The sequence below is a fragment of the Verrucosispora sp. NA02020 genome (assembly GCF_013364215.1).
Taxonomy (GTDB): Bacteria; Actinomycetota; Actinomycetes; order Mycobacteriales; family Micromonosporaceae; genus Micromonospora.
On record NZ_CP054923.1, the window covers coordinates 5386068 to 5616753 of the forward strand.

A 230686-nucleotide genomic window follows, 5' to 3' on the forward strand; every position below is an offset into this window, starting at 1 on the left:
CGCCGTCGACGACGGCCCGCACGGTGTACGTGCTGCCGGCGGCGGCGCCGTTGTCCAGGTAGTTGGTGGCGCCGGTGAGCGGGCTGGCGGTGACCCGGGTGCCGCCCCGGTAGAGGTGGAACGCCACCCCGGAGGTCTCGGTGCCCAGCAGGCGCCAGGAGACCAGGTTGCCGGTGCCGGCGCGGACGCTGACCAGTCCCCGGTCGAGGTTCTCCGCCTGCATCGCGCCGGCCGGCGGGGTGGTGGGCGGTGGTGTGGTCGGCGGCGGTGTGGTCGGGGTGGGTGTGACGGGCGGCAGCGTGGTGGTCGGTGGGGTCGTGCCGTTGCAGGTGGTGCCGTTGACGGCGAAGACGGTCGGTGCGGGGTTGGTGCCGGACCAGGAGCCGTTGAAGCCGAAGGCGGTGCTGGCGTTGGTGCCGAGCGTGGCGTTGTAGTCCACGTTGCGGGCGGTGACCTGGGTGCCGGACTGGCTGACGGTGGCGTTCCAGGCCTGACTGACCTGTTGGCCGGCGGGCCAGGTCCAGGTGACGGTCCAGCCGGTGAGCGGATCACCGAGGTTGGTCACGGTGACGTCGGCGCCGAAGCCGCCGGACCACTGGTTGGTGACCCGGTAGTCGACGCGGGAGCCGGCGGCGGCGGCCGACGCGGTGAGGGTGGTCAGCCCTCCGGCCGCGAGGATGGTGGCGGTGGCCGTGGCCAGCAGCGCGGCCCGGCGGGTGGTGCGAGGCATGGTCGTCCCTCCGGAGGAGGTCACGCGCGGTACCCGCCTGTCCGCCGGCGTGCCCTGTCCGACGGTGACGTCCCGCGCTGGAAGGCAGGAATCCCGGCGCATCGATGTCGGTCTACGCGGCCCCGCGCAGCTGTGATGCTATGGCAAGCGCTTTCTCGGCACAATCACGCCGCATGCTTGCCAGCGCGCCCACTTCTTGATCGACTTCCGGCATGCCAGCGCACATGACACCGGACGAGTTCCGCCAGGCCGGGTACGCGGTCGTCGACTGGATCGCCGACTACTGGGCCACCCTCGACAAGCGTCCGGTCACCTCGCCGGATCCACCCGGCACCGTCGCCGCCCGATTACCGGCCCGGCCGCCGACGCACGGTGAACCCGTCGAGGCGCTCCTCGCCGACCTGGACTCGCTGGTGACACCCGGGCTCACCCACTGGCAGCATCCCGGCTTCTTCGGCTACTTCCCGGCCAACACCAGCGGACCCAGCGTGCTGGGCGACATGGTCAGCGCCGGGCTCGGCGTGCAGGGGATGCTCTGGGCCACCGGCCCGGCCTGCACCGAGATGGAGACGGTGCTGCTCGACTGGCTGGCCGACCTGATGGACCTGCCGCGCACGTTCCGTTCCAGCGGCCCCGGCGGTGGGGTCATCCAGGACTCCGCCTCCTCCGCCACGCTGGTCGCCACCCTGGTGGCGCTGCACCGGGCCGCGCGGGGACGCTGGCGACAGGTCGGCGTGGACCGACGGTACCGGGTCTACACCTCCACCGAGGGCCACTCCTCCGTGGAGAAGGCCGCCCGGATCGCCGGGCTCGGCGCCGAGGGCGTACGGCTGATCGAGGTGGACCCGGAGACCCGGGCCATGTCGGCGACGGCGCTGCGGGCCGCGATCGAGGCGGACATCGCCGCCGGGGTGGTCCCCGCCCTGGTGGTGGCGACCGTCGGCACCACCTCCACCACCGCCGTGGACCCGCTGCCGCAGATCGGGCCGGTCTGCGCCGAGCACGGCGTCTTCCTGCACGTCGACGCCGCGTACGCGGGCTCGGCGGCGGTCTGCCCCGAGCTGCGGTCCGGCCACGACGGACTGGAGTACGCCGACTCCTACTGCTTCGATCCGCACAAGTGGCTGCTGACCGGCTTCGACTGTGACGCGTTCTGGGTGGCCGACGCCGGTGAGCTGGTCGAGGCGCTGACCGTGCTGCCCGAGTACCTGCGCAACGCGGCCACCGAGTCGGGTGCGGTGATCGACTACCGGGACTGGCAGGTGCCGCTCGGTCGGCGCTTCCGCGCGCTCAAGCTCTGGTTCGTGCTGCGCTGGTACGGCGTCGAGGGGCTGCGCGCGCACATCCGCAGCGGGGTCACCCTGACCGCCCGCTTCGCCGACCGGGTACGCGCCGACGACCGCTTCGAACTGGTCACCGGGCACCCGTACGCGCTGGTCTGTTTCCGGCTGCGGGGCGACGACGAGCCGAACGAGCGGCTGCTGGCGGCGGTGAACGCCACCGGTCGCGTCCATCTGACGCACACCCGGGTCGCCGGCCGGTACACGCTGCGGCTGGCCGTCGGTGCGCCGCAGACCACCGAGTTCCACGTGTACCAGGCGTGGGAGCTGATCTCGCAGGCTACGCGTACCGCCGCCGACTGAGTCACCGGCGTCGGGCCGACCCGGCGCGGGCAGACCCTCGGCGATCCGGTGGTAAGGAAGGGCCCCGTACTAACGCCTCGTGCATAGGAAGGGTCCCTTCCTTACGGTCGGGGCGTGCGGCCGGGGACGACGGGCGGGCCGTCAGCGGTCCGCGCCGGAGAGGGCACGGGTGCCGCCCTCAGCCTCGGCCGGCGTGGCGTCTGCCTCGGCGGGCGACGCGGCACCGTCGACCGGTGCGGTGGCCGTCGCGAGCGCCTCCTCGCGGCGGGTCCGCCGCAGCACCCGCACCGCCAGCATCAGCGCGGCCACCCAGCCGGCGGCCAGCAGCACGTAGACCACCACCGGCACGGCGCTGGGCACCTCGGCGGCGCCCAGCAGGACGCGGGCGTTGGTCAGCACGATCACGCCGCCGACCGCCGCGCCGAGCATCTGGGCCGGGATGATCCGCACCAGGTAGGCCGCGATCGGCGCGGCGATCAGACCACCGGCGAGCAGGGCGAGCACGATCGGCAGCAGGAAGCCCTCGGTGCCGAGGCCGATCAGGAAGCCGAGGCTGGCCGAGGAGGCGACGACGAACTCGGAGGTGTCCACCGAGCCGATCACCTTGCGCGGCTCCATCCGCCCGGACGCCAGCAGGGCCGGCGTGGCGACCGGGCCCCATCCGCCGCCGCCGGTCGCGTCGACGAAACCGGCGACCAGCCCGAGCGGGCCGAGGAAACGGCCGCGCAGCTGGCCTGCGGCCGGGTTGCGGCGCAGCGGCCGGGAGAACCGGACGAGCAGGTACGCGCCGAGGGTGAACAGGATGGCGGCCATCCAGGGGGCGGCCGACTCGGTGGAGAGCCAACTGAGGAAGGTGGCCCCGGCGAACGCGCCGATCGCGCCCGGCAGGGCGATGCGGCGCACCACCCGCCAGTCGACGTTGCCGAACCGCCAGTGCGCCGCCCCGGAGGCGAGCGTGGTGCCGATCTCGGCCAGGTGCACCGAGGCGGACGCCGCAGCCGGCGCGATGCCGACCACCAGCAGCAGGGTCGTGGACGTCAGTCCGTAGGCCATGCCGAGCGCACCGTCGACCAGCTGTGCGGCCAGCCCGACCAGTGCGATGACGAGCAACTTGCGCACGGACGCCCCCTACTTTTCGGCATCTCCTATCAACTTGGTCGAGAATGCGGTACGCAGTGCCCTCCGGTCAACCCCCTGATCGGTCAGTGGGACGACACCCGGACACGGCGCCCCGGAACGCACGCGCGATCGTGGCAGTGCACCTGCACGACACGCCGGGCCGGGACCACCCACGCTGCCACGATGAGGGGCGTCGGCTGCCCTGGTGGACGGGATCAGGTCCAGGCGCGGGGGTCGGCGACCAGTTTGGTCACCTGTTCGGGCAGGGTGCCCTGGGCCACGTCGGCCACGGTGACCAGTTCGAGGATCTGACGCTCGCTGGCGCGCAGGGCGATCCAGACGTCCTGCAGGGCGCGGGCCGCGCCGTGGTAGCCGAGTTGTTCGGGGCGCTGGCCACGGATGTGGGCCAGTGGTCCGTCGATCACCCGGATCACCTCGGCCAGGGAGATCTCCTCCGCCGGACGGGCCAACCAGTAGCCACCCTCGGGTCCCCGCTGCGCCTGCACGATGCCGCCCCGACGCATCTGCAACAGGATGCTCTCCAGGAACTTCGGAGGGATCTCCTGGGCCCGGGCGATCTGGTCGGCGGTCACCGGGCGACCGCGCCCGGACCCGGTCACCGAGGCCAGCTCGGTGACCGCGCGGAGGGCGTAGTCCACCCGAGCGGAGAGTCGCATGCCGGACAGGTTAGCGGGCCACCCGATCCACCTGGACGATCACCCCTGGGCCGATCGGTCTCACTCGCCCACCCGACGCAGCAGTCCCTCCTGCACCACGCTGGCGATGTGCCGGCCGTCGACGGTGAACAACTGGCCGGTGGCCAGCCCGCGCGCACCGGAGGCGGACGGGCTGCCGCAGTCGTAGAGGAACCATTCGTCGGCGCGGAACGGGCGGTGGAACCACAGGGCGTGGTCCAGGCTCGCACCGACCACCCCGCCCGGCCCCCACACCTCGCCGTGCACGGAGAGCACCGAGTCGAGCAGGGTCAGGTCGGAGGCGTACGTGAGGGCGCAGGCGTGCAGCAGCGGGTCGTCGGGGAGTTTGCCGTCGATGCGCATCCACACCCGTTGGTGCGGATCGGCCGGCCGGTCGCCGGGGCGTACCCAACCGGGTTCGCCGACGTAGCGTACGTCGATGGGGCGCGGGATCTGCCCCCAGATGCCGAGCCGCTCGGGATAACGGGCCAGCCGGTCGGACATCGTCGGCACGGCGTCCGGGGCGGGCACGTCCGGCGGGACCGGAGTCTGGTGGTCGAGCCCCTCCTCGTGCCGCTGGAACGAGGCGGACATGAAGAAGATCGGCTTGCCGTGTTGCAGGGCGACCGAGCGGCGGACCGAGAAGGACCGGCCGTCGCGGATGTTCTCCACCTCGTACGCGATCGGCTCGGCCGGGTCCCCGGCGCGAACGAAGTAGCCGTGCAGCGAGTGGACCACCCGGTCCGGGGCGACGGTGCGCCCGGCCGCGACCAGTGCCTGGCCGGCGACCTGGCCGCCGTAGACCCGCTGCGGGCCGACCGGGGGGCTCATCCCCCGGAACGACATGGTGCCGGTCGACTCCAGGTCGAGCACCTCAAGCAGCTGGTCGACGGCGGCCTGGCCGACGATGGTCCCCTCGCCGTCGGTCACTGCAACGCCCTCGCGGTGGCGGCGTCGACGAGCGATCCGAGCTGGTGCACCCGCAGCGTGTTGGTCGAGCCGGGGCTGCCGGGCGGGCTGCCCGCCACGACCACCACCAGGTCGCCGGGGTTGCCCCGGTTGAGGCCGAGCAGCGCCTGGTCGACCTGCCGGAACATGTCGTCGGTGTGCTGCACGAACGGCATCAGGAAGGTCTCCACGCCCCAGCAGAGGGCGAGCTGCTGCCGCACCTCGGGGACCGGGGTGAAGGCCAGCAGCGGCAGGTCGCAGTGCAGCCGGCTCAACCGGCGCACGGTGTCACCGGTCTGCGAGAACGCGACCAGCGCCTTGGCCCCGATGGCCCGGGCGATGGAGGAGGCGGCGACGGTCAGCGCCCCGCCGTGGGTACGCGGGTCGTGCTGGAGTCGCGGCACGGCGATGGACCCGGCCTCGGTGGTGGTGACGATCTTGGCCATGGTGCTGACCGTGAGCACCGGGTACTTGCCGACGCTGGTCTCGCCGGAGAGCATCACCGCATCGGCGCCGTCGAGCACGGCGTTGGCCACGTCGGAGGCCTCGGCGCGGGTCGGGCGCGAGTTCTCGATCATCGAGTCGAGCATCTGGGTGGCGACGATGACCGGCTTGGCGTTCTCGCGGCAGAGCTGCACCGCGCGCTTCTGCACCAGCGGGACCTCGTCGAGCGGCAGCTCCACGCCGAGGTCGCCCCGGGCGACCATGACCCCGTCGAAGGCCAGCACGATCGCTTCCAGGTGGTCGACGGCCTCCGGCTTCTCGACCTTCGCGAGTACGGGCCGGTGCACGCCGACCTCACTCATGATCGCGTGGCAGAGCTTGATGTCGTCGGCGGAGCGGACGAACGAGAGCGCCACCAGGTCGACACCGAGACCGAGCGCGAACCGCAGGTCGGCCGCGTCCTTCTCGGAGAGGGCCGGCACGCTGACCGCGACGTTGGGCAGCGAGACGCCCTTGTTGTTGCTGACCGGCCCACCCTCGGTGACCAGCACCCGGATGTCGTTGCCGGTCACGTCGGTGACCTCGACGGCCACCCGGCCGTCGTCGATCAGCAGCCGGTCACCGGGCTTGACCTCCTGCGGAAGGCGGCGGTAGGTGCAGGAGACGCGTTCCTTGCTGCCCAGGATCTCGTCGCCGGTGATCACGACGGAGTCGCCGGTACGCCACTCGTGCGGCCCGTCGGCGAACCGGCCCAGCCGGATCTTCGGTCCCTGCAGGTCGGCCAGGATCGCCACCGGCTGACCGGTCGCCTCGGCCGCCTCCCGGACGAGTCGATAGACGGACTCGTGATCGGCGTGGCTGCCGTGGCTGAAGTTGAGCCTCGCCACATTCATGCCGGCCTCGACGAGCCCACGGATGCGCTCGGGCGACGAGGTGGCGGGGCCAAGAGTGCAGACGATCTTCGCGCGGCGTGTCACGCCCATCAGGCTAGTCTCTCCTCCAGGTCGGACCACGGGCCGACCCCTTGCGCATTGCGGAACGATTGTCCAACGCTGCGCGCCGTAACGCGCGCAGCCGGCGGGCGAAAGCCGCACCGGACGTCAACGGCGGGCAACAGCGACCGCGCGCCGGAATGGTACGCCCCTGACACCAATGGGCGGCGAGGCGCTCCACTCCGGTGACCGAGAGTGCTCGCGACATCACGGTGCGAAGATCGACCAGCGGATCCCGTCCCCGCCTCAGCTCTCCGTCTTGGCCAGCGGAAACTCCAACGAGCCCGCCGGGCAGAGGAAGGTCATCACGTCCACCCGGTAGAGCTCGGCCTGCACGGCCGGGTCGGCCTCCATCACACTGCGTACGTCGTCCACGGAGCCGGTGCGCGCCAGCCCGAAGCCGAGCGGCGGATCCGGCTCCCGGGCGTCGTTGCCGTCCACCGCGCCGGCCACCAGGATGATCCCCCGGCGCTGCAACGCCGCCATGTGCTCGGCGTGCTCGGCCTGGAGGCGCTGGATGGTCTCCGCCGGCAACGCCCGCCCGGCGGCACCGGGATACAGCACGATGCACTCGAACGTGTCGAGCGCGAAGTCGACCCGCGGCTCTCCTGCCATCACGTTCCTTTCCGCAGCTCACCCGCGCCCTGCGGCGGCACGCACGGCGGTGTCCTGAGCGTCTCACGCCACCGGTGACCGGCACCGGCCGCTCAACGGATTCGCCCCCGGTCGACTCGGATCCGACCCCGGTCGACCTCAGAGCCGGCCCGGCCCGCCCGGTTGGTCGTCAGCCTCCGGTGGGGCCACGATCGGGTACCCGCCCGCGCCGGTGTAACCGCCGCACCAGGGGAAAGGTGTACTCCAGGGTGACCGACGCGGTCACCGACGAACGACACGATGGGAACGGCGAATGGCGAGCGACACCGACCCGCGACCCGCGAAGTCCTCCGGCACCTACCGCATCGGCGGCGAGCTGACCGTCGACCGGCTCGGCTACGGGGCCATGCAGATCACCGGACCGGGCGTCTGGGGTGACCCGAAGGACCCGGCCGAGGCGGTCCGGGTGCTGCGCCGGGCGTACGACCTGGGCGTCACCTTCATCGACACCGCCGACTCGTACGGCCCGTTCGTCTCCGAGCTGTTGATCAGGGAGGCACTGCACCCGTACGCCGACGATCTGGTCATCGCGACCAAGGCCGGTCTGACCCGCGGCGGCCCGGGCGTGTGGCGCCCGGTGGGCCGGCCGGAGTATCTGCGCCAGCAGTGCGAGCTGAGCCTGCGCCACCTGGGCCTGGAGAGCATCGCGCTCTACCAGTTGCACCGCATCGACGCGAAGGTGCCACTGGAGGACCAGCTCGGCGAGCTGGTGCTGCTGCGCCAGGAAGGCAAGATCCAGCACATCGGGCTCTCCGAGGTGACCGTCGCGCAGGTCGAGGCGGCCCGCCGGATCGCGCCGATCGTCTCGGTGCAGAACCTCTACAACGTGGCCGACCGCAGCGCCGAGGAGGTGCTGACCTACTGCGAGACGAACGACGTCGCGTTCATCCCGTGGTTCCCGATCGCCACCGGCGAGCTGGCCCGCCCCGGCGGACCGCTGGACGCCATCTCCACCGAGCACGGCGCGACGCCCGCCCAGCTCGCGCTCGCCTGGCTGCTGCGCCGCTCGCCGGTGATGCTGCCGATCCCCGGCACCTCGTCGGTGGCCCACCTGGAGGAGAACGTCGCCGCCGCCACCATAGAGCTGACCGACGCCGAGTACGAGTCCCTCGCCACCGCCACCTGACCCACCCCCGCGCCACGACCCACCGCACCACGGCCTCCGCGCGCCGGCCCTCCGCGCGCCGGCCCACCGCGCCGATCATGGAGTTGCGGCAGGGACAAAGGGTGGCAATCACCACTACTCCTGCACCACAACTCCATGATCGGCGGGGCGGAAGGGACGGGCGGGGCGGGTGGGAGGGCGGGGGTCAGAGGGCCAGGCAGGCGGGGTTGACGGGTTGGTCGCGGAGGGCTTGGCGGATCACGGAGTACGTGGTGCCGTCGGTCACCAGGCCGAGGTGCCCGACGACGCGGAGTGGACACCGGGACTGGATCAACACGTTCGTCGCCCCGTCGGCCAGCGTGGCGTTGTCGACCGGGCGCACCAGTTCGTCCTGCCGGGTACGCACGGTGGTCCAACGGACGTCACCGGGGGTGTCGTCACCGGCGTTCAGCGCGGCGAGGAACGGCGAGCCGATCGTCATCTGCTGGCAGGCGACCACTCCCGCACAACTGCCCAGGCCGAGGAAGGCCACGATGTTGGCGACGTACGTGCCGTACTGCGGGGTGCCCAGGCTGACGTAGCGTCCGACGGCGTCCCCGCCGCCCAGGTTCTTGATGTAGTAGCGGCTGACCAGGCCGCCTTCGGAGTGGGCGACCAGGTCGACCCTGGCCGCGCCGGTGCTGGCGCGGACCTGGCCGACGAAACTGCGCAGGCTTCCGGCGGACGTGGTGATGTCGCCGAGCCCGAGGTTCGGCAGCGGATAGATCCAGACGCGGTACCCGTCGGCGCGCAGCCGCGCGGCGAGCGGTTCGTAGACGGCGGCGAAGCCGCTGAGCCCGCCGACGACGATGACCGGGTTGGCCCCGGCAAGGGCCCGCAGGCCGTCGGCGGATCCCGCCGCGCCGCCGTGATCGGGGGCGGCACCCGCCGGGCCAGAGCCGGCCAGGTCAGAACCGACCGGACCGGTATCGGCCAGGACCGAGCGATCGGTGGCGGCACCTGCCGTTGACGTGTCGGAGACGGGCTCGGCGGTGGCGGCGGCCGGGGAGGCCAGGACGGTGGCGAGGGCCAGGGCCAGGGCCAGGGCCAGGACGGGGACAGCCTTTCGGAGCAGCATCGCTGCACCTCCCAAGGGGGATCCCGGGGTTGCCGGGTGGAGGCGGTGGGGGTGTCCGATCGACCGTGCCTCGATGATGCGGGCCACAATCCGGAAACGTCAATGAAAAGTTACGCGCGGGTAGCGATCTCTTCGCCGCCACCCCACGAACACCGCGGAGAGCGGAGCGCACCGCCGGACGGCGGACGCCGCACGCACCGGCCGGGTGCGTGCGGCGTCCAGGGTGGTACGGGCGTCAGCCGGCCGGGGCCTTCTCCGGCTCGGGCTCGGGTCGGGCCGGACCGTTCTTGACGTACGTCGGGTGCAGTTGCACCGGCTGGTTCTCCTGTCGGCGTCGCTGACGCGACCGGACCCGCAGGTTGAGGAACTCCACGAAGATCGAGAAGGCGATCGGGCCGTACACGTAGCCCTTCGGGATGTGCTGGTCGAGGCCCTCGGCGATCAGGCTCGCACCGATGATCAGCAGGAACGACAGGGCGAGCATCTTGACCGTCGGGTGCTGGTTGACGAAACTGCTCACCGCATTGACCGAGACCAACATGATGATCATGGCGATCACCACGGCGGCCACCATGATGGCGAGTTCGTCGACCATGCCGACCGCGGTGATCACCGAGTCGAGCGAGAAGACCACGTCCAGCACCAGGATCTGCGCGATGACCACACTGAACGAGGCGGCCTTCTTGCCCGACTTGGCGTGGTCGGATCCCTCCAGGTGCTCGTGGATCTCGTACGTCGCCTTGCCGACCAGGAACAACCCGCCGAGCAGCAGGATCAGGTCCCGCCCGGAGATCTCCTGACCGAGCACGGTGAACAGCGGAGCGGTCAGGCCGATGATCCAGGACAACGAGGCCAACAGGATCAGACGGGTGATCAGGGCGAGCGAGATACCGATCATCCGGGCGCGGGCCTGCTGGTGCTCAGGTAACCGGCCGGACAGGATCGAGATGAACACGACGTTGTCGATGCCCAGCACGATCTCCAGCAGGAGCAGGGTCGCGAACGCGATCCACAGCTCGGGACTGGTCAGGAATTCCATTCCATCCTCGACTTCCAGACCGCCGCCGGGTCGGCACCCGGAGCCATCGGCGGATCTGCGTACGCATGGCGTACCGCGCCGGAGGTTCCGCCGCAACCCCAGGCGGTCGGCACCCGCGCAGGGTGCGGCGCGATGGCATGCTGTGAGCCGTGCGCGGCACCTCGCCCTCCGATGAAGAGCGTCTCCGGGTCATGCCGTGGTGGCTGATCCTGATCGGGCTGCTGGTGGCCGCCCTGCTCGGCTGGTGGGTGCTGGACTGGCTGCTCGGCGAGGCCGACCGGGCCGCCGCACCGGACACCCGGGCCGGCCTGCGTATCGACGCGATCCGCACCGGCCTGACGGTGGTTGCCGGCACCGGCGGCGGGCTCGCCCTGCTGCTCGCCGCCCGCCGACAGTGGATCAACGAGCGGGCGCAGCGACACCAGGAGACCGTCGCCGCACGGGACCAGGAACACCGCGACCGGGTGCAGGCGCACGTCGAGGCGGTCGCCGAGGCCGGGCAGCGGCACCAGGAACGGCAGGCCGAGGCCGCCGCGTACGACGCCGCCGAGCGCCGACTCACCGAGCTGTACACCCGGGCCGTCGAACTGCTCGGCAACGACAACGCCGCGGTACGCCTCGGCGGACTGCACGCCCTGGAACGCCTCGGTCAGGACAACCCGGCACAGCGCACGACCATCGTGGCGGTGCTCTGCGCGTACCTGCGGATGCCGCCGGACGACGACGCGCGCGAGTCGGAGGTACGGCGTACCGCGCAGCGGGTGGTGACCGCGCACCTGCGCGCGGACGGCGACGCGTTCTGGCCCGGTATGCGGCTGGACCTGACCGGCGCCCGCCTGCACGACCTCGACGCCTCCGGGTGCACCCTCGACGACGCGGACCTGACCGGCGCGACCTGCACCGGCGTCACCCGGTTCGGCGGTGCCCGCCTCGGTGGCCGGCTGGTGCTGGCGGCCACCTTCGACGAGCTGGTGCTGGACGCGGTCACCGGCGACGCGGAGATCGTCCTGGACGGTGCGCGGATCACCGGCGGGCTGCACGCCGACGGCGCCGAGTTCGGCGGGCGGGTCTCCGCCCGGCGCGCCGTGCTCGGCGAGACCTCCTGGCGCGGCGCCACGTTCCGCCGCTCGGTGACCTTCGACCACACCACGTTCGGCGGCGGCGCCGACTTCGGCCGGGCGTCGTTCCTCGGCGGACTCTCCATGGAGCACACCGTCTTCGGCGGCCACGCCGACTTCCGCGACACCCTCTTCGCCGACCTGGCCCTGTTCCGCTGGACCGAGTTCGCCACCGACGCCTGGTTCACCGGTGCCCGCTTCCCCGGCACGGCGAACTTCGGTCGCGCCCGCTTCGGTGGCCCGGTCAGCTTCGAGTCCGCCACGCTGGCCCACCGCCCCCGGGTCGACCGGGCCCGCGCGACGGCGTCCGCCGCCCACGTCTGGCCCGACGGCACCACCGTCGCGCCCCTGGACGACGACTGGCTCCTGCTCACCGACCCGTGACCGGGGTCGCGCAGTCCGACCTCGACTCCCCGCCCCGGATCCCCTGCCTCACGGCGAGGTGAGCGGTTCGGCCCGGTAGGCCCGGTGCAGCAGGGACAGGAAGGAGGGTGCGTCGGGCAGCGGCACCGCGTCGATCCGGCGCACCGCCACGCCCGGCGTCCACGAGTTCATCACCACGCACCCCGCCATGCTCGGCAGGTCGGCGACGGTGACCTCCTGGACGCGCTGCGGGACGCCGAGGCGGTCCACCTGGCGGCGGACGATGCCCATCGTGGTCCCGCCCAGCATCTCCGCGTCGGGCCACACCACCGACGTACCGTCCCAGAAGGCAAGGTTCCAGATCGTCCCCTCACTCAACCGTCCCCGCCGGTCGACGAACGCGGCGTCGTCGGCACCTCGCCCCACGGCCTGACGGAGAAGATGCGTCTTGGCCACCTCGCCGACGTGTTTCACCTCCGGAAGCACCCGGTCGTACCCGACCGTCGCCAGCGTCAGCGGCCCCTGCGGCCCGGATGCCGCCGGCCCCGTCCGCACCAGCACCGACAGTTCGTCGTCCGGACCGGGCAGGGTGAACTCGCCCGCCGACGAGTACACGGTGGCCAGCAACGAGACATCGTCCGGGCTCTGCGCCAGAGCCGCCCGCAGGTGGGCACGGACCCGCTCGTCGGGCACCACCCGACCGAACATCCGGGTCGAGGCGGACCGCAGCCGCTCCAGGTGCAGGTCGAGGCCCCGCACCTGTCCCCCGCGTACCTGCATGGCGGTGAAGTGCGCGTGGCCCGCGAAGGCCAGCGGTGCCAGGTCCTCAGCGGTCGCCGTCCGGCCGTCGCGCTGCACAACGAAGTACGTCATATCGGCAGCGTACGATCTGACATCAGTGTCAGTTTCCAGTGCGGATGGGGCAGATCACATCGGGATGAAGATCGGCGAACTGTCGCGCCTCACCGGCGTCAGCCCCCGGCTCCTGCGCTACTACGAGGAGCAGGGACTGCTCACCTCGTACCGGATCGGTGCCGGCCACCGCCAAACGACCCACCGTGCCTGTCCGCTCCTCGCAGGACGATGCGCCGACACCCCTGTCGCCCTGACCCGTTGACTGGCTGCGGGGGGGTCGACGTCGGCCTGCGATTGTGGCAGTGCAGCAGGAGTCGGCGCGGCGTGTCGAACAGCTACGGTGCCACGCTCGTCGAGTGAGCCGCGGCCGCGCGGATCGACGGACACTGTTACCATCGCCGCAGCCAATGCCCCGCACTCGCGAGAACCGGCGAATACATGCTTCCTGACGGCCAGGATCCGTACCTCCTCCTCGGCGTCACCAAGGATTCGACGCCGACGCAGATTCGGGAGCGATATCGCATTCTCGTGCAGGTCTGGCATCCGGACCGGCACCAGTCGAGTCCGGAGAATGTGCGGGCCGAGGCGACCCGGCAGATGCAGCAGATCAACGCGGCGTACAAACTGCTCCTCGACAGCCACGGCCGCGACACGAGCGAACACCGGACCGGCGGTGGTGGACAGAGCTGGGCCGGTGGTGAACAGAGTCGGACCGCTGAGCGCGAGACCTTCGAGCAGGAACAGGAGCGGCGCAAACGGGAGCGCGACGCCTACGAACGCCAGGCGCAGGAACGCGATGCCCGCCGGCGTGCCACCGCGGAACGGGAGGCGCGGCAGCGCGCGGCCGAGGAACGAGAGGCCCGCGAACGCGAGACGCGGGAAAAGGAACGGCAGGAACGCGAGCGGGAGGCCCGCGAACGCCAGCATCCCTCGGCCCGGTGGACCCACCCGTCGTACGACCCGGTGGAGCTACCGGAATCACTCGTCATCCGCCCGATCACCGTGTCCCTGCCGAATGGCGAGGAAGGATACACACTCCGGGCGTACGCCGACGAACAGAAAGAGCAGGCCGTCTTCCCCGGTGCCGACGGTCACCTGCTGCTGTTCCGGTCACAGGAATCGTTGCACCGGTATCTGACCGAGCCCGGAGCCCACGAATTGGCCACCGCACCCGGTTGGGACGATTTCATGAACTGGGTGCTCAGAACGGGTATGCGCGACGATGACGAGGAGCAGTCGTACGACTTCGACCTGATCGTCTACAACCTGAGGTTCCCGATCGCGCAATGGGTGCCGCGTCTGTTCATCACCCATCGCGACCTCGTGATGGAGGTGGCGGAGGCGTTCGAGTGGGACGACGTACGCACGCTGTTGCGGGTGGGATCGCCGCTGGACAGGCTCGACGATCTGATGCGCGTGGCGGACCGGCCGCTCACCGGGTGGAAGGCACGTCGCCAGCTCGGCTCGTTCCCGTCCGGCCCCGTCAACACTGCCTGGCGACAGGTGATCCGCCTCGTCGGAGCCCACGTACGCTGGCTGCGGTGAGGCCACCCGCAGGGCGCGCCGCCCCGGCGGTCACACCTCGTCGTCGGCGGCGACGCGGACTGCCAGCGCGGTCGCCGGGAGCGCCCCGGCGAACTCCGGAGTCGTCAGTACGCTGACGGCGACACCGGGTGCGACCAGCCAGAACGCCTGCGCCTCGCCGGTCAGCCCGGGGCCGTCGCCGTGCGGGAAGTCGCTCAGCCGCCACTGCGCCGGATCACGCTCGTGGTACGCGGCGAGGAAGTCGCGTAGCGCGTCGAGGTCGGTGAGCCGCTCCCCCCGCAGCACGTGGACGCGCAGGTCCACCTGGTGCCCGTCGGCCTTCCGGCGCTCCCAGAACCGGCTGGTGAGGCGGACGTCCTCCCACTCACTGGCGAAGTCCGACACCTCGTCGCCGACACCGGGCGGCACATACCCGACGTGGAATCCGTCCAACACCCCGCCGTCGCGGTCCACTCGCCACCCTCTCGATCGTCCGGTCAGTTGCCCAGTGCGCGTACCTTCGTGATCGTCTCCTGGACGTGCTGCCGGGCCGGGCCACCGCCCTCGGCGGCCTGCGCGAGCGCCTGCCGGTACGAGTCGATCATCCCGATCAGCGGCCCGGCGGCCACCCCCTGCAACGCCCCCGCGACGAGTTGCCGCGCCTCGGCGGCATCCTGGGCGGCGGCGGCCGTCTTCGCCTTCGCCTCGTCCAGCTTGTGCGCGGCCGCCGCCAATCGGGCGATCATCTCCGCTGCGCTCACATGCCCTCCCCGGCTCGACCGCGACCACTCAGGAGCGTACGAGATCCGTCCGCACACCGCGACCACCCGCACCGCACACCCGATCAGAACGAGTCGGGAGCCCGGTCGGCGCGACCGAAGTTAGGAAGGGACCCTTTCTATACCGTAGGCGTTAGGCCGTGTTTCATAGCTCGGGTCGGAGCCACTCGTTGATCGCGGCGACGTGGACCGTGGCCTGGTAGCGCACGGCGAGCTTGTCGAACCTGGTGGCCATGGCTCGATGGCGTTTGAGCTGGTTGATGCCGCACTCCACGGCGTGACGTTGCTGGTAGATGTGGGCGTCGAAGGTCGGCGGTCGGCCGCCCTTGGACCCCTTTCTGCGCCGGCTTGCGGCCTGATCGATCTTGATCGGGATCGTGGCCGGGATGCCACGTCGGCGTAGGTGCTCCCGGTTGGCGCGGGAGCTGTATGCCTTGTCCGCGAGGACCCGGTCGGGTCGAGTGCGGGGTCGGCCGCCGTCGGGCCGGGGGACCCGGATGCGGGCCAGGACCCGGGTGAACTGCGGACTGTCACCGCGCTGCCCGCCGGTCAGCAACATCGACAGCGGCTTGCGGCCCTGCTCGCAGGCCAGGTGCAGTTTGGTGGTCCAGCCACCTCGTGACCGACCCAGAGCGTGATCAGCCGGCTCGTCCTCGACCCCGCCGGGTGGTTCCTTCTGCAGCTCGGGTCGGGTGCGGGCGCCGGCGGCGTGCTGATGCGCCCGAGCGATCGTCGAGTCAACGCTGACGTCCCAGGTGATCAGACCGGCGGCGTCGGCGCGGGTCTGCAACCCGGTGACGAACCGCTGCCACACCCCGGCACGCTGCCAACGGCGGAACAGCCCGTAGACCGTCTGCCAGGGCCCGTAACACTCCGGAACATCCCGCCAGGGCGAGCCCACCCGGACCCTCCACCGGATCCCATCGATGAGCTGCCGTTTACTCCACTTCAGCGGTCGCCCTGGCTTCTTACCCCTCGGCAGCAGCGGTTCCAACGCCGCCCACTGCACGTCAGTCAGGTCGAACCGCCTCGTCACCGGTATGGTGGCCACGAGGTCTCCGTGCTGATGGTCTGTCTTGGTCGATGAACCATCTACCGGAGACCTCACTACGTATCGATCACCGACACGCCGAGATCTCCCTGGCCGGGGCTGACTGGCCAACCGCAGCTATGAAACACGGCCTAGTAGGCCGTGTTTCATAGCTCGGGTCGGAGCCACTCGTTGATCGCGGCGACGTGGACCGTGGCCTGGTAGCGCACGGCGAGCTTGTCGAACCTGGTGGCCATGGCTCGATGGCGTTTGAGCTGGTTGATGCCGCACTCCACGGCGTGACGTTGCTGGTAGATGTGGGCGTCGAAGGTCGGCGGTCGGCCGCCCTTGGACCCCTTTCTGCGCCGGCTTGCGGCCTGATCGATCTTGATCGGGATCGTGGCCGGGATGCCACGTCGGCGTAGGTGCTCCCGGTTGGCGCGGGAGCTGTATGCCTTGTCCGCGAGGACCCGGTCGGGTCGAGTGCGGGGTCGGCCGCCGTCGGGCCGGGGGACCCGGATGCGGGCCAGGACCCGGGTGAACTGCGGACTGTCACCGCGCTGCCCGCCGGTCAGCAACATCGACAGCGGCTTGCGGCCCTGCTCGCAGGCCAGGTGCAGTTTGGTGGTCCAGCCACCTCGTGACCGACCCAGAGCGTGATCAGCCGGCTCGTCCTCGACCCCGCCGGGTGGTTCCTTCTGCAGCTCGGGTCGGGTGCGGGCGCCGGCGGCGTGCTGATGCGCCCGAGCGATCGTCGAGTCAACGCTGACGTCCCAGGTGATCAGACCGGCGGCGTCGGCGCGGGTCTGCAACCCGGTGACGAACCGCTGCCACACCCCGGCACGCTGCCAACGGCGGAACAGCCCGTAGACCGTCTGCCAGGGCCCGTAACACTCCGGAACATCCCGCCAGGGCGAGCCCACCCGGACCCTCCACCGGATCCCATCGATGAGCTGCCGTTTACTCCACTTCAGCGGTCGCCCTGGCTTCTTACCCCTCGGCAGCAGCGGTTCCAACGCCGCCCACTGCACGTCAGTCAGGTCGAACCGCCTCGTCACCGGTATGGTGGCCACGAGGTCTCCGTGCTGATGGTCTGTCTTGGTCGATGAACCATCTACCGGAGACCTCACTACGTATCGATCACCGACACGCCGAGATCTCCCTGGCCGGGGCTGACTGGCCAACCGCAGCTATGAAACACGGCCTAGCAGGGGGCCCTTCCTTACACACACGGGTCAGCGCAGCAGGCGGACCAGCACCAGGTAGCCGCAGTAGGCGAGCGGCACCGCGACGAAGCACAGCAGGAAGCCCAGCAGCGGATACCGGGGCGGCGTAGCGGCACCACTGGCGGGCCGCCCCCACTTGCCGAGCACCAGCCAGGCACCGATCAGGGCGACCGCGGGCAGGCCGGCACACATCCAGGCGACCACCGTGCCGAGGCCGACCACACCGACGTCGGAGGCGAGACCCAGGATCAGGATCAGCACCACGGCGACACCGGAGAAGCCGAGATAGACGGCGACCGCCCGGGCCATCGGCGACCATCCGGGCAGCAGCGCCGGGCGCTGGGCGAGCATCTCGGCCTGCTGCGCGTACCTGTCCGCCTCGTCCGCCCAGCGCCGCGCCAACTCCAGCTCCGTCGCCGGGTCGACCGCACCGGCCCGTTGGGCCGGCACCCCCGCCTCCGTCGCGCTCACCGCCACCGGCAACGCCCGGTCCGTCTGCCCCGTTTGCGGGTACGCCCCGACCTCCGACCGCCCCGGCGCGGCGGCTGCGCCGCCGACCCCCACCGTCGACGGCGACCCCGAAGGCGCCCCGGAAACCGGCGGGTGACCGGCAGCAGTCGGCGGCCCGGGCACCCCCGAGACCGGCACGGCACCCGGCACCCCTGAAACCGGCGCGGAAACGGGCATTCCCGAGACCGGCGGGCCGGAGACCGGCGGGCCGGAGACCGGCGGGCCGGATCCGGGCGGCGGGCCGGCGGTGGCCGGGTCCAGGCCGATGCCGCGACCGAGGTGGTCGAGGCGCTGGCCCTGGGCGAGCAGGCGTTGGTGCAGATACTCCACGGTGGCACCGAGGTGACGGTGCCGCTCGGTCTTGGTGGCGGTGTCCTGTTCACCGGCACGCTGTTGGGTGGAGAGGTGCCGCAGCAGCGCGGCGTACTCGTCGAAGCTGGACACGCCTCACTCCTGCCCGTCGGGGATGTGCCCGTCCCGGGCGAACGGCACGATCAACCGGACCCGCTGGTCGTGCCGGTCCACCAGCAGCGCCCGGTCGGCCCGTGGCGTGTACGCCAGATCGTGCACGCCGAGGTGCAGACCGAGGTCCGCGCCGGGCACGTTCAACGCGACCAGACAGGCGACGTCGTCGCGGTTCTGGGTGCCACCGAGGTCGTCGGCGAGCCGACGCAGGCCGCGCCACCAGCCGAGCAGGTGCACGCCGTGGCCGGGGCCCTGACGCAACAGGGTCCGCAGGTCGTCGTGGCCGGAGCGGAAGGTCGCCGGATCGGTCTCGGCGAGCCGTCCGGCGGCGGCGTCCACCCCGAAGACCACCAGATAGGTACGCCCCGCAGCGCCCGCTTCGTCACCTGACGCTGCGGCGTCGGACGCGCCGCTACCAGGCACGCGGCTGTCAGGCACGCCGCTACCGGGCACGCCGCCGGTCCCGAACGTCTCGAAACCGGCCGTACCCGCTCCGGGCATGCCAGGACCGGGCGTACCGGCCCCGGACGTGCGAGGACCGGACGGGGACGTGGCGAGGGTGGCGATCCGGGCGTGCAGGGCGGCGGTGTCGAGCCGCTGCACCGGGTGCCCGGCGGCGGTCAGCGCGGCGGCGGTGTCGTCGGCGGCCGAGTCGGCGGCGGCGACCAGCGGGGCGAGCAGGAAGGTCGCCTCGCCGGGGGTGTGCTGCCGGGCGAGACTCAGGGTCGCGGCGCGCAGCACCTCGGCGCCGGTGGGCGAGGTACCCACCACGGCCAGGTGTCGGCCGGGAGCGGTGTCCATGATGAACATGGCGGTGGTGCCGTCCACGTCGACCGTCCGGCCGACCAGGGCCAGAGGACGTCGACCGCCGGGGCGTAGACCGGTGAAGGTGGCGTCGGCCTCGACGCGGGCGGTGTCGTACCCCCGGAACACCGACGGCGGACGCGCGCCCGGCGGGCGGGCCTGCCACAGGTCGTGCCGCAGCCGGGTCAGGTCACCACCGGCGGCGTGCGCGTCGGGGAAGCGGATCACGGTGTTGGCGCCGGGCGCGCCGGCAGCGGTGTTGACCACGGCCGAGCCGACCGGCAGGGTCGCCGCCGCGTCGTTGAGCTGGTCGAGCACTCCCCCGCCGCCGGCCAGCGCCACCCGCAGCGCGAACTGGCCGAAGACCGCTTCGGCCCGGCCGTAGAGGGCCTCGATCCCCGTCGTGCTCTGGCTGGCGAGCACCAGGTGTACGCCGTACGAGCGGCCCTTGCGGGCGAGTTCCTCCAGCAGGTCCACCGATTCGCGGGCGAGCTGGTCGTTGCCGGCGAGCAACACCTGGAACTCGTCGATCACGGCGACGATCCGGGGTACCGGTGTGTCGGAGGGCAGGTCGGCGAGCTTGGTGACGCCGTGGCGCTTGAGTGCGGTGGCCCGTCGGTGCAGTTCGCGGCGCAGCTCGCGGAGCACGGCCACGCCGTACTCGCGGTCGCTCTCGATGCCGACGGCACGGGCGTGCGGCAACCACGACGGGTCGTGTCCGGTGGGGACGAACTCGGTGAAGCTCACTCCCTCCTTGAAGTCGAGGAGGTAGAGCTGCAACTCGGCCGGTGAGTAGCGGGCGGCCAGCCCGTAGAGCACGTCGAGCAGGAAGACCGTCTTGCCGGCGCCGGTGCGTCCGCCGACCAGCCAGTGCGGGGTGGCGTCGTCGAAGGCCATGCTGAACGGGTCGCGTCCGGCGCGGCCCACCACGGTACGCAGACCGGCGCGGGCCGAGGTGGCCCAGCGCTGCCCGGGCAGCAGGTCGGCGAAGGTGACCGCCGCACCGCGTCGGGCGGCGTCGCCCAGGTGGGTGGCGAGGGCGGCGACCGAGGCGGACGGGGCGTCACCGTCGAGACGCACCGGGACGCTGAGCCCGCTGCCGTCGGCGCTGAACGGCGTGCCGGGCGGGTCGCCGACCCGGGCCAGCCCGCCGACGCCCGCGTACGACCGTGCGCCCGGTGTGCCACCGGCGGAAGTCCGGTCGCCGGAGAGCCGGATCAGCGTGGTGGAGCCCAGCGGCGGCGCGGACTCCCCGGGGCCGATCGCCGGCCAGCCGGCCAGCAGCACGCAGACCGCGGCGGCGGGGCCGGCGTGGGTGAGCGCGGCGAGTCGGGCCGCCTCGCGCGGCGACGGGACGGACGCGGCGACCACCAGCAGGAGTTCCTGGTCGGGCCGGTCGGCGCGGCGGGCGTCCCGGGCGTGCTGTTCGGCGGCGTCGAGCAGGGCGGTGACGTCCGCGTCGGTGGTGGCCGGCGCGTCGATCACCCCGGCGTCGGCCAGGGGCCGCAGTGGACCGAAGGTGGCACCGAGAGCGGCCGTGTCCAGCCCGGCGACCCGGACGCCGCCCGGCGCGGCGGTGGCCAGCACCCGCAGCACGAGCGCCCGCAGCAGGGCGGCCACGGCCGGGTCACGGGCGTCGGTGTCGACCGCCAGGTGGTGCCCGGCACCGAGCGGCAACAGCACCGGGAAGCCGCCACCGGCGACGACCGCTTCGCCGACGCGTACCGGCACGGGCTGGCGCACCAGTGGGGTGCCGGGCGTGGGGGTGGCCAACGCGGTGCCGACCCGGGCCAGCCGGGCCACCAGGTCGGCGTCGGTCGCCGGGGTGACCGGCACCGCGCCGCGCAACGCGTCACGGGCGGAGTCGAGGTGGGCCCGGGCGGCCCGGTGGGCGGCCATCGCCTGCCCGTACGCCGACGCGAGCCTGCCCAACGTGTGCCCCTCCGCCGACAGCCGCCTGGTCCGCTGAAACCCTAACGGACAGCGGCGATCCGGGCACGGTCCCCGCACGGCCGTGTCGGCCCGTCCAGGCGTCGGCGCTCCCGGCACGTGCGTGAAAGGTGGGGTCCCCTGCTAACGCCTCGTGCATAGCAGGGGACCCCTCCTAACATCGCGAGCCGTCAGCCGGTGACCGCGTTGAGCGCGGGCAGGTAGCCGTACCGGTAGCCGTCGGCGTTGGGGTGGTACGCCTCGATGACACCGGTGACGTCCCGGATCCACGGCTGGGCACCGCAGACACCGTGGCCGGCGAAGGTGGGCCGGGTGTCGGCGAAGGTGGCACCGGCCGCGGCGGCCCGGTCGGCGGTCACCTCGGCGAGGACGTCGGCCGCCTCGTTGAGGAGGGTGCGCTTGTGGGTGCTCATCGCCAGCAGCCCGCAGGACCTGGTCTCGAACAGGCGCGGATAGCCGAGCACGATCAGCCGCGCGTTCGGGGCGCGCTCGCGGATGGCCGCGTAGGTGCGGTCCAGCCGGGCCGGCAGGGTGCCGGTGGCGAACGCCTTGGCCTCGTTGACCGCAGTGGTGCAGGTGGACGTGCTGCCGAAGCGGCAACTGGTCATCACGTCGGCGAATCCGGCGTCGTTGCCGCCGATGGTGATGGTGACCATCGTGGTGGTGGCGCTGAGCGCGCCGAGTTGGTTGGCGAGCACGTCGGCGGTGACCGCGCCGCCGCAGGCCGGGAAGCGGAAGCTGGCCACCGCGTTGGCGGCGGCCCACAGTGGCGCGTACGACTTCTGGCTGCGCAGGCAGGTGGACAGGTCGTACGGGCCGGCACCGACCCCGGAGGAGTACGAGTCGCCGAGCGCGACGTAGTGCACGGGCCCGGCGGCCTGGGCGGCGGTGGGTACGGCCAGTGCGCCGAGGGTGGCGGTGGCGAGGGCGACCAACGTGGCGAGGGCACGGGCCAGCGGACGGTGGGACATGACGGACCTCCACAGAGGGTGGTGGTGGAGCCCGTGGACCGCGCGCGTGGCCAGGGGTTGTTACTAGCCGGTAATGCTATCGAAACATGCAGATGAAGTGAATAGCCGTCGCCCCGCAGACGCAGCACGCCCGGCCGAGTCACGGCCGGGCGTATGCGCGGGTGTGCGGGTGTGCGGTGTGCGGCGCGCGGGTGCGCCGGGGTGTTAGCAGGGGTCCCCTGCTATGCACGAGGCGTTAGCAGGGGACCCCTCCTTACACAGCGAGCGGTTGGGAGGCGGCGTGCACGGGTGCCGGGAGGGTGCCGACGCCACCGAGGTAGCCGTGGATCGCGGCGGCGGCGGCCCGCCCCTCGGCGATGGCCCAGACGATCAGTGACGCCCCCCGGTGCATGTCACCGGCGACGAAGACACCGTCGGCCTCGGTCTGCCAGTCGCCCCGGGACTCGATCGCGCCCCGGGCGTTGCGGGTCACCCCGAACTGGGTCAGCAGCGGCTGCTCCTCGGTGCCCTCGAAGCCGATGGCCAGCAGCACCAGGTCGGCGGGCAACTCCTGTTCGGTCCCGGGGACAGTGGTGACGATGCGCCGGCCGTCCCGCTTCTCGACGGTCACCTCGGCGATCCGCACGGCACGGACCGCGCCGGTGCCGTCGTCGACGAACTCCTGCACGGCGACCGCGAAGACGCGCTCCCCGCCCTCCTCGTGCGCCGCGTACTCGCGCAGGATCCACGGCCAGGTCGGCCACGGGTCGCGCTCCTCGTCGCGGGCCTGTGGAGGGCGCGGGTACAGGTCGAGCTGGTGTACGCCGGCCGCGCCCTGCCGGTGCGCCACCCCGAGGCAGTCGGCCGCGGTGTCGCCGCCGCCGATGATGACGACATGCTTGCCGGCCGCGTCGATCGGCGTACCGTCCGGCAGGGTGGCCAGCGCGGGACGGCCCGCACCGGCGGCGGCGACCACCCGGTTGGCGGCGACCAGGTGCGCCATCGCCTGGTGCACCCCGCGCAGCTGCCGGCCCACGGTGTCGGTCTCCCGGCCCTGCAACGCCCCGCAGGCCAGCAGCACCGCGTCGTGCTGGGCCCGGAGCTGCGCGGCGGTCACGTCGACGCCCACGTCCACGCCGGTCCGGAACACCACGCCCTCGGCGGCCAACTGCGCCAGCCGGGCGTCGATGTGCCGCTTCTCCAGCTTGAAGTCGGGGATGCCGTAGCGCAGCAGACCGCCCGGGGTGTCGTCGCGCTCGTACACGGTGACGGCGTGCCCGGCGCGGGCCAGTTGCTGCGCGGCGGCGAGCCCGGCCGGGCCGGAACCGACCACCGCCACCGACCGCCCGGACGGGGTCGGACTCGGGCACGGGGTCAGGCCCCGGGCCGCCGCGGCGTCGGCGATCTCCACCTCGACCTGCTTGATGGTCACCGGGGCACCCCCGCCGATGCCGAGTACGCAGGCCGCCTCGCAGGGTGCCGGGCAGAGCCGGCCGGTGAACTCGGGGAAGTTGTTGGTGGCGTGCAGCGACTCCACCGCCGCGTCCCAGTTGCCGGTGCGGACCAGGTCGTTCCAGTCCGGGATGCGGTTGCCCAGCGGACACCCGGCGGTGTCGCTGTGGCAGAACGGGATGCCGCAGTCCATGCACCGGGTGGCCTGCTCCCGGATCAGCTCCTCACCGGCGGGCGGATAGACCTCCCGCCAGTCGCTGATCCGCACCGGCACCGGCCGGCGGGCCGGCACCCGCCGGGGGTAGCGCAGGAAACCGTTCGGGTCAGGCACGAGCCACCTCCTGGGCGACCGCCCGCGGCGCGGACGGAACCGGCGTCGACGCGGGTGCCGCCTGGGGCGGCTGCGCGGCCGGTGCGAGCGCACTCATCACCGCGTCGTCGACGTTCTGGCCGGCGGCTTCGGCGGCCCGCATGATCTCCATCACCCGGCGGTAGTCCCGGGGTACCACGGCGGTGAACTCCTCCACCGCCTCCGGCCAGCGCTTGAGCAGCGCCTCGGCGACCGCCGAGTCGGTCTCCGCGAAGTGCCGCTGCACCAGCTCGTGCAGCCGGACCCGCTCCTGCTCGCCGGGGGCGGCGAGGTCGACCAGCTCGGTGTTGACCCGCCGCCGGTCGAGGTTCCAGACGAACGCGGTGCCGCCGGACATGCCGGCCGCGAAGTTGCGCCCGGTCGGGCCGAGCACGACCACCGTGCCGCCGGTCATGTATTCGCAGCCGTGGTCGCCAACACCCTCGACGACGGCCGCCGCACCGGAGTTGCGCACCGCGAACCGCTCCCCCACCCGGCCGCGCAGGAACACCTCGCCCTCGGTGGCGCCGTACAGGATGGTGTTGCCGGCGATGATCTGGTCCTCGGCGCGCTGTCCGGACTCGGCGCCGACGCCGACGAAGGGCGCCGACGCGTCCGGCCGGACCACCAGCCGCCCGCCGGAGAGGCCCTTGCCGACGTAGTCGTTGGCGTCGCCGTGCAGCCGCATGGTGACCCCGCGCGGCAGGAATGCGCCGAACGACTGCCCGGCCGTGCCGCGCAGCGTGAACTCGACGGTGTCGGTGGGCAGCCCGGCGCCGCCGTACCGGCGGGTCACCTCGCCGCCGAGCATCGCGCCGACGCTGCGGTGCTCGTTGCGGATCGCCACCTCGGCCCGGACCGGGGCGACCGGCGTCCCGTCGGCGGGCGCGTCCAGCACCGGGGCGGCCAGGGCGATCAGCTCGTTGTCCAGTGCCAGTTCCAGGCCGTGGTCCTGGGCCCGGACGCCCCGGCGGGCGGCGCCCTCCGGCAGCTCCGGCAGGTGCAGTACGCGTCCGAGGTCGATCCCGCCGGCCTTCCAGTGCGCGACCGCGGGTGCGACGTCGAGCAGCTCGGTCCGGCCGATCGCCTCGTCGATGCTGCGCAGACCCAGCTCGGCCAGGTAGCCGCGGATCTCCTCGGCGAGGAAGAGGAAGAAGTTCTCCACGAACTCCGGCTTGCCGTTGAAGCGCTCGCGCAGCACCGGGTTCTGGGTGGCGATGCCGACCGGACAGGTGTCCAGGTGACACACGCGCATCATCACGCAGCCGGCGACGATCAGCGGGGCGGTGGCGAAGCCGAACTCCTCGGCGCCGAGCAGGGCCGCGACCACCACGTCCCGGCCGGTCTTGAGCTGGCCGTCGACCTGCACGGTGACCCGGTCGCGCAGCTTGTTGAGCAGCAGCGTCTGCTGCGCCTCGGCCAGGCCCAGCTCCCAGGGGGTGCCGGCGTGCTTGAGCGAGTTCAGCGGGGAGGCGCCGGTGCCACCGTCGTGACCGGAGATCAGGATGACGTCGGCCTTGAGCTTGGCCACCCCGGCGGCCACCGTGCCGACACCCACCTCGCTGACCAGCTTGACGTGCACCCGGGCGGCCGGGTTGACGCACTTGAGGTCGTGCACGAGCTGGGCGAGGTCCTCGATCGAGTAGATGTCGTGGTGCGGTGGCGGCGAGATCAGGCCGACACCGGGGGTGGCGTGCCGGGTCCGGGCGATCCACGGCCACACCTTGTTGCCGGGGAGCTGGCCGCCCTCGCCGGGCTTGGCGCCCTGGGCCATCTTGATCTGGAGGTCGTCGGCGTTGACCAGGTACTCGCTGGTCACGCCGAAGCGGCCACTGGCGATCTGCTTGACCGACGAGCGGCGGGCCGGGTCGTAGAGGCGCTCGACGTCCTCACCGCCCTCACCGGTGTTGGACTTGCCGCCGAGGCGGTTCATCGCGATCGCCAGGGTCTCGTGCGACTCCGCCGAGATCGACCCGTACGACATGGCACCGGTGGCGAACCGCTTGACGATCTCGCTGGCCGGCTCGACCTCCTCGATCGGCACCGGCGACCGGTCGCCGGTCCGCAGCCGGAACAGGCCGCGCAGCGACCCGGCCTTCGCGGCCAACTCGTCGACCTTCGCGGTGTACGCGCGGAACACGTCGTACTGCCGGGTCCGGGTGGCGTGCTGGAGCAGGAAGACCGTCTCGGGGTTGAACAGGTGCAGCTCGCCCTCGCGACGCCACTGGTACTCGCCACCGACCGGCAGCCCGGCGGGGGCCTCGGCACCCGGCGGCGGCCAGGCCAGCGCGTGCCGGGCGGCCACCTCGGTGTGGATGCCGTCCAGCCCGACGCCGCTGATCGTGCTCGGCGTGCCCCGGAAGTACCGCTGCACCAGCCGGGTCTCCAGGCCGACCGCCTCGAAGACCTGCGCTCCGCAGTACGACGACACGGTGGAGATGCCCATCTTGGACATGATCTTCAGGACGCCCTTGCCGAGCGCCTTGACGTAGTTGCGGATCGCGGTCCGCGGCTCGACCCCGGCCAGCGACCCGGTGGAGATCATGTCCTCCACCGACTCGAAGGCGAGGTACGGGTTGACCGCCGCCGCGCCGTAGCCGATCAGCACCGCCGCGTGGTGCACCTCGCGGCAGTCCCCGGACTCCACGATCAACGCCACCTGGGTCCGCGTCTGCTCCCGGACCAGGTGCTGGTGCACCGCGGCGGTGAGCAGCAGCGACGGGATCGGCGCGAGGTCGGCGTTGGAGTCCCGGTCGGAGAGCACCAGGATGCGGACGCCGTCCTCGATCGCCTCGGACACGTGGCGGCAGATCTCGGTCAGCCGGGCCTTGATGCCGGCCCCGCCGTCCCGGATCCGGTAGAGCCCGGAGACCCGGACCGCCTTGAAGCCGGGCAGGTCGCCGTCCTCGTCGATGGAGAGGACCTTGGCCAGCTCGTCGTTGTCGATCACCGGGTAGGGCAGCACGATCTGCCGACAGCTCGCCGGCCCCGGGTCGAGCAGGTTGCCCTCCGGGCCGATGGTCGTCGCCAGGCTGGTCACCAACTCCTCGCGGATGGCGTCCAGCGGCGGATTGGTGACCTGGGCGAAGAGCTGGTGGAAGTAGTCGTAGAGCAGCCGCGGCCGGGTGGACAGCGGGGCGATCGGGGTGTCCGTGCCCATCGAGCCGATCGGCTCCGCGCCGGTGCGGGCCATCGGGGCGAGCAGGATCTTCAGCTCCTCCTCGGTGTAGCCGAAGGTCTGCTGGCGACGGCGTACCGAGTCGTGGGTGTAGACCTCGTGCTCGCGGAGCGGCAGGTCGTCCATCTCGATCAGCCCGGCGTGCAGCCAGTCCGTGTACGGCTGGGCCGCGGCCAGCTCGGTCTTGATCTCGTCGTCGTGCACGATCCGACCGGCGGTGGTGTCGACCAGGAACATCTTGCCGGGCTGGAGCCGGCCCTTGGCGACCACGGTGGCCGGATCGAGGTCGAGCACGCCCGCCTCGCTGCCCAGCACCACGAGCCCGTCGGCGGTCTGCCACCACCGGCCCGGACGCAGCCCGTTGCGGTCGAGCACCGCACCGACGATCTCGCCGTCGGTGAAGGCGACCGAGGCCGGGCCGTCCCACGGCTCCATCAGGCTGGCGTGGAACCGGTAGAAGGCACGCTTGTCGGCGGCCATGTCCGGGTCGTTCTCCCACGCCTCCGGGATCATCATCAGCACCGCGTGCGGCAGGCTGCGCCCGGCCAGGTGCAGCAGCTCCAGGACCTCGTCGAAGTTGGCCGAGTCGGAGGCGGCCGGGGTGCAGATCGGGAAGACCCGGCGGATGTTGCCGGAGAGCTCCGGCGTCCGCAGCAGCGCTTCGCGGGCCTGCATCCAGTTCCGGTTGCCACGGATCGTGTTGATCTCGCCGTTGTGCGCGATGAACCGGTACGGGTGCGCCAGCGGCCACGACGGGAACGTGTTCGTGGAGAAGCGCGAGTGCACCAGCGCGATGGCGCTGTCCACCCGCTCGTCGGTGAGGTCCGGATAGAACGCGGGCAACTGGTCCGGGGTGAGCATCCCCTTGTAGACCATGGTCCGCCCGGACAACGACGGGAAGTACGCCGGCACGCCGCGCTCAGCCGACTCCCGCTCGGCCTGCTTGCGGACGCAGAACGCGACCCGCTCCAGCTCGATGCCGCGCAGCGGAGAGCCGGCCGGTCCGGCGGGGGTATCGGTCAGCCGGTCCGCGGCGAGGAAGAGCTGCCGCACCCGGGGCATCGCCGCCAGGGCCGTCTCGCCGAGGTCCGAGGCGTCCACCGGGACGTCGCGCCAGCCGAGCAGCTCGGCGCCCTCCACCAGCGCGTACTTCTCGACCACCTGCCGGGCGCGGGCCTCGGCGGCGTCGTCGTCGGGGAAGAAGACCAGGCCGGTGGCGTACTCGCCGGCCGGGGGAAGCGGGAAGTCGACCACCGCGCGCAGGAACGCGTCCGGCACCTGGATCATGATGCCCGCGCCGTCACCGGTGTTCGGTTCGGCACCCCGGGCACCCCGGTGGTCCAACCGACACAGGGCGCCGAGACCGCTGGCAACCACCGTGTGCGAGCGCCGTCCGTGCAGGTCGGCCACGAAGGCCACACCGCACGCGTCGTGCTCGTGGGAGGCGTCGTACAGGCCGGCAGGGGACGCTACCTGGCCGTCGCGCAGCGCCGGCTGGGGGTGGTGTGGGTACGCAAAGGCCACCCGGGCCTCCTGTCGTCACTCAGGCGTGGATCATGGACGGGACGACGTCGGCCCTTTATCGGACTATTGAGTCTACGTTAGGGCGCGGTACGCAAGGCCAGTGCAGATTGATCACACCGTCCAGACTCTGGGACGTGTAGTCTCGCGCGGTGGATACACCGTACGCCGGCCTTCTGGATCGGCTGGAACGTTTCTACGACGCGGTCCCCCGCGACGCGGCCCGCGCGGAAGAACACGGCGGGTGTGTGCTGTTCGTCCGCGAAGGCCCCGGATGGCCGTTCTATGCCCGTCCGCGCCCCGACGCCGACCAACCGCCCTCACTGGCCGACCTGACGGCGGTCCGCCACCGGCAGCGGGAACTCGGTCTGCCCGAGGCCCTGGAATGGGTACACGAGATCAACCCGGACCTGCTCGCGGTGGCCCGCTCGGCCGGACTCGCCGTGCTGGAGGCCCCACTGATGGTCCTCGACCCGGAGGCCGTCGGCGACCCGGCGACGTACACCGACATACCGGTACGGTTGCTGACCGCCTCCGCGCCGGACCTCGCCGCCGACGTGGCCGCCCGCCGGGCCGTCGCGGCCGTCGGCTTCGCGGCACCCGGCACCGGTCGAGGCAGGGGCGGCCCGGCCGAACGCGACGCCGCCATGATCGGCCTCGACGTCGCCGCGTTGGACGAGGAACGGGCCCGCATCGCCGACGGCAGCCGCCTCTCCGCCCTCGCCGTGACCCCCGACGAGGGCGCGCTGGCCAGCGGGATGGCCATGCGGGTCGGTGACGTGGCCGAGATCGCCGGAGTGGCCACCCTGCCCACCGCCCGCCGCCGGGGCCTGGCCGCCGCGGTCACCGCCGCACTGGCCCGCACCCTGCTCGCCAACGGCACCGACGTGGTCTTCCTCTCCGCCGGCAGCGAGGAGATCGCCCGGGTCTACCTGCGAGTGGGCTTCCGCCGCATCGGCACCGCCTGCATAGCCGAACCCGCCACAGTCACCCCCTGAAGCCCCACCCCTCCCCTGCCCTCCCACCCGCCCTCCCGCCCCGCGCGCCGCACCCATCGCCGGGTTGATCAAGAGGTTTGGTCGCTTCCGGCGATCAACTGGCGCCAAAACTCCTTGATCAACCCGGCGGACCGACGGGGCGGGGTGGGACGGGCGGGGTGGGGTGGGGCGGGGTTGGGGGTGGGGGTAGGGCAGGGGGGTCAGGCGGGGGGGCGCCACTGGGCGGCTACTGCGGCGGCGCTGCCGAGCAGGCGGGGGGTGATGGTGCCGAGGGCGGCGTCGCGGGCGCGCAACGCCAGTCGGCCCCGGCTCTGGAGCACCGCCGACATGCGGCGGGTCTGCCGGACCACCGTCGCCGCGCGGGGGCGGCGTGTCCGGTCGTACGCGAGCACCGCGTCCGGCAGCGTGGACTCGCGCAGCAGGGCGGCCAGCGTGACGGCGTCCTCGAAGGCCAGGCAGGTGCCCTGCCCGAGGTGCGGCGGCATGGCGTGGGCGGCGTCGCCGAGCAGCACCACCCCGCCCGGCCCGACCGGGAAGCCGTACGACTTGGGCAGCGGACGCAGCTCGCGGATCTCCTGCTGCACCAGGTCGGCCGGGTCGGTGGCGGCCAGCAGTTCGTCGACCGGTGCGGGCCAGCCCGCGTACCAGCGTCGCAGCAGCGCCAACTGGGTCTCGGGCGGCTCTGGGCGCGGCGCCCCGGCGGCGGTCGCCATCCAGTAGATGCCGCCCCGGCTGGACCCGCCGGAGGAGCCGCGCTCGCCGAGGGAGGCGGCGGCGAAGCGGTAGCCGGCACCGAGGATCTCCCCGCCGACGGGTGCACCGCCGGTCAGGTCCGGTGCGCGGTACCACGGGATCACCGCGCGCCAGGCGGCACAGCCGGAGCTGACCACGCTCGCCTCCGGGGCGAGCTGACGGCGGATCACGCTGTCGGCGCCGTCGGCCGCGACCACCAGGTCGGCCTCGAACGTCTGCCGGCCGTCACCGACCGCCGGCCGGGCCCCCGGAGTGGCGCGTACGGTGCGTACCGTCACGCCGGTACGCAGCTCGACGCGCTCGCCCAGGCCCGCGATCAGCGTGTCGTGCAGGTCCTCCCGGTGCACCACGACGGGCATGCGCTCGACCGGGGTCTGCCGGGGCTGCACCAGCCAGTGTCCGTCCGGTCGGCGCACCCCGCCGTCCGGCAGCGGGGTGGCGATGGCGTCCAGGCCGGCACCGAGGTCCAGGGCACGCAGCGCGCGTACGCCGTTGGGCCAGAGCACCACGGCGGTCGGCTCGGGACGGATGCGGTCGGCCCGTTCCAGCAGGGTGACCTGCCATCCCGAGCGGGCGAGCGCACCGGAGACCGCCAGGCCGCCGAGCCCGCCGCCGACCACGACCGCGCTGCGCACGGGCTCAGCTGTCGCGATCGGCGGGACGTGCCGCCGCGCCCTCGGCGACGGTCGGGGTGTCCTCGTCCTCGTCGGTCGGGGTGCCGGGGTCGGTCGGGGTGCGGGAATCAGGGTCGGTCGGGGTGCCGGGGTCGGGGTCGGCGGGGTCGGTCACCTCGCCGGGGGCCTCGCCGGTCTGTCGCCAGTGCGCGAACTGTTCCTCGCCGACCACCCGGTAGCCCTCCGGCACCGCCGGCTCGCTGCTGCCGCCACGCGTCGCCGAGAGGTCGACCTGGGAGACGTCCGAACCGGCCGGTGCCGCGGTGGCGGTCGGCAGGCCGATCGGGATCAGGTACTCACGGGGCCCGCGCACCCGGAGGAAGTAGATCAACGCGCCGACGAAGACCAGCGCCGCCGTCCAGACGTTGAGGCGTACGCCGAGGATGCTGGTGGCGTCGTCGGTCCGCATCATCTCGATCCAGAACCGGCCTGCGGTGTAGCCCATCACGTAGAGGGCGAACGCACGACCCCGGCCGAGGCGCAGCTTACGGTCGAGGAAGAACACCAGTGCGGCGACGCCCACGTTCCAGAGCGCCTCGTAGGCGAAGGTCGGGTGATAGAGCCCCTCCTCCAGGATCGGCCGGCCCGCCTCGTCGCGCAGCGCCTGACCGCCGTCCATCCGGTGGATCTCCAGCCCCCAGGGCAGGTCCGTCCGGCCGCCGTAGAGCTCGTTGTTGAACCAGTTGCCCAGTCGGCCGATCGCCTGCGCCAGCGGCAGGCCCGGCGCCAGCGCGTCGGCGACCACCGCGAAGGGGATGCCGAGCTGCCGGGCGGCGATGTAGGCGCCGACCGCGCCACCGGCCACCGCACCCCAGATGCCCAGGCCGCCCTCGTGGATGAAGAAGACCTTGATCGGGTCACCGCCGGTGCCGAAGTACGCCGCCGGGGAGGTGATCACGTGGTAGATCCGGGCGCCGATGATGCCGGCCGGCACCGCCCAGAGGGCGATGTCGAGCACCGCGCCGGGGGCGACGCCACGCTGGCGCAACCGTCGCTCGGTGACCCAGCAGGCCACCACGATGCCGGCGATGATGCACAGCGCGTACGCCCGCAGCGGGATCGGGCCGAGATGCCATACGGCGGTGCTCGGGCTGGGCAGGGCGGCCAGGGACGTCGGCGAGGCGAGACTCACGGGTGCACACGCTACCGCTGCGGACCCCCGGAACGTCACCCCGGTCCGCCTCGTGTGCCCGGCATCCGTGGCCCGCTGGGGCTTTTGTCCTCAGGAACGTCGCACGTGTGCCCCGGGCGCGTCGCGCATACCCGGGGCACCGGCAGATCGCGTACCGGTCGACTCAGCGGGCCGGGTTGCGGACGCCCTCGGCCAGTTCCGCGCTCAGCGTCCGCAGTGCGGTCAGCCCGGCCTCCTGGTCGGGGGCGTCGAGCAGGCAGCGGATCAGCGCGCTGCCGACGATCACCGCGTCGGCGTACCCGGCGACCGTGGCGGCCTGCTCCCCGGTGCCCACGCCGAGCCCGACGCCGACCGGGATCTCGCTGATCTCCCGGACCCGCGACACCAGCACCGGCGCCGCCTCCGAGGTCTGCGCCCTGGCCCCGGTGACCCCCATGATCGCGGTGGCGTAGACGAAACCACGGCAGTGCGCGACGGTCATCGCCAGCCGGGCGTCGGTGGACGACGGGGCGACCAGGAACGTCCGGTCCAACCCGTGCGCGTCCGACGCGGCCAGCCACTCCTGGGCCTCGTCGGGGATCAGGTCGGGAGTGACCAGCCCGGTGCCGCCGGCCGCCGCGTAGTCCCGGGCGAAGGCGTCCACGCCGTACCGCTCGATCGGGTTCCAGTAGGTCATCGTCACCACCGGCGCGCCGGTGGCCGCGACCTCCTCCACGATGCGCAACGTGTCCCGGGTCCGCACGCCGCCGGCCAGGGCGATGTCGCTGGCCCGCTGGATCACCGGGCCGTCCATCACCGGATCGGAGTACGGGATCTCGACCTCGATCACGTCGACGCCCGCCGAGACCATCGCCGTCATCGCGGCGATGCTGCCCTCGACCGTCGGGAACCCGGCCGGCATGCAGCCGACCAGCAGCGCGCGGCCGTCGGCCCGAGCCTTCTCGAACGCCCCACCGATCCGGCTCATGCCGTCGCTCCGCTTCGCTCCACGCCGACACGAGCTACCCGGACGAGACGATTCGCTCGCTGACGCTCGCTCATGCCGCCGCTCCGCTTCGCTCCACGCCGCCATGAGACACCAGGGCGCTGCACCGACGATTCGCTCGCTGACGCTCGCTCATGCCGCCGCTCCGCTTCGCTCCGAGCCGAGGATGCCGAAGTACTCGCCGGCGGTGTGCACGTCCTTGTCGCCCCGGCCGGAGAGGTTGACCACGATCGTGGGCTCTCGACCCAGCTCGGCGCTGAGCTTCGGCGCGACGGCCAGGGTGCCGGCGAGCGCGTGCGCGCTCTCGATCGCCGGGATGATCCCCTCGGTGCGGCAGAGCAGCTCGAACGCCGCCATCGCCTCGTCGTCGGTGACCGGCAGGTAGCTGGCCCGGCCGGTGTCGTGCAGCCAGGCGTGCTCCGGACCGACGCCCGGGTAGTCCAGACCGGCCGAGATCGAGTGCGACTCGACGGTCTGGCCGTCCTCGTCCTGCAGCACGAAGGTCCGCGTGCCGTGCAGCACGCCGGTGGAACCGCCGGTGATGCTGGCCGCGTGCCGCCCGGTGGTCACCCCGTCGCCGCCGGCCTCGAAGCCGTAGAGCCGCACCTGCGGGTCGCCGACGAAGGCGTGGAAGATGCCCAGCGCGTTGGAGCCGCCGCCGACGCAGGCGGTGACCGCGTCCGGGAGTCCACCGGTGAGCTCCTGGCACTGGGCCCGTGCCTCGTCGCCGATGCCCCGCACGAAGTCGCGCACCAGGGCCGGGAACGGGTGCGGGCCGGCAGCGGTCCCGATCAGGTAGTGCGTGTCGTCGACGTTGGCGACCCAGTCCCGCATCGCCTCGTTCATCGCGTCCTTGAGCGTGCGCGAGCCGTTCGTCACCGGCACCACCTCGGCGCCGAGCATCCGCATCCGGGCCACGTTGAGCGCCTGCCGCTCGGTGTCGACCTGGCCCATGTAGACCACGCAGTCCAGGTCGAACAGGGCGGCTGCGGTGGCGGTGGCGACGCCGTGCTGACCGGCTCCGGTCTCGGCGATCACCCGCTTCTTGCCCATCCGCCGGGTCAGCAGCGCCTGACCGAGCACGTTGCGGACCTTGTGCGCGCCGGTGTGGTTGAGGTCTTCCCGCTTGAGCAGCACCCGGGCACCGACCCGGGCGGAGAACCGACGGGCCTCGTAGAGCAGCGACGGGGTGCCGGCGTAGTCGCGCAGCAGACCGGCGAACTCCGCTCGGAACGACTCGTCGGCCATCGCCGCGCGGTGTGCCGCGTCCAGTTCGTCCAGGGCGGCGACCAGCGCCTCCGGCACGAACCGACCACCGAACCGACCGAAATGTCCGGCCGAGTCCGGGAAAGACGCCTGCTCGCTCACGCTGACACTCCGCTCCGCTGCGTGCCCCCGTGAGGCACCACCGCACCGATGATTCGCTCGACAGGCTCGCTCATGCCGGCACTCCGCTCCGCTGCGCGCCGCCACCAGTCACCGCGTGGATGATTCGCTCGACAGGCTCGCTCATGTCAGATCCCCTCGCCACGACGGCGTCAGCGCGCCGGGCGGGGCGTGGCGGGGTGGTTGCCGGCGTTGACCAGTTCGGCCACCGCCTCCCGCGGACTCTTCTGGGTGACCAGGCCCTCGCCGACCAGCACCGCGTCGGCCCCGGCCGAGGCGTACCGGATCAGGTCGTGCGGACCGCGTACGCCCGACTCGGCGATCTTGACGACGTTGCTCGGCAGACCGGGTGCGATCCGCTCGAACACCGACCGGTCGACCTGCAGCGTACGCAGATCGCGGGCGTTGACCCCGATCACCTGCGCACCGGCCTCCAGAGCCCGGTCGGCCTCTTCTTCGTCGTGCACCTCGACCAGCGCGGTCATGCCCAGCGACTCGATCCGCTCCAGCAGGCCGACCAGGACGTTCTGCTCCAGCGCGGCGACGATCAGCAGCACCAGGTCGGCGCCGTGCGCGCGGGCCTCGTGCACCTGATAGCTGGAGACCACGAAGTCCTTGCGCAGCACCGGGATGCTGACCGCCGCCCGGACCGCGGCGAGGTCCTCCAGCGAACCACCGAACCAGCGACCCTCGGTCAGCACGCTGATCGCCCGTGCGCCACCGGCCGCGTAGCCACCGGCGAGCTCCGCCGGATCGGCGATGTCGGCGATCTTGCCCTTGGACGGTGAGGAACGCTTCACCTCGGCGATCACCGCGACGCCGGGCTGGCGCAACGCGGCGTACGCGTCCAGCGGTGGCGGGGCGGCAGCGGCGAGTTCGCGGATCCGCTCCATCGGGACCTGCTCCTGCCGCCGGGCCACGTCCTCGCGGACGCCGGCCAGGATCTCGTCGAGCACGCTGACGGACGCTGCCGGGCCGGCCTCGTTCCCTTCCGCGTGCGGATGCTCAGCAGTCACCAACGGACTCCCCTCTCCGGGTGTCATGGGCCGATGCTAGGTGCCACCACCTGGCACCGACCGGTGGGGGTATGGCGCGCCTCACGAAATGGGCTGCGGCATAATGACCGACCTGCGCGAACAGGGCGTGACTCTCCGTCACCCCCTTATCGACGCTCACCCATATCGACGGCAGTCTTGACCTTACCGGTCACCCCCCGTCGAGGCCGGTCGATGCTGTGAGCAAGCTCAAGGCCGAACGGCCCTTTGCCTGCTCAGGGCCCCTGCCGCAGTGTTGATGTCGTAGTCATCACCGCGAAACGTGAAACGTGCAGCATCAGACTCGGGCACACTCGATGACGCGCCTGCCCCATCGCCACGACGATCTCTCCCCGGGGTGATCATGAATTCCTCCGCGCCGCAGCAGACCATCGGACTCACCACCATCTCGCGTACCGTCGCGTCGCTCGCCGTCGGTGTCGTCCACACGCTGGAACGCGCCGTCGTCGGGCCGACCCGGATCCGGACCGCGCGCGGCAACGCCTGGGAGGCCATCTGCGCCGACCGGGCCCGGGCCGACCAGCGGGCCGCGCTGGACCAGCTGGTCGCCGAACTCGCCGCCAGCCGCGCCCGGGACCGGCAGCCGGTCGGCTGACCGGCCGGGCCGCTCAGCGCTCGGTCGGGTCCTCGCCCCGGTCGAGCGCGTCCCACGCCTCGACGGTGCCGGCCCCGTGGATCGGTCCCGCCGCCGGTGCCGACTGCCGGGACCGGCGCTCGTAACGGGCACCCATCGCCGGCCAGTCCCGCCCACGCAACGCCGTCAGCAGCCCACCGGCTGCCGCCAGCACGCCGCCGAGCAGGGTGAGCGCCGGCCACTGCCGGGCCACCTCGTCGCCGATCTCGGCGACCAGCCCGTACCCGCCGCCGGCGGCCATCATCAGACCGAGCAGCGCCAGCAACCCGCCGAGCACCTGCCGCAGCCGGCCACGGGTGGCCAGCACCGCGCCGCCGCCGGCCAGGCCCACCAGGGCGAGCGCCGGCAGCCAGGGCAGCAGTTGCGTGCCGGTCCGCCCCTCCTCCAGCAACGGCGTCGGTACGCCCACCACGTCGGTGTCCAGCGCCCAGGTGCGGGTCACGGCCCAGAGCGCCAACCCCGCACCGGCCAGGCAGAGCAGCACCGCGTACGCCAACCCGCGCCGGCCCGACGCGGACCGAACCTGCCCACTCATCGGGCGGGCCTTTCGCTCGCGACTGCGGGACTCCGCTGCGCTACATTCCTCGCGCTCACCGAGCCCGCCCTTCGCTCGCGACTGCGGGACTCCGCTGCGCTACATTCCTCGCGCTCACCGAGCGGGCCTCAGTGTCTCGGCGGCGGCGATGGCGGCGAGCACCGCAGCGGCCTTGTTCCGGGTCTCCTGGTCCTCGGCGGCCGGATCGGAGTCGGCCACCACCCCGGCACCGGCCTGCACGTACGCCCGCCCGGCCCGCATGAGCGCGGTGCGGATGGCGATGGCCATGTCGAGGTCGCCACCGAAGCCGAAGTAGCCGACGGTGCCGCCGTACAGGCCCCGGCGTACCGGCTCCAGCTCCTCGATGATCTCCATGGCCCGCACCTTCGGCGCTCCGGAGAGGGTGCCCGCCGGGAACGTCGCGGCCAGCGCGTCGAAGGCGGTGCGGTCGGCGCGCAGCGTCCCGATCACGGTGGAGACGATGTGCATGACGTGGCTGTACCGCTCGATGGTGGCGAACTCCGGCACCTCGACGGTGCCCGGTCGGCAGACCCGGCCCAGGTCGTTGCGGCCCAGGTCGACGAGCATCACGTGCTCGGCGCGTTCCTTCGGGTCGGCGAGCAGCTCGGCGGCGAGCCGGGCGTCGGCCTCCGGGGTCGCCCCGCGCGGACGGGTGCCCGCGATCGGGTGCAGCAACGCGCGCCGCGCGCCGTCGACCTCGCCGGTCACCTTGAGGTGTGCCTCCGGCGACGAGCCGACGATGTCGAAGTCGTCGAAGCGCAGCAGATACATGTACGGGCTCGGGTTGGTGGTGCGCAGCACCCGGTAGACGTCCAGCGGGTCGGCGTCGGTGTCGCGTTCGAACCGCTGGGCGAGCACGATCTGGAAGCACTCGCCGGCCCGGATCGCCTCCTTGGCCGCCTCGACCGCCTTGGGGTAGCCGCCCTCGGGGGTACGGCTGCGGACCTCACCGGCGCGGGGACGGCGGACCGTGGAGACCATCGGCGGGATCGGTCGGGACAGTGCGGTGGTCATCGCGTCCAGCCGGCCCACCGCGTGGTGGTAGGCGGCGGCCACCTGCGTCTCGCGGCCCGGGTCGTCGAGCGGGGGCAGGACCGCGTTGGCGACCAGGATGGCCGAGCCGTCGAAGTGGTCCAGCACCACCAGGTCGGTGGCGAGCATCATGCCCAGCTCGGGTACGCGCAGGTCGTCCTCGGTGAGCGAGGGCAGCCGTTCGAAGCGGCGGATCAGGTCGTAGCCGAGGTAACCGACCATGCCCCCGGTCAGCGGGGGCATCGTCCCGTCCGACTCGCCGGGCGGGCCGGCCATCGCCGCCACCGTGGCCCGCAGCACCTCGACCGGGTCGCCCGTGGTGGGCAGCCCGGCGGGCGGCTCACCGAGCCAGGCCGCCGAGCCGTCCTGTTCGACCAGGGTGGCGCTGCTGCGGACGCCGACGAAGGAGTATCGGGACCAGGCCAGTCCCGACGAGCCGACGCCCTGCTCGGCGGACTCCAGCAGGAACGTGCCGGGCCCACCGGCGAGCTTGCGGTAGACCCCGACCGGTGTCTCCGCGTCGGCGAGCAGCCGCCGGGTGACCGGCACCACCCGCCAGCGGGCGGCCAGGTCGGTGAAGGTGGCCAGATCGGGGCTGACCGTGCCGTCGGTCATGCCGACGCTCCGGTCTGCCCGGATCGCGCGTACCGCCCGCTCACGAGGTCACCTCGCCGGAGGCGACCGGAAGTTCGGTGAAGAAGCAGGTGCGCTGGCCGGTGTGGCAGGCCGCGCCGACCTGGTCGACGCTGACCAGGACCGCGTCACCGTCGCAGTCCAGGGCCACGGACCGGACGTACTGGTGGTGGCCGGAGGTGGCGCCCTTGACCCAGTACTCGCGGCGGCTGCGCGACCAGTAGGTGGCCCGGCCGGTGGTCAGGGTGCGGTGCAGGGCCTCGTCGTCCATCCAGGCCACCATCAGCACCTCACCGCTGTCGTGCTGGCGGACCACGGCGGCCACCAGGCCGTCGGGGGTGCGGCGTAGCTGTGCGGCGATCTCCGGATCGAGTCGCGACGGCCGGTCCGGGCCGCCCGGCGGCTCCGGCGGGGAGAGGTGGGCGCCGCTCGTCGGCGCGTCAGGTACGGGCACAGTGACCCATTGTCCCGCACGCGGCGCCGGAACCTGAGAGGGCTCCCGGCTGGCGGACGGCGCGGGACCGACGGGCTGGCGCAACTGGGTGACGTACCGGTCCAGGCGCCCGTCGAGCAGGGCGTCGGCGAAGTCGGCACCGGCCACCTCGGCCACCTCGGCGGCGTACGGGCGGATCAGCGGCAGGGTGCCGGCGACCAGCCGGACCGCCGCCGCCCAGAGTTGCCCGGTCGATCCGGGCAGCAGGCCGAGGCAGCGCAGCATGTCCTGCCGGTAGCCGGGCGGCGCCACCGGCAGGTCGAGCGCGGCGGCGAAGGCCGAGCGACGGGACACCACCCGCACCGAGGGGTTCGCCAGCCGCAGCACCGAGGGGCAGAGCCGGGCCAGGTCGGCGGCGGCCAGCCGGACGCCGAGCGGGTCGTCGGCGTCGCGCGCGGCGGCCACCTTGCCGAGCGTGGCGATCAGGTCCTCCAGCCGAGGTTCGTCGGCCGGCTGGCAGAGCACGGTCAGGTTGATCCGGTCCCGCCAGTGCGGGTCGGCCCAGAGCAGCCGCGCCGGGGCCGTCACCGGCAGCCCGAACGCCCAGTCGGCCGGCTCGCCCAGGCGCGTCACCCAGGACCGGATGTCGCGGGCGGCGACCGAGACGTGGGTCAGGCGCCCGGAGTGCTCTGCGAGGTAGGCCCGGCGCTCGGCGTACGGGGCTCCACCGACCAGGACGTCGACGTCGACGTCGCTGTGCGGGGTGGCGGCTCGACGGGCGTGGCTTCCGCGCAGCAGGATGCCGACCACGGGCCGGTCGGCGGTCGCCCGCAGCCGCGCGGCCCAGTCGTCGAAGAACCCACTGTCCGGTGACGGAGCGTGATCCACTGCGCCATCGTGCCGCAGGTCCGATCCGGGCGCAATGCCCCACAACGGACATGGTGTCCGATACGGAGGCTAAAGCCCGTGCTATGGCGAAATCGGGGCCTGGCCCGTCCGAAAGAATTCAACTACCGTTGATTTCAACAGCCGATGAATTTTGGAGGTGGGCGATGGTGGACGCGATCGCCGTCCGGGGCCTGGTCGTGGACCGGGGCGGACGGCGGGTACTGCACGGGATCGACGCCGGGGTGCCGCGTGGCGCGGTCACCGGGCTGCTCGGCCCCAGCGGCAGCGGCAAGACCACACTGATGCGCGCCGTCGTCGGGGTGCAGGTGGTCACCGCCGGCACGGTGACCGTGCTGGGCCACCCGGCCGGTGCGCCGGAGCTGCGCCACCGGGTCGGCTACCTCACCCAGGCGCCGAGCGTCTACGCGGACCTGACGGTGCGGGAGAACGCCCGCTACTTCGCCGCCCTGCACGGCCGGGGCCGGGCCGAGGCGGACCGGGCGGTGGCCGACGTCGGGCTGGCGCCGGCGGCGGGACAGATCGTCGGCACCCTCTCCGGCGGGCAACGCAGCCGTGCGTCGCTGGCCTGCGCGCTGGTCGGCGAGCCGGAGCTGATCGTGCTCGACGAACCCACCGTCGGGCAGGACCCGGTCCTGCGGGCCGAGCTCTGGGCGAGGTTCCACGCACTCGCGGCGGCCGGCACCACCCTGCTGGTCTCCAGTCACGTGATGGACGAGGCGGCCCGATGCGACCGGCTGCTGCTGATCCGCGCGGGACGGCTGATCGCCGACGACACCCCGGCCGCGATCCGGGCCGCCGCCGGGGTCGACGACCTCGACGAGGCGTTCCTGCGGCTGATCCGGGCCGGCGAGGCCGGCACCGGCACCACGACCGCCGAGGAGGCGTGATGAACCCGCGCATCCTGGCCGCCACGGTCGGCCGCATCCTGCGGCAACTGCGCCACGACCGACGGACGGTGGCGCTGCTGGTGCTCGTGCCCACCGCGCTTCTCACCCTGGTCTATTACATGTACGCCGACCAGCCCACGCCGCCCGGCCAGCCGTCCACGTTCGACCGGATCGCGCTGGTGATGCTCGGCTTCTTCCCGTTCATCATCATGTTCCTGGTGACCAGCATCGCCATGCTGCGCGAACGGACCAGTGGCACGCTGGAACGGCTGCTCACCACCCCGCTGGCCCGCACCGATTTGCTCTTCGGGTACGGCATCGCGTTCGGGCTGGCCGGCGCGGTGCAGGCCACCATCGCCTCGGCCGTGGCGTACGGGGTCTTCGGCCTCGAGACCGCCGGCAGCAGTGCGCTGGTGATCCTGATCGCGGCGCTGAACGCCGTGCTCGCCGTCGCGCTCGGGCTGCTGTGCAGCGCCTTCGCCCGCACCGAGTTCCAGGCCGTACAGTTCATGCCGGTCGTGGTCGCCCCTCAACTGCTGCTCTGCGGGCTCTTCGTGCCTCGCGACGAGATGGCCGGCTGGTTGCAGGCGATCAGCGACGTGCTCCCCCTGTCGTACGCCGTCGAGGCCCTTCAGGAGGTCGGCGCGAACGCCGAGCCGACCGCGACGATGTGGCGGGACGTGGCGGTGGTCGCCGGTGCGGCGGTGTTGGCGCTGGTGCTCGCCTCGGCCACGCTGCGACGGCGTAGCGGCTGACAGGCCACCGAGCGGGAAGAGAGGGCGATGGCACGGCGCAGCGGACGGCGACCCGGCAACCCGGCAACCCGGGACGCCATCCTGGCGGCGGCCCGCACCGCCTTCGCGGAACGGGGTTTCGACGCCGCCACCATCCGGGCCGTCGCCGCCGCCGCCGAGGTCGATCCGGCGCTGGTGCACCACTACTTCGGCAGCAAGGAGCAACTGTTCCTGGCCGCCGTGCAGGCGCCGGTCGACCCTCGGGAACTGTTGCCGGCGGTGCTCGACGGCGACCGCGACGGGATCGGGGAACGACTGGTCCGGACGTTCGTCGCGATGTGGGACTCCCCGGCCGGCGCCGCCGGGGTGGCCCTGCTGCGCTCCGCGGTCGGCAACGAGTGGACCGCCCGGCTGGTCCGGGAGTTCCTGACCACCCAGGTGCTGCGCCGGATCCTCGACCACCTCGACGTCGACCCGGCCCACCGGCCGTTGCGCGGCGGGCTGGTGGCGAGCCAGTTGATCGGGCTCGCGCTCATGCGGCACGTGGTCCGGCTGGAGCCGGTCGCCTCCGCCGAGCCGGAGACCCTGGTCGCCACCGTCGGGCCGACCGTGCAGCGTTACCTCACCGGCGAACTCGTCGGCTGAGCCCGGCTCAGCCGCCGGCCGCCGGGTGCAGCATCTCGTCGAACAGCCGGGGCAGTTCGTCGTGCCCGGCCACCGGGCGCGTGAAGGCGAGCCGGGTCCGGTGCCGGGCGCCGGTGTACCCGAACGAGACCAGCATGCCGTACCTGTCGATCCGCTCCACCCGGGGCGCCCCGTCGACACCGGCCAGCCCCAGCCGGCGGCACAGGTAGGCGGTCAGCCGGTCGGCGTACCGGTCGGCGAGGTCGGCCAGCAGCACCGCCTCGACCGGGTGCAGCGGGTCCGGCTCCGCCTCCGCGTACGCCATCGGGTCGATCCGGCGACGCGTGCCGGCGCGGTCCCACTGGGCCTGCTCCACCTCGAACCGGCACAACCGGAACCGGGTGCCGACGTCGAGCAGGTCCCCGGTGGCGTCCACCTCGGCGAAGTCCAGCGCGGCGGCACGTTCCTCGGCGCCGGTCAACTGGCGCACCCAGCCGGAGACCAGCGCGCGGCCCAGCGACGGCGCGCCCGCGGCGGGCGGCAGGTCCAGCACGTCCAGCGCCACGGCCAGCGGGCGGTCCGGACCGGTGGTCCGCACGGCGGCGGTGAGGTCGCTGACCACCGGCACCAGCAGCAGCACCCGGCCGTCGCGGTCGGTGACGTGACGGACGTGGTGCAGACCGGGCCGGCAGGCCACGTGGACGAGACCGGCCAACCGGCCCGCGACGAGGGTACGGACGATCTCGGCAGGGCTCGGCCGCATGGCACGACCTCCTTCTAAGGTTAGGCTTACCTAACCCGAAGACTAGGGCATCGTCCGGGCCACGTCCACCGGATCCGCCCACCGCCGTCACCGCGTCCGCCCGACCGATCGACCGCCGTCGCGCCGCCCCCACCGGCCACTACCGCGTCTGCTCCAGCCACGAGGCGTAGAGCAGGCCGTAGACCGAGTCCGGGTCCCGGATCAGCTCCTCGTGCGGCCCGCGCTGCACGATCCGACCCCGGTCCACCACGATCACCTCGTCGGCGCCCTGCGCGGTGGAGAGCCGGTGCGCGATCGCCAACGTGGTCCGCCCCCGGGTCACCGCGTCCAGGGTCCGTTGCAGGCGCACCTCGGTGGCCGGGTCGACCGCGCTGGTCGCCTCGTCCAGCACCAGCAGATCCGGATCGGCCACGTACGCCCGGGCCAGCGCCACCAACTGCCGCTCCCCCACGCTCAACGCCTCACCGCGCTCCCCCACCCGGGTCGCCAGCCCGGCCGGCAACCCGTCCAGCCAGTCGGCCAGCCCCAGATCACTGAAGGCCGTGGTGAGCTGCTCGTCGGTCAACGCGGGACGGCCGAACCGCACGTTGTCCGCCACCGACGCGTCGAACAGGAAGCCGTCCTGCGGCACCATCACCACCCGGGACCGCAACGAGTCGAAACGCACGTCGGTCAACGCCACCCCGGACAGCAGCACCGCGCCCGCCGTCGGGTCCATCAACCGGGTGAGCAGCTTGGCGAAGGTGGTCTTGCCACTGCCCGTCTCGCCCACCACCGCGACCCGGCTCTTCGCCGGGATCTCCACGCTCACGTCGTGCAACACCGTCGGCCCGTCCGGATAGGCGTACCGCACCTGCGCGAAGCGGATGTCCAGCGGCCCGGCGGGCAGCTCCCGCCCCTGCGGACCCGGGTCGGCCACGTCCGGCGAGACGTCCAGCACGTCCAGCACCCGCCGCCACCCGGCGATCGCGTTCTGCGCCTCGTTGAGCACCTCCGTGGCGATCTGCACCGGCTGGATGAAGAGCGTCACCAGGAACAGGAACGCGGTGATCGCACCGATGCTCAACGTCTGGTCGGCGCCGAGGACCACGCCGAGCACCACCACCCCGGCCAGCGCCACCCCGGCCGCCAGTTCCCCCACCGAACTGCCGAGGATGCTGATCCGGATCGCCTTGCGCTGCGCCTGCTGCTGGCTGTCGATCGCCTCGTCCAGCCGCCGCGCCGTCCGACCGGCGATGCCGTACGCCCGGATCACCGGCGCGCCGACCACGCTCTCACCGACCGCCGCCAGCAACGTGCCGGTCCGCTGCCGCACCACCCCGTACGCGGCGGCGAGCCGACGCTGGAGCAGCCGGATCACCAGCACCGCCGGCACGAACGCCGCGTAGACCACCAGGGTCAGTTGCCACGAGTACGCCAGCATCACCACCGTCGTCACCGCCAACTGACCCAGGTTCACCAGCAGGATCACGCCGCCCCACTGGAGGAACTGGGTGATCTGGTCGACGTCGCTGGTGACCCGGGAGACCAGCGATCCCCGCCGCTCGGACTGCTGGTGCAGCATCGACAGGTCGTGCACGTGCCGGAACGCCCGCACCCGGACCCCGGCCAACGCCGTCTCACTGACCGTGAACAGCCGCCGCATCATCAGGTAACCGCAGGCGGTGGTCACCACCAGCACGGCGGCCGTGACCGCCACGACGACGAACAACGCGTTCAGGTCGAGTCCGTCGGCGATGCCCCGGTCGATGCCCTGCTGCACCGCCACCGGCACGGCCACCCGGCCGACCATGTAGACCAGCGCCAGACCGAGGGTCCCGGCCAGACCGACCCGCAACTCCGGCGACAGCGCCAACCCCCGGCGCAGCGTCCGCCAGGTCGACTCCGCCGGCTCCGGCACGTCCGTCGTCACACTCGCGCTCACCGGTGCCATCCTTCGTTCACGACTGCGGGACTCCGCTGCGCTGCGTTCCTCGCGCTCATCCGGGCCCACTCTTCGTTCGCGACTGCGGGACTCCGCTGCGCTGCGTTCCTCGCGCTCACCGGTCCACCTCCAGGCCGGAGGTCATCGGAGTGACCTCGTCGTACGTCGGTTGCCGTTCGTGGTCGACCTCGGCCTGCTCGTACGCGGTGACCAGGTTGGCGTAGCCGGGCACGGTGGCCAGCAGCGTGGCGTGGGTGCCCCGCGCGACGACCCGGCCCTGCTCCAGATAGATGACCTCGTCGGCGAGGGCGATGGTGGCCCGGCGGTACGCCACCACCAGGATCGACGCGCCGGGACCGCCCGCCGCGGAGGAGCGCAGCCCGGCCAGGATGGCGGCCTCCACACGCGGGTCGACCGCGCTGGTGGCGTCGTCGAGCACCAGCAGGCGGGGACGCCCGGCCAGGGCACGGGCCAGGGTGAGCCGCTGCCGCTGCCCGCCGGAGAGCGAGGTGCCCCGCTCGCCGACCCTGGTGTCGAGCCCGTCGGGCAGCGCGGCGACGAACCCGTCGGCCTCGGCCAGCCGCAACGCGGCCCAGACGTCCTCGTCGTCGACGCCCGCCCGGTCCAGCGAGACGTTGGCCCGGACGGTGTCGTCGAAGACGAACGGCACCTGCGCCACCAGTGCCACGGTGCCGGCCAGCGAATCGGCGGCCAGCTCGCGTACGTCCACGTCGTCGAGGCGTACGGACCCGGCGCGGGGGTCGACCAACCGCACCGCCAGCGACGCCACCGTGGACTTGCCGGAGCCGGTCGGCCCGACCAGGGCCACGGTCTTGCCGGCCGGCACGGTGAAGGTGACCTCGCCGAGCACCTCGGTGCCGGGCAGGTGCGCCTCGGCGGGTTCGTAGGAGAAGGTGACGTCGGCGAAGGAGAGCGTGGCGGGCGCCTCCGCGCGCGGGTCCAGCCGGGTGTCGCCGTACGGCATCTCGCCGGTGGCGTCGAGCACCCGGCGGACCCGGTCCCACCCGGCCACGCTGCGCGGCAGTTCGGCGAGCACCCAGCCGATGGCCCGCACCGGGAAGGCCAGCACGGTGAAGAGGAAGGCGACGCTGACCAGCTCGGCGACCGAGATGGCACCCTGCTGCAACCGGTACGCGCCGACCACCAGCACGGCGAGCGTGCCGAGGCTGGGCAACGTCTCCAGCATCGGGTCGAAGACGCCGCGCAGCCGACCGACCGAGATCAGCGCGTCGCGGAGTTGGCCGGCGCGGGCCGCGAACCGGTCGGTCTCCTGGGCCTCCCGACCCATCGTCTTGACCACCAGCGCGCCGTCGAAGCTCTCGTGCGCGATCTCGCTGACCTCGGCACGCAGCCGCTGCGCACGGGCCTGACGCGGTGCCATCCGGCGGGAGTAGGCCACGTTGAGCGCGAACAGCGCCGGGAACACGGCCAGCCCGACCAGGGCCAGCGCCCAGTCGGTGAAGAACAGCGACGCCACGGCGCCGACCAGCATCACCAGCGTGCCGACCGCGAACGGCAGCGGCGCGATCGGGTGCCAGGCGGCCTCGACGTCGGAGTTCGCGTTGGACAGCAGGGTGCCGGTGGCGTTGCGGTGGTGCCAGGCCAGCGGCAGTTCCAGATATCGGCGGGTGACCCGGCGGCGGTAGTCGGCCTGGAGGCGGTACTGCATGTATCCCGCGCCGAGCCGCCGGCCGAAGATGCCGACCACCCGCAGCACGCTGATCCCGAGCAGCGCGGCGGCGGCCAGGGCCAGCCCGCCGACGCCGACCGCACCGCGCTCGATGGCCGGCACCACCACGTCGCCCACCACCGCGCCGATCACGAACGCGCTGCCCACCACCATCACGCCGAACAGCACACTGCCGCTGACCGCCACCGCGAAGATCCTCGGCTGTTCCCGGATGGCCCGCCCCAGGACGGCCAGCCCGCGACCGAGCACCTCCCGACTAGTCCCGCTCGCCACGTATCTCCCCCGCCGTAAGCCGCCACAATCCTCACTCATCCTTACCGCAGCACGCCGATCCCGCCGACCCGCTGCGATATGTCTGACGTCACCTCGCGAGCCGGCACGAACCGGGCGGACCGGCCGCGCTCGGCCTACGATCACCACATGCCGCGCTACGCCCGGTCGGAGCGCGAGGCGCTCACCGACCTGATGTCGACCCTGGGTCCGGACGCCCCGACGCTCAACGAGGGCTGGACCACCCGTGACCTGGCCGCGCACCTGGTGGTGCGGGAACGGCGGCCGGACGCCGCCGCCGGCATCCTGATCGGGCCGCTGCGCGACTACTCCGAGCGCGTCCGGCGCGAGATCGCCGCACTCGACTGGGCCGACCTGCTGGACCAGGTACGCCGGCCACCGGTGTGGAGCCCGGTGAGCAACCCGCTCACCGACGAGCTGGCCAACACGATGGAGTTCTTCATCCACCACGAGGACGTCCGCCGGGCCCAGCCCGAGTGGCAGCCCCGCGCGTTGCCGACCGGACTGGAGCAGTCGTTGTGGCGGCGCGCCTCCACCCTGGCCCGGATGGCCCTGCGCCGGTTCCCGGCCCGGGTGGCCGTGCGGGCACCCGGGCACGGTGAGGTGACCGCCGGTCAGGGCGGCGAGGAACTGGGGCTGATCGGCGCGCCGGGCGAACTGGTGCTGTTCCTGAGCGGCCGGCAGCAGGCGGCGCGGGTGGAGGTCGAGGGCGGTGCCGAGTCGGCGCACCGGCTCCGCAGCGCCAACCTGGGCTTCTAACCGTCTGTGCGGAACCGGTCACGGCGATATCCGAAACGTTATTTGTCCGATCGTTCGGCCCTTCGCACTGCTCCCGTACGCTGGCCGCGCCGCCTCGTGGGGAAGCGGCGCGACAGGGAGCCCAATGCGAAGCTTTGCGGTCTCGGCCCTGCGGGAGCCCCCGTTCTCCGGCGCCCGGCATCACCACACCGAGCAGGTCGCCCAAGAGAGCACCGACTGGGCGCACCACCTGGGCCTGATCAGTAACGGGCAACGACTACGCCGGGCGGACGCGGCCGGGCTGGCCGGACGAGCCTGCCCGGAGGCGTCGCTGGACGGCCTGCGGCTGCTGGCGGACCTGATCTCCTGGCTGTTCGTGATGGACGACGCCTGCGACGAGGACGGCCTGGGCAGCGACCCGACCCGACTCGCACCGACCGTGGCCGCGCTGCTCGACGTCCTGGACCGCCAGGGCACGTCGACGGAGGCGACGTCCGGCACGGCCGGCCCCCTCGGGCTCGCGCTGGCCGACCTGTGTCGGCGCGTCCGGGCCCACCGGCGCCCGGCGGTGCTGCTGCACTTCACCGCGGCCATGCGGGGCTACCTGCTCGCCCTGTTGTGGGAGGCGGCCAACCGCGAACACGGCCGGGTGCCGCCGGTCGACGAGTACGTCCAGATGCGCCGGCACACCGGTGGCGTCTATCCCAGCATCACGCTGACCGATCTGGCCCTGGACGGTTTCCCGCCGGCCGACCAGCGGGCCGATCCCGACTGGGCCGAGTTGGACCTGCTCGCCGCCGACCTGGTCTGCTGGTGCAACGACGTCTTCTCCTACGGCAAGGAGAACCGGGACGGCCCGGACGCGCACAACCTGGTCACGGTGCTGACCGGGGAGACCGGCGACGAGTCGGCGGCACTACGGGCCGCCGCGGAGCGTTTCAACGCCGGGCTGAGCGCGTACCTGACCGCCGAGAACGGGTTGCTGACCAGCCACGGCGACGCGGTCCGACCGGCACTCGCGGCACGCCGCAACTGGATCCGGGCCACCTACGACTGGTCCCGGGCCGCCGAGCGGTACGCGTAGCACGACGCCGCCCGCGCCCGGTGCGGGGGCGGCGATGATCGTCAGGGCTAGCCGATGCCCCGGCGCAGGCAATACCCTTCGGTAACGAACACCGACGTGACGACCGTCACGCCTCCACCCCCGAAGGCGGCTACAGCGATGGCTCTCGATGTACCGTACCGTTCCATTCCTGACATGTTCCTCAAGCGCGTGGCGGCTACCCCCGACCGCCACGCTTTCGCCCACCCCGGTCCGGACAACGCGCCGGTCTGGCTGACCTGGACGCAGGTCTCCGCGCGGGCGAAGGCGGTCGCCGCCGGCCTGCACGGCCTGGGCGTCGGCCAGGAGGACCCGGTGGCGATCCTGGCGAACACCCGGCTCGACTGGGTGATCGCCGACTTCGGCATCATGTGCGCCAGCGGCGCGACGACCACGGTCTATCCGACGACCGAGCCGCAGGACGCCACCTACATCCTCGCCGACTCCGCCTCCAAGGTGCTCTTCGCCGAGGACCCGTCCCAGGCGGCCAAGATCGCCGGCGCGGACCTGCCCGCGCTGACCCACGTGGTCCTCTTCGACGGCGAGCCCGACCCGGCGGCGGCGGTGCCCCAACTGACCCTCGCCCAGTTGGAGGAGCAGGGCGCCCAGCGGCTCGCTGAGGACCCCGAGCTGGTCGACCGCATCGTGGCCGGCATCGGGCCCGAGCACCTGGCCACGCTGATCTACACCTCCGGCACCACCGGCCGCCCCAAGGGCGTCGAGCTGCTGCACGGCGGATGGTGCTGGGAGGGCGTGGCGCAGGAGGCGGTCGGCCTGCTGCGCGAGGACGACCTCCAGTACCTCTGGCTGCCGCTGTCGCACTCGTTCGGCAAGACGCTGCTCTGCGGCTCCACCCACGTCGGCATGCCGACGTACGTGGACGGGCGGGTCGACAAGCTCGTCGAACTGCTCTCGGTGGTCCGCCCGACGCTGATGTGCGGCGCGCCCCGGGTCTTCGAGAAGGTCTACAACAAGTCGGTGACCACCGCGCAGAGCGCCGGCGGCGCGAAGGCGAAGATCTTCGCCTGGGCGGTCGGCGTCGGCAAGGAGAAGGTCGCCCTCGACCAGGCCGGCAAGCCGGTGCCGGGTGGGTTGAAGCTCAAGTACGCGGTGGCCGAGAAGCTGGTCTTCAGCAAGCTCCAGGCTCGCCTCGGCGGGCGGATCCGGGTGCTGGTCTCCGGCGCCGCCCCGCTCAGCCCGGAGATCGCCACGTTCTTCGCCGCGGCGAACCTGCCGATCAGCGAGGGGTACGGGCTGACCGAGAGCAGCGCCGGCAACTTCGTCAACCCGCCCGGCGCGTTCCGGATCGGCACGGTCGGCAAGGCCATGGGCGACCTGGAGTGCCGCATCGACAGCGACGGCGAGATCCTGATCAAGGGTCGGCCGGTCATGCGTGGCTACCACAACCTGCCGGAGGAGACCGCCGCCGTCTTCACCGAGGACGGCTTCTTCCGGACCGGTGACATCGGCAGCCTCGACGCCGACGGCTACCTGCGCATCACCGACCGGAAGAAGGACCTGGTCAAGACGTCCGGCGGCAAGTACATCGCGCCGTCGCACATCGAGGGCATGTTCAAGGCCACCTGCCCGTACACCTCGCAGGCGGTGGTCATCGCGCAGGCCCGCAACTTCTGCACGCTGCTGGTCACGCTGGACCCGGACGCCATCGCCGGCTGGGCCGCGGGCACCCCGCTCCAGGGCCGCCCGTACGCCGAGATCGTCTCCTCGCCCGAGGCGAAGGCCATGGTCGAGCAGTACGTGGCCGAGCTCAACACCAAGCTCAACCGCTGGGAGACGATCAAGAAGGTCACCATCCTGCCGCGCGATCTGACCATCGAGGACGGCGAGATCACCCCGTCACTCAAGATCAAGCGGCGGGGCGTGGAGAGCAACTTCTCCACCGAGATCGACAAGATGTACGCGGGCACCGTCGCCGAGATCTGACGGTCGTCGACACCGGCGTACACGACATCGGCCCCGCCGCCCGTTCCCGGGCGCGGGGCCGAGGCGTACCCGCTCACAGGTGGCGTCCCCGCCAGGTGGTCTGCTCCGCCTCGGCGGCGAGTTGCTCGGCCATCGCCACCTCCCGGACCTGGCGGCGCAGCGACGCGTCGGTCAGCGTCTGCACCACCGTCATCGCCAGCACGACCACGGTGAGCAACGTCAGAGTGACCAGTTCCGGCACCTGGGCGGCGACCGGCAGCAGCAGCACCAGCAGGCACACGCCGCCGACGGTCGGCCACCGCAGCGTGCGCAGGACCCGCCAGCCCAGCGCCACCAGCGTCACCAGATAGAGCGCCACGCCACCGTGCAGCACCAGCAACTCACCAGCGGGCAACAGGCTCCCGGCCGAGGTGGCCGGCTCGGCGGCACCGGTGAGCACCCGCTTGAGCCCGAGCGCGAACAGGATCGGGCCGGCGACCAGCGGCAGGTGCAGGTAGGTGTAGGCGTCGCGGGCCAACGCCGAGCGGGCCCGTGGATCCCGGGTGCGGTGCAGCACCTGTTCCAGTGCCAGCGCCAACGTGTCGAAGTACGACCACCAGAGCGCGGCGACCACCGCCACCGCGAGCATCCCCGAGAGGATCACCAGCCAGGTCAGCGGCGTATCGACGACGAAGTGGGCGCCGAGCCCCAACGCGATGATCGTCTCGCCGAGCGCCACCAGCACGATCAGGGCGTGCCGCTCGGCCCAGTGCCCGGCCGAGAGCAGCGTCCAGTTGCTGCTGCCCAGCGCCACCGCCGCCCCGTACTCGACGACGATCGCCGCGATCCAGAACAGCAGCCGCAGCCCGATCTCGCCCGCCTCGTCGGCCAGTCGCTGGGGCAGCAGCGCGGCGGCCAGCACCAGCGTGCCGACCACTGCCGCCCGTCCCATCGCGGCCAGGAAGCGGCGACGCAGCTCGGGGTCGCCCCGGGCCAGCCAGCCCAGGACACCCACCTGGACGACCCGGACCAGGAAGTAGCAGATCGCGAAGACCAACGGCCCGGACAGCCCGCCGGCCGTGCTGCTGAACGCCTGCGGCATGGCGAGCGCGAAGACCAGGGCCCCGCCCATGGTGGCGAACGCCACGAAGGGCAGCACCCCCTGGTCGGTACGGACCAGGTTGCCGATCACCGCGAAGCCGGTCCAGGCCCACCAGAGCAGCACCAGCACGACCACGCACTGGAGCAGGCCGCGCGGCGTGAAGTTGTCGGCGGTGAGCGTGGTGACCTGGATGAAGGCGAAGACGAAGACCAGGTCGTAGAAGAGTTCCAGGCGGGTGGCGCGCGACCCGGGTGCACCCGGTCGCACCCCACGCGACCACCGCACCCCCCGGAGTCCGTCCACCCCGGCAGTCTGCCCGCCGTCGACCGGCGGGCGAGGTGGATCAGCCGGATCGGCTCCGGCGCGACCCCGGTCAGGCGATGACGCTCGGCTCCCGCCACCGGGGCAGCCCGGTCCGGTCCAGGTCGTAGCGGACCGCGGCGATCCGACCCACCGCCTCGACCAGGTCCCCGGCGGGCAGGGTGAAGGGCAGCCGCAGGAAGCGTTCCAACGTGCCGTCCAGGCCGAACCGGGGTCCGGGTGCCAGGCGTACGCCGACCTCCTCGGTCGCCCGCGCCAGCGCGCTGGAGATCGGGCCGTCCAGCTCGGCCCAGAGCGTCACGCCGCCGCGCGGCACGGTGACCCGCCACTCCGGCAGCCGGTCGGCCAGCGCACCGAGCAACGCGTCCCGTTGCACCGCCAGTTGCGTACGCCGGGCGGCGACGATGCCCGGCGCGGCGGCCAGCAGGTGCACGGCGACGAGTTGGTCGAGCACCGGGCTGGACATGTCGACGCCGACCCGGGCTGCGGCCAGCCGCTGCACCTGCGGCGCGGAGGCCCGGATCCAGCCGATCCGCAGACCGCCCCAGAAGGGCTTGCTCATGCCGCCGATGCTGACCACCCGGGAGTGCCGGTCGAAGCTCGCGGTCGGCGGCGGCAGCACGGTGCCGTCCAGCGGCAGGTCCACGAAGGACTCGTCGATCACCAGGTCGGTGCCGACGGCGTGGGCGGTGGAGACCAGACGCTCGCGCAGGTCCGCCTCCATCAGATGCCCGGTCGGGTTCTGGAAGTCCGGGATCAGGTAGGCCACCCGGGGGCGGACCTGCCGCAGCGAGCCGAGCATCAGGTCGGCGTCCCAGCCGGTGGCGTCGGCGGCCAGTCCGTGGGTGGTGATCCGGGCCCGTCGGGCGGCCAGTGCGGCCAGCGCGTTGGGGTAGCTCGGTGACTCGACCAGCACCCCGCTGCCCGGCGCCAGGGCCAGCCGGAGCACCAGGTCCAGGGCGTGCTGGGTGCCGTTGGTGACCATGATCTGGTCGGGTGAGGTGGGCAGTCCCCGGTCGGTGTAACCCTGGGCCACCGCCTCCCGCAGCTCGATGATGCCGGTCGGGTGGTAGCCGGCCCCGCCGAGGTAGCGGGGCAGGTCCTCGGTCGCGGCCTGGGCTGCCGGCAGCAGCTCCGGCGGGGCGGCCAGCGCCGCCACCCCCAGGTCGATCATGTCCCGGTCGTCGAGCGGGGTCCAGAGACCGTTCGGCGCCACCCGGTGTGTGCCAGGCAGCCGGGTCCAGCTTCCCGCACCCCGGCGGCTGGACAGGTGCCCGCTGTCACGCAGTTCGCGGTACGCGGCGGTGACGGTGGTCCGGCTGATCCGCAGCGCCTCGGCCAGATCCCGTTCCGCCGGCAGGCGTACGCCCAGCGGCAGCCGCCCGTCAGCGAGCAGGCCGCGTACCGCGCCGGCCAGCGCGGCGTAGTCGGGACTGCGCCGCCGACCGGGCAGCGCATGCCACTGGCCGAGCAGTCGGGCCAATTGCGCTCCACGCACCTGACTCGCCATGGCCACTCCCCGAAAATTGGCTCTATGCGCGCCCAGATTGGCCCCTAGAGTGGCACGCGTGACCCTGATTGGCAACCTCCGCCACCGGCCGGTCCGGCGACTGACCCAACTGCACGTCGGCCTCGCCCTCTACGGCTTCAGCATGGCGCTGATGATCCGTTCCGAGCTGGGCCTGAACCCCTGGGACGTGTTCCACCAGGGCCTCTCCCGGCTGACCGGGCTGACCATGGGCACCACGGTCATCCTGGTGGGCGCCCTGGTGCTGCTGACCTGGATCCCGCTGCGGCAGCGCCCCGGCATCGGCACCGTGGCCAACGTGGTGGTGATCGGCCTGGCCGTCGACGCGACGCTGGCCCTGCTGCCCACCGGTGGGCCGCTGCCGGTGCGCGTCGCGCTGCTGGTGGCCGGCATCGTCGGCAACGGCATCGCCACCGCCCTCTACCTCGGTGCCCGGCTCGGCCCCGGCCCCCGCGACGGGCTGATGACGGGTCTCGCCGCCCGCCGGCCCGGCTGGTCGCTGCGCCTGGTCCGCACCGCCATCGAGATCGCCGTACTCGCCGTGGGCTGGCTGCTCGGCGGGACGGTCGGTCTCGGCACCGTCGCGTACGCGCTGACCATCGGGCCCCTCGCGCAGTTCTTCCTGCCGGTCTTCGACACCCCCGAGCCGGGCCCCGCCCCGGTCGGGACCGCGCCCGCCACCTGACGACGTCGCCGCGCCACCCCGCGTACCGGCCGCTCCGGCGACCCGCCCGCGACATCAACCCTCGGCAATCGACAGGTGACGCAGAGTCGCAGTGGGTCGGGTGGTGTTTCCTTCCCGCCGCGCTGACGGCAGAATCTCCACATGGGGGAGAACGCCTGGCGACGGACCGACGCGTGGATCTTCGTCTCGTTGGTGATCGCCAGCGGCGCGGGGAGGCACCGGCGTTCCCCGACAACCCGCAGGCCCGAGGGCGTACGCCTGGCCGACGTGATCTCCACCGCCGACCACCTCGACCGGACGCTCCCCGAGCGACACGACATCGAGGGAGCGATCCGCCGGCTGCTCGGCGCCGGCCTGGTGGAGGTCGCCGACGGCTGGTTCCGGATCACCGCCGACGGGGAGCGGCTCTGGCGCACCCGGCCCAGCGCCGGGCTGGCCACCACCGTCGACACCGTCCAGGGCGTGCTCAGTCGACGGCACCCGCCCGGCACCGCGGACTGGCACCTCGACGAGGCCGAGCACACCGCCGCCGTCCAGGAATATCTGGTCCGCTCCGTCCCGATGCCCCGCCGCTCGCCCGAGGGCCACTCCGGCCGGGGCTGAGTACCCGGGTCAGCGGACGGGGTGACCCGCGCCGCGCAGCGCGTCCTTGACCTCGGTGACGGTCAGTTCCCCGAAGTGGAAGACGCTCGCCGCGAGGACCGCGTCGGCACCCGCGCCGATCGCCGGGGGGAAGTGCGCCACCTCGCCCGCGCCACCGCTGGCCACCACCGGCACGTCGACCACCCGGCGTACCGCGGCGATGAGTTCGAGGTCGAAGCCGGCCTTGGTGCCGTCGGCGTCCATCGAGTTCAGCAGGATCTCCCCGGCGCCGAGTTCGGCGCCGCGCGCGGCCCACGCCACCGCGTCCAGCCCGGTCCCTCGCCGGCCGCCGTGCGTGGTCACCTCGAAACCGCTGTCGGTGGTGCCCGCCGGTGCCCGCCGCACGTCGAGCGAGAGCACCAGCACCTGGCGGCCGAAGCGGTCCGCGATCTCGGCGATCAGCTCCGGCCGGGCGATGGCCGCGGTGTTCACCCCGACCTTGTCGGCACCGGCACGCAGCAGCGTGTCCACGTCCGCGACGGCACGCACGCCCCCGCCGACGGTCAGCGGGATGAAGACCGACTCGGCGGTACGCCGGACCACGTCGAGCATCGTGCCCCGGTCGCTGGACGAGGCGGTCACGTCCAGGAAGGTCAACTCGTCCGCGCCCGCCCGGTCGTACGCCGCCGCCAACTCGACCGGGTCACCGGCGTCCCGCAGGTCGAGGAAGTTGACCCCCTTGACCACCCGACCGGCGTCCACGTCGAGACAGGGGATCACGCGCACCGCCACCGTCATGCCGGAAAGCCTATCGCCCGGTGCCGGTGCGCTGACCGGCCGTACCCGGGCCCCCGGCCGGCTCACGTGTTAGCAGGGGACCCTTCCTCTACCGCAGGCGGTAACAAGGTGCCATTCCTTACCGCTCGGCGAGGGTCTCCAGGGCCTGGGCGACGGTGAACGCGCCGGCGTAGAGCGCCTTGCCGGCGATCACACCCTCCACCCCGATCGGCTCCAGCGTCGCCAGCGCCCGCAGGTCGTCCAGGGTCGAGACACCCCCGGAGGCGATCACCGGGGCGTCGGTGCGGCCGCACACCGCCCGCAGCAGGTCCAGGTTCGGGCCACGCATGGTGCCGTCCTTGGTGATGTCGGTGACCACGTACCGCGACGCGCCGGCCTTGTCCAGCCGCTCCAGCACCTCGTACAGGTCACCGCCGTCGCGGGTCCAGCCGCGCGCCGCCAGGGTCCGGCCCCGCACGTCCAGACCGATCGCGACGCGGTCGCCGTACTCGCCGCAGATCCGGTCGCACCACTCCGGGTCCTCCAACGCCGCGGTGCCGATGTTCACCCGCTCGGCGCCGGTGGCCAGCGCGGCCCGCAGCGAGGCGTCGTCGCGGATGCCGCCGGACAGTTCGACGCGTACGTCGAGCCGGCGCACCACCTCGGCGAGCAGCGCCGCGTTCGAGCCCCGGCCGAACGCGGCGTCGAGGTCGACCAGGTGGATCCATTCGGCGCCGTCCTGCTGCCAGGCCAACGCGGCCTCCAGCGGATCGCCGTAGGTGGTCTCGCTACCCGCGGCGCCCTGCACGAGTCGGACGGCCTGGCCGTCGGCGACGTCCACGGCAGGCAACAGGGTGAGGCTCACGAATCTTGGTCCTTCCAGATCAGGAACGGCGGTTCAGGGCGATCACCACGATCACCGGCAGAACGAGCAACAACAACACGATCAACAACAGCCGCAGCCCCAGGTCGGGCACGAGCAGCCAGATCAGGACGACCGCCGCCAGGGTCAGCGCCACGATCGCGGCACGCTCACCCCGGGAGTACCGGAGCAACCGGCCGGTGCGCCCCCGGCGGACGGTGGGCACGAACCGGCGGACCAGCGCGCGACGCCGGGCCCGGCGGGCCATCGCCCGTTCCCGGACCACCTGACGTCGGGCGGCCTCCGCCTCGCGGACCGCGCGACGACGGGCCCGTTCCTTGCTCACCGGCGCCCCCGCGTACGCCCGGTCGTCGCCGACCGCCGGGCGCTGCCCCGGTCAGCCACCGACGGGCACCGTGGCCAGCCAGTTGCGCAGCAGGGCCGCACCGGTGTCGGCGGACTTCTCCGGGTGGAACTGGGCGGCCGAGAGCGCACCCCGTTCCACCGCCGCGACGAAGTCACGGTCGTGGTGGGCGGTGGTCACCCGGACGCCGGCCTCGGTCAGCGCGGCCACGTCACCGGCCGCGTACGAGTGGACGAAGTAGAAACGGCTGTCGGCCGGCAGGCCGGCGAAGAGCACCGAACCGACCGGCGCCTGCACGGTGTTCCAGCCCATGTGGGGCAACCGGGCGGCGGGAAGCCGGCTGACGCCACCCGGCAGCAGACCCAGCCCCTTGGTGACCACCCCGTGCTCGTCGCCGGACTCGAAGAGGATCTGCATACCCACGCAGATGCCCAGCACCGGCCGACCGGCGGCGACCCGCTCGGCGATCACCGGGCCCGCGCCGACCTCGTCGATGCCGGCCATGCACGCGGCGAAGGCACCCACCCCGGGCACCACCAGACCGTCGGCGTCGGCAGCGGCGGCCAGGTCTCCGGTGACCACCACGTCGGCACCGGCGGCAGCCAGCGCGCGTTCCGCCGAGCGCAGGTTGCCCGACCCGTAGTCGAGCACCACGACCCGGCGACGCGCGTCCTCGGCACCGGCAGGGCGACTGCTCACGTCGGCCACTATCCCTCCCCCGGCAGCAGCCACAGCACACCGGCGATGCTGGCCAGCAGCGCCAGCAGACCGCAGACCACCACCGCGCCGCGCGGCGCGCCCTGCCGGTGCAGCGAGAGCGTCCCGCCCACCAGCACCCCGGCGAAGATCAGCAGCAGCGTCGGCAGCACCGCGCCCATCAGCGGCACCCCCGCCCGGTGACGTCCCGGCCGGTCACAGCGCGCCCTTGGTGCTCGGGATCGCCCCGGCCGCGCGCGGGTCCAGCGCGGTCGCCTCACGCAGCGCCCGGGAGACCGCCTTGAACTGCGCCTCCACCACGTGATGGGCGTCCGGGTGCCCGCCGGGGCGAGCCGCCCGCAGGACGTCCACGTGCAGCGTGATCCGGGCCGCCTGACCGAACGACTCCCAGATGTGCCGGGTCATGCTGGTCGGGTAGACCGGGCCGATGTACGGCGCCAGCGCCGGCTCGTCGTGCACCACGTACGGCCGACCGGACAGGTCGACGGCGGCCCGGACCAGCACCTCGTCCATCGGCACGACGGCCGAGCCGTAGCGCCGGATGCCGGCCTTGTCGCCCAGCGCCTGGTCGAACGCGGCGCCCAGCGCCAACGCGGTGTCCTCCATCGTGTGGTGCGCGTCGATCTCCAGGTCACCCACGGTCCGCACGGTCAGGTCGAAACCTCCGTGCCGGGCGATCTGGTGCAGCATGTGGTCGTAGAAACCGACCCCGGTGCTGATCTCGACCGCTCCGGTGCCGTCGAGGTCGATCTCCACCAGGACCTTGGTCTCCTTGGTGATCCGCTCCACCCGGGCGGTCCGGCTCATGATGGGGTGCCTTTCGGTCGCGGCGGGGCCTGGCCCTCGCGCTGGGTCTCGTCCACGGCGGCAAGGAAGGCGTCGGTCTCGGCCGGGGTGCCGGCGGTGACCCGCAGCCAGCCCGGCAGGCCGACGTCGCGTACCAGCACCCCCTGCGCCAGCATCGCGCGCCACGCCACGCCCTGGTCGCCGCCCACCTCGTAGAGCACGAAGTTGGCGTCGCTGTCGGCCACCCGCAGACCACGGTCGCGCAGCGCGGCGACGATCCGGTCCCGCTGGCGCATGATCTCCGTGACGGTGCCGAGCAGCGTCTCGCGGTGTGCCAGCGCCGCCCGCGCGGCGGCCTGGGTGAGCGCCGAGAGGTGGTACGGCAGGCGCACGAGCTGCACCGCCGCCACCACGGCCGGGTCGGCTGCCAGGTAGCCCAGCCGCCCGCCGGCGAACCCGAACGCCTTGCTCATCGTCCGGGTCACCACCAGCCGAGGGTGCCCGGGCAGCACCGCCAGGGCGCTGACCGTCCCCGGCCGGGCGAACTCCGCGTACGCCTCGTCGACCACCACCATGCCCGGTGCCGCGTCCAGCACGGCGGTGACCACCGCCGGGTCGAGCGCGGTGCCGGTGGGGTTGTTCGGCGAGCAGAGGAAGACCACGTCGGGTCGGTGCTCACGGATCTGGGCCACCGCCTCGTCGGCGGTCAACCCGAAGTCGACGCCGCGTCGGGCCGGCACCCACTGGGTGCCGGTGCCCAACGCCAGCAGCGGATGCATCGAGTACGCCGGCGTGAAGCCGAGCGCGGTCCGCCCCGGTCCACCGAACGCCTGGAGGAGTTGCTGCTGGATCTCGTTGGAGCCGTTGGCCGCCCACACCCCGTCGCCGGTGAGCCCGTGGCCGACGTACTCGGCCAGGTCGGCGCGGAGCGCCACCGCGTCGCGGTCCGGGTACCGGTTGAGGTCCCGCAGCTCGGCGGCGACGGCCTTGCCGATCGCCTCCACCACCGGCTCCGGCACCGGGTAGGAGTTCTCGTTGGTGTTCAGCCGCACCGGCACGTCGAGCTGCGGCGCGCCGTACGGCGACAGCCCGCGCAGGTCGTCCCGGATCGGCAGGTCGGACAGCTCGGTCATGAGGGTTCCTGACGGAATCGGGCGGAGACCGCCTCGCCGTGCGCGGGCAGGTCCTCCGCGGTGGCCAGCGCCACCACGTGCGGTGCCACCTCCCGCAGCGCCTCCTCGGTGTACTCCACCAGGTGGACGCCGCGCAGGAAGGACTGCACCGAGAGCCCGGACGAGTGCCGGGCGCAGCCGCCGGTGGGGAGTACGTGGTTGGAACCGGCGCAGTAGTCACCCAGCGACACCGGCGAGTACGCGCCCACGAAGATCGCCCCGGCGTTGCGTACCCGCATCGCCCACTCGCGGGCGTCGACGGTCTGGATCTCCAGGTGCTCCGCCGCGTACGCGTCGACCACCCGCAGCCCTGCGGCCAGGTCGTCGACGAGCACGACGCCGCTCTGCTCCCCGCCCAGCGCGGTGCCGACCCGGTCGGCGTGCTTGGTCGCCGGCACCTGCCGGGCAAGTTCGCGGTCCACCGCGTCGGCCAGCGCCACCGAGGGGGTGACCAGCACGCTCGCCGCCAGCGGGTCGTGCTCGGCCTGGCTGATCAGGTCGGCGGCGACGTGCGCCGGGTCGGCGGTGTCGTCGGCGAGGATGGCGATCTCGGTCGGGCCGGCCTCGGCGTCGATGCCCACCACGCCGCGCAGCAGCCGCTTGGCGGCGGTGACGAAGATGTTGCCGGGCCCGGTGATCATGTCGACCGGAGCGCAGTGCGCACTGCCGGCGGCGTCCACCGCGCAGCCGTACGCCAGCATGGCCACCGCCTGCGCCCCACCGACGGCGTAGACCTCGTCGACGCCGAGCAGCGCACAGGCGGCCAGCACCCGGGCGTCCGGCAGCCCGCCGTTCTCCTTCTGCGGCGGCGAGACCACCACCAGCGACCGGACTCCGGCCGCCTGCGCGGGCACCACGTTCATCACCACGGTCGACGGGTACATCGCCAGGCCGCCGGGAACGTAGAGACCGACCCGGTCGACCGGCACCCAGCGCTCGGTGACCGTGCCGCCCGGCACCACGTGGGTGGTGTGATCGGTGCGCCGCTGGTCGTCGTGAACCGTGCGGGTCCGGCGGATGGACTCCAGCAGCGCGGCGCGGACCTGCGGGTCGAGGGTCTCCTCCGCCGCGGCGATCGCCTCGACCGGCACCCGGAGCACCTCCGGGGAGATCCCGTCGAACCGCTCACTGGCCTCGCGGACCGCCTGGTAGCCATGCTCACGGACCGCCGTCACGATCGGGCGGATGCGCTCGACGGCCACCGACACGTCGAGTTGGGCACGGGGCAGCAGGTGGCGCGGGTCGGGCTCGCCACCGCGCAGGTCGATCCGGTTCAACACCCCTGCGAGTCTAGGCGGCCCGCCACCGGGCCGACCGACGCCGCCCGCTGTCCGGGACGGTGAGCCGGGACACGCCGGTGGCGGCGAGTCGGGCTAGGCTCGATCACGTGACCGCACGGCTGCCGCTGTTCCCGCTCACCACGGTGCTCTTCCCCGGGCTGGTGCTGCCGCTGCACATCTTCGAGGAGCGCTACCGCGCGCTGGTCCGCCACCTGGTCGACCTGCCGCCGGATACGCCCCGGGAGTTCGGTGTGGTGGCGATCCGGAGCGGCTGGGAGGTCGCGCCCGGACCCGACCGGATCACCCCGGGCACCGGCGAGGTGACCCTGCACGAGGTGGGGTGCACCGCCGACCTGCGGGAGGTCGCCGAGTTGACCGACGGCGGATTCGACATCGTCACGGTGGGCCGGCGACGGTTCCGGGTCATCGAGATCGACTCCGCCTCCGCGCCGTACCTGACCGCCGAGGTGCAGTGGCTACCCGAGCCGAGCGGCCCGGACGAGGCCGCCGCGCAGCTCGCGGCCCGGGTCACCGCCGTGTTCCGGCAGTACCTCGGCCTGATGCGGGCCGAGCCCGAGCAGCTCAGCGAGCAACTGCCCGAGGATCCGACGGTGCTCTCCCACCTGGTGGCCGCGACCGCCGCGCTGACCGTGGCCGACCGGCAGCGGCTGCTGGCGATCGACGACACCGCCGCCCGGCTCCGCGCCGAACTGCGGCTGCTCAACCGCGAGGCGGCTCTGCTGCGCCAGGTGCGGGCGGTGCCGGTGCCGCTGGCGGAGCTGGCCACGGCGCCGCCGGCTCCGAACTGACCGGCGGCGGCGCGGCACCCTCCGGGTAGCCGACCGGCGACGCCACGGTCCCGCCCGAGTGGTCGAGCGGCGGCCGTGCGGTGCCGTCCGGGTAGCCGGTCGGCGGGACGAACCAGGCCGGGTCGGGCTCCGGCTCGGGGCGCAGCGACGGCCACCGGGACCAGCCGGCCAGCAGGGTGTACGCCACCGCGGCCCCGAACGCCGCCAGCAGCAGATTGCCGTGCGGCACCGGCAGCACGCCGAGCACCATCTCGATGCCGCCGGCCCGCAGGTCGGCGGGTTTGGCCAGCCGGGTGCCGTCCGGCGCGCTGTCCAGCAGTCGCTCGTAGCCGCTCAGCCCGATGCGCCGCCCCACCTGCCAGGCGACCAGGGCGGCGGCGAGGCCACCGGCCACCACGACGACCAGGCCGACGGGTCCCCGGTAGCGCCGCAGCACCAGCCAGACGACGAGCGCGGCGAGCACCCCGAAACCGAGACCGAGCAGGCTGAACCAGCCGTCGGCGGCGATCGGCTGCTCCGGCTGCGCCTGGCCGTAGACGGCCTGGGTGGGGCCGCTCTTGATCACCGGGGTGGCCGGGGCGAGCACCGCCCAGAGCAGCCCCAGCGGGATACCCAGCAGGCCCATGACGAGCACCGTCAGGGCGCCGACCCGCAGCGTACGGGCAGGATGGCGCGGCGGTCCGGTCGGCGGCTGCGGGACGACCGGCGGTGCCGGTGCGGGCGGTTCGGCGGCGGGGGTCTCCGGGCTCACCCGATGATCCTCGCAGTTGCCGCCGGACGCCGTGCACAGTGTCGCCACTCCGCCACGACCGTCGGTGGTGAGCTGCCCGGACGCGTCAACGGCCGAAGGGCTCCAGCATCGCCGCCGCCGCCCGCAGCCACGCCTGCCGGGTCTCGCCCTGGAGTTGGTGGTACTCGATCGAGGAGCCGGTCTCCAGCGCCGGGTCGTACGGCACCACGGTCACCGCCCGGGTCCGGGTCGCGAAGTGCCGCTCCAGGTCGCCCTGCAACGGCAGCCGGCCCGGCGTCGGGCAGGAGATCAGCGTGACCGCGTTGTCGGCCAGCTCCCCCATCCCCTCCTCGTGCAGCAGGTCGAGCATCCAGTCGGCGCTGAACGCGGCGTCCTCGCGCGGCACGGTGGTGACCACGAGCTGGTCGGCGGCCTGCATGACGGTGCGCCAGTTCGGACTCTCCACGTTGTTGCCGGTGTCCACGCAGATCACGTCATGGGTGCGACGCAGCAGTTCGAGCACCCGCTTGACGGTGAACTGGTCCAGTCGTTGGGCGAACCGGGGGCTCTCCTCGCCGGCCAGGACGTCGTACGAGCCGTCGGAGGCGTGCCGCAGGTAGTCGTCGAGGATCTCCAGCAGCTCCGGGCCCTCGCGGATCTCGATCTGCACCAGGTCGGAGACCAGATGCCGGATCGTCCGGGCGTGCCGGGCGCTGCCGGCGCGCAGCCCGAGGGTGCCCCGCAACTCGTTGTCGTCCCAGGCCAGCACACCCCGCCCGCGTACGCTGCCGACGGTGGCCGCGGCCAGTACTGTCGCGGTGGTCTTGTGCACGCCGCCCTTGGGGTTGGCGAAGGCGACCACCCGGGGGGTGCCCAGGTCCCGCCGGAGCACGGCGGCGGCCCGTTCCAGGTCACCGCCGGAGTTCTGCGCCCGCCACTCGAAACGTCCCGGACGACCGCCGACCGCCTGCGGGGGCGGGCCGGGCGGTGCCGTCGGCGGCGCGGGGGCCGGCGGCGCGGGAGGCGTGGGCGGCTGGTAGCCACCGTTGTCCAGCAGCGCGTACCGCGACTCCACCGGCGGTGCGGCGTGTCGGTAGCCGTTGTCCAGCAACGTGTACCGCGACTCCCCCGGATCGGCACCACGCTGGTCGGGACGGCGCGGATCGGCACCCCTCTGGTCCGGACGGCGCGGTTCGGGACGGCGCTGGTCGGGGCGACGCTGGTCGGGCGGCGGCGGATACCCCGGGTCGCCCGGATAGCCGGGTTCGACCGGAGGGCCGGACTGTCCCGGGTACGTCGGCGCGGGACGCGGCGGCTCGACCCGGTAGCTCGCCTCGGCCCGGTAACCGGGCTCGCCACCGTACGGCTGCCGGTTCGGCGGCGGAGGGCCGACCGGCGGTGGCCCCATCGGCGGTGGCCCCATCGGCGGGGGTCCGACCGGCGGGGGTCCGACCGGCGCGACCCGCCCGGAGTAGCCGGGACCGGGGCCGCGACGCGGCAACGGCTCGGTCGAAGGTGATGGTTCCTCGTCGGTGTGCCGCTCGGCGGCCTGGTCACTGCCGCGACCGCCCAGGCGGGCTCGATCCAGCAGCGCCCGCCAACGCGGTGCCGGTTCGGCGGGACGTCCCCAACCGGTCTCGCTGCCGTCCACGGCTCGCCCTCCCCGCGCTTTGGTTTCCGTCTGACAGGCTACGAACGAAACCTTATTCAGGCCACACCGGGCGACGTACCGATGTGTCCGCAACCGTCACGGTGTCGGGCTCGCTTCGCTCTCCTCGGCGCTGTCCACCGAGGTGGAGGGCGTCTCGCGGGGGATGACGGGCGGTGCCGACGAGGAAACCGCCGGTGATGGTGACGAATCCGTCACCTGCGGCGAAGCCGACGGGTCGCGCTCCGGAGTCGAGGGCGGCACGGGCGAGCCCGTCGCGGCGGTCGGCATCGGGGAGGCGGTGTGACCGTGGTCGATCGGGGGGCGGACCACGTCCTGCTGCTCGGGCAGCGGCGGGGTGAAGACGGTGCGCTCCAACCGCCGTACCTCCGGGGCCGGGTCGACCACCCGCACACCCAGCCGGGTCGCCACGCCGCGCAACTGCGCCGGTGCGGCCCGCACCACCAGGGCGTAGAGGCAGGCGCAGCCGGACCGGTACGCGGTGGCCTCCGCCGCCGCCACCTGCGCGCCGCTCTCGTAGAGCTCGCGCAACTCGCGCTGCTGCGGACCACCGCCACCGAGCGCGGCGGCCCGGGTGCGGTAGTCGGTCGCCTCCCGCTCCTTGCGCTCGGCCAGCCGGGTCATCCCGGCGGTCACGTCCTCCGGCAGCCGTTGGGCGGGGATCCGGACGATCTCGGTCTGTCGGTCCGGCAACGGCACCCGGCCGAAGACCACCGCCACGCCGATGTCACCGACGACCGCCGCGAGCGACTCCGGGGTGCGGTACTCGGTCAACGAGACCAGCGCGTACGTGCCGTCGGCGAGGGACGTGCCGGCCAGCGCGGCCAGGTCCGCGGCGGCGGTGCGCTCGTATCCGGGGATGGAGTCGCCGTCGGAGACCCCCACCCGGGTCACCTCGCCGACGGTGCGGTCCGGCACCGGCGGCCCGTTGGTGGCGAGCACGGCGGTGGTCAGCACGGCGGCGCAGGACAGCACCGCCACCCATCCGAGCAGCGGGACCCGGGTCGGTCCCTGGCCGAGTCGGGTCACCGCGGCGGCGAGACGGGGCAGCAGCCGCTGGTCCAACTGCCGCAGCAGGTCGCCGGCACGCACGGGCAGCCCCCTCGTCGGATCGGTCTCCACGGGTGGGGCGCGTCAGTCGCGGAGGATTTCCAGCGCACGTCCCAGGTCGTCAGGGTAGTCGCTGACGAAGCGGACCTCGTCCCCCGTACGGGGGTGCTGGAAGCTCAACTCTCTGGCGTGCAACCACTGCCGATCCAGTTTGAGCCGGGCGGCGAGCGTCGGGTCCGCACCGTACGTCAGGTCACCCACGCAGGGGTGCCGCATGGTGGAGAAGTGCACCCGGATCTGGTGGGTGCGACCGGTCTCCAGCCGGACGTCGACCAGGCTGGCCGCGGGGAACGCCTCGATGGTGTCGTAGTGGGTGATGCTGGGCTTGCCGCCGGAGACCACCGCCCAGCGGTAGTCGTGGTGCGGGTGCCGGTCGATCGGCGCGTCCACGGTGCCGCGCAGCGGGTCCAGGTGACCCTGCACCACCGCGTGGTACCGCTTCTCCACCTCGCGGTACTTGAAGGCCCGCTTCAACACGCTGTACGCCTGCTCGCTCTTGGCCACCACCATCACGCCGGTGGTGCCGACGTCGAGCCGGTGCACCACGCCCTGACGCTCGGCCGCGCCGCTGGTGGCGATGGTGTGCCCGATCGCGGCCAGCCCGCCGATCACCGTCGGGCCGCTCCACCCGGGGCTCGGGTGCGCCGCCACGCCGACCGGCTTGTCCACCACCACGATGTCGTCGTCGGCGTGGACCACCCGCAGGCCCGGCACCGCCTGCGGCACCACCACCGGCGCGCTGGCCGGCGGCGGCAGCGTCACCTCCAGCCAGGCGCCCGCCCGCACCTTGTGCGAGTTGGGCCGCACCGCACCGTCGACCAGTGCCGCGCCGTCGTCGACCAGCGCGGCGGCGGCGGTACGGGAGAGACCGAACAGCCGGGCCACGGCCTGGTCCAGCCGCATCCCGTCGAGGCCGTCGGGGACGGGCAGACTGCGGTGGTCGCCGCCGGCGGCGAAGGTGGCCGTCATGCCCGCTCCCGCCGTCCGTCGTCGGTCGTCCCGGCCCGGGGACCCGGACCGGTCTCGGCGCCGTCGCCGGTGGGCGTCGCGTCGTCGTCCCCGGGCGTCGTGGCGGGCCGTTCCTCGCCGACGGCCCGGGTGCCGTCACGCTGTCGGCCGGTGAACTCCAGGCCGACCGCGAGCACGACACCGCAGACCAGGGCGCTGTCCGCGATATTGAAGATCGGAAAGACCCGGCCGTACGGGTCGAAGACGCTGATCATGTCGACCACGTGCCCGACGAACCAGCCCGGTGCGCGGAAGATCCGGTCGATCAGGTTACCGGTGACGCCGCCGACCACCAGGCCGAGCGAGATCGCCCACGGCACCGAGCGCAGCGTCCGCGCCATCCAGGCGATCCAGCCCAGGACACCGAGGGCGATCACCGGGAAGATGAAGGTGTAGTCCGAGCCCATGCTCCAGGCGGCCCCGCTGTTGCGGGTCAGCGAGAAGTACAGCGCGCCGCCGAGCAGGCGTACCGGCTCCCGGTCGCTCAGCTCCTGCAGGGCCAGGTGCTTGGTGAACAGGTCGACCGCCACCGCGAACAACGCGAGGCTGACCAGGATCGTGACCGGCCGGCGCCGCGACTTCGTGGCGGTGCCCGGCGCGGCGGTGCCGGGTCCCGCGGGCGGTGCTGCGCTCATTCGCTCCCCATCGACGATCGCGGCGGTGCTGTCGCACCGCCGCGCACCAGTGCCGGGGAGACAGCCGTCAGCGCCGCTCCTCCAGCTGCTTGCAGGTCACGCAGAGAGTGGCCGACGGGAACGCGGCGAGGCGCTCCACCGGGATGGGGTTGCCGCACCGCGCGCACCAGCCGTAACCACCCTCGTCGAGCCGCTCCAGCGCGCGCTCGACCTGCGTGATCCGTTCCAGGATGCTGTTGGCGAGGGAGATCTCCTGCTCCCGCTCAAGCGTCTTGGTCCCGGTGTCGGCCTGGTCGTCCCCGGCCGAGTCGGTCAGCCGGTCGCGCTGCAGCTCGGTGATCTCGCTCAGCGTCTGATCGTACTCGGCGCGCAACTCGTCATGACGGGCCGCCAGCGCGGCACGGATCTTCTCGGTCTCCGCGGCACTGCGGGTGGACTTCGGCGCCGGCTTACGGCCCGCGGTCCTGGTGTCGGCTGGCTTGGCCATAGTCGCTCCCTCGGCCACGGAGCCACGGGAAATCCGTGGCACCTGAACAGGGGCCGCCGACATCGGCTGCCCCAGGTACAAAACGGGCGCGCGGCGACCTGGCCGCGCACTCCGGAGGTTGGCAAGGATACGGAACGTACAGGCGTCCGACAATCTGCCGCACCGAATCGCCCCATCCGCCCCGTTTCATGCCATTACCGGGGCAGGGGGAACGCTAGCAGATCGCGACCACGTCGCCGGCCGGTTCGCCGTCCCCGTACCCCCGGATCCGGCGTCCGCGCGCGGCGGGTGCCGGTCAGCCGGGCGGGCCCACGCCGTCGCGCAACCGGGACAACCGCGACACCGGATCCGGCCCGTCGGCGGCGACCAGGAAGAGTTTGTCGCGGCTGGCCGCACCGGTCCGCAGCGACACGGCCGCCGGGCGGACACCGAGCGCCTCGGCCAACGCGCGACGCGCCGCCTCGGTGGCCCGTCCGTCCACGGCCCGGGCGTTGACGGCGATCACCAGAGCGGGACCGTGCGGACCGTCGAACCGGCCACCCACCCGGGCCCGGGACGCCCCCGGCTTCACCCGTACGGCGACGGTGAGCACCTCGGCCACGGCTCAGCGGCGGCCGGACTCGGAGAGCAGGACGGTGCCGGGGGCGCAGAGCCCACACGGCGTGAAGCCGAGTTCGGCCGCCTCGGCGGCGGGCAGCGGCTCGTGGTCGCGCCCGACCAGGTGCACGCACTCGGCAAGGTGATAGCGGGGTCGACCGTCGACCACCCGGACCTCGTCCGGGAGCCGGGCCAGCCGTGCGGCCTGCTCCGGCGTGATCTCCTGGGCGGCCGGCTCGTCGTCGTACCCGTCGACCACCGCGCCCTCGACCGGCGCCTCCGCCTCGACCGTCACCGGCGAACCGGGTGGTTGCCGCCACCCGGAGTCGCCGGTGTCGACGGTCGGCGGGACGTGCTGCGTCGGGATGCCCGACGGGCTTTCCTGGACGGTCGGCCCGGTGGCGTCCTCCGTCGCCCGCTCACCACGGGCCGCCGCGCGACCGGTGGCGGCCTGACGGGCGCCGGTGACCAGGGCCACGGCGGCCAGCAGGCTGGCGCCGATCGAGACGACCAGCAACGGGCTGGAGCCGCCGGCCAGACCGAGCACCAGCAGCACCACGGCGACGAGGATGAGCGCGAGACTGATGATTATCACCGCTCACCCCCGTCGCGTCGTACCGATGAGGCAGGGCGGGCGACCGCCGTGTCGACGGCGGTCACCGGCCCGATTCAGCGACCGGCCTCGAGAGCGCCGGAGCGACCGCCGCCGTAGGAACCGGCGAGCCCGGCGGCGGCCAGGCCGTTGCCGGCGGCCCGGGTGCCGTCCCCACGGGTCATCTCGGCCTCCAGGCCCTGCCCACGACCGTCGAGGTCACGCAGCTGGCTCTCCAGGTACGCCTTGAGCCGGGTGCGGTACTCGCGCTCGAACTGCTTGAGCTCCTCGATGTGCTTCTGCAGCGCGGTGCGCTTGGCGTCCAGGCCGCCCATGGCCTCCTGGTGCCGCTGGCGGGCGTCCCGCTCCAGCGCGTCGGCCTTGGCCCGCGCCTCACGGGTGACCTCCTCGGCCTTGGAACGGGCCTCGGAGAGCAGCTGGTCGGCCTCGCGGCGCGCGTCGGAGACGTGGTCGTCCGCCGTGCGCTGGGCCATCATCAGCACCCGCAGCGCCTGCTGCTCGCCGTCGCCACCCGGCACCGCACCACCGGCGGAGCGGGTCTGCTCCAGCTCGGCCTGCATCGCGCGGGCGGCCTGCTCGGCGGCGGCCTTGTCCCGCTGCACGCGGTCGAGCTGCGCCTTGACGTCGTTGAGCTCGGCGGCGAGGCGGGCATCGCCACCGGGGCCGGCCGGGGCACCGCCCCGACCGCCGCGCTCCACCTGGGCGCGCAGCTCGTTGTTCTCTTCGATCAGACGGGCGAGTTCGCGCTCGACCTCGTCCAGGAAGGCGTCGACCTCCTCCTCGTCGTAGCCCCGCTTGCCGATCGGCGGCTTCTTGAAGGCGACGTTATGGACGTCGGCCGGGGTCAGCGGCATCGAAACTCCTCGGGTCAGTTGCGGCCGCGATAGCGCGTCGGTCATCAGGCGGTCCTGATGATCGCCGGCTCTAACACAAACCTCATCAGCACGAACAGGATAACCAGGAGCACAAGGGAGGCCAGGTCGATGCTCACGGTACCAATTCGCAGCGGAGGGATCACACGCCTCAACGCCCAGAGCGGGGGATCAGTGACGCTCCACACGGATTCAAGTCCGGCCGATGCTCCGCGACCAGGTTGCCAACGCCGCCCGTACTGCAGGACGGCGCTCAACACGAAACGGGCCAAAAGAACGATCAGAAAGACATACGTGATCAGGTAGAGAACCTGTAGCAAGATCGACAACACGGCTTGTGGCGTCCCTCGGGTCGGGCGGGTCAACTCAGGCTGAAGAACCCACCCTCAGCGATCTTGGCCTTGTCCTCCGCGGTGACCTGGACGTTGGCCGGCGAGAGTAGGAACACCCGGTTGGTCACGCGCTCGATCGTACCGCGCAGCCCGAACGCCAACCCGGCGGCGAAGTCCACCAGACGGCGGGCATCCGCCTCGTCCATCTCGGTGAGGTTGATGATCACAGGTACGCCGTCCCGGAAGTGCTCGCCGATCGTCCGCGCCTCCCGGTAGGTGGTCGGGTGCAGCGTGGTGATCTGGTAGCGCTGTTCCTCCTCGGGCATCACCCGCTCACGCGGCTGCACCTGCGGCGCCAGAGCCAGGTTGTCCCGGGTGTGGTACGCGTTCGCGCCGGACGACTCGGCGGACGCCCGGGTGATCGACCGCACGCTGGACCGCTCGGCCCGCTCCGGCCGCTCCGACTCCAGCCGCTCGGAGTCACCGAGGCGACCTCCGGCACGCTCGCTCAACCGCCCCCGGTCGCCGAGTCGCGGCCGGGGCGCGGGCGCCTCCTCCACCTCGTCGTCGTCATCGTCGGCGAACTCCTCGGCGTACCGGCTCTGCCGGTACCGCGACTCGCGATAGCCACCCTTGTCGTAACCACCGTCGTCGTAGGCCCGCTCCTCGTCCTCTTCGACCAGTCCGAGCCAGACCCCCGCCTTGCGCAGTGCACCCATCCCCGCGCCCTTCCCGTCCGCCGTGCGGCACACGCCCCCGCCGTGTCGCCTGTCGCGAGTGGGCCGTTCCTGCCCACTGGACCGGAACGGCAATCCTCCGACGCGCAATTCGCGTTGCACGTCACGCCCCCCGTGGCGAGGAAGGCCGTTCCCGCAAACAACACTGATGTAATTTGCTTCCCTCGCGGCCAGGCTACCGCAGCGTGGGACGCATTCCGAGCAACGCGCTCCCGACGCGGACATGTGTCGCGCCGTGGCCGATCGCCGCCTCCAGGTCGCCGCTCATGCCCGCCGAGAGCACCGTGGCACCCGGATGTGTGGCGCGCACCTCCGCGGCGAGGTCGGCCAGCCGGGCGAACGCCCGCTCCGGCTCCCAGCCCAGCGGCGCCACCGCCATCAGCCCGGACAGCCGCAGACCATCGGCGGCGGCCACCGCCTCGGTGACCGGGCCGAGCCCGAGGTCCGGGTCGGCCGAGGAGGGCACCGCACCGCCCCTGGACGGGTCGCCGTCGATGCTGACCTGCACCAACACCTCCAACGGCCGGTCCCGTCCGGCGGCTGCGGCGGCCACCGTGGACGCCAGCCGTACGCTGTCGACGGACTGGACCATGTCGGCGTACCGCAGCACCGACTTGACCTTGTTGCGTTGCAGCCGACCGACGAAGTGCCAGCGGGGCGCGGCGCCGGCCGCGGCGACCTCGGCGGCTTTTGGGGCCGCCTCCTGGTCGCGGTTCTCGCCCACGTCTGTCACGCCGAGCCCGGCCAGCGCGACCACGTCGGCGGCCGGGTACGTCTTGGTCACCGCGATCATCGTCACGTCGGCCCGGTCCCGGCCCGAGGCTGCGCACGCGTCGGCGATGCGGGCGCGTACCCGGGCCAGCCCGGCGGCGAGCTCGGCGCGCCGGTCGGGCCGCACCAGTGCGGGGCTGTCGGTCATCGGCGCCGCTCAGGACCCGTTCTTGAGGAAGTCGGGCACGTCGACGTCGTCGAACAGCACCCGACGCGGCGACTGCGGTGGTGCCGGCACGGCGGGCGACACGACCGGGGTGCTCGGCTGCGTCGGCTGGTTCTGGTTGGTCTTGCGCGTCGGCTCGGCCGCCTTGTACGCCGGAGTGCCACCGTCGAAGCCGGCGGCTATCACGGTCACCCGCACCTCGTCACCGAGGGCGTCGTCGATCACCGCACCGAAGATGATGTTGGCGTCCGGGTGCGCCGCGTCGGTGACCAGCTGAGCGGCGTCGTTGATCTCGAACAGCCCCAGGTCGGAGCCGCCCGCGATGGAGAGCAGCACGCCTCGCGCGCCGTCCATGCTCTGCTCCAGCAGCGGGCTGGAGATGGCCGCCTCGGCGGCCTCCACGGCGCGGTTCTCGCCGCGCGCGCTGCCGATGCCCATCAGCGCGCTGCCCGCGCCGCTCATCACGCTCTTGACGTCCGCGAAGTCCAGGTTGATCAGACCCGGCGTGGTGATCAGGTCGGTGATGCCCTGGACACCGGAGAGCAGCACCTGGTCGGCGGTGCGGAACGCGTCCATCATGCTGATGTTGCGGTCGCCGAGGGCCAGCAGCCGGTCGTTGGGGATGACGATCAGGGTGTCGCACTGGTTGCGCAGCTCGTCGATGCCGGCCTCGGCCTGCACCTGACGGCGCTTGCCCTCGAAGGAGAACGGGCGCGTCACCACGCCGATGGTCAGCGCGCCCAGCTTACGGGCGATGTTCGCCACCACCGGCGCGCCACCGGTGCCGGTGCCGCCGCCCTCGCCGCAGGTGACGAAGACCATGTCGGCGCCCTTGAGCACCTCCTCGATCTCGTCGCGGTGGTCCTCGGCGGCGTTCTTGCCGACGTCCGGGTTGGCCCCGGCGCCGAGGCCCCGGGTCAGTTCGCGACCGACGTCGAGCTTCACGTCGGCGTCGCTCATCAGCAACGCCTGCGCGTCCGTGTTGATCGCGATGAACTCGACGCCCTTGAGCCCAACCTCGATCATCCGGTTGACGGCGTTGACGCCGCCGCCCCCGATGCCGACGACCTTGATGACCGCCAGGTAGTTGTGCGGAGGTGTCATCTCCGGTCCTTTCCCCTCGAGATTGGCTGCTCCCCGACCGGCTTCGGCGTGGCCAGACCTGCGGTCGACTCGGCTGTCACCAGCGAGGTCGCGAGGCAAACCCTCACCCTCTACTAGAGGGTTACAGTTATGTCAACCACTGATCCTCTTCCGGGCAACGTAAGCGCAGCCGAGCGATGTGCCAAGGACCGTTCCGGCGTGTCGCCCGTGGAGCGGGACGCTTCACAGCCTGACCGGCCACTCACCGGAAGGTGACCACGTCCGGCGCGCTGACGTCGATCCGGTCGGCCTCCTCGCGTAGGAGCGCGGTGGCGACCCGGGCCTTGTCCGCCCCGCGTGTCGCGTCACCCCAGAACACCGTGCGGTCGTCACGCAGCAGAACACTGATCCGGGCCAGCCCCTCCACCCGGACCTCGGTCAGCTCACCACGCAACTCTGGGGTGAGCTCGCCGAGCACCGTCAGCCCCGCCCGGGTGTCCGGATCGTCCGGCCCGGCGGCGGCCAGGCGCAGCAGCGGCAGGCCGTCCGGGCGCTGCGGCACCGTCCGGAACGCCACCCCGGCCGCGTCGATCACGTCGAACTGCTGCCCGCGCGGCACCACCGCCACACCGGTCCGTTCCGTCAGCCGCACCACCAGCCCGTCCGGCCAGTCCCGGTGCACGGTGACCCGCTCCACCGGCGGCAGCGTGCCGATCCGCGCCGCCAGCTCGGTCAGGTCCACCCGGGCCAGCGGCGCGCCGTCGGGCACCGCGGCCGCGTCCCGCACCTGCACGGAGGTGACCAGCTCGGCGCCCTCCACCCGCATCTCGCGTACTCCGAACAGGCCGGTGCCGAGCAGCGTCCAGGCGACCAGACCGGCGAGGGCCAGCACGCCACCGGCCACCGCCCAGGGCAGCGCGGCGCGCATCCGCCGCCGCCGGGCCCGGGCCATGAACCGCCGGGTGGAGGCGGGTACCGCGTCCCGGCCGGCCCGGACCAGCTGCCACCGTCGGGTGGGACGGCGACCTCCGCCGCCGTCCACACCGGTGCCGCGCCCGCGCGCCGGGCCGGGACTCATTCCGCCGTACGGTCCACGCCGACAACCGCGCCACCACCGGCCGCCACCTGCGGACCGGCGGCCCGCGCGGTCAGCACGACCAGCAGCTCGTCGCCCATCAGCGAGATCGGCGGGGCGCCCATCGTCACCACCACGTCACCGGGGCGGGCCCGCCGGGCCACCTCCACCGGCGCGTCCTCCCACGAGTCGACGAAGACCTTCTGCCCCGACGGCAGCGCCACCGCCTCGATCAGCGCCGCCGACCCCTCGCCCGGGCCGCGCAGCTCCCCCGGGCCGAAGACCTCCAGCAGCACCAGCTCGTCGGCGATCGCGAGCGCCTCGGCGATCTCCGCCTGCAGATCACGGGTGCGGTAGAGCCGGTAGGGCTGGAAGACGACGATCAGCCGCCCCTCGCCGGCCACCTCCCGCAACGTCTGCAGAGCCAACGTCATCGAGGTGGGGTGGTAGGCGTACTCGTCGTAGACGAGCACCCCGTCCACCACGCCCTTGCGCTCGAACCGTCGGCGTACGCCGGGGAAGGCCGCCAGCGCCGCCTCGGCCGCCGTCAACGGCAGCTCCAGCAGGTACGTCGCCAGCACCGCCGAGGCGCTGTTGAGCCCCATGTGCCGACCCGGCACCGGCAGCCGGAACTCGCCCAGCGACCGACCGTCGATGTGCGCCCGGTAGCGCACCCCCTGGGCCGACGACGCGATGTCGCTCAGCCGCAGGTCGGCGTCGTCGGCCTCGCCGTAGGTGTACACCCGACGTCCCTCGGCGCGCAGCGTGTCCGCCAGCCGCCGACCACCCGGGTCGTCGGCACACGTGATGACGAAGCCCGCCGGGTCGGTGAGCCGGGCGAACTCGGCGAAGGCCGCCTCCAGGGTGGCCAGGTCGCCGTAGGTGTTCAGGTGGTCGGCCTCGACGTTCGTGATGATCGAGACGAACGGCCGGTAGATGAGGAACGAGCGGTCGCTCTCGTCCGCCTCGACCACGAAGTACTCGCCGGTGCCGTGGTGCGCGCCGGAGCCGCCCTCGGAGATCTCCCCACCGATCACGAAGGACGGATCGGTGCCGGCCCGCTGCAACACCATGGTGACCATGGAGGTGGTGGTGGTCTTGCCGTGCGTACCCGCCACCGCCACCGTGCGCCGGCCCGTCATCGCCGCCGCGAGCGCCTCCGACCGGTGCAGCACCCGCAGCCCGCGCTCCCGTGCCTCGACCATCTCCAGATGGTCGGCGGGGATCGCCGAGGAGTACACGACGGTGTCCACACCGTCCAGGTTGGTCGCCTCGTGGGTCATGTGGATCGTCCCGCCGAGCGCCCGCAGGCCCGCCAGGGACGGCCACTCCCGCAGCTCACTTCCGGAGACCGGCAGACCCCGGGTCAGGAAGAGCCGGGCCAGACCGCTCATCCCGACGCCACCCACCCCGATCAGGTGGATGTGGCCCAGGTCCTCGGCGGTCAGCGTGCCGGCCGGGCTGAACGTGGTCATCTGCGCCAACCTTTCGTTCGCGACTCCGGGGCTCGCAACCCCGGCTCACTCCTCGCGCTCACCGGAGCCACCCTTTCGTTCGCGACTCCGGCCGGTTCACCGGTTCACCGCCTCGTAGACGAAGTTCAGCAGCGCCTCGTCGCCGTCGCGCCGGCCGTACCCGGCGGCGGCCTCACTCATCGCGTGCAGCCGCTGCGGGTCGCGGACCAGCGGGATCACCGTCCGCTCCAGCCAGTCCGGGGTCAGCTCCGCGTCGTCGACCAGCAGGCCGCCACCGGCCTCCACCACCGGCAACGCGTTGCGCTTCTGCTCCTGGTTGCTGTGCGGGTACGGCACGTAGATGGTCGGCAGGCCGATCGCGGCCACCTCGGCACAGGTCATCGCCCCGCCCCGGCCCAGCATCAGGTCCGCGGCGGCGTACCCGGCATCCATGTCGGAGAGGTACGGCAGGCTCACGTACGGCACCGGGAGGTCGGTCGGGACCGGCACCGGCTCGTTGCGGGCGCCCATCACGTGCAGCACCTGGATGCCGTTGCGGGCCAACTCCTTGGCCGCCCCGGCCACCGCCAGGTTGATCGAGCGGGCGCCCTGCGATCCACCGGCGACGAACAGCACCGGCAGGTCGGGACGGAGTCCGAAGTGGGCGCGGGCGGCGTTGCGCATGGCGGCCCGGTCCAGCCCGGCGATGGCCCGGCGCAGCGGCACCCCGACCACCCGGGCGTCACGCAGCGACTCGGCCTGGGCCGGCTGGTGCGGGAAACCCACCGCGATGTGCTTGGTGAACTTCATGCCCAGCCGGTTGGCCACCCCCGGTGGCACGTTCACCTCGTGGATCACGATGGGCAGCTCCCGCCGCCACGCGGCCAGGTACGCCGGCACCGACACGTACCCGCCGAAGCCGACCACCGCGTCGGCGCGCACCTCGTCGATCACCTTGCCGGCCGCGCGGGCCGCCGTCCACATCCGGCCCGGGGTACGGACCAGGTTCAGGTTGACCGACCGGGGCAGCTGGTAGGCCGGGATGTTGCGCAGGTCGTAGCCGGCCGGCGGGATCAGCTCGTTCTCCAGGCCCTTGGGTGTGCCGAGGCAGGTGATCCGGACGCCGGGGTCGTGTCGGCGCAGGCAGTCGGCGAAGGCGAGCAGCGGGTAGATGTGCCCCCCGGTGCCACCTCCTGCGAGCACCACCGAACGCAGCGGACCCATCAACGTCTCCTCTCGTCCGCCGACCCGCCACGGCCCCGGCCCTCCCGGGTGCCACGCGGTGCGGCCTGGTCGTCACTGCGCCGCTTGCGTGCCTGGGGTACGGACCCACGGGCAGCCGTCGGCGGCGCCGCGCGGCGGCGTCGGCCGGGAAGCGGCGGCAACGGAGCCCACACTAGTCGGACCCACCGGGCCGGCGGACGGGCATGCAGGGCCCGGGCCGCATCGGGTTCCGCCCGGGCGAACGAGGCCAGCATGCCGACCGCCGCGAGCGTGACGACCAGGGCGCTGCCGCCGTCGGAGATGAACGGCAGCGGCACACCGGTCAGCGGCAGCAGGCCGATCACGCCACCCATGTTGATGAACGCCTGGCCGACCAGCCACGCGGTGGCCCCGGCGGCGGCCAGCCGGCGGAACGGGTCGTCCACGCGGCGGGCGATCCGCAGGCCGGTGTAGGCGAGCACGGCGAACAGCACCACCACCACCGCGCAGCCGACCACCCCGAGTTCCTCGGCGATGACCGCGAAGATGAAGTCGTTCTCGGCCGCCGGCAACCAGGCCCACTTGGTGCGCCCCTGCCCCAGCCCGGTGCCGAACCAGCCGCCGTTGGCGATGGCGTAGCGCGCCTGGACCATCTGGTAGCAGAGCGCGTCGCGGCAGTCGTCCAGCGGCGGCGGGTTGAAGAAGACGGTGAGCCGGGCGAGCCGGTAGTTCTCCTCACCGCGTACGCCGGAGCCGGCGCCGAGCGAGGCCACCGCGACCAACAGGCCGATGCCGGCCAGGCCGATCGCGCCGAGCGCGGCGAAGATCCGCAACCGCACTCCGGCCGCCCAGAGCAGGCCGACCACCAGGGCCAGCAGGCAGAGCATGCTGCCCAGGTCGTTGTAGCCGACCAGGACGAACATCAGGGCCACCACCGGGAACAGCGGGGTGGCCAGCTCCCGCCACCAGCCCAGCGCCGCGCCCTTGCGGGCCAACACGTACGCCCCCCACAGCACCAGGGCGAACTTCGCCAGCTCGGAGGGTTGCAGGCCGAACCCGAACACGTACAGCCAGAGCAGATCGGCCTCCAGCGGGCCGATCCGGGGCTCGCCGTCGGTCAACCGCCCGTACGCCTCCAGCAGGTTCAGCACCACCAGCAGTGCCACCGAGACGGCCAGCGCCGGCCGACCCAGCGACCGGTAGGTGCTGGCGGGCAGCCGCTGGCAGGCCCAGAACACCACGATGCCGATCACCGCGAAGATCGCCTGCCTGGTCAGCGACGTCGAGGCGCTGCCGCCCTGCGCGTAGTCGCGCACGCTGGTGGCCGAGAAGACCATCGTCAGGCCGATCAGCAGCAGCAGTCCGGCGCTGGCGAGCAGCAGGTGGTAGGAGGCCAGCGGCCGGGAGAGCAGGCCACGCAGCGCGGCGAGTCCGCCCACCGCGTCCAGGCCACGCCACGGCCCACCACCCGGCGTCTCGCCGGACGCACCGGACCCGCCGGCACGACCGGTACCCGCCCCGGCTGTCGCGGCCCCGGCCGCGCGCGTGCCGCCGGCCGCTCCCGATCCACCGGGTCGCGCCGCGTCCTCGGTTCCGACCGCCGCAGACGATCCCCCGGTGGTTCCTACCCGGGACGACCGTCGGGTCGACCGCGCGCCGTCGTCTTCTCGCACCTCCCCCACAGCGCCATCATCGCCGCTCCGGGGACCTGACACCGGCGGTACCGGCTGGTCGGCGTGTCGAACGTGCGTTCAACCACACTCCGCCGCCCACCGATCACCCTCCGCCACCCACACACCCCTCCCCACCCCACCGCCCGTCCCCGCCCGCCCGCGCCCGCCCGCTCGCCCCCGCGATCATGGAGTAGTGGTCGGCGTTCCATGCCGGTACGGACGCATTCGTCCATACCACGACTCCATGATCGCGGGGGCGAGGTCGGCGGGGAAGGCCGCGAGGGAGGGGTGGGGCGGGTGGGGCGGGGGTGGGGGGTGAGGGGTCAGCCCATGTTGGCGAGGAAGTCGCTGTAGAAGAGGCCCAGGGCGATGGCGACACCGATGCCGGCGATGATCCAGAACCGGACCACGATGTTGACCTCGCTCCACCCGGCCAGCTCGAAGTGGTGTTGCAGCGGCGACATCCGGAACACCCGCTTGCCGGTGGTCTTGAAGGAGATGATCTGGATCACCACGGACATCGTGATGATCACGAAGAGCCCACCGATGATCGGGAGCAGCAGCACCGTCCGGGTGGACATCGCCATGCCGGCGATCAGGCCACCCAGGCCGAGCGCGCCGGTGTCGCCCATGAAGATCCGGGCCGGTGAGGTGTTCCACCAGAGGAAGCCGACACAGGCACCGGCGGCGGCACCGGCGATCAACGCGATCTCCAGCGGATCCCGGACCGCGTAGCAGTAGTTGTTCGGGTTGGCGGTGTACGACGGGTCGGCGCACCAGTGCCGGTACTGCCAGAACGCGATCACCGCGTACGCGCCGAGCACCATCACCGAGGCGCCGGTGGCCAGGCCGTCGAGGCCGTCGGTGAGGTTGACGCCGTTGGTCGCCGCCATCACCACGAAGATGAAGATGACCACCGCGCCGATCTTGGTGACGTCCAGCGCCGGGATGTCCCGGATGAAGCTGAGCGTCGTGCTGCCGACGGTCTCGGTGTTGGTCACCTCGCCGCTGGCGTCGGTCATGGTGGACGGGAAATAGAGCGCCACGACCCCGAACAGCGCGCCGACCAGGATCTGGCCGAGCAGCTTGCCCCGGGCGCTCAATCCGCCGCTGTGCCGCTTGCGCACCTTCAGGAAGTCGTCGACGAAGCCGACCGCGCCGCAGAAGACCATCAGGCCCAGCAGCACCAGCGCGGTGATGGTCGGCTCGACCTGGGCGATCTGCGCGTCCGGCAGGGTGGTCAGAGCCAGGTGGCCGGCCACGTACGCGATCACGGTGGCCAGGATGAACACCACCCCGCCCATGGTCGGTGTGCCCTTCTTGCCCTGGTGCATCTGCGGGCCCTCGGCCCGGATCGGCTGGCCGGCCTTGAGCCGGGTGAACACCTTGATCGCGATCGGGGTGCAGAACAGCGAGACGAGGAAGGCCACCCCGATGGCCACGATGACCGCTCTCACGAAGCGTCACCCTCGCCGTCTGCGGCCACGTCGACGCGCAGCGCGTCGGCCACCTCCCAGGTCCGGTACCGAGAGCCCTTCACCAGGACGACATCGCCCTGCCGTAGCTCGCTTCGCAGCACCTCGACGGCCGCCGCCTGATCGGTGAGCAGCACCGACTCTCCTCCCCAGTCACCTACCGATGTCGCCCCGTGGTGAATCGGCGCCGCGGCCTCACCGACCACCAGCAGCCGGGCGACGCCCAGCTCGGCCGCGAGACGGCCCATGTCGGCGTGCCCCTGCGTCTCGAAGTCACCCAGCTCGGCCATGTAGCCGAGCACCGCGACGGTACGCCTCCCGCTGCCGATGCCGGCGAGCGCACGCAGCGCCACCGCCATCGACGCCGGGTTGGCGTTGTACGAGTCGTCGATCACGGTCACCCCGTCGGTGCGTTCGAAGACGTCCATCCGACGGGTCGAGACCAGCCCGAGCGCGCCCAGCGCGACGGCCAGCTCGGTCAACGGCATGCCCAGTTCCCGGGCCACCGCCGCGGCGGCCAGGCTGTTGGAGACCTGGTGCCGTCCGGTGAGCCCGAGCCGCACCGGCGCGTCGCCCTCCGGCGTCACCAGGGTGTACGACGGCCGGCCGCGCTCGTCCAGCGTCACGTCCTCGGCCCGGATGTCGGCGTGCGCCGCCTCGCCGTAGCGGACCACCCGGGCCACCGTACGGCTCGCCATCGCGTCGACCAGCGGGTCGTCGGCGTTGAGTACCGCCAGGCCGTCGGCCGGCAGCGACTCCACCAGTTCGCCCTTGGCCACGGCGATGTTCTCCTGGGAGCCGAACTCCCCGATGTGCGACACCCCGACGTTGAGCACCACGGAGATGCGCGGCGGTGCCACCTCGCAGAGGTAGCGCACGTGGCCGATGCCCCGCGCGCCCTTCTCCATCACCAGGTAGCGCGTCGTCGGCCCGGCCTGCAACGCCGTGTACGGGTGCCCCAGCTCGTTGTTGAACGAGCCGGGCGGCGCCACCGTCTCGCCGAGGCGCGCGGTGAGCTGGGCGATCAGGTCCTTGGTGGTGGTCTTGCCGGAGGAACCGGTCAACCCGATCACGGTCAGCTCCGGCAGCCGGTCCACCACGGTCCGGGCCAGCCGACCCATCGCGGTCAACGCGTCGGCGACCACGATCATCGGTACGCCGGGCACCTCGCGGGTGCCCAGCACCGCCACCGCGCCGTCCGCCACGGCCGCCGCCGCGTAGTCGTGCCCGTCGACCTTCTCCCCGTCGAACGCGACGAACAGTCCACCGGCGGCGACCTTGCGCGAGTCGAACTCGACGCTGCCGGTGATCCGCGCGTCGGGGTCGGCGTCGACCAGTCGACCGTCGACGGCCGAGGCGACCTCGGCCAGGCTGAGCGCGATCACCGCTGCCCCGCCAGGTCCCCGAAGCGGGCCCGCAGCGCGTCGGCGAGCTCCGTCCGGTCGTCGAACGGGTACGTCTCGCCGGCGATCTCCTGGCCGCGTTCGTGCCCCTTGCCCAGCAGCGCCACCACGTCCTGCGGCTCGGCCAGCCGGACCGCCTCGTCGATCGCCGCGCGACGCCCGGCCACCTCGACGATCCGGGCCGCCGTACCGGCCTGGTGGGCACCGGCGAGCACCTCGGCGCGGATCGCCGACGGCTCCTCGGTACGCGGGTTGTCGTCGGTCACCACGACCACGTCGGCTCCCTCCGCGGCAGCGGCACCCATCAGGGGCCGCTTGCCCCGATCCCGGTCGCCGCCCGCACCGATCACACAGATCAGCCGGCCGGCGCTGAGTCCGCGCAGTGCGGCCAGCGCGGCCACCACGGCGTCGGTCTTGTGTGCGTAGTCGACCACCCCGCGTACCCCGCCGGCCACGCCCACCGACTCCAGACGCCCGGGTACGCCACCGCAGGCGGCCACCCCCTCGGCGGCGGTCACCGGCTCGACTCCGGCGGCGACCAGGGTCGCGATGGCCAGTAGGGCGTTCGCCACGTTGTGCCGGCCGGGCAGCGCCACCCCGGCGGGCAGCGTCAGCCCGTCCGGGCCGTGCACGGTGAAGCGCTGGGCGTACCCGTCGCCGTCGACCTTCTCGGCCCACCACGTGGCGGTCGGGTCACCGGCCGCCGAGTAGCTGACCGTGGCCGGGGTGAAGAGCGGTTCCAGCGCCGGGTCGTCGCGGTTGAGCACCTCCACCGCGCAGCGCCCGTCGAAGAGGCGCGCCTTGGCCGCGAAGTAGTCCTCGGCGTCGGCGTGGAAGTCCAGGTGGTCGGAGCCGAAGTTGGTCCAGCCGCCGACGCCGAACCGCACCCCGCCGACCCGGCCCATCGCCAGGGCGTGGCTGGAGACCTCCATGACCACCGCGGTGACGCCCCGCTCGCGGGCGGCGGCGAGCATCGCGTGCAGGTCGGTGGCCTCCGGCGTGGTCCGCACGCTGTCCACCACGAGGTCGCCCAGGCGCGTCTCGACGGTGCCGATCAGGCCGGTGGTGTGGCCGGCGGCGCGCAGCCCGGACTCGACGAGGTAGGCGGTGGAGGTCTTCCCGGCGGTGCCGGTCACCCCGATCGTCAGCAGGTGCGCGGTCGGGTCGCCGTAGATCGTCGAGGCGACCGGGCCGAGCGCCGCACGCGGGTCGTCGACCACCAGGACCGGCAGTCCGGTGCCGGCGGCCGACTCGGCACCGGCCGGGTCGGTCAGCACGGCGACCGCGCCGGCCTGGGCCGCACCGGCGGCGAACTCCGCGCCGTGCCGGCGGGCGCCGGGCAGGGCCGCGTACAGGTCGCCGGGTCGGACCTCCTGACTGGCATGGGTCGCCCCGGTCACCACCGGATCGGCGCTGGTAGAGGGCGCCACGGCGAGCCGGGCGGCTAGGTCACCGAGCCGGATTCCGGTCACGGTACGGGGACGAGGATTGCCGCGCACGGCGTCAGACCCTACCCGGTCGCCCGGGTCCGGCCGCACGGCGCGCCTGAATCTCCGCCGCACGAAGTCGAACCGCAGGTGGCGACCGGTGGATGCGGCAGGCGTACGCCCGACGGCCCCGATCGGGCACCCGACCGGCGGGTGTCCCGGCGACCGTCCGCCTCCCCAGGGCGACCGCCCGCCTTCTCGTTAGGACGCGACCAGACGACTTCCGGCGTCGACGACCATTCCCGCCGACGACGGATACGGAAAGACGACGCATCCGGGCACGGTCGCCACGAAAAGGCCGGAAAGCACACCAGCGAATACGCGTACGTCAATTCCTCGGGTCACCGGTGACGGAACCGGTGACCCGAGGATTGACGTCGACGACAGTTACGGGAACACGGTGAATTTCGGGGCCGGATCACTCGACGGCGGCACCCGGAAATGGCGCAGCGCGAAGGTCATCATTTCCTTGAACGCCGGCGCCGCGACCCGGCCACCGCCGCCACTCGGGCTGTGCACGAAGACCGCGATCACGTACTGCGGCTTGTCCGCCGGGGCCATCCCGATGAACGAGGCGACCTCGCCGGGCTGCTTCTTCCCCTCGACCAGCCGCCACCCGGTCCCGGTCTTGCCCGCCACCCGGTAACCGGGCACCGCCGCGGACAGTCCGGTGGCGTTGTCCACGGTGGTGACCGCCTCCAGGATGTGCCGCAACTCGGCGGCGTTCTTCGGGCTGAGCACCTGACGGGTCACCGGCTCCTCGGCCGGTGTCGGCTTCCCGTCCGGCCCGATCGTCTCCTTGACCAGCCTCGGCTGCACGTACGTGCCGTCGTTGGCGATGGCGGCGTACGCGGCGGCCATCTGCAGCGGCGTGGCGTCCACGCTGTGCCCGATCGGCACCGAGCCGTGCGACGACTCGCTCCACTCCTGCACCGGCAGCAGTCGCCCGCCCGCCTCGCCGGGCATGCCCACACCGGTCGGCTTGCCGAGCCCGAACCGCTGCTGGTAGTCGAGCAGCCGTTCCGGGCCGAGCTGGTCGGCGATCTGGATGGTGCCGACGTTGGAGGAGTGGGCCATCATCCCGGCCACGCTCATCCGCTTCCCGTCCGCCGGGAACGTGTCCCGGAACCACGTGTCGCCCTTGCGGATTCCGTTGCTGACCGGGAAGACGGTGTCCTTGGTGATGACACCCTCCTGCAACGCCGCCCCGAACGTGATCGCCTTGTGCACCGAACCCGGGTCGACGATGAAGCTGGTGGCCGCGTCCTCCCGGTCGGTGGGGTCGCTCGCCTGCGGTTTCGCCGCGTTGTAGGTGGGATGGCTGGCCTGGGCCAGCACCTCCCCGGTCCGCGCGTCGAGCACCACCGCGGCACCCGTGCTGCCCTGCACCGCCTTCATCCGCTCGCTGAGGATCCGCTGCACCGTGTACTGGAGGTCACGGTCGATGGTGAGCACGATCGAGCTGCCCGGCTTGGCCTTGGTGGTGCGGCTGTAGCCACCGGGGATGGGCGCGGCCAACGCGCCCAGGCCGACCTCGAAGACACGCTGGCCGTCCTCGCCGTGCAGCAGGTCGTCGTAGCGCGCCTCCAGGCCCTCCAACCCGACCATGTCCAGGCTGGTGAAACCGATCAGGTTGGCGGCCAGGTCACCGCCGGGGACCTCGCGCCGCTCGTCGCGGTGTACGGCGATGCCCGGCAGACCCAGCTCCATGATCTCCCGGGCCCGGGCCACGGTGACCCCGCGCGCCAGGTACTCGAACTGGGAGTCGACGCCACTGATCCGCTTGCGGGGCTTCATCTTCTCGGCCAGGTCCGAAGCGGGCATGCCGAGCAGCGGGGAGAGCGTCTGCGCGGTCGCCGGGATGTCCTCGATCCGGGTCGGGTCGGCGTAGACGTACCGGGCCTCGACGCTGTGCGCCAGGGCGGCACCGTCGCGGTCGAAGATCGCCCCGCGCGGCGCGGGAAGCGGCACGGTTCGCAGCCGGTCGGCCATGCCGCCGTCGGCGTACGCCGGAGTGTCGACGGCCTGGAGCACGACGAGCCGCACGCCGATGGCGACGAAGAGGGCCAACGCGAGCGCGGTACCCAGCCGTAGCCGGCGTCCCGGGTCGGCGAGCCGGGGCGGTCGCGGCGCCTTGCGGGCCGGGCGGCGCGGGGCGGCCGGGCGGTCGCCCCGGCGCGGTTCCCGTCCCCCGACGCGACGCCGGGGCGTCCCGGCCGGCGCCTCGCCCCGAGGGGTGCGGTCGGTGACGGTCCGGACCACGGTGGTCCTGCCGGCGGTGGACTCCCGCCGGGGTGCGGCACCCGACCGGGCACCGGCGCGGGTGGCGGCGGAGCGTCCGCCGTCGAGCACCTGCAACGCCGGGCGGAACGGGTCCTGGGTCCGGCTGGTGCGCGGGCTGCGCCGCTGCTCGGCCCGGCCGCCGCCGTCCCGGACGGTGCGCCCCCGGGGGGTGTACGCACGGGCGTCGGAGATGCCGCCGATACCCGGCTCGCCGCCGCGCTCGTCCGGTGCACCCCCGTTACGGTAAGAACCGCGCCGGGAGCCTGTGGCGTCCCGGCGCGGTTCGTCTGATCTCGAGGGCACGGCCTACCCCTCCGAGCCCTGCTGGCTGGTGATCGACACCTGCCCGCTGGCCGGCTGCGGCACGCCGATCATCTTGCCGTCCGGCAGCCGGATGTACGCCAGCTCGCCCGACTCGACCAGCCCCAGACGGCGGGCCTGGGCCTCCAGGTTGCCCGGCGACTCCGACTCGGCGATCTGCTTCTTCAGCTGCTGCTGCTCCACGTCGAGCTTGGCCTGCTGCTGCTGGAGTTCGTCGAGCCGGAACGCATTCTCGTTGATCTTCGTGTTGACGGCCAGGATGCCGAGCACTCCACCGACGACGAGCACCACCACGAGCGCCGCGAACGGTGCCCGGGGTACCCGCACCGGCGGCGGCGGGGCGACCCGCAGCCGCGGCGACTCGGCCCTCTCCGGCTTGCCGGTGTCGGCCCGTTCCACCGGACGCAGTGCGGCGCTGCCCTGGACGGGAAACTCGCGCGCCCCCCGGGCGCGAGTGTCGTCCAGCCGGCTCACCCGGTCCTGCCGCCGGGTGTCGTTCCCGGCTACTCGGGTCCGCTCCGCCGCGATCCGGCCCCCCGACCGCGGTGTGCGCTGCCCGACGCCGGCGACGTCCCGACGCTTGCTCACATTCATATTCCCTCCCCCTCTTCGTCCGTGTCCCCCGGCGTCCGCCGCGGTCCCCCTCCGGTTTCCGCGGCCGACCCCGTCCCCGGTTGGTGCATCGCCTTGACCCGGCGCCGGTACCGTTCGCGGTCGGTACGCCCCTGGTGCCGGGCCTGCGGGTCGATCCGCTCCGCCGCCCGTAGCCGCACCGATGCGGCTCGCGGGTTGGCGGCGACCTCCCTCTCCCCGGGCAGCTCCGCGCCCCGGCTGAGCAGCCGGAACGTCGGCTCCGACCCGGGCAGTTCGACCGGGAGGTCGACCGGGCCCGTACTGCGGACCCGGCCGGCGAGCGCCTGTTTGGTGAGCCTGTCCTCCAACGAGTGGTAGGACAGGACCACCATGCGACCGCCGACGGAAAGTGTGTCCAGAGCGGCCGGCAGCGCCGTCTCCAGCACTGCCAGTTCTCTGTTTACCTCGATCCGTAAAGCCTGAAACGTTCTCTTTGCCGGGTGTCCCCCGGTTCGCCGGGCCGGCGCCGGGATCGACTCCCGCACCAGCTCGGCCAGACGCGCCGACGAGGTGATCCGGCCCCGGTCCCGTTCCCGGATGATCGCCGAGGCGATCCGGCCGGCGAACTTCTCCTCGCCGTACACCCGCAGCACCCGGGCCAGGTCCGGGTGCGGGTAGGTGTTGACCACCTCCTCGGCGGTCACCCCCCGGGTCTGGTCCATCCGCATGTCCAGCGGCGCGTCCTGTGCGTACGCGAACCCGCGGTCGGGCGCGTCGAGTTGCAGTGAGGAGACACCGAGGTCGAAGAGCACACCGTCCACGGACGGGTAGCCCAACCGGTCCAGCACCTCGGGCAACTCGTCGTAGACCGCGTGTTCCAGGTGGACGCGATCGGCGAACCGGGCCAGCCGTACCCGAGCGTGTGCGAGTGCCTCGGTGTCCCGGTCCAGGCCCACCAGGATCGTCTCCGGATGTGCCTGCAACACCGCCTCGGCGTGCCCGGCCAGGCCGAGCGTCGCGTCGACGTGGACCGTACGGCCGCCTCGACCCAGCGCGGGGGCGAGCAGCTCGAGACACCGCTCAAGCAGCACCGGCACATGCGTGCCGCGTAGCTCCCCCATGTCGCCCCCCACTGGTTGAACCGGTCTCGTTGTCGCGTCCTGCTCGTCGGACGACGCCGTGCCGTCGTACCGCCAGATCCCCATCCGCTCTCGACTCGTGCGCCTGGCACCGGGGAAGGGATGCCAGGAACTCGAAAGCGGCTGGAGATCTCGCAGTACGTCGGGCGTCGCCACGCCCTACAGACCGCCTGGCAGCACCCCCTCCTCGATGTCGGCGAAGTCGTCTTCGCTCTCGGCGAGGTAGGTCTCCCAGGCGACCTTGTCCCAGATCTCCACCCGGGTGCTCGCGCCGATGACCACCAGGTCCCGGTCGAGCCCCGCGTAGCTGCGCAGGTGTGCCGGGATGGTCACCCGGCCCTGCTTGTCGGGTATCTCGTCGTGCGCGCTGGCGAAGAAGACACGGCTGTAGGCCCGGGCCGCCTTGTGCGTCATCGGCTGCGCGCGCAACTGCTCCGCGATGTGCTGGAACTCAGGCGTCGGAAAGACGTAGAGGCAGCGCTCCTGCCCTTTGGTGATCACGACACCCCCCGCCAGCTCATCCCGGAACTTCGCCGGAAGGATCAACCGGCCTTTGTCGTCCAGGCGCGGAGTGTGGGTGCCGAGAAACATCGGCCCAACCCCCTCGCCCTTTAACGGCGTTCGCGCGCCGTTGACCCCCCGGGCCGGTGGGCCCCTCCCGGCCCCACCAATGCGCCCCACTCTACTCCACTTCCCTCCACCCGCAACCAGAATCGACCGCGCGGCGCGTCGCCGCGCGCCACAAAACCGCACGTCAGCCGGGGTGGAGCGGAGTGGAGGGCGGCGGGGCGGCGGACGTGGTCCGCTATCCGACATAGATCCACTCGGGCCGGTCCGGACGCCCACCGCCCCGCTCACCGACGAAGTGGACAGAACGGAACACCGTCGGCGGCGATCTGAGGGGTGGTCTGGTCCGGTAACCTCGCTCGCGTGACGGACGCGAAGATGCCCCTACGGGCGAAGGTGGCCAGCTCCGTGTCACGGACCGCCGCAGCCCTCTCGCGGGCTGCGGGCCGTGGCGACGGCTCGGTGATCGGTGGCTGGATCGGCCTGAAGATCGACCCGGACCTGCTGGCGCACCTCTCCGCCGGACGGGCCATCGCACTGGTCTCCGGTACCAACGGCAAGACCACCACCACCCGGCTGGCCGCCGCCGCCGTCGGCGTGCTCGGCCGGGTCGCCACCAACTCCTTCGGCGCCAACATGCCCACCGGGCACACCTCGGCCCTGGCCAAGGCGGGCAGCACCCCGTACGCGGTGCTGGAGGTCGACGAGCACTACCTGGCGCAGGTGATCGAGGCGACCGAGCCGCACGTCGTGGCGCTGCTCAACCTCTCCCGCGACCAGCTCGACCGGGCCAAGGAGGTCGCCATGATGGCGCAGCTCTGGCGCGCGGCCCTGGTCCGCCACCCGGACATCCGCATCGTGGCCAACGCCGACGACCCGATGGTGGTCTGGGCGGCCACCCCGCCGGCCGCCCACGACCAGCGGATCACCCCACCGCACGTCACCTGGTTCTCCGCCGGTCAGCGGTGGCACGACGACTCGTGGGTCTGCCCCGAGTGCGGCTCGACCATCCAGCGCTCCGGTGAGCAGTGGTGGTGCAGCGGATGCCCGCTGCGCCGCCCGCAGCCGCAGTGGACGGTCGACGACGAGGGTGTCCTCGACCCCACCGGCGCCTGGTACAAGGTGAAGCTCCAGCTCCCCGGCAAGGTCAACATCGGTAACGCGGCCACCGCGCTGGCCCTGGCCGCCGAGTTCGGCGTACGCCCGTTCGACGCGGTCCCCCGCCTCGGCGACGTCACCTCGGTCGCCGGACGGTACGCCCAGGTCGAGCGGGACGGTCGGCTGGTCCGGCTGCTGCTGGCGAAGAACCCGGCCAGCTGGCTGGAGGCGTTCGACATGGCCGAGCACACCGCGACCCTGCTCTCCATCAACGCCCGCGACCCCGACGGGTTGGACACCTCCTGGCTCTTCGACGTCGACTTCGCCCCGCTACGCGGACGTCAGGTGCTCATCACCGGCGACCGCGCGTACGACCTGGCGGTCCGGCTGGACGTCAACGGCGTGCCGTTCCAGCACGTCCGCACGTTCGACGACGCCATCCGGGCGGTGCCGCCGGGGCGGCTGGAGGTCATCGCGAACTACACCGCCTTCCAGGACATCCGAGCGGAGTTGGACCGTGTCAACTGAGACCCTGCGCATCGTCTGGATCTACCCCGACCTGCTCTCCACCTACGGCGACCGGGGCAACATGCTGATCCTGGCCCGGCGGGCACAGCAGCGCGGCTTCCCGATCGAGGTGCTGGAGGTCCGCTCCGACCAGCCGATGCCCACCACCGCCGACATCTACCTCATCGGCGGCGGCGAGGACGGCCCGCAGGCGCTCGGCGCCCAGCGGCTGCTCACCGACGGCGGCCTGCACCGGGCGGTCGCCCAGGGCTCGGTGGTGTTCGGCGTCTGCGCCGGATACCAACTGCTCGGCACGTCGTTCTTCGCCAAGGGCACCCAGTACCGCGGCCTGGAACTGCTCGACCTCTCCTCCGACCGGGGCGAGACCCGGGCCGTCGGCGAGCTGGCCGGTGACATCGACGCCCGACTCGGCCTGCCTCCGCTGACCGGCTTCGAGAACCACGGCGGCCGTACCCGTCTCGGTGCCGAGGTCTCCCCGCTGGCCCGGGTCACCGCCGGGATCGGCAACGACGGCGCCACCGAGGGCGCGTGGCGCGGCAAGCTGCTCGGCACGTACTCCCACGGTCCGGCGCTGGCCCGCAACCCGGCCCTGGCCGACCTGCTGCTGCGCTGGGCCACCGGCGCACAGCAGCTTCCGCCGCTCGACGACACCTGGGCCGACCGGCTGCGGGCCGAACGTCGGGCCGCGGTGGCCGCCGCCCGGGCATGACCCCGGCCGTCCGGCGGCTCGCACGGTACTGGCGATCGGTGCAGCCGGTCGCCACCACACCGTCGGTCGTCCGGTTCGGCCTGCTGCTACTCCTGATCGCCGGGTTCGGGGTGACCCTGATCCTGGTCCCCCACCCCGACCCGACGGCGCTGCCGCAGTTCGGCGACCGACTGGGCGGTCTCGCCCCGGTCGCCGGAGTCCTCGGCGGCGCGCTGCTGCTGGTGGCACTGGTCCCCCGTACGTTCATCACGCTCGCCGCGGGCGCGCTCTTCGGCGCCCTGGAGGGTGCCGCGTACGCGCTGGGGGCCGCCCTGCTGGCGGCGGCGATCGGCTTCACCGTCGGCCGGGTGCTCGGGCGGGAGTTCGTCGCCGAGCGCGTCCGGGGCCGGTTGGCCCGACTGGATCGCTGGTTCACCCGGCAGAGCGTGCTCGGGGTGATCACCGTGCGGCTGCTGCCGATCTCCGGCTACGGCCTGGTCAGCTACGGCTACGGCACCACCGGCGCGCGAATCCTGCCGTTCCTCGTCGGCAGCGTGATCGCCTCCGCCCCGTCGGCGTTCGGCTACGCCGCCGTCGGCGCCGCCGTCACCAGTCCCGGCGAGGTCAACTGGCTCGCCGCCACCCCCGCCGCGCTCGGCTTCATCGCCAGCGCGGTGCTGCTCACCCGCTGGTGGCTCGCCGAACGCCGACGCCGCACCACCCAGATGTAAGGAGGGGTCCCCTGCTAACGCCTCGCGTATAGCAGGGGACCCCTGCTAACAACTCGGCAAGCGCGATCGTGCCGCGCCCCCGCTCTCGCCGCATCGCGCTCCATGATCACGCTCGATCCTGGATCGAGTGGCCTCGGTGTCAGCACGAGACCACTCAATCCCGGATCGAGCACGACCTTGTGACGAGCCGCCGCACCCCGGGAACTCGAAGACGCCGCCTTCGTAGCGCCGGAGCGTGCGGCACGTCTTCTTCCCGCCCACGTGGCCCCACGGGTGCCCGCCGCAGCGCCGGCTCGCACCGCACGCGCGCCCGCATACCGTGCACTGGAGGGCTCGGCCGCCGCACCGAGCACGGCGTTCGAACGTTAGAAAGGGTCCCCTGCTATGCACGAGGCGTTAGCAGGGGACCCTTCCTTTCACCAACAACAGCTCACCTACACCGACAGCTCGCCAACAGCGTCAGGCGACGACGGACACCATCCGGCCGGGGATCACGATGACCTTGCGCGGTTCCTTGCCGGCCAGCACCCCCGCCACCGCTGCCAGCGCGGCGGAACGCACGTCGTCCTCGGCGGCGTCGGCCGGCACCTCGACCCGGCCCCGGACCTTGCCGTTGACCTGCACCGGGTAGGTGACGGTCTCGGCGACCAGCAGCGCCGGGTCGGCGACCGGGAAGTCCGCGTACGTCAGGGAGGTCTGGTGACCCAGCCGCCGCCACAGTTCCTCGGCGATGTGCGGGGCCAGCGGCGCCACCATCAGCACCAGCGGTTCGGCCACCTCGCGCGGGGTCGTCGCCAGCTTGGTCACCGCGTTGGTCAGCTCGATCAGCTTGGCGATCGCGGTGTTGAACCGGATGCCCTCCATGTCGCCCCGGACGCCGTCGATCACCCGGTGCAGCAACTGGCGGGTCTGTTGGTCGGCCGGTTCGTCGGTGACCCGCGACTCGCCGGTCTGCTCGTCGACGACCGCCCGCCAGACCCGCTGCAGGAACCGGTACGAGCCGACCACCGCCCGGGTCTCCCACGGGCGGGACACCTCCAGCGGCCCCATCGACATCTCGTAGACCCGGAACGTGTCGGCGCCGTACGCGGCGCACATCTCGTCCGGGGTGACCACGTTCTTCAGGGACTTGCCCATCTTGCCGTACTCGCGGTTGACCTGGACGTCGCCCAGGAACCAGTCGCCGTCGCGCTCGACGACCTCTTCGGCCGGGACGTAGGCGCCCCGGGCGTCGGTGTACGCGTACGCCTGGATGTAGCCCTGGTTGAACAGCTTGCGGAACGGCTCGAACGACGACACGTGCCCCAGGTCGAACAGCACCTTGTGCCAGAACCGGGCGTACAGCAGGTGCAGCACGGCGTGCTCGGCGCCGCCGACGTACAGGTCCACGCCACCGCAGTCGCCCTCGCCGCGCGGCCCCATCCAGTACCGCTCGTTCTCCGCGTCGACGAACCGTCCCTCGTTGGTCGGGTCCAGGTAACGCAGCTCGTACCAGCAGGAGCCGGCCCACTGCGGCATCACGTTGGTCTCCCGGGTGTACCGCTTCGGCCCGTCACCCAGGTCCAGCTCGACCTCGACCCAGTCGCGGCGGCGCGACAGCGGCGTCTCCGGGTCGCTGTCGGCGTCGTCGGCGTCGAAGGTGCGCGGCGAGAAGTCGTCCACCTCGGGCAGTTCGACCGGCAGCATCTCCTCCGGCAGCGCGATCGCGGCACCGTCGGCGTCGTAGACGATCGGGAACGGCTCGCCCCAGTACCGCTGCCGGCTGAACAGCCAGTCCCGCAGCCGGTAGGTCACCGCGCCCCGACCGGCGCCGGTGGACTCCAGCCAGGCGATGATGCGGGCCTTGGCGTCGGCCACCCCCAGTCCGTTCAGGTCCAGGTCGCGGTCGGGCGCGGCGCTGTTGATCGCCGGCCCCTCCCCGGTGTACGCGGTGCCGTCGAAGCCCTCCGGCGGCTGCACGGTACGCACGATCGGCAGCTCGAAGAGATCGGCGAACTCCCAGTCCCGCTCGTCCTGCGCGGGTACCGCCATGATCGCGCCGGTGCCGTAGCCGGCCAGCACGTAGTCGGCGATGAAGATCGGCACCTGCCCACCGGTGACCGGGTTGACTGCGTACGCGCCGATGAAGACGCCGGTCTTCTCCTTGGTGTCGGCCTGCCGCTCGACGTCGGTCTTGGCCGCCGCCGCCTTGCGGTACGCCTCGACGGCTGCCCGGGGATCGGTGTGCCCACCGGTCCACGCGTCCCGGGTCCCCTCCGGCCAGGCCGCCGGCACCAGCGCGTCGACCAGCTCGTGCTCGGGTGCCAGCACCATGTAGGTGGCCCCGAAGACGGTGTCCGGCCGGGTCGTGAACACCCGGATCGGCGCGGTGGGGGTCGGGAAGTCGATGTGCGCACCGGTGGATCGGCCGATCCAGTTGCGCTGCATGAGCTTGATCGGCTCCGGCCAGTCCAGCTTGTCCAGGTCGTCCAGCAGCCGGTCACCGTACGCGGTGATCCGCATCATCCACTGCTTCAGGTTGCGCTTGAAGACCGGGAAGTTGCCGCGCTCGGAGCGACCGTCGGCGGTGACCTCCTCGTTGGCCAGCACCGTGCCCAGCCCGGGGCACCAGTTCACCGGCGCCTGCGACACGTACGCCAGGCGGTGGTCGTCGACGATCGCGCGACGCTCGGCGGACGACAGCTCGGCCCACGGGCGGCCGTCCGGGGTACGCCGGGTACCGCCGGCGAACTCGGCGATCAACTTGCTGATCGGGCGGGCCCGACCGGCCTGGCGGTCGTACCAGGAGTTGAAGATCTGCAGGAAGATCCACTGAGTCCAGCGGTAGAAGTCGGTGTCGATGGTGGCCACCGAGCGCCGCTGGTCGTGGGCCAGTCCCAGCCGCCGCAGCTGCTCCCGGTACCGCTCGATGTTCGCCTCGGTGGTTGTCCGGGGGTGCGTGCCGGTCTGCACCGCGTACTGCTCGGCGGGCAGGCCGAACGCGTCGAAGCCCATCGCGTGCAGCACGTTGCGCCCGGCCATCCGCTGGTAGCGGGCGTAACAGTCGGTGCCGATGTAGCCCAGCGGGTGCCCGACGTGCAGTCCCGCGCCGGACGGGTACGGGAACATGTCCAGCACGTACAGCTTCTCGGCGCCGGAGCGCGGGTGGGCGGGGTCGGCCAGCGGGCCGGACGGGTTCGGCGCGTGGAAGCTGCCCTCGCGTTCCCAGTGATCCTGCCAGCGGCGTTCGATCTCGTCGGCCAGCACGGCGGTGTACCGGAACGGTGGGGTGTCGTTGGCGGCTGCCTCGGTCATGGCCTTCTCCTCGCGTCGACCGGCGGGGTCTTCTCCGTGCTGGCTGGTCTCGTGTCCGTGCTCGGCGGCCCGCCCCGGGCCCCGGCGGGCACGAAAAAGCCCCTCGCACAGGAGGGGCCGCCGTGCTGTCGCGCCGTCAGCGCATCAGCACGGCTCGGTAAGAAGCAGGAAGACTCCGGCCATGACCGGCAGTGTACCGCGACCCCTCGGGCACCGTCGCCCAGTACCCCGTCAGCCGGTGTCGGGGCGACCGTCGCCGACCCGGCCGTCGAGCTCGTCGTAGCGGGTGATCGGGGCCAGCGGCGCACCGGCCCGGTACGCCGCGCGGGCCAGCGCGTAGCCACCCACCGGGGCGGTGAACAGTTGCAGGCCGACCGCCACCAGCACCACCACGGCGGTACGCACGCTCGGGATCAGCAGCAGCACCCCGAACAGCACACAACTGAGGCCGAGGCTGGCAGCCTTGGCGACCGCGTTCATCCGGTGGTAGACGTCGGGCAGGCGGACCAGGCCCACCGCGCTGATCGAGATCAGGACGGTGCCGAGCAGCAGCAGCGCCCAGGCCAGTGCCGTGCGGATCACCGCTGCCCCCGGTGCACCAGCCGGGCCATCGCCACCGTGGCCAGGAAACTCACCAGCGTCCCGGTGAGCACCAGGTCCAGCAGGTCCGGCGCGTCCAGCCGGGCGGCGAGCACCGCCAGGGCGGCCAGGAAGACGAAAAAGCCCAGGTCCAGCGCGGCGGCCCGGTCGGCGTCGGTCGGTCCGCGTACCAGCCGGCCGATCACCACCGCCATCGCGCACGCCAGGACCACCAGCACCACGTCCAGCAGGATCATCGCGACCTCCACGTCTCGGGCGGGTCGTTCTCGGACGGACCACCGTCGTCGGAGGAGCCGTCGTCGGGTCGGCCGCCGCCGGCCGGGTGCGTGGCCGGGCGGATCGCGGCGAGCACCCGCCACTCCAGTTCGGTGACCTCGCGGCGGAACGCGACCGGGTCGGCGGCGTACACGCCGTGCACCCAGAGGGTCGCGGGCTCCCGCCGGATCGCCAGGGTCAGCGTGCCCGGGGTCAGGCTGACCGCCAGGGCCACCGCGGCGACCTCGACGTCGGTGCCGGCCCGCAGCGGCACCCGCACCACCGCCGGTTCCAGTCGCGACCCCGGCGTGAGGATCTCCCACGCCACGGCCAGGTTCGCCTGCACCAGCCGGACCGCGAAGTAGCCGGTGAACCGCAGGATCCGGCCCAGGCGTACCACCGTCCGGCGGGCCAGCGCCGGTGTCGCGCTCATCGCCCGGTCACCGCCCGCACGTAGCCGGCCGGGTCGCGGAGTCCGTCCGCCGCCGTCTCCGCCACCGTCAGCAACGGCTGCGCGGCCAGCCCCGCGACCAGCGAGAGCACGGCCAGGGCCAGCGGCGGGGCGACCAGCGACCGCCCGATCCGGCCGGTGACCGCGTCGGTGGCCGGCTCACCGGTGAACAACGCGCTCCAGATCTTCAGCATGGAGAGCAGGGTGACCAGGCTGACCAGCACCGCCACCGTCATCGCCCACCACGCGTCGACCTCGGCGGCGGCCCGCAGCAACAGGAACTTCGCCAGGAAGCCGGAGAACGGCGGCAGTCCGGCCAGCGACAGCGCCGCGCCGGCGAAGGCCAGGGCCAACGCGGGGCGCTGCACGGCGAGGCCACCGGTGCCGTCCAGCCGGTCGGTGCCCCGGCCGGCGCGTACCGCCGCCGCGCAGAGCAGCAGCGCCGCCTTCACCAGCACGTACTGGGCCAGGTAGTACACCGCCGCGGCCAGGCTCGCGGCGGTGAACAGCGCCACGCCGAGCAGCACGTAGCCGATCTGGCTGACCATGTGGAAGACGAGGATCCGGCGCATCGAGCCCTCGCCGACCGCGCCGAGCACGCCGACCACCATCGACAGCAGCGCCACCACGCCGAGCAGCCAGTGGTACGCCGGGTCGCCGTCGTACACCACCGCGTAGATCCGGATGACGGCGTAGAGACCCACCTTGGTCAGCAGGCCGGAGAAGAGCGCCACCACCACCGGCGAGGCCACCGGATAGGTGCGGGGCAGCCAGTCGTGCACCGGGACCAGCGCGCTCTTGACGCCCAGGGCGAGCAGCACCACGCCGCCGGCCACCGCCACGGCCGGCTCGTCGCGGGCCGCCCCGGCGAGGTCTCCCAGTCCGACCGCTCCGGTGGTGCCGTAGACCAGCGCGACTCCGCCCAGCAGCAGGGTGGAGCCGAGCAGGTTCGTCGACACGTATACCCGGCCCGCACCGCCGCGCCCGATGCCCCCGGCGAGGCTCAACAGCACGTACGAGGGCACCAGCATGACCTCGATCAGCACGAACAGGTTGAACAGGTCGGTGGTGAGGAACGCACCGTACGCCCCGGCCGAGAGCACCAGCACCAGCGGCAGGAAGTACGGGCGGCGGTCGTCGCCGGAGCCCACGGCCGACACCAGACAGCCGAGCACCACCACCGCCGACACGGTGACCAGCAGGGCGCCGAACGCGTCGGCGGCGAGGCTGATGGCCACCGGTGGCGGCCAGCCGCCGACCCTCAGCACCGGGATGTCCCCGGCGACGGTGGTGGTCACCAGCAGCGCCACGCCCGCCGACAGCACGGCGACGGTGGTGACCAGTGCGGCGACCCGGTGCGTCCGGAGCCGCCCCGGCAGGGCGAGCAGACCACCGGCCACCAGCAGGGGCCCGGCGACGGGGAACAGGAGCAGCAGGGTCACCGCCGTACCCCGTCCGGTCCGGTCGGTGCCGGACCACTCTCGGGGTCGCCGTCCCCGGCACGCTCGTCGGCGTCGGTCTCGCCCGGGCCGTCCGGGTCGGTGACGCCGCCGGGGCCGTCGGCGTCGGCGTCCGGGTCCGCGGAGCCCCGACGCAGCAGGCCGAGCAGGTGCACGGTGACCCCGAAGGTGATCACGATCGCGGTCAGCACGAACGCCTGCGGCAGCGGGTCCGCCGTGTCCGGGCCCACCTCACGGACCGGCGCCGTGCGGCGGCCGAGCCCGCCGGCGGCCAGCAGCACCACGTTGACCGCGTGGCCGAGCAGGACGAAACCCAGTACCACGCGCAGGTGTCCGGGCCGGACCAGCAGGAACACCCCGGCGGCGACCAGCGTGCCGACGAGCACGGCGGCGCTCATCGGGCGGCGCCGACGGGTGGGGCGGCGGCGGGCGGGGCACCCGAGGGCAGCCCGAGCCGCCGGACGGCGGCCACCACCAACGCCAGGACCATCAGGTAGACGCCGAGGTCGAACACCAGCGCGGTGGAGAGCGTCGGCAGCGGGTCGGGCGTGCTCAGGCCGAGCGGGGTGAGCAGGGGTTCGCCGACGGCCAGCGGGGCCGCCCCGGCGCCGACGGCGATCAGCAACCCGGCGGCCACCAGCGGCACCGCCGGCACCCGGCCCAGCAGGGGCGCCCCGCCGGGATGGGCCAGTTGCCCGAGCCCGACCGCCGTACCGGCCAGCAACGCCCCGATGAATCCGCCGCCGGTGGCCTCGTGCCCGCGTAGGAACAGCAGCGCCGAGACGACCAGCATCACCGGTGCCAGCATCCGGTAGGCGAACGTGAGCACCACGTCGTCGTCGGCCGGGTCGCCGACGTCGGGCCGGGCCGGGCGGTCAGCGCCGAGCCGGACCAGCCCGAGGGCCACCACCGCGAGCACCACCGCCTCGCCCAGGGTGTCCAGGGCGCGGAAGTCGACCAGGATGGTGTTGACCACGTTCGCGCCGCCGGTCAACTCCTCCGCCCGGTCGAGGTACCACCGTCCCGGACCGGACGGTTCGCCCCGGCCGGTCAGCACGGCGGTGCCGGCCGCCGCGGCGACACCGGTCACCACCGCGAGCGCGGCGGCGGCGGTCACCGACCAGCGCCGCCCGACCGGGGCCAGCCGGTCCGGCTGCTGGCGCAGGGCCAGCATCACGACGACCGCGGTCAGCACCTCGACCAGCATCAGGGTCAGTGCCACGTCCGGCGCGCCGACCGTCAGGAACCAGGCCGACAGCAGCAGACCCACCACCCCGGTCAGCCCGATCGCGGCCAGCGCGGACCGCACCGTCAGCAGACCGGCGAGCGTCGTGACGAGCAGGCCGACCAGCAGCCAGTCGCCGGGGCGGGCCGGGTCGACGTGCGGCAGGGGCGCGACGTCGGCCAGCAACGCGGCGCCCGCCGCCAGCACCACCACCGCCAGCAGCGGGCGGACCAGGAATGGCGCCGGGCCGGTGGCGTGCGCCGGGCGGGCCACCAGCGCGCCGACCCGGAGCAACCGTCGCCGGCCGCGTTCGACCAGCTCGGCGAAGGGCGGTGTGGTGGGTACGGCCCGCAGCAGCCGGTCCACCCGGACCCGACCGAGGAACATCAGCGTGCCCAGCAGCACGGTGGCGGCGCTGAGGCCCAGGGCGGGCGTGAAGCCGTGCCAGAACGCCAGGTACGGCGGGGTGCCCTCCGGCCGGGCCGCGTCGGCGGCGCGTTCCACCAGTGGACTCAGCACCGACACCGCCGGACCGAGCACGGTCGCCGTCACCGCGGCGACCGCCGCCGGGGCGAGGAACGCCCAGGAGGGTTCGCGCAGTCGCCGCTGCCGGGTCGGCCCCTCGACCATCCCGTGCACCAGGCGGGCCGCGTACGCGAAGGTGAGCACGGAGGCGAGGACACCGAGCCCGGCGGCGACCCAGCCCAGCCGGCCGACGCCGTGCGCATCGCCGAATGCCTCGAAGATCGCCTCCTTGCCGACGAACCCGATGGTGGGCGGTAACCCCGCCATCGACATCGCGGCCAGCACGGTGAGCCAGACCGTCACCGGCATCACCCGGTGCAGGCCGGACAGCTCCCGGACGTCCCGGCTGCCCGCCTGGTGGTCGATGATGCCGACCAGCATGAACAGCGTCGCCTTGAACAACGCGTGCGCGACGGTGTACAGGATCGCCGCCGCGTCGGCCGCCGGGGTGCCCACGCCGATCACGCCGACCAGCAGCCCGAGCTGGCTGACGGTCGAGTACGCCAGCAGCGCCTTGAGGTCGTACTGCCGCAGCGCCAGCAGCGCGCCGACGATCGCGGTGAGCAGCCCGACCGACATCAGTGTGACGTCCCACACCACCGTGCCGCCGAACACGGCGGAGAAGCGCATCAGCAGGTAGATGCCGGCCTTGACCATCGTCGCCGCGTGCAGGTACGCGCTCACCGGGGTGATCGCCACCATCGCGCCGGGCAGCCAGAAGTGGAACGGCAACTGGGCCGACTTGGTGATCGCGGCGAGCACGATCAGGGCCCCGACCGCCCAGGCGGTGCCGCCGCGCAGCCGCTCCGGCTCGGCGACGATCGTCTCCAGGCTGGTGGTGCCGGTCTGCACCGCCAGCAGCACGATCGCGGTCAGCAGGGCGAGCCCGCCGGCCACGGTGACCAGCAGCGCCTGCACGGCCGGGCCGGTGGCCGCCGGACGTCCGCCCTGTCCGATCAGGACGAACGAGAGGATGGAGGTCAGCTCCCAGAAGACGAAGAGGACCAGCAGGTCGTCGGCGAGCACCAGGCCCAGCATCGCGGCGGCGAACAGGGTCATGGTGACGTACACCCGCTCCTGCCCGTCGTCGTCGACGCTGAGGTAGCGGGGGCAGTAGGCCATGATCAGCGCGCCGACGCCGAGCGCCAGCAGCGCGAAGACCAGACCGAGCGCGTCCATCCGCAACGCGGCGTCGACTCCGAGGCCGGGCAGCCACCGCCAGCCGAGGGTGACGTACCGGTCGTCCAGGATCGTCGGCAGCCGGGTGAGCAGCAGACCGGCCGCGACCAGGTAGCCGACGGCCAGTGGGTAGCCGGCGTTCCGCCCGAGGCGCCGGGTCAGCAGCGGTACGCAGGCCGCCAGCCCGAGCTGCCAGGCGAGCGCCACGGCGAGGATCACGACGCCGCCCGCCCGGCCGGGAGCACCTCGGATGCCGGTGCCGTCGCCATGTCAACGCCCGGTGGCACGGTCGCCGGACGCCCCCGGGCCGGGGCGGCCCCACGGGGTCTGCGTCCGGTCGCGCATGTCCCTCCTCGGTCAGGTGTCGGGGCGTCCGGCGCCGCTTACCCGGCAGAACCGACGACATGCGCTGCGTGAACCACAAATCAGTCAGTAAGCACCCAAACACCTGCGCCAGTCGGCGTTGGCGAGAAACATGGTTAGCCTGAGAGGCCAGTGAGATTGTTGCGGCAGACGAGGCTCGCACGTCGCGAACCCAACGGCGGGTCCAGGTGCTCCGTACAGAGCTGCCGTGACGGCGACGAGGAGGAGGCCCGTGACTCAACAGACCTGGGACGAAGTTGGCGGATTGCTGCCGCACGACGAGTTCCGCGCAGCGAGCGACGCCATCGTGGCCAACATCGAACAGGTCATCGAGGGCAAGACCGCCACCGTGCGGCTTGCTCTGGCCGTCCTGCTCGCCGAAGGGCATCTGCTCATCGAGGATGTGCCCGGCGTCGGCAAGACCAAGCTGGCCAAGGCCCTCGCGCGCTCCATCGACTGCTCCGTCCGCCGCATCCAGTTCACCCCCGACCTGCTGCCCAGCGACGTCACCGGCGTCAGCGTCTACAACCAGGAGACGCACGACTTCGAGTTCCGGCCGGGTGCCGTCTTCGCCAACCTGGTCGTCGGCGACGAGATCAACCGGGCCTCGCCGAAGACCCAGTCCGCGCTGCTGGAGTGCATGGAGGAACGGCAGGTCACCGTCGACGGGGTGACGTACCAGTTGCAGACCCCGTTCATGGTGATCGCCACCCAGAACCCGATCGAGATGGAGGGCACGTACCCCCTGCCGGAGGCGCAGCGGGACCGCTTCACCGCCCGGATCGCGATGGGCTACCCCGACCCCAGTGCCGAGCTGGCGATGCTCGACGCCCACGGCGCGGTGGACCCGCTGCCGGCACTGCGCCCGGTCTCCGACGCCGACACCGTGCGCCGGCTGATCGGTCACGTCCGGCAGGTGCACGTCGCCGACGCGGTCAAGCAGTACGCGATCGACCTGGTCACCGCCACCCGCGAGGCACCCGAACTGCGGCTCGGCGCGTCCCCGCGATGCACCCTGCAACTGCTGCGCACCGCCCGCGCGGTGGCCGCCCTCGACGGGCGCGACTACGTCCTCCCCGACGATCTCCAGGTACTCGCCGTACCGGTCCTGGCGCACCGGCTCATCCCCACCGCCGACGCCCAGCTCGCCCGGCGTACCACCGACGCGATCGTGGCGGACCTGGTGCACCGGCTGCCGCTGCCGCACGACCGCCAGCGTTCGCCGTACGACAGCCGCCCGCCGGCCGGCAACGGTCGCGCCCCGTTCGAACCCCGGAGGCCGTGACGTGCGTGACGGCTTACGCGGCCTGACCACCCGCGGTCGCTCCTTCCTGGCCGCCGCGCTGGCGGCCGCCGTCTCCGCCGGCATCCTCGGCGAGAAGGACCTGCTGCGAGTGGCCGTGCTGCTGGCCGTCCTCCCGCTGCTCGCCGCGCTCTACGTCGGCCGCAGCCGTTACAAGCTCGCCTGTCACCGCTCGCTGGACCCGCACCGGGTGCCGGTCGGCGCCACCGCCCGGATGGTGCTGCGGTTGCAGAACCTGTCCCGGTTGCCCACCGGAACCCTGCTGCTGGAGGATCGACTGCCGTACGCGCTCGGCAGCCGGCCCCGGGTGGTGCTGGAACGGCTCGGCGCGCACCAGGCCAGCTCGGTGGCGTACACCGTGCGGGCGGACGTGCGCGGCCGGTACGAGGTGGGGCCGCTGGTGGTCCGGATGACCGACCCGTTCGGTCTGTGCGAACTGAGCCGGGCCTTCCCGGGCACCGACTCGCTGACCGTGGTGCCGCAGGTGGTGCCGCTGCCGGCGGTGCGGCTGCCCGGTGAGTACGCCGGCAGCGGCGAGAGCCGGGCCCGCTCGGTGGCGGTGCACGGCGAGGACGACGCGGCGACCCGCGAGTACCGGCGCGGCGACGACCTGCGCCGGGTGCACTGGAAGTCGACCGCGCGCACCGGGGAGCTGATGGTGCGCCGGGAGGAACAGCCCTGGGAGAGCCGCGCGACGGTCCTGCTGGACACCCGGGCGTACGGCCACCAGGGCGACGGCCCGACGGCCAGTTTCGAGTGGGCCGTCTCGGCCGCCGCCAGCATCGCCGTGCACCTGCGTCAGGCCGGTTACAAGCTGCGGCTGGTCACCGGCTCCGGCGCGGACGTGAACGCGACCGAGGGCGCCGGTGACGGTCTGCTCCTCGACCAGCTCGCGGAGGTCCGGCTGGACGAACGCGTCGAGATCACCGCCCTGGTGCAACACGTCCGGCAGCGCTCCGACGGCGGTCTGATCATCGGCGTCTTCGGGTCGCTGAGCACCGCCGAGGCGGAGGTGCTGTCCGGGCTGCGGGCCAACGGCGCCACCTGCGTCTGCTTCCTGCTGGACAGCTCTGCCTGGCTGAACCTGCCGGCGCAGGCCCGGACCGAGGCCGCCCAGGCACACGACACCGCCGCGCTGGCCCTGATGCAGTCCGGCTGGCGGGTGATCGGCGTCGACCACGGCGGCCGGTTGCCGGCGCTCTGGCCGCAGGCCGGCCGGGGCTCGCAGGGTTTCGCCCTGCGGGCCGCGATGGCCGAGACGGTGGCCGGCGGCGTGCGATGAACGGAAGGTCCCTCTCATGATCGCCCATCGGAACCTGGGTCTGGTGGCCGCCGCCGCGACCCTGCTCGCCGCCGCGCCCCTGTCGGCCATCTTCGAACAGTGGACCTGGCTGGTGCAGTCGGTCATCGCGGTGGCCGCGGTGGCCGCCGCGGCGGCCCTGTCCCGGCTCGGCCGGACCCCGCTGTGGGCCCAGATCCTGGCCATGGTCGCCGGCCTCACCCTGGCCCTGACCTGGCTCTTCCCCAGCGGCGAGGAACTGCTCGCGGTGCTGCCCACGCCGGCCACCTTCGGGCACTTCGCCGAGTTGCTCAGCACCTCGGTCGACGACATGCGCTCGCACGGCGTGAAGGTGCCGGACACCGACCCGCTGCTGTTCATCACCGTGCTCGGCGTCGGCGGCGTCGCGGTCCTGGTCGACGTGCTCTGCGTCGGGCTGCGCCGGCCCGCCCTGGCCGGCCTGCCGATGCTGGCCATCTACTCGGTGCCGGTGGCGGTCTACGTGGACAGCGTGCCGCCGCTGCCGTTCGCCGTCGGGGCCGCCGGCTTCCTCTGGCTGCTGGTCACCGACAACGTCGACCGGGTCCGGCGGTTCGGCCGGCGGTTCACCGGGGACGGCCGCGACGTCGACGTCTGGGAGGCGTCCCCGCTGGCCGCCGCCGGACGGCGGCTGGCCGTGGTGGGCCTGGCGCTGGCCGTCCTGGTGCCGCTGGCCGTACCGGGCATGACCTCCGGCCTGATGAACAACCTGAACTCCGGCGTCGGCAGCGGTCTGGGCGGGCAGGGCTTCGGCGGCGCGCCCGGCCGCGTCGACCTGTTCGCCGCGCTCAGCGGCACGCTGAACCAGTCCGAGACCACCGACCTGGTCACCGTGACCACCACCGAGGAGGAGCCGTTCTATCTGCGCTTCGGCGTCGCCGACGAGCTGCGCGGCGACGGCTTCCGGGTACGCGGACCGAACGGCAGCCGGGTCACCGGTGAGCTGCCCGACCCGTCGGAGCAGCAGGTACGGGGGGTCGAGCGGACCCGGCACCGGGCCACCGTCGAGGTGACCCGGGCCCTGGCCATGCCGCTGATGCCGGTGTACGCCGAGCCGGTCGACTTCACCGACCTGAACCGGAACTGGTTCTACGACCAGGACCTGCAGGTGGTCTTCTCGAACCGGGAGAACTCCCGGGAGAAGTCGTACTCGTTCGACTACGTCCGTTCGACGTACACGCCGCAGGCCCTGCGCGCGGCCCGGGCGTTGTCCGCCGACGACCCCCGCCGGGTCCAGCAGACCGTCACCCCCGACGTGCCCGAGGTGCGGACCCTGGTCGCCGACCTGATCCGGGGCAAGCGCACCGAGTACGACAAGGTGCGCGCGATCTACGACTACTTCTCCGAGGAGAACGGCTTCACCTACCAGCTCAGCACCGAACAGGGCACCAGCGGGCAGGAGATCCTCGACTTCCTGGAGAACAAGGCCGGCTACTGCCAGCAGTACGCGGCGGCGCTGGCCTGGATGGTCCGCGACGCCGGCATCCCCGCCCGGGTGGCCTTCGGGTTCACCAACGGCAGCCGGCGTACCGCCGACACCCTCACCCTGACCAACCGGAACCTGCACGCCTGGACCGAGGTGTACTTCGACCAGATCGGGTGGGTGCCCTTCGACGCCACCCCGACCTACGGCGTGCCGGGCTCGGCCCGTTCCGCGTGGGCGCCGGACGTCGACGCCCCGGAGGACAACACCCCGCAGACCGACGCCACGGAGGCGCCCGACGCGGATGACCCGTCAGCCGGGCCGGACGCCGGACCGGACCAGTTCCAGGAGGGCGACGACCCGGCCGTCGGTGCCGCCCCGGGCGCGCCCACCCAGCAGGCGCCGCGCTGGCCGTGGCTGCTCGCCGTGGGCGTACTCGCCCTGCTGGCGCTGCTCGCCGTGCCGGCGCTGCGCCGGCTCGCGCTACGCCACCGCCGAGGTCGGCCGGCACCGGTGATCCGGACGGTCGACGCGACGGAGGCCACCGCCACCGGAGAGCACCGACCGGCGGTGTCGGTCGGCGCCGACCCGGACCGGGCACGGGCGGACGCGCACGCCGCCTGGGACGAACTGCTCGACACGCTTGTCGACTTCCGGATCCGGGTGGACCGGACGGAGACCCCCCGGGCGACCGCCGACCGGCTGGTCCGGGAGGCCCTCGCACCGGACACCGGGGCGGGGACGGCGGCCCGTCTGCTCGGTCGCGCCGAGGAGCGGGCCCGGTACGCGCGCGACCCGCTGACCGGGGAGCCGCTGCCCACGGCCCTGCGCACGGTACGCGGTGCGCTGGCCGAGCGGGCCGACCGGCGAACCCGACTGATGGCGACCGTGTTGCCGCCGTCGGTGCTGCAACGCTGGCGCACCACCGTCGCGGACACCTCGTCGCGGCTGGTGAACTCCGGCGGTCAGGTACGCCACCGGCTGCTGCGGTTCAGTCCGCGCCGGCTGATCGCGAACCGCGCGAGTCGCTGACCGCCCACCCGGTCCGGGCACGACAGGGCACGGTCCGGGCACGACGACACGGGCCGGGTGCCGGTGGACATCCACCGGTACCCGGCCCGTCGTGGTCTGCTGTCGCTCGCCGCCTGCTGGGGGTCGTGCTCGTCACTCGGCCGCTCGCTGGGCAGCACGGAGCGCGCCACGTCACCGCATTCGCCCTGGGCGCCCGAAGGGCACCCGGAGCACACATCCGTCGTCGCACGCCGCTACGTCCCGGACCGGTCAGGTCCGGGACGAATGCCCCGCCGTCAGGAACAGCGGGTCAGCGGTGCCCCTCCGGGCGCTGACGCCACCGGTCCTCCATCCGGTCGAGGAAACCCCCCGACCGGCGACCGGACCGTCCCCGGGACCGGCGACGACTCGCCGTGCCTCCGACGACGTGCAGGTCCGGTGACTGCGCCCGGCGGTGCGACTGCACCGCGAACGCCGCCGAGGCCAACATGACAACGAATCCCGCCACTGCCAACGGCGGAGTTTTGATCACCGCGCCATAGACCAACAACGCCAGGCCAGCGACGATCACGCCGGCAGCGACGAGCAGGCGACGCCGCGCGTGGAAACGCGGGTCGCTGGCGCGCACGGCCGAGGCGAACTTGGGGTCCTCGGCAAGCGACCGCTCGATCTGCTCGAACAGCCGCTGCTCGTGCTCCGAGAGCGGCACGGCACTCCTCCCCGGTCACGTTGGTCGGTCCGGTCGGACCGACAGACCGTGGCAGCCAACCGGCTGCTTACCCGCAAGTCTACGAGGGCCCTCGCGCGTCGGAAAGCGGGACGACCTACGGCCGCGTCGGATTTTCATCTCGTCGGGGATCACGCCCCCCGAGAAGACTGGCCGGTCCTATGACGGACCGCCCGAATCGGGCAGCCGCAGCGTCCGCCGCGACCTCCGCCTCGCGCCATCCCCGCTCGGGCGCACCGAGCGCGAGCTGCCGGGGCGTCTCGTCCGCGGGGGTCAGACCCTCCGCGCGTACGCCGACGAGGCGGATCCGCTCACCAGGCGCCAGAGCGGTGTAGAGGGACCAGGCCGTGTCGAACATCTCCCGCGCCACGTCGGTGGGCACGTCCAGGGTGCGCGACCGGCTCACCGTGCGGAAATCGGCCATCCGCACCTTGAGCGACACGGTGCGCCCCACCAGCCCACCGGCACGCAACCGGCCACCGACCTTCTCGGCGAGCGCCAACAGGGTGCGCCGGATCTCGGTCGGATCATTGACATCGACGTCGAAGGTGACCTCCGCGCCGACCGACTTCTCCGCGTGCTCGGGGCTGACCCGACGCGGATCGCGTCCCCACGCCAACTCGTGCAGGTGCCCGGCCGCCGCCGCGCCGACGGCGGTCCGCACCATCCCCAGCGGGGCCTGGGCGAGGTCGCCCACCGTGCGCAGCCCGAGCCGCAGGAGGTTCTGCTCGGCCCGCTCCCCCACTCCCCAGAGGGCGGCGACCGGCAGCGGATGGAGAAAGTCGAGGACCTGGGCGGCCGGGACCACGAGCAGGCCGTCCGGCTTGGCCCGGGTCGACCCGAGCTTGGCCACGTACTTGCTCGACGCCACCCCCACCGAACAGGTCAGCTCCTGCTCGGCGGCGACCCGCTCGCGGATCCGGCGGGCGATCGCGGCCGGCGGCCCGAACAGTCGCCGGGCACCCGCGACGTCCAGGAACGCCTCGTCCAGGGAGAGCGGCTCGACCAGCGGCGTGACGTCCCGGAAGATCTGCATGACCGCCCGCGAGGCGGCCGAGTAGCGGCTGAAGTCCGGTGGCAGGAACACCGCGTGCGGGCAGAGCGCCCGGGCCCGCATCGTCGGCATCGCGCTGCGGACGCCGTACCGCCGGGCCTCGTAGCTGGCCGAACTGACCACCCCGCGTGCGCCGACCCCGCCGACCACGACGGCCCGGCCGCGCAACTCCGGTCGGTGCCGCACCTCCACCGAGGCGAAGAAGGCGTCCATGTCGACGTGCAGGATCGAACAGCCGGCGTCGTCGGCGTCCGGCCCGAACCGGGGATCGCCACCCCGGGGCAACGACTGGCTGCGTCCCACCCCGGCAGGTTAACCCCGGGGTGGGACAGGACGTCCGGTCAGCCCCGCAGCACCAGCAGCGGAATCGTCATCTCGGCCGCGGTGTCCGCGCCGTGGAAGGCCACCAGCCGGGAGACCATCGGGCTCTCCGACCGGCTGGCCAGCACGGCGTACGTGTCGTTGCAGACCACCACCACGTCGCCGACCCGCTCCAGGTGCGCCTCGGGCACCGGCCCGAACCAGCCGGCGGCCACCGCCTCGTCGCGCACCAGCACCCGGGCGGCGTCACCGAGCACGGCCGACCAGGCCGCCACCACGTCGGCGGTGGCACCCGGCGCGGTGTGCAGATACCGCACCCGGGGCTCGCCCGCGACGACCCGCACCCCGTCGGTCAGCCGAGGGTCGGTGTCCAGGTCGAACCGGTGCGCGGCGGGCACGTCGAGCTGGCCGTGGTCGGCGGTGACCAGCAGCGCCCCGTCCGGCGGCAATCCGTCGACCAACCGGGCCAGCATCCCGTCCACCTCGGCCACCGAGGCCCGCCAGGGTGCCGAGTCGACGCCGCTGAGGTGCCCGTCGCGGTCCACGTCCGGGTGGTACCCGGAGACCAGGGTGGGGCCTCGGCCGGCGGTCAGCGCGGCCAGCATCGTGGTGGCCACCGCGTCGACCCCGGCCGCGCCCCGGTAGTCGCCGCCCCGGTTCGCGGCCACCGTCAGGCCGCTGCCGCCGAACTCCGGCCGGCTGACCACGGTCACCGCCACCCCGGCGGCCCGGGCCCGCTCCAACTGGGTGGCGACCGGCTGCCAGCGCAGCGGCGACGGGTCGCCGGACCACTCGATGTGGTTGAGCACCCGCTCGGTGCCGGGCACCCGCAACGTGAACCCGAGCACCCCGTGCGCGCCGGGTGCCGCCCCGGTGCCCAGGGTGACCAGGCTGACCGGGGTGGTGGAGGGGAAGCCGCAGGTGAGCGGCCGACCCGCCGCCGCGGTCAACCCGGCCAGGGTCGGCGCGTACGGCGCGGCGGTCGGGATCTGGTACCACCCGAGCCCGTCGACCAGCAGCACCGCGATCCGGCGTACGCCGGAGAGGTCGGCACCGAGGTCGAGCAGATCGGCGGCACCGGGCACACCGAGCACCGCGAGCGCGCTGGGCAGCACGTCGGCGATGCTCCCCCCGCCGTACTCCGGCGTGACAGGTGCAAGGAAGGGCACCTTGTTAACGCCTGGTGCATAGGAAGGGCCCCCTCCTAACACCGGGGGGCGCACGGCCGACCCCTCCGGGCCGGTCATGCCGGACGGCGGGCGAACAGGTGCAGTTGCGCCGCCAGATCCCGCCAGGGCGGCCGGGCGGCCAGCGCCCGTTCCAGCTCCAGCAGGGCGCCCGGCTGGCCGTCCGCCACGGCTGCCGGCAGCAGGTCGGCGAGCACGCGTACGCCGTGGATCTCCTCGACGGCGAGCCCGGCGGCGGCCAGCAGCGCGGTGGCGCCGTCGGCGTCGAAACGTCGCCGCAGCGTGTCCCGGGAACCGGCGGTGCCGTCGGGGTCGGCGGCGAGCGTCGTCGCCACGTCCAGGTGGCCGTTCATCGCCCGGCCGAGCACCGCCGCCGCCCGCCCGGCGACCAGCACGCTGGCCGCACCGCCCGGCCGCAGCGCCCCGGCCAGCGCGGCCACCACCGGCGCCGGATCGTCGACGACCTCCAGGACGGCGTGGCAGAGCACCAGGTCCACGCTGGCCGGCTCGACCAGTCCGGCGAGCGCGTCACCGTCGCCCTGCACGGCGCGTACCCGCTGTGCCACCCCGGCCTCGGCGGCCCGGCGGCTGAGCGCGGCCAGCGCATCGGGGCTGGCGTCGACCACGGTGACCCGGTGCCCGGCCCGGGCCAGCGGCACGGCGAAGCCACCGGTGCCACCGCCGACGTCGAGCACGGTCAGCTCGGCGGCGGGTCGGCGGTCCAATTCGGCGCGGAGCACCGACCAGACCACGGCGGTACGGGGGGTGAGCGGCGGCCCGGCCGGATTCGGGGTCTGTTCCACCCGGTCGAGCCTAGGGCCTGCCCGGCCGGTCATGTGCGGCGAGGCACGCCGTCGGGGCGGCGCGGGCCGACGACGGGACACGCGGCCGGCGACGCGCGGGCCCGACGGCGAGACGCACCGCCGGCGGCGGATCGGTCAGCGGAAGTCGCGGGACGCGGGGCTGACCGGTGGCTCGATCGCGTCCAGCCGGTCGGCGACCAGGTTGACCACTCCCTCGTGCCGCTGCAACAGCCCGCGCACCACCAGCGCGGCGCTGGTCCGGGCCACCCGCCGGTGCCGCTGCCACAGCCCCGGGGAGCAGGTGACGTTGAGCATGCCGGTCTCGTCCTCCAGGTTGAGAAAGGTGACCCCACCTGCGGTCGCCGGGCGCTGCCGGTGGGTGACGATGCCGCCGACCCGGATCCGTCGGCCCGGCTCCACCCGCCCCAGCCGGTCGATCGGCACCGCGCCCAGGGCCTCCAGCCGGGGACGGATGAACCGGGCCGGGTGGTGCTCCGGGGACAGGCCGGTGGCCCACACGTCGGCGACCAGCCGGTCCACCTCCTCCATGCCGGGCAGGGTGGGCGCCGTCGCGCCGGTCACCGTGCCGGGCAGGCGATCCGGCCGGTCCTGCGCCGCCGCGCCGGCCGCCCAGAGCGCCTGCCGCCGACTCAGTCCGAAACAGGCGAAGGCGTCCGCGGTGGCCAGTGCCTCCAGGTGAGCCGAGGTCAGCCCCACCCGCCGGGCCAGATCCGGCATGTCGCGGTACGGCCCGTGCGCCGTCCGCTCCGCCTCGATCCGCTCGGCCACCGGATCACCGAGCGTACGCACACTGGACAGCCCCAGCCGTACGGCCGGACCGCCCAGCCCCCAGGCGTGCGGCGGCTCACCGGGCCGGCTGCCCCAGCGGGTCTGCGGGGTCGACTCCAGCACCGGCTTCGCGCCGCTGGCGTTGACGTCCGGACGGCGTACCTCCACACCGTGCCGACGGGCGTCGTCGACCAGGGTCTGCGGCGAGTAGAAGCCCATCGGCTGGGCGCTGAGCAGCGCGGCCAGGAACGGGCCCGGGTGGTAGCGCTTGAGCCAGGAACTGGCGTAGACCAGATAGGCGAAGCTCATCGCGTGGCTCTCCGGGAAACCGTAGCTGGCGAACGCGGTGAGCTTGCGGTAGACGTCGTCGGCCAGCTCGCCGGTGATGCCGCGCTCGGCCATGCCGCGATAGAGCCGGTCGGCGATCTTCGCCATCCGCTCCACCGACCGTTTGGCCCCCATCGCCCGGCGCAACTCGTCGGCCCCGGCCGCGTCGAACCCGGCCAGGTCGATGGCGAGCTGCATCAACTGCTCCTGGAACAGCGGTACGCCGAGCGTCTTCTCCAACGCGTTGCGCATCAACGGATGCGGGAAAGTCACCGGCTCCTGCCCGCTCTTGCGCCGGATGTACGGGTGCACCGAGCCGCCCTGGATCGGGCCGGGACGGATCAGCGCCACCTCGACCACCAGGTCGTAGAACGTCCGGGGCCGCAGCCGGGGCAGCGTGGCCATCTGGGCGCGGCTCTCCACCTGGAACACCCCGACCGAGTCGGCCCGGCAGAGCATGTCGTAGACCTCCGGATCCTCCAGCGACATGTCGCCGAGGTCCAGACTCATCCCGATCATGTCGTACCCGTAGTGCAGCGCGGAGAGCATGCCCAGGCCGAGCAGGTCGAACTTGACCAGGCCGACGGCGGCGCAGTCGTCCTTGTCCCACTGGAGCACGCTGCGGCCGGGCATCCGGCCCCACTCCACCGGACAGACCTCGATCACCGGCCGGTCGCAGATCACCATGCCGCCGGAGTGGATGCCCAGATGCCGGGGGAAGCCCGCCCACCTCCCCGAGCCACCAGTCAGTTCGTTGGCGTACGCGATCACCTGCTCGGGGATCTCCGGCACGTCCACCGTGGCCACGTCGCCCCACCGGTCGATCTGCTTGCTCCACGCGTCCTGCTGCCCCGGCGAGAAACCGAACGCCTTGGCCACGTCCCGCACCGCCGACCGGGGTCGATAGGAGATCACGTTGGCCACCTGGGCGGTGTGCTCCCGCCCGTACCGGGCGTAGACGTGCTGGATGACCTCCTCCCGACGGTCGGACTCGATGTCCACGTCGATGTCGGGCGGGCCGTCGCGTTCCGGGGCCAGGAAACGCTCGAACAGCAGCCGGTGCCGCACCGCGTCCACGTTGGTGATCCGCAGGGCGTAGCAGACCGCCGAGTTCGCCGCCGAGCCCCGGCCCTGGCAGTAGATGTCCGCCCGCCGGCAGAAGTCGACGATGTCGTAGACCACCAGGAAGTAGCCGGGAAAACCCAACTCCTCGATCATGTTCAGCTCGTGGTCGAGCTGCGCGTACGCCTGCGGGTGCGCCTCGCGCGGGCCGTAGCGTTCCCGCGCCCCCTCGTCGGTGAGGTGCCGCAGCCAGCTCATCTCGGTGTGCCCCGGCGGCACCGGGTACGCCGGCAGCCGGGGCGCGACGAGCTGGAGGTCGAAGGCGAGTTCCGCACCGAACTCGGCGGCCCGGGCCACCGCCCCCGGGTACGCGGCGAAGCGCGCCGCCATCTCGGCACCGCTGCGCAGGTGGGCGGTGCCGGCGGCGGGCAGCCAACCGTCGATCTCGTCCAGGCTGCGCCGGGCCCGCACGGCAGCGACGGTGGTGGCCAGCCGACGCCGCCCGGGGGTGGCGTAGTGCACGTTGTTCGTGGCGACCGTGGGCAGCCCGGCGGCGGCGGCCAGCTCGGCCAGCGCGTCGTTGCGGTCGCCGTCGACCGGGTGCCCGTGGTCGGTCAGCTCCACCGCCACCGTCTCCGCGCCGAACAGCGCGGTGAGCCGGTCCAGCTCCCGGGCCGCCGCGTCCACCCCCTCGGTGAGCAGGGCGGACGGCACGTGTCCCTTGCGGCAACCGGTCAGCACCAACACGTGGTCCCGCAGGTCGGCGGCCACCTCCTCCAGTTCCCCGTAGACCGGGCGTCCCTTCTCCCCGCCCCGCAACTGGGCGCGGGCGATGGTCGTGGCCAGCCGCGCGTACCCCTCGTGGCCGTGCGCCAGCACCAGCAGGTGGTTGCCGTGCGGGTCGGGTACGCCCTGCTGCGGGCCGGGCAGACCGAGCGACAGCTCCGCCCCGAAGATCGTCGGCAGGTCCAGCGTGCGGGCCGCCTCGGCGAAGCGCACCACGCCGTAGAAGCCGTCGTGATCGGTGACGGCGAGCGCGGTCAGCCCCAGCCGGACGGCCTCCTCGGCCAGTTCCTCCGGGTGGCTGGCCCCGTCGAGGAAGCTGAAGTTGGTGTGCGCGTGCAGCTCGGCGTACGGCACCACACCGTCGGGGCGGGCCAGCTCGGGCGGACGGTACTGCTCCCGGCTCCGACTCCAGGCCGGCGAGTCACCCCCGTCGGCGTCGACCGCGAGGGGATCCACCACCCGCAGGTGCCGTTCACCCTCCCCGGTACGCCCGGAGAGCACCCGCTCCAGCTCCGACCAGGGCAGCCGAGGATTGTGGAAACTCACCGCCCCACCCGGCCCACCGAGATCCCGGTGCGTTCCGGCCCTCCCCGGGGACGGAACGCACCACGATTCACTTCCGCCTCAGTCATAGACCGCCTCCACGAGCCACCGGCCGGCGTCGACGGCGAGCAGCAGGGCGCTGCCGTCGGCCAGGCTGACCTGGAAACGGGCCCGCCGACACGCCTCGACCGGGTCCCACCACCGCTCGTCGACCGGCCACGGGCCCGCCCAGCCGACGATCTCGACCGGCACCCCGGCCCGGCCAGGGATCCCGGCCCACGCACCACCCCGGCCGGCGCCCCCGGCTGACCCGCCACCCCGACCGACGGCGCCGTCCGCCGTACCACCCGCACCGGCGGTCCCGGCCGGTGCGCTGATCCGGCCGACCTGGGCACCGCCCTCCACCGCGATGATCAACTGGGTCGGCGGGGCGCTCACCGCCAGTCGCGCGCTCACCACGACCGGTACGCCGGTGGCGTCCAGCACGCTCGCGGCGAGCGGGGTGGTCAGCACCACCGCCGGCGACGGCGGCGGCAGCCGCCCCGGCCAGGACGGTACGGCCGCACCGGCGCCGGGACCGGCCGGTGACCGCTCGTCGCCCCAGGGCACCAGCCGCGTCTGGTCGGCCGGTGACCGACCTCCACCGAGTACGGCGGTGACCACCGCCTCCGGGCCGAGCAGACCCTGCACCCGGCTCAGGGCCCGGTGTGCCCGCTCGCGTTCCGCACCGGTCTCGCCCCACAGCCCCGGTTGCAGACCGGCCTGGGCCAGCACCCCGTCCGGCACCAGCCGCAGCCGGACGATCCCCGCAGTGGGCCGGGGCGGTCGGTCGCCACCGCGCCGGCCACCGCCGGAGAGCCAGCCGTCCAGTTGCCAGCGGACCCGGTCGGCGATCGCCGCCGCGCTGAGCAGGCCGTCGTGCCGCCAGACCCGGTGCAACTCCTGACCGTGCGCGGTCACCGCCTCGATGCCGAGCCGGGTGCAGGCCAGCCCGTGCCCGGCGAGCCGCTCGTGCAGCCGTTCGGCCAGCGTCCGGGCCGCGAACGCCGCCACGTCGACGCGCTCGATCGGCTCGTCCAGGTCGGCGGCGACCGTCAGGTCCACGGGCGGGCGCCGGACCGCCAACGGCCGGTCGTCGCCACCGCTGGCCCACCGGTGGGCCAGCGCGCCGTCGAACCCGAACCGGGCGAGCACGTCACCGGCGGCCAGCGCGGCGAAGTCCCCGAGCGTACGCACTCCGAGCCGGCGCAACAGGTCAGCCAGGGCGGGCCGCCCGAGTGCCTCGACCGGCTGGGCGGCCAGGAACTCCGGCGTCCCACCGGGCGGCACGATCCGCCCCTCCCGCGCGGCCAGCCCGGCGGCGAACACCCCGTCGGCGATACCGACCTGGCTCTCCACCGCGCAACTCTGGGCGACGTGCTCGACGATCCGTTCGGCGGCCGCCTCCTCACCGCCGAAGTACCGGACCGGACCCCGGGCGGCCAGCGCGCAGGCCCCGGGGCGGACCACCTCGACCCCGACCGCCACCTCCTCGACCGCGGCCACCACCGGCTCGAACGCCCGCGCGTCCCGACCGGGATCGTGGTCGACGACGGTGAGCCCCGGGCAGCGTCCCTGCGCCTCCCGTCGGCGCAGCCCCCGGCGGATCCCCTCGGCCCGGGCCTGCTCGGAGCAGGCGACCACCCGGTTGCCGTGCAGCACCGCGACCGGCCCGGTGGCGGGCACCCCGTCGACGATCTCGGCGGCGAGCACCGGCCAGTCCGGGCACCAGAGCAGCAACGTCCGAGCAGGCGCGCTCATGTCGACGCTCCGCGCCGCCATGAGTCACCACGGAGCCGATGACTCACTCGCTGACGCTCGCTCATGTCGCGTGCTCCGCCGGGTGGGGGGAGGCCAGCACGCGGAACCGGGCGGGAGGTGACCGGTCGGCGGTGGTGGCGGAGCGGGGGATGACGCGGGTCAGCTCGTCACCGGGCAACCACACCGTGAGCTCCTTGGCGCGGGCGGCCGCGCCCCGCCCGTGTGCCGAGATGGTCACCTCCCGGCGGCGCAGCCGCCCCCGCCCCGCCCCGAGTCCCTCCCATGTGCCCCGGACCACCTGGAGTGTCAGGTCCGCCCCGTCCCACCGGCCGTACGGCACGAGCACGCTGCCGCGTTGGCGGGCCCGTGCGGCCAACCGGACGGCGACCGAGGCGGAGACGGTGGCGGGTACCGCGGTGACCACCACGTCGACCCCGTCGATGAGCGCGGCGACGACGGTGGGCCACTCGGGGCCGGGCTGCGGCACCAGGGCGAGCCGGTCCAGGGCGATCCCGGCCTCGGCCGCCGCACCCGCGCCGAAGGTCGGCATCCCGACCACGGCACACCACGAACCGGCCCGGGACGCCTCGGCGAGCAGGGCGAGCAGCAGCGAGGTGGTGCCGCTGTGCCGGGGCTGCCCGAGACCGACCGCGATGGTGCTGCCCCGCCGCAGTCCACGACCGGGCAGCAGCCCGGTCAGCTCGGGCCGGACGGGGAGTATCCGGTGACCACCCACCGGGTCGGGTGCGCTGGCCGGACGCACCAACCCGGCCAGCGCGGCGGAACCGACCACCATGCGGCCCGCCATCGGACCTACCCCCCGTCGTGTCGCCACCGGGTGCCCGCCGGTGGATGGTGCTGATCAGGCGACGAGACCGTCGATCGCCGGCTGATGTGCCAGGCCGAGCGCAGCCTCCACCACCGTCACGAACTCCTCGGCGGCACGGAGCAGGTCGTCGGCCTCCCGGGCGGTGACCACCCGGGGTATGCCGGCCTCGGCGGCGGCGCGCTTGCCGGCGCCGAGGGCGAAGTAGGCGGCCCACTCGTCGAGTTCGGGGGCGACGACGGCGAGTAGCACCCAGACGCTGGTGATCCGGTTGCGGCGGGTGGGTGCGGGACGGGCACGGGCGGCGAGCACCGCGGCGGCGGCGCGCAGCGCCGCGAGGTGGGCGGCGGCGTACCGGAGGCCGTCGGGGCCGGTCCGGCCGGCCTCGGCGAGGCCCTGCCGGGCCACGGTGAGCAGTTGGGCGGGAGTGCGGTGCGGCAACACGTGCGCGGGCACCGTCGGCGCCTGGGCCGGACTGGTCGGCATGGTCTCCTCCACGTGGGCCGAGCGGGGCGGTCGCGCGACGGGTGGACCCGTCGGCGCGGTACGCGCCCGCGGCGGGCGGTGCGGAGGAAGACGCACCAGGTAGGTGGCCGGCCGGGTGCGGAGCTTCCCCACACCCCACCCGGCCGGCGTTACCGGCGGGTCCGTCGGCCGCCGCCCGGGGGTCGTGGGCGGCGGCCGACGGCCTGCCTGACGGGTCCGGACTCGCGACTGCCCGGAGCCCAGGTGCGATCCGCGGCACCGCACCTGTCCGGGAGCCGGTGCCGCGAAACACCCGCCCCCGAGGGGTTGGAACGAACGTTCGATTTAGCCGGCGACACCAGCAATCGAACACTCGTTCTAACTACTGCTGACAGTACACCCTCCCTCTGACGAAAACGCAACGTGTGACGCGCCGGGCCAGCCACGTCGCCCGCCTGGTCAGGGCGACCGGTTCCGCATGCCGTGGCCGGGTGCGCCTGCCGTCGGCGTACCGGGAAGAATGGCGGGATGCAGTCACACCCGAACGTCGAGGCGGTGCAGGACGCGCTCGACGGTCCGTACACCCGCAACGGCTCCGGCAAGCGGGCCCTGGTCCGGTTGCTGCCCGACGCGGTGCACACCGCCGCGGCCGCCGCCGAGGCGCTCGGTGTCGACGTGGGCGCCATCGCCAACTCGCTCGTCTTCGACGCCGACGGTGAACCCCTGCTGGTACTCACCTCCGGCGCGCACCGGGTGGACACCGACGCCCTGGCCGCCCGGCTCGGGGTCACCCGGCTGCGCCGGGCCACCCCGCAGTTCGTCAAGGAGCACACCGGACAGGTGATCGGCGGGGTCGCCCCGGTCGGCCACCCGCGCCCGCTGCGTACGCTCGTCGACACCGCGCTGGAGAAGTACGACGAGGTCTGGGCCGCCGGTGGCGTGCCGCAGGCGGTCTTCCCCACCACGTACGCCGAGCTGCTGCGGGTCACCTACGGGACCCCGACCGACGTGGCGTGAGTACCACCGAGACCGTTCCCGGACTGGTCACCCTGCACGTGTGGCGGATCCCCCGGGCCGCCCTGGGCCGGGCGCTGGGCCGGATGGCGCTCGACCCGCGCCGGTTGCGCGCGCTGCCCGGCGTACGGTTCGGCAAGCTGCTCGGCACCGGGACCGGCACCGGCTTCGGGCCGGGCGACGCCGACCTCACCCGCTGGGCCGCGCTGACGGTGTGGGACTCCCCCGCCGAGGCGGCCCGGTTCACCGGCTCGCGGGTGGATCGGGCCTGGGCCGACATCGCCCGGTCCGGAGTCCGGCTCGACCTGCGTCCGCTGACCAGCCGGGGTGAGTGGTCCGGTCGGCGGCCGTTCGGCGAGCCCGCCGGCGGGCCGGTCCACGGCCCGGTGCTGGCACTGACCCGGGCCCGGCTGCGTCCGGCGCGGGCGCTCACCTTCTGGCGGGCCGTCCCACCGGTGGCCGCCGCCCTGCACGCCGCGCCCGGCCTGCTGGCCCGTTTCGGCGTCGGCGAGGCGCCCCTGGGCTGGCAGGGCACGGTGAGCGTGTGGCGGGATCCGGCGGATCTGGTGGCGTTCGCGTACCGTCACCCGGAGCACCGGGCCGCGATCACCCGCACCCCGACCGAGCGGTGGTACGCCGAGGAACTCTTCGCGCGATTCGAGGTACGTGACGTGGTCGGTGACCGGACGGTACTGGGGTGGGTCGGCGACGCGGACGACCCGGCGAAGGGTGGACAGGCGTGAGGTTGGTGCGGTGGACACCGGACGATCTCCTCCGGCGGCTGGACGACGTGGTCGCCGTCTACGGCGAGGCGATGGGATACCGCGCCGACCTGCTGGAGGCCCGTCGTGGCTACATCGCCACCCACGTACGCCGACCCGGTTTCCGTGCCGTGGCCAGCCTGACCAGCGAGGGTCACCTGGCCGGTTTCGGCTACGGCTACGTCGGCGGGCCCGGCCAGTGGTGGCACGACCAGGTCTGGCGGGCACTGGAGCAGGGCGACCGGAAGCGCTGGCTGACCGACTGCTTCGAGGTGGTCGAGCTGCACGTCCGGCCCCCGGCGCAGGGGCACGGCCTGGGCGCCGGTCAACTGCGTGCCCTGCTCACCATGGCCGAGGGCAGCACCACGCTGCTCTCCACCCCGGAGGCCGACGAGAACACCTCGCGCGCCTGGCGGCTGTACCGCCGGTTCGGCTTCGTCGACGTGCTGCGCGACTTCCGGTTCCCCGGCGACGAGCGCCCGTTCGGCGTACTCGGTCGGGACCTGCCCCTGCCGGGACCGACGTCGCCGGCCCGTCCCGGACAGCCATGACGCCGTCCGCCCGCCGTGCCCGGGTCTACGCCTGGGCAATGCTCGTCCTGCTGGTGCTGGCCCAGATCGGCTACCCGCTGACCGACGGGACGACCCGCGCCCGGCTGACCGTGGCCACCGTCGTCCTCGGCTACCTGCTCTCGGTCGGCCACGCGCTGCTGTCGCGTGGGCCGCGTACGGCTGCGGCGCTGATCGCCACGGCGACCGGGGGCGGGTTCGCCATCGAGGCGCTCGGCGTCGCCACCGGATTTCCGTTCGGCAGCTACGACTACTCGGGTCAGCTCGGTCCGAAGCTGGCCGGCGTACCGCTGATCATCCCGCTGGCCTGGACCTGGATGGCCTGGCCGGCGTGGCTGGTGGCGACCCGGCTCACCACGCGGATCACGGTGGCGGCGGGTCGCTGGCGGTGGCCGACCCGGATCGCGCTGGCCACCCTCGGCCTGGCCACCTGGGACCTCTTCCTCGACCCGCAGATGGTGGCCGAGGGGCACTGGGTGTGGCGGGACCCGACCCCGGCACTACCCGGCCTGCCCGGCATCCCGATCAGCAACTACCTCGGCTGGCTGCTGTTCGCGGTGCTCATGATGAGCGCGCTGCGCCCGCTCGCCGGACCGGCCGTGGACACCACCGACGCCACCGACACTCCGCTGTACGCGCTCTACCTGTGGACGTACGGCTCCAGCGTGCTGGCTCACGCGGTCTTCCTCGACCTGCCCGCCTCGGCACTGTGGGGTGCGGCCGGCATGGCGGTCGTCGCGGTGCCGCTGGCGGTCAGCCTGCTGCGGCAGCGCCGCACGGGACGCGCCGACACCGCGCCCCGACCCCACGCCGACGTCTCGGCATGAGCGAGCCCCGGCGTGAGTGAGGCTTTGTCGCTCGCCGTGTTCGGGGTGCTCGTCGTGTTGACCGGGCACACCCTGGTCAACGCCGGCCGCTGGTTGCGCCGTCCCGCGTCGGGGCCGGTCGAGGTCACCGAAGCGGTGACGGTGCTGCTGCCGCTGCGCGACGAGGCCGCCCGGGTGACCCCGTGCCTGCGGTCCCTGCTCGCCCAGCGTGGCGTACCCGGGCTGCGGGTCGTGGTGCTCGACGACGGCTCCACCGACGGCACCGCCGACGTGGTCCGCGCGGTGGTCGGCGACGATCCCCGGGTCACCCTGGTCACCGGGATCGCGCCGCCACCGGGCTGGTTGGGCAAGCCGCACGCCTGCTGGCAACTGGCCGACCGCGCCGACGCGTCGACCACCGCGCTGGTTTTCGTCGACGCCGACGTGGTGCTCGACCGGTACGCGGTGGCGGCGGCGGTGACCGAGCTGCGGGCCGCCGGGGCGGCGCTGCTGTCGCCGTACCCGCGGATCGTGGTGCGCACGGCGGCGGACCGGCTGGTGCAGCCGTTGTTGCAGTGGTTGTGGCTGACCTTCCTGCCGCTGCGCGCGATGGAGCGCTCGCCCCGGCCGTCGCTGGCCGCGGCGGGCGGTCAGTTCCTGGTCGTGGACCGCGCCGGTTACCTGCGCGCCGGTGGGCACGCAACGGTGGCCGACCGGGTGCTGGAGGACATCGAGCTGGCCCGGGCGGTGAAACGGTCCGGCGGCCGGATCGCCCTCGCCGACGGTTCCCGGCTGGCCGTCTGCCGGATGTACGACGACTGGCCGCAACTGCGCGACGGTTACACCAAGTCGCTCTGGGCCTCGTTCGGGCATCCGCTCGCCGCCGCCGTGGTCATGTCCCTGCTGCTCCTGCTCTACACCGCGCCGCCGCTGGTCGCCGTCGGCGCGCTGCTGGCCGGCGCGCCGGTGGTGGCCGCGCTCGCGCTGTCGGCGTACCTGCTGGGGGTGGTCGGGCGGGTGGTCAGCGCACGCGCCACCGGTGGGCGGGCCTGGCCCGACGCGCTGGGCCACCCCGTGTCGGTCGCGGTCCTCGGTTGGTTGACCGTACGGTCGTACCATCTGCGCAAGCGGCGGCGCCTGTCCTGGCGCGGCCGACCGGTCGGCTAGGCCCTGGTAGGCCCACTCTGGGAGGACATCGCATGGCGCGGATCGTGGTCGTCGGCGCCGGAGTGGGTGGACTGGCGGTCGCCGCCCGGCTGGCCGTCACCGGCCACCAGGTGACCGTCCTCGAACGGGCCGACACGGTCGGCGGCAAACTCGGGCGGTACACGCACGACACCGCCTCCGGGCCGTTCCACTTCGACACCGGTCCCAGCCTGCTCACCCTGCCCGGGATCTTCCACGAGCTGTTCGAGGCGACCGGGGCCAAGCTCGACGAGTACCTCGACCTGGTCCCGTTGGACCCGATCGTGCGGCACGTCTTCCCCGGCGGCGGGCCGGTGCTGGACTCCTGCGCCGACCCGACCGAGTTCGCCGCCCGCATCGGCGCCGTCCTCGGCGATCGGGCGGCGACCGACTGGCAGCGGCTGTGGCGACGCGCCGGCCGGGTGTGGCGGGCCTCCGAGCACGACATCCTGCGCCGCCGCGTCGACTCGCCCCGGGACCTGACCCGGCTGGCCTGGCGGCTCGGTGACCTGGCCGCCATCCGGCCCGGTCAGAGCCTGCGCGGGCTGGGTCGCGCCCACCTGTCCGACCCCCGACTGCGGATGCTGCTGGACCGGTACGCCACCTACACCGGTGCCGATCCACGCCGCGCGCCGGCCGCGCTGGTCGCGGTCCCCTACGCGGAGCTGGCCTTCGGCGGCTGGTATCTGCGCGGCGGGCTGGGCAGCCTCGCCGACGCGCTGCTGTCGCGCTGTCTGGACCTCGGCGTGGTGATCCGCACCGGCGCCACGGTCACCCGGATCGACGCGGCGGGCGGGCGGGCGCACGGCGTACGCGTCGCCGGGCAGGCCGCCCCGGTGCCGGCCGACGTGGTGGTGGCCAACGTCGACGCGCTCACCGTCTACCGGGACCTGCTGCCCGACCCGCGTCGGCTGGCCGGGCTCACCGACCGCAGCCTGGCCGGTTTCGTGCTGCTGCTCGGCGTACGCGGCAACTCCGGGCTGGCCCACCACACCGTCTTCTTCCCGCGCGACTACGACGCCGAGTTCGACGCGATCTTCGGTGCCCCGGGGCGGGGAGTACGCGCCCGTCCGGCCACCGACCCGACGGTCTTCGTCACGGCGGCCGACGATCCGGCGGTCCGCCCGACCGGACACGAGGCATGGTTCGTGCTGGTCAACGCCGCCCGTCACGGCACCGCGCCCGGGGCGGTGGACTGGCGGCGGCCGGGGCTGGCGGCGGCGTACGCCGACCGGATCCTGGACGTGCTGGCCGAACGGGGCATGGACGTCCGGGACCGGCTGGTGTTCCGCGAGATCCGCACCCCGGCCGACCTGGCCGACTCCACCGGCGCGCCGGGCGGGACCATCTACGGCACGGCCGGCGGTCTGCTCCGCCCGGCCAACCGGGGGGCGGCGCACGGCCTGTGGCTGGTCGGCGGCTCCAGCCACCCGGGGGGCGGCCTGCCGATGGTGGCCCTGTCCGCGCAGATCGTCGCCGACGAGATCGGCCCCGCCTGGTAGGGGGCGGGATGTAAGGAAGGGCACCTTCTTAACGCCTGCGGTAGAGCAAGGGCCCCTTGTTAACACCCGCAGGCCGACGCACCCCGCAGGCCGACGCGCACACCAGCGGGCCGACGCGCACACCGGCGGGCCGACGACTCATTCGGCGTCGATCAGGGCCCGGCGGACGGCGGAGAGCAACTGCCCCAGGCCGAAGGCGGCCAGCAGCACCCACACCGCCGTCGCCATGGTGATCGTGCCGGCCGCCAGGTCCAGGTCGATCAGCCCGGTCAGGCCGGCCAGCAGCAGCCCGGCGACGGCCACGCAGACCCGGGTGGGCCGCTCCCCCACCGTCACCGCGCCGATGTCGCGCATCCCGGCGGCGACCGCCCGGGCCCGGACGTACTCGTGCAGCCAGGACAGCGCGCCCGCCGCGGCGACCAGCCCACCCGGCGCGCCGACCAGCCAGAACGCCACCAGCCAGGCGGCCTCGCCGATCCGATCGGCCAGCGAGTCGTAGACGTAGCCGAGCCGGGTGGTGCGGCCGGTGGCAACCGCCACCGCGCCGTCGACGCTGTCCGCCACCGAGGCGAGCAGCACGAACAGCGCGGCCAGGAACGGTCCGTCGCCCGGTCGCCCGGCGAACAGTGGTACGCAGAGGCAGAGCAGTACGCCGAAGACGGTGACCGCGGTCGGGCCGACCCGGAGCCGGCCCAGCAGGAAACCGACCTGGTAGGCGAAACGGAGCCAGCCGCGTACCACGGGGGTGGCCGCCCGGGGGTCGAACCCGCCGTGCAGCCGGGCCCACGCGACGGCGTACTCGTTCCAGTTCAGCTGTCTGCCCACCACGGTTCAACCGACCCGACGGCGCTGAGGTGTCGCGCCCGCCGCGTCACGTCGCGGCGCCCACCCGCAGGTTCTGCCAGATCTCCCGGGTCGCGGTGGAACGGTTGAAGGTGATGAAGTGGATCCCGGGGACGCCCTCGTCGAGCAGTCGCCGGCACATTTCGCTGGTCTGCTCGATGCCGAGCCGACGGACCGCTTCCGGGTCGTCGGCGACCCGCTCGAACCGCGCCGCCAGGGCCGGCGGGAACGGCGCCCCGGAGAGCTGCACGGAGCGTTCGATCGTGCCGATCTTGGTCACCGGCATCACGCCGGCCAGGATCGGCGTGTCGCAGCCGGCGGCGGCCACCCGGTCGCGCAGGCGAAGGTACTCGTCGGCGTCGAAGAACATCTGGGTGATCGCGAACTCGGCACCGGCCCGGCACTTGCGGACGAAGTACTCGGTGTCGGTCTGGACGTCCACCGAGCGCGGATGACGGTACGGGAAGGCGGCGACGCCGACACTGAAGTCACCGGAGCGGCGGACCAGGCGGACCAGGTCCTCGGCGTAGTCCACGCCGTCCGGGTGCGGCACCCACTCGCCGTTGGGATCGCCGGGCGGGTCGCCCCGGACCGCCAGCACGTTGCGCACCCCGACACTGGCCAGCCGACCGATCACGTGCCGCAACTCGGCCACCGAGTGGTTGACCGCGGTCAGGTGCGCCATCGGCAGCAGGGTCGTCTCGGTGGCCACCCGCTCGGTGACCGCGACGGTGGTGTCCCGGGTCGTCCCGCCGGCACCGTAGGTGATCGAGACGAACGAGGGGCGCAACGGCTCCAACTCACGGATGGCCTGCCAGAGCTGCCGCTCGCCCTGCTCGGTCCTGGGCGGCCCGAACTCGAAGGAGAAGGTCGGCTGGCAGTCGCGGACCAACTCCCCGATCGCCGGTTGCGAATTCGGGAGGATCGAGGGAAGTCCGAGCGCCACGTACCGACTCTAGCGGCCGCTCCCCCGTACCCCCAGCACCTTCCCAGGGGTGGGGACGTGACCGATGCCCACCCCGGGAGGCCGGTACGCAGGTGAGCCACGGCGCGCCGGACGGTGGGTGGGTCGCCGTGTCCGGCCCCGACCCATTAGCGTCGGGAACGTGACCCACGCTGCTCCTGTCTCCCCCGTCGACCGTGCCGGCCTGCGCCAACGCGTCGACAAGGCACTGGCCGACTTCCTCGCCGCCCGCCGCACCTGGATGACCGGTGTCGACGACGCGCTGGTGCCGGTGGCCGAGGCGATCGAGGCGTTCGTGCTCGGCGGCGGCAAGCGGCTGCGGCCCGCCTTCGCCTACTGGGGGTTCCGGGGCGCCGGCGGGGTGGACACGGACCCGGTGGTGACCGCCCTCGCCGCGCTGGAGTTCGTCCAGGCCAGCGCCCTGATCCACGACGACCTGATGGACCGGTCGGACACCCGACGGGGTGAGCCGGCGGTGCACCGGCGGTTCGCCGCCCGGCACAGGTCGGCCGGCTGGGGTGGCGATCCCGACGGGTTCGGCGACGCGGCGGCGATCCTGCTGGGTGACCTCTGCCTGGTCTGGTCCGACGAGCTGCTGCACTCCGCCGGGCTCGACCCGCGGACGGTGGCCCGCGCCCGCCCGGACTTCGACGAGATGCGCACCGAGGTCACCGTCGGGCAGTACCTGGACGTGGTCACCCAGGCCACCGGCGACACGTCGCTGGAACGGGCCGGCAAGGTCGCCCGGTACAAGTCGGCCAAGTACACGGTGGAGCGGCCGCTGCTGCTCGGCGCGGCGCTGGCCGACGCGCCCGCCGACGTCCGCATCGCCTACTCGGCGTACGGGCTGCCGCTGGGCGAGGCGTTCCAGTTGCGCGACGACGTACTCGGCGTCTTCGGCGACCCCGCGCAGACCGGCAAGCCGGCCGGTGACGACCTGCGCGAGGGCAAGCGGACCTACCTGGTCGCGGCGACGATGGAGGCGGCCGACGAGGCCGGGCGCGCGCTGCTGCTGGCCGGGCTCGGCGACGCCGAGCTGGACACCGAGGGCGTGGCCCGGCTGCGTGAGCTGATCTCCTCGACCGGGGCGCTCGCCCGCACCGAGCAGCGCATCGTCACGCTCACCGACGCGGCGCTCGCCGCGCTGGTCGCCGTGGACCTGGACACCGAGGCCCGGCAGGCCCTGGTGGACCTGGCCATCGCCGCCACCCGCCGGGCCGACTGAACGGCGCGTCCCCGCGACCGGGCCGGCGGTCCGGTCGCGGGGGTCGACGCGGAGGGTCCGGGCGCACGCGGGTCGGACGCCGGACGGCTCGGTCGCGCGCCGGCCCGACCCGGACCGGACCGGGTGAGGGGTCGACTGCGGGTCAGAAGCCGAGAGCCTGCGCGCGGCGCTTGATCTCGCGGGCCTGGTCGCCGCCGAGGGCGGTGGCGGGGGTGCCGCCGGGTAGCGACGGGTCGGGCTCGTAGAGCCAACGCAGCGCGGCCTCGTCGTCGTAGCCGGCGTCGTCCAGCAGGGTGAGCACGCCGGGCAGATGCTTGAGCACGGTGCGGTTGGCCACCAGGTCGGCGGGGATCCGCCGGACGCCGTCGCGGCGTACCGCGATCAGCTCACGATCCCGGATCAGCTGGTGGACCTTGCTGATCGTCAGGTCGAGCCGTTCGGCGACGTCCGGCAGGGTCAGCCAGTCGGCGGGGCCGGCCTCGGGCGCGGTGCCCTCGGCGGGTACGGAGTCGGTCACCGGACCACCCTGCCATGCCACCCTCCCCCCGGGTCAACGACCTCCCGTCGGCGCACTGAGCAGGGGCGGCGACAGCCTGAGTACGCAGGGTGGCCCCACGGGGGCGGTTGCGGCGGTAGCATCCAGTTCTATCTCCACCTGGACACAGAAATTCTATCTTCTTCCCCCGGACACATAGACTCCCTGCCGATGGACACACAGGTCGCCGACACGTTGCTGGGCTCGCTGATCGACGGGCGCTACCGCATCCGCGGTCGCGTGGCTCGTGGCGGCATGGCGACCGTGTACACCGCCACCGACGAGCGGCTCGAACGCACCGTCGCGCTGAAGACCATTCACGCCACCGCCGGCGCGCCGGCACGCCCCGGACTGGCCGGTTTCGTCGACCGCTTCACCGACGAGGCCAAGGCCATCGCCCGGCTCACCCACCCCAACGTGGTGGCGGTCTACGACCAGGGCACCCACGACGGCATGCCCTACCTGGTGATGGAGTACGTGCGCGGCCGCACGCTGCGCGAGGTGCTGGCCGAGCGCCGCCGACTCAACCCGGACGAGGCGCTGGCCATCACCGAGCAGATGCTCGCGGCGATCGCCGCCGCCCACCGGGCCGGGCTGGTGCACCGCGACATCAAGCCGGAGAACGTGCTGGTCGCCGAGGCACCCAGCGGTGGTCCGGCCAACCTCGTCGACGGGGTTGTCAAGGTCACCGACTTCGGGCTGGCCCGCGCCGTCGAGGCCAGCACCGACCACGACAACGGCAACCAGCTCATGGCCACCGTGGCGTACGTCGCGCCGGAACTGGTCAGCGACGGTCGCGCGGACGCCCGCACCGACGTCTACTCGGCGGGCATCGTGCTGTTCGAGATGCTCACCGGCCGGGTGCCGTACGAAGGTGACCGGCCGATCGACATCGCCTGGCAGCACGTCGACCGGGATGTCCCGGCACCGTCGACGCTGGTCCCCGGCCTGCCCAGGGTGCTCGACGACCTGGTGGCCCGGGCCACCCGGCGTGACCCGGCGGCCCGCCCCTCCGACGCCGCCGCCCTGCTGGCCGAGGTGCAGGTGGCCCGGGACGGGCTCGGCACCGCGAACAGCCACACCACCATGCTGCCGTCGCTCGCCGACGGGCCGGTGGTCTCCCAGCCCACGATGGTGGTCTCGACGGTCCGCCCGCCCGAGCGACCGCCCTGGGCCCGGCTGCCCGAGGGCAGCCCCCCGCCACGGGGCCGGCGCCGGGCCGCGCCGAGCGGCGGCAGCGGACTGCCCGCCCAGGTGGCCGCGCTGCGGGCCCGCCTGTTCGGCGGGGACTCCGGCGGACGCCTGGCCATCGCCGCCGTCGTGGTGGTGCTCGGGCTGGTCGCCGCGCTCGGTGGCTGGTGGTTCGGGGTCGGCCGGTACACCACCGCCCCGGAACTGGTCAGCATGAGCAAGGCCGAGGCGGAGTCCCAGGCGTCCCAGGGCGGCTTCACGGTGCGCTACGCCGAGCCACGGCACGACGGCGAGGTCCCGCGCGACGGTGTGCTGGCGCAGGAGCCGGCCTCCGCCGCCCGGATCCTCAAGGGCGGCACCCTGACCCTGACCCTGTCGTTGGGACCGGACCGGTTCCCGATGCCGGACGTCGTCGGCAAGGACTTCGACCTGGCCGAGGCGGACCTGGCCAACGCACAACTCGAGGTCGTCAAGGGCGCGGCCCGGTTCGACGACGGCCTGCCCGAGGGCATGGTGGTGGCCACCAAGCCGGAGGCCGGCAAGGAGGTCAAACCGGGGCAGGAGATCACCGTCTTCCTCAGCAAGGGACGGGCCCCGATCACCGTGCCGAACCTGGTCGGCAAGAGCCTCAACGAGGCTCGCGGGATCATCGGCCAGCTCGGTCTGGTGCTGGTCGAGCCCACCTACAAGGATTCCGACAAGCCCCGTGACGAGGTGCTCGGGCAGAGTCCGGCCGACGGCAGCGGAGTGGAGAAGGGCGCCCAGGTCCGGCTGGAGGTCAGCAAGGGACCACCGCAGGTGACCGTCCCCCCCGTCGTCGACCTGCCCTGCCAGCAGGCCAAGCAGGTGCTGGAGAGCCAGGGCTTCCAGGTGTCCGTGCAGTTCAACCCGAACGCCGTCGCCCGGTTCCAGAACCCGAGCGAGAACGCCCAGGTGCCGCCCGGCAGCCAGATCACCATCGGGTGCTTCTGATGACGGCCGCACACCCCGGCCACCGGCCGCTCGGCTCGCACACGCCCGCCTCCGGTGGGCTGGCGAAGGCGGCACTGCCGTACGTCGACGCGGCCGGCTCCGAGGTGGCGCAGGTCTACGTCGGCAACTCCCGGGGCTGGGCGACACCGACCGGTGACCCGGTGCAGGACGCGCTGTTCCGCGACGGTTGTGCCGAACGCGGCGTGGCCGCGTACATCCACGCGTCGTTGCTGGTCAACCTGGGGTCGCCGACGCAGGCCACGGTCGAGCGCTCGGTGCAGACCCTCGCCCACGCGTTGCGCCGGGGTGCCGCGATCGGCGCGCGTGCGGTGGTGTTCCACGCCGGCAGCGCGGTCGACGCCGGACACACCGAGACAGCCATGCGGCAGGTACGCGAGTCGCTGCTGCCGCTGCTGGACTCGGCCGCCGCCGGTGGCGGGCCGATGCTGCTGGTGGAACCGAGCGCCGGTGGCGGCCGGTCCCTGGCCAGCCGCGTGGAGCATCTCGGGCCCTACCTCGACGCGGTGGACCGCCACCCCGGGCTCGGCGTCTGCTTCGACACCTGCCACGCCTGGGCGGCCGGGCACGACCTGGCCGCCGAGGGCGGGATGACCGAGACGCTCGACGTCCTGGTGGCCACCGTCGGCGCGGACCGGCTGCGGCTGGTGCACGCCAACGACTCGAAGGACCTGTGCGGATCCACCCGCGACCGACACGAGACCATCGGCAAGGGCATGATCGGCGAGCCCGCCTTCGCCGAGCTGATGCGGCACCCGGCCACCGCAGGCGTGCCGATCCTGGTGGAGACCCCCACCGAGGGGTACGAAGGCCACGCCGCCGACATCGCCACGCTGCGCCGCCTCGCCCCCGCCTGACCGGCTCCCCCGGTCTCCGGCCGTACCCGCCGCTTCGTCCCGCGCGGACGCGGCGGCGGGCGGGTCAGCGACGCAGGATGCGGGTGAGCACGGTGGCCGCCTGGTCCACGGCGTCGTCGCTCACGTCCAGGTGGGTCACCAGCCGGGCGGTACGCGGGCCGAGGACCGAGATCAACACACCGTCGGCACGGGCCGCGGCGGCCAGCGTCGGGGCGTCCAGGGACGCCTTGGTCAGATCCAACGGCACCAGGTTGGTCCGCGCGACATTCGCCAGCACCCCGAACGGGGCGATCGCCTCGGCCAGCCGGGCCGCCTTCGCGTGGTCCTCGGCGAGCCGGTCGACGTGGTGAGCCAGGGCGTACCGTCCGGCGGCGGCCAGAATGCCGGCCTGGCGCATCCCGCCACCCATCCGCTTCCGGATCGACCGGGCCCGGTCGATCCGCTCGGCACTGCCGATCACCAGCGAGCCGACCGGTGCGCCGAGACCCTTGGAGAGACAGACGGACAGCGTCTCGAACAGCGCACCGTACCCGGCCAGCGGCACCCCGTCGGCGACGTGCGCGTGCCAGATCCGGGCGCCGTCGCAGTGCAGCGCCGCCTGCGCCGAGTCGGCCACCTCCCGCAGCGCGCGGAGCGTGTCCAGGGGGAGCACCCCGCCGCCACTCCGGTTGTGGGTCTGCTCCACGGCGATCGCCCGGGTGGGCACCGCCCAGTAGCCGTCCGGACGGACCATGCCGGCGACCACGTCGGGGTCGATCTCCGCGCCCACCGCAGGCCAGGTCCGCGAGGTGATCCCACCGTACGCGGCAGCCGCACCCATCTCGTACGTGATGACGTGCGCGTCGGCGTCGCAGAGCAGCTCCGCACCGGGCGGCACCACCAGTTGCAGGGCGATCTGGTTGGCCATCGAGCCGCTCGGGCAGTACAGCGCCGCCTCGTGCCCGAACAGCGCGGCGACCTCCGCCTCCAGCGCGTTGACCGTCGGGTCCTCACCGTAGACGTCGTCACCGACCTCGGCGGTGGCCATCGCCTCCCGCATCCCGGCGGTCGGCCGGGTCACCGTGTCCGACCGCAGGTCGATCACACTAGCCACGGTTCTCCCTTCGGCCGCCGACTGCGGGGCTCGCAAGCTCACTCCTCGCGTCAGCCACTGTCACGTCCAGGCCGCCGACTGCGGGGCTCGCAAGCTCACTCCTCGCGTCAGCCACGGAGCATCTCCGCTACGAGGAACGCCAACTCCAACGACTGCTGGGTGTTCAGGCGCGGGTCGCAGGCGGTCTCGTACCGGCCGGGCAGGTCCAGGTCGGCGATGTTCTGCGCGCCGCCCAGGCACTCGGTGACGTCCTCGCCGGTCAGTTCGACGTGCAGGCCGCCCGGGTGGGTGTCCAGCCCCCGGTGCACCTCGAAGTAGCCCAGCACCTCGTCGACGATCCGGTCGAAGTGCCGCGTCTTGTAGCCGTTGGACGACTCGTGGGTGTTGCCGTGCATCGGGTCGCACTGCCACACCACCTTGGCACCGGCGGCGGTCACCTTCGCCACGATCGGCGGCAGCGCCTCCCGGACCTTGTGGTTGCCCATCCGGCTGATCAGCGTGAGCCGGCCGGGGATGTTGTCCGGGTTGAGCTTCTCGCACAACTCGATGGCCTGGTCCGGGGTGGTGGTCGGGCCGAGCTTGACGCCGATCGGGTTGGCGATGCGGGAGATGTAGTCGATGTGCGCCCCGTCGAGCTGCCGGGTCCGCTCACCGATCCACAGGAAGTGCCCGGACAGCCCGTACGCCCGGTTGTCGGAGACCCGGGTCAGCGCCCGGTCGTACTCCAGCGCGAGCGCCTCGTGCGAGCAGTAGAGGGTGACCGTACGCAGCGCCTCGTCGTCGGTCATCCCACAGGCCCGGATGAAGGCCATCGCCCGGTCGATCTCCCGGGCGATCGCTTCGTACCGCTCGCCGGCCGGGGAGTTGCGCACGAATCCCTTGTTCCAGTCGTGCACGGCGTGCAGGTCGGCCAGCCCCCCGGCGAGGTACGCCCGGAGCATGTTCATCGCGGCGGCCGAGTTCGCGTACGCCCGGATCATGCGTTGCGGGTCGGCGACGCGCGCCTCCGGCGTGGCCTCCAGCGAGTTGATCATGTCGCCGCGGTAGGCCGGCAGCCCCCGGGCGTCGGTCGGCAGCGACCGCGGCTTGGTGTACTGCCCGGCGACCCGGGCCACCTTGACCACCGGCAGCGAGGCGCCGTAGGTGAGCACGATCGCCATCTGCAACAGCGTGCGGGCGTTGGCCAACAGGTGGCTCTCGGTGTTGTCGGCGAAGGTCTCGGCGCAGTCACCGCCCTGAAGCAGGAACGCCTTGCCCTCGCAGACCAGCGCGAGGCGCCGACGGAGCTGGTCGACCTCGTACGGTGCGACCACCGACGGCACCGTGTCGAGGACCTTGCAGACCTCGGCCACCTGGGCCTGGTCCGGCCAGGGCGGGGTCTGGGCCCGTGGCAGCTCCCGCCAGCGGTCCAGGCCGAGGGCCTCGTCCTCGGCGGAGTTCACGGTCGGACGGCTGGTCTGCAACACCGGGCTGCCCACCGACGGATGGCTCAACTGATGCCACTCATGGCGCATGAATCCCAGCGTACGGCGACCGACCGAACAGGCGACCGGCGAGGGGCCGGGTTCCGGCAGATGGACGGGTCAGACGGCGACGCAGGTCACGGGGTCGGGGCCGGGGCACTGCCGTCCGGCGCCACCGGGGCGGGGCTGTTCCCACCCGGGCGTTCGGCCGAGATGCACCAGTCGAGCCCGTCCCGGGTGACGGTGAACAGCAGCGCGCGGGTGGCCTCGCGGCGACCGGCGGTCACCGTGACCGAGACGCTGACCTCCTGCCCGGCCTCTCCGGGCCGGATGTCGACGATCTCGGAGCGGGGTACCTCGAAGTGGTCCGCGAAGTCACCGTTGGGGCCGGTGGCGGCATCGTCGAACGCCTCGTGCAGCGTGGTGCAGAGCTGACTGCGCCCGGCCGCCACGTCCTTGGCCGCCATCGCGTCGAGGTACGCCTGCACCCGCTCGCGGGCCTTGGTCGTGGCTTCCTCGGCGGGCGCCCGACCGGGCTGCTCCGCCTCGTCCTCCCCGCCGAGCAGGCCGCAGCCGGCCAGCGCGGCCGGCATGCTCGCGAGCAGCACGGCGGTGACGACCGACCGCCGGAATCTCGTCGGCATCGCTGTCGTGACCTCCGCCCACCATCCGCAACCAGTCGATCGGCGAGTCTGTCACACCCGCGCTGCGTGCAAGGAAGGGACCCTTCCTATCGTCTTTTGCATAGGAAGGGTCCCTTCCTTGCACGCCATCACGCCGCCGACGGCGCGGACGGGGAGGGGCCGGTGCGGCCCCTCCCCGTCGTGTGGGTGACACGTCGGCCTTCGGCTCAGCCGAGACCGCCCTTGATGGCGCCGATCAGCTCACCGTTGCTGGTGTCTCCGGAGAGCTCCCAGAAGAAGGCGCCACCGAGGCCCTGGTTCTTCGCGTACGTCATCTTGCCGCCGATGGTGGACGGGGTGTCGTAGCTCCACCAGTTGCTGCCGCACTTGGCGTACGCGGTGCCGCCGATGGTGCCGGTGGCCGGGCAGGTGTTCTTGAGCACCTTGTAGTCCTCGATGCCCTGCTCGTAGGTGCCGGGGGCCGGTCCGGTGGCGGTGCCGCCGGGCGTCGTCTGGGTGACCCCGGTCCAGCCCCGGCCGTAGAAGCCGATGCCGAGCAGCAGCTTGTTGGCGGGGATGCCCTTGCTCTTGAGCTTCTGGATGGCGGCGTCCGACCAGAAGCCCTGCTGCGGAATGCCGGTGTACGAGTTGAGCGGCGAGTGCGGGGCGGTGGGGCCCTGCGGGGCGAAGGCGCCGAAGTAGTCGTACGTCATCGGCATGATCCAGTTGAGGTGGGTCGAGGCACCGGCGTAGTCGGTCGCGTCGATCTTGCCCCCGTTGCTGCCGTCCGCGGTGATCGCGGCGGTCACCAACGCCGAGGAACCGAACCGGGTACGCAGCGCGCTGACCACGTTCTTGAACGCGTTCGGGCCGCTGGCGTCGCAGGTCAGGCCACAGGCGTTCGGGTACTCCCAGTCGATGTCGATGCCGTCGAAGACGTCCGCCCAACGCGGGTCCTCGACCATGTTGTAGCAGCTCTCCGCGAAGGCGGTCGGGTTCTGCGCGGCCTGGGTGAAGCCGCCGGACCAGGTCCAGCCGCCGACCGAGAAGATCACCTTGATGTGCGGGTACATCTTCTTGAGCTTGCGCAGTTGGTTGAAGCTGCCCCGCAGCGGCTGGTCCCAGGTGTCGGCGACGCCGTCGACGCTCTCCGCTGCGGTGTACGCCTTCTCGTAGTCGGCGTAGCTGTCACCGATGGTGCACCGGCCGCCGGTGGTGTTGGCGAACGCGTACAGGATGTGGGTCAGCTTCGACGCAGAGCCGCTGGTGTGGATGTTCTTGACGTGGTAGTTACGGCCGTAGACGCCCCACTGGGTGAAGTAGCCGACCACCTTCTGGCCGCTCGGCGGCGGCGTGGTCGGGGGCGGGGTGGTGGGCGGTGGAGTCGTGGGCGGAGCGGTGGTCGGCGGGGTGGTGGTGGGCGGCGTCGTGGTGGGCGGCGGGGTGCCACCGCCGCAGGCCACGCCGTTGACCGTGCAGTTCAACGGCGCCCGGTACGCACCGGTGCCGTTGTAGCCCCAGCTGAAGGAGGCGCCCGGGGCCAGTCCGCCGGCCCAGCTCTTCTTGACGGCCACGTAGCGGTTGCCGTTACGGGTGACGTCGGCGTCCCAGGAGCTGCTGACGCTGGTGCCCGAGGGCAGCTCGAACTCGATGCGCCAGGTGCTGACGGTGGCGGTCGAGCCGTTGGTGACGGTGACCCGCGTCTCGTGACCGGTCCCCCAGTCCGACACCCGGTTGAACGAGGTGGTCACGCTTCCGGCGCCGAACGCCGAGGCCATCGGGACCGTGGCGACGGTCACCGCGACCACGGCGCCGACCCAGAGGGCCCGGCGGAGCGATCTCTTCATGTGGCGTCTCCAAACAGTTAGGAAACTTTCCAAAAGGATGAGGAGACGCTACTCACACGACACCACTTCGTCAAGATGTGCATCTTTCGATCTTCGGAGGACGGAAGCCCCCGGCTGAACCCCCCAGGGCTGGATCTCGTGCTTGAGATGGCCCGAGACGCTGCACACATGGCGGGCCGAGGTTGACGCCAGGCAGCGCGCTACGTCACCAGCGACGAGTCACGCGGAGAGCTGCGCCAGCCGTGGCCGGAGCAGGCGGGAGTGCGCCGACAGTGAGCTCTTTCATCCTGGGTTTCGGCTGGTCTGGACGTGATGCAGGGCGAGGATGGCTTGGATGATCGCGGTGGCGCGTCGGGCAGCAGCGGAGTTTGGTCAGGACTTTCCAGCCTTTGAGGGTGGCGACGGTGCGTTCGCCGACGGCCCGGATCTTGGCGTGGTGGCGGTTGACGGTCTTCTGCCGACGGGACAGTCGGGACCGGTGACGGTGCCGCTCGAACGGAGTGCGGATGCTGTCACCGGCGCCCTGGTACGCCTTGTCGGCGAAGGTCATCACGTTCGCGCTGTTCAGTGCGTCGATTAGGCCGTTGGTGCGGGCGGCGGCCAGGTCATGGGCCGCACCAGGCAGGGCAGGCGACGCCCAGATCAGACGTCCGGCGCAGTCGGCGATGACCTGGACGTTCACTCCGTGGCGCTTATGTTTCCCGGAGTAGTACGGCCGCTGATCCGCGATCCGGTCGATGGGGATGAGGGTGCCGTCGAGAATCGCGTACGCGAGCCGGCCGATGTGCCGGATGGCCGCGTTCAGGTCCTGGGCGTGTGCCGCGAGCAGGTCGATGGCTTCCCGGACGTATCGCCAGGCCGTGGTGACGCTGATCGCAAAGCCGCAGGCCGACGAGCGATGGTGTCGCCGTTGCGGAGATGGGCCAGGGCGAGTAGGGCCTGCCGGTCGGCGTCGAGACGCCACCACCGCCCTCGGCGGCGGGTGCGTTCGGCGCGGATGAGGTCGGCAAGGTGGCTCAGGGTGCGGCTGGACAACGCGACCGCAGACGGGTAAGACAGCACAGCGAGGCTCCCGGTTGGGGCATCGGATCTTGGTCGACTGCTGTCTTACCGAGAGCCTCGTCCTATGTCGACACCTACCTCCACCACACCCACCGTGACCAGGCCTATCACGATGAAAATGGCTCAGTCATCCAATACCCCCACTACGGTCGAGCGGGCTAATTCGGCAGGCGCGGCGTGGTGGAGGCAAGAAGTCGGGGCCACCTCATCGACGCGTGCACCGGCACGATTGGCAATCCCTCGAACGACATGCCGCTGGATCACAATCGCCTCTACCGGTTCGAGCATCAAGCCCCGGCACCGTGCCACGGTGCCGGGGCACGGTGCCGGGGCACGGTGCCGGGGCACGGTGCCGGGGCACGGTGCCGGGGCACGGTGCCGGGGCACGGTGCCGGGGCACGGTGCCGGGGCACGGTGCCGGGGCACGGTGCCGGGGCACGGTGCCGGGGCACGGTGCCGGGGCACGGTGCCGGGGCACGGTGCCGGGGCACGGTGCCGGGGCTTGATGCTCGAACCGGTCCCACCGATGGAGCGGCTGGTACAACCGCCATGGACCTGGCCTACCTGCCGCCCAACGAGCCAACCAATGCGCTCATCACCCCAGCCGGCAAGTTCTGTCAGAGCCCAGGCCTTCACCAGACTCGGGGCGGATCAAAAGAGCCGTCACTCGGACAGCCTCAAATTAGGTTTAGGCTGCTGAAGCTTCGTTTGGCTCGATACGGTTAGGTTCAAGTCGACTATTCGAATGCCCATCCTCCCTCAACTGCTCTGCGTCATCGCCTTTAACAGCTGCCGCTCGCTGCTGATGCCGACTCGCAAAGAACCACAGAGAACCAACCGCCACCAAAAGGACCACGTGGACAGCGGGACTACTGCCTCCTTCATGGAGCCAACCTCCCCACCCCTGCATGACTCCTATGGGTAGGCTAACCTCCGCATTATTGCTCGGCGCGATGGCAAACGACAACGAGACAAGCAAGGCGACCGAGAAGATAAAGCCAGCGATGTACGTCATCTTGGATCGCTGGGAACGCTTTCGTATCCCCACGGTGAGTGAGTACAAGACTAAGCTACTCAAGGATGCGATCCCAAACATCGGCAGGATCGGCAGACGTGGAGAGCTGACGGCTACTACCACATTCCTCAAATCGAACACTGCACCTGCCTGCAATCCAATAACTTGGATACCGAGGAGGCCAACAATAAAGATGAACACAGCCCCGACGGCCATTCCGCAAGCGCCCCAAGCCGCACTCTTCACTCGGCAACCTCTTCGATGCATCGACGACCGTGATCGCTATTCACTGCATCACCAATATACCCAACAGCTGATAGGAGCTGAACCGCCAACACCGCTGGCTGTCCAGTAGCACTTGCTATATAGACTGGAGTACCGCTGATGGGAGAGGTAAACAAAAGCAGGGGAGTCGCCGGATGCGCGACCAACCTCGCTATATCCAGGGGCATCGTAATAGCTGACAATCACACTTCTCCCCACGCCCAGATCCGTACCCACTTGGCCACCTGTGATGCTCGAACGAAGCCCAGAATAACGAGGCTGCGATTCGGGGGTCCTGACCTTATTGGCATACTGGTAACTCGCTGCATGCGCAGCAGGAATAGCGATGCTTGACACCACGGAGAACAGAGTAACGAATATTCCCAACCGTGCAATAATCTGTGGGCGGCGGGTGTCGAACGAGTACTGGTGGGAATCCATCACGGCGAACCCTATCGCCCCTCGGAAGGGATAGGGGAAAAGCGGAAGGAACTTCCGTCGCTCCTCCGCACTTCTGATCCTTTCCAGCCGGATGTCGCCTTCGAGCGGACGGTCAAGAGATTCGCGCCTGGAACGACCCTCCCTTTCTGCCTGGGGTCGTAGCTCTCCGCACCGAGCTCGGTAGGATCAATATCGGCTGGTAGCAGATACGCCTCCGCAGTCTGGCCGTCGCCACCAGCAACGAGCCCCAGCCCCTTCTTGTAGAAGTCAGTCACGTAAGTGCATGTTGATGCTGACACCTCGTTGCCACCACTGATCTGGAGGATCAAACATACCTGCGAAGTTCCAGCACGACCGACCCAGTAATTCGCAACGTCGTCTCTCCCGAGATACCGCACTGATTCTTGCGAGACGTTACCGAGTTTGTCGAGCTCAACGCTTGCAGGCACGCGATCTTGAACGGATTGCTGAACGGCGAGCACCGGCAGCATTTCTTCGATACTCGTTCGAGAATCGTCTCCTGCGATCGCTGGAAGCGCCGTCGACAGCACGATCAACCCCGCTACACCAGCCGTTGCAATAGTGGTTGCAGTTCTCATTGAGGATTCCAATCGTGTGTTCTCGAGGAACTCTAGTTCCGGGAAGCGCAGGTGATTTTCAAGTTTCCGATGTTTTGGTTTGTAAAAGGCCAGTCCCAATAGCACTTCTGTCGTGCGTCTGTCACCCGAGCATGGGTCATGCTGGTGTTTCCTGCTGATTTAGCAAGACCAATTGTTCGGTAGCCAGGATGCGCGTAGTACGTTTCGATTACGTTGATTGCGGGAGCACCGTCAGCACTGAAGCTTGTCTCTGCGAAACCGCCCGTAATCGAAGGTCGCACCCCCGAGTCGCGAACTTGAAATTCCGCAGTGGACAATTGGTTCGCATAGTAGTAATAACTAGCAGCATGCGCTAGTGGAGCCGCGAGGAGTGCTATAGAGACAGCGAGCGCCACGACCACCGAGCAGTTTCTTAGATTCCTTACGATCGACCCCACCGACGTTGTAGAAATTTGCAAACTAGCAGCTGACTGGCCGGTACCCACATCCACCCCATTCTTTGCCACACGGTTCCCTGCTCTCACGCCTCGGCACCCCTATCTAGAATGATCACGAACTATACAGTAGATTCATTGATTTCGCTAGACGAATGGGCTTGCCACTGAGTGCCCTACGTCGACCTCGACATCCGCCAGCTGCGCCGCTCCCACGCTCTGAACTGGATCAACGCCAGGGCATCCCAGCTCTTCGAAGTGGAGCGGGGTTGATGACGGGCGACCACACGGATATGACGGACCCGCAGCTCGGCGGGGACTGATATGTAGATGCCATGGAGAATCTGTCTCGGTTTCATGAAGTTCTCATGTAGATTTCATGAATGCTCGAGTCAGCCGGCTAAACCGTGCGCACTCGGTACGCCCAGTGGGCAACGAGATGGCAACGAGGTTGCCGACCACAGAAGTCGCCCGGGTAGGCTCGAGGCTCGCTCATCTGGGACTGTCCTGAATTCGGCCAGCCCACGGCGCGAAAGATTGTCAATGCCTTTGGATGGAGACCGTGTCCGCACTCAGAGTGAACTCCCTGTACAAGGTCTACGGGAACCGCGCCGACAAGGCGATGGAAATCCTCAGGAACAGCGCAGGCAGGGACGAGGAACTGGCAGGTCTACCGGTCACGGCTGCGGTCGTCGACGCGAACTTCGAGGTCAGACGCGGCGAGATCTTCGTGGTCATGGGCCTGTCCGGCTCGGGGAAGTCCACCCTGATCCGGATGCTCAACGGGCTGCTGCCCGCCACGCACGGCACGGTGGAGGTCGACGGGGTCGACATCACCACGCTCAAGCCCGCCGCGCTACGCAAGCTACGCCGCGAGAAGATCAGCATGGTCTTCCAGCACTTCGCGCTCCAGCCGCACCGGTCGGTGCTGGACAACGCCGGCTACGCGCTTGAGGTCGCGGGCATGCCCCGCGCCGAGCGCCGGGAGAAGGCGCTGCAGGCGCTCCGGATGGTCGACCTGGACAAGTGGGCGGACAAGCTGCCGCAGGAACTGTCCGGCGGCATGCGCCAGCGGGTCGGTCTGGCCCGCGCGCTCGCCGCCGGCACCGACATCATGCTCATGGACGAGGCCTTCTCCGCGCTCGATCCGCTCATCCGCCGCGAGGTGCAGGACCAGCTCCTCGAACTACAGGCCGAGCTCGGCAAGACGATCGTGTTCATCACGCACGACCTCAACGAGGCGATGCGCCTCGGCGACCGGATCGCGGTCATGCGTGCCGGCCGGATCGTCCAGATCGGCACCGCCGAGGAGATCCTCACCGACCCGTCCAACGACTACGTCGCCCAGTTCGTCGCCGACGTCGACCGGACCAGGATCCTCACCGCGGCGGCGGTCATGGAACGGCCGCTCGGCGTCGTGGACGTGAACTCCGGCCCGCGGGTGGCCGCTCGCGTGCTGCGTGAGACCCAGACGTCAGCCGTCTACATCACCGGCCGCGACAAGCGGTACCTGGGCACCGTGACCGCCGACGACGCCACCCGGGCGGTCCGGGACGGAATGACCAACCTCCAGGAGATCGTGTCGACCGAGTACGCCCGAATGGTCGACGACACGACGCCGGTGGCCGACATCTTCGCGCCCTGTGCCGAGAGCCCGGCGCCCGTCGCCGTGGTCGACGCAGCCGGGCGGCTCGCCGGCGTGATTCCACGGGTCACGCTGTTGAGCGCCCTGGGCAGCATCAGCGCTGACATCGGCGAGCACACCGCCACGCCGGAGCCCGCCGGGACGACGCCGACCGCCGACGCGGTCCAGGCGGGCGGAACGGCCGACACGACGCCGCCCGGAAGCGACACCGCACCGCAGGTACCGGTCCAGGTGGTTGCCGAGCCATCGGTCCGCCTCACGGGAGGATCCGCGTGAACCGCGCCGACGGCCTCGACGACATGCTGCCGTACATCCGGATCGGCGACGCGTTCAAGACCGCCGTCGACTGGTCGAGAGAACATCTGTCCGCTGTCTTCGACGGCATCGCCGCCACCGTCGACGCGCTGGTCGAGCCGCTCGTCGACCTACTGACCGCGCCACCGGCGATCGTCATGGTGCTGATCTTCGCCGGCCTCGGCTGGTGGCTGCGGAGCTGGAAGTTCGGCCTGGGCACCTTGCTCGGACTCGGCATGGTGGCCGGGATGCCGATCTGGGACCAGACCATGAGCACCCTGGCACTGGTCCTGGTGGCCAGCGGCCTCGCCCTGCTGCTGGCCATACCCGTGGGCATCTTCATTTCGGAGAGCCGCCGTGCCTCGGCAGTCGTCCGGCCGATCCTCGACCTGATGCAGACGATGCCCGCGTTCGTCTACCTGATCCCGGCCATCTTCTACTTCGGCGTCGGCGTAGTGCCCGGCGCGCTGGCCACCGTGGTGTTCAGCATGCCGCCCGGCGTACGCCTGACCGAGTTGGGCCTGCGCCAGGTCGACCGGGAGGTCGTCGAGGCCGGCGAGGCGTTCGGCGCTTCGCCGTGGAAGATCCTGCTGCGTACCAAGCTGCCGCTGGCCCTGCCCACCATCATGACCGGCGTCAACCAGGTCATCATGCTGGCGCTGTCGATGGTCGTCATCGCCGGCATGGTCGGTGCCGGCGGTCTCGGTGAGGTGATCACGACGGCACTCTTCCGGGCCCAGGTCGGCGCGGGCTTCGAGGGCGGCATCGCCGTGGTGATCCTGGCGGTGGTGCTCGACCGTCTCACCGATTCGATCGGCGCGCGTACCGCGTCCGCGAAGGCGCAACGCGCCATGCAACGAGCCTGATCCCCCGTCCTGACCCACGCAGGGAAGTCCCGTTGCCGGTGCCCTGCCTCGCTACCGCGAGTTCCGCCGGTGCACAGCAACGAGGGAAGGAAACTCCACATGTGGAGCAGAAAACTGGTGCGCCGGGTCGCGCTGGCGGCCACCGCCGCCCTGGCGCTGACCGGTGCCGCGGCCTGCGGCAACTCCGACGAGTCTGCCGGCGGTGACAACAAGAAGATCACCATCGGCTACATGTCCTGGGACGAGGCCATCGCCGCCTCGTACCTCTGGAAGAACCTGCTGGAGGAGAAGGGCTACGAGGTCGAGCTGAAGAATATCGAGGCCGGAATCGTCTACCAGGGTCTGGCGACCGGCGACATCGACCTCTTCCTCGACAGCTGGCTGCCGCAGACGCACGCCGACTACATGAAGGAGTACGGCGACAAGCTCGAGAAGCTCGGCGTCTGGTACGACAACGCCAGCCTGAGCATCGCCGTGCCCGAGTACGTCAGCGACGTCAACTCGCTGGAGGACCTGGCCGCCAACGCCGACACCTTCAACGGCGAGATCATCGGCATCGAGGCTGGCGCCGGCCTGACCGCCGCCACCCAGGACAAGGTCATCCCGGAGTACGGTCTGACCGGCAAGCTGAGCCTGAAGACCTCGTCGACCCCGGCCATGCTGGCCGCGCTGGACGGCGCGATCAAGGCCCAGAAGCCGATCGTGGTGACCCTGTGGCACCCGCACTGGGCCTACGCGAACTACCAGCTGAAGGACCTGGCGGACCCGAAGGGCACCCTCGGCGCAACCGAGGAGATCAACACCCTGGCCCGTGAGGGCTTCAGCGCGGACTTCCCCGAGGTCGCCGAGATGCTGAAGAAGTTCAAGATGGACAACCAGCAGCTCGGCTCGCTGGAAGACCTGATGTTCAACGTGCACCAGGACGACGAGGAGAAGGCCGTGGAGGAGTGGCTGAAGGCCAACCCGGACTACGCCGGCACGGTCGACGCCGCCACCTCCTGACCCGGCACTGAGCGTTTCGCCGCGGTGGTGGGGCCCACGTGGCCCCGCCACCGGCGGCGGTAGCCTCGCGACATGACGGTCTTCGACACCCCCATCGACGCGCTCGCCGGCGGTCCGGCCGACCTCTCGCAGTACCGCGGTCGTACGCTGCTGGTGGTCAACGTGGCATCCCGCTGCGGCCTCACCCCGCAATACGCCGGCCTGCAGAAACTCCAGGACGAGTACGCCGGCCGGGGGCTGGTGGTGCTCGGTGTGCCGTGCAACCAGTTCGCCGGCCAGGAACCGGGCAGCGCCGCCGAGATCAGCGAGTTCTGCCAGGTCAACTACGGGGTCACCTTCCCGCTCACGGAGAAGGTCGACGTCAACGGCGCGGACCGCCACCCGCTCTACGCGGCGCTGGTGGACACCTCCGATGCCGACGGTCACACCGGCGACGTCCGCTGGAACTTCGAGAAGTTCCTGGTCGCCCCGGACGGCACCGTCGCCGCCCGGTTCGCCCCCACCGTCACCCCCGACGACCCCACCCTGCGCGCCGCCGTCGAGAAAACCCTCCCCACCCCCTGACCCGCCATCCCCCACCCCCGACGGTGTGCGTCACCGGAGTTGACCAAGGAGTTTGCACGCTCAGACCTGCCTCTTCCGTGACCAAACTTCTTGATCAACGCGGGGGTCGGCGTGTGGGCGGGATGCTTGCGCCCGCGGACGGGAGCGGACCCTCTCCGGGGACACCGGAGGCACGGACGGTCCTGAGACGCGCGGACAGGTCACCCGGCGCGCACAGTCATACACTCAGCCCCGGCGATCATGGAGTTGCGGCAGGAGTTATGCCTTGAAAGTGCCGGTTCGGGTACGCCACAAGTCCATGATCGGCGGGGTGGACCGGATCCGGCGCGAACCCGGGGTCGGTGGCCTGCGGCGGGGGTAGGTTCGGACGTGACGGGTCGACGTGTGGCGGGAGGATCTGGCGTGTCGGTCGTGGGTCTGATCGGGAGCGGACACATCGGGGGCACCGTCGCACGGCTGGCGGTGGCCGCCGGGTACGAGGTGGTGGTCAGCAACTCGCGCGGACCGGAGACGCTGACCGACCTGGTCGACGAGTTGGGCTCGGGTGCCAGCGCGGGCACCGCTGACGCCGCCGCCGAGGCCGGTGACCTGGTAGTGGTCACCATCCCGCTCAAGGCGTACCGGTCGGTGCCGGTCGCGCCGTTGGCCGGCAAGGTCGTCATCGACACCAACAACTACTATCCGCAGCGCGACGGCCGGTTCCCTGAACTGGACGAGGGCACCGCCACCAGCAGCGAGCTGTTGCAACGTCACCTGCCCGAGTCGCGCGTGGTGAAGGCGTTCAACAACATCCACTTCAGGCACCTGTCCTCCCTGGCCCGACCGGCCGGCGCGGCCGACCGCAGCGCGCTGCCCATCGCCGGGGACGACGCCGAGGCCAAGGCCGTCGTCACCGCGTTCCTCGACCGCATCGGCTACGACGCGGTGGACGCCGGCGCCCTCGCCGAGAGCTGGCGGTTCCAGCCGGACACCCCGGCCTACGGCACGGTCTATTCCGCCGACCCGGCCAACTGGCAGCAGGAGGCCCCCGGCGACGCTGACAAGCTGCGCGCGGCGCTGGCCCAGGCCGGCTGACCCGTCAGCCCCCGCCGGCCGCCGGCACGGGTGGCGGCCCCGGCTCCAGGTTCATCCGTCGCTAGCTGCCGCGCCCTCGCGGCGGGCCCGCCACTCCGGCGCCAGCACCGACCAAACCTCCAGGTCGACCCGCCCGGACGGACGGGACAACACCTCCCGGAGTACGCCGTCGCGCCGCATCCCGAGCCGACGCGCCACCGCGATGCTGCGCACGTTGCCCGCGTTGGTACGCCACTCGACCCGGTGCAGGCCACGCTCGACCAATGCCCAGTCGATGATGCGTTCGACCGCGCGGGTCACCAGGCCGCGCCCCTCGGCTGCCGGTTCCAGCCAGCAGCCCGCCTCGCAGACCCCGGTCGCCGCGTCGAACGACACCAGCAGTACCCCGCCGACCAGCCGGTCGCCGAGCCAGATCCCCCAGATCCCGCCGCCGTCCCGGGCCCACCGGTCCGCGTAGCGCTGCAACACCTGCCGCGCCCCGTCCAGGTCGCTCGCCACGAAGGACGGCCCCACCCAGGGTGCGATGTGCTCCCGGGCCCGGTCGAGGTTGGCCAGGAACTCCTCGGCGTGCCACGGATCGAGCGGACGCAGTTGCGCGTCCCCGGTCAGGGCGATGGCGAACATCAAGGTGCCTCCACTCGTTGCGTCGCGACGGTCCGTGTGGGCCGGGGGCCAAGCAGGGCCGGTCACGCGCCGAGTTGATCATCTGACGACTGGCGGCCGCGCCTGATCGCCTCGTCGTAGACGCCCGTGTCGATCGCGTCCGCGGTCAACTCGTCCAACGCCTCACGACGCGCCCTCGACCGCCGTTCCTTGTACGCGAGCACGTCATGCAGTGCGAGGCGGCGACTGGAACGGCGAGAGCCTCGCTCACCACCTCTGGCACGTCGACCGGCTCTGCCCCGTCGACGATGAGTTGCAGTCGCCGTCCTCGGAGCGGTCGCCGAGCGAAACGCCGGAGCTCCTCACCGCAGGGTTCCAGCCCGCCTGCGGGCACCACCGTCACAAGGTCCTCCAGCCAGCCTGGTCCTGCCCCCAGCCACCGAAACGAAATAACGATAGCTCCGGCGAACTCGGCGGCTTCTCTGGCGGCAGAAGGGCCGACCGCCCGGACGCCTGCGGCCTTACCGCGCGAGCAACGCCCACATCGGCACACACCGCCACCGAACAGCCGCCGTTTCGTCCACCCTGGTCGATGACCAACCACTGTCGACGATGGCATGTGCGCGAGCTGGGGCAGACGCCTCCGGCAACGGCGTGCCCGGGCCACACCGGTCACAGTGGGCGGCGGCCGGCGAAGCCGCAGTCGGCGCGGTGGTACCAGCGCACGTCGCTGTCGCCTTCCAACCAGCACCAGAGCACCTGACGGCCGTCCCGTTCGCCGGGGAAGTCGAGCAGCACCGGCGCGAGGCTCTTGATCTCGATGCCGTGCTGCCGGATGTCGTCGAGTGTGGCGTGCAGCCGGGCCTCCAGCGCCTTCACCTCGGCGCGCCCGCCGAGCGCGCTCAGCCCGTGGGAGGCCAGGTCGGTCTGCAACTCGGCCAGGTCGGCCCGGACCCGGATCAGTTCGTCGATGCGGGGACGCAGGGTGGCTACCAGGTGCCGGGCCTGGGCGAGTGTGAACACCGCGACAGTATGCGGCACGCCGGTCGCCGGAAGGAGCCCGCTGCCGACCTGCGCCGCCGGGGCGTCGTCACCGCGTACCGGCGGTGCCGTTCACTCGGCCTGGGCGGCCAGCTCGCGGGCCCGGTCGCGGGCCGCTTCGAGGGCGGCCAGCAGCGCCGCGCGTACGCCGTGGTTCTCCAGCTCTCGGATGGCGGAGATGGTGGTGCCGGCGGGTGAGGTGACCGCCTCGCGGAGCTTCACGGGATGTTCGCCGGAGTCCCGCAGCATCACCGCCGAGCCGATCGCGGTCTGCACGATCAGGTCGTGCGCCACCTGCCGGGGCAGGCCGAGCAGGATGCCGGCGTCGGTCATCGCCTCGACCAGCAGATAGAAGTACGCCGGGCCGGAGCCGGAGAGCGCGGTGACCGCGTCCTGCTGGGTCTCGGGCACCCGGATCGTCGCGCCGAGCGGCGTGAACATCTCCTCGGCCAGCGACAGGTGTGTGCCGGTGGCGTGCGCCCCGGCGGAGATGGCGGTCATCGCCTGGTCCACCAGGGCCGGGGTGTTGGTCATCACCCGGACCACCGGGGTGCCCTCGGGCAGCCGGCGGCTGAAGAAGCTGCTGGGCAGGCCCGCGCAGAGCGAGATGACCAGCTTCTCGGCGGGCACCTTGGGCCCGATCTCGTCCAGCAGGGCGGCGGCGTCCTGCGGCTTGACCGAGACGGCGAGCACGTCGGCCTCGTCGACGGCGGTGAGGTTGTCCACCACCCGGACGCCGTAGCGGGCGGCGAGTTCCTCGGCGCGTGCCGGCCGCCGGGCGGTGGCCAGCAGCCGGTCCACCGGCCAGCCGGACCGCAGCAGGCCGGAGAGCATCAGCTCGCCGATCTTGCCCGCGCCGATCACCGCGACGGTGTGCACCCCGGCTGACACCTGACGTACCCCCTTCGGGAGCCGGCGTCGCGGCGGACCTGCTGGTCCGCCGCGACGTCGGGACGACGATCAGCTGCCGAAGAAGACCTCGGCCTCGGCGTACCGCTCCAGCGGAACGGTCTTCAGCTCGCGGGTGGCGTCGGCGAGCGGGACGCGGACGATGTCCGTGCTCTGCATCGCGACCATCTTGCCCCAGTCACCCTCGTGCACGGCGTCGATCGCCTGCAGGCCGAGCCGGGTGGCGAGCACCCGGTCGAAGGCGGTCGGCGTGCCACCGCGCTGGATGTGCCCGAGCACGACGGTGCGGGCCTCCTTGCCGGTCTTGGCCTCCAGCTGCTCGGCCAGCCACTGGCCGATGCCGCCGAGCCGGACGTGACCGAACGAGTCGAGCTCCTGGTTCTGCAGGACCATCTGGCCCTCCAGCGGCTGGGCTCCCTCGGCGACCACGACGATCGGGGCGTACTGGTGCTGGAAGCGCTTCTCGACGTAGCCGGCGACCTGCTCGACGTCGAACTGCCGCTCCGGCAGCAGGATCACGTTGGCGCCACCGGCCAGGCCGGCGTGCAGGGCGATCCAGCCGGCGTGCCGGCCCATCACCTCGACGACCAGGGTGCGGTGGTGGCTCTCGGCGGTGGTGTGCAGCCGGTCGATCGCCTCCATCGCGATGTTCACCGCGGTGTCGAAGCCGAAGGTGTAGTCGGTGGCGCCGAGGTCGTTGTCGATGGTCTTCGGCACGCCGATGACCTTGACGTCCAGCTCGTGCAGCTTGGTGGCGACACCGAGGGTGTCCTCGCCGCCGATGGCGATCAACGCGTCGACGCCCTGTGCGGCCAGGTTGTCCTTGATCCGCTCGACGCCGTTCTCGATCTTGAAGGGGTTGGTCCGCGAGGAGCCGAGGATGGTGCCGCCGCGCGGCAGGATCCCCCGGACCTCCGCGATGCCCAGCGGACGGGACAGACCCTCCAGCGGGCCCTTCCAGCCGTCCCGGAACCCTACGAACTCATGGCCGTAGCTGGCGACGCCCTTACGGACCACCGCCCGGATGACCGCGTTGAGACCCGGGCAGTCGCCGCCGCCGGTGAGCACGCCGATACGCATGATCCGCTCATCCTCCTGGGAGCAATTCGGTCAAGCCCGATCAAGCCCCAGGATAAGTGTCAGGTCAGACCTCGGCACCGTTGCCGGCCCGGGGCGGGCCGTCCCCCCGAACTGTAGTCGCCGCACCGGCCCACCTCACACCGCGCCCCGGTTACCAGCCAGTAAGCGTCGTCACCGCCAGTCAGCAGGTATCGTCACCGGCGGACGCCGGACCACCGCCCGAGCCCGAGCCGCCCTGCCCCAGCAGGCCGACCGAACGGCCGTCCCGGGCGTCCCAGCACCGGGCCTCGGTGACGTGCACCGCGATCAGCGTCAAACCGCTCGTCGCCACCCCGTCGGGGAACCACCCGGTGAGCCCCGGGTGCCACAACCGTTCGGCCCGCGCCCGGTCGTAGTCGTCCCGGGCCGTACCGGACATCGACACCCAGACCCGCCCGTCCGGGTCGTGGAAGCCCACCGCCACCTCCGCGTTGACCCGCAACTGGCGGACGGTCGACGACCCGGCGTCCGCGAAGAACCACAACTCGCCGTCGAAGTCCGCGCGTTGCAGCGCCATCGGACGGCCGACGAGCCGGCCGTCGAGGGAGGTCGTGGTGAGCGTGCAGACTTCGGCCGCCCTGATCAACTCGGTGATCCGGCGCCGGGCGTCCCGGACGGTCAACACCTCGTCACGCTCCCTCACCTCGGCACCGTTGGCCACACCGATGCCCGGGGCAGAACGGGCCAAACCACCGATCGACCGCACTGCGGGGACACCGGCGCTACGAACCGGTGATCGCCCGCCAGCGGGCCAGGTTGTGCCGGGCGTCGACCAGGGCGTCGTGACGGGCCGCGTCGGCGTTCGGCAACCGTGGCCGCCCCCGCTCGTCCCAGAGCTGTCGCAGCTCCTTGGTGTAGCGGGGGATCTCCCGGGGCAGGGCCGGCATGGCGCCCCAGAGCTGCGCCAGCACCACGTGGTCGTACGCGGCGTACCAGGCCCACAGCTCCAGTTCCTCGCCGGGCCGGTCGCGGATCGGCTCGACCAGGAAGTCGTACAGCTCGTCGCGGATGCGCTCCCGCGAGCGCCACGCCCGGTCCGCCGGGGAGGGCAGCTTGTCCAGCACGTTGCGGCGGACCCAGGGCACGGCGCGGCTGGCGTCGAACTCGGTGGAGACCGCGTAGAACTCGCGGTCGTACTCGTCGACGACGCCGATCGAGACCAGCTCGACGGTCCGGCCGTCCTCGATGAATTCGCAGTCGTAGAAGTAGCGGTAGGCCATCCCCGCCATCCTCGCCGACGCCCGACGGGGCCGCTCGACCGGGTCACCCACCCCGGGAGCGTTTCCAATCGTCCCGATTGGGGGACATCCGCAGCTCGAAGCTGTCACGGAAGTGATTTGAGGGGTGTACAGCAAGCGACCGGACCGTCATGATCTGATGTGTACCGCTGCCGGACGCCGCACGGGTGTCAGAACACCTCGTCAAGGGCCGCCAGGCTCACCCGGTGAGCGAGTTTGGTCCTTTACCGGGGAGGGGTGGGGCCGTGGAGATGCGCCTGCCGGAGCCGGGCGACGCGCTCACGGGTGTGGAGATGTTCGCCGGGCTGGAGCCGGAGGTGCGTCAGCGGGTCATCGCCGCTGCGGTGCCCCGGACGTATCGCAAGGGTCAGTTGCTGTTCGTGGAGAACGACCCCGGCGAGTCGCTCATCGTGCTGCGACGGGGTGCCGTGGCCGTGTTCCGCACCGCGCCGACCGGCGAACGGGCCGTGCTGTCGGTGATCCGACCGCCGGACGTTCTCGGTGAGGTCTCGTTGCTGGACGCCTCCACCCGGTCCGCGTCCGCGGAGGCGATCGAGGACTGCACCGCCCTCGCCCTGTCCCGGGGCGCCTTCATGGAGCTGGTGCACTCCAATCCGCGCATCCTGGACGCGGTGATGCGCTCGCTGGGCGCGCTCATCCGCCGACTCACCGAGCAGAACGCCGACCACGTCTTCCTCGACCTGCCCGGTCGGGTCGCCAAGACGCTGGTCCGGCTCGCCGGGGAGAGTCAGGCTCCGATGATCACCATCGAGCTGAACCAGAGCCAGCTCGCCGAGATGGCCGGCGGCTCACGACAGAGCGTCAACCAGGCGATCGGGTCCTTCGCCAACCGTGGCTGGCTGCGTACCGAGGGTCGACGGATCGTCGTCACCGACGTGCCGGCCCTGCGCCGCCGGGCGGGCATGAGCGACCGCTGACCCAGCGCGACGACGCGGGCACGACGAACGGGCGGGGCCGGGGACGATCGTCCCCGGCCCCGCCCGTGCACCGTCCAGGTCAGGGCTTGGTGCTGCCCGGACCGGCCCAGTCCGTACCGCCCGGACCGGCCCAGTCGGTGCCGTCCTTGCCCGACCCCGGCACCTCGCCGACGATGCCCTGCGCCTGCAGGAGCGCGAGGGTCGCGGCGTCCACGTCCACCGAGTCACCGGCCGGATGGGTGACTCCGTTACCGTCGGTCCAGTCACTCTTCAACATGACGTACACCATGAGGCTGTCCCCCTGCTCAGCGTGTCCACTTGATCGGCTGCCTGAATCTAGCCGTTCGGTACGCGTCGGACCGCCCGGAGGAGTGTCCACAAGCCAACAGCCCGGTACCCGACAGTCCACCGGGCAGCGATACTCGGACCTGCGCCCCCGGGCGTCGGGGGCTCGCCAGTGGAGGGTGTCATCGCCGCACAGTGTGATCGCTGTGGACGCACCGCCGCCGACGGCGACCGCTTCTGCGGTGGCTGCGGTGCGGAGCTCGGCGCCGTCTGCCCGCACTGCCTGAACCCGCTCGCCGCCGACGTGGCCTTCTGCACCTCCTGCGGCACGCCCCGGGCCGGCAGCGACCGCCCCGCCCCGCTCCCCCAGGAGGACCGCCGCCGGGTCAGCGTCCTCTTCGTCGACCTGATCGATTTCACGCCGTACGTCGAGCGGGCCGACCCGGAGCTGGTCCGGGGCATGCAGACCGGGTTCTTCTCCGCCGCCCGCCGGGTGGTCGGGCAGTACGGCGGGGTGGTGGAGAAGTACATCGGCGACGCGGTGATGGCCCTGTTCGGCGCACCGGTGGCCACCGAGACCGACGCGTTGCGCTGCGTCCGCGCCGGTCTGGAGCTGCAACGGGTGCTGACCCGGTTCACCCCCACCGGCACCGACGGCCTGCGCTTCCGGGTCGGGGTGGCGACCGGTGAGGCGCTCGTCGACGTGGCGGCGGCCCGCGACGGCGGGCAGGCGATCGTCGCCGGCGACGTGGTGAACACCGCCTCCCGCCTGCAGTCGGTCGCCCCGCCCGGCGGGGTGCTGGTGGACGGGACCACGCACGCGCTCACCCGGGACACCATCCGCTACGACGAGCAGCCCCCGGTCACGCTGCGCGGCCGGTCCGCACCGACCGAGGTCTGGCTGGCCCTGTCCGCGGTACGCCAGCAGGCCACCGACCGGGAGCCGGACACCACGCCGCTGATCGACCGCGAGCACGAGCTGGGCATGCTCGTCAACGCGCTGCACCGCAGCCTGCGCGACCGCCGCCCGCAGGTGGTCACCGTCTTCGGCCGGGCCGGCATCGGCAAGAGCCGGCTGGTACGCGAGCTGCACCGGCACACCGGCCGGCTGGTGGACGAGCCGCTGACCTGGCGGATCGGCCGCTGCCCGCCGTTCGGGGAGAACGTCACGTTCGCCGCGCTGGCCGACGTCGTCAAGGCCGAGGCGGGCATCCTGGACACCGATCCGGCCACCAGCGCCGCGCAGCGGCTCGCCGGGGCGGTCGCCGAGCTGGTCGGTCCCGGCGAGCGCGACCGGGTCGCCGACGCGCTGCGTCCGCTGGTCGGGCTGGCCGGTACGCCGCTGCCGGCCGAGGAGGCCGAGTCGGCCTGGCGGCGTTTCCTGCTGGCACTGGCCGCCCGCCGACCGACCGTGCTGGTCTTCGAGGACCTGCACTGGGCCGACGACGCCATGCTGCGCTTCGTGGAACTGCTCGGCGCGGCCGCCCGGGACGTGCCGCTGCTGCTGCTCTGCACCGCCCGTCCCGAGCTGGTCGACCGCGATCCGAGCTGGGCGGGGACGATCACCGGCTCGGTGACCATCACCCTGCCGCCGCTGCGGGACACCGGCATCGCCGCGTTGTACGCGCACATGTTCGGCCAGGCCGCCTTCTCGGCCGACCTGTTGACCCCGCTGATCGAGGTGGCCGGCGGCAACCCGCTCTACGCGCACGAGTACGTCCGGATGCTGATCGAGCAGGGCGCGTTGCGGCAGTCGGGGCGCGGCTGGTCGCTGGAGAAGCACCTGGACCTGCCGATGCCGGAGAGCGTGCACGCGGTCATCGCCAACCGGGTCGACCTGCTCGACCCGAAGGACCGGGCGGTGCTGCTGGCCGCGGCGGTGGTGGGCGTGCAGTTCTGGCCCGGCGCGGTGGCCGCCGCCGTCGGGCAGCCGGTGGAGGCGGTCGAGCGCGCGTTGCGCCGGCTGGAGCAGCGGGACTTCGTGCACGAGCAGGCCGCGTCCACGATGGCCGGCCAGCCGGAGTACCGCTTCCGGCACGTGCTGGTCCGCGACGTGTGCTACCAGCGGCTGCCGCGGACCGAGCGGGTGGCCCGGCACGACCGGACGGCCGACTGGCTGGACACCCTGTCGCAGAGCCGGGACACCGACCTGGCCGAGGTGCTGGCCCACCACCGCTGGGCGGCGCACGAGATCGCCCGATCCCTGGACCTGGAAACCCGCCGCTACGCCGGTCCGGCCCGGGCCGCGCTGCACCGGGCCGCCCGCCGGGCGTACGCGCTGCACGGGTTGGACGCCGCCGCCAGCCACGCGGCCCGCGCGCTCGGTCTCGCCGACGACTCCGATCCGGTCGGCCGGCTGCAACTGGAACTGCTCAGCACCGAGATCTCGTTCTACCGCGACGGCAACGCGTTCCTCTCCGGCGGCGGGCCGGAGCAGGTGCAGACACTCGCCGACCGGCTGCTGGCCTGCGGCGACGAGGCGTGCGCGGCACGGGCCTGGACGCTGCTCGGTCAGGCGGCCTGGCTGCGGGCCGACCGGCAGGCCGCCCTGGTCTGCCTGGACCGGGCGGTGCGGCTGTTCGAGCCGCTGCCGGACAGCGCCCAGAAGGCCGACGCCTTCGCCGAGTTGGGCCGGCTGCACATGCTCAACTACGAACGCGATCCGGCGGTGGCGGCGGCGGCCACGGCCGCCGAGATCGGCGAGCGGCTCGGGCTGGCCGAGATCCGTACCAACGCGCGGATCACTGCGGCCACCGCCCGGTACCAGGCCGGTGACCGGGCCGGACTGGACGACCTGCACGCCCTCGCCGAGTTCAGCCGCGCCGGGCAGCTCCTGGCACTGCCCCGGGCCACCCAGAACCTCGCGTACGCGGTGCGTGAGGAGGGCGACTGGCTGCGCTCGGACGCGCTGCTCTCGGCGGCACCGGCGCGCACCGCCAGCGGACAGACGCTGACCACCAGCTACTCGGGTGAGGCGATGCGGGCCTGGTTCGAGGGGGACTTCCCGCGCCTGCTCGCCGCCGCCGAGGCGTTCGTCGACACCCCCACGGGCAGTTGGGACATGCAGGTACGCGGGCTGCGGTCGTGCCTGCTGGTGCTGCGGGGCCAGCCGGTGCCGCCGGCCGCCGGGGCGACCCGGCCGCCCGGTGACGCCACCGAGGCCCCCGGCGACGACGTGGCCGCCGCGCTGGACACCGCCCGACGCAGCGGCTTCCATCGCCTGCACTGGACCATGGTGGCGATGGGCGCGCTGTGCCGGGCGTTGCAGGAGCGCACCGACGAGGCCGCCGCGCTCGTCGACGAGTTGGCCGAGGCGTGGACGAGCGTTCCCGCGCTGGCCAGCGGGGAGTGGATCGCCGCCGCCGGCTGGGCGGCCACCCTGGCCGGACGCAAGCCGGCGGCCCGGGTCCGGGCCATGCTCGACCAGGTGGGACACCGTACGCCCTGGTCGGAGGCGACGCTGCGGACCGTGAGCGGCGCGCTGGCCGGTGCCGACGGCGACCACCGGCGCGCCGCCGAGCTGCACCTGGCGGCCGCCGAGATCTACGCCGGGATCCCCGACGTGACCGACCGGATGTTGGCGCTGACCTTCGCGGTGCGGGAGTTCACGGCGGCGGACGACCCGGCGGCGAGCAGCGGACCGCTGACCGAGGTACGCGCGTTCGCGCACCGCAACGGCGCGCCCGGCCTGCTCCGGCTGGCCCATCCACCGGAGACGGGCGCCCGGACGTTGGCCTCCTGACCGACGCCAGGCGGCTCAGGCGGCCAGCGGGGCCGCCGGTGCCGGGGTGGGCGCGGGCTTGAGCTTCTGCGCGTACACGTCGACGTACTCGCGGCCGGAGAGCTCCATCAGCTCGTACATGATCTCGTCGGTGACGGCGCGCTCGACGAACCGGTCACCGGACATGCCGGCGTACCGGGAGAAGTCCAGCGGCGGGCCGAAGCGGATGCGGACCCGCGCGAGCTTCGGGACGAGCGTGCCCGGTGGCTGGATCTCGTCCAGGTTGAGCATCACCACCGGCACCACCGGCGCGCCGCTCTCCAGCGCCAGCCGGGCCACGCCGGTCTTGCCCCGGTAGAGCCGCCCGTCGGGTGACCGGGTGCCCTCCGGGTAGATGCCCGCGATGCCGCCGGCGCGCAGCACGGTGAGCTGGGTGTCCAGCGCGGCGCGGGCGGCCTGGCCGCCGGAGCGGTCCACCGGGATGGTGCCGGTGCCGACGAAGAACATCTTGGTCAGCCAGCCCTTGAGTCCCTTGCCGGTGAAGTACTCGGCCTTGGCCACGAAGGTGACCTTCCGCGGCACGATCAGCGGCGTGAAGATCGAGTCGGAGAAGGAGAGGTGGTTGCTGGCCAGGATCACCGGGCCGGTCGCCGGTACGTGGTGCAGGCCCTCCACCTGCGGCCGGAAGATCACTCTCAGCAGCGGGCCGAGGAACACGTACTTCAAGAGCCAGTACAGCACCGGCGTCCTTTCGGCGAGGCGGTCGTCGCGACGGCACGGCCGGGCCGGGCGGTCGTGGCAGGAAGCCTACGAAGCTCCACCGCCCGCCACAACGTCCGGCGGGCGACCCGCCCGCCGCCGGAGCGTGGTCGGCGCCCGTGTCCCCTGGCACGCTCCGAGCAAGAACGGACATAGAGGCACGGCCGCGACCAGCGGCACGGACACCGACTTCGTACCCCACGCCACAAGGCACTCCCCGAACCGACCCCGGACGTGTCACGATTCAGAGCACGGCGTGCGGGGGTGCGTCGAGGGGCTGGACGCGGGGCGCGCCGGCGGCGCGATGAGGAGGATGGTCCGGTGTCAGCGGGTGGGGCCCGCCGGGGACGGCGGGACAACGGGCTCGACGCCAGCGAGTACGCCATCGCCGGCGATGTCGACCCGCGCGTCGGTGAGCACCTGCTCGACGTGCTGGCCGCCGGCGGCATCGCCGCGTATCTGCAACCCTCGGCCGATCTGAACCCGGTCACCCGCACCACCACGGTCCCGGCCCGGCCGGTCGACCGGCTCTACGTGGACCGTTCGCATCTGAGCACCGCTCGGGACTACCTCAGTCAGCTCGCCGACGAGACCGGCACGGCCCGCGCCGAGGAACCGGACATCGACGCCGAGTGGGAACGGATCGTCGCCGGTTTCCACAACTCGCCGGGCAGCGGGGACCACCCGTGGCCCGCCGCCGAGAACGTGGACGACCAGCCCGACGGGGGCAGCAGCACGATCACCACCCCCCGGCCGACGCCCGAGGAGCCGGCCGGACCGACCGCCACCGACGTCCGCCGGCTGCCGTACGCCGCCGACGTCTCCGGCGTCTCGGTGGGCCGTGGCCCGCGCGACGGCGACGGTCCGTCGCTGCTGGAGGGCCTGGACACGTTCGGTGCCGACCTGCCGGACCACCCCGACGACGACGAACGCTACGTCCCGCCGCCGCCTCCGCCCCTGCCCCGGGTGTCGAAGTACGCCGTGGCGGGCGTCCTCGCCGTGATGCTCGGCTTCGTGTTGTTCCTCTTCCCGGACCTGCTCCCCGCCGACCCGAGCATCGTGACGCTGCTCGGCTTCACCGGCATCCTGGCCGGATTCGTCACGCTGGTGTGGCGGCTGCGCCCCGGCGACGCCGAGGACCGGGGGCCGGACGACGGCGCGGTCGTCTGAGCCGACCGGCAACTCCCACCGACCGCGTACGGTAGCCGCCCGGATACCGGGACGCGCACGCCCACACCAGGGGGCGTAACAGTGGTGTAACTTACTGTCAGTAGGAATACCGCAGTACGTCACGTCACCCGCCGACTGCCCGGTTGTTCCTGTTCTCGTGGGCGGTCACTCCCCTGCTGATCGGAATGCCCGAGATGCGACAGAGTTCTCTCGTGGTGGTGGCCAACCGCCTCCCCATCGACGACAACGTGGCGCTCGACGGCGCCTGTGAGTGGCGCCGCAGCCCAGGCGGGCTGGTGAGTGCGCTACACCCACTGTTACGACACACCCCGGCGACATGGGTCGGTTGGGCGGGCGGGACAGGCCCCGCACCCAGCCTGCCGGACGTCGACGGGGTGCGGATGCACGCCGTACCGCTGACCGGCGAGGACCTGCGCGACCACTACGAGGGGTTCGCCAACGCGACCCTCTGGCCGATCTATCACGACGCGGTCGAGCAGCCGGAACACCACCGACGGTGGTGGGACGCGTACCAGCGGGTCAACCAGCGGTTCGCGGAGGCCACCGCCGAGGTCGCCGAGACCGGCGCGGTGGTCTGGGTGCAGGACTACCACCTGCAACTGGTGCCGGGGCTGCTCCGCACGCTCCGACCCGACCTGCGCATCGGCTTCTTCCTGCACGTGCCGTTCCCGCCGCCGGAGCTGTTCATGCAGCTCCCCCGCCGCGCCGAACTGCTCCAGGGCATGCTCGGCGCCGACCTGGTCGGTTTCCAACGGGCCCAGGCCGCGCACAACTTCGCCCAACTGGTCTCGAAGGTGCTGGGCCTGCCGGCCACCGACCGGCGGATCGCGGTCGAGGACCGGGTGGTCCGCATCGGGGCGTTCCCGGTCAGCATCGACACCGCCGAGATGGCCGCGCTGGCCGGTCGGCCGGCGGTGGCGGACCGGGCCCGGCGACTGCGGCACGACCTCGGCAGCCCGGACCAGGTCATCCTCAGCGTCGACCGGATGGACTACACCAAGGGCATCGAACAGCGGCTCAAGGCGTACAGCGAGCTGCTGGCCGGTGGCCACGTCAAGGTCCGCGACACCGTGCTGGTGCAGGTCGCCGTGCCCAGCCGGGAGCGGGTCGGTCAGTACCAGATCCTCCGCGACCGGGTGGAACGCGAGGTCGGACGGATCAACGGCGAGTTCGGCCGGGTCGGCGAGCCCGCGATCCACTACCTGACCCAGCCGTTCGACCGGGCCGAACTGGCCGCGCTCTACCGGGTCGCCGACGTGATGGCGGTGACCCCGCTGCGGGACGGCATGAACCTGGTCGCCAAGGAGTACCTCGCCGCCCGGGTGGACGACGCGGGCGCGCTGCTGCTCAGCGAGTTCGCCGGAGCAGCCGCCGAGCTGCCGCAGGCGTACCTGGTCAACCCGCACGACCTGGAAGGGCTCAAGCAGGGCCTGCTCGCGGCGCTGCGGGCCGACCCGGCGGACGTCCGGGCCCGGATGCGGGCCATGCGCGAGCACCTGCACGAACACGACATCCGGGCCTGGGCCCGGTCCTATCTCTCCACCCTGGACCAGAGCGGCGAGCTGGTCACCCACCTCACCAGCGGCTGAGGCGGGTGACTCCGGCCCGGTCCCCGCGGACCGGGCCGGGAGCTCGCGCGTTCAGGGACGGTCGTCGCGGGCCGGGCCCTTGTCCAGCCAGTCCAGGATCGCGTCGATCGGCTCCTGCCACCGCGCGTCGAGCATCAGGTCGTGCCCCATGCCGGGGAAGAGCAGCGGTGCCGAGTCGTACCGGCGGGCCGCCCCGGTCAGCGCCGACGGCGGCACCACCCGGTCGTCCGGACTGCCCAGCACCAGCACCGGCGGGCGGCCCACCGGCGGCTCCGGCTCGGCTCCGGTCAGCAGCCGCCACTGCGCCCGCCGGGCCGCCCGCCCCAACCGACCGGTGTAGCGCCGCGCGTCGGCGTCGGGCAGCTCGTCGCTGAACAACTGGCGGCGGTGCAGACGCAGCCCACCGCCGAAGACCGCCGGCAGCGTGCCGAGCGGGTTGCGCCGCAGCGCGGCGCCGAACGTCGCCCACCCGCCGAGCACCGGTGCCACCAGCACCGCCGCCCGGGCCGGATACCGGGCCAGGGCGTGCGCGACCACCAGTGCCCCGGCACCGTGCCCCACCAGCACCGCCTGGCGTGGCAGGCCCGCCGCCACCTGCACCACGTCGTGGGCGTACGCGCGCAGCGTCGCGTCCGGCGCCGGACCGCTGTCGCCGTGCCCGCGCAGGCTCACCGCGTACGCCGGGAACCCCCGCGCGGCGGCGTGCCCGAGCCAGTGTTCGGCGTACACCCAGGCACCGTGCCCGAAGCCGGGCACGAACAACAGGGGTGGCCGCCCCTCCTCCAACTCGGGCGTGGCGCCGAGCACCTCACGGCGCACCGGACGCACCGGCCGCGCCCACTCCCAGCTCCGCATCACCCGCACCCGGTCGCTCACGCCGCCGCCTCGCTTCGCTCCCCGACAGCGCGAGACACACCCGCCCTGAACCCAATGGCTCGCTCGCCACGCTCGCTCACGCCGCCGCCTCGCTTCGCTCCCCGACAGCGCGAGACACACCCGCCCTGAACCCAATGGCTCGCTCGCTACGCTCGCTCACGCCGCCGCCTCGCTTCGCTCGCTCACTTGGCCTCCAGGTCGCGCAACGCGCGTTCCAGCACCCGCAGGTAGTCGGCGTGGCCGACCTCGAACCAGTGCCGGGTCGAGTCCTTGACCTGACCCGAGTAACGCTCACCGGCACCGGCCCGGACCCGTGCGGCGAACGCCGTCGCCCGGTCCGGCCGGGTGGTCCGCAGTCGCAGCAGCCGGGCGAAGAGCACGGCCTGCCAGTGCGACAGGGCGAACACGCCGGAGTCCGGTTGGACCAGGCCGGTCACCGCGAGGGTGGGGTGCTCCGGCACGAACGCGTTGAGCCACAACCGGGGACGACCCACGCCCTCGTCGTCGCCGAGGAGCTTTCCGTCCAGGAACTCGAAGCGCGGCAGGTAACCGGTGGCGAAGACGACCACCTCCGGGTCGATCTGCCGACCGTCGGTCAGCTCCACCGAATGCGAGTGGAACCGGGTCACGTCCGGCACCGGCGCGATCGCACCGTGGCCGACGTAGTAGACGAGTTGGCTGTTGGCGATCGGGTGCGTCTCGTACACCCGGTGGTCGGGCCGGGGCAGGCCGAAACGGGTCAGGTCACCGACGGTCAGCCGCAACGTGCGGTGGTAGAGCCACTGGCGTACCCGCAGCGGCACCCGCAACGCCAGCAACGTGTCGTTGACCTGGTCGGCGGGGCGGCCGAAGACGTACTTCGGGGCATACCAGTAGCCCCGGCGGGTGGAGTGCCAGCAGCGTGCGGCCTGTTGGGCGGCCTCCACCGCGATGTCGCACCCGGTGTTGCCGGCGCCCACCACCAGCACCCGCTTGCCGCGCAACTGGGCCGGGTCCTTGTAGGACGACGCGTGCATCACCTCGCCCCGGAACTGTTCCAACCCCTCGTAGCGGGGCAGCTTCGGCGACCAGTTGTGTCCGTTGGCGATCACCACGGCGGCGTACCGGGAGGTGCGCTCCGGGCCGTACCCGCCGGTGCTGCGGGTGGTGACGTCCCAGCGGTCGTCGCCGACCGGTTCGACCCGCACCACCTCCGTGCCGAACCAGATGTGCCGGCGCAGGTCGAAGTGGTCGGCGTACCGCTCGAAGTAGGACAGCACCCGGCTGTGGTGCGGGTAGTCGGGCCAGTCGTCGGGCATCGGGAAGTCGGGGAACTGGGTGAACGGCCGCGACGAGATCAGGTGCGTGCTGGCGTACACCGGGCTGCGGTCGTGCCGCCAGTTCCAGGCACCGCCGATGCCCGTCTCACGCTCGTAGCAGTCGACGCCGAAGCCGTGCTCGGCGAGGTTCTTGACGGCGGTCAGGCCGCTGGCGCCGGCGCCGATGACGCAGACGGTGTCGCCCCGGTCGGAGACCGGACTGCCGTCACGGCTGCGGGCGAGGGGGGTCGTCTCCGGTTCGGACCGACCGTGGTGCTCGGTGGGGGTGGGCACCGGGGTCTCCTTCGTCTCCGCACGGGTGCCGGGTCGCGCGAAATCCTCTCCACTCCGGAGCGGGATGTCCAGCCCGCCGGAGCGCCGCCGGTCAGTCGGCGGCGGGTATCAGCAGGTCGACCAGGATCGGAAAATGATCGCTGGCACGGCGGGTCAGCGGGGTGTCCAGCACGTCGTAGTCGACCACGGTGATCCGGGGGTCGACGAAGAGGGCGTCGATGCGCCGCCGGGGGTTCGCGCAGGAGTAGGTGAGCCGGTCGGTGCGGTCCGCGGCCACCGCCGTGTCGGTCAGCCCCTCCGCGACGGTCCGCCACGCCGGTTCGCCCGGCTCCTCGTTGAGGTCGGCGGCGGCGATCACCGGGTACGGCGCGGCGGCCAGGTCCCGCCGGAACAGCTCCGCCTGGCCGGGCCGCTCGGTCGGGTCGGTGGACAGGTGCGAGCCGGCCACGGTGAACCGGGCGGACCGGCCCACCACGCAGTCGGCGAACGCGGCGCCGCGCAGGTGCCGCCCGGGGGTGAGCGGGAACCGCCGGCACCGGGCGTCGGTCACCCGTACCCGCAGGTCGGTGAGGACCAGGTTGCCCAGGGCGGGCAACCCACCGGCGGCGACCACCAGGCCGAACGACTCGGCCAACGCGGCCGACTTCTCCCGCCACCGGAAGCGACGCGGGCCCTCCTGGACCACCACCACGTCCGGCGCCGTCGTGCGGACCACCTCGGCCAGCGCGGCGGTGTCGTCGCGCTGGCCGTGCACGTTGTACGACACGACGCGCACCGGCACTCCGGGAGCACCCATGTCAGATCCGTCGGGCGAGGTCGGCCGCGCCGATGACGCCGGCCGAGTTGCCCAGCTCGGCGGGGCGGATGTCGGCCACCGGCAACCGGCTGCGCTGCGCCAACGCATCGGTGAACGAGCGTCGGGTCGGGCCCATCAGCAGGTCACCGGCGTCGATGACGCCGCCGCCGACGACCAGGACCTGCGGGTCGAGGATCTGCGCCATGTCCGCCAGGCTGGTGCCGAGCCAGCGCCCGACCTGGGCGAACGCCTCGGCCGACACCGGGTCACCGCCCTTGGCCGCGGCGGTCACCATCGGACCGGTGATCGCCTCGGCCTCGCCGTCGGCCAGTTCCAGCAGCGCGGTGGCGCGGTGCGGTTCCTGCCGGGCGGCGGCGCGGGCGAAGCGGACCAGGGCGCTGCCGCTGGCGTACTGCTCGATGCAGCCCAGCCGTCCGCAGCCGCACTGGTGGCCGTCGGGCACGGTGAGCATGTGACCGAGTTCGGCGGCGATGCCGTTGGCGCCCCGGACCAGCTCACCGCCGAGCACGATGCCGCCGCCGACACCGGTGCCGATGGTGAACATGACCATCGAGTCCTCGGCCTGCCGGGCGGCGCCGTAACGGAACTCGGCCCAGGCGGCCACGTTCCCGTCGTTCTCCACGATCACCGGCAGCCCGACGGCCGCGCTGACGTACGCGCGCAGCGGCTCGTCGCGCCAGGCCAGGTTGGGGGCGAACAGGACGGTCGAGCGGCCGGCGTCGATCCAGCCCGCCGCGCCGATGCCGACCGCCTGGATCTCGTGTCCGGAGGCGAGCTCGGTGACCAGTTCGATGATGACGTCCCGCGTCTTACCGACGTCGTCGGCGGGGGTGTCCCGTCGGGTCTGCACGAGAACCCTGCCGGTGTCGTCGACGACACCGCCGGCCACCTTCGTGCCACCGACGTCGACTCCGATGGTCAGCGTCACCGCTGCCACTCCCCTCTGCTGTGCCACCCCGCGCACCTGCCCTCGCCGGTGGTACGGGTCCTCCCTGGTCAGGCCCCGTCGCCTGGCTCGCCCTGCGGCCCGTTGCCCGGAACGGCCTCCGCCTCCGGTGCGGGCTCGCCACCCGGTGCGGGCGTACCGTCGGGCACCCGCGAGGCGGGCACCACCGGGCGGTCGCCCGGCGTGCGGCGTGCGGTCGGCCCGACCGGCCCGGCGGCGTCGACGGGCGTGGCGACCGGTGCGGCGCCGTCCTCCGCCCGTGTGGCGGCGGACCAGACGTCCCGCTCCGGTGCCGGCTGAGAATCATGCCCGGTACGGGTCGCCTCGCGCCACACGTGATCACTGTCCGGGCTGCGCCCGGCGGTCGTGGACGGGCCTGCGGTGGGCGCCGGGGGGTCGGACGGGGACCCGGCGGGGTCGGGGTCGGGACGGGACGGAGCGAAGGGCGGTGCGGTGGGGTCGGAGCGCGGGTCGGCCGGGGTGAAGGCCCGCAGGAAGCTGGCCAGACCGGCGGCGAGGTCGCCGGCACCGGTGGCAAGCCGTTCGGCGAACTCCGGACTCGGGTCACGCAACGCGCTGATACCTCGACAGACCGGACAGACGCAGCATTCCGCAGCACCGGTGGCGAAACCGGCACCGGCGGTTTCGGTGCGCCCACCCCGGTCACCGGGGGCGTCCTTGTGACCGAGGACACTGGTCACCATCCCACCGAGCGGGCCGAACGGCCCGGCGCCGGGGTTCGCGGCGGCCAGCCGTACGCCGGCCAGCAGAGTGGCGACCAGCCGCTCCGCCTCTTCCCGGGCCGTACCCGGATCTGTCGCACCCATGCTGGGCTCCTCTACCGTGGCGACCGGGTCGCCGGACGCGTCACTGCGCCGAACCGAGTGTTTCTACCCGGCGCTTGAGCTGCTTCAACGCAGCATCCATGATCATCTTCTCGGCTTTGCGGCGGAACATCCCGAGCATTCCGACCGCGAGTTCCACCTCGAGCGTGTACGTCACGGTGGTGCCCCCGTCGGCGTCGACCACCAGGTCGTACGAGCCGCGCTGGGACCTCTGCATCTTCGAGGGCGCCACCAGGTGCCACTCGATGTGGGACAGGTCCTCGGAGTAGCCGTACTCGAGCACGTACTCGTCGGCCATCACCCCGGCGTCGAGGACGAACCGGACCTGGCTGGCATAGCCGTCCTCGTACTCCTCGACGACCTCGGCCTGCCGCACCGCCTCGGCCCACTCGGGATAGCTCGGAAAGTCACAGATCACCGCCACCACCCGGTCCGGTGGCGCGCCGATGGTGATCGACTGGGTGGAGGAGTCCGCCATGGGGGGAGGCTACCCGTCCCGTGCAGGGCCCGCGCCGCGCCGCCCCACCTGCGATGTGCTCCTACGCCGGTCAGACGGTAGGTTTCACTCCAGCCGCCAGGCGGCAGACCCGGCCAGCGAGCACGAGGGAGTGCAGGTGCGCGAGTTCTCCGTCCCGCCGATCGTCACGGTCGGCGATTCCGCCAACCTGACCGACCCGGTCTGGGACAACGCCGAAGCCGCCCCGGACCTGGTCCAGTTCGTCCGACGGGACGGCTCCGGCGGATGGGTCGACGTGACCTGCCGGCAGTTCCGCGACGAGGTGGTGGCGGTGGCCCGGGGCCTGGTCGCGGCCGGGGTCCGGCCCGGTGACCGGGTCGCGCTGATGAGCCGCACGCGGTACGAGTGGACCCTGGTCGACTACGCCATCTGGGCGGCCGGCGCGGTCACCGTGCCGATCTACGAGACCTCCAGCGCCGAGCAGGCCGCCTGGATCCTGGCCGACTCCGGCGCGGTCGGCGTCGTGGTGGAGACCACCGCGCACGCCACCCTGGTGGCCGGCGTCCGCGACGACCTGCCCGACCTGGCCCACCTCTGGCAGATCGACCTCGGCGGGGTGGACGACCTGGTCGCCGCCGGCCAGGCGGTGGAACCGACCGAGATCGACCGCCGACGCGCGGACCTGCGCTCCTCGGACGTCGCCACGATCATCTACACCAGCGGCACCACCGGCCGACCCAAGGGCTGCGTGCTGACCCACCGCAACATGTACGCCGACATCGCCAACGCCGTCCCGGTGCTGCCGAACCTGTTCCGCCCGAACGCGTCGACCCTGCTGTTCCTGCCGCTGGCGCACTCCTTCGCCCGGCTCATCCAGATCGGCGTGGTGCACGCCCGGGTCACCATGGCGCACTGCGCCGACCCCAAGCACCTGGTCGCCGAGTTGCAGGAGGTCAAGCCGACCTTCGTGCTCTCCGTGCCCCGGGTCTTCGAGAAGGTCTACAACGGCGCGAAGCAGAAGGCCGAGGCCGCCGGCAAGGGCAAGATCTTCGCGCGGGCCGAGGCGGTCGCCATCGCGTACAGCGAGGCGCTGGAGACCTCGTCCGGGCCGGGCCTGGGCCTACGCCTGCAGCACGCGCTCTTCGACAAGCTGGTCTACGGCAAGCTGCGGGCCGCGCTGGGCGGCCGGTGCCGGGACGCGATCTCCGGCGGCGCGCCGCTGGGTGCGCGGCTGGGGCACTTCTTCCGGGGCGTCGGGGTGACCGTCTGCGAGGGGTACGGCCTGACCGAGACCTCCCCCGCCGCCTCGGCGAACCTGCCGGACTTCACCCGCATCGGCACCGTCGGTCGGCCGCTGCCCGGTGTGACCATCCGGATCGCCGACGACGGCGAGGTCCTCATCGCCGGTGAGCTGATTTTCCAGGGGTACTGGCACAACGACGCGGCCACCGCCGAGGCGATCACCGCCGACGGCTGGTTCCACACCGGTGACCTCGGCTCGCTCGACGGCGACGGCTACCTGACCATCACCGGTCGAAAGAAGGAGATCATCGTGACGGCCGGCGGCAAGAACGTCGCCCCGGCCGTGCTGGAGGACCAGGTCCGGGCACACCGCCTGGTCAGCCAGTGCCTGGTGGTGGGCGACCGGCAGCCGTTCATCGCCGCGCTGGTCACCCTCGACGAGGAGGCCCTGCCGGCCTGGCTGGAGTCGGCCGGGCTGCCGGCCGGGACCGACGTCGAGTCGCTGCGCGAGAACGAGGCGTTGCGGGCCGAGATCCAGGCCGCGGTGGACCGGGCCAACCAGTCGGTCTCCAAGGCCGAGGCGATCAAGGTGTTCCGGATCCTGCCCCGCGACTTCACCGAGGCCACCGGCGAGCTGACGCCGTCGATGAAGGTCAAGCGTCAGGTCGTCCACAAGACGTACGCGGCGGAGATCGCCGACATCTACGGCGCCTGACTACGATCCGTCACGTGCCCGCCTCGACATCGGCCCTGGCCCGTTCCCACCCGCTCGCCGCGGCGGCGCGGGTGGTCGTGCTCGCGCTGGTCGCCGTCCTCACCCTGCTCGCCACCCGCGACGTGGCCCAACTCTGGTGGATCGCCCTGCTGGCGATCGCCGGACTGCCCGCGCTGCTGGCACCCCAGCACCGCCTGGTCGGGCCGCTGAGCCGGGTGGCCGAGGTGATGGTGCTCGGCCTGGCCGCGAGCCAGGTCGCGGCGGTCGCCACCGTCGGCGGCCACATCGGCGGGCTGGGCGCCTCCGCGGTGCTGCCCTACCTCGCCGTGCCGGTCACCGTGACCGCCCTGCGGCGACGCTTCCGCGAGGGCGCCACGCTGATCGCGGTCGTCGCCGGGACCCTGCTGGTCGCCGGGGCGCTGACCGAGGTCGGCGGGGTACGCCAGCTCAGCCAACCCGGCTACCTGGCGGTCTGCGCCCAATGGCTGATCCTCGCCGCGCTCGGGCTCTACGCGGCCAGCACCCTGCACCGGGTGATGCAGGTCCGGCAGGAGGGCAAACCGCAGCCGTACGCCGAGGCGACCCGCCTGCTCACCCAGCTCCGTACGGTGGCCCGGCAACTGCCCGGGGCGACCCTCGATCCGGGCGGCATCTCCGAGCACCTGCTGGAGGAGTTGCGCACGGTGGCCCGGACCGACCGGGGTGCGGTGCTCTCCGCCAGTGGCGGCGGGCGGCTGGTGGTGCTCGCCCAGATCGGGGCCGACCGGGTCGACTGGGAGACCACGCTCGACGCCGACTCGGCCATCGCCGACGCCTGGGCCAGCCAGCAGCCGCAGACCGCGGCCCGCTCGCAGTCCCGCACGCACCGGGGCAACGATGTCTCCGCGCTGATCGTGCCGCTGGTCGCCGGGCTGCGTACGGTCGGGCTGGTGGTGCTGGAGGCCGACGCCGGGCAGGCGTACCCGCCGTCGGTGGTGTCCCAGGTGACCGCGCTGACCGGTCCGGCGGCGCTGCGCCTGGAGGCGGCGCTCCTCTTCGACGAGGTGCGGTCGCTGGCCACCAACGAGGAACGGCAGCGACTGGCCCGGGAGATCCACGACGGGGTGGCGCAGGAACTCGTGATGGTCGGCTACGGCATCGACAACGCCCTGGCCACCGTGCACGACGACGCCGAGGAGACCGCCGACTCGCTGCGGACGCTGCGCCACGAGGTCACCCGGGTCATCACCGAGCTGCGGCTGAGCCTGTTCGAGCTGCGCAGCGAGGTCGACCGGCACGGCGGCCTGGCCGCCGCCATCGCCGAGTACGCGCGGACGGTCGGCGCCTCCGGCGGGCTGCGGGTGCACCTGTCGCTGGACGAGTCCACCGCGCGGCTGCCCGCCGCGACCGAGGCGGAGCTGCTGCGCATCGCCCAGGAGGCGGTCACCAACGCGCGTAAGCACGCGGGAGCGTCCAATCTCTGGGTCACCTGCGAGGTGGATCCCCCGTACGCACAGATCGAAGTGTCGGATGACGGTCACGGCATAGGTGACCAGCGCTCGGACGGGCACTATGGTCTTGCGATCATGGCCGAGAGAGCGGAACGTATCCGAGGCCGGTTGGAGATCAGGCCGCGACAGCCCAGCGGGACGACCGTAGCGGTGGTGGTCGGGTCGTCCCCCCGGCGCGATAACGTTCGCGGTAGCGGCGCAGCAGCAGAAGGGGAGTAACCCGAGGATGACCACAAGCCCGACACCGGCCACTCGTACCAAGGTCCTCCTTGTCGACGATCACGACCTGATCCGTAAGGGCCTGCGCCACGCCTTCGAGCGTGACCGGCAGTTCGAGGTCGTCGGCGAGGCGGCGACGGCGGCCGAGGGCGTACGGCAGGCCGGCGCGCTGCAGCCGGACGTGGTGATCATGGATCTGCGACTCCCCGACGGCAGCGGCCTGGAGGCCACCCGCGCGCTGCGCAAGTCCAGCGCCACCATGGGCATCGTGGTGCTCACCATGTACGCGGGCGACGACCAGCTCTTCGGCGCCCTGGAGGCCGGGGCCAGCGCCTTCGTGCCGAAGACCGCGCCCGCCGACGAGGTGGTCGCCGCCGCCCGGCACGCCGCCTCCTCCCCCAGCGCCTTCACCGCCGCCGACCTGGCCGAGGCGATGAAGCGGCGGCTCGCCCCGTCCGGTCCGCAGCTCTCCCCCCGCGAGGGCCAGGTGCTGCGCCTGCTCGCCGACGGGATGAGCGTCGCCGGCATCGCCAAGCAGCTCTTCGTCAGCGAGTCCACCGCCAAGACCCACATCTCGAAGCTGTACGAGAAGCTGGGTGCGGCCAACCGGGCCCAGGCGCTGATGACCGCGCTGCGGCTCGGTCTGCTCGAGGCCCCGGACGCGCCGAAGTTCTGATCCATCCGTCGCGACTCCCGGCGTCGAGGCCCGTCCTCGCCGCCGGGGCGTCGGGGCGTCGGGTCGCCCCTCGGCAGGAAAACGCATCTCCGCACGTCAATGACCCTCTCCGTGATCGCGCTATGGCCTCCCGCGCCCAGGCGGGGCAGAATACCGGCCGGGGCGGTGTCGCCCCGGCTGGCGCGAAGGGGTGTGGCATGCAGCGGCCGGACTGGTCACCCGAGACGATCGACGTCGAACGACCCAGCGTCGCCCGCATGTACGACTACTATCTCGGTGGCTCGCACAACTTCGCCGCCGACCGGGCAGCGGCCCGGGCGATGATGGCGCTGGTGCCGGAGGCTCCGCTGATGGCCCAGGCCAACCGCGCCTTCCTGCGCCGGGCCGTGCAGTACCTCACCGCCGCCGGAGTCCGGCAGTTCCTCGACGTCGGATCGGGCATCCCGACCGTCGGCAACGTGCACGAGATCGCCCAGCGGCACGCCCCCGACTCCCGGGTGGTCTACGTCGACGTCGACCCGGTGGCGGTGGCGCACAGCCGGGAGATCCTGGCCGACACCGAGCGGGCCACGGTCGTCCAGGAGGACTTCCGTCATCCCGAGCGGATCCTCGCGCATCCCGACGTCAACGCCCTGATCGACTTCTCCGAGCCGGTCGCCGTGCTGGTGGTCGCGGTGCTGCACTTCGTACCGGACGACGACCGCCCGGCCGACCTGCTGCGTACGCTGCGGAAGGCGCTGGCCCCCGGCAGCCACCTGGTGCTCTCGCAGGCCAGCGACGACGGCCGCGACGAGGCCGAGCGGGCCGAGGCCGAGGAGGTCTACCAGCGCACCGACAGCCCGCTGTGGGTGCGCAGCCGGGCCGAGCTGACCGCGTTCTTCGACGGCTTCGAGCTGGTCGAGCCCGGGGTGGTGTGGGTGCCGCAGTGGCGTCCGGAGACCCCGGAGAGCGCCGAGAACGCCGAGCAGGCGGTCTTCCTGGGCGGGGTCGGGCGGCTCGGTGGTTGAGCCTCCGGACGGCCGTTCCTGCGCCGGCACGTTCGCCCGCGCCTGGGCCAAGGCGGTCTCCGGGACCAGCTACCTGCCGATGCCACACGCCCAGTTGGAGCTGCTGTTGCAGCAGCTCACCGACCAGCTCGCCGAGGCGCTGCGGGCGGAGCCGCTCGACCTGCGGGTGGGCCACCGGGTCGCCAACGAGTTGGTCGCCGCGCACATCGCCTCCGCCGAGGCGCTCGGCCGCACCGTCGAGGTGATCCAGCTCCGGCTGGTCCGCGACCTCGACCTGGTCGCCGACGACATCGAGGACCGGATGGCCCGGCTGCTGGCCGCGATCGCCACCGCCTACGCGCGGGCCCTGCACGACCGGACGCTGGACGAGCAGGAGTCGATCCGCCGGGCCGCGCTGACCGCCCGGGTGGACGCGGAGCGGGCGTTGCGGGCCAGCGAGGCCCGGTTCCGCCACCAGGCCACCCACGACCCGCTGACCGGCCTGCCCAACCGCACGCTGTTCGCCGAACGGCTGGTCGCCGCGCTCGGCGGCACGGTCGGCGCCGGGCGGCGGGTCGGATTGTGCTTCCTCGACCTGGACCGCTTCAAGCGGGTCAACGACTCGTACGGTCACTCGGTCGGCGACCGGGCCCTCGTGGCGGCGGCCCGGCGGCTGTCGCGGTCGGTGGAGCCGCACCTGGTGGCCCGGCTCGGCGGGGACGCGTTCGTGGTGCTGGTGGAGCGCTCCACCGGCACCGGTGACGTGGTCGCGGTCGCCGAGGCGGCCCTCGCCGCGCTCTCCGAGCCGGTGGTGGTCGGCGGGCACGACGTGACGGTCACCGCCAGCGTCGGGGTGGTGGAACGGCGGGCCGCCGACACCTCCCCCGACGACCTGCTGCGGGCCGCCGGCAGCACGCTGCACTGGGCCAAGTCGGCCGGTGGCGGCGGCTGGGCGCTCTACGACGCCGAACGCGACGGCCGCGAGCAGGCCCGTCAGGCGTTGAGCGCGGCGATCCCCGCCGGTCTGGAGCGCGGCGAGTTCTACCTCGACTACCAGCCGCTGACGTCGCTGCACGACGGTTCGGTGCTCGGTGTGGAGGCGCTGGTGCGCTGGCGTCACCCGGACCTGGGGGTGCTGCGACCGAACAGCTTCATCGGGCTGGCCGAGGAGACCGGGCTGATCGTGCCGCTGGGGGCCTGGGTCCTCGCCGAGGCGTGCCGGGAGGCGGTCGGCTGGACGGCCGCCGCCGGCGCACCGCCGTACGTCAGCGTCAACCTCGCGGTCCGCCAGGTTCGCCGTCCCGGGCTGGTGGAGGAGGTGAGCGCTCTGCTGCGGCGTACCGGTCTGCCACCGCACCGGCTGCAACTGGAGATCACCGAGAGCACCATGATGAGCAGCGCCGAGGAGCCGGTACGCGCCCTGCGCACCCTGGCCGACCTGGGCGTCCGCATCGCCATCGACGACTTCGGCACCGGCTACAGCAACCTGGCGTACCTGCGTGACCTGCCGGTGACGGAGCTGAAGGTGGCCGGCGAGTTCGTCCGGGGGTTGCGCTCACCGGGCGACCGGGCCAATGAGCGCATCCTCGCCTCGCTGGTCTCGCTGGCGCACGCCCTGGACCTGACGGTGACCGCCGAGGGGGTAGAGACCGTCGGGCAGGCCGAGCGGCTGCGCGCGATCGGCTGCGACGCCGGCCAGGGCTGGCACTTCGGCCGTCCCGCCCCCGCCGAGAACATCCTCGCCCGCATCCGCTGAGGCACCGCGCCCGGTCCGCCGAGGCACCGCGCCGCGTGCACTCGGTGTCGCGCCGCACGCGCTCGGTGCCGCGCGCTCGTGTGTTAGGAGGGGTCCCCTGCTATACACCAGGCGTTAGCCGGGGGCCCTTCCTTACCTCGGGTCGGTGAGCAGGTCGGACAGGCGGCGGGCCTGGGTCTCCCAGCGCCACTCCCGCTCCACCCAGGCGCGGCCGGCCGCCCCGAACTGGCGGGCCAGGTCCCGGTCGGTGAGCAGGGTGACCACCCGGTCGGTCAGCTCGGCGAGGTCCCGGCCGTCGACCACGTACCCGGTCTCGCCCTCGCGGACCGCGTCGGGCGCGCCGCCGGAGTTGCCGGCCACCACCGGCAGACCGGCCGCCGACGCCTCCAGGTAGACGATGCCGAGTCCCTCCACGTCCAGCCCCCGGTTGCGGGTGCGGCAGGGCATCGCGTAGACGTCACCGGCCGCGTAGTGCGCCGGCAGCTCGGCCTCGGGGATCGAACCGGTGAAGACCACGTCCCGCTCCACCCCGGCCTGGCGGGCCAGCCGGGCCAGCGTCGCCCGGTACGGGCCGCCACCGACCACCAGCAGCGCGGCGTCGGGCACCCGGCGGCGGATCAGCGGCAGTGCCCGGATCAGCATGTCCTGGCCCTTGCGCGGCACCAGCCGGGACACGCAGACCACCACCGGCCGGTCGGAGAGCCCCAGCCGGTGGCGTACCCCGCTGCCGTCGACCGCCGGGTGATAGAAGTCCACGTCCACTCCGGGTGCGAGCCGGCGCAGGTCGGTCAGGCCGTCCAGCGCCCGCGCCAACCGGGTGCGGGTGTACTCGCCGAGGTAGGTCACCACGTCGGCGCCCCGGCCGATGCGCCGCAGCGCGGTCCGGGCCACCGGGAGCGCCGCCCAGCCCACCTCGTGCCCGTGGGTGAGGGCGACCACCCGCCGTACGCCGGCCCGTCGCCGCAGCCCGTTGGCGAGCAGCCCGAGCGGGGCGGCCGCGCCGAACCAGATCGTGTCGCAGTCGTAGGCGCGGGCCAGCCGGGCCGCCCGTCGGGCGACCAGCGGGGTGGGCAGCAGCACCTTGGTGCGTTCGCGCACCACCTCGTACGGCTGGTCGGCGTCGAACTTGTCGGCGTCGGGCCAGCTCGACGCGTAGACCACCACCGAGCCGGCGGGCTGGTGCACCGCGAGGTTGTGCACGAAGGACTGGATCCCACCCGGCCGGGGCGGGAAGTCGTTCGTGATCAACAGCGTGCGGCTCATCGGCCGGCCTCTCGGGCGTAGGCGCGGGCGGCGGCGATCCGCTCCACGGTGGACGGGTGCGTGGCGGAGTAGAGGTACTCCCAGCGGGGCGGGTCCGGGTCGCCGAGGTTGACCGAGGAGATCCGGCGCTGCATCGCCTCGAACGCGGCCGGGTCTCCGGTCAACGCCAGCGCGTGCGCGTCGGCGCGTGCCTCCAGCCGCCGCGACATCAGCGCCTGCATCGGCGTGAACACCAGTCCGGCCACCGTGACCAGGGCGAGCAACAGCGGGAACGCGCGGGGCTGGGCGACCGAGTCCACCCCGGCCATGCGCAGCAGCGGCGGCCAGGAGCCGATCAGGTAGAGCGCCACCACGGCCGCCGCCGCGCCCAGCGCGCCGGTGAGCGTGAAGATGGGCACGTCCCGGTCGCGGGCGTGGCCCAGTTCGTGGGCCACCACGGCCTTCACCTCGGCCGGGGTCGCCTCGCGCAGCAGGGTGTCGTAGACCACCACCCGCCGGGTCGGTCCGATCCCGGAGACGTACGCGTTGACCGCGTTGGTGCGCCGGGACGCGTCGGCCACCAGCACGTCGCGCACGGGTACGCCGTCGCGGTCGGCCAGCTCCATCAGCTCGGTGCGCAACGGGCCCGGTTCCATCGGACTGATCCGGTTGAACACCGGCTCGACGAGCACCGGCAGCACGAAGGAGAGCAGCACCACCAGGGTGGCCGCACCGGCCGCGCCGAACGCCCACCACCAGCGGGGCGCCAGCCGGATCACGGTGTAGAAGCCGAGCAGGGCCACCGCGCCGATCACCGCGCTGACCGCGTACGACTTGAGCAGGTCCACCGCCCAGCCGCCCCACCCGTTGGTGGCCAGCCCGTACCGGGTGAGCACGCTGTGCCGCCAGGCGGCGAACGGCAGCGTCAGCAGGTCGGCGACGAGCACCACGGCCAGCCCGCCGAGGATCGCCTGGGCGGTCCAGTGCCCACCGAACGGGCGCCCGGCCAGCTCGACCAGGCGGCTGCCCAGCGGCGTCAACCCGAGCGCCAGCGCCACCAGCAGGCCGATGCCCAGCGCGGCCCAGCCGCCGGGGCGCAGCGCCGCCCGGAACTCCCGGGCCCGCTCGACCTGTTCGGTGGGCAGGTCACGCAGCGCCGCGAGCTGGTCGGCGCGGGGGGCCGGCGGACGATGCCACGGGATCAGCACCAGCGCGGCCAGCACCACGGTGAGGCCGAGGACGACCAGGGTGAGCACCGCCCAGCCGCGCGGACTCACCGGGCCGTCCCGCCGTCACCACGGCCGGCACCGGGCCCGACGCCCACCGTGCGCCTCATCTCGCCGCTCCTGTCGCCATGGGCGCTCATCCTATTGCCCGCCACGACCGGGGCCGCGCCCGCGCCGAGGACCGGGGCCGTGCCCGCGCCCGCGCCCCCCGGGCATCGCCGCGGAGACCGAGCCGGCCCACCGTCGCGCGCGGTCGCTCGGACCGGCCGGGTCAGGAGCGGGCCAGCCGCCGCAGCAGCGAGTCGGCCCCCAGCGGGTACGCGCCGTGACGGCGTACGCCGTCGGCGACCTCCCGGTCGGAGGAGACCACCACCACCGCGCGACCGGGCGGCTCGGCGCGGACCAGTCGGCGGATCAGTTCGTCGGCGGTCTCCCCCTTGCGGGAGAAGAGCACCCGCACCCCGCGCGGGGTGGGTGGCAGTCCGTGCATGCGTTCGGCGCCGTCGAAGACGACGGTGACCTCGTCACCGGTCTGCGCGGCGATGCCGCCGAGGCCGCTGATCAGGCGCTTGCGTTGTTGCTCCAGGGACATCTCGCCGAAGCCGCGCTTGGTCACGTTGTAGCCGTCGACGACCAGGTGGGCCCGGGGCAGCGCGAGCAGTTGATCCAACCGGCCCGGGTCGTCGGTGTCCTGGGCGCGGGCGGCGGCACCGGCCGGGGTGGCCGCCGACGAGTCGGCGTAGGTGTCCGCGACGAAGTCGGCCGGCAGTTTGTCGACCGGGTCCAGGGCCAGCTCGCGGCGCAGCCCGACGGCGGCCTGACCGATGGTCTCCAGCAGCAGCCACAGCCGCGCGTCGTCGACCGAACGGGCCTCCTTGGCGCTGGACCGGGCCACCCCGGCCGCCGCCTCGGCCTCGGCCAGTCGCGCCCGGGCCCGGCGCAGCTCGGCGTCGGCGTCGGCCGCCGCGCGGGCAGCGCGGCCCCGCTCGGTGGCGAGCAGTTCGGCCGCCCGGCGCTCGCGGGCCTGGGTCTCCCGGAGCGTACGGGCCAGTTGGCGGGCCTCCTCGCGGAGCTGGCCCATCTCCTCACGGACCCGGGCCACCTCGTCGCGCAGCTTGTCGGCCTCGACCCGGGCCACCGCCCGGTCGTGCTCGGCGCGGGTGGCCCGTTGCTCGGCCAGGCGGACCAGCTCGGCGACGACCGCGCTGTCCGCCTCGGCCCGGACCGCCGCGCCGCTGGCGTCGATCAGCTCGCGCCAGCCGCGAGGTCGGGCCAGATAGGCCAGGGCCGCCACCTCGACCGGGTCGGCGGCGGCGGGTGCGGTCCCCTCCACCACGGCGGTGCCGAGGTCACCGGCGTCGGCCAGGACCCGGGCGGTGACCCGCTGCCGGAACAGCGGGTCGGCGGCGAGCTGGGCGGCGATAACGGGCGCGCCGAGTCGGGCCCGGCGGTTGGGGGCGAACTTGGCGACCCGGCGCAACGGCACGGGCACCTCGTCGGAGGGCAGGCTGGGGAGCACGGCGGCGGTGAGCGAGACGATCCGTTGGCGGACCGGCTCGGGCAGGCTCGGCTCCGGCTCCGCCGGCTCTCCAGCGGTCGCCGCCCCGTCGGCAGAACCCACCTCACCAGCGGCCGGCACCGTGACGACCTGCTCCTCCTGCGGGAGGTTGTCGTCGGACGGCTCGGTGAGGGGCATGTGGCAAGTCTCCCACCGCGACCGGGCCCACCGCCTGGTGAGTGAGCCGATCTCTCATCCTAGACCGGTGGTGACGTACGGGACCCGTGGGACGCCCGGGACCGGAGTGTCGCACCGGGCGGTTAGCGTGCCGGCGATGGCACAACAGGAGTACCTCCAGCCGGCGCTGGCCGGGCTCGACCCGACCGTCGACGGCGTCGACCCGGCGCTGCCCCTGTACGCGACGACGTTCGTGGTGGTCGACCTGGAGACCACCGGTGGTGCCCCGGACGGCGGCGGGATCACCGAGATCGGCGCGGTCAAGGTGCGCGGCGGCGAGGAGCTGGGGGTGTTGGGCACCCTGGTCAACCCCGGAGTCCCGATCCCGCCGTTCATCACCGTGCTGACCGGCATCACCCAGGCGATGCTGCTGCCTGCGCCACCGATCGAGCAGGTGCTGCCGAGCCTCCTGGAGTTCGTCTCGGACGCCGTGCTGGTGGCGCACAACGCGCCGTACGACGTCGGTTTCCTCAAGGCCGCCTGCGCCCGGCACGGCTACCGCTGGCCGAACCCCCGGGTGCTGGACACCGCCGCACTCGCGCGCCGGGTGCTGCTGCGCGACGAGGTGCCCAACCGCAAGCTCGCCACGCTGGCCGCGTACTTCCGGGCCGGTACCCAGCCGACCCACCGCGCGCTGGACGACGCCCGGGCCACCGTGGACGTCCTGCACGGGCTCATCGGCCGGCTCGGCGGCCACCGGGTCGACACCGTCGGCGACGCCATCGAGTTCTCCCGCGCGGTCACCCCGACCCAGCGCCGCAAACGGCACCTCGCCGAGGGCCTGCCCCGGTCCCCGGGTGTCTACATCTTCCGGGCCGCCGACGACCGGCCCCTCTACGTGGGGACCTCCCGGGACATCGCCACCCGGGTCCGCAGCTACTTCACGGCCGCCGAGAAACGCGCCCGGATGTCGGAGATGCTGGCCGCCGCCGAGCGCGTCGAGGCGGTGGAGTGCGCGCACCCGCTGGAGGCCGAGGTCCGCGAGCTGCGGCTGATCGGGGCGCACGCGCCGCCGTACAACCGACGGTCGAAGTACCCGGAGCGGATGGTCTGGCTGAAGCTGACCGACGGGCCGTACCCCCGGTTGTCGGTGGTCCGGGAGATCTCCCCCGGCGACCGCGCCTACCTCGGCCCGTTCACCTCGCGGCGCACCGCGGAGCTGGCCGCCGCCGGTTTCCACGACGCGGTGCCGCTGCGCCAGTGCACCCACCGGCTGTCGCTGCGCACGATCACCCCCGCCTGCGCCCTGGCCGAGCTGGGTCGCTGCCCGGCGCCCTGCGAGCACCGGATCACCCCTCAGGAGTACGACGACCGCGCGGTGCAGCCGTTCGCCACCGCCACCACCGGTGACCCCCAACCGGTGGTGGACGCCCTGCTCGCCCGGATCGAGACGCTCGCCGCCGCCCAGCGCTACGAGGAGGCCGCGACGCTGCGGTCCCGGCTGGCCGCGGTGCTCCGGGCCACCGTGCGGATGCAGCGGCTCGCCGCGCTGAGCGGGATCGCCGAGCTGGCCGCCGCCCACCCGGCCGCCGGGGGTGGCTGGGAGCTGGCGCTGGTGCGGCACGGCCGGCTGGCCGGTGCCGGGGTCTCCCCGGCCGGCGTCCACCCTCGACCGACGCTGGCCACGATCCGGGCCACCGCCGAGACGGTGTCGCCCGGTCACGGTCCGGTCCCGGCGGCCACCCCGGAGGAGTCGGAACGGATCCTGTCCTGGTTGGAACGTCCGGAGACCCGGCTGGTCGAGATGTCGGACAGTTGGGCCTCCCCGGTGGCCGGCGCGGGCCGCTTCCGGGACCTGCTGGAGAAGGCCGAGAGCGGCGCATCTCACCAACTCTGGTCCGAACGCTCATGAGCAACTGTCCGATCGGACTACGTCGGCTCACTTACTCTGTTAAGGAAGTGCATTCCTGCCCGTTTCGAGGGTCTGCTCCCGGTTGCCGGTCTCCGGCACTCGCGGGGTGGGCGTCAGGGGGTGTCCCAGGTGGACGTCGACGCCGGACATGGCGGAGCCCTGGGCGGTGCGCTCCCGACACAGCCGAGTGAGCTGCCCCTGGCCCGTAGGCTCCGCTCACTGCTGACCTGGCCCACCGCCGAGGCCGAGCCGGTCGGCCATCTGGTCCGCACCCACCGTGCCATCCACACCGGCACCGACCCGGCCGTGCTGCGCCGGGCGTACACCATCGCGGAGAACATGCACCGGGGGCAGTTCCGCAAGAGCGGGGAGCCGTTCATCACGCACCCGCTCGCGGTCGCCGAGATCTGCGCCGACCTGGGCATGGACACCACCACCCTGGTCGCGGCGCTGCTGCACGACACGGTGGAGGACACCCGCTACACGTTGCAGGCGCTGGCCGAGGACTTCGGCCACGAGGTGGCGCATCTGGTCGACGGGGTGACCAAGTTCGACAAGGCGTTCTACGGTAAGGCCGCCGAGGCGGAGACCATCCGCAAGATGATCATCGCAGCCGGCAAGGACGTCCGGGTGCTGGTCATCAAGCTCGCCGACCGCCTGCACAACATGCGGACCCTGGGCGTACGCTCGGCCGCCTCGCGGGAGCGGATCGCCCGTAAGACGCAGGAGGTGCTGGTACCCCTCTGCGACCGGCTCGGCATCCAGACCCTGAAACGGGAGCTGGACGACGTGGTGCTGCTGCACCTGGAGCCGGACGAGCACTCCCGCATCGCCCGGCACGTGCACGACCGCCCCGGATGGGACAGCTACCTCGCCGAGGTGGTGACCCAGTCCCGGGTGGCGTTGCGCCGGGGCCGGGTCGACGCCACGGTGGCCCCTCGCCCCCGCCACCTCTACTCGATCTGGAAGGACACCGTGTCCGGCGGGCACACCGTCCCGTACGACCTGCCCCGGATCACCGTCGTGGTGGACGGCCCGGCCACCGACTGTTACGCCGCCCTCGGCGCGATCCACGGGCTGTGGCGCCCGGTGCCGGGCCGGTTCAAGGACTTCATCGCCTCGCCGAAGAACAATCTGTACCGCTCCCTGCACACCACCGTCTGCGGCCCCAAGAACCGCACCGTCGAGGTGCTGATCCGCACCGAGGAGATGCACCGGTCCGCCGAGTACGGCGTGGTGGCCGACTTCCGCTTCCCGCGCTCCGGTGGTGCCCGCGCCGAGCAGCTCGACTGGCTGCGCCGGGTGCTCAACTGGGAGCAGGACGCCGCCGACCCGGCGCAGTTCCTCCAGTCGCTGCGCTGCGACCTGTCCGAGGCGCAGATCCAGGTGGTCGCCGAGGGCCGACAGGTCGTGCTGCCGGGCGGGGCCACCCCGGTCGACCTGGCGTACGAACTCGGCACCGACCGGGGTGACCGGTGCCTGGCCGCCCGGATCAACGGCCGGCTGGTGCCGCTCTCCTCCGAGCTGGAGGAGGGCGACGTGGTCGAGATCTTCACCGAGACCGACGCGGAGAGCGGCCTGGACGCCGAGGTCGCCCCGCGCGGCCCCCGCCGGGAATGGCTCGGCTTCGTCAAGTCGCCGCACGCGCAGATGCAGATCAACCGGTGGTTCGCCGACCACAGCGAGCCCGGCATCTCGATCAGCGACAAGGTGCGCCTCGGCCGGGCCACCATCGGGCTGGCCCTGCGTCAGCACAACCGGGGCCTGGCCAGCGACCTGCCGCTGCTGCGGCTCTCCGAGGAACTCGGCTACCCGGACCTGGAGACCCTGCTGGTCGCGGTCTTCGACCGGGTGATCGAACCGGACACCGTGGTACGCCAGCTCATCGACCTGGTCGACCACCGGCAGTGACCGGCCGGCCGTCCCGCGACGCGCGCCCGGCGTACGGCCACTAGCCTGGAACCATGATCCCCCGCTCGCGCCGCGCCGCACGCGCCGTCGCGTACCAGGTCTTCTACCGGCTGCCCCTGCCGGTACGTCGTCAACTGGTCCGGATGGCGGTACCCAAGTACATCGTCGGCGCCGTCACACTGCTGCGCGACAGCGAGGCCGACGGTGCCGGTCGGCTGCTGCTGCTGCGCCAGCCACCGGGGCGCGGGTGGACGCTGCCCGCCGGTCTGCTGCAACGCGGCGAGAACCCGGCGGTGGGTGCGGCCCGCGAACTGCACGAGGAGACCGGCGTCCGACTCGCCCCGGCCCGGCTGACCCCGGCCACACCGAACGCGATCGTGCACGCCAAGGGCTGGGTCGACATGGTCTTCACCGCCGAGGTGCCGGCGTCGACCACCGCGCTGGAGGTGGACGGGGCGGAGGTCTTCGAGGCCGTCTGGCATCCGCTGGACGACCTGCCCAAGCTGACCTGGCCCACCGCCCGGCTGCTCGCCTACTACGGCATCGGCCCGCTGACCGACCGGTTCCCGCCCCCACTCCCCGACACCGCGCCGTGAGCGGCCCGGACGCCGGTCCGACCGGCGCACCGGCGGGCGGGATCTGCGCGGTGGTGCTCGCCGCCGGCGAGGGCACCCGGCTGCGCCCGCTGACCGAGCGGGTGCCCAAGGCGCTCTGCCCGGTGGGCAACGTACCGCTGCTCGACCGGGCCCTGGCCCGGCTCGCCGGTCTCGGCCTGACCGGGCCGGAGACGGTCGCCGTCAACGCCAGCTATCTCGGCGAGCAGGTCGTCGAGCAGGTCGGTACGCGCGCCCACCTCTCCGTCGAGCCCGACGGTCCGCTCGGCACCGCCGGTGGGGTGGGCCGGCTGCGGGACTGGATCGCCGGGCGGGGCGTCCTGGTCGGCAACGCCGACGCGTACCTGGCCGATCCGGCCGCACCACCCGGGCCGGACATCGCCGCGCTGCTGCACGACTGGGACGGTGACTCCGTACGCCTGCTCGGCCGACCCGCGCCGGACCTCACCGCGCCGGGCACCTTCGACGGCCACGTCTTCACCGGCTTCTCGCTGCTCCCCTGGCGGCTGGTCCGGGACCTGCCGCCGGTCTTCGGCGACCTGGTCCGCGCGGTCTGGCGACCGGCCGAGGCCGACGGCCGGCTGACGGTGGTCCCCTACCCGGGAACCTTCGTCGACACCGGCACCCCGGCCGACTACCTCGCCGCCAACCTGCACGCCGCCGGCGACGACAGCCTGGTCGACCCGACCGCATCCGTCACCGGCGGCTGCCACCGCAGCGTGGTCGGCGCGGGTGCCACCGTGGCCGGCGAGGTGACCCGCAGCGTCGTCTGGCCGGGCGCCACCGTCGACGCCGGTGAACGCCTGCACGAGGTGATCCGCACCGCCACCGGCCTCACCGTCCCGGCTGCCTGACCCTGCTTCCTCCGGTTCCTTCCCCGGGGCCGGTCGGATCGGTCGGGTCTGTCCGCCCGATCGGAGCGTGCGGCAGCGGTACTCCGGGGCGGGTCCGGCAGGCAGGCCATAGCATGGGCAGCGACGCCGACGAACGGAGAGACCTGCCGTGATCACCGCGATCGTCCTGATCGACTGCGCCACCGACTCGATCCCCGAGGTGGCCGAGGCGCTGGCCGACCTGCCCGGGGTCAGCGAGGTCTACTCGGTGGCCGGACACGTCGACCTGATCGCCATGGTCCGGGTCCGCCAGTTCGAGGAGATCGCGCAGATCATCGCCGGCAGCATCTCCAAGGTGCCCGGAGTGCTCAACACCGAGTCGCACATCGCGTTCCGCGCGTACTCCCGGCACGACCTGGAGGAGGCGTTCGCGATCGGCCTGGGCGCCACCGACTGACGCGCCACCACGCTGCCGGTCCCGGCGCCGAGGTGCTTCGCGGCCCTTCGCGCTGGGGAGACCGAGGTCCTGCGCGGCCCCTTTGCTCTGCTTCAACCCACGCAACGGTTCGCGCCGAAGAGCAGTGCGTCGGTTGAAGCAGAGCAAAGGCCGGACAGAGAACTAGCTGGAGTCTTCAGCCGAGCGGTCCGCTTCCTGCCACGACGGGACGAGCCGGTCCATCCCGGAGGACGGACCGGCTCGCCGTGTTCACCGCCGGATCAGCTCTCCTGCGGCACCGGGACCTCGGTGACACCCGGCGCCGGGGACTCGGTGGTGCCACCCGGGGTCTCCTCGGTGACGCCCGGAGCCGGGGTGGTGCCACCCGGAGCCGGCACCGTGCCACCCGGGCCCGGCGTACCGCTGGCGCTGGTCTGCGGGACTGGGATGCCCAGTTCCTCGGCCAGCGTCACCAGGGCGTCGTAGTGCGCCTGCAGCACCGGCAGCGCGGTCTGCGCGAGCTGGACCACCTGCGGCTCGGTGCCCTGCGAGATCTCCGTCTGGGTCGCCTGGATGGCCTGCAGGTGACCGGCCAGACCCTGGGTCACCCAGAGCCGGTCGAACTCCTCACCACTGGCGTTGTTCAGCTGGTCGAGAGCCGTCCGCTGATCAGGGGTGGGCTCGTTCGGCAACTGGACGTTGAGCTGCCCGGCCACGTCCTGCACCGACTGGTCCAGCTCGGTGTGGTCCGTGACGAACTGCTGCGCCAGCTCCTTGACCTGCTCGTTCTCGGCCTTCTGCTGAGCCAGCTCACCTGCGGCGATCTCGTACAGGTTGACCTGGTGCACCGCCTGCAGGTACTGCGTGTCCTGTTCCGAAGGCTGCGCCGCCGCCTGCGCTGCCGCAGCGGGCGCGACACCCACCAGCACCAGTGCGGCCAGCAGGCCGAGGCGTTTGATACCCAACATGCTTCCTCCCCGTTGAGACGTTGGACCGCACGGATACCCGGCTGGCCGGGGTTATTCCTGCGATCCGACGACGGGCGGGAAGCTCCGGCGGCGGGGTGGAAGGCCCACAACGGGCGTGGCGCCCGCCGGATCTCTCCGGCGGGCGCCACGTCACGCGGTGACGGAACTCAGCGGCGGGACTCGCCGCTGCCGATCTCCTCGCGCTCCGCGCGCGGCTCGACGGGCGGGTGACCCGGCGACACCGGCGCCTCGGCCGGCTTCTCGATCGGGTAGAAGAAGCCCCGGATCGCCGGCCCGAGCGCACCGAGCCGGTTCATCTTCTTCGGCACCACCCAGCCCGCGTAGTCCAGCTCGGTGTGTCCGTGCTCGTCCGGTGCGGTCAGCGGCTGGTGCACCTCGACGAACCGACCGTCCGGCAGGCGCCGGATGATGCCGGTCTCCACACCGTGGGCCAGGACCTCCCGGTCGTGCTGTTGCAGACCGAGGCAGATCCGGTAGGTCACGTAGTACGCCAGCGGCGGAAGGAGCAGCAGACCGATCCGGCCCGCCCAGGTCATCGCGTTCAGGCTGATGTGGAACTTGTCGGCGATGACGTCGTTCGCGCCGGAGAGCGTCAGGATCACGTAGAACGTGATGGCCATGGCGCCCAGGCCGGTCCGGAACGGCACGTCGCGGGGACGCTGGAGCAGGTTGTGGCTCCGGTAGTCCTTCAGGTAGCGGGCCTCCATGAACGGATAGAGCGTGGAGAGCCCGACCAGGATGCCCGGTAGCACCACCGTCGGCCAGAACAGCGGTGGAATCACGTACCCGTCGCCGATGGGTATGTTGATCTCCCAGTCCGGCATCAACCGCGTCGAGCCGTCCAGGAACATCACGTACCAGTCGGGCTGGCTGGCCGCCGAGACCACCCACGCCTCGTACGGGCCGAACAGCCAGAGCGGGTTGATCTGGATCAGGCCACCCATCAGCGCGATCACGCCGAAGACGACCATGAAGAAGCCGCCCTGCTTGATCGCGTACCGGGGGAACATCCGCTCGCCCACGACGTTGTTGTTCGTCCGGCCCGGACCCGGCCACTGGGTGTGCTTCTGCTTGAAGACCAACCCGAGGTGGACGCTGATCAACGCGACCAGCAGACCCGGGATGAGCAGCACGTGGGCGATGAAGAACCGGCTGATGATGATCGTGCCGGGGAACTCGCCGTCGAAGACCGCGGCGGTGACCCAGGTGCCGATCACCGGGATGGAGAGCATGATCGCCGAGGCGATCCGCAGACCGGTGCCGGAGAGGCCGTCGTCCGGAAGCGAGTAGCCGGTGAAGCCGGCCAGGAAGCCCACCCAGAACAGCAGCGAACCGATGATCCAGTTGGTCTCACGCGGCTTGCGGAACGCACCGGTGAAGAAGATCCGGAGCATGTGCACCACGATCGCCGCCATGAACAGCAGCGCGGCCCAGTGGTGCATCTGCCGCATGATCAGGCCGCCCCGGACGTCGAACGAGATGTCCAGCGTCGAGGCGTACGCGGCCGACATCGGCGTACCCCTCAGTGGGGCGTAGCTGCCGTTGTAGATGACCTCGGTCATCGTCGGCTCGAAGAAGAAGGTCAGGAAGACACCGGTCAGCAGCAGGACGATGAACGAGAAGAGCGCGATCTCGCCCAGCAGGAACGACCAGTGGTCCGGGAAGACCTTGTTGAGCAGCTTGCGCAGGGGGGTGGCCACCTGGAAGCGGTCGTCGACCGCCCGGGCGGTGTTGCCCGGAACCGCTGCTACGTCAAACTTGCGCCGCTTCACGGCCGCTCCCAGAAGTCGGGCCCGACGGGTTCGGTGTAATCGGACGTCGCCACGAAGTAGCCCTCGGAGTCCACCTCGATCGGCAACTGCGGCAGCCGCCGGCTGGCCGGACCGAAGATGGGCTTGGCGTTGTCGGTGATCAGGAACTGCGACTGGTGACACGGGCAGAGCAGGCGGTTCGTCTGCTGCTCGTAGAGGCTCGCCGGGCAGCCGGCGTGCGTGCAGATCTTCGAGTAGGCGGCGTAGTTGCCCCACATGTAGTCGCCGTGGCCCTCGCGCTCGTTGTTGCGGCGCGAGGTCTCGGCGTCGGCGTCCCGCAGGTGGATCAGCAGGGTGGGCGAGTCGGCGTGCAGGTTGCTGACCCCGTGCTCGATCCCCGGGAAGACGGTGATCTGGCCGCCGGCGCTGATGTCGGCGGGGCGGATCGGCCGGCCGTCCTCACGGACCAGGCGGATCTTCTGGCCGTCCTGCGGGGCGAAGCCGGTGGTCATCATCTGGTCGTTCTCGTGCGGGTCGGAGATCAGGCCACCGACCAGCGGCGCCGCGGCGACCGCACCGACCGGCACCAGACCGGCCAGCAGCGACATGCCGAGCAGCGGGCGGCGCTTCACGCCGAGCTCGTCGGCCATGTAGAGCATGGTCTGCCCGGTGATCGTTCGGTCCTCGCTGGCCACCACGCCCTCGTGCCGGTCCTGGATCGACACCTCCTTGGGCAGCAGCTTCTTGCCCCAGGTCAGGATGCCGAAGCCGATGCCCAGCAGGGCGATGCCGAGGGTCGTGCCGAGCAGCGGGGTGAAGTACTTGTCCCCGCCACGGCCCGGCTGGTACTCCCAGGGCCACCAGATGTAGACCGCCAGGAAGGCCGTCGCGGCCAGGCCGGTGACCAGGAACATCCCGGCGACCGTACGGACCAGCCGGCGCTCGGCCTTGCTGCCCGGCGCGACCTGCTCCTCGTAGTGGACGATCTCGATGTCGTCCCGACGGGCGCCCTCGCGGACGATGTCGAACCGGCTCAGTGCCGGGTCGTTCACGTCCACCGTCTCTCGGCCCGCGTGGGCTGGCTGCTCGGTGTGGGTGCTGGTTCGCTCGGTCACGACTTGCCCGCAATCCACAGGCTGGCGAAGACGAGTGCGACGATGCCGATCAGGAAGATCGCGACGCCCTCGGTGGAGGGTCCGTACCGGCCCAGGTTGAACCCGCCCGGGTCACCGTCCGACTTCAGCGTCTGCTGGATGTAGGCGATGATGTCGGCCTTCTGCTCCGGCGTGATCTGGTTGTCACCGAAGACCGGCATGTTCTGCGGGCCGCTCAGCATCGCGGCGTAGATCTGCCGGTCGGTGGCGGGCGCGAGGCTCGGTGCGTACTTGCCGGAGGAGAGGGCGCCGCCGCCGCCGCTGAAGGCGTGGCACTGCGAGCAGTTGATCCGGTACAGCTCGCCGCCGACCGCGATGTTGCCGTCGGAGTGCAGGTTGTCGCCGGCCGGCACGACCGGGCCGCCACCGAGCTCCTGGACGTACGCGGCGAGCTGGTCGATCTCGTCCGGGGTGAACACCGCGGGCTTGCGGGCCGCCTGGGCCTCCTGCCGGGCCATCGGCATCCGGCCCGAGCTGACCTGGAACTCGACCGAGGCCCCGCCGACGCCGATGAGGCTCGGCCCGCGCCCCTCGACACCCTGCGCGTTGCGACCGTGGCAGGTCACACAGCTCACGTCGAACAGCGCCCTGCCGTCCGCGGCGGCGCTGCTCAGCGGCGGGTTTTCCTGCGCCGACGCGCTCGGGGCGAGGACGGTGTAGGCGCCGCCGGCCAGCATCAGCGCGGCGACCAGCCGGACCGCGGCACCCAGCCGACGGCGGCCCCTGCTGGGCGCCACGGGCCGCCCGCGCAGCCGCGCGAGCAGGCCGCGTCGGCGGTCGTTGTCAGAAGTCATGACCTGTGTCCTTAACCGGTTGGACCTTGTCTCAGGGGGTGGAGCAACGGCACGGCGCGAGACACGCCAAGATCACTGAAGCCAGTAGATCATGGCGTAGAGCCCGATCCAGACCACGTCGACGAAGTGCCAGTAGTACGACACGACGATCGCCGAGGTGGCCTGGGCCGGCGTGAACCGGCCCATGGTGGTGCGGATCATAAAGATCACGAAGGCGACCAGACCTCCCGCCACGTGCAGGCCGTGGAAGCCGGTGGTCAGGTAGAACATCGACCCGTAGCCGTCTGCGTTGATCTTGATGCCGTGGTGGACCAGCTCCCGGTACTCGTTGAGCTGGCCGAGCAGGAAGATCAGGCCCATCACGAAGGTGATCGTGAACCAGCGCCGCAGCGCGTGCACGTCACCCCGCTCGGCGGCGAACACGCCGATCTGGCAGGTCACCGAGGACAGCACCAGGATCGTCGTGAACGTCGTCGCGTACGGGATGTTCAGGACCTCGGTGTGCATCGCCCACTGCTCCGGCGCCGCCGCGCGGATGGAGAAGTACATGGCGAACAGCGCCGCGAAGAACATGAGCTCGCTGGAGAGCCAGACGATCGTCCCGACGCTGACCATGTTGGGCCGCGTCAGAGAGTGGATCCGGCTCTTGTCAATGGCTGGGGCCGCAGTCACGCGGTCATTATTGCCGTTGACCACGGCCGGCGATCAGCGGGGGGTGAAACCCGTGGTCCGAGTGGCCCGATCGGTACCGTCCGGTTCGCCTGACCTAGGCTGATTGGCGTGCTGGAAACCGACCCGATCACGCTGGCCGTATCGGCCGCGCCGCAGCTGACGGCGGGCGCGATCAGCCCGGCGACGGCCCCGGTGACGGGTGGCGCCGGGTGGCTCGCGGCCGACGCCGGCCCGCCGCCCTTCCAGATCACCGCCGTGGTCACCGAGGCCAGGCTGGACAATTGGCTCGCCGTCGTCCTGGTCGTCGCCGCCGCCCTCTACCTCTACGGAGTGCACCGGCTGCGGCTGCGCGGGGACCGCTGGCCGATCGCCCGGACGGTCTTCTTCCTCGGGCCCGGCCTGGGCGGCATCGCCTCGGTCACGGTCAGCGGACTGCACGCGTACGACACCACGCTGCTGTCGGTGCACATGGTGCAGCACATGGTGCTCTCCATGATCGCGCCGATCTTCCTGGCGCTGGGCGCGCCGGTGACGCTGGCCCTGCGTACGCTGCCGACCCGCCCCCGCAAGCGCCTCCTGGCGGTGCTGCACAGCAGGGTCGTACGGATCTGGACGTTCCCGCTGGTGGCGTTCGCCATCTTCGTGGTGAACCCGTTCGCGCTGTACTTCACCGACCTGTACCGCTACACCCTGGAGAACGTCTGGGCGCACGAGGTGGTGCACGCCCACTTCATCATGACCGGCTGCCTCTTCTTCTGGCCGCTGGTCGGCCTGGACCCGCTGCCCGGACGCTGGCCGTACCCTGGCCGGGCCCTGCTGATGCTGCTGTCGGTGCCGTTCCACACCGTGCTCGGACTGACCGTCATGCAGAGCAGCACCCTGTTCGGCGGCGACTGGTACCCCTCGCTCGGGCTGACCTGGGCCGACCCGTGGGACGACCAGGTGCTCGCCGGAGGCATCCTCTGGGCCGGCGGCGAGTTCGTCAGCGTGACGATGCTCGGCGTCCTGGTGGTGCAGTGGATGCGCTCGGCCGAACGGGAGGCCCGCCGGGTCGACCGCGAACTGGACCGCCAGGAGGCCCGCCAACGTGCGGCGGAGACCGCCGCCGGCTCCCCCACCTGAGCCGGTCGGCGGGGCACGCGGGGCGGCGTGTCCCGGCGGTCGGCACGACCGGTACGATCGGCGGCGCAGCTACGAGGTGGGAGCAAGTCTGACCATGAGCGAGCGCGAGCGAGTCATCGGACTCGGTGCGGTGGTGCCAGCGGACGGCACGGAGCGAAGCGGAGTGTCGGCATGAGTGAGCGTCTGTGCACCGTCCTGCTCTACAGCGACGACCCGCAGGTGCGGGACAGGATGCGGCTCGCCGTGGGCACCCGCCCGGCGTCCGACCTGCGCGTCGAGTTCGTCGAGGCGTCCACCTACGCCGAGTGCGTCCGCGTGGTCGACGACTTCGAGATCGACCTGATGCTGCTCGACGGTGAGGCCAGCCCCGGTGGCGGTCTCGGCATCGCCCGGCAGATCAAGGACGACTACGAGAACTCCCCGCCGACCTGCGTGGTGATCGCCCGTGCCGCCGACCGCTGGCTGGCCGCGTACGCCGAGGTCGACGCCACCCTGGTCCACCCGCTCGACCCGGTGACCACCGCCGCCACGGTGGCCGAGGTCCTGCGGACGCACGCCCCCGCCTGACGCACGCCCGACTCCGGCACCGCCACGGCGCCGGGCGAGCCGGCGCCGGTCCCGTCCCACCCGCACTCGTCTGCTCGGGAGGCCCGTCATGGGCGATCGGACCTGGCCACACCTGCTCACCGCGCTGCTGCGCGGCGAGGAACTCTCCGCCGCCGACACCGCCTGGGCGATGGGCGAGATCATGTCCGGCTCGGCCGCGCCGGCCCAGATCGCCGGTTTCGCCGTGGCGCTGCGCGCCAAGGGCGAGACACCGGCCGAGGTGACCGGGCTGGTGGAGGCGATGCTCGGCCAGGCCGTCCCGGTCGAGCTGCCCGAGGAGGTACGCGCCACCGCGCTGGACGTGGTCGGCACCGGTGGCGACCTGGCGCACACCGTGAACATCTCCACGATGACCGCCCTGGTGGTCGCCGGAACGGGCGTCCGCGTCGTCAAGCACGGCAACCGGGCCGCCTCCTCCTCCTGCGGCACCGCGGACCTGCTGGAGTTCCTCGGCATCCCGCTGGACCTCGGTCCGGAGGGGGTGGCCCGCTGCGTCGAGCAGGCCGGTATCGGCTTCTGCTTCGCCGCCCGCTTCCACCCCGGCATGCGGCACGCCGGCCCGGTACGCCGCGAGTTGGGCGTACCCACCGCCTTCAACTTCCTCGGCCCGCTCACCAACCCGGCCCGTCCCCGCGCCGGTGCGGTCGGCTGCTTCGACTCGTCCATGGCACCGGTGATGGCCGCCGTCTTCGCCGCCCGGGGCGACTCGGTGATCGTGATGCGCGGCGAGGACGGCCTCGACGAGTTCACCACCGCCGCACCCACCCGCTTCTGGATCGCGCAGAACGGCACCGTCAGGGAGACCGTGGTGGACGCCACGGAGCTCGGGGTACCCCGGGCCACCCTCAGCGACCTGCGCGGCGGTGACGCCGCCTACAACGCCGACGTGGCCCGTCGGCTGCTCGCCGGCGAACCCGGGCCGGTACGCGACGCCGTGCTGGTCAACGCCGCCGCCGCCCTGGCCACCCAGGGTCCGCTGGACGGCGACCTGACCGACGCCCTGCGCGCCGGCCTGGACCGGGCCGCCGAGTCGATCGACTCCGGCGACGCCGCCCGTACGCTCGACCGCTGGATCGAGGTCGCCACCGCCTGACCCGACCCCCGTCCAGGCCGGTCGGCCGAGTGCGGAAACGTCGGACGGCCGTGGAAAACTACAGTCGAGTAGTTCCCCACACGACCGCCGGCCGGCACGCGCGGGAGGAGACGCCCCATGTTGGTACGTGAGCTGCACTGTGAGACCTGCGACGGCATGCGGGCCTTCGAGATGCCGCCCTGTGCCGATGGTCACGGCCCCGACTGTCCCGAACTCCTCTGCACCGGATGCGGCACGGCGATCTTCGTCGCCCCCTACGCCTCGCTCTCGCGGGCCACGCCGCCCGCCCGCCGGGCGCTGCACCCACGCCACGCCGCCTGACACCCCACCCACGTCACCCCGCCCGACGTGGCCGACCCCGGACACGGACACGGGAAAGCCCGCCTCCCTCAGGGAGGCGGGCTTTCACCAGGTCGCTGTGCCGGTCAGTGCTCGGCGGTGCGCCGGGTGCCGCTGTAGTACTCGAACAGCAGGCCGCAGGTGGCGAGGACCACTGCGAGCATGCCGGCGACCAGCAGCCAGAGCTGCCAGAACACCAGGCCGAGGCCGGCGATGGCGGCGGCCAGGGCCAGCCCGAACGGCCAGTAGCTGCCGGGGCTGAAGAAGCCGATCTCGCCCGCGCCGTCGGCGATCTCACCGTCGGGACGGTCCTCGGGACGCAGGTCGATCCGGCGGGAGACGAACCAGAAGAAGCCGCCGCACATCGAGCAGAGCAGGAACGACAGCAGCAGGGCCACGGTGCCGATCCACTCGACCCGACCGCCCGAGTCGGCGAACGTCCAGCCGCCGTAGAGGGCGGTCGCGAAGAGCAGGAACGCGGCGATGATGAGGAAGATGCGCCACTCGGTCTTCATCCGGCGTTACCTCAGCTTCCCGCGCCGGCCGTGGTGTTGGCCTGGTTGAAGTTGTCCTGGGTACGGCGCGTCTCGAACGGCTTCGTGGTGATCGCGTACGGCTCCTCGCCGATGGCGGTCAGCGCGTCCTGGGTCGAAGCCCCGTCCTGCTTGGCGGCGAGGAACCGGTCGAAGTTCTCCGGCGAGACGACCCGCAGCTCGAAGTTCATGAAGGCGTGGTAGCTGCCGCACAGCTCGGCGCAGCGGCCCACGTACGCGCCCTCGGACTCCAGCGAGGAGACCTCGAAGACGTTACGGATGCTGCCCGGCATCACGTCCCGCTTGAACAGCATCTCCGGCACCCAGAAGGAGTGGATGACGTCGCGGCTGGTCTCCTCGAACCGGATGGACCGGTTGCTCGGCAGCACCAGGATCGGGATGACCTCGCTGGTGCCCAGCACCGAGGCGGTGGTCTCGGCGTCCACTCCCTGGCCGTCGCGGTAGTTGAACTGCCAGTTCCACTTGAAGGCGACCACCTCGACGGTGACGTCGGGGTTGTTCGTGGTCTTCACCACGTCGGTCTGCACGACCGCGGTGTAGTAGAAGAGCACGGCCACGACCAGCACCGGCGCGATGGTGTAGAGGAACTCCATCGGCAGGTTGTAGCGGGTCTGCACGGGCAGCTCGTTGCCGCGCTTGCGGTAACGCACCACGCACCAGAAGATCAGGCCCCAGACGAAGACGCCGACCACCAGCGCGGCGATGCACGAGGCGATCCACAGGTCGTACATCCGCCGGGATTCCGGCGTGATGCCGCCCTGGGGCCAACCGAAGCCGCCGAACGCCGCGCCGACGTCACAGCCCGTGAGCAGGACCAGCAGCGCCGCCCCGCCGAAGCCGAGCCCGGCAAGACGCCCGGCGCGACGCCCCCGACGCCCGACGGCTCCTGGGGATGCGCTGCTCCGCACGGCCGTCGGCCGTACCTCCGAACTCCTTGCGACCACCTGGTCCTGCCTCCCTAGCGCGCCGCGGTGCTTCCTCGGTCGGGCCGGCTCCGCCGAGCGGAACCACCACACCAGCGGCAAAGGCGTCACCGACGGTCGCAGATTACTCGACCATGACGGGCTCGACCCGGTTGGGGTCACTCTCCGCCCTGGACGGGGGATCTTGCGTCGACCGAGGCGATAGCGTGGGCAGACGTGATTCCTTCCCCGGTCTACCTGGACGCGGCCACCGCCGCGCCGCTGCATCCGGTCGCCCGGCAGGCGCTGCTGGCCGCCCTCGACGACGGTTGGGCCGACCCGGATCGGCTCTACACCCAGGCCCGCCGCGCCCGCCAGCTGCTCGACGCCGCCCGCGAGGCGACGGCGGACACCCTCGGCGTACGCCCCGACGAGCTCTCCTTCACCCCCAGCGGTACGAGCGCGGCGCACGCGGCCGTGCTGGGCGGCCTGGCCGGTCGTCGACGTGTCGGGGCGGGGCTGGTGCACTCGGCGATCGAGCACTCGGCGGTGCTGCACGCGGCCGAGCAGCACGTGGCGCGGGGCGGCACCGCGAGCGAGGTGCCGGTCGACCGGTCCGGCCGGCTGGACCCGGTGGCCTGGTCGGCGGCGGTGGCACGGCCCGAGGTGGCGCTGGCCGCGCTGATCGCCGCCAGTCACGAGGTGGGCACCGTGCAGCCGGTCGAGGAGGCGGCAGTGGCCTGCGCCGAGGCCGGGGTGCCGTTGTACGTCGATGCCGCCCAGGTCGTGGGGCGGGTACCGGTGCCGGCCGGCTGGTCGGTGTTGACCGCGAGTGCCCGCAAGTGGGGCGGTCCGCCGGGCGTCGGGCTGCTGGTGGTCCGCAAGGGCACCCGCTGGGAGTCGCCGTGGCCGTCGGACGAGCACGAGTCGGGGCGTACGCCCGGCACGGTCAACCTGCCGGCGGTCGTCGCGGCGGCGGCGAGCCTGCGCGCGGCGGCGGCCGACGCCGACGTCGAGGCGGCCCGGCTGACGCCGCTGGTGGACCGGATCCGGGCCCGCGTGGCGGCCGACGTGCCGGACGTGGAGGTGGTCGGCGATCCGGTGCGCCGGCTGCCGCACCTGGTCACCTTCTCCTGTCTCTATGTCGACGGCGAGGCGCTGCTGCACGCGCTGGACCGGCGGGGCTTCGCGGTGTCGTCGGGCTCGTCCTGCACCTCGTCGACGTTGCGCCCGTCGCACGTGCTGGAGGCGATGGGGGTGCTGTCGCACGGCAACGTCCGGGTCTCACTGCACCGGGGCACCACCGAGGCGGACGTGGACCGCTTCCTCACCGAGTTGCCGCAGATCGTGGCCGACCTGCGGGCCGAGGCGGGGGTGGTGGGGCTGTGACGACCCCCGACGAGGTGCTCGACTGTCTCGGTCAGCGGTGCCCGCTGCCGGTGATCGCGCTGGCCCGCCGACTGCCGTCCCTGCCGGTCGGCGCGGTGATCCGGGTGCTCGCCGACGATCCGGCGGCGGCGGTGGACATCCCGGCCTGGTGCCGGATGCGCCAGCAGGAGTTCCTCGGCGCCGCCCCCGGCCCCGGCTACGACGTCCGCCGCTCCGCGTGAAAGGCGGCATCCACCGGCCGCTGTGAAAGGAAGGGCACCTTATTAACGCCTCGTGCATAGCCGGGGTCCCCTGCTAACACCGCACTAACACTGCGACGGCGCGTCGATCCAGAGCAGTCGCAGCCGACGACCGGTGCGGGAGAAGATGCGTAAGGCGGTATCCGGGCTCCGGAAGCGCCCGGTGAAGGCACTGTCCTCGCCACAGACCAGGGCACGGCCGTCAGGGAACGCCAGGCCCCAGGCGAAGATGCCGCCGTCGGCGCGGTCGCCGTACTCCTCGCAGATCGCGAACCGTCGTGGCGCGCACTCGTCGACCATCTCGGCCAGCATCAGGTGAAACTCCTCGGGCGAGCCGAGGGGTGGTGAGTCGCCCACGGGACCTCCTACGACAGGCGTTGCTATACGTATAGCTCTTTGCCTTGCTCAATGGAAGCGCCTACGCCATGATGTTCGTGTCGCACGAAGAGAGGCAAGCGATGGCAGCACGTAACGACCCCTCCGCGCTGCGGTGGTTGATTGGCGCGGAGTTGGGCCGATACCGGCGTGAGGCGGCGATGACACTCACCGAGCTGGCCGACCGCACCGGCATCGGCAAGCCGAAGCTCGGCCACATGGAGACCGGGCGCTACCAGCAGTTCCCTGACGACATCGCGGCCGTGTTGAGCGCCTGCGGCGGGGACCAGCCTGCGATCGACCGGCTCACCGCGCTCGCCACCCGGTCGGACGCGAAGACCTGGTGGGCACCGTGGGCCAACGTGATGCCGGACTGGTTCAAGACGTACGTCGGCCTGGAAGGTCTCGCCGACGGCGCGTTCGTCTTCGAGTCGATGGTGATCCCCGGCCTGCTTCAGACAGAGAGTTACGCCCAGGCCCTGACTCTCGGCACCGGCTTCGTCCGTCCCGATCATGCCGAGCGTTTCGTGTCGTTCCGGCAGACGCGGGCGCATCGGTTGACCGACGACGATCCGCTGACCCTGCACGCGGTGGTCGGCGAGGCCGCGCTACGCCTGCGGGTCAACGGGGACGAGACGCGGCAGGCCCAGCTCGTCCACCTGGCGGCCATGTCGGAGCTGCCGAACGTCACGGTGCAGGTGCTGCGCCCCGAGGACGGCCCGCATGCCGCTACTCCGTTGGGCAAGTTCGTTCTGCTGGACTTCGCCCACGTCCGGCCGATCGCCTACACCGAGGTCCTCGACGGGGCGATGTACGTGCAGGACCCGGACGGCGTACGGACTTATAAAATGGTGGCCGACAACCTGCGCCAGGTCGCCCTCTCGCCCGCCGAGTCGCGCGCGTTGATCAGGGAGTTGGCCGGCGCGGCCTAGCCCCGGAGGCCAACCGTGTCCACCCCCGACCTCTCCGCCGCCCGTTGGTTCACCAGCAGCCGCAGCGCCAACAACGGCGACTGCGTCGAGTGCGCGATCCTGCCCGATGCGATGGCGGTACGGGACAGCAAGGATCGCTCCGGCCCGGTGCTCGTCTTCTCGTACAGGCAATGGTCGGTCTTCGTCACCGACCTCAGCACGCGTCGCCGACCGACCGATCTCGGGTAACCGTCACGACGATCGGCTCTCGATCCCGTCCGCCGTAGCGGAACCGCTCGGGATCGAGAGCCGAGACACCGTGACGGTGCGGAGGTCAGGGCAGCAGGTGGGGGCGGACCTCGTCGGAGGCCTCGTCGCCGTACGACTCGGCGAGGCGCTTGACGAACAGGTCGCGGCGCACCTGGTACTCCTGGGTGCCGACCGTCTCCAGCACCAGGGCGGCCAGCAGCGAGCCGACCTGCGCGGCGCGCTCCAGCCCGACGCCCCAGGAGAGCGCGGTGAAGAAACCGGCACGGAAGCCGTCGCCGACGCCGGTGGGGTCGATCGCCTGGGCCTCGCGGGCGATCGGCACGTGGATCGGCGCGAAGTCCCGCCCGGCGATCTCCACCCCGTCCTTGCCCAGCGTGGTGACCCGGATCCGGACCCGATCCAGCAGCTGCGCGTCGCTCAGTCCGGCCTTGCTCTGCAGCAGCGACTTCTCGTAGTCGTTGGTCATCAGGTACTCGGCGCCGTCGATGAGCGACACCACGTCCTCGCCCTCCATCCGGGCGAGTTGCTGGGACGGGTCGGCGGCGAACCGGTATCCGCGCTCACGGCACTCGGCGGAGTGGCGCAGCATGGCCGCCGGGTCGTTGGCACCGACCAGGACCAGGTCCAGCCCACCGAGCCGCTGCGCGACGGGGTGCAGCTCGATGTTGCGCGCCTCGCTCATCGCGCCGGCGTAGAAGGAGGCGATCTGGCACATGTCCGTGTCGGTGGTGCAGACGAAGCGGGCGGTGTGCGCCACCTCGCTGACGTGCACCGAGTCGCAGTCCACCCCGTGCCGCTCCAGCCAGGAGCGGTAGTCGGCGAAGTCGGCGCCGACGGCCCCGAGCAGTACGGGGCGCAGGCCGAGCTGCCCCATGCCGAACGCGATGTTCGCCGCCACGCCGCCCCGGCGCAGCACCAGGTCGTCCACCAGGAAGGAGAGCGAGACCTTGTGCAGCTGGTCGGCGATGAGCTGGTCGGCGAACCGGCCCGGGAAGCTCATCAGGTGGTCGGTGGCGATCGAGCCGGTCACGGCGATCTTCATGTCAACCCTCGGGGTCGGGATCAGGGCGCGGTCAGCCTACCGGCCCCACGCTCGCCGAGCGACCAGCCCGCTCAACCTCCCCCACCGCCCACTTACCCACCCACCACCCCAAACCATCCCGCCCCCGGCCAACCCACCAACCACACTCCCGTACCCGCACCGACCGCGTTGTCGATCAAGAGGTTTTCGCCCTCCCGACCGCCTCCCGGGTGACCAAACCTCTTGATCAACTCAGACAGGGCGGGGCGGGGCGGGGCGGGGAGAGAGGGGGAATGCGCGACGGCGGAACGGCCCAGGGGGCCGTTCCGCCGTCGGAGGTCGGAGACTCAGCTGAAGGAGTCGCCGCAGGCGCAGGAGTTGCCTGCGTTGGGGTTGTCGATGGTGAAGCCCTGGGCGTCGATCCGGTCGGCGAAGTCGATGGTGGCGCCGGTCAGGTAGGGGGCGCTCATCCGGTCGACGACCACCTCGACACCGTCGTAGTCGGTGACGACGTCACCGTCGAGCGAACGCTCGTCGAAGAAGAGCTGATACCGCAGGCCGGAGCAGCCACCCGGCTGCACGGCGACGCGGAGCCGCAGGTCGTCGCGGCCCTCCTGCTCGATCAGGGCCTTGACCTTCTGCGCCGCGACGTCGGTGAGGACGACGGACGTGGGGGCCTGGGCCTCGGTCGACTCGGTCTGCGCTGGCGTGGTCACGTGGAATTCTCCCTGCGCGCGTTCGAAGAAGTGGTCTTCCCCTGGCCAACGTCGTTCGCCGGTCAGCGATTCCCACAGCGGTCCAGCTTCTGATTGTAGGCCGCCGACGGCCGGGTGACCCGGCAGCGTGACCGGCCCCTCCGACGCACGCCGGACAGCGGGGCGGTCCGGGGACGACCTGCGGTCAGCGGCTCCACTGCCGGGCCAGTCGGGAGCCGAGCTCCCGCAACCCCTCGGCCGGACGCTCCATCGCCGCCGCCAGCCCGCCGCGCTCCTCGCCGCCGAAGTGCTCCACCAGGCTGTACGCGTCGGTCACGCCGACCGACGCCGCCTCGCGCCGACCGGTGCTGACCTGGCCGGCGAGCACGACGCAGGGTACGCCCCGGTCGCGCGCGGCGCCCGCCACCCCGGCCACCACCTTGCCGCGCAGCGACTGGTGGTCGAACTTGCCCTCGCCGGTGACCACCAGGTCGACCTCGTCGAGCACGCTCTCCAACCCGATCGCCCGGCTGACCAGTCCGATGCCGGACTCGCACCGCCCGCCCAGGGCGAGCAGCGCGGCACCGATGCCTCCGGCCGCGCCTCCGCCGGGCAGCGCGCCGAGCCCGCTCGGGCAGCCCGGCAGGTCGTGTTCGAGCACCTCGGCCCAGCGTCCGAGCGCCGCGTCGAGCAGCAGCACGTCGGCGCGGTCGGCACCCTTCTGCGGCCCGAAGACGTTGCTCGCGCCGTGCAGCCCGAGCAGCGGGTTGTCGACGTCGGTGGCGGCGATCAGGCGGGCGTCGCGCAGCCGGGGCGCCCCGTCGAGGGTGGCGACGGCGGCCAGCGCGGCACCGCCGTACGGCAGGGCGTTGCCGGTGTCGTCCAACGGGACCGCACCCAACGCGGTGATCATCCCGGCGCCGCCGTCGTTGGTGCCGGAGCCGCCCAGCCCGACGACCACCGTCCGGGCGCCCGCCTCGACCGCGGCGGAGATCAGCTGACCCAGCCCGTACGACGTGGTGGCCCTGGGGTCCCGTTCGGCCGGGTCGAGCAGGTGCAGTCCGCACGCCTGGGCGCTCTCCAGCCAGGCGGTCGCGCCGTCGTCGGTGAGCAGGATCTCACCGGCGACCGCACGGCCCAACGGGTCGGTCGTCGACACCGGCACCCGTCGTCCCGACAGCGCGCCGGCGAGCACGTCGAGGAAGCCCGGCCCGCCGTCGGCCAGCGGCCTGACCAGCAGATCGTCCCCGGGTGCGATCTCCCGCCAGCCGTCGGCCACCGCGGCGGCGACCTCGGGTGCCGGCAGCGTGCCGGCGAACTTGTCCGGACAGAGCAGTACGCGCATGCCTGGCAGTGTGGCAGCCCACACCGGCACAGGCGGCGCGCTGGTCATGCTGTGGGACCATGGTCAGCGTGACGTCGACCTGGACTGAGCCCTCCAACACCGCGACTGCGCTGCTGCTTCTCGGCCGTGGCAGCGATCCCGCCACCGAGCGTGGCGTCGAGTGTCCGGGTGACCTGCCGGCACCGAGCGACCCCGATCTGGTGTCCCGGGCGGCGGCGGCCAAGGCCGCGCTCGGTGACCGGGTCTTCGTGCTGGGCCACCACTACCAGCGCGACGAGGTGATCCAGTTCGCCGACGTGACCGGTGACTCGTTCAAGCTGGCTCGCGAGGCCGCCGCCCGGCCGGACGCGGAGTACATCGTCTTCTGCGGCGTGCACTTCATGGCCGAGAGCGCCGACATCCTCACCTCGAAGGCGCAGCAGGTGATCCTGCCGGACCTGGCGGCCGGCTGCTCGATGGCGGACATGGCCGCGCTGCCGCAGGTCGAGAGCGCGTGGGACGTCCTGACCGAGCTGGGCATCGCGGCCCGGACCGTCCCGGTGACCTACATGAACTCGTCGGCCGACATCAAGGGCTTCGTCGGCCGCAACGGCGGGGTGGTCTGCACCTCGTCGAACGCCAAGCGGGCCCTGGAGTGGGCGTACCAGCAGGGCGAGAAGGTGCTCTTCCTGCCCGACCAGCACCTGGGCCGCAACACGGCGGTGCTGGAGATGGGCTTCTCGCTGGACGACTGCGTGCTCTACGACCCGCACAAGCCGGGCGGTGGGCTGACACCCGAGCAGCTGCGCGACGCGCGGATGATCCTGTGGCGGGGGCACTGTTCGGTGCACGGCCGGTTCACCCTCGACAGCGTCAACGACGTCCGCGAGCGGGTCCCCGGCGTGAACGTGCTGGTGCACCCGGAGTGCCGGCACGAGGTGGTCAACGCGGCCGACCTGGTCGGTTCGACGGAGTACATCATCCGTACGATCGAGGCGGCTCCGGCCGGTTCGGCATGGGCGGTCGGCACCGAGCTGAACCTTGTCCGCCGACTCGCGCTGGCGCACCCGGACAAGCAGATCATGTTCCTGGACAAGGCCGTCTGCTACTGCTCGACGATGAACCGCATCGATCTGCCGCACCTGGTGTGGGCACTGGAAGAGCTGGTCGCCGGCCGGGTGGTCAACCGGATCACCGTCGACGCCGACACCGCGCACCACGCGCGGGTGGCGCTGGACCAGATGCTCGCGCTACCCGGCGCCTGATCACTCTCGGCAACCATTGCCGCACACAAAAGTGCCGGATCACCGATAAATGCCCCCAGGGGTAGTGTGACCGGATCCATTCTCATCACAGAGGGCTATGCTGCCGGGCGGACGAGAACGCGGGCGCGTGCGTTTGGCCGCGACCGCGCCGTGGGTAGCGACCCGCGGTGACCCACATCGACACGGCAGCACGCACGCGCTGGAGGTTGCGTTGACCGACGACGTCCTGGTCGTACACGGAGGCACCCCGCTCGAAGGGCGGATCCGCGTGCGCGGTGCGAAGAACCTGGTTTCCAAGGCGATGGTCGCCGCCCTGCTCGGCGACAGCCCGAGCCGGTTGTTCGACGTGCCCAGGATTCGCGACGTGGAGGTGGTCCGGGGCCTGCTCGGGCTGCACGGCGTCAAGGTCACCGACGGCCTCGAGGACGGTGAGCTGGTCTTCGACCCGGCCAACGTGGAGAGCGCCAGCACCGACCAGATCAACGTGCACGCCGGATCCAGCCGGATCCCGATCCTGTTCTGCGGGCCGCTGCTGCACCGCCTCGGGCACGCCTTCATCCCGGACCTGGGTGGCTGCCACATCGGGCCCCGGCCGATCGACTTCCACCTGCAGGCGCTGCGGGAGTTCGGCGCCACCGTCGACAAGACGCCCGAGGGGCTGCACCTCTCCGCCCCGAACGGCCTGCACGGCACCAAGTTCTCGTTGCCCTACCCGAGCGTCGGCGCGACCGAGCAGGTGCTGCTCACGGCCGTGATGGCCGAGGGCGTCACCGAGCTGCGCAACGCCGCCGTCGAGCCGGAGATCATCGACCTGATCTGCATCCTGCAGAAGATGGGCGCGATCATCAAGGTGCACACCGACCGGGTCATCGAGATCCAGGGTGTGCCCCGGCTGCACGGCTACACCCACCGGCCGATCCCGGACCGGATCGAGGCGGCGAGCTGGGCCGCGGCGGCCCTGGCCACCCGGGGCCACGTCGAGGTGCTCGGTGCCGAGCAGGCCGACATGATGACCTTCCTGAACGTCTTCCGCTCGGTCGGCGGCGAGTACGAGGTGACCGACGTCCGGCCGCCCAAGCTGGGGAACCCGGGCCAGGAAGGCGGCATCCGGTTCTGGCACCCGGGCGGCGAGCTGAACGCGGTGGCCCTGGAGACCGACGTGCACCCGGGCTTCATGACCGACTGGCAGCAGCCCCTGGTGGTGGCGCTGACCCAGGCGCGGGGCCTGTCGATCGTCCACGAGACGGTCTACGAGCAGCGGCTGGGCTACACCGAGGCGCTCAACACGATGGGCGCGAACATCCAGGTCTACCGGGACTGCCTGGGCGGCACCCCCTGCCGCTTCGGCCGGCGCAACTTCAAGCACTCTGCGGTGATCGCCGGGCCGAGCAAACTGCACGCCGCCGACCTGGTCATCCCCGACCTGCGCGCCGGTTTCAGCCACCTGATCGCCGCGCTGGCCGCCGAGGGCACCTCCCGGGTGTACGGCGTCGACCTGATCAACCGGGGCTACGAGGACTTCGAGGCGAAGCTCGCCGACCTCGGCGCGCACGTCGAGCGACCCTGACCCCGACCACCTCCGTACGAGCCCGGTGCACCGCGATGTGCACCGGGCTCGTGGCGTTGGCTACCCTTGCCGCGTGCCGTCGCTGTTTCGTCGTAAGTCCGCCGACCTCGCCGATCCCGCCACCGAGCCGGAGACCCCGGCCGAGGAGGAGTCGGAGTCCACTCGTGCGCGTGGTTACACGCCGAGCAAGGGACGGGAGACGCCCAAACGGCCCACCACCGGCCGTCGGCCGGCGGGCGCGACCAAGGCGCTGAGCAAGGACGAGGCCAAGGCGCTGCGTCGCCAGCGACGGGCCGAGGCGTCGGCGGAGTTCCGGCGCGAGGGCGGTCCCCGTGACCGGGGGCCGGAGCGGCTGCTCGCCCGCAACGTGGTCGACTCCCGGCGTACCGTCGGCACCTGGTTCTTCGGCGGCGCGCTGGTCGTGCTGATCGGCTCCAACCAGGCGATGCCCCCGGCGATCCGGCTCGCCTCCAACCTGCTCTGGGGCGCGCTGGCGCTCGGCGTGGTGATCGACTCCGTCCTCATCTCGCGCAAGATCAAGAAACTGGTCCGGGAGCGCTTCCCCCGCACCGAGCAGCGGATGGGCTCGCTCTACTTCTACGCGATCATGCGGTCGATCACCTTCCGCAAGCTGCGTACCCCCGAGCCCCGCGTCGCCCTCGGCGACCCGGTCTGATCGGTCGGGTCGCCGTCGCACGACGGCGACCGCTCCGGCCTTCGGCCGGCACCGGTCACGGCACGCCGAGCAGGCGCAGCACCGCGGCGGTGCCGGCGGCGGCGAGGACCACCACCACGAACGGCGCACGCCGCCAGGCCAGCGCCACCCCGACCAACACCCCGGCCGGACGGGCCCAGCCGGCGAACCCGCCCGCCTCGGTCAGCGCCGCGGTGGCCGCCAGCGCCGCCAGCAGCGCCGCCGCGCCGACCGGCAGCAACTGCCGCGCCCACGCCGGCAGGTCGAGCCGGTCCCGCAGCAGCACCCCGGCGACCCGGAAGGCGTACGTCCCGACGGCCAGCGCCACGATCGCCGCGATCAGCACGGCTCCTTCTCCCCTCGCCCGGCCGGCACCGGATCGGTCCCCGCGGCAGCCCCTGGTGGCGCAGCCCTCGGTGGCGTGATCTCCGGCGGAGTGGTTCCCGGCGCGGTCATCTCCGGTGCGTCGACCGGTGTCGGGCGTGCCCGGATGCGCCGGACGGCCAGCAGCCCCGGCCCGGCCAGCGCGAGCAGCACCGGCAGGCCGGCGGGGAGCAGCGGTGTGGTGAGTACCGCCACCAGGGCACCGGCCAGCGCCATCCGCCGGGTCTCGGGGTCACGCAGGCTGGGCAGCAGCAGGGCGATCAGGCCGGCGGGGAAGGCCGCGTCCAGTCCGAGCGCGGCCGGGTCACCGGCCACCCCGCCAGCCAGCACACCGAGCACGGTGCCGGCGTTCCAGGCCAGGAAGAGCAGCACACCGGCGAGCCAGAACGCCCGGCGACGGTCGGCAGCGGGCGGCCGGGCCAGGGTGAACGCGGTCGCCTCGTCGGTCATCAGGTGGCTGCCGAGCAGGCGGTGCCGCAGCCGACGGCCGATCGTGTCACCGAGGGTCAGCCCGAACGGCAGATGCCGGGCGTTGAGCAGCAGTCCGGCGAGGACGGCGGCGACCGGGCTGCCGGCGGCCAGCAACCCGACTGCCATGAACTGCGCGCCGCCCGCGTACACCAGCACCGACATCGTCACGGCGGCCCAGCCGGGGATCCCGGCGGCCACGGCGACCGCGCCGAACGAGGCGCCCACGGCGACCATCGCCGCCGCGATGGCGGCGACGTCCCGGAGTACGCCCGCCCCCGGCGTTCGTTCTGGCGTACGCATGGTTCATCATGATGAACACGCCGCTGATGTTCGTCAAATAGAACAGCATGACCGACGGAGCGAACCATGGCCCCCGAACCCTCTCCCCCGTTGGCCACCATCGCCGCCGCCCTCCGCTACGAGCGGCAGCGGGTGGGCATCTCCCTCACCGAGCTCGCCCGGCGGGCCGGCATCGCCAAGTCGACGCTGTCGCAACTGGAGTCCGGCGTCGGCAATCCCAGCGTGGAGACACTCTGGGCGCTGGGGGTGGCGCTCGACGTGCCGTTCAGTCGATTGGTCGAGCCGCCGGCCACCACGGTCCGGGTGATCCGGGCCGGGGACGGCCCCCGGATCCGCTCCGAGCACGCCGACTTCGTCGGCACGCTGTTGACCGCCGGAGCCGCCCACGCCCGTCGGGACGTGTACCTGATCGAGCTGGAGCCGGGCCGGGTGCGTACCGCCGACCCGCACACCCCGCGCAGCGTGGAACACGTGGTGGTGGGCTCCGGGCGACTGCGCTGCGGCCCCGAGCGGGACCAGGTGGAGCTCGACCCGGGCGACTACGCGACCTTCCCCGGCGACGCCCCGCACCGCTACGAGGCACTCGCGCCCGGTACCTTCGCGGTGCTGGTGATGGAGCACCCCTGACCCGGCACGGGTGCCGCGACGGCGAGTCGACCAAGGGTGGCGGATCGCCGGAAGTCCGACCCCACCAAAGACCTAAATGTCCTGATCAATAGGATAACGTTTGAGTTCGACGAGGGCGCCGCAGTGGCGGTGAACGAGCCCGCGCCGCTACCCTCCATGCGCAGCCATTCAGTGCCGGCACGAGCGACTTGACCGGCCTGCGGGGGTGCCCAGCGCGACCATTTCCGACGAGGTGACATCGGCGTGAGCGAGCGGACGCGAGCCGACCACCGGGGCGCGCCCGTGAGCGGGCGGACGTCGGTCCCGTGGTCAGCCGCGACGTTGCGTTCCGGTGCCGTCCCGTCCGCCAGACCGGCCCGCGACCACCGTGCCGCAGCCCACGCCGCCACCCGGCGATGTCCCGGCCGCACCGACGGGCCCGGCGGATGAGTCGCGGCTACGCCGACCGGTGGCCCGGCCCCGCCGATCCGTCCTGGGTCGTCGAACCGACGGCCGAGTGGGAACCCCAGTTCCCGGGCCAGCGATACCCGGGTGACATCGGCCTCGACCACCAGCCGCCACCCACCCGCAGCCGGTCCAGCGCCGTCGGTCGCGCCGAGGTGCCGCCGCTGGCCCCGACCCGCCCGGACGGCACGTACGTGGGCCGGTCCTGGGACGACGAGCCGGACGGTCGGCCGGGACGGCAGGAGATCCCGGAGCCCCGACGCCACGACGGCCCCACCAGCGCGCCGCCGTTCGACCGGTCGTTCGCCGGTACACGTCCGGAGCGCCCCGGCGCCGAGGACAGGTGGTCCGAGCGCGGACGGGACGGGATCACCTGGTCCGAGATGAGCGCCCAGGGCGCCACCGGTGCACCGCCCCGTCGTGACCAGCGCGACCCCGACCGGTACGACCCCGACCGCTACCCGCCGAGGGACCAGGACCGCCGCGACCGGTACGCCCCACCCGACCCGGACCGCCGCGACCAGCGGGAACCGGACCGCTACGCCCGACGTGACCCGGACCGGCGTGACCCCCGGGAGGCCGACCGGTACGCCCGACGCGACCCGGACCGCCACACCCCGCCCGAGGCCGACCGCCGCGACGCGGACCGCTACGCCCGACGCGACGCGGACCGACGTGAACCGGATCGCCGCGACCCCGGCCGTGTCGGCTGGGACACCCCGGAGCGTCGCGACGCCGACTGGTACGACCGCGATCCCGACCGGCGCGAAGCGGACCGTCGCGATCCCGACCGGCGCGACCCGGACCGGCGCGACCCGGACCGGTACGCCCGACGCGACCCGGACCGCCGCGACGACCGGGACCCCGACCGGTACGCCCGACGCGACCCGGGACGGCGCGCCCCGGACCGCCGAGACCCCGACCAGCGCGACCCGGACCGACGGGACCTCGACCGCCGCGATCTCGACCGGCGGGACCTCGACCGGCGCGACGCGGACCGCTACGCCCGACGGGACCCGGACCGGCGCGACGACCGGGACCCGGAGCGCTTTGCCCGGCGTGGCCCGGACCGACGCGACGAGCGCGACACGGACCGCTACCCCCAGCCTCCGCGCCGATCCGAACCCGTCGGGCGCGACGGTCGCCGGGACCGGGACGTGCCGATCTCCCCTGCCGGACGCCCCGGGCCCGGTTGGGAGTCGGACGAGGACCGTCGTCGCTCGCCCGCCGCGCGTCGACCGGCCGAGGACGTCGACCGCCGGTCGACCGGTGACACCCCGTCGCGACCCCGCTACCAGTGGAGCAGCCACCCGGGCGAGCCCTCGATCGACGACCGGCCGTCGGTCGAGCGGTACGACTACCGCGACGACTTCAGCGAGGGCGACCCGGACAGCGCCCCGTACCCGGACGGCTACGTCGACGAGGAGCCGATCCGCACCACCCGCGACGAGTGGGAACGCCCGGCGGCCCCGGAACGGGATCCGGCGCCGGCAGGCGGCGACCTGCCGTGGCCCGCACCCGGCCCGCTGCGCCCGAGCACCGGACGGGACCACCGCGAGTACCAGCGACCGGCGGCCTCCGAACCCGGCACCGAGCGGGACCGGCCGGACGGCCGTCGCCGCGCCGACGTCCCGGAGCCGGCCGGACCCGAACGGTTCGACGCGGAGCGTCCGGCCGCTCGACGTCCCGACCTGGACCGGCCCGTTTCCCCCGCCCCCGACGACGACGTGCTCCGGCCCGGCCGCCCGCACCTGTCGGTGGTCCCCGACCGCCCGGTCTCCCCCGCACCGGACTCGGATCGCCCGGTGTCGCCCGCCGCCGGTCGCGCCCGGCCGGTCTCCCCCGCACCGGAGCGTGGTCGGCCCGACGTCACCCATCGGGACCGGCCGCTCGCCGCGGTCCCGGATCGGCCCGACGACACCGACCGCGACCGGCCCGGCGGTGGCCGCCCCGACCGGGAACGTCTCGACCGCCCGGACCCGGACCGGCCCGCCGCAGCCGCCGGGCCCCGCACGCAGGCCGGGGAGACCGTCCGGCCGGCCCCGCTGCACCAGCACGAGGTACGCCCGGCCCCGCTGCACGAGCACCAGGTCCGTCCCGCTCCCCTGCACGACCAGCCGGTCGTCGCCACCCCACCCCCGACCCCGACGCCCTCGGTCGCGGCGGCACCACCCGCCGCCGGACCGGTCCGCCCGGTCTCCGCACCGCCCACCCACGGCGCCGCACCGACGCCACCGGCCCCCGCCGCGCCGCCCCCGGTCTCCGCACCACCGGCTCACCGACCGGTCAGCGGACCGCCGAGCCACCGACCGGTCTCCGCACCGCCCGCGCCGGCGACCGCCGGTCCGACACGCCCACCACGTGACCAGTCACCGGTCGACCGCCCACAGGGCGACCGCACTCCCGTCGAGCGCACGCCGTTCGAGCGCACGCCCGTCGACCGCACTCCCGTCGAGCAACCAGCGGCCGAGCGACCACCGGTCGAGCGGTCCGTGCCGGAGACGTCGGCGCCTCGGCCCGACGCCCGGAAGCCGACCCGGTTCCTCCCGCCGCCGGCCGAGCCGGCCGCGTACTCGCCGCCGCCGGCACCGCCCGAGAGCGGACCGGGTTGGTTCGGTGCCGCCGGTTCCGGTCCGGCGGTCACCCCCGATCGGCCCGCCCGTCACGGTTCCCCCGGGACACCGCCGGAGCCATCGTGGTTCAACGCCGGGCAGACCGAGACGGACCGGCCGGTCTCCGGACCACCGGTGCCCTCCCTGTCGACACCGACGTTCCGCTCCGATGACGACATCCCGGTCCGGCCGGTCTCCGGACCACCCACGACCCCGGTCTCCGGACCACCCGCACGGCCGGTCTCGGGACCGCCGGCACGACCGGTCTCCGCGCCCGTCTTCCCGGAGACGTCGGTGGCGTCCACTCCCTACTCGGCGGACCCGGTACCGCAGCTCGCCATCCCGCCGACCGCGCCGGTCTCCGCACCGCCGGCCCTGGACTCCCTGTCGCCGGTCCTGGACACCTCACGGCCGGTCTCCGCGCCTCCCGCCGCACCGGTCTCGGCAGTGCCCGCCACCTCGTCGGATCGGACGCGCACCACGGACCCGGACACCTCGGCGGAGTCGCGGACCCGCCCGGACCTCGACGCCCCGCCGACGCACGCCGCGCCGGTGTCCGCACCGCCGCACATCCCGGCGGCGCCGCCGGACGCTATCGCACCGCCGAACGCCGGGACGGCACCGCCGGACATCCCGGAACTGCCGGCAGACGACACCACGCCGCCCAGTACCGGGCCGTCGGAGAGCGGGCCGTTCACCGACGGGCTGCCGTCGTCGGACAGCGACGACGTCCTTTCCGAGGGCGGCAGCCCGCCACCCCACGCCGGCACGGCGGCCCCGGACGACGAGCCGGAGGACGAGCCCGAGGAGGAGCCCGAGGCACCGGCCGACCCGGAGCAGGTGCTGGCGCACTACCCCTGGCGGCTCGACCCGACGACGCTGCGCGAACTGGTCGACGATCCGGAGGAACTGCGGGAACTCCGGCAGGGGCTCACCGACAAGCTCGACTCCGCCCTGGACAACCGTTCCCGGGCCCGGTTGCTGAGCCTGCGGGCGGTGGCCTCACGCGTACTCGGCGATCTCGACGACGCGGTGGACGACGGCCGGATGGCGCTGACCTACGCGGAGGCCACCGGCGAACTGCGGCGGTCCGCGCTGGCGCAGGCCCGGCTGGCGCACGTGTTGCGCTGGCGGGGCGAGTTCGCCGAGGCCGACCGGTTGTTCGCGGAGGCCAACTCGGTGGAGTTGCCGGACCGGTTGCGCGCGGCGTTGCACGAGCACGCCGCCCGCTCCTGCTACGACCAGGGCCGGTTGATGGAGGCGTGCCACCACTTCGAGCGCGCCCTCGACCTACGCGGCGAGGGGGACGCCGAATTGCTGGCCCGGGTACGCGTCGGCCTGGACGCGATCGCGGCGCGCGCCGAGGAGGGCGGCTTCGGGCCGTACCCGCGGAGTTGGGACGAGGTGCTGGAGCGGGAGCGGCCCCCGGCGCCCGCCCGCGACGGCGACGAGGGCCTGTGGGGGTACGCCGACGACGAGGGCGAGATGGTCGTGCCGGCCCGGTACGCCGAGGCCCAGCCGTTCCGGGAGGGTCTGGCCTGGGTACGCGGCCCGCAGAGCGACCGGTGGTCGTTGATCGACCTGACCGGTGAGACAGTGGTCGAGCCGACCTACCTGGCGGCCCGGCCCTTCTCCGACGGGCTGGCCTGGGTGGTGCGGGACGACAGCGGCTGGCTGGCGGTGGACACCGACGGTGCGGTGGTGGTGCCGCCCGGTTTCGCCGAGGTGCGGCCGTTCCGCCGGGGCGTGGCGGCGGTCCGCCGCGACGGGTGGGGTGCCGTCGACCGCACGGGGCAGATCGTGGTGCCCACCCGCTACCACGGTTTCCACACCACGCTCGCCGACGGTCGGTACGTCGACGGTTTCACCGACGAGGGACTGGCCGTGGTGGACCTGGGTGGGCGCAAGGGTGTGGTGGACCGGACCGGTCAGGTGCTGGTGGCCCCGGCCCACCCGGTGCTGCTGATCCATCCGGTGGCGTTCCTGGCCACCAACGGTGTCGGGCAGTGGGGCGCGCTGGACCGGCGCGGCGGGTCGCTGATCGCCCCGGTGTTCCGCCACCCGGACGAGGTCGTGGCGGAGATCGAGGGACTGCTCAGCGACGCCAGTCCGATGCTCTGACCTGGACGGTCGGGTCGTCGCGGCGCGAGTGCGGCGGCCCGTACCGGCCTGCGGCGCCGCCGCCCCGGGCGGCCACGCCGACCGATGCGTCCAGGATCGCCCTGGCCGTTCGTACCCCCGGTGGGGCTAGGGTCGTGGCATGGAATTCCGACACCTGGGCCGCTCCGGCCTGATGGTCAGCGAGATCTCGTACGGCAACTGGATCACCCATGGCTCGCAGGTCGAGGAGGACGCGGCGTTCGCCTGCGTCCGAGCCGCCCTCGACGCCGGCATCACCACCTTCGACACCGCCGACGTGTACGCCGGCACCCGCGCCGAGGACGTCCTCGGCCGGGCGCTGGAGCAGGAGCGGCGCGAGGGCCTGGAGATCTTCACCAAGGTGTACTGGCCCACCGGTCCGGGCCGCAACGACCGGGGCCTGTCCCGCAAGCACATCATGGAGTCGATCAACGGGTCACTGCGCCGGTTGCGGACCGACTACGTCGACCTCTACCAGGCCCACCGGTACGACTACAGCACGCCGCTGGAAGAGACGATGGAGGCGTTCGCCGACGTCGTGCACTCCGGCAAGGCGCACTACATCGGGGTCTCCGAGTGGAAGGCGTCGCAGATCCGCGAGGCCCACGCCCTCGCCCGGGAGCTGCGCATCCCGCTGGTCTCCAGCCAGCCGCAGTACTCGATGCTCTGGCGGGTCATCGAGAGCGAGGTCGTGCCGACCAGCGAGGAGCTGGGCATCGGTCAGATCGTCTGGTCGCCGATGGCGCAGGGCGTCCTCACCGGCAAGTACCTCCCCGGCCAGCCGCCGCCCGCCGGTTCCCGGGCCACCGACGAGAAGTCCGGCGCCGGATTCATCGCCAAGTGGCTCACCGACGACGTGCTGACCCGGGTGCAGCAGCTCCGGCCGCTGGCCGACCAGGCCGGCCTGACCATGGCCCAGCTCGCCGTGGCCTGGGTGCTGCAGAACCCGAACGTCTCCTCGGCGATCGTCGGCGCGTCCCGCCCCGAGCAGGTGCACGACACCGTGAAGGCGGCCGGGGTGAAGCTCGACGCCGGTCTGCTCAAGGCGATCGACGAGATCGTCGAGCCGGTCACCGAGCGGGACCCGGCGCGTACCGAGTCGCCGGCCGAGCGGCCCTGACCCGGCCCGTCCCCGGCCGAGGCGGGCACGTGCCCCGGCCGGGGACGGCGGTTCAGCTCTGCCAGAAACGGACCAGGTCCAGGCCGGTGGCGTAGAGCCAGGGCGGCAGGCCCAGGACGTCACCGATGGCGAAGACCGCGTCGAAGAACCAGCCGCCGATCGTCGGATTCCACAGCAGCGCGAACAGCAGGATGAAGCCGTACGGCGCGAAGAGGTCGTACATCCGCCGGTAGGGCGGGCTCAGCCACGGCTGGATCATGTTGCCGCCGTCGAGTCCGGGCACCGGGAGCAGGTTGAGCAGGCTGGCGGTGACCTGGAGGAAGGCGAGCAGGGCGACGGCGGCCCAGAACTCCACCGGCCCGCCGCCCGACGAGCCGAGACGCAGCACCGCCACCAGCACCAGCGCGAACACCACGTTGGTGGCCGGACCGGCGAGGCTGACCAGGGTGTGCCGCAGTCGGCCGGTGATCACGTGCCGGTCCACCCAGACCGCACCGCCGGGAAGTCCGATGCCGCCGAGCAGCACCACCGCCACCGGCAGCGCGATGGAGAGCAACGGGTGGCTGTACTTGAGCGGGTTGAGCGTCAGGTAGCCGCGGTGGGCCACCCCCCGGTCACCGAACCGGTACGCGACCACGGCGTGGGCGTACTCGTGCAGGCAGAGCGAGACCAGCCAGCCGGTGACCACGAAGCCGAACACCGCGACGCGGACGTTGCCGACGCCGTGCCAGGTCAGCAACGCGCTGGTGACCAGCAACGCGACCAGTGCGAGGAACACCGGGCTGGGCCGGAACGCGGCCCGGGGCACCCCCAGCACCAGCGGCTCGGAGTCCCGCGGCGACATCACTCCGCCGGAGGTTGCAGGCTCATCCTGTAGTCCACCCGATCGTCCTCCAGCAACGCGACCGAGGTGACGCCGGACGCCGCGAGCTCCCGCCAGGTCTGGCCGATCCAGGACTCGGCGTCCGCCTGGCTGCCGAACGACTCCCCCGGCCCGTCGACCGACTCGCCGTTCGCGCCCTCGTACCGCCAGCTCCACGCCATGTGCGCGTCTCCCCTCGCCGCTGATGTCCCGTGGGGACGGGACCTCCGCCAGCGTAGTCGCACCGCACGGTCGACCGCCCGGCCACGGGCGTCGATCGGGGGCGTCGCGGTGCGCGGTCGGCACGGTGGTTGACCGTCGCCGGGCCGGGTATCTCCGGAGGAACCGGATCTTCAGGAGGCGACGATGACGACACCCATCCCGGAGATGGACACGGCACAGCTTCGCGACATCGCGGTACGCGGCGGTATCCAGGGCGCACGGGAGATGGACCGGGAGGAACTGGTCGACGCCCTGGTCGCCCGCCCCGGCGAGGGCGCCTGGCAGGAGGACCCGAAGCCGGCGGACGTCAACCCCAACGACTACATGTACCAGTCCCCCGAGCCTCGGTGAGCTGGCGCGGGAGCGTGGCCCTGCGATGCCGCTCCCGCCCGGCCGGCCGTTAAGGTACGAGCCATGTCCCTAGACGGGTGGAACACGCTCCTGGTGCTCGGCGGCATCCGCTCCGGCAAGTCGGAGTTCGCCGAGGCCCTGGTGGCCGACGCGGTCTCGGTCCGGTACGTGGCCACCGCCGCCGGCGGAGGCGACGACGACGCGGAGTGGGCGGCACGGATCGCCGCGCACCGGGAGCGCCGGCCGGAGACCTGGAGCACCGAGGAGACGGCGGACGATCCGCGTCGACTGGCCGACGTGATCGCCCACGCCCGGCCGGACGAGACGTTGCTCGTCGACGACCTCGGCGGCTGGGTCACGGTGCTGCTCGACCCGGCCCACCAGCCGGCCGACGACACCGTCACCGTCGCCGAGCTGGCCGCCGCCGTCCGGGACTGCCCGGCACGGCTGGTGCTGGTCAGTCCCGAGGTCGGGCTCTCCCTGGTGCCGACCACGCCGCTGGGCCGGGCGTTCACCGACGCGCTCGGCGCGGTCAACCGGGCCGTCGCCGACGCCTGCGACGCCGTGGTGCTGGTGGTCGCCGGCCAGCCGGTCCGGTTGAAGCCGGCCGCGCCGGAGCACGCACCGACCGCCGAGCCCTCGCCGGAGCGGTCCACCGCCGCCGTCAACGGCACGGCGGTGCCCGCACAGGCCGGCCCGAACGACGCGCGGCCGGTCGACGGTGTCGCGGCGCTGCCGGCGTCGCCGCCGGTGACCACCCCGGAGGCACCGGCCGCGTCCGCGCCGGTCCCGGCGGCCGACGACACCGGGTGGACGGCACCCACCATGACGCTGCCGGTGGCCGACACCGGTCTGGTCATCCAGCCGGGCATGGAACTGCCCATGCCCGACGACTACGCCGGTCCGCAGGCGGTGGAGCGACTCGCCACGCTCGACGTGCCGGGTACCGGGCTCGGCGTCCTGGAACAGGTGGTCTCGTTCGCCGCCGCCACGCAGGGCACCCCGACCCCGGCACCCTGGCAGTCGGTCCGGGTGCTGCTGCTGCACGGCGACCACGACGGCGGGAGCGCCGCCGGAGCCCGGGCCGGGGAGTCGGCCCGGCGCGCCGAGGCGGCCCGCGCCGGTCAGGGCGTGCTCGCCCGGCTCGCCGCCGAGAGCGGAGCAGGTCTGCAGGTGGTGGAGGCGCCCACCGCCGCCGCCATCGAGCACGGCCCGGCGCTCACCGCCGAGCAGGTCGACGCCGCGCTGCGGTACGGCTGGCGGCTGGCCGAGGAGGCCGTGGACGCCGGCGTGCAACTGCTGGTGGTGGCGGCGTGCGGCGCCGGCACCGAGGCTGCTGCGGCGGCAGTGCTGGCCGCGACCGCCGGTGCCGAGGCGCCCGCCGTGCTCGGCCGCGTGATCACCGAGAACGGCGAGATCGACGACGTGGCCTGGATGGCCCGTTGCGCGGCCGTCCGGGACGCCCTGCACCGCACCCGGCGCGCCTCCCGCGACGCCAAGGACGTGCTGGCCCAGCTCGGCGGCGGCGACATCGCCGTGGCCACCGGCATCCTGCTGGGGGCGACCGCGCGCCGCACGCCGGTGCTGCTGGACGGGCCGGTCGGCGTGGCCGCCGGCCTGGTCAGTCGGGACCTGGCCGGGCAGGCGCGGCACTGGTGCATGCTGGCCGACCACGGCGGGCACCCGGCCGTCAAGCTCGCCTCCGACGTGCTCGGCCTGAGCCCGCTCGCGCAGCTGCGGCTGGACCTCGGCGAGGGGGCCAACGCGTTGACCGTGCTGCCGCTGCTGCGCTCGGCGCTGGCGCTGGCCGCCGCGCTGCCGCCGCGCCCGTCGCACGACACGGCCGACGCCGGCGACGTGGACGCGACCGACGAGCCGGATCCGGCCGAGGAGGACGAGCCGGACTTCCGCGAGCCCGAGCCGGCAGGTCCGGGACCGACCAGCACCGAACCGGCGGAGCAGGGCACGCATGCCGGCTGAGCCCCGGCTCGGCGACGGGGCGCGGCTGGCCCTGACCACCTTCACCATCCTGCCGGTACGCGCCGGCCGGATCGACCGGACCACGGCCGGTACGGCGATGGCGCTCGCCCCGGTGGTCGGCGCCCTGCTGGCCGTGCCGCTCGGCGGACTCCTGCTGCTGCTCGGCACGGTCACCGCACCGCTGGTCGCCGCCGGGGTGACCGTCGCGGCGGGCGCCCTGCTCACCCGGGGCCTGCACCTGGACGGGCTGGCCGACACGGTGGACGCCCTCGGGTCGTACCGGCGGGGGCCGGCCGCGCTGGAGATCATGAAGAAGCCGGACGTCGGGCCCTTCGGTGTGGTCGCCCTGGTGCTCGTCCTGCTGGTGCAGGCCGCCGCGCTGGCGGAGTTGGCCGGCCGGTCCCGGTCGGCGGCGTTCGCGGCGGTGCTGGCGGCCCTGGCGGCCGGTCGGCTCGGGGTCTCGCTGGCCTGTCGGCGGGGTGTCCCGGCAGCCCGCCCGGACGGACTCGGTGCGATGGTCGCCGGCACCGTCGGGCCGGTCACGCTGGCCGTGGCGACGGCCGCCGTGGCACTGGCGGCAGTGCCGGCCGTGCCGGACCGCCCGTGGCAGGGGCCGCTGGTCGTGCTCGCCGCGCTGGCCGTCGCGGCCGGGCTGCTGCGACACGTGGTACGCCGCCTCGGCGGCATCACCGGCGACGTGCTCGGCGCCACCGTGGAGCTGGTCACCACGCTGGTCTACCTGGGTCTGGTGCTGTCCGGCTGAGCCGTGCGACCACCGGCGGGTAGCGTTCCTTGTCGACAGCACCGGCGCGGCCACCCTGGGGACGACATGCTCATCACCGACGACTTCCTGCCCGTACCGGTCCCGGAGTCGCTCACCGCGACCTATCTGGTGCCGACGGTGGGGCTGCCGTCGGTGACCGCCCGCACGGCGGTCCGCAGGCTGGCCGGCCGGCTGGCCGAGCCGGTGCACGGGCTCGCCGTGCAGATGTTGGACAGCCCGCTGATGAGCGTCGACATCCGCCCGATCGGCGAGTTCCCCGCCCTGCCGCCGGACCTGCTCACCGCGTTCGGGGCCACGCAGGCGCAGCTCGACCGGCTGGGTGCCGCGAGCCATCTGGTCGTGGTGCAGGCCGAGTACCGGCCGGGGTGGCCGCCCGCCCACGAGTGGGCGGCCCGCGCGGTGGCCGCCGCCGTGGCCGAGGAGGTCGGCGGCGACGTGGTCGACGTGTTCGGGTTGCAGTTCCTGGACCCGGCGGCGGCGCTGCGGTCGCTGCCGGACGCCGAGGGCCGGGTCCGGCTGGTCGACTGGGTGCTGGTGCCGTACTCCTCGGACGCCGAGGGTCTCTGGTTCACCACCAAGGGACTGCGCCGCTTCGGTCTGCTGGAGTTGCAGACCCAGGGCGTGCCGGACCACCTCACCCGGGCCTGGGGCGCGGTGATGACCGGCGCCGCCCGGCGGCTGCTGCGGGACTGGACCGACGGGCTGGCCGGCGACGAGGTGCCCGCGTTCGTGCCGCTGCCGGTGCTGGCCACGGTCACCGGCCACGACATCGCGGTCGCGTACGGCAACCCGGAGCAGCACGGGGCGACCGCGCCGGTGCTGCTCCGGCTGGAGCTGGACCCGGCCACCGACCCGGAGGCCGACTCGTTCCTGAGCCTGCGCCCACCGGCCGGGCACCCCGGCCCGGACGGGCGCTACTTCGCCGCCGCCTGCGGCACCCTGTTCGCCGGTATCCAGCCCGACGTGCGGTACGCGCGCTCCGGCGACGCGATGAGCCGGGCGGTCGCCACCGCCCGCGCCGGGCTGGGCGACATCCGGGCCCGTTTCCGCGCCGGTCAGCTCCCGTCGGAGACGCAGCTCGTGGTCAAGTACGGGCTGCCCGGCGACGACGGCCCGGAGTACGTCTGGGCCGGGGTGACCACGTGGGAGACGCCGGAGCGGATCGTCGGCGCCAGCGCCAGCGACGCCAACACCGACCCCTCGGTCCGCATCGGCTCGCCGGTGGAGGTCGAGACCACCGACATCGTCGACTGGGCCGTCCTGGGCACCTCCGGCGTCGTCGAGGGCGGCTGGACCCAGGCGGTCCTGGACGCCGGTGAGCCGCCCCGCCCCTGAGTCAGGCCGGCGTCACGCCACCGGTCCGCGTCACTTCACGGAGGGGTCGACGAAAGGCGGTCGGGTCAGCCGGACCGGCAGGCGACGACCGCGCACGTCCACCTGGAGTTCGGTGCCGTCGGCCAGGGCCGGGGCGGTGTCGACCAGCGCGAGCGCGATGCCCTGCTTGCGGGTCGGGCTGAACGTGCCGCTGGTGACCGTGCCGACCCGGGTGTCGCCGTGGTACACCGCCATGCCGGGGCGCGGGATGGCCCGGTCGACGGCCTCCAAGCCGCGCAGCGTACGCGCCGGACCGGCGGTCTTCTCCGCGAGCAGCGCGGCACGGCCCCAGAAGGCCGGCTTGTCCCAGCCCACCGCCCAGCCGGACCGGGCCTGCACCGGGCTGATGTCCAGCGACAGGTCCTGCCCGTGCAGCGGGTATCCCATCTCGGTGCGCAGGGTGTCCCGGGCGGCCAGCCCGCAGGCGCGCGGCGCCGGGTCGGCGGCGAACAGGGCGTCCCAGACGGTGACCGCGTCGGCCGCCGGGACCACCAGCTCGAAGCCCAGCTCACCGGTGTAGCCGGTGCGGCACACGGTCAACGCGACGCCGTCGAGGGAGGCCGGCGAGAAGCTCATGTACCCGTGGTCGGTGGGCAGGCGCAGTCCGGCCAGCAGCGCCGCCGAACGCGGTCCCTGGACCGCCAGGACCGCGTACTCCTCGTGCTCGTCGGTGACCGTGACCTGCTCCGGCGAGGCGGCGCGCAGCCGGCGCACCACCTCGGCGGTGTTCGCGGCGTTCGGGATCAGGAAGACGTGGTCGTCGGCGTACAGGTAGGCGATGATGTCGTCCACCACGCCGCCGGTGGCCTCGTCGCAGCAGAGCGTGTACTGCGCCCGGCCGGGCCCGATCCGCCGCAGGTCGTTGCTGAGGCAGGAGTTGACGAACTCCGCCGCGCCCGGCCCGGTCACGCGCGCCTTGCCCAGGTGCGAGACGTCGAACACGCCGACGTCGGTACGCACCGCGGTGTGTTCCCGCAGCACTCCGCCACCGGCGTACTCCAGCGGCATCTCCCAACCGCCGAACGGGGCGAACTTGGCGCCGAGTGCGGAGTGTCGCCCGGCCAGCGGAGAACGACGCAGCCGGGTCTCGGCGGCGTCGGTGGTCACGTCGGTCATGGGTGGGAACTTACCGGGGCGGACGGGTCTGGTTAGCATCGGCGGGACCCACCGGAGGAACCGGCGGGGCAGCACCGACGTCCGACGGGTACCTCATCCGCCGGCACCAACCGAACCGCCGGTACGCCACACGCGGCCGGCCCGGCCCGCCCGGGAGCAGCTTCCGTGACATCGCCCAGCACCACCCTGAGCCTGGTCGACACCGACCCCGCCGAACTCGCCGTCGACGCGATCGTGATCGGCGTGCACAGTACGACCGGTGAGCAGGACGCCACCAGCGGCCTCGCCGGCACCCTGCTGCTCGCCAGCGGCGCCGAGAGCATCGCCGCCGCCTTCGACGGCAAGCTGACCGAGACGCTGGCGCTGCTCGGCGCCACCGGCGGACCGGGCGAGGTGATCAAACTGGCCACCCTGGGCACCGTCACCGCCCCGCTGGTCGCCGCCGTGGGACTCGGACCGGAGCCGACCGGCGCGGCACCCGCCCCGGAGACCCTGCGGCGGGCGGCGGGGGCCGCCGTACGGGCGCTGGCCGGCGCGTCCCGGGTGGCGCTCGCGCTGCCGCTGCCGGACGACGCCGACGGCCCTGCCGCGCTGCGCGCGGTCGGCGAGGGAGCGCTGCTCGGCGGCTACCGCTTCGCCGGTTACAAGACCCGCCCGCAGCCGAACCGGCGCGAGCCGGTGGCCGAGGTGCTGGTCGCGGTGCCGGACGCCGCGGACGCCGGCGCGCAGGCCGAGGTGACGCGGGCCCGCACGGTGGCCGCCGCGGTCCGGCAGACCCGCGACTGGGTCAACGTCGCCCCGAACGAGCTGCGCCCGCCGGTCTTCGCCGACGCGGTCGCCGAGGCCGGCCGGGCGGCGGGCCTGGAGGTCGAGGTGCTCGACGAGGTCGCCCTGCGTGCGGGCGGCTACGGCGGCATCATCGCGGTCGGTCAGGGCTCGGAGGCACCGCCGCGCCTGGTCAAGCTGACCTGGACCCCGGACGGCGGAGGCACCGGCAAGCGGGTGGCACTGGTCGGCAAGGGCATCACCTTCGACACCGGCGGCATCTCGATCAAGCCGGCGCAGGGCATGTGGGAGATGAAGTCCGACATGGCCGGCGCGGCGGCGGTGGCCGCCACCATGCTGGCCGTCGCGGAGCTGAAGCCGGCGGTGACGGTGACCGCGTACGTGCCGATGGCGGAGAACATGCCGTCGGGGACGTCGTACCGGCCGGGCGACGTGATCACCATGTTCAACGGCAAGAACGTCGAGGTGCTCAACACCGACGCCGAGGGCCGGATGATCCTCGGTGACGCGATGGCCCGGGCCTGCGCGGACGGCTGCGACTACCTCTTCGAGACCTCCACCCTCACCGGCGGGCAGGTGGTCGCGCTGGGCAAGCGGATCTCCGGCCTGATGGGCACCGCCGAGCTGTGCGAGCGGGTCCGTGACGCCGGTGACGCGGTCGGCGAGCCGGCCTGGCCGATGCCGCTGCCGGACGACGTGCGCAAGGGCATGGACTCGGACGTGGCCGACATCTCGCAGGTCAACGCCGGCATGGACCGGGCCGGTCACATGTTGCAGGGCGGTGTGTTCCTGCGCGAGTTCGTCACCGACGACGTCGCCTGGGCGCACATCGACATCGCCGGCCCGTCGTACCACTCGGGCGAGGCGACCGGCTACTGGACCAAGGGCGGCACCGGCGTCCCGGTCCGTACCCTGCTGCACCTGATCGACGACGTCACCGCAAACGGCTGACCTGCTTGTAAGGAAGGGTCCCCTGCTAACGCCTGGTGCATAGCAGGGGACCCTTCCTAACATCCGAACACCCGAGCCGGAGCAGCGCGACGGCCGAGCGCGGGCACGGCGGGGTGCGACGCGCGGTGAGGTCCGGCCGGCGTCCGCGCGGTGGCGAGGTCAGTACTGCTCGGGGCGGCGCTTGCGGCGCTCGTTGTAGTCGCGCATCCGCTGCGGGTAGCCCATCAGGGCGATGTCGTAGACCGGGATGCTGACCCGGTACGCGAAGCGGCGTGCCCCGTCCGGCCCGTCGATGCGGCGCCGGGTCCACTCGCCGTCGTCGGCGATCAGGATGACGGTGGTCTCGGTGACGGTGGTGCGGGGTTCGATGAACGCCTCGACACCCTTGCGGGTCCGGACAAAGTTCTCCAAGTGCTCCAGATCAGCGCGATTGGCCGTACGGTCGGAGTCAACCGCGCGTGCCTGCTTGCGTCGCCGGAACAGTCCCACCGAGCCGTCTCCCCACGCGTCCGTCGTCGAAGGCAGTGCCAAGGGTACGTGGCGACAACGTGTCGTTGGGCACCTCGGTACGCGGCTTCCGCACGGTGGTGACAAGATGGCCGAGGTGGGGTGTGTCCCTGTTACCCCGCCGTGACCCCCGATGCAGCGACGCGACCTGGGAGTTGGACGTGAGCGAGCCGAACGACGCAACCTTCGACATCGTCATCCTCGGAGGTGGCAGTGGCGGCTACGCGACCGCCCTGCGCGCCGCCCAGCTGGGCCTGAACGTCGCGCTGGTCGAGAAGGGCAAGCTGGGCGGGACCTGCCTGCACAACGGCTGCATCCCGACCAAGGCGCTGTTGCACGCGGCCGAGATCGCCGACCAGACCCGCGAGTCGGAGCAGTTCGGCATCAAGGCCGAGCTGGTCGGCATCGACATGGCCGGGGTGAACGCGTACAAGGACGGCGTGATCTCCCGCCTCTACAAGGGTCTGCAGGGCCTGGTCGGCGGCTCCAAGAACATCACCTTCGTGGCCGGGGCCGGCAAGCTGGTCGCCCCGAACGCGGTCGAGGTGGACGGCAAGCGGTACACCGGCCGCAACGTGGTGCTGGCCTCCGGCTCGTACGCCAAGAGCCTGCCGGGCCTGGAGGTCGACGGCGAGCGGGTCATCACCAGCGACCACGCCCTGACCCTGGACCGCGTCCCGAGTTCGGCGATCGTGCTCGGCGGCGGTGTGATCGGCGTCGAGTTCGCCAGCGTGTGGAAGTCCTTCGGGGTGGACGTGACCATCGTCGAGGCGCTGCCCCGCCTGGTCGCCGCCGAGGACGAGGATTCGTCGAAGGCGCTGGAGCGGGCGTTCCGCAAGCGGAAGATCAACTTCAAGGTCGGCAAGCCGTTCGAGAAGGTCGAGAAGACCGACAACGGCGTCAAGCTCACCATCGCCGGTGGCGACACGGTCGAGGCCGAGCTGCTGCTGGTCGCCGTCGGCCGGGGCCCGAACACCGCCGACCTCGGCTACGAGGAGCAGGGCGTCAAGACCGACCGTGGGTACGTCCTGACCGACGAGCGGCTGCGCACCAGCGTGCCGAACGTGTACGCGGTCGGCGACATCGTGCCCGGCCTCCAGCTCGCCCACCGTGGCTTCCAGCAGGGCATCTTCGTCGCCGAGGAGATCGCCGGCCAGAACCCCGCCGTGATCGACGAGGCGGGCATCCCCCGGGTCACCTACTCCGAGCCGGAGCTGGCCTCGGTCGGCCTCACCGAGGCCAAGGCCAAGGAGCAGTACGGCGCCGACAAGATCAAGACGTACAACTACAACCTCGGCGGCAACGGCAAGAGCCAGATCCTCAAGACGGCCGGCTTCGTGAAGCTCGTCCGGGTCGACGACGGCCCGGTGGTCGGCGTGCACATGGTCGGCGCCCGGGTCGGTGAGCTGGTCGGCGAGGCGCAGCTGATCTACAACTGGGAGGCGTACCCGGGCGAGGTGGCCCAGCTGGTGCACGCCCACCCGACGCAGAACGAAGCCCTGGGCGAGGCGCACCTGGCCCTCGCCGGCAAGCCGCTGCACGCGCACGCCTGACCACGACAACCCGCGGCGTCCGGCGACGGGCGATGATCCCCCCACCAGGGAAATGAAGGAGTCTGGAGAACATGCCGGTATCGGTCACCATGCCCCGGCTCGGCGAGAGCGTCACCGAGGGCACCGTCACGCGCTGGCTCAAGCAGGAGGGTGAGACCGTCGAGGTCGACGAGCCCCTGCTCGAGGTTTCCACCGACAAGGTCGACACCGAGATCCCGTCGCCCGCGGCCGGCGTGCTGACCCGGATCGTGGTGGGCGAGGACGAGACGGCCGAGGTCGGCAGCGAGCTGGCGGTCATCTCCGGCGAGGGCGAGTCGACCGGCGGTGAGGCCGCTCCGAAGCAGGAGGAGGAGGCCCCCGCCGAGCAGGCCGCCGAGGCTGCCGAGGAGCCGCAGGCCGAGGCGGAGCAGTCGGCCGTCGAGGAGCCGGCCGAGCAGCCGGCCCAGGCTTCCGCGCCGTCGGGCGAGGGCACCCCGGTCCAGATGCCGGCCCTCGGCGAGAGCGTCACCGAGGGTACGGTCACCCGCTGGCTCAAGCAGGTCGGCGAGACCGTCGAGGTCGACGAGCCGCTGCTGGAGGTCTCCACCGACAAGGTCGACACCGAGATCCCCTCCCCGGTCGCCGGCACCGTCCTGGAGATCAAGGTCGCCGAGGACGAGACCGCCGAGGTGGGCGCCACGCTGGCCGTCGTCGGTGCGGCCGGTGCCGCACCGGCCGAGGCCAAGCCCGAGCCGACGCCGGAGCCCAAGGCGGAGCCGAAGGCCGAGGCCACGCCCGAGCCGAAGCAGGAGGTCTCCGAGCCGACGCCGGGTGCCTCGTACAACGAGCCCGCACCCGAGGCCGAGAAGGCCCCGGAGCCGGCCAAGGCCGAGCAGGCCGCCCAGCCGGCCGCTCCCGCCCCGCAGCGCGCGGCGGCACCGTCGAACGGCGGTGAGCAGTCGGCCGGGTACGTGACGCCGCTGGTCCGCAAGCTGGCCGGCGAGCACGGTGTCGACCTCGCCTCCCTCAACGGCACCGGGGTCGGCGGGCGGATCCGCAAGCAGGACGTGCTGGACGCGGCCGAGAAGGCCAAGGCCGCCCAGGCCGCGCCCGCCGCGGCACCGCAGGCCGCCGCCACGACCCCGACCAAGCCGGCCGCCAAGCCGCAGCCGAGCGCCAAGCGCGGCACCACCGAGAAGCTGCCCCGGATCCGTTCGGCGATCGCCAAGCGGATGCAGCAGTCGCTGCACGAGATGGCGCAGCTCACCACCGTGATCGAGGTGGACGTCACCAAGATCGCCAAGCTGCGGGCGCAGGCCAAGGAGTCGTTCCTGGCCCGGCACGGCGTCAAGCTGTCGTTCCTGCCGTTCTTCGCCCTCGCCGCGATCGAGGCGCTCCAGACGTACCCGATCGTCAACGCCCGGATGGACCTCGACGGCGGGACGATCACGTACCCGGACGCCGAGAACCTCGGCATCGCCGTGGACACCGAGCGGGGCCTGCTGGTGCCGGTCATCCACAACGCCGGTGACCTCAACCTGGGCGGCATCGCCAAGCGGGTGGCCGACCTGGCCGAGCGCACCCGGACCAACAAGATCAGCCCGGACGAGATCGCCGGTGCGACGTTCACGCTGACCAACACCGGCAGCCGGGGCGCCCTCTTCGACACCCCGATCGTGCCGTCGCCGCAGTCGGCGATGCTCGGCACGGGTGCCGTCGTCAAGCGCCCGGTCGTGGTCAACGACGCGGAGCTGGGCGAGGTCGTCGCGGTCCGGTCGATGATCTACCTGGCCCTCTCCTACGACCACCGACTGATCGACGGTGCCGACGCGGCCCGTTTCCTGGTCGCGGTCAAGGAGCGGCTGGAGGCCGGCAACTTCGAGGCCGAGCTGGGCCTCTGACCGCCGTCAGCAGCACGAGAGGGCGCCCCGGTCAGGTGACCGGGGCGCCCTCGTCCGTCGGTGCGGCCGACCGGGTCGCCACCGGCACCTGCCGGCACCCCGACCTGCGACACCGGCCGGCTCAACCGGCCAGGGTCTGCTCGCTGACCTGCCAGAGCCGCTGGGCGGCCTCCGGGTCGACGGCGTACGCGGCGACGCCGGTCCGGGTGCCGGGCTCGTGCGGCCCGGCCTGCTGGCAGTCCTCGAAGTAGCGCCCGCCCACACCGTCGAGCAGCGGCGAGGTGGCCACCAGCACGGATGTGGCGGCCCCCTGCTCGGGCGTCTTCCAGGGCGCGGCCGGGCCGCTGGAGGCGCGCAGCCGGGCCAGCTCCTCCTCGTCCACGTACCGCTGGAGGTTGGTCCGGATCCCTCCGGGGTGCAGCGCGTTGGACAGGATGCCGTCGTCGGCCCAGCGGCGGCTCGCCTCCACGGCGAAGAGGACGTTCGCGGTCTTGGACTGCCCGTACGCGGTCCACGGCTCGTACGCGCGCTTCGCGAAGTGGATGTCGTCGAAGTCGACGGGTGAGCGCAGGTGGGCCGCCGAGCTGACCGAGACGACGCGGGCGCCCCCGGCTGCGGCAAGGGCCGGACGCAGCCCGGTGGCCAGCGCGAAGTGGCCGAGGTGGTTGGTGGCGAACTGCATCTCCCAGCCCTGCGGCGTCCGCATCTCGGGCGAGGCCATCATGCCGGCGTTGTTGACCAGGATGTGCAGGGGTCCGTCCCAGTTCGCCACGAAGGCGGCGACCGAGGCCGGGTCGGCCAGGTCGAGCGCGGCCACCGTGATCCGGTCGTTGCCGGTGGTACGGGTGATCTCCTCGGCCGCGCGGTGGCCCTGGTCGGGCTGGCGTACGGCCAGGGTGACGTCGGCTCCGGCGGCGGCGAGCGCACGGGCGGTCTCGACCCCGATGCCCGATCCGCCGCCGGTGACGACGGCCCGGCGACCGGTGAGGTCGATGCCCGCGACGACCTCCAGCGCGGTGGACTCGGCGGTGAACGGGGTGCTGACAGGCGTACCGATGGCCATGATCCATCCTTGTCGACAGAGGCGCGGCGGGTGTGGACCGCCGCTACGATGAGAAGCGGAGGCTCCTCCGTTACCACCACACTAACCGGAGGCTCCTCCGCTTGCCACCCGGGTTCCGGCCCAGTTCAGGAGGAGACGTGCCGCAGACCGGTCCCCGACCGCTCCGCGCCGACGCCCAGCGCAACCGCGAACGGCTGCTGGACGCGGCCGTCCGGGCGTTTTCCCAGGCAGGCCCGGAGGTAACCCTCGACTCGATCGCCAAGGACGCCGGGGTCGGCATCGGCACCCTCTATCGCCACTTCCCCACCCGGGAGTCGCTCGTCGAGGCGGCCTACCGCAACGAGCTGGCGAAACTCTGCGACGCCGCGGCCGAACTCCGCGACCGCCTCCCACCGGTCGAGGCGATCCGGGAGTGGATGGACCGGTTCATCGACTACCTCACCACCAAACGGGAGATGGCCGACGCGCTCCGGCTGGTGATCGCCGCCGGCGCCAACCCGTACGCCCAGAGCCGCGACCGCCTCCTCGGCGCGATCGGCCTGCTGCTCGACGCGGGCGCGGCAGCCGGGACCGTACGCGCCGACGTCGACCCCGCCGACGTACTGGTCGGACTCAGCGGCGTCAGTCTCGCCTCAGGCGGCCGAGACCAGCGCGACCAGGCACGACGGCTGCTGGACCTGCTGATGGACGGGCTGCGTTACCGCCCGGGGGGCTGATCCGAAACGCACCCGGGCGACCGGCGCCGCTGCCACACTCAGGCCGTGGACGAGCGGCGCCGACGGCACCGGCTGGGACCGGCGGTCGGGATCGCACCGGGCGCCCGGGTCGACAAGTTCGAGGTCTTCTTCGACCTGGTCTTCGTCTTCTCCTTCTTCAACATCGCCCGGGCCACCGCCGCGAACATCACCGACCGGCAACTGCTGCACGCCCTGCTGGTCCTCGCCGTGCTGTGGTGGTGCTGGGTGGTGCACACGGTGGTGGCCACCCGGGTACGCATCGGCGAGGGCTTCGTACCCGTCCTGATGGTCGCCGGGATGGCCGCGCTGTTCTGCTTCGCGCTCGCGCTGCCCCAGGCGTTCATGGGCGGCGGCGGCACCGAGGCCGGGCCGGTCGTGGTGGCGGTCAGCTACGTGGTCATCCGGGCCGTACACCTGGCGCTGTTCCTGCACGCCGTCCGCGACGACCCGGTGGAACGCCGCCAACTGCTCCGGTACGCCCCCGAGCTGACCCTGAGCACCGCGCTGCTGCTCGTCGCCGCCCTGCTCCCCGGTCACCTGCCCGACGACGACATGGCGGCGCTGGTCCGGGACGGCCTGTGGATCAGCGTCGTGCTGCTCCAGTACGGCACCGGGCTGCTGGCCCGCACCTGGGGCTGGGGAGTGACGTCGGCCGAGCACTGGACCGAACGGTACGACCTGATCCTGATCATCGCGCTCGGCGAGTCGGTGATCTCCATCGGCCTGGGCAGCAACCTGCTCGGCCAGGCACCCACCCTGCCGGGGGTGACCGCCGCCGTGTTCGGCATCGTCTTCAGCGCGGCCATGTGGTGGATCCACTACGACGTGATCGGTCCGGCCGCGCGGATCGCGCTGCACGCCAGCCAGGGCCGCCCCCGGGTGCTGATGGCCCGCGACGCGTACGCCTATCTCTATCTGCCGATGATCGTCGGCATCCTGCTGTTCGCCCTCGGCGCCGAGGGCATCGTGCACGACATCGCCGAGCCCGGCGTACCCATCAGCCAGCCGGCCCAGGGACCGGACGTGCCGCTGCTGTTCTCCGGGGCGCTCTGCTATCTGGCCGGGAACATGCTGTTCCAGTGGCGCACCCTGCGCACCCTCTCCTGGCTCCGGCTGGGCACCGTGGGCCTGCTCGCGCTGGGCATCCCGATCGCCATGCCGCTGCCCGGACTGCTCGCGCTCGGTGTACTCGCCGTGATCCTGGTCGGCATGATCGTCACCGAGGTGGTGGTGATGTCCGAGGCCCGGCACGCGTTGCGCGCGGCGGTCTTCGAGGAGCGCACCGCCCACGAGGCGGCCGAGGCCGCCTACCGCGCCCGCTGGCACGACAACCCACCCGACCCGCACCCGTGACATGCGTAGCACTCTGTAGCACCCATGGCTAGAATGGGCGGGTGGCTGAGCACGCCCATCGGGAGATCACACAGCGAGAGTTGCGCAACGACTCCGGCGCGATCATGCGCGGGGTGGAGCGCGGAGACTCCTACGTCATCACCCGTAACGGCACCCCCATCGGCAAGCTGATCCCGCTTCGGCGGCGCACCTTCGTTCCGCGCGCCGAAGTGATGGCCGCATTCGCCACCGCGCCCCCGCTCGACGCGGAGCGATTCCGCCGAGATCTCGACTCCGCCGTCGATCAGGACCCATTCGATCGTGAGTGGTGAGACCACGGCCCGGGGCCTGATCGACACGAACATCGTGATCCTCCTCGGCGCGCTGGACCCGGACGAACTGCCGGAGGAGATGGTGATCAGCGCCGTGACGCTCGCGGAACTGTCCGCCGGCCCGCACCACGCCGACGATCACGCTGAACGAGCCCGCCGGACCAGCGTGCTCCAACACACCGAGGCCACCTTCGACCCGCTACCGTTCGACGCCGAGGCGGCCCGAGCGTTCGGGATGATCTCCAGCGCCGTCCTCGCCACCGGCCGCACCACCCGCCGTCGGCTCGCCGATCTCATGATCGCCTCGGTGGCCCATGCCAACCGCCTGCCGCTCTACACGACCAACCCGAACGACTTCGCCGGTCTGACGGAACTGGTCGACGTCCGGCACGTGCGCCGCCCCTGACGTCGTCGTTCGACAGACCCACGTCGGGTCAGCCGAGACATCGGCGTGACCGACTCGACCCAGCCGGACGGCTGCGCGTACCCGAAGATGTCTGTATGCGGATCCTGATGGCCGGTGCGTCCGGCTTCCTCGGCACCCGACTGGTCGACCTGCTCGTGGCCGACGGGCACCAGGTCACCCGGCTGGTCCGGCGGCCACCGCGCCGCCCGGACGAGCGGCAGTGGAACCCGTCGGCGGCGCAGCTCGACCCGGCGCTGGTCGCGGAGGCGGACGCGGTGGTCAACCTGGCCGGCGCCGGGGTGGGCGACCGCCGCTGGAACGACCAGTACAAGCAGCTCATCCGCGCCAGCCGGGTGGACACCACCAGCACCCTGGCCATCACCATCGCCGGTCTGTCCGAGGCCGACCGGCCCGAGGTGCTGCTGAACGCCTCGGCGATCGGCTGGTACGGCAACACCGGCGACCGGGTGGTCGAGGAGGACGCGCCGGCCGGTGAGGGCTTCCTGGCCGACGTGGCCCGGGTGTGGGAGGCGGCCACCCGCCCGGCCGAGGACGCCGGGGTACGGGTGGTGCGGCTGCGGACCGGACTGCCGCTGCACCGCGACGGCGGGCTGCTCAAGCCGCAGTTGCTGCCGTTCAAGCTGGGTATCGCCGGTCGGCTCGGCAGCGGACGCCAGTGGATCCCGTGGATCTCGATGACCGACTGGCTGCACGCGGTCACGTTCCTGCTGGCCCGCGCCGACCTGAACGGCCCGGTGAACGCGGTCGGGCCGGCACCGGTCACCAACGCCGAGTTCACCCGGGAGCTGGCCCGCCAGTTGCGCCGTCCGGCGGTCATCCCGATCCCGGCGCTGGCCCTGAAGGCGGTCCTCGGCGGCTTCGCCCAGGAGGCGCTGACCAGCACGCGGGTTCTGCCCGGCGTACTCAACCGGGCCGCCTTCACCTTCCGCCACCCCGACCTGCCCACGGCCCTGCACGCCGCCCTGCACGACTGACCGCACCCGTCCCGCACGCCTGATCGCACCCGTCCTGCCCTCCTGGTGCGTTCGGCACCGCCGCGCCGCGCCCAGATGTTAGGAAGGGTCCCTTTATCTACACCAGGCGTTAGCAGGGGGCCCTTCCTTACAGGCGGAGGTGACGGGTCTGACCTGAGGTGTCCGGTGCGGTTGGTAACGTCCGCTAGGTGCCCAGCTCCCCGTCCTCGGCGTCCCTGACCACCTCGCCGCCGCGCGTCACCCGTGACCGCCGCGCCGACCTGATCGTGACGTTGATCGCGCTGGCGCTCGCCGTCTGGGTGACCAGCGGGCTGTGGTCAGACCCGAACGGTCGCGCGATCACGGTCAACTCCAGCGACCAGGCACTGTTCGAGTGGCTGCTGGCCTTCGGCGGTCACACGGTCAGCCACGGCGAGAACCCGTTCTTCACGTACCTGATCAACGTCCCGGACGGCGTCAACCTCGCGGTCAACACCTCGATCACCGTGTACGCGGTGGTCTTCGCCCCGCTGACGTACCTGATCGGGCCGCCGGCCACCTTCCTGGTGATCCTGACGCTGAACCTGGCCGCGACGGCCGTCGCCTGGTACTGGCTGCTCTCCCGGCACCTCGTCGGCAGTCGACTCGCCGCCGCCGTCGGCGGACTGTTCATCGGCTTCTCCCCCGGCATGGTCTCGCACGCCAACGCCCACCTGAACTGGACCGCCGGCTGGCTGGTGCCGCTGCTGGTGTGGCGGCTGTTCGTGCTGCGCCGGTCGGCGCACCCGCTGCGCGACGGGGCGATCCTCGGCGTACTCGTCGCGATCTCCTTCTCCATCGCCGCCGAGGGACTCTTCTTCACCGCGCTGGCGCTCGGCCTGTTCGTCGCCGTCTGGGCACTGCACCCGGCCAACCGGGTCGAGGCGCGGTCCGTGCTGCCGTCGTTCCTGCGCGGCCTCGCGGTGACCACCGTGGTCGCCGGGGTGCTGCTGGCGTACCCGCTCTGGCTGCACTTCGCCGGGCCCCAACGCTTCCACGGCACCGGATTCGACTCGGTGATCCACTCCGAGGACATCGCCGCGTACGCCGCCTACCCGCGCCGATCGCTGGCCGGCGAGGCCGGACTGGGCACCTCGCTGGCGCCGAACCCGACCGAGGAGAACTCCTTCTTCGGGCTGCCCCTGCTGCTGCTCACGGTCGCCTGCTTCGCCCTGCTGTGGCGGTCGGCCACGCCACGACGCCGGGCCACGCTGTGGGGGCTGGGCGTCGTGGCGGTGGCCTTCACCGCGCTCTCCTTCGGGCCGGTGGCGAAGGTCAACGGCCACCGCACCGACCTGCCCATGCCGTTCGACCTGCTCGGGCAGCTCCCCGTCGTGAACGCCGCGCTGCCGGCCCGACTCGCGCTGGTGGTGACGCCGGTGATCGGGCTGCTGTTGGCGTTCGCCGTGGACCGGCTCCGCCAGCATCGGCCGGGTCGGGCGGCGGCGGTGGCCTGGACGGCCGCCTTCGCGGTCGCGTTGGTGCCGCTGGTCCCGACGCCGCTGCTCACCATCGAACGGGAACCGATCCCGCGCTTCATCACCTCCGGCGCGTGGCGCGACTACGTCTCCCCGGGCGGGGTGCTGACCCCGGCGCCGCTGGCCCTCGACGTCTACCCGGACGGCCAGCGCTGGCAGGCGTACGCGTTGGCGAACCGGCAGGGTGAGTTCGCCATCCCGTCCGGCTTCTTCCTCGGCCCCGGCGGGCCCGACGGCCGGGGCCGGATCGGGCCGGTGCCGCGTCCGTTCGGCGCGCTGCTCGACCAGGCCGCGCGCAGCGGCCTGCCGCCGATCGTCACCGAGGGCACCCGCGAGGAGGTACGCGTCGACCTGGAGCACTGGCGGATCGAGACGGTGGTGCTCCCCGACGAGGTGCACGGCGCCAAGTGGCCGGTCGACGAGGAGGCGGTACGCCGGACGTTGACGCTGCTCTTCGGCGAGCCGGAACGCGTCGAGGACGTCTGGCTGTGGCGCGTCGGGCAGCGCTGAGCCGCCCGGCCCGTGAGCCGGCTCACCGGAGGTGACCAGCGGGTACGGGTCTAGGCTGGTACGCGTGACCGCGACGACCTCCGGCCTGACGGCCGTACGTGCCGGCGTCCTCGACTACACCGCCGCCTGGGACGAGCAGCGCCGCCTGCACGAGACCGTGGTCGCCGGGGAGCGGGGCGACACGGTGCTGCTGCTGGAGCACCCGAGCGTCTACACCGCCGGCAAGCGCACCGAGCCGTGGGACCGGCCGATGGACGGCACCCCCGTGGTCGACGTGGATCGCGGCGGCAAGATCACCTGGCATGGTCCGGGGCAACTCGTCGGCTACCCGATCCTGCGCCTGCCCGACCCGGTCGACGTGGTCGCGTACGTCCGGCGGGTCGAGCAGTTGCTGATCGACGTGTGCGCCGAGTTCGGCCTGACCGCCTCCCGCGTCGACGGTCGCAGCGGCGTCTGGGTGCCGGCTGACGACCGGGGCCCGGACCGCAAGGTGGCCGCCATCGGCATCCGGGTCGCCCGGGGCGTCACCCTGCACGGATTCTCGATCAACTGCGACTGCGACCTGACGTACTTCGACCGGATCGTGCCGTGCGGCATCCGGGACGCCGGGGTCACCTCGCTCTCGGCCGAGTTGGGGCGCCCGGTCACCGTGGCCGAGGTGCTCCCCGTCGTCGAGCGCCACCTGCCCACCATCACCACCGCCTGACCGCCGGGGCCGTCGCCCACGAACGGACCGCCCGGCCACGCGCCCGCCCCGCCCCGCCGCGCCCCGCCACGCCGCCGATCATGGAGTTGTGGCTTCCTTTTTGAGGGCATTCGCCAGACTCGTCCCCACCACAAGCCCATGATCGCGGCGCGTGACCCGGGTGCACTCCCCGGCGTGCACCAGGCCGCGACCGGGGGAGCGCACCTTCACGCCGACACCTCTTGAGCGAGTGCTTAAATTCGGTTACGTTTAAGCGGTCGCTCAAACTCGGGGGTGGACATGCGGTCTGTTTATGTCGAGACGCTCATCGACGCACCGATGGAGCAGGTCTGGTGGGCGACCCAGGATCCCGGGGAGCACCGTCGATGGGACGTGCGGTTCAGCCGGATCGACCCGGTGCCGGGCAGCCGACCCGCCCGATTCCGGTACGCCACCACCGTGCTCCCCAGGCTCACCGTGCGTGGGTGGGGTGTCCACGCCGGTGAGCGGCAGCGTCCCGACGGCACCCGCACCTCGGCACTGCGGTTCGGCTCCGACGACCCTCGGTCACTGGTCGCCGCCGGCTCCGGCCACTGGCGCTACCTGCCCGGGCCGCACGGCGTCCGGTTCCTGACCGGCTACTCGTACACCCCTCGGTGGGGTCTCCTGGGTCGGCTCGCCGACCTCGCCTTCCGGCCGCTGTTCGGCTGGGCCACCGCGTGGTCCTTCGACCGGCTGCGGCTCTGGTTGACGGCCGGCGTACCCCCGGAACGTGCCCGGGCCAACGCGGTCCGCGACGTCGCCCTCCGGCTGCTCGCGGTGGTCGCGGTCACCGCGGCGGCCGGAGCCGCGGGCCGGACGTCGGCCGCCCTCGCGCTGGTCGTCGCCACGTCAGCCGCCTGTCTGATACCCCCGCATCCGCACACTCCGGCGGCCCGACGCTGCCGGCGCCGCCCGCCGGACCGCCTCGCCGCCCGGCCACCCCGCCTCCTGGAGCACCTGTGACCTCCGTCTTCCAGCATGCCCTCGGCGACGACTTCGACCGTCTGCACCCGCACCTGCGCCGCCGCTTCGCGGTCGACGGCGAACCCGACCTCGGCTGCGTCGGCACCGGGACGATGGACCGGGTCTGGCGCGGCGGCGCCTTCACGGGGCCGTTCCTGCGCCTCGGCAGCCTGCGCCACATCCTCTTCCCGGAGACCGGCCGGCAGATCCCGTTCACCATCGAGAACTACGCCTACACCGACACGTACGGCCGCCCCACCCTGACCTTCGTCCGCACCTTCCAGGTCACCCCACACCGGCGGCGACGCTTCGACGCCACGATGGTGTGGAGCGCCCGTCGCGGGGTCCTGGTCGACTATCTCGGTACGCACCAACACCTCGCCGTCGACCTGCACCTCTCCGTCGACGCCGCCGGTGGGCTGACCATCCGCAGTGGCGTCCAGCGGTTCCCGAACGGGCTGCCCTGCCCCGCCGCGCTGACCGGCGAGGCACGCGTACGCGAGTGGTACGACGACCGGACCGACCGGTTCCGCATCGAGGTCAGGGTCACCAACCGCCGGTTCGGTCCGCTCTTCGGCTACGAGGGCGGCTTCACCGTCGACTACGTCCCGTCGCACCGGACACCGGTGCCCGCCGCCGTACGCCCGCTGCGCGAGAATCCCCGGGAGTAGACGAGAGGACACCATGGCCACCCGGGACAAACTGATCGACGGTGCCATCGCCGCGATCCGTGCGCACGGCATCGCCGGTGTGTCGGCGCGGACGATCGCGGCCACGGCCGGCGTCAACCAGGCGCTGGTCTTCTATCACTTCGGCAGCGTCGACGAACTGCTGGCCGAGGCGTGCCGGAGTGTCACCAGCACCCGGGTGGCCGCGTACCGGGCCCGTTTCGCCGAGGTGTCGTCCCTGCGCGAACTGCTCGACGTCGGGCGTACCCTGCACCACCAGGAACAGGCCGAGGGCAACCTCGCGGTGCTGGCCCAGCTGCTGGCCGGCGCACAGAACGACCCCACGCTCGCCGAGTCCACCGCAGCGGCCCTGCGGATCTGGACGGTCGAGATCGAGTCGGTGCTGCGGCGACTGCTCGACGGCTCACCGATCGCCCCGGTCGTCGACCCCACCGGACTGGCCCGTGCCGTCAGCGCCGCCTTCATCGGCCTGGAACTCTACGACGGCGTCGACCCGGACGGCGCGCGCTCCGCGTTCGACGCCCTGGAACGACTCGCCGTCCTGGTCGAGGTGATCGACGACCTCGGCCCCATCGCCCGCCGTGCCGCCCGCGCCAAACTCCGCCACCTCACCTGAGCGTCCCGCCGCCCGTCGGCCCACCACCCCCGCCCGCCCACCCGCTCCGCCCGCCCGCTCCGTTCGCCCGCTCCGTTCGCCCGTCGATCATGGAGTTGTGGTCGGAACAAAACGGAAATACATCCGCGATTCCAGTGCCACAACTCCATGATCGACGCGATCGGGCGGCGGGCGGGGTCAGGGTGTGAGGCGGTGGAGGTCGCGGGGGAAGGCGGTGACCTCGCGGACGTTGGCAGCTCCGGTCAGCCGGGCGACGAAGCGTTCCAGACCGATGGCGAACCCGCCGTGCGGCGGCATGCCGTGCCGGAAGGCGTCGACGTATCCGGCGTACGGCTCGACCGGTTCGCCCCGGGCGGCGAGGGCGGACAGGTAGTCGGCGTGCCGGTGCAGCCGCTGCCCTCCGGTCACCAGTTCCAGGCCACGGAAGAGCAGGTCGAAGCCGTTCGAGTAGTCCGGCCGGTCCGGGTCGGGGTGGGTGTAGAAGGGCCGCTTCGCCATCGGGTACCCGGTGACGAAGACGAAGTCGGAGCCGTGTTCCCGCTGCGCCCACTCGCCCAGTGCCCGTTCGTGGGCGGGCGCCAGGTCCGGTTCGTCGGCGGGTGCCCCGGCGATCCGCAGGGCCTCGGTGAAGTGCACGTCCGGGATCTGCGCCGGTACGGCGGGCACCTGCACGCCGAGGGTGGCCAACGCGGCGCCGGCCCGGTCGTCGACCGTCTCCATCATGCCGGCCAGGGTGTCCCGCAGGACCTCCATCACGTCCCGGTGGTCGGTGACGAAGCCCAGCTCGGCGTCGAGGGAGGTGTACTGCGCCAGGTGCCGTACGGTGTCGTGCGGCTCGGCGCGGAACACCGGCCCGACCTCGTAGACCCGCTCGAAGACACCGACCATGAGCTGCTTGTAGAACTGCGGTGACTGGGCCAGGTACGCCGGACGGCCGAACCAGTCGAGCGCGAAGACGTTCGCCCCGCTCTCGGTGGACGAGCCGACGACCTTCGGGGTGTGGATCTCGACGAACCGTCGGGCGTCCAGCGTGGCCCGGAAGCCGGCCACCGCCGCCGCCGAGATGCGCAGTGCCGCCGAGCGGCTCGGGTGGCGCAGCGCGACGGGTGCGTGGTCGAGCTGGGTGGGCAGACTGGCGGTGAGCGTCGGCCGGTACAGGTCGAAGGGCGGCGGTACGGCGGGCGGCCCGAGCGGGCGTACCACCGGGTCGGTCAGCTCGACCCCGGCGGGCGCGGTGGCGTTGGCGACCACCGTGCCGTCGACTTCGACGACGCTCTCCTCGGGCAGCGCCTCGATCTCGGCGCGGACCGCCGGGTCGGTGACCACCACCTGGGTGAGGCCGGCGGCGTCCCGGACGATCAGGAAGGCCACCGACTTGAGCAGTCGGCGGCGGTGGACCCAGCCGGCGATCCGGACGGTACGGCCGGTGTGCGGGGTGAGTCGGTCGGACAGGATGCGTTGCACGGTTACCTCCTCGTCGATCGCAACGCGATCCCCGGGAGGTGTGGGCGAGCGGGAACCTCGCGGTGCCACCACACCTTCGCCCCCGTCGGGACGGGGGCCTCATTCGTCGCCTTTTCACCGGGGCCAGCCGGGCGGGCTCTACTGGGCGCGGATGTTAGGCGGGGTCCCCTGCTCTACCGCAGGCGTTAGCAGGGGGCCCTTCCTTACACATCACACGCCGTTCTTCCCGCAGCTCGGGAGGGTCTTCACGGCCCGACGCCAGACCGCCTCACAGCAACCGGCGGCTCTCTTCAACTGGCGGATCGGGGCGCTACTCGGCTCCGTCGTCGCTCTCGAACGACCACGCTAGCACCCGATCGGGCCGTCCTGTGACGCGTGATTCCCGCCTTCGGTGTCCGGCGTCACAGGATTTCCGAGGTGACGGCCGTCGCCCCTGTTCATCGACGGCCACCATCCGGCGTAGGCTCGTTTTGTGACGATCGAGCACTCCGCGCCAACGACCGGCCAGGCCGCGCGTACCGCGACGCCCGCTCCCGAGGGGCGGCGACTGCTGCGGATCGAGGCACGCAACGCCGAGACGCCGATCGAGCGCAAACCACCGTGGATCAAGGTCAAGGCCAAGATGGGCCCGGAGTACACCCAGTTGCGCGGGCTGGTCTCGCGCGAGGGGCTGCACACCGTGTGCCAGGAGGCCGGTTGCCCCAACATCTACGAGTGCTGGGAGGACCGGGAGGCCACCTTCCTCATCGGCGGCGACCAGTGCACCCGCCGCTGCGACTTCTGCCAGATCGACACGGGCAAGCCGGCCGAGTTCGACGCCGACGAGCCGCGCCGGGTCGCCGAGTCGGTGGTCTCGATGGGCCTGCGGTACGCCACCATCACCGGCGTCGCCCGTGACGACCTGCCCGACGGCGGCGCCTGGCTGTACGCGGAGACCGTCCGGCAGATCCACGCCCTGCAACCGGGCTGTGGCGTCGAGCTGCTGATCCCCGACTTCAACGCCGTCCCCGAGCAGCTCGCCGAGGTGTTCGGCGCCCGGCCCGAGGTGCTGGCGCACAACGTCGAGACGGTGCCGCGCATCTTCAAGCGGATCCGGCCGGCGTTCCGCTACGAGCGCTCGCTGGACGTCATCAGCCAGGCCCGCGCGGCCGGGCTGGTCACCAAGAGCAACCTGATCCTGGGGATGGGCGAGGAGCGCGCCGAGGTCTCCCAGGCGCTGCGCGACCTGCACTCCGCCGGTTGCGAGTTGATCACCATCACGCAGTACCTGCGCCCCTCCCCCCGGCACCACCCGGTGGAGCGCTGGGTCAAGCCGGAGGAGTTCGTCGAGCTGCGCGAGGAGGCCGAGGAGATCGGCTTCGCCGGGGTGATGAGCGGGCCGCTGGTGCGCTCCTCCTACCGCGCCGGCCGCCTCTACCAGCAGGCCCTGGCCGCCCGCGAGAGCGTCGCCGTCGCCGGCTGAGCCGACCGGCGTCGACAGGGTTCCGCCGGCTGCGTCGGCGACCGACCGCACGAACCCCGGTCCAGGACGGGCCGGCGAGCGGCGCCCGACG

205 protein-coding genes and 2 pseudogenes (1 of these 207 running past the window's edge) are annotated in these 230686 nt (G+C 72.7%); 82 read left to right on the forward strand and 125 right to left on the reverse strand.

Annotated elements, in window-relative coordinates:
* Nucleotides 1–730, reverse strand: the beginning of a protein-coding gene (locus HUT12_RS23920; RefSeq protein WP_176094842.1) for a cellulose binding domain-containing protein. 1520 nt of this gene lie to the left of the window's left edge; the window shows 730 of its 2250 coding nt (coding positions 1–730); it begins with the start codon at nucleotides 728–730; the stop codon falls past the left edge of the window.
* 212 nt (nucleotides 731–942) lie between these two features.
* Here HUT12_RS23920 and HUT12_RS23925 point away from each other — a divergent pair, with 212 nt between their 5' ends.
* Entirely contained in the window at nucleotides 943–2373 is a 1431-nt protein-coding gene (locus HUT12_RS23925) for a pyridoxal-dependent decarboxylase (RefSeq protein WP_254876938.1), read from the forward strand.
* Nucleotides 2374–2514: 141 nt separating this feature from the next.
* Here the strand turns inward: HUT12_RS23925 and HUT12_RS23930 are convergent, their stop codons facing one another.
* From HUT12_RS23930 to HUT12_RS23950, 5 genes are all read right to left on the reverse strand, one after another.
* On the reverse strand, nucleotides 2515–3492 hold the full coding sequence (locus HUT12_RS23930; protein ID WP_176094843.1) for a sulfite exporter TauE/SafE family protein: 978 nt from the start codon (nucleotides 3490–3492) through the stop codon (nucleotides 2515–2517).
* A 215-nt stretch (nucleotides 3493–3707) separates the two neighbouring features.
* Nucleotides 3708–4169 (reverse strand): Rrf2 family transcriptional regulator, encoded by a 462-nt coding sequence (locus HUT12_RS23935; protein ID WP_131053955.1) that lies wholly within the window; start codon nucleotides 4167–4169, stop codon nucleotides 3708–3710.
* Nucleotides 4170–4229: 60 nt separating this feature from the next.
* The gene (locus HUT12_RS23940; protein ID WP_176094844.1) at nucleotides 4230–5117 is read right to left on the reverse strand and encodes an acyl-CoA thioesterase II; all 888 of its coding nucleotides are present in this window, start codon (nucleotides 5115–5117) and stop codon (nucleotides 4230–4232) included.
* The gene (gene pyk / locus HUT12_RS23945; protein ID WP_131053954.1) at nucleotides 5114–6562 is read right to left on the reverse strand and encodes a pyruvate kinase; all 1449 of its coding nucleotides are present in this window, start codon (nucleotides 6560–6562) and stop codon (nucleotides 5114–5116) included. The genes HUT12_RS23940 and pyk overlap by 4 nt, the downstream gene beginning before the upstream one ends.
* A 255-nt stretch (nucleotides 6563–6817) precedes the next feature.
* Nucleotides 6818–7186: a YciI family protein gene (locus tag HUT12_RS23950; protein ID WP_117227117.1), complete on the reverse strand. Its 369-nt coding sequence runs from the start codon at nucleotides 7184–7186 to the stop codon at nucleotides 6818–6820.
* Nucleotides 7187–7478: 292 nt separating this feature from the next.
* Here HUT12_RS23950 and HUT12_RS23955 point away from each other — a divergent pair, with 292 nt between their 5' ends.
* Entirely contained in the window at nucleotides 7479–8351 is an 873-nt protein-coding gene (locus HUT12_RS23955; RefSeq protein ID WP_176094845.1) for an aldo/keto reductase, read from the forward strand.
* Nucleotides 8352–8535: 184 nt separating this feature from the next.
* Here HUT12_RS23955 and HUT12_RS23960 read toward each other — a convergent pair whose 3' ends face one another.
* Both HUT12_RS23960 and HUT12_RS23965 read right to left on the reverse strand, forming a co-directional pair.
* The gene (locus HUT12_RS23960) at nucleotides 8536–9447 is read right to left on the reverse strand and encodes a triacylglycerol lipase (protein WP_176094846.1); all 912 of its coding nucleotides are present in this window, start codon (nucleotides 9445–9447) and stop codon (nucleotides 8536–8538) included.
* Nucleotides 9448–9682: 235 nt separating this feature from the next.
* Nucleotides 9683–10486, reverse strand: coding sequence for a TerC family protein (locus tag HUT12_RS23965; RefSeq protein ID WP_131053951.1), 804 nt, complete (start codon nucleotides 10484–10486; stop codon nucleotides 9683–9685).
* Nucleotides 10487–10635: 149 nt separating this feature from the next.
* On the opposite strand from HUT12_RS23965, the gene HUT12_RS23970 reads away from it, so the two are divergent.
* Complete coding sequence (locus tag HUT12_RS23970; RefSeq protein WP_176094847.1) at nucleotides 10636–11988, forward strand: pentapeptide repeat-containing protein; 1353 nt, start codon at nucleotides 10636–10638, stop codon at nucleotides 11986–11988.
* Between the two features lie 48 nt (nucleotides 11989–12036).
* Here HUT12_RS23970 and HUT12_RS23975 read toward each other — a convergent pair whose 3' ends face one another.
* Nucleotides 12037–12840: an aminotransferase class IV family protein gene (locus HUT12_RS23975; protein WP_176094848.1), complete on the reverse strand. Its 804-nt coding sequence runs from the start codon at nucleotides 12838–12840 to the stop codon at nucleotides 12037–12039.
* A gap of 64 nt (nucleotides 12841–12904) precedes the next feature.
* Between HUT12_RS23975 and HUT12_RS23980 the strand changes: the two genes are divergently transcribed.
* Together HUT12_RS23980 and HUT12_RS23985 are read left to right on the forward strand one after the other, a co-directional pair.
* Nucleotides 12905–13084 carry a MerR family DNA-binding transcriptional regulator gene (locus tag HUT12_RS23980; protein WP_176094849.1) on the forward strand — a complete coding sequence of 60 codons (180 nt, stop codon included), beginning with the start codon at nucleotides 12905–12907 and terminating at the stop codon, nucleotides 13082–13084.
* A gap of 176 nt (nucleotides 13085–13260) precedes the next feature.
* Nucleotides 13261–14367: a J domain-containing protein gene (locus HUT12_RS23985; protein ID WP_161594982.1), complete on the forward strand. Its 1107-nt coding sequence runs from the start codon at nucleotides 13261–13263 to the stop codon at nucleotides 14365–14367.
* A 30-nt stretch (nucleotides 14368–14397) separates the two neighbouring features.
* On the opposite strand, the gene HUT12_RS23990 is transcribed toward HUT12_RS23985, so the two are convergent.
* From HUT12_RS23990 to gltB, 9 genes are all read right to left on the reverse strand, one after another.
* Nucleotides 14398–14820: a hypothetical protein gene (locus HUT12_RS23990; protein WP_176094850.1), complete on the reverse strand. Its 423-nt coding sequence runs from the start codon at nucleotides 14818–14820 to the stop codon at nucleotides 14398–14400.
* A gap of 23 nt (nucleotides 14821–14843) precedes the next feature.
* Nucleotides 14844–15107: a DUF6244 family protein gene (locus HUT12_RS23995; RefSeq protein WP_131057839.1), complete on the reverse strand. Its 264-nt coding sequence runs from the start codon at nucleotides 15105–15107 to the stop codon at nucleotides 14844–14846.
* 163 nt (nucleotides 15108–15270) lie between these two features.
* Complete coding sequence (locus HUT12_RS24000) at nucleotides 15271–16176, reverse strand: IS5 family transposase (protein ID WP_176094349.1); 906 nt, start codon at nucleotides 16174–16176, stop codon at nucleotides 15271–15273.
* Nucleotides 16177–16322: 146 nt separating this feature from the next.
* Nucleotides 16323–17228 (reverse strand): IS5 family transposase, encoded by a 906-nt coding sequence (locus tag HUT12_RS24005; RefSeq protein WP_176094349.1) that lies wholly within the window; start codon nucleotides 17226–17228, stop codon nucleotides 16323–16325.
* A gap of 162 nt (nucleotides 17229–17390) precedes the next feature.
* Entirely contained in the window at nucleotides 17391–18335 is a 945-nt protein-coding gene (locus HUT12_RS24010; protein ID WP_176094851.1) for a hypothetical protein, read from the reverse strand.
* 3 nt (nucleotides 18336–18338) lie between these two features.
* Nucleotides 18339–21092, reverse strand: coding sequence for an FtsK/SpoIIIE domain-containing protein (locus HUT12_RS24015; RefSeq protein ID WP_176094852.1), 2754 nt, complete (start codon nucleotides 21090–21092; stop codon nucleotides 18339–18341).
* Between the two features lie 188 nt (nucleotides 21093–21280).
* Nucleotides 21281–22081: an SGNH/GDSL hydrolase family protein gene (locus HUT12_RS24020; protein WP_176094853.1), complete on the reverse strand. Its 801-nt coding sequence runs from the start codon at nucleotides 22079–22081 to the stop codon at nucleotides 21281–21283.
* 253 nt (nucleotides 22082–22334) lie between these two features.
* Entirely contained in the window at nucleotides 22335–23843 is a 1509-nt protein-coding gene (locus tag HUT12_RS24025) for a glutamate synthase subunit beta (protein ID WP_176094854.1), read from the reverse strand.
* Nucleotides 23836–28527, reverse strand: a complete 4692-nt coding sequence (gene gltB / locus HUT12_RS24030) for a glutamate synthase large subunit (protein ID WP_176095943.1) — start codon at nucleotides 28525–28527, stop codon at nucleotides 23836–23838. The genes HUT12_RS24025 and gltB overlap by 8 nt, the downstream gene beginning before the upstream one ends.
* A 185-nt stretch (nucleotides 28528–28712) precedes the next feature.
* Between gltB and HUT12_RS24035 the strand changes: the two genes are divergently transcribed.
* Nucleotides 28713–29558: a GNAT family N-acetyltransferase gene (locus HUT12_RS24035; RefSeq protein WP_176094855.1), complete on the forward strand. Its 846-nt coding sequence runs from the start codon at nucleotides 28713–28715 to the stop codon at nucleotides 29556–29558.
* A gap of 200 nt (nucleotides 29559–29758) precedes the next feature.
* On the opposite strand, the gene HUT12_RS24040 is transcribed toward HUT12_RS24035, so the two are convergent.
* The 5 genes from HUT12_RS24040 to trpC form a co-directional block, all read right to left on the reverse strand.
* A complete protein-coding gene (locus HUT12_RS24040) occupies nucleotides 29759–30946 on the reverse strand; it encodes an NAD(P)/FAD-dependent oxidoreductase (protein WP_176094856.1) in 1188 nt (395 codons plus the stop codon).
* A 4-nt stretch (nucleotides 30947–30950) separates the two neighbouring features.
* Nucleotides 30951–32117 carry a prolipoprotein diacylglyceryl transferase gene (gene lgt / locus HUT12_RS24045; protein WP_176094857.1) on the reverse strand — a complete coding sequence of 389 codons (1167 nt, stop codon included), beginning with the start codon at nucleotides 32115–32117 and terminating at the stop codon, nucleotides 30951–30953.
* A 163-nt stretch (nucleotides 32118–32280) separates the two neighbouring features.
* A complete protein-coding gene (trpA, locus tag HUT12_RS24050; protein WP_131055559.1) occupies nucleotides 32281–33084 on the reverse strand; it encodes a tryptophan synthase subunit alpha in 804 nt (267 codons plus the stop codon).
* Between the two features lie 150 nt (nucleotides 33085–33234).
* Nucleotides 33235–34470, reverse strand: a complete 1236-nt coding sequence (trpB, locus tag HUT12_RS24055; protein ID WP_176094858.1) for a tryptophan synthase subunit beta — start codon at nucleotides 34468–34470, stop codon at nucleotides 33235–33237.
* Nucleotides 34471–34640: 170 nt separating this feature from the next.
* Nucleotides 34641–35444, reverse strand: a complete 804-nt coding sequence (gene trpC / locus HUT12_RS24060) for an indole-3-glycerol phosphate synthase TrpC (protein WP_176095944.1) — start codon at nucleotides 35442–35444, stop codon at nucleotides 34641–34643.
* Between the two features lie 442 nt (nucleotides 35445–35886).
* Between trpC and HUT12_RS24065 the strand changes: the two genes are divergently transcribed.
* Complete coding sequence (locus HUT12_RS24065) at nucleotides 35887–36138, forward strand: hypothetical protein (RefSeq protein ID WP_176094859.1); 252 nt, start codon at nucleotides 35887–35889, stop codon at nucleotides 36136–36138.
* 13 nt (nucleotides 36139–36151) lie between these two features.
* Here the strand turns inward: HUT12_RS24065 and HUT12_RS24070 are convergent, their stop codons facing one another.
* From HUT12_RS24070 to HUT12_RS33390, 4 genes and pseudogenes are all read right to left on the reverse strand, one after another.
* Nucleotides 36152–36712 (reverse strand): Trp biosynthesis-associated membrane protein, encoded by a 561-nt coding sequence (locus HUT12_RS24070; protein WP_131057377.1) that lies wholly within the window; start codon nucleotides 36710–36712, stop codon nucleotides 36152–36154.
* A 114-nt stretch (nucleotides 36713–36826) separates the two neighbouring features.
* Nucleotides 36827–38380 (reverse strand): anthranilate synthase component I, encoded by a 1554-nt coding sequence (locus HUT12_RS24075; RefSeq protein WP_131057375.1) that lies wholly within the window; start codon nucleotides 38378–38380, stop codon nucleotides 36827–36829.
* Nucleotides 38381–38420: 40 nt separating this feature from the next.
* The gene (gene hisI, locus HUT12_RS32950; protein WP_131057379.1) at nucleotides 38421–38852 is read right to left on the reverse strand and encodes a phosphoribosyl-AMP cyclohydrolase; all 432 of its coding nucleotides are present in this window, start codon (nucleotides 38850–38852) and stop codon (nucleotides 38421–38423) included.
* Nucleotides 38853–39032: 180 nt separating this feature from the next.
* A pseudogene (locus HUT12_RS33390) lies at nucleotides 39033–39719 on the reverse strand (phosphoribosyl-AMP cyclohydrolase); the annotation flags it as partial.
* A gap of 164 nt (nucleotides 39720–39883) precedes the next feature.
* Here HUT12_RS33390 and HUT12_RS24085 point away from each other — a divergent pair.
* From HUT12_RS24085 to HUT12_RS24095, 3 genes are read left to right on the forward strand one after another with little or no spacing between them, the layout of a single operon-like run.
* The gene (locus HUT12_RS24085) at nucleotides 39884–40627 is read left to right on the forward strand and encodes an ABC transporter ATP-binding protein (RefSeq protein ID WP_176094861.1); all 744 of its coding nucleotides are present in this window, start codon (nucleotides 39884–39886) and stop codon (nucleotides 40625–40627) included.
* Complete coding sequence (locus HUT12_RS24090; RefSeq protein WP_131057712.1) at nucleotides 40627–41382, forward strand: ABC transporter permease; 756 nt, start codon at nucleotides 40627–40629, stop codon at nucleotides 41380–41382. Before HUT12_RS24085 ends, HUT12_RS24090 begins: the two co-directional genes overlap by 1 nt.
* Before the next feature lie 27 nt (nucleotides 41383–41409).
* The gene (locus tag HUT12_RS24095; RefSeq protein WP_131057713.1) at nucleotides 41410–42006 is read left to right on the forward strand and encodes a TetR family transcriptional regulator; all 597 of its coding nucleotides are present in this window, start codon (nucleotides 41410–41412) and stop codon (nucleotides 42004–42006) included.
* Nucleotides 42007–42013: 7 nt separating this feature from the next.
* Here HUT12_RS24095 and HUT12_RS24100 read toward each other — a convergent pair whose 3' ends face one another.
* The 3 genes from HUT12_RS24100 to HUT12_RS24110 form a co-directional block, all read right to left on the reverse strand.
* Nucleotides 42014–42748 (reverse strand): DUF2470 domain-containing protein, encoded by a 735-nt coding sequence (locus HUT12_RS24100; RefSeq protein WP_176094862.1) that lies wholly within the window; start codon nucleotides 42746–42748, stop codon nucleotides 42014–42016.
* Nucleotides 42749–42887: 139 nt separating this feature from the next.
* Entirely contained in the window at nucleotides 42888–44672 is a 1785-nt protein-coding gene (locus HUT12_RS24105; RefSeq protein WP_254876939.1) for an ABC transporter ATP-binding protein, read from the reverse strand.
* A gap of 115 nt (nucleotides 44673–44787) precedes the next feature.
* On the reverse strand, nucleotides 44788–46656 hold the full coding sequence (locus HUT12_RS24110) for an ABC transporter ATP-binding protein (protein ID WP_254876940.1): 1869 nt from the start codon (nucleotides 46654–46656) through the stop codon (nucleotides 44788–44790).
* A gap of 147 nt (nucleotides 46657–46803) precedes the next feature.
* On the opposite strand from HUT12_RS24110, the gene HUT12_RS24115 reads away from it, so the two are divergent.
* The 3 genes from HUT12_RS24115 (at nucleotide 46804) to HUT12_RS24125 (ending at nucleotide 50458) form a co-directional block, all read left to right on the forward strand.
* Nucleotides 46804–47433, forward strand: a complete 630-nt coding sequence (locus HUT12_RS24115; protein ID WP_176094865.1) for a TIGR03085 family metal-binding protein — start codon at nucleotides 46804–46806, stop codon at nucleotides 47431–47433.
* 124 nt (nucleotides 47434–47557) lie between these two features.
* Entirely contained in the window at nucleotides 47558–48496 is a 939-nt protein-coding gene (locus HUT12_RS24120; protein ID WP_131052753.1) for a terpene synthase, read from the forward strand.
* A 138-nt stretch (nucleotides 48497–48634) separates the two neighbouring features.
* On the forward strand, nucleotides 48635–50458 hold the full coding sequence (locus tag HUT12_RS24125) for a long-chain fatty acid--CoA ligase (protein ID WP_176094866.1): 1824 nt from the start codon (nucleotides 48635–48637) through the stop codon (nucleotides 50456–50458).
* A gap of 73 nt (nucleotides 50459–50531) precedes the next feature.
* Here the strand turns inward: HUT12_RS24125 and HUT12_RS24130 are convergent, their stop codons facing one another.
* A complete protein-coding gene (locus HUT12_RS24130; protein ID WP_254876941.1) occupies nucleotides 50532–51842 on the reverse strand; it encodes a low temperature requirement protein A in 1311 nt (436 codons plus the stop codon).
* Nucleotides 51843–51912: 70 nt separating this feature from the next.
* The gene (locus HUT12_RS24135; protein WP_131052751.1) at nucleotides 51913–53370 is read right to left on the reverse strand and encodes a PLP-dependent aminotransferase family protein; all 1458 of its coding nucleotides are present in this window, start codon (nucleotides 53368–53370) and stop codon (nucleotides 51913–51915) included.
* A gap of 58 nt (nucleotides 53371–53428) precedes the next feature.
* On the opposite strand from HUT12_RS24135, the gene HUT12_RS24140 reads away from it, so the two are divergent.
* Both HUT12_RS24140 and HUT12_RS24145 read left to right on the forward strand, forming a co-directional pair.
* Nucleotides 53429–54073 carry a YitT family protein gene (locus HUT12_RS24140; RefSeq protein ID WP_176094867.1) on the forward strand — a complete coding sequence of 215 codons (645 nt, stop codon included), beginning with the start codon at nucleotides 53429–53431 and terminating at the stop codon, nucleotides 54071–54073.
* Between the two features lie 141 nt (nucleotides 54074–54214).
* Complete coding sequence (locus tag HUT12_RS24145; protein WP_131052749.1) at nucleotides 54215–54676, forward strand: hypothetical protein; 462 nt, start codon at nucleotides 54215–54217, stop codon at nucleotides 54674–54676.
* Nucleotides 54677–54685: 9 nt separating this feature from the next.
* Here the strand turns inward: HUT12_RS24145 and hisF are convergent, their stop codons facing one another.
* From hisF to hisD, 8 genes are all read right to left on the reverse strand, one after another.
* Complete coding sequence (hisF, locus tag HUT12_RS24150) at nucleotides 54686–55453, reverse strand: imidazole glycerol phosphate synthase subunit HisF (protein WP_131052748.1); 768 nt, start codon at nucleotides 55451–55453, stop codon at nucleotides 54686–54688.
* Between the two features lie 118 nt (nucleotides 55454–55571).
* On the reverse strand, nucleotides 55572–56297 hold the full coding sequence (gene priA / locus HUT12_RS24155) for a bifunctional 1-(5-phosphoribosyl)-5-((5-phosphoribosylamino)methylideneamino)imidazole-4-carboxamide isomerase/phosphoribosylanthranilate isomerase PriA (RefSeq protein WP_131052747.1): 726 nt from the start codon (nucleotides 56295–56297) through the stop codon (nucleotides 55572–55574).
* A 19-nt stretch (nucleotides 56298–56316) separates the two neighbouring features.
* Nucleotides 56317–56640 carry a hypothetical protein gene (locus HUT12_RS24160; RefSeq protein WP_131052746.1) on the reverse strand — a complete coding sequence of 108 codons (324 nt, stop codon included), beginning with the start codon at nucleotides 56638–56640 and terminating at the stop codon, nucleotides 56317–56319.
* Nucleotides 56641–56691: 51 nt separating this feature from the next.
* Nucleotides 56692–57357 carry an imidazole glycerol phosphate synthase subunit HisH gene (gene hisH, locus HUT12_RS24165; RefSeq protein ID WP_236145687.1) on the reverse strand — a complete coding sequence of 222 codons (666 nt, stop codon included), beginning with the start codon at nucleotides 57355–57357 and terminating at the stop codon, nucleotides 56692–56694.
* Nucleotides 57358–57365: 8 nt separating this feature from the next.
* Nucleotides 57366–57536: a hypothetical protein gene (locus HUT12_RS24170; protein WP_162854348.1), complete on the reverse strand. Its 171-nt coding sequence runs from the start codon at nucleotides 57534–57536 to the stop codon at nucleotides 57366–57368.
* Nucleotides 57537–57570: 34 nt separating this feature from the next.
* The gene (gene hisB, locus HUT12_RS24175) at nucleotides 57571–58182 is read right to left on the reverse strand and encodes an imidazoleglycerol-phosphate dehydratase HisB (RefSeq protein ID WP_131052745.1); all 612 of its coding nucleotides are present in this window, start codon (nucleotides 58180–58182) and stop codon (nucleotides 57571–57573) included.
* Complete coding sequence (locus HUT12_RS24180) at nucleotides 58179–59294, reverse strand: histidinol-phosphate transaminase (RefSeq protein ID WP_176094868.1); 1116 nt, start codon at nucleotides 59292–59294, stop codon at nucleotides 58179–58181. The genes hisB and HUT12_RS24180 overlap by 4 nt, the downstream gene beginning before the upstream one ends.
* The gene (hisD, locus tag HUT12_RS24185; RefSeq protein ID WP_176094869.1) at nucleotides 59291–60613 is read right to left on the reverse strand and encodes a histidinol dehydrogenase; all 1323 of its coding nucleotides are present in this window, start codon (nucleotides 60611–60613) and stop codon (nucleotides 59291–59293) included. Before hisD ends, HUT12_RS24180 begins: the two co-directional genes overlap by 4 nt.
* A 107-nt stretch (nucleotides 60614–60720) precedes the next feature.
* Between hisD and HUT12_RS24190 the strand changes: the two genes are divergently transcribed.
* On the forward strand, nucleotides 60721–61422 hold the full coding sequence (locus HUT12_RS24190; protein WP_176094870.1) for an LON peptidase substrate-binding domain-containing protein: 702 nt from the start codon (nucleotides 60721–60723) through the stop codon (nucleotides 61420–61422).
* Here HUT12_RS24190 and HUT12_RS24195 read toward each other — a convergent pair.
* The 24 genes from HUT12_RS24195 to mraZ form a co-directional block, all read right to left on the reverse strand.
* Nucleotides 61334–62173 (reverse strand): DUF2567 domain-containing protein, encoded by an 840-nt coding sequence (locus HUT12_RS24195; protein ID WP_368660293.1) that lies wholly within the window; start codon nucleotides 62171–62173, stop codon nucleotides 61334–61336. The two genes, HUT12_RS24190 and HUT12_RS24195, sit on opposite strands and share 89 nt — an antisense overlap.
* An 85-nt stretch (nucleotides 62174–62258) precedes the next feature.
* Entirely contained in the window at nucleotides 62259–63803 is a 1545-nt protein-coding gene (locus HUT12_RS24200) for an AAA family ATPase (protein ID WP_176094871.1), read from the reverse strand.
* A gap of 96 nt (nucleotides 63804–63899) precedes the next feature.
* Nucleotides 63900–64913 (reverse strand): hypothetical protein, encoded by a 1014-nt coding sequence (locus tag HUT12_RS24205; protein WP_176094872.1) that lies wholly within the window; start codon nucleotides 64911–64913, stop codon nucleotides 63900–63902.
* Between the two features lie 42 nt (nucleotides 64914–64955).
* Entirely contained in the window at nucleotides 64956–65900 is a 945-nt protein-coding gene (locus HUT12_RS24210) for an RluA family pseudouridine synthase (RefSeq protein WP_131054381.1), read from the reverse strand.
* The gene (gene lspA, locus HUT12_RS24215) at nucleotides 65897–66574 is read right to left on the reverse strand and encodes a signal peptidase II (RefSeq protein ID WP_131054382.1); all 678 of its coding nucleotides are present in this window, start codon (nucleotides 66572–66574) and stop codon (nucleotides 65897–65899) included. Before lspA ends, HUT12_RS24210 begins: the two co-directional genes overlap by 4 nt.
* Nucleotides 66575–66641: 67 nt before the next feature.
* Nucleotides 66642–67061 (reverse strand): TraR/DksA C4-type zinc finger protein, encoded by a 420-nt coding sequence (locus tag HUT12_RS24220; RefSeq protein WP_117227075.1) that lies wholly within the window; start codon nucleotides 67059–67061, stop codon nucleotides 66642–66644.
* 295 nt (nucleotides 67062–67356) lie between these two features.
* A complete protein-coding gene (locus HUT12_RS24225; RefSeq protein WP_131054383.1) occupies nucleotides 67357–67662 on the reverse strand; it encodes a DUF167 domain-containing protein in 306 nt (101 codons plus the stop codon).
* 3 nt (nucleotides 67663–67665) lie between these two features.
* Nucleotides 67666–68253, reverse strand: coding sequence for a hypothetical protein (locus HUT12_RS24230; protein WP_131054384.1), 588 nt, complete (start codon nucleotides 68251–68253; stop codon nucleotides 67666–67668).
* A 74-nt stretch (nucleotides 68254–68327) separates the two neighbouring features.
* The gene (locus tag HUT12_RS24235; protein ID WP_117227072.1) at nucleotides 68328–69125 is read right to left on the reverse strand and encodes a DivIVA domain-containing protein; all 798 of its coding nucleotides are present in this window, start codon (nucleotides 69123–69125) and stop codon (nucleotides 68328–68330) included.
* A gap of 44 nt (nucleotides 69126–69169) precedes the next feature.
* Nucleotides 69170–69475 (reverse strand): YggT family protein, encoded by a 306-nt coding sequence (locus HUT12_RS24240; RefSeq protein ID WP_111212523.1) that lies wholly within the window; start codon nucleotides 69473–69475, stop codon nucleotides 69170–69172.
* Between the two features lie 29 nt (nucleotides 69476–69504).
* Nucleotides 69505–70194, reverse strand: coding sequence for a cell division protein SepF (locus HUT12_RS24245; protein ID WP_176094874.1), 690 nt, complete (start codon nucleotides 70192–70194; stop codon nucleotides 69505–69507).
* A 193-nt stretch (nucleotides 70195–70387) separates the two neighbouring features.
* Nucleotides 70388–71131 carry a YggS family pyridoxal phosphate-dependent enzyme gene (locus HUT12_RS24250; RefSeq protein ID WP_131054386.1) on the reverse strand — a complete coding sequence of 248 codons (744 nt, stop codon included), beginning with the start codon at nucleotides 71129–71131 and terminating at the stop codon, nucleotides 70388–70390.
* A gap of 9 nt (nucleotides 71132–71140) precedes the next feature.
* Nucleotides 71141–72253, reverse strand: coding sequence for a cell division protein FtsZ (ftsZ, locus tag HUT12_RS24255; protein WP_131054387.1), 1113 nt, complete (start codon nucleotides 72251–72253; stop codon nucleotides 71141–71143).
* A gap of 241 nt (nucleotides 72254–72494) precedes the next feature.
* Nucleotides 72495–73274 carry a cell division protein FtsQ/DivIB gene (locus tag HUT12_RS24260; protein WP_176095947.1) on the reverse strand — a complete coding sequence of 260 codons (780 nt, stop codon included), beginning with the start codon at nucleotides 73272–73274 and terminating at the stop codon, nucleotides 72495–72497.
* A 32-nt stretch (nucleotides 73275–73306) separates the two neighbouring features.
* Nucleotides 73307–74782 (reverse strand): UDP-N-acetylmuramate--L-alanine ligase, encoded by a 1476-nt coding sequence (gene murC, locus HUT12_RS24265; RefSeq protein ID WP_131057402.1) that lies wholly within the window; start codon nucleotides 74780–74782, stop codon nucleotides 73307–73309.
* A 96-nt stretch (nucleotides 74783–74878) separates the two neighbouring features.
* Nucleotides 74879–75985, reverse strand: a complete 1107-nt coding sequence (murG, locus tag HUT12_RS24270; RefSeq protein ID WP_131057404.1) for an undecaprenyldiphospho-muramoylpentapeptide beta-N-acetylglucosaminyltransferase — start codon at nucleotides 75983–75985, stop codon at nucleotides 74879–74881.
* Nucleotides 75985–77412 (reverse strand): FtsW/RodA/SpoVE family cell cycle protein, encoded by a 1428-nt coding sequence (locus HUT12_RS24275; protein ID WP_176095948.1) that lies wholly within the window; start codon nucleotides 77410–77412, stop codon nucleotides 75985–75987. Before HUT12_RS24275 ends, murG begins: the two co-directional genes overlap by 1 nt.
* Nucleotides 77413–77960: 548 nt before the next feature.
* Nucleotides 77961–79094, reverse strand: a complete 1134-nt coding sequence (gene mraY, locus HUT12_RS24280) for a phospho-N-acetylmuramoyl-pentapeptide-transferase (RefSeq protein WP_131056879.1) — start codon at nucleotides 79092–79094, stop codon at nucleotides 77961–77963.
* Nucleotides 79091–80497 (reverse strand): UDP-N-acetylmuramoyl-tripeptide--D-alanyl-D-alanine ligase, encoded by a 1407-nt coding sequence (gene murF / locus HUT12_RS24285; protein ID WP_131056877.1) that lies wholly within the window; start codon nucleotides 80495–80497, stop codon nucleotides 79091–79093. The genes mraY and murF overlap by 4 nt, the downstream gene beginning before the upstream one ends.
* The gene (locus tag HUT12_RS24290; protein WP_176094875.1) at nucleotides 80494–82053 is read right to left on the reverse strand and encodes a UDP-N-acetylmuramoyl-L-alanyl-D-glutamate--2,6-diaminopimelate ligase; all 1560 of its coding nucleotides are present in this window, start codon (nucleotides 82051–82053) and stop codon (nucleotides 80494–80496) included. Before HUT12_RS24290 ends, murF begins: the two co-directional genes overlap by 4 nt.
* A gap of 336 nt (nucleotides 82054–82389) precedes the next feature.
* The gene (locus tag HUT12_RS24295; RefSeq protein WP_176094876.1) at nucleotides 82390–84588 is read right to left on the reverse strand and encodes a penicillin-binding protein 2; all 2199 of its coding nucleotides are present in this window, start codon (nucleotides 84586–84588) and stop codon (nucleotides 82390–82392) included.
* 3 nt (nucleotides 84589–84591) lie between these two features.
* The gene (locus HUT12_RS24300) at nucleotides 84592–85200 is read right to left on the reverse strand and encodes a septum formation initiator family protein (RefSeq protein WP_131053912.1); all 609 of its coding nucleotides are present in this window, start codon (nucleotides 85198–85200) and stop codon (nucleotides 84592–84594) included.
* The gene (rsmH, locus tag HUT12_RS24305) at nucleotides 85197–86300 is read right to left on the reverse strand and encodes a 16S rRNA (cytosine(1402)-N(4))-methyltransferase RsmH (protein WP_131053913.1); all 1104 of its coding nucleotides are present in this window, start codon (nucleotides 86298–86300) and stop codon (nucleotides 85197–85199) included. Before rsmH ends, HUT12_RS24300 begins: the two co-directional genes overlap by 4 nt.
* Nucleotides 86301–86477: 177 nt before the next feature.
* Entirely contained in the window at nucleotides 86478–86909 is a 432-nt protein-coding gene (gene mraZ, locus HUT12_RS24310) for a division/cell wall cluster transcriptional repressor MraZ (protein WP_131053914.1), read from the reverse strand.
* A 354-nt stretch (nucleotides 86910–87263) separates the two neighbouring features.
* Here mraZ and HUT12_RS24315 point away from each other — a divergent pair, with 354 nt between their 5' ends.
* The 3 genes from HUT12_RS24315 to HUT12_RS24325 are packed head-to-tail and all read left to right on the forward strand — an operon-like array spanning nucleotide 87264 to nucleotide 89930.
* Nucleotides 87264–88511: a MurT ligase domain-containing protein gene (locus HUT12_RS24315; protein WP_131053923.1), complete on the forward strand. Its 1248-nt coding sequence runs from the start codon at nucleotides 87264–87266 to the stop codon at nucleotides 88509–88511.
* Nucleotides 88501–89220 (forward strand): type 1 glutamine amidotransferase, encoded by a 720-nt coding sequence (locus HUT12_RS24320; protein ID WP_131053915.1) that lies wholly within the window; start codon nucleotides 88501–88503, stop codon nucleotides 89218–89220. The genes HUT12_RS24315 and HUT12_RS24320 overlap by 11 nt, the downstream gene beginning before the upstream one ends.
* 38 nt (nucleotides 89221–89258) lie before the next feature.
* Nucleotides 89259–89930, forward strand: coding sequence for a VTT domain-containing protein (locus HUT12_RS24325; RefSeq protein ID WP_343232773.1), 672 nt, complete (start codon nucleotides 89259–89261; stop codon nucleotides 89928–89930).
* Nucleotides 89931–90389: 459 nt separating this feature from the next.
* On the opposite strand, the gene leuS is transcribed toward HUT12_RS24325, so the two are convergent.
* From leuS to mbhE, 7 genes are all read right to left on the reverse strand, one after another.
* The gene (gene leuS / locus HUT12_RS24330) at nucleotides 90390–93224 is read right to left on the reverse strand and encodes a leucine--tRNA ligase (RefSeq protein ID WP_176094878.1); all 2835 of its coding nucleotides are present in this window, start codon (nucleotides 93222–93224) and stop codon (nucleotides 90390–90392) included.
* Nucleotides 93225–93455: 231 nt separating this feature from the next.
* Entirely contained in the window at nucleotides 93456–93806 is a 351-nt protein-coding gene (mnhG, locus tag HUT12_RS24335; protein ID WP_131053918.1) for a monovalent cation/H(+) antiporter subunit G, read from the reverse strand.
* Nucleotides 93803–94060: a monovalent cation/H+ antiporter complex subunit F gene (locus HUT12_RS24340; RefSeq protein ID WP_131053919.1), complete on the reverse strand. Its 258-nt coding sequence runs from the start codon at nucleotides 94058–94060 to the stop codon at nucleotides 93803–93805. The genes mnhG and HUT12_RS24340 overlap by 4 nt, the downstream gene beginning before the upstream one ends.
* Nucleotides 94057–94512, reverse strand: coding sequence for a Na+/H+ antiporter subunit E (locus tag HUT12_RS24345; protein WP_131053920.1), 456 nt, complete (start codon nucleotides 94510–94512; stop codon nucleotides 94057–94059). Before HUT12_RS24345 ends, HUT12_RS24340 begins: the two co-directional genes overlap by 4 nt.
* On the reverse strand, nucleotides 94509–95972 hold the full coding sequence (locus HUT12_RS24350) for a proton-conducting transporter membrane subunit (RefSeq protein ID WP_176094879.1): 1464 nt from the start codon (nucleotides 95970–95972) through the stop codon (nucleotides 94509–94511). The genes HUT12_RS24345 and HUT12_RS24350 overlap by 4 nt, the downstream gene beginning before the upstream one ends.
* The gene (locus tag HUT12_RS24355; RefSeq protein ID WP_131053922.1) at nucleotides 95969–96388 is read right to left on the reverse strand and encodes a sodium:proton antiporter; all 420 of its coding nucleotides are present in this window, start codon (nucleotides 96386–96388) and stop codon (nucleotides 95969–95971) included. Before HUT12_RS24355 ends, HUT12_RS24350 begins: the two co-directional genes overlap by 4 nt.
* A complete protein-coding gene (mbhE, locus tag HUT12_RS24360; protein ID WP_176094880.1) occupies nucleotides 96385–99138 on the reverse strand; it encodes a hydrogen gas-evolving membrane-bound hydrogenase subunit E in 2754 nt (917 codons plus the stop codon). The genes HUT12_RS24355 and mbhE overlap by 4 nt, the downstream gene beginning before the upstream one ends.
* Before the next feature lie 376 nt (nucleotides 99139–99514).
* On the opposite strand from mbhE, the gene HUT12_RS24365 reads away from it, so the two are divergent.
* Genes HUT12_RS24365 through HUT12_RS24375 form a run of 3 tightly spaced genes read left to right on the forward strand, consistent with a single transcriptional unit; the run spans nucleotide 99515 to nucleotide 104358 of the window.
* The gene (locus HUT12_RS24365) at nucleotides 99515–100567 is read left to right on the forward strand and encodes a MoxR family ATPase (RefSeq protein ID WP_176094881.1); all 1053 of its coding nucleotides are present in this window, start codon (nucleotides 99515–99517) and stop codon (nucleotides 100565–100567) included.
* A gap of 1 nt (nucleotide 100568) precedes the next feature.
* Entirely contained in the window at nucleotides 100569–101867 is a 1299-nt protein-coding gene (locus tag HUT12_RS24370; protein WP_176094882.1) for a DUF58 domain-containing protein, read from the forward strand.
* Between the two features lie 16 nt (nucleotides 101868–101883).
* On the forward strand, nucleotides 101884–104358 hold the full coding sequence (locus HUT12_RS24375) for a DUF3488 and transglutaminase-like domain-containing protein (protein ID WP_176094883.1): 2475 nt from the start codon (nucleotides 101884–101886) through the stop codon (nucleotides 104356–104358).
* A 289-nt stretch (nucleotides 104359–104647) separates the two neighbouring features.
* Here HUT12_RS24375 and HUT12_RS24380 read toward each other — a convergent pair whose 3' ends face one another.
* The 8 genes from HUT12_RS24380 to HUT12_RS24415 all read right to left on the reverse strand — a co-directional run bounded on the left by HUT12_RS24380 (nucleotide 104648) and on the right by HUT12_RS24415 (nucleotide 115048).
* Nucleotides 104648–105046: a DUF3040 domain-containing protein gene (locus HUT12_RS24380; RefSeq protein ID WP_131056765.1), complete on the reverse strand. Its 399-nt coding sequence runs from the start codon at nucleotides 105044–105046 to the stop codon at nucleotides 104648–104650.
* A gap of 115 nt (nucleotides 105047–105161) precedes the next feature.
* A complete protein-coding gene (locus HUT12_RS24385; RefSeq protein WP_176094884.1) occupies nucleotides 105162–106421 on the reverse strand; it encodes a DNA polymerase IV in 1260 nt (419 codons plus the stop codon).
* Nucleotides 106422–106459: 38 nt separating this feature from the next.
* A complete protein-coding gene (locus tag HUT12_RS24390; RefSeq protein ID WP_254876942.1) occupies nucleotides 106460–107608 on the reverse strand; it encodes an alkaline phosphatase family protein in 1149 nt (382 codons plus the stop codon).
* Between the two features lie 74 nt (nucleotides 107609–107682).
* On the reverse strand, nucleotides 107683–108429 hold the full coding sequence (locus HUT12_RS24395) for a methyltransferase domain-containing protein (RefSeq protein ID WP_254876943.1): 747 nt from the start codon (nucleotides 108427–108429) through the stop codon (nucleotides 107683–107685).
* Nucleotides 108430–108564: 135 nt separating this feature from the next.
* Nucleotides 108565–111939 (reverse strand): error-prone DNA polymerase, encoded by a 3375-nt coding sequence (locus HUT12_RS24400; protein ID WP_176094887.1) that lies wholly within the window; start codon nucleotides 111937–111939, stop codon nucleotides 108565–108567.
* Between the two features lie 78 nt (nucleotides 111940–112017).
* Nucleotides 112018–113736 carry a DNA polymerase Y family protein gene (locus HUT12_RS24405; protein WP_176094888.1) on the reverse strand — a complete coding sequence of 573 codons (1719 nt, stop codon included), beginning with the start codon at nucleotides 113734–113736 and terminating at the stop codon, nucleotides 112018–112020.
* Between the two features lie 61 nt (nucleotides 113737–113797).
* Nucleotides 113798–114544 carry a hypothetical protein gene (locus HUT12_RS24410; protein ID WP_254876944.1) on the reverse strand — a complete coding sequence of 249 codons (747 nt, stop codon included), beginning with the start codon at nucleotides 114542–114544 and terminating at the stop codon, nucleotides 113798–113800.
* 54 nt (nucleotides 114545–114598) lie between these two features.
* Complete coding sequence (locus tag HUT12_RS24415; protein WP_176094889.1) at nucleotides 114599–115048, reverse strand: SAV_6107 family HEPN domain-containing protein; 450 nt, start codon at nucleotides 115046–115048, stop codon at nucleotides 114599–114601.
* A gap of 507 nt (nucleotides 115049–115555) precedes the next feature.
* Here HUT12_RS24415 and HUT12_RS24420 point away from each other — a divergent pair.
* From HUT12_RS24420 to HUT12_RS24445, 6 genes are read left to right on the forward strand one after another with little or no spacing between them, the layout of a single operon-like run.
* Nucleotides 115556–116044, forward strand: a complete 489-nt coding sequence (locus tag HUT12_RS24420) for a YbaK/EbsC family protein (protein WP_131054315.1) — start codon at nucleotides 115556–115558, stop codon at nucleotides 116042–116044.
* Nucleotides 116041–116784, forward strand: a complete 744-nt coding sequence (locus tag HUT12_RS24425) for a monooxygenase (protein ID WP_131054316.1) — start codon at nucleotides 116041–116043, stop codon at nucleotides 116782–116784. Before HUT12_RS24420 ends, HUT12_RS24425 begins: the two co-directional genes overlap by 4 nt.
* Nucleotides 116781–117353 (forward strand): GNAT family N-acetyltransferase, encoded by a 573-nt coding sequence (locus HUT12_RS24430; protein WP_176094890.1) that lies wholly within the window; start codon nucleotides 116781–116783, stop codon nucleotides 117351–117353. The genes HUT12_RS24425 and HUT12_RS24430 overlap by 4 nt, the downstream gene beginning before the upstream one ends.
* Nucleotides 117350–118198 carry a carotenoid biosynthesis protein gene (locus HUT12_RS24435; RefSeq protein ID WP_176094891.1) on the forward strand — a complete coding sequence of 283 codons (849 nt, stop codon included), beginning with the start codon at nucleotides 117350–117352 and terminating at the stop codon, nucleotides 118196–118198. Before HUT12_RS24430 ends, HUT12_RS24435 begins: the two co-directional genes overlap by 4 nt.
* Nucleotides 118199–118210: 12 nt before the next feature.
* Nucleotides 118211–119344: a glycosyltransferase family 2 protein gene (locus tag HUT12_RS24440; protein WP_131054319.1), complete on the forward strand. Its 1134-nt coding sequence runs from the start codon at nucleotides 118211–118213 to the stop codon at nucleotides 119342–119344.
* Nucleotides 119345–119376: 32 nt separating this feature from the next.
* The gene (locus HUT12_RS24445) at nucleotides 119377–120864 is read left to right on the forward strand and encodes an NAD(P)/FAD-dependent oxidoreductase (protein ID WP_131054320.1); all 1488 of its coding nucleotides are present in this window, start codon (nucleotides 119377–119379) and stop codon (nucleotides 120862–120864) included.
* A 138-nt stretch (nucleotides 120865–121002) separates the two neighbouring features.
* Here the strand turns inward: HUT12_RS24445 and HUT12_RS24450 are convergent, their stop codons facing one another.
* Entirely contained in the window at nucleotides 121003–121692 is a 690-nt protein-coding gene (locus tag HUT12_RS24450) for a CDP-alcohol phosphatidyltransferase family protein (RefSeq protein WP_176094892.1), read from the reverse strand.
* Nucleotides 121693–121735: 43 nt separating this feature from the next.
* The gene (metF, locus tag HUT12_RS24455) at nucleotides 121736–122653 is read right to left on the reverse strand and encodes a methylenetetrahydrofolate reductase [NAD(P)H] (RefSeq protein WP_131054322.1); all 918 of its coding nucleotides are present in this window, start codon (nucleotides 122651–122653) and stop codon (nucleotides 121736–121738) included.
* A gap of 160 nt (nucleotides 122654–122813) precedes the next feature.
* Between metF and HUT12_RS24460 the strand changes: the two genes are divergently transcribed.
* Entirely contained in the window at nucleotides 122814–123896 is a 1083-nt protein-coding gene (locus HUT12_RS24460) for a polyprenyl synthetase family protein (protein ID WP_131054323.1), read from the forward strand.
* 142 nt (nucleotides 123897–124038) lie between these two features.
* Here HUT12_RS24460 and HUT12_RS24465 read toward each other — a convergent pair whose 3' ends face one another.
* Nucleotides 124039–124413 (reverse strand): Rv2175c family DNA-binding protein, encoded by a 375-nt coding sequence (locus tag HUT12_RS24465; RefSeq protein WP_131054324.1) that lies wholly within the window; start codon nucleotides 124411–124413, stop codon nucleotides 124039–124041.
* Nucleotides 124414–124602: 189 nt separating this feature from the next.
* On the opposite strand from HUT12_RS24465, the gene pknB reads away from it, so the two are divergent.
* Nucleotides 124603–126594, forward strand: a complete 1992-nt coding sequence (gene pknB, locus HUT12_RS24470; RefSeq protein ID WP_176094893.1) for a Stk1 family PASTA domain-containing Ser/Thr kinase — start codon at nucleotides 124603–124605, stop codon at nucleotides 126592–126594.
* Nucleotides 126594–127469 carry a deoxyribonuclease IV gene (locus HUT12_RS24475; protein WP_176094894.1) on the forward strand — a complete coding sequence of 292 codons (876 nt, stop codon included), beginning with the start codon at nucleotides 126594–126596 and terminating at the stop codon, nucleotides 127467–127469. The genes pknB and HUT12_RS24475 overlap by 1 nt, the downstream gene beginning before the upstream one ends.
* Nucleotides 127470–127533: 64 nt before the next feature.
* Here the strand turns inward: HUT12_RS24475 and HUT12_RS24480 are convergent, their stop codons facing one another.
* The 6 genes and pseudogenes from HUT12_RS24480 to HUT12_RS24505 form a co-directional block, all read right to left on the reverse strand.
* Nucleotides 127534–128508 carry a GntG family PLP-dependent aldolase gene (locus tag HUT12_RS24480; RefSeq protein ID WP_254877074.1) on the reverse strand — a complete coding sequence of 325 codons (975 nt, stop codon included), beginning with the start codon at nucleotides 128506–128508 and terminating at the stop codon, nucleotides 127534–127536.
* Nucleotides 128509–128669: 161 nt separating this feature from the next.
* Nucleotides 128670–130076, reverse strand: a complete 1407-nt coding sequence (locus tag HUT12_RS24485) for a class II 3-deoxy-7-phosphoheptulonate synthase (RefSeq protein ID WP_131053845.1) — start codon at nucleotides 130074–130076, stop codon at nucleotides 128670–128672.
* An 86-nt stretch (nucleotides 130077–130162) separates the two neighbouring features.
* Entirely contained in the window at nucleotides 130163–130669 is a 507-nt protein-coding gene (locus HUT12_RS24490) for a hypothetical protein (RefSeq protein ID WP_176094896.1), read from the reverse strand.
* A gap of 206 nt (nucleotides 130670–130875) precedes the next feature.
* Nucleotides 130876–132495: a glycosyl hydrolase family 18 protein gene (locus HUT12_RS24495; RefSeq protein ID WP_131053843.1), complete on the reverse strand. Its 1620-nt coding sequence runs from the start codon at nucleotides 132493–132495 to the stop codon at nucleotides 130876–130878.
* A 282-nt stretch (nucleotides 132496–132777) separates the two neighbouring features.
* Nucleotides 132778–133557, reverse strand: a pseudogene (locus HUT12_RS24500) (transposase family protein).
* 1731 nt (nucleotides 133558–135288) lie between these two features.
* Complete coding sequence (locus tag HUT12_RS24505; protein ID WP_176094897.1) at nucleotides 135289–135975, reverse strand: hypothetical protein; 687 nt, start codon at nucleotides 135973–135975, stop codon at nucleotides 135289–135291.
* An 888-nt stretch (nucleotides 135976–136863) separates the two neighbouring features.
* Between HUT12_RS24505 and HUT12_RS24510 the strand changes: the two genes are divergently transcribed.
* The 5 genes from HUT12_RS24510 to HUT12_RS24530 all read left to right on the forward strand — a co-directional run bounded on the left by HUT12_RS24510 (nucleotide 136864) and on the right by HUT12_RS24530 (nucleotide 141755).
* Nucleotides 136864–138231: a glycine betaine/L-proline ABC transporter ATP-binding protein gene (locus HUT12_RS24510; RefSeq protein WP_176094898.1), complete on the forward strand. Its 1368-nt coding sequence runs from the start codon at nucleotides 136864–136866 to the stop codon at nucleotides 138229–138231.
* A 23-nt stretch (nucleotides 138232–138254) separates the two neighbouring features.
* Nucleotides 138255–139115 (forward strand): proline/glycine betaine ABC transporter permease, encoded by an 861-nt coding sequence (locus HUT12_RS24515; protein ID WP_176095949.1) that lies wholly within the window; start codon nucleotides 138255–138257, stop codon nucleotides 139113–139115.
* 99 nt (nucleotides 139116–139214) lie between these two features.
* Nucleotides 139215–140117 carry a glycine betaine ABC transporter substrate-binding protein gene (locus HUT12_RS24520; RefSeq protein ID WP_176094899.1) on the forward strand — a complete coding sequence of 301 codons (903 nt, stop codon included), beginning with the start codon at nucleotides 139215–139217 and terminating at the stop codon, nucleotides 140115–140117.
* A gap of 72 nt (nucleotides 140118–140189) precedes the next feature.
* Complete coding sequence (locus tag HUT12_RS24525) at nucleotides 140190–140681, forward strand: glutathione peroxidase (RefSeq protein WP_176094900.1); 492 nt, start codon at nucleotides 140190–140192, stop codon at nucleotides 140679–140681.
* Between the two features lie 402 nt (nucleotides 140682–141083).
* Nucleotides 141084–141755, forward strand: a complete 672-nt coding sequence (locus HUT12_RS24530) for an NADPH-dependent F420 reductase (protein ID WP_176094901.1) — start codon at nucleotides 141084–141086, stop codon at nucleotides 141753–141755.
* A 51-nt stretch (nucleotides 141756–141806) separates the two neighbouring features.
* Here the strand turns inward: HUT12_RS24530 and HUT12_RS24535 are convergent, their stop codons facing one another.
* The 7 genes from HUT12_RS24535 to HUT12_RS24565 form a co-directional block, all read right to left on the reverse strand.
* Nucleotides 141807–142379: a GNAT family N-acetyltransferase gene (locus HUT12_RS24535; protein WP_176094902.1), complete on the reverse strand. Its 573-nt coding sequence runs from the start codon at nucleotides 142377–142379 to the stop codon at nucleotides 141807–141809.
* Between the two features lie 62 nt (nucleotides 142380–142441).
* Entirely contained in the window at nucleotides 142442–142582 is a 141-nt protein-coding gene (locus HUT12_RS24540) for a hypothetical protein (RefSeq protein ID WP_176094903.1), read from the reverse strand.
* A gap of 448 nt (nucleotides 142583–143030) precedes the next feature.
* The gene (locus HUT12_RS24545) at nucleotides 143031–143381 is read right to left on the reverse strand and encodes a DUF2203 domain-containing protein (protein WP_131055753.1); all 351 of its coding nucleotides are present in this window, start codon (nucleotides 143379–143381) and stop codon (nucleotides 143031–143033) included.
* Nucleotides 143382–143471: 90 nt separating this feature from the next.
* Entirely contained in the window at nucleotides 143472–144290 is an 819-nt protein-coding gene (proC, locus tag HUT12_RS24550; RefSeq protein WP_131055755.1) for a pyrroline-5-carboxylate reductase, read from the reverse strand.
* Nucleotides 144291–144359: 69 nt separating this feature from the next.
* On the reverse strand, nucleotides 144360–145388 hold the full coding sequence (locus HUT12_RS24555) for a 6-phosphofructokinase (RefSeq protein ID WP_131055757.1): 1029 nt from the start codon (nucleotides 145386–145388) through the stop codon (nucleotides 144360–144362).
* 181 nt (nucleotides 145389–145569) lie between these two features.
* Nucleotides 145570–146070, reverse strand: coding sequence for a pyridoxamine 5'-phosphate oxidase family protein (locus HUT12_RS24560; RefSeq protein ID WP_254876946.1), 501 nt, complete (start codon nucleotides 146068–146070; stop codon nucleotides 145570–145572).
* 79 nt (nucleotides 146071–146149) lie between these two features.
* Nucleotides 146150–146647: a polyadenylate-specific 3'-exoribonuclease AS gene (locus HUT12_RS24565; protein WP_131055759.1), complete on the reverse strand. Its 498-nt coding sequence runs from the start codon at nucleotides 146645–146647 to the stop codon at nucleotides 146150–146152.
* A gap of 263 nt (nucleotides 146648–146910) precedes the next feature.
* Here HUT12_RS24565 and HUT12_RS24570 point away from each other — a divergent pair, with 263 nt between their 5' ends.
* Complete coding sequence (locus HUT12_RS24570; RefSeq protein ID WP_013735136.1) at nucleotides 146911–147603, forward strand: Crp/Fnr family transcriptional regulator; 693 nt, start codon at nucleotides 146911–146913, stop codon at nucleotides 147601–147603.
* A 79-nt stretch (nucleotides 147604–147682) separates the two neighbouring features.
* On the opposite strand, the gene HUT12_RS24575 is transcribed toward HUT12_RS24570, so the two are convergent.
* On the reverse strand, nucleotides 147683–147880 hold the full coding sequence (locus HUT12_RS24575; protein WP_236146062.1) for a hypothetical protein: 198 nt from the start codon (nucleotides 147878–147880) through the stop codon (nucleotides 147683–147685).
* A 180-nt stretch (nucleotides 147881–148060) separates the two neighbouring features.
* On the opposite strand from HUT12_RS24575, the gene HUT12_RS24580 reads away from it, so the two are divergent.
* Complete coding sequence (locus HUT12_RS24580) at nucleotides 148061–151630, forward strand: adenylate/guanylate cyclase domain-containing protein (protein ID WP_176094904.1); 3570 nt, start codon at nucleotides 148061–148063, stop codon at nucleotides 151628–151630.
* Nucleotides 151631–151645: 15 nt separating this feature from the next.
* On the opposite strand, the gene HUT12_RS24585 is transcribed toward HUT12_RS24580, so the two are convergent.
* On the reverse strand, nucleotides 151646–152350 hold the full coding sequence (locus HUT12_RS24585; RefSeq protein WP_131054829.1) for a 1-acyl-sn-glycerol-3-phosphate acyltransferase: 705 nt from the start codon (nucleotides 152348–152350) through the stop codon (nucleotides 151646–151648).
* A 339-nt stretch (nucleotides 152351–152689) separates the two neighbouring features.
* On the opposite strand from HUT12_RS24585, the gene HUT12_RS24590 reads away from it, so the two are divergent.
* Nucleotides 152690–153538 carry a DUF308 domain-containing protein gene (locus HUT12_RS24590; protein WP_131054830.1) on the forward strand — a complete coding sequence of 283 codons (849 nt, stop codon included), beginning with the start codon at nucleotides 152690–152692 and terminating at the stop codon, nucleotides 153536–153538.
* A gap of 194 nt (nucleotides 153539–153732) precedes the next feature.
* On the forward strand, nucleotides 153733–155148 hold the full coding sequence (locus HUT12_RS24595) for a trehalose-6-phosphate synthase (RefSeq protein ID WP_131054834.1): 1416 nt from the start codon (nucleotides 153733–153735) through the stop codon (nucleotides 155146–155148).
* Between the two features lie 51 nt (nucleotides 155149–155199).
* Here HUT12_RS24595 and HUT12_RS24600 read toward each other — a convergent pair whose 3' ends face one another.
* The 6 genes from HUT12_RS24600 to HUT12_RS24625 all read right to left on the reverse strand — a co-directional run bounded on the left by HUT12_RS24600 (nucleotide 155200) and on the right by HUT12_RS24625 (nucleotide 160702).
* Nucleotides 155200–156024: an alpha/beta hydrolase gene (locus HUT12_RS24600; protein ID WP_131054831.1), complete on the reverse strand. Its 825-nt coding sequence runs from the start codon at nucleotides 156022–156024 to the stop codon at nucleotides 155200–155202.
* A 182-nt stretch (nucleotides 156025–156206) separates the two neighbouring features.
* Complete coding sequence (locus tag HUT12_RS24605; RefSeq protein WP_176094905.1) at nucleotides 156207–157616, reverse strand: NAD(P)/FAD-dependent oxidoreductase; 1410 nt, start codon at nucleotides 157614–157616, stop codon at nucleotides 156207–156209.
* Nucleotides 157617–157707: 91 nt separating this feature from the next.
* On the reverse strand, nucleotides 157708–158412 hold the full coding sequence (locus tag HUT12_RS24610; protein WP_176094906.1) for an endonuclease/exonuclease/phosphatase family protein: 705 nt from the start codon (nucleotides 158410–158412) through the stop codon (nucleotides 157708–157710).
* A gap of 1 nt (nucleotide 158413) precedes the next feature.
* The gene (locus HUT12_RS24615) at nucleotides 158414–159370 is read right to left on the reverse strand and encodes an ROK family glucokinase (RefSeq protein ID WP_176095951.1); all 957 of its coding nucleotides are present in this window, start codon (nucleotides 159368–159370) and stop codon (nucleotides 158414–158416) included.
* Nucleotides 159371–159429: 59 nt separating this feature from the next.
* On the reverse strand, nucleotides 159430–160206 hold the full coding sequence (locus tag HUT12_RS24620; RefSeq protein WP_254876947.1) for a hypothetical protein: 777 nt from the start codon (nucleotides 160204–160206) through the stop codon (nucleotides 159430–159432).
* A gap of 40 nt (nucleotides 160207–160246) precedes the next feature.
* Nucleotides 160247–160702 (reverse strand): SRPBCC family protein, encoded by a 456-nt coding sequence (locus HUT12_RS24625; protein ID WP_131054279.1) that lies wholly within the window; start codon nucleotides 160700–160702, stop codon nucleotides 160247–160249.
* A gap of 136 nt (nucleotides 160703–160838) precedes the next feature.
* Between HUT12_RS24625 and HUT12_RS24630 the strand changes: the two genes are divergently transcribed.
* The 5 genes from HUT12_RS24630 (at nucleotide 160839) to HUT12_RS24650 (ending at nucleotide 167765) form a co-directional block, all read left to right on the forward strand.
* Nucleotides 160839–162638: a long-chain fatty acid--CoA ligase gene (locus HUT12_RS24630; RefSeq protein WP_176094907.1), complete on the forward strand. Its 1800-nt coding sequence runs from the start codon at nucleotides 160839–160841 to the stop codon at nucleotides 162636–162638.
* 14 nt (nucleotides 162639–162652) lie between these two features.
* Nucleotides 162653–164347, forward strand: a complete 1695-nt coding sequence (locus tag HUT12_RS24635; protein WP_131054281.1) for a GAF domain-containing sensor histidine kinase — start codon at nucleotides 162653–162655, stop codon at nucleotides 164345–164347.
* Nucleotides 164348–164354: 7 nt separating this feature from the next.
* A complete protein-coding gene (locus HUT12_RS24640) occupies nucleotides 164355–165023 on the forward strand; it encodes a response regulator transcription factor (RefSeq protein ID WP_088972416.1) in 669 nt (222 codons plus the stop codon).
* A gap of 197 nt (nucleotides 165024–165220) precedes the next feature.
* Nucleotides 165221–166030, forward strand: coding sequence for an SAM-dependent methyltransferase (locus HUT12_RS24645; protein ID WP_176094908.1), 810 nt, complete (start codon nucleotides 165221–165223; stop codon nucleotides 166028–166030).
* A gap of 79 nt (nucleotides 166031–166109) precedes the next feature.
* Complete coding sequence (locus HUT12_RS24650) at nucleotides 166110–167765, forward strand: bifunctional diguanylate cyclase/phosphodiesterase (protein WP_176095952.1); 1656 nt, start codon at nucleotides 166110–166112, stop codon at nucleotides 167763–167765.
* A 132-nt stretch (nucleotides 167766–167897) separates the two neighbouring features.
* Here HUT12_RS24650 and HUT12_RS24655 read toward each other — a convergent pair whose 3' ends face one another.
* The 3 genes from HUT12_RS24655 to HUT12_RS24665 form a co-directional block, all read right to left on the reverse strand.
* The gene (locus HUT12_RS24655; RefSeq protein WP_176094909.1) at nucleotides 167898–169028 is read right to left on the reverse strand and encodes a glycosyltransferase family 4 protein; all 1131 of its coding nucleotides are present in this window, start codon (nucleotides 169026–169028) and stop codon (nucleotides 167898–167900) included.
* Entirely contained in the window at nucleotides 169025–170284 is a 1260-nt protein-coding gene (locus HUT12_RS24660) for a M48 family metallopeptidase (protein ID WP_176094910.1), read from the reverse strand. Before HUT12_RS24660 ends, HUT12_RS24655 begins: the two co-directional genes overlap by 4 nt.
* Before the next feature lie 220 nt (nucleotides 170285–170504).
* Nucleotides 170505–171929 (reverse strand): NYN domain-containing protein, encoded by a 1425-nt coding sequence (locus HUT12_RS24665; protein WP_176094911.1) that lies wholly within the window; start codon nucleotides 171927–171929, stop codon nucleotides 170505–170507.
* A gap of 136 nt (nucleotides 171930–172065) precedes the next feature.
* On the opposite strand from HUT12_RS24665, the gene HUT12_RS24670 reads away from it, so the two are divergent.
* From HUT12_RS24670 to HUT12_RS24690, 5 genes are all read left to right on the forward strand, one after another.
* Nucleotides 172066–173820: a DEDD exonuclease domain-containing protein gene (locus HUT12_RS24670; RefSeq protein ID WP_176094912.1), complete on the forward strand. Its 1755-nt coding sequence runs from the start codon at nucleotides 172066–172068 to the stop codon at nucleotides 173818–173820.
* Between the two features lie 129 nt (nucleotides 173821–173949).
* The gene (locus HUT12_RS24675; protein ID WP_176095953.1) at nucleotides 173950–175731 is read left to right on the forward strand and encodes a bifunctional (p)ppGpp synthetase/guanosine-3',5'-bis(diphosphate) 3'-pyrophosphohydrolase; all 1782 of its coding nucleotides are present in this window, start codon (nucleotides 173950–173952) and stop codon (nucleotides 175729–175731) included.
* A 53-nt stretch (nucleotides 175732–175784) separates the two neighbouring features.
* Complete coding sequence (locus HUT12_RS24680; protein WP_131054104.1) at nucleotides 175785–176327, forward strand: NUDIX hydrolase; 543 nt, start codon at nucleotides 175785–175787, stop codon at nucleotides 176325–176327.
* The gene (locus HUT12_RS24685; RefSeq protein ID WP_254876948.1) at nucleotides 176324–177199 is read left to right on the forward strand and encodes a sugar phosphate nucleotidyltransferase; all 876 of its coding nucleotides are present in this window, start codon (nucleotides 176324–176326) and stop codon (nucleotides 177197–177199) included. Before HUT12_RS24680 ends, HUT12_RS24685 begins: the two co-directional genes overlap by 4 nt.
* A 148-nt stretch (nucleotides 177200–177347) precedes the next feature.
* Nucleotides 177348–177635 (forward strand): Lrp/AsnC family transcriptional regulator, encoded by a 288-nt coding sequence (locus tag HUT12_RS24690; protein WP_131054105.1) that lies wholly within the window; start codon nucleotides 177348–177350, stop codon nucleotides 177633–177635.
* 260 nt (nucleotides 177636–177895) lie between these two features.
* On the opposite strand, the gene HUT12_RS24695 is transcribed toward HUT12_RS24690, so the two are convergent.
* From HUT12_RS24695 to HUT12_RS24715, 5 genes are all read right to left on the reverse strand, one after another.
* Nucleotides 177896–178582 carry a DUF4142 domain-containing protein gene (locus HUT12_RS24695; protein ID WP_176094913.1) on the reverse strand — a complete coding sequence of 229 codons (687 nt, stop codon included), beginning with the start codon at nucleotides 178580–178582 and terminating at the stop codon, nucleotides 177896–177898.
* A gap of 167 nt (nucleotides 178583–178749) precedes the next feature.
* Nucleotides 178750–180375 carry a ubiquinol-cytochrome c reductase cytochrome b subunit gene (locus tag HUT12_RS24700; RefSeq protein WP_131054107.1) on the reverse strand — a complete coding sequence of 542 codons (1626 nt, stop codon included), beginning with the start codon at nucleotides 180373–180375 and terminating at the stop codon, nucleotides 178750–178752.
* On the reverse strand, nucleotides 180372–181469 hold the full coding sequence (locus tag HUT12_RS24705; RefSeq protein ID WP_131054108.1) for a ubiquinol-cytochrome c reductase iron-sulfur subunit: 1098 nt from the start codon (nucleotides 181467–181469) through the stop codon (nucleotides 180372–180374). The genes HUT12_RS24700 and HUT12_RS24705 overlap by 4 nt, the downstream gene beginning before the upstream one ends.
* Entirely contained in the window at nucleotides 181466–182302 is an 837-nt protein-coding gene (locus HUT12_RS24710; protein WP_176094914.1) for a cytochrome c, read from the reverse strand. The genes HUT12_RS24705 and HUT12_RS24710 overlap by 4 nt, the downstream gene beginning before the upstream one ends.
* Nucleotides 182303–182374: 72 nt before the next feature.
* A complete protein-coding gene (locus HUT12_RS24715) occupies nucleotides 182375–182974 on the reverse strand; it encodes a heme-copper oxidase subunit III (protein WP_162854382.1) in 600 nt (199 codons plus the stop codon).
* A 171-nt stretch (nucleotides 182975–183145) separates the two neighbouring features.
* Between HUT12_RS24715 and HUT12_RS24720 the strand changes: the two genes are divergently transcribed.
* The 4 genes from HUT12_RS24720 (at nucleotide 183146) to HUT12_RS24735 (ending at nucleotide 186116) form a co-directional block, all read left to right on the forward strand.
* The gene (locus HUT12_RS24720; protein ID WP_254877075.1) at nucleotides 183146–184096 is read left to right on the forward strand and encodes a cytochrome c oxidase assembly protein; all 951 of its coding nucleotides are present in this window, start codon (nucleotides 183146–183148) and stop codon (nucleotides 184094–184096) included.
* Between the two features lie 171 nt (nucleotides 184097–184267).
* A complete protein-coding gene (locus HUT12_RS24725; protein ID WP_131055539.1) occupies nucleotides 184268–184663 on the forward strand; it encodes a hypothetical protein in 396 nt (131 codons plus the stop codon).
* 88 nt (nucleotides 184664–184751) lie between these two features.
* Nucleotides 184752–185795 carry an anthranilate phosphoribosyltransferase gene (gene trpD / locus HUT12_RS24730; RefSeq protein WP_176094916.1) on the forward strand — a complete coding sequence of 348 codons (1044 nt, stop codon included), beginning with the start codon at nucleotides 184752–184754 and terminating at the stop codon, nucleotides 185793–185795.
* A 117-nt stretch (nucleotides 185796–185912) separates the two neighbouring features.
* Nucleotides 185913–186116, forward strand: a complete 204-nt coding sequence (locus HUT12_RS24735; protein WP_131055535.1) for a hypothetical protein — start codon at nucleotides 185913–185915, stop codon at nucleotides 186114–186116.
* A 104-nt stretch (nucleotides 186117–186220) separates the two neighbouring features.
* Here the strand turns inward: HUT12_RS24735 and HUT12_RS24740 are convergent, their stop codons facing one another.
* Nucleotides 186221–186649, reverse strand: a complete 429-nt coding sequence (locus HUT12_RS24740) for a cytochrome c oxidase subunit 4 (protein ID WP_131055533.1) — start codon at nucleotides 186647–186649, stop codon at nucleotides 186221–186223.
* An 11-nt stretch (nucleotides 186650–186660) separates the two neighbouring features.
* On the reverse strand, nucleotides 186661–187632 hold the full coding sequence (gene coxB / locus HUT12_RS24745; RefSeq protein WP_176094917.1) for a cytochrome c oxidase subunit II: 972 nt from the start codon (nucleotides 187630–187632) through the stop codon (nucleotides 186661–186663).
* A gap of 195 nt (nucleotides 187633–187827) precedes the next feature.
* On the opposite strand from coxB, the gene HUT12_RS24750 reads away from it, so the two are divergent.
* On the forward strand, nucleotides 187828–188979 hold the full coding sequence (locus tag HUT12_RS24750; protein ID WP_176094918.1) for a cysteine desulfurase family protein: 1152 nt from the start codon (nucleotides 187828–187830) through the stop codon (nucleotides 188977–188979).
* On the forward strand, nucleotides 188976–189200 hold the full coding sequence (locus HUT12_RS24755; protein WP_131057789.1) for a sulfurtransferase TusA family protein: 225 nt from the start codon (nucleotides 188976–188978) through the stop codon (nucleotides 189198–189200). The genes HUT12_RS24750 and HUT12_RS24755 overlap by 4 nt, the downstream gene beginning before the upstream one ends.
* 84 nt (nucleotides 189201–189284) lie before the next feature.
* Here the strand turns inward: HUT12_RS24755 and HUT12_RS24760 are convergent, their stop codons facing one another.
* Entirely contained in the window at nucleotides 189285–189575 is a 291-nt protein-coding gene (locus tag HUT12_RS24760) for a hypothetical protein (protein ID WP_217706043.1), read from the reverse strand.
* 101 nt (nucleotides 189576–189676) lie between these two features.
* Here HUT12_RS24760 and HUT12_RS24765 point away from each other — a divergent pair, with 101 nt between their 5' ends.
* Nucleotides 189677–190525, forward strand: a complete 849-nt coding sequence (locus HUT12_RS24765) for a helix-turn-helix transcriptional regulator (RefSeq protein ID WP_176094919.1) — start codon at nucleotides 189677–189679, stop codon at nucleotides 190523–190525.
* A 15-nt stretch (nucleotides 190526–190540) separates the two neighbouring features.
* Nucleotides 190541–190753 (forward strand): DUF397 domain-containing protein, encoded by a 213-nt coding sequence (locus HUT12_RS24770; protein ID WP_176094920.1) that lies wholly within the window; start codon nucleotides 190541–190543, stop codon nucleotides 190751–190753.
* 85 nt (nucleotides 190754–190838) lie between these two features.
* Here the strand turns inward: HUT12_RS24770 and HUT12_RS24775 are convergent, their stop codons facing one another.
* From HUT12_RS24775 to HUT12_RS24785, 3 genes are all read right to left on the reverse strand, one after another.
* A complete protein-coding gene (locus HUT12_RS24775) occupies nucleotides 190839–191816 on the reverse strand; it encodes a carbohydrate kinase family protein (RefSeq protein ID WP_131057788.1) in 978 nt (325 codons plus the stop codon).
* A gap of 326 nt (nucleotides 191817–192142) precedes the next feature.
* Entirely contained in the window at nucleotides 192143–192511 is a 369-nt protein-coding gene (erpA, locus tag HUT12_RS24780) for an iron-sulfur cluster insertion protein ErpA (protein ID WP_131056096.1), read from the reverse strand.
* A gap of 184 nt (nucleotides 192512–192695) precedes the next feature.
* A complete protein-coding gene (locus HUT12_RS24785; protein WP_176094921.1) occupies nucleotides 192696–193835 on the reverse strand; it encodes a glycerate kinase in 1140 nt (379 codons plus the stop codon).
* Nucleotides 193836–193903: 68 nt separating this feature from the next.
* On the opposite strand from HUT12_RS24785, the gene nadA reads away from it, so the two are divergent.
* The 3 genes from nadA to HUT12_RS24800 all read left to right on the forward strand — a co-directional run bounded on the left by nadA (nucleotide 193904) and on the right by HUT12_RS24800 (nucleotide 197322).
* The gene (gene nadA / locus HUT12_RS24790; RefSeq protein WP_176094922.1) at nucleotides 193904–195079 is read left to right on the forward strand and encodes a quinolinate synthase NadA; all 1176 of its coding nucleotides are present in this window, start codon (nucleotides 193904–193906) and stop codon (nucleotides 195077–195079) included.
* 211 nt (nucleotides 195080–195290) lie between these two features.
* A complete protein-coding gene (gene murA / locus HUT12_RS24795) occupies nucleotides 195291–196646 on the forward strand; it encodes a UDP-N-acetylglucosamine 1-carboxyvinyltransferase (RefSeq protein ID WP_176094923.1) in 1356 nt (451 codons plus the stop codon).
* Nucleotides 196647–196719: 73 nt separating this feature from the next.
* Nucleotides 196720–197322, forward strand: a complete 603-nt coding sequence (locus tag HUT12_RS24800) for a DUF3043 domain-containing protein (protein WP_131056104.1) — start codon at nucleotides 196720–196722, stop codon at nucleotides 197320–197322.
* Nucleotides 197323–197377: 55 nt separating this feature from the next.
* Here HUT12_RS24800 and HUT12_RS24805 read toward each other — a convergent pair whose 3' ends face one another.
* Together HUT12_RS24805 and HUT12_RS24810 are read right to left on the reverse strand one after the other, a co-directional pair.
* On the reverse strand, nucleotides 197378–197686 hold the full coding sequence (locus HUT12_RS24805; RefSeq protein WP_176094924.1) for an AzlD domain-containing protein: 309 nt from the start codon (nucleotides 197684–197686) through the stop codon (nucleotides 197378–197380).
* The gene (locus HUT12_RS24810) at nucleotides 197680–198495 is read right to left on the reverse strand and encodes an AzlC family ABC transporter permease (RefSeq protein ID WP_176094925.1); all 816 of its coding nucleotides are present in this window, start codon (nucleotides 198493–198495) and stop codon (nucleotides 197680–197682) included. Before HUT12_RS24810 ends, HUT12_RS24805 begins: the two co-directional genes overlap by 7 nt.
* A gap of 66 nt (nucleotides 198496–198561) precedes the next feature.
* Here HUT12_RS24810 and HUT12_RS24815 point away from each other — a divergent pair, with 66 nt between their 5' ends.
* The 3 genes from HUT12_RS24815 to HUT12_RS24825 all read left to right on the forward strand — a co-directional run bounded on the left by HUT12_RS24815 (nucleotide 198562) and on the right by HUT12_RS24825 (nucleotide 205437).
* Nucleotides 198562–199122, forward strand: coding sequence for a helix-turn-helix domain-containing protein (locus HUT12_RS24815; protein ID WP_131057726.1), 561 nt, complete (start codon nucleotides 198562–198564; stop codon nucleotides 199120–199122).
* A 425-nt stretch (nucleotides 199123–199547) separates the two neighbouring features.
* A complete protein-coding gene (locus HUT12_RS32965) occupies nucleotides 199548–204299 on the forward strand; it encodes a WG repeat-containing protein (protein WP_254876949.1) in 4752 nt (1583 codons plus the stop codon).
* A 139-nt stretch (nucleotides 204300–204438) separates the two neighbouring features.
* Nucleotides 204439–205437, forward strand: coding sequence for an aldo/keto reductase family protein (locus tag HUT12_RS24825; RefSeq protein WP_131057373.1), 999 nt, complete (start codon nucleotides 204439–204441; stop codon nucleotides 205435–205437).
* A 52-nt stretch (nucleotides 205438–205489) separates the two neighbouring features.
* Here HUT12_RS24825 and HUT12_RS24830 read toward each other — a convergent pair whose 3' ends face one another.
* Both HUT12_RS24830 and HUT12_RS24835 read right to left on the reverse strand, forming a co-directional pair.
* Nucleotides 205490–206281: a site-2 protease family protein gene (locus tag HUT12_RS24830; protein WP_176095957.1), complete on the reverse strand. Its 792-nt coding sequence runs from the start codon at nucleotides 206279–206281 to the stop codon at nucleotides 205490–205492.
* Complete coding sequence (locus HUT12_RS24835) at nucleotides 206281–206481, reverse strand: hypothetical protein (protein ID WP_131057369.1); 201 nt, start codon at nucleotides 206479–206481, stop codon at nucleotides 206281–206283. The genes HUT12_RS24830 and HUT12_RS24835 overlap by 1 nt, the downstream gene beginning before the upstream one ends.
* A 184-nt stretch (nucleotides 206482–206665) precedes the next feature.
* On the opposite strand from HUT12_RS24835, the gene HUT12_RS24840 reads away from it, so the two are divergent.
* From HUT12_RS24840 to HUT12_RS24855, 4 genes are all read left to right on the forward strand, one after another.
* Nucleotides 206666–206872, forward strand: a complete 207-nt coding sequence (locus tag HUT12_RS24840; RefSeq protein WP_176094926.1) for a hypothetical protein — start codon at nucleotides 206666–206668, stop codon at nucleotides 206870–206872.
* A 63-nt stretch (nucleotides 206873–206935) separates the two neighbouring features.
* Nucleotides 206936–208852, forward strand: coding sequence for a bifunctional adenosylcobinamide kinase/adenosylcobinamide-phosphate guanylyltransferase (cobU, locus tag HUT12_RS24845; protein ID WP_176094927.1), 1917 nt, complete (start codon nucleotides 206936–206938; stop codon nucleotides 208850–208852).
* Nucleotides 208842–209615: an adenosylcobinamide-GDP ribazoletransferase gene (locus HUT12_RS24850; RefSeq protein WP_176094928.1), complete on the forward strand. Its 774-nt coding sequence runs from the start codon at nucleotides 208842–208844 to the stop codon at nucleotides 209613–209615. The genes cobU and HUT12_RS24850 overlap by 11 nt, the downstream gene beginning before the upstream one ends.
* Before the next feature lie 66 nt (nucleotides 209616–209681).
* Nucleotides 209682–210971 carry a DUF2314 domain-containing protein gene (locus tag HUT12_RS24855; RefSeq protein WP_176094929.1) on the forward strand — a complete coding sequence of 430 codons (1290 nt, stop codon included), beginning with the start codon at nucleotides 209682–209684 and terminating at the stop codon, nucleotides 210969–210971.
* Nucleotides 210972–211001: 30 nt separating this feature from the next.
* On the opposite strand, the gene gcvT is transcribed toward HUT12_RS24855, so the two are convergent.
* The gene (gcvT, locus tag HUT12_RS24860; RefSeq protein ID WP_176094930.1) at nucleotides 211002–212126 is read right to left on the reverse strand and encodes a glycine cleavage system aminomethyltransferase GcvT; all 1125 of its coding nucleotides are present in this window, start codon (nucleotides 212124–212126) and stop codon (nucleotides 211002–211004) included.
* Nucleotides 212127–212291: 165 nt separating this feature from the next.
* On the opposite strand from gcvT, the gene HUT12_RS24865 reads away from it, so the two are divergent.
* Entirely contained in the window at nucleotides 212292–213863 is a 1572-nt protein-coding gene (locus HUT12_RS24865) for a leucyl aminopeptidase (protein ID WP_176094931.1), read from the forward strand.
* A 159-nt stretch (nucleotides 213864–214022) separates the two neighbouring features.
* On the opposite strand, the gene HUT12_RS24870 is transcribed toward HUT12_RS24865, so the two are convergent.
* Complete coding sequence (locus HUT12_RS24870; protein WP_117228376.1) at nucleotides 214023–214352, reverse strand: hypothetical protein; 330 nt, start codon at nucleotides 214350–214352, stop codon at nucleotides 214023–214025.
* Nucleotides 214353–214531: 179 nt separating this feature from the next.
* On the opposite strand from HUT12_RS24870, the gene lpdA reads away from it, so the two are divergent.
* Both lpdA and sucB read left to right on the forward strand, forming a co-directional pair.
* Nucleotides 214532–215923, forward strand: a complete 1392-nt coding sequence (lpdA, locus tag HUT12_RS24875) for a dihydrolipoyl dehydrogenase (protein ID WP_176094932.1) — start codon at nucleotides 214532–214534, stop codon at nucleotides 215921–215923.
* 71 nt (nucleotides 215924–215994) lie between these two features.
* Nucleotides 215995–217803 (forward strand): 2-oxoglutarate dehydrogenase, E2 component, dihydrolipoamide succinyltransferase, encoded by a 1809-nt coding sequence (gene sucB, locus HUT12_RS24880; RefSeq protein ID WP_176094933.1) that lies wholly within the window; start codon nucleotides 215995–215997, stop codon nucleotides 217801–217803.
* Nucleotides 217804–217924: 121 nt separating this feature from the next.
* Here sucB and HUT12_RS24885 read toward each other — a convergent pair whose 3' ends face one another.
* On the reverse strand, nucleotides 217925–218866 hold the full coding sequence (locus HUT12_RS24885) for an SDR family NAD(P)-dependent oxidoreductase (RefSeq protein ID WP_176094934.1): 942 nt from the start codon (nucleotides 218864–218866) through the stop codon (nucleotides 217925–217927).
* A 137-nt stretch (nucleotides 218867–219003) separates the two neighbouring features.
* Here HUT12_RS24885 and HUT12_RS24890 point away from each other — a divergent pair, with 137 nt between their 5' ends.
* The 10 genes from HUT12_RS24890 (at nucleotide 219004) to HUT12_RS24935 (ending at nucleotide 227669) form a co-directional block, all read left to right on the forward strand.
* Entirely contained in the window at nucleotides 219004–219582 is a 579-nt protein-coding gene (locus HUT12_RS24890) for a TetR/AcrR family transcriptional regulator (protein ID WP_176094935.1), read from the forward strand.
* A gap of 45 nt (nucleotides 219583–219627) precedes the next feature.
* Nucleotides 219628–220956: a low temperature requirement protein A gene (locus tag HUT12_RS24895; protein WP_176094936.1), complete on the forward strand. Its 1329-nt coding sequence runs from the start codon at nucleotides 219628–219630 to the stop codon at nucleotides 220954–220956.
* 41 nt (nucleotides 220957–220997) lie between these two features.
* Nucleotides 220998–221267: a type II toxin-antitoxin system Phd/YefM family antitoxin gene (locus HUT12_RS24900; protein ID WP_176094937.1), complete on the forward strand. Its 270-nt coding sequence runs from the start codon at nucleotides 220998–221000 to the stop codon at nucleotides 221265–221267.
* A complete protein-coding gene (locus tag HUT12_RS24905; protein ID WP_176094938.1) occupies nucleotides 221257–221673 on the forward strand; it encodes a type II toxin-antitoxin system VapC family toxin in 417 nt (138 codons plus the stop codon). The genes HUT12_RS24900 and HUT12_RS24905 overlap by 11 nt, the downstream gene beginning before the upstream one ends.
* Before the next feature lie 95 nt (nucleotides 221674–221768).
* On the forward strand, nucleotides 221769–222668 hold the full coding sequence (locus tag HUT12_RS24910; protein ID WP_131054770.1) for a TIGR01777 family oxidoreductase: 900 nt from the start codon (nucleotides 221769–221771) through the stop codon (nucleotides 222666–222668).
* 188 nt (nucleotides 222669–222856) lie between these two features.
* Nucleotides 222857–224674 (forward strand): DUF2079 domain-containing protein, encoded by a 1818-nt coding sequence (locus HUT12_RS24915; protein WP_176094939.1) that lies wholly within the window; start codon nucleotides 222857–222859, stop codon nucleotides 224672–224674.
* 64 nt (nucleotides 224675–224738) lie between these two features.
* On the forward strand, nucleotides 224739–225380 hold the full coding sequence (lipB, locus tag HUT12_RS24920; RefSeq protein ID WP_131054772.1) for a lipoyl(octanoyl) transferase LipB: 642 nt from the start codon (nucleotides 224739–224741) through the stop codon (nucleotides 225378–225380).
* Nucleotides 225381–225659: 279 nt separating this feature from the next.
* Complete coding sequence (locus HUT12_RS24925) at nucleotides 225660–226364, forward strand: hypothetical protein (RefSeq protein WP_176094940.1); 705 nt, start codon at nucleotides 225660–225662, stop codon at nucleotides 226362–226364.
* Complete coding sequence (locus tag HUT12_RS24930) at nucleotides 226361–227035, forward strand: DUF4166 domain-containing protein (protein ID WP_176094941.1); 675 nt, start codon at nucleotides 226361–226363, stop codon at nucleotides 227033–227035. Before HUT12_RS24925 ends, HUT12_RS24930 begins: the two co-directional genes overlap by 4 nt.
* Nucleotides 227036–227048: 13 nt before the next feature.
* Nucleotides 227049–227669 carry a TetR/AcrR family transcriptional regulator gene (locus HUT12_RS24935; RefSeq protein WP_131055713.1) on the forward strand — a complete coding sequence of 207 codons (621 nt, stop codon included), beginning with the start codon at nucleotides 227049–227051 and terminating at the stop codon, nucleotides 227667–227669.
* A 177-nt stretch (nucleotides 227670–227846) separates the two neighbouring features.
* Here HUT12_RS24935 and aspS read toward each other — a convergent pair whose 3' ends face one another.
* Nucleotides 227847–229133 carry an aspartate--tRNA(Asn) ligase gene (gene aspS, locus HUT12_RS24940; protein WP_176094942.1) on the reverse strand — a complete coding sequence of 429 codons (1287 nt, stop codon included), beginning with the start codon at nucleotides 229131–229133 and terminating at the stop codon, nucleotides 227847–227849.
* Nucleotides 229134–229605: 472 nt separating this feature from the next.
* On the opposite strand from aspS, the gene lipA reads away from it, so the two are divergent.
* On the forward strand, nucleotides 229606–230595 hold the full coding sequence (lipA, locus tag HUT12_RS24945) for a lipoyl synthase (protein ID WP_131055717.1): 990 nt from the start codon (nucleotides 229606–229608) through the stop codon (nucleotides 230593–230595).
* Nucleotides 230596–230686: the final 91 nt, after the last annotated feature.

Bases quoted from the DNA above. Each gene is read 5' to 3' on its own strand.
- HUT12_RS23925 (WP_254876938.1), top strand. From the start codon at position 943: ATGCCAGCGCACATGACACCGGACGAGTTCCGCCAGGCCGGGTACGCG.
- HUT12_RS23935 (WP_131053955.1), bottom strand. From the start codon at position 4,169: ATGCGACTCTCCGCTCGGGTGGACTACGCCCTCCGCGCGGTCACCGAG.
- pyk (WP_131053954.1), bottom strand. From the start codon at position 6,562: ATGGGCGTGACACGCCGCGCGAAGATCGTCTGCACTCTTGGCCCCGCC.
- HUT12_RS23950 (WP_117227117.1), bottom strand. From the start codon at position 7,186: ATGGCAGGAGAGCCGCGGGTCGACTTCGCGCTCGACACGTTCGAGTGC.
- HUT12_RS23955 (WP_176094845.1), top strand. From the start codon at position 7,479: ATGGCGAGCGACACCGACCCGCGACCCGCGAAGTCCTCCGGCACCTAC.
- HUT12_RS23960 (WP_176094846.1), bottom strand. From the start codon at position 9,447: ATGCTGCTCCGAAAGGCTGTCCCCGTCCTGGCCCTGGCCCTGGCCCTG.
- HUT12_RS23965 (WP_131053951.1), bottom strand. From the start codon at position 10,486: ATGGAATTCCTGACCAGTCCCGAGCTGTGGATCGCGTTCGCGACCCTG.
- HUT12_RS23975 (WP_176094848.1), bottom strand. From the start codon at position 12,840: ATGACGTACTTCGTTGTGCAGCGCGACGGCCGGACGGCGACCGCTGAG.
- HUT12_RS23980 (WP_176094849.1), top strand. From the start codon at position 12,905: ATGAAGATCGGCGAACTGTCGCGCCTCACCGGCGTCAGCCCCCGGCTC.
- HUT12_RS23985 (WP_161594982.1), top strand. From the start codon at position 13,261: ATGCTTCCTGACGGCCAGGATCCGTACCTCCTCCTCGGCGTCACCAAG.
- HUT12_RS24020 (WP_176094853.1), bottom strand. From the start codon at position 22,081: ATGTCCCACCGTCCGCTGGCCCGTGCCCTCGCCACGTTGGTCGCCCTC.
- trpA (WP_131055559.1), bottom strand. From the start codon at position 33,084: ATGAGCCGGATCGGTGGGGCGTTCGAGAAGGCTCGGGCCGACGGCCGC.
- HUT12_RS24065 (WP_176094859.1), top strand. From the start codon at position 35,887: ATGAATTCCTCCGCGCCGCAGCAGACCATCGGACTCACCACCATCTCG.
- HUT12_RS24070 (WP_131057377.1), bottom strand. From the start codon at position 36,712: ATGAGTGGGCAGGTTCGGTCCGCGTCGGGCCGGCGCGGGTTGGCGTAC.
- HUT12_RS24075 (WP_131057375.1), bottom strand. From the start codon at position 38,380: ATGACCGACGGCACGGTCAGCCCCGATCTGGCCACCTTCACCGACCTG.
- HUT12_RS24085 (WP_176094861.1), top strand. From the start codon at position 39,884: ATGGTGGACGCGATCGCCGTCCGGGGCCTGGTCGTGGACCGGGGCGGA.
- HUT12_RS24090 (WP_131057712.1), top strand. From the start codon at position 40,627: ATGAACCCGCGCATCCTGGCCGCCACGGTCGGCCGCATCCTGCGGCAA.
- HUT12_RS24095 (WP_131057713.1), top strand. From the start codon at position 41,410: ATGGCACGGCGCAGCGGACGGCGACCCGGCAACCCGGCAACCCGGGAC.
- HUT12_RS24100 (WP_176094862.1), bottom strand. From the start codon at position 42,748: ATGCGGCCGAGCCCTGCCGAGATCGTCCGTACCCTCGTCGCGGGCCGG.
- HUT12_RS24115 (WP_176094865.1), top strand. From the start codon at position 46,804: ATGCCGCGCTACGCCCGGTCGGAGCGCGAGGCGCTCACCGACCTGATG.
- HUT12_RS24120 (WP_131052753.1), top strand. From the start codon at position 47,558: ATGCGAAGCTTTGCGGTCTCGGCCCTGCGGGAGCCCCCGTTCTCCGGC.
- HUT12_RS24125 (WP_176094866.1), top strand. From the start codon at position 48,635: ATGGCTCTCGATGTACCGTACCGTTCCATTCCTGACATGTTCCTCAAG.
- HUT12_RS24135 (WP_131052751.1), bottom strand. From the start codon at position 53,370: ATGGCGAGTCAGGTGCGTGGAGCGCAATTGGCCCGACTGCTCGGCCAG.
- HUT12_RS24145 (WP_131052749.1), top strand. From the start codon at position 54,215: ATGGGGGAGAACGCCTGGCGACGGACCGACGCGTGGATCTTCGTCTCG.
- hisF (WP_131052748.1), bottom strand. From the start codon at position 55,453: ATGACGGTGGCGGTGCGCGTGATCCCCTGTCTCGACGTGGACGCCGGT.
- HUT12_RS24170 (WP_162854348.1), bottom strand. From the start codon at position 57,536: ATGGGCGCGGTGCTGCCGACGCTGCTGCTGATCTTCGCCGGGGTGCTG.
- hisB (WP_131052745.1), bottom strand. From the start codon at position 58,182: ATGAGCCGGACCGCCCGGGTGGAGCGGATCACCAAGGAGACCAAGGTC.
- HUT12_RS24180 (WP_176094868.1), bottom strand. From the start codon at position 59,294: ATGACCGAGCTGTCCGACCTGCCGATCCGGGACGACCTGCGCGGGCTG.
- HUT12_RS24210 (WP_131054381.1), bottom strand. From the start codon at position 65,900: ATGACGGCCACCTTCGCCGCCGGCGGCGACCACCGCAGTCTGCCCGTC.
- lspA (WP_131054382.1), bottom strand. From the start codon at position 66,574: ATGAGCGCAGCACCGCCCGCGGGACCCGGCACCGCCGCGCCGGGCACC.
- HUT12_RS24220 (WP_117227075.1), bottom strand. From the start codon at position 67,061: ATGGCCAAGCCAGCCGACACCAGGACCGCGGGCCGTAAGCCGGCGCCG.
- HUT12_RS24235 (WP_117227072.1), bottom strand. From the start codon at position 69,125: ATGCCGCTGACCCCGGCCGACGTCCATAACGTCGCCTTCAAGAAGCCG.
- HUT12_RS24245 (WP_176094874.1), bottom strand. From the start codon at position 70,194: ATGGGTGCACTGCGCAAGGCGGGGGTCTGGCTCGGACTGGTCGAAGAG.
- HUT12_RS24250 (WP_131054386.1), bottom strand. From the start codon at position 71,131: ATGACCGACAGCCCCGCACTGGTGCGGCCCGACCGGCGCGCCGAGCTC.
- ftsZ (WP_131054387.1), bottom strand. From the start codon at position 72,253: ATGACACCTCCGCACAACTACCTGGCGGTCATCAAGGTCGTCGGCATC.
- murC (WP_131057402.1), bottom strand. From the start codon at position 74,782: ATGACCACGTTCAGCCCGGCCGGCACGCTGACCGCCGAGGACCTGGGC.
- murG (WP_131057404.1), bottom strand. From the start codon at position 75,985: ATGGGTCCGCTGCGTTCGGTGGTGCTCGCAGGAGGTGGCACCGGGGGG.
- HUT12_RS24300 (WP_131053912.1), bottom strand. From the start codon at position 85,200: ATGAATGTGAGCAAGCGTCGGGACGTCGCCGGCGTCGGGCAGCGCACA.
- rsmH (WP_131053913.1), bottom strand. From the start codon at position 86,300: ATGGGGGAGCTACGCGGCACGCATGTGCCGGTGCTGCTTGAGCGGTGT.
- mraZ (WP_131053914.1), bottom strand. From the start codon at position 86,909: ATGTTTCTCGGCACCCACACTCCGCGCCTGGACGACAAAGGCCGGTTG.
- HUT12_RS24315 (WP_131053923.1), top strand. From the start codon at position 87,264: ATGCCCCTACGGGCGAAGGTGGCCAGCTCCGTGTCACGGACCGCCGCA.
- leuS (WP_176094878.1), bottom strand. From the start codon at position 93,224: ATGACCGAGGCAGCCGCCAACGACACCCCACCGTTCCGGTACACCGCC.
- HUT12_RS24340 (WP_131053919.1), bottom strand. From the start codon at position 94,060: ATGATCCTGCTGGACGTGGTGCTGGTGGTCCTGGCGTGCGCGATGGCG.
- HUT12_RS24345 (WP_131053920.1), bottom strand. From the start codon at position 94,512: ATGAGCGCGACACCGGCGCTGGCCCGCCGGACGGTGGTACGCCTGGGC.
- HUT12_RS24355 (WP_131053922.1), bottom strand. From the start codon at position 96,388: ATGAGCGCCGCCGTGCTCGTCGGCACGCTGGTCGCCGCCGGGGTGTTC.
- HUT12_RS24375 (WP_176094883.1), top strand. From the start codon at position 101,884: ATGATCGCCCATCGGAACCTGGGTCTGGTGGCCGCCGCCGCGACCCTG.
- HUT12_RS24405 (WP_176094888.1), bottom strand. From the start codon at position 113,736: ATGAGCGCGCCTGCTCGGACGTTGCTGCTCTGGTGCCCGGACTGGCCG.
- HUT12_RS24410 (WP_254876944.1), bottom strand. From the start codon at position 114,544: ATGGCGGGCCGCATGGTGGTCGGTTCCGCCGCGCTGGCCGGGTTGGTG.
- HUT12_RS24415 (WP_176094889.1), bottom strand. From the start codon at position 115,048: ATGCCGACCAGTCCGGCCCAGGCGCCGACGGTGCCCGCGCACGTGTTG.
- HUT12_RS24420 (WP_131054315.1), top strand. From the start codon at position 115,556: ATGCAGTCACACCCGAACGTCGAGGCGGTGCAGGACGCGCTCGACGGT.
- HUT12_RS24435 (WP_176094891.1), top strand. From the start codon at position 117,350: ATGACGCCGTCCGCCCGCCGTGCCCGGGTCTACGCCTGGGCAATGCTC.
- HUT12_RS24445 (WP_131054320.1), top strand. From the start codon at position 119,377: ATGGCGCGGATCGTGGTCGTCGGCGCCGGAGTGGGTGGACTGGCGGTC.
- pknB (WP_176094893.1), top strand. From the start codon at position 124,603: ATGGACACACAGGTCGCCGACACGTTGCTGGGCTCGCTGATCGACGGG.
- HUT12_RS24475 (WP_176094894.1), top strand. From the start codon at position 126,594: ATGACGGCCGCACACCCCGGCCACCGGCCGCTCGGCTCGCACACGCCC.
- HUT12_RS24480 (WP_254877074.1), bottom strand. From the start codon at position 128,508: ATGCGGGAGGCGATGGCCACCGCCGAGGTCGGTGACGACGTCTACGGT.
- HUT12_RS24485 (WP_131053845.1), bottom strand. From the start codon at position 130,076: ATGCGCCATGAGTGGCATCAGTTGAGCCATCCGTCGGTGGGCAGCCCG.
- HUT12_RS24490 (WP_176094896.1), bottom strand. From the start codon at position 130,669: ATGCCGACGAGATTCCGGCGGTCGGTCGTCACCGCCGTGCTGCTCGCG.
- HUT12_RS24495 (WP_131053843.1), bottom strand. From the start codon at position 132,495: ATGAAGAGATCGCTCCGCCGGGCCCTCTGGGTCGGCGCCGTGGTCGCG.
- HUT12_RS24510 (WP_176094898.1), top strand. From the start codon at position 136,864: ATGGAGACCGTGTCCGCACTCAGAGTGAACTCCCTGTACAAGGTCTAC.
- HUT12_RS24515 (WP_176095949.1), top strand. From the start codon at position 138,255: ATGCTGCCGTACATCCGGATCGGCGACGCGTTCAAGACCGCCGTCGAC.
- HUT12_RS24520 (WP_176094899.1), top strand. From the start codon at position 139,215: ATGTGGAGCAGAAAACTGGTGCGCCGGGTCGCGCTGGCGGCCACCGCC.
- HUT12_RS24525 (WP_176094900.1), top strand. From the start codon at position 140,190: ATGACGGTCTTCGACACCCCCATCGACGCGCTCGCCGGCGGTCCGGCC.
- HUT12_RS24535 (WP_176094902.1), bottom strand. From the start codon at position 142,379: ATGTTCGCCATCGCCCTGACCGGGGACGCGCAACTGCGTCCGCTCGAT.
- HUT12_RS24555 (WP_131055757.1), bottom strand. From the start codon at position 145,388: ATGCGTATCGGCGTGCTCACCGGCGGCGGCGACTGCCCGGGTCTCAAC.
- HUT12_RS24565 (WP_131055759.1), bottom strand. From the start codon at position 146,647: ATGGCCTACCGCTACTTCTACGACTGCGAATTCATCGAGGACGGCCGG.
- HUT12_RS24575 (WP_236146062.1), bottom strand. From the start codon at position 147,880: ATGTTGAAGAGTGACTGGACCGACGGTAACGGAGTCACCCATCCGGCC.
- HUT12_RS24595 (WP_131054834.1), top strand. From the start codon at position 153,733: ATGCGACAGAGTTCTCTCGTGGTGGTGGCCAACCGCCTCCCCATCGAC.
- HUT12_RS24610 (WP_176094906.1), bottom strand. From the start codon at position 158,412: ATGGGTGCTCCCGGAGTGCCGGTGCGCGTCGTGTCGTACAACGTGCAC.
- HUT12_RS24620 (WP_254876947.1), bottom strand. From the start codon at position 160,206: ATGGGTGCGACAGATCCGGGTACGGCCCGGGAAGAGGCGGAGCGGCTG.
- HUT12_RS24625 (WP_131054279.1), bottom strand. From the start codon at position 160,702: ATGGCGGACTCCTCCACCCAGTCGATCACCATCGGCGCGCCACCGGAC.
- HUT12_RS24640 (WP_088972416.1), top strand. From the start codon at position 164,355: ATGACCACAAGCCCGACACCGGCCACTCGTACCAAGGTCCTCCTTGTC.
- HUT12_RS24645 (WP_176094908.1), top strand. From the start codon at position 165,221: ATGCAGCGGCCGGACTGGTCACCCGAGACGATCGACGTCGAACGACCC.
- HUT12_RS24650 (WP_176095952.1), top strand. From the start codon at position 166,110: ATGCCACACGCCCAGTTGGAGCTGCTGTTGCAGCAGCTCACCGACCAG.
- HUT12_RS24655 (WP_176094909.1), bottom strand. From the start codon at position 169,028: ATGAGCCGCACGCTGTTGATCACGAACGACTTCCCGCCCCGGCCGGGT.
- HUT12_RS24665 (WP_176094911.1), bottom strand. From the start codon at position 171,929: ATGCCCCTCACCGAGCCGTCCGACGACAACCTCCCGCAGGAGGAGCAG.
- HUT12_RS24670 (WP_176094912.1), top strand. From the start codon at position 172,066: ATGGCACAACAGGAGTACCTCCAGCCGGCGCTGGCCGGGCTCGACCCG.
- HUT12_RS24680 (WP_131054104.1), top strand. From the start codon at position 175,785: ATGATCCCCCGCTCGCGCCGCGCCGCACGCGCCGTCGCGTACCAGGTC.
- HUT12_RS24695 (WP_176094913.1), bottom strand. From the start codon at position 178,582: ATGTTGGGTATCAAACGCCTCGGCCTGCTGGCCGCACTGGTGCTGGTG.
- HUT12_RS24710 (WP_176094914.1), bottom strand. From the start codon at position 182,302: ATGACTTCTGACAACGACCGCCGACGCGGCCTGCTCGCGCGGCTGCGC.
- HUT12_RS24725 (WP_131055539.1), top strand. From the start codon at position 184,268: ATGAGTGAGCGTCTGTGCACCGTCCTGCTCTACAGCGACGACCCGCAG.
- trpD (WP_176094916.1), top strand. From the start codon at position 184,752: ATGGGCGATCGGACCTGGCCACACCTGCTCACCGCGCTGCTGCGCGGC.
- HUT12_RS24735 (WP_131055535.1), top strand. From the start codon at position 185,913: ATGTTGGTACGTGAGCTGCACTGTGAGACCTGCGACGGCATGCGGGCC.
- HUT12_RS24740 (WP_131055533.1), bottom strand. From the start codon at position 186,649: ATGAAGACCGAGTGGCGCATCTTCCTCATCATCGCCGCGTTCCTGCTC.
- HUT12_RS24765 (WP_176094919.1), top strand. From the start codon at position 189,677: ATGGCAGCACGTAACGACCCCTCCGCGCTGCGGTGGTTGATTGGCGCG.
- HUT12_RS24775 (WP_131057788.1), bottom strand. From the start codon at position 191,816: ATGAAGATCGCCGTGACCGGCTCGATCGCCACCGACCACCTGATGAGC.
- HUT12_RS24785 (WP_176094921.1), bottom strand. From the start codon at position 193,835: ATGCGCGTACTGCTCTGTCCGGACAAGTTCGCCGGCACGCTGCCGGCA.
- HUT12_RS24810 (WP_176094925.1), bottom strand. From the start codon at position 198,495: ATGCGTACGCCAGAACGAACGCCGGGGGCGGGCGTACTCCGGGACGTC.
- HUT12_RS24815 (WP_131057726.1), top strand. From the start codon at position 198,562: ATGGCCCCCGAACCCTCTCCCCCGTTGGCCACCATCGCCGCCGCCCTC.
- HUT12_RS32965 (WP_254876949.1), top strand. From the start codon at position 199,548: ATGAGTCGCGGCTACGCCGACCGGTGGCCCGGCCCCGCCGATCCGTCC.
- HUT12_RS24825 (WP_131057373.1), top strand. From the start codon at position 204,439: ATGGAATTCCGACACCTGGGCCGCTCCGGCCTGATGGTCAGCGAGATC.
- HUT12_RS24830 (WP_176095957.1), bottom strand. From the start codon at position 206,281: ATGTCGCCGCGGGACTCCGAGCCGCTGGTGCTGGGGGTGCCCCGGGCC.
- HUT12_RS24835 (WP_131057369.1), bottom strand. From the start codon at position 206,481: ATGGCGTGGAGCTGGCGGTACGAGGGCGCGAACGGCGAGTCGGTCGAC.
- HUT12_RS24840 (WP_176094926.1), top strand. From the start codon at position 206,666: ATGACGACACCCATCCCGGAGATGGACACGGCACAGCTTCGCGACATC.
- cobU (WP_176094927.1), top strand. From the start codon at position 206,936: ATGTCCCTAGACGGGTGGAACACGCTCCTGGTGCTCGGCGGCATCCGC.
- HUT12_RS24850 (WP_176094928.1), top strand. From the start codon at position 208,842: ATGCCGGCTGAGCCCCGGCTCGGCGACGGGGCGCGGCTGGCCCTGACC.
- HUT12_RS24855 (WP_176094929.1), top strand. From the start codon at position 209,682: ATGCTCATCACCGACGACTTCCTGCCCGTACCGGTCCCGGAGTCGCTC.
- gcvT (WP_176094930.1), bottom strand. From the start codon at position 212,126: ATGACCGACGTGACCACCGACGCCGCCGAGACCCGGCTGCGTCGTTCT.
- sucB (WP_176094933.1), top strand. From the start codon at position 215,995: ATGCCGGTATCGGTCACCATGCCCCGGCTCGGCGAGAGCGTCACCGAG.
- HUT12_RS24885 (WP_176094934.1), bottom strand. From the start codon at position 218,866: ATGGCCATCGGTACGCCTGTCAGCACCCCGTTCACCGCCGAGTCCACC.
- HUT12_RS24910 (WP_131054770.1), top strand. From the start codon at position 221,769: ATGCGGATCCTGATGGCCGGTGCGTCCGGCTTCCTCGGCACCCGACTG.
- HUT12_RS24925 (WP_176094940.1), top strand. From the start codon at position 225,660: ATGCGGTCTGTTTATGTCGAGACGCTCATCGACGCACCGATGGAGCAG.
- HUT12_RS24935 (WP_131055713.1), top strand. From the start codon at position 227,049: ATGGCCACCCGGGACAAACTGATCGACGGTGCCATCGCCGCGATCCGT.